This window comes from Rhodanobacter spathiphylli B39, from assembly GCF_000264295.1.
GTDB lineage: Bacteria > Pseudomonadota > Gammaproteobacteria > Xanthomonadales > Rhodanobacteraceae > Rhodanobacter > Rhodanobacter spathiphylli.
In genome coordinates, this window is the sequence record NZ_AJXT01000004.1 from 280,109 (window position 1) to 505,679 (window position 225,571).

At 67.2% G+C, this 225,571-nt stretch carries 210 protein-coding genes, 3 tRNA genes and 1 other RNA gene (2 of these 214 cut by a window edge); 141 read left to right on the forward strand and 73 right to left on the reverse strand.

Annotated elements, in window-relative coordinates:
* Positions 1 to 2,854: the 5' portion of an efflux RND transporter permease subunit gene (locus tag UU7_RS02010; RefSeq protein ID WP_007804884.1), read on the reverse strand. Its footprint begins 323 nt before the window's first position; only the first 2,854 of its 3,177 coding nucleotides appear in the window; its start codon is at positions 2,852 to 2,854; the stop codon falls past the left edge of the window.
* A gap of 12 nt (positions 2,855 to 2,866) precedes the next feature.
* Positions 2,867 to 4,045 carry an efflux RND transporter periplasmic adaptor subunit gene (locus UU7_RS02015; protein WP_007804886.1) on the reverse strand — a complete coding sequence of 393 codons (1,179 nt, stop codon included), beginning with the start codon at positions 4,043 to 4,045 and terminating at the stop codon, positions 2,867 to 2,869.
* A gap of 526 nt (positions 4,046 to 4,571) precedes the next feature.
* On the opposite strand from UU7_RS02015, the gene UU7_RS02020 reads away from it, so the two are divergent.
* The 3 genes from UU7_RS02020 to UU7_RS02030 all read left to right on the forward strand — a co-directional run bounded on the left by UU7_RS02020 (position 4,572) and on the right by UU7_RS02030 (position 11,470).
* The gene (locus UU7_RS02020; protein WP_040672668.1) at positions 4,572 to 9,497 is read left to right on the forward strand and encodes an NAD-glutamate dehydrogenase; all 4,926 of its coding nucleotides are present in this window, start codon (positions 4,572 to 4,574) and stop codon (positions 9,495 to 9,497) included.
* Between the two features lie 208 nt (positions 9,498 to 9,705).
* Positions 9,706 to 10,467 (forward strand): NAD kinase, encoded by a 762-nt coding sequence (locus UU7_RS02025; RefSeq protein ID WP_007804890.1) that lies wholly within the window; start codon positions 9,706 to 9,708, stop codon positions 10,465 to 10,467.
* A gap of 73 nt (positions 10,468 to 10,540) precedes the next feature.
* Positions 10,541 to 11,470 (forward strand): 5'-nucleotidase, encoded by a 930-nt coding sequence (locus tag UU7_RS02030; RefSeq protein ID WP_007804892.1) that lies wholly within the window; start codon positions 10,541 to 10,543, stop codon positions 11,468 to 11,470.
* 8 nt (positions 11,471 to 11,478) lie between these two features.
* Here UU7_RS02030 and UU7_RS02035 read toward each other — a convergent pair whose 3' ends face one another.
* Complete coding sequence (locus UU7_RS02035) at positions 11,479 to 12,120, reverse strand: LysE family translocator (RefSeq protein ID WP_007804893.1); 642 nt, start codon at positions 12,118 to 12,120, stop codon at positions 11,479 to 11,481.
* A complete protein-coding gene (locus UU7_RS17310; RefSeq protein WP_007804895.1) occupies positions 12,117 to 12,971 on the reverse strand; it encodes an NIPSNAP family protein in 855 nt (284 codons plus the stop codon). Before UU7_RS17310 ends, UU7_RS02035 begins: the two co-directional genes overlap by 4 nt.
* Before the next feature lie 93 nt (positions 12,972 to 13,064).
* On the opposite strand from UU7_RS17310, the gene UU7_RS02045 reads away from it, so the two are divergent.
* Entirely contained in the window at positions 13,065 to 14,027 is a 963-nt protein-coding gene (locus UU7_RS02045) for a helix-turn-helix transcriptional regulator (RefSeq protein WP_040672747.1), read from the forward strand.
* A gap of 13 nt (positions 14,028 to 14,040) precedes the next feature.
* Here the strand turns inward: UU7_RS02045 and UU7_RS02050 are convergent, their stop codons facing one another.
* Positions 14,041 to 14,916, reverse strand: a complete 876-nt coding sequence (locus UU7_RS02050) for a DMT family transporter (RefSeq protein WP_007804898.1) — start codon at positions 14,914 to 14,916, stop codon at positions 14,041 to 14,043.
* 121 nt (positions 14,917 to 15,037) lie between these two features.
* Between UU7_RS02050 and UU7_RS02055 the strand changes: the two genes are divergently transcribed.
* From UU7_RS02055 to UU7_RS02070, 4 genes are read left to right on the forward strand one after another with little or no spacing between them, the layout of a single operon-like run.
* Entirely contained in the window at positions 15,038 to 16,207 is a 1,170-nt protein-coding gene (locus tag UU7_RS02055) for an acyl-CoA dehydrogenase family protein (protein WP_007804900.1), read from the forward strand.
* 16 nt (positions 16,208 to 16,223) lie between these two features.
* Positions 16,224 to 16,766 (forward strand): GNAT family N-acetyltransferase, encoded by a 543-nt coding sequence (locus tag UU7_RS02060; RefSeq protein WP_007804902.1) that lies wholly within the window; start codon positions 16,224 to 16,226, stop codon positions 16,764 to 16,766.
* The gene (locus tag UU7_RS02065) at positions 16,763 to 17,269 is read left to right on the forward strand and encodes a nucleotidyltransferase family protein (RefSeq protein ID WP_007804904.1); all 507 of its coding nucleotides are present in this window, start codon (positions 16,763 to 16,765) and stop codon (positions 17,267 to 17,269) included. The genes UU7_RS02060 and UU7_RS02065 overlap by 4 nt, the downstream gene beginning before the upstream one ends.
* 40 nt (positions 17,270 to 17,309) lie before the next feature.
* Entirely contained in the window at positions 17,310 to 19,586 is a 2,277-nt protein-coding gene (locus UU7_RS02070; protein ID WP_007804906.1) for a thiamine pyrophosphate-dependent enzyme, read from the forward strand.
* Positions 19,587 to 19,607: 21 nt separating this feature from the next.
* On the opposite strand, the gene UU7_RS02075 is transcribed toward UU7_RS02070, so the two are convergent.
* From UU7_RS02075 to UU7_RS02085, 3 genes are all read right to left on the reverse strand, one after another.
* Positions 19,608 to 21,371, reverse strand: a complete 1,764-nt coding sequence (locus tag UU7_RS02075; RefSeq protein ID WP_007804909.1) for a GGDEF domain-containing protein — start codon at positions 21,369 to 21,371, stop codon at positions 19,608 to 19,610.
* Positions 21,372 to 21,695: 324 nt separating this feature from the next.
* Entirely contained in the window at positions 21,696 to 25,247 is a 3,552-nt protein-coding gene (mfd, locus tag UU7_RS02080; RefSeq protein ID WP_007804910.1) for a transcription-repair coupling factor, read from the reverse strand.
* Between the two features lie 155 nt (positions 25,248 to 25,402).
* A complete protein-coding gene (locus tag UU7_RS02085; RefSeq protein WP_007804913.1) occupies positions 25,403 to 26,008 on the reverse strand; it encodes a GNAT family N-acetyltransferase in 606 nt (201 codons plus the stop codon).
* 189 nt (positions 26,009 to 26,197) lie between these two features.
* Here UU7_RS02085 and UU7_RS02090 point away from each other — a divergent pair, with 189 nt between their 5' ends.
* Both UU7_RS02090 and UU7_RS02095 read left to right on the forward strand, forming a co-directional pair.
* Entirely contained in the window at positions 26,198 to 26,599 is a 402-nt protein-coding gene (locus tag UU7_RS02090; protein ID WP_007804914.1) for an MmcQ/YjbR family DNA-binding protein, read from the forward strand.
* The gene (locus UU7_RS02095; protein ID WP_007804916.1) at positions 26,596 to 26,988 is read left to right on the forward strand and encodes a VOC family protein; all 393 of its coding nucleotides are present in this window, start codon (positions 26,596 to 26,598) and stop codon (positions 26,986 to 26,988) included. Before UU7_RS02090 ends, UU7_RS02095 begins: the two co-directional genes overlap by 4 nt.
* A 4-nt stretch (positions 26,989 to 26,992) precedes the next feature.
* Here UU7_RS02095 and UU7_RS02100 read toward each other — a convergent pair whose 3' ends face one another.
* The 5 genes from UU7_RS02100 to UU7_RS02120 are packed head-to-tail and all read right to left on the reverse strand — an operon-like array spanning position 26,993 to position 33,225.
* Positions 26,993 to 27,532, reverse strand: coding sequence for a DUF2058 domain-containing protein (locus tag UU7_RS02100; RefSeq protein WP_007804917.1), 540 nt, complete (start codon positions 27,530 to 27,532; stop codon positions 26,993 to 26,995).
* A gap of 57 nt (positions 27,533 to 27,589) precedes the next feature.
* Complete coding sequence (locus UU7_RS02105; protein WP_007804919.1) at positions 27,590 to 28,732, reverse strand: hybrid sensor histidine kinase/response regulator; 1,143 nt, start codon at positions 28,730 to 28,732, stop codon at positions 27,590 to 27,592.
* 1 nt (position 28,733) lies between these two features.
* Positions 28,734 to 29,312, reverse strand: coding sequence for a chemotaxis protein CheB (locus UU7_RS02110; RefSeq protein ID WP_007804921.1), 579 nt, complete (start codon positions 29,310 to 29,312; stop codon positions 28,734 to 28,736).
* Positions 29,309 to 30,166 carry a CheR family methyltransferase gene (locus UU7_RS02115; protein ID WP_425480496.1) on the reverse strand — a complete coding sequence of 286 codons (858 nt, stop codon included), beginning with the start codon at positions 30,164 to 30,166 and terminating at the stop codon, positions 29,309 to 29,311. The genes UU7_RS02110 and UU7_RS02115 overlap by 4 nt, the downstream gene beginning before the upstream one ends.
* Positions 30,142 to 33,225, reverse strand: coding sequence for a response regulator (locus UU7_RS02120; RefSeq protein WP_007804925.1), 3,084 nt, complete (start codon positions 33,223 to 33,225; stop codon positions 30,142 to 30,144). The genes UU7_RS02115 and UU7_RS02120 overlap by 25 nt, the downstream gene beginning before the upstream one ends.
* A gap of 192 nt (positions 33,226 to 33,417) precedes the next feature.
* Here UU7_RS02120 and UU7_RS02125 point away from each other — a divergent pair, with 192 nt between their 5' ends.
* The 4 genes from UU7_RS02125 to UU7_RS02140 all read left to right on the forward strand — a co-directional run bounded on the left by UU7_RS02125 (position 33,418) and on the right by UU7_RS02140 (position 36,698).
* Complete coding sequence (locus tag UU7_RS02125; protein WP_007804926.1) at positions 33,418 to 33,840, forward strand: GntR family transcriptional regulator; 423 nt, start codon at positions 33,418 to 33,420, stop codon at positions 33,838 to 33,840.
* Positions 33,837 to 34,721, forward strand: coding sequence for an ABC transporter ATP-binding protein (locus UU7_RS02130; RefSeq protein ID WP_007804929.1), 885 nt, complete (start codon positions 33,837 to 33,839; stop codon positions 34,719 to 34,721). Before UU7_RS02125 ends, UU7_RS02130 begins: the two co-directional genes overlap by 4 nt.
* Positions 34,718 to 35,404: an ABC transporter permease gene (locus tag UU7_RS02135; protein ID WP_007804931.1), complete on the forward strand. Its 687-nt coding sequence runs from the start codon at positions 34,718 to 34,720 to the stop codon at positions 35,402 to 35,404. The genes UU7_RS02130 and UU7_RS02135 overlap by 4 nt, the downstream gene beginning before the upstream one ends.
* A gap of 154 nt (positions 35,405 to 35,558) precedes the next feature.
* Complete coding sequence (locus tag UU7_RS02140; protein ID WP_007804933.1) at positions 35,559 to 36,698, forward strand: acyltransferase family protein; 1,140 nt, start codon at positions 35,559 to 35,561, stop codon at positions 36,696 to 36,698.
* Between the two features lie 30 nt (positions 36,699 to 36,728).
* Here the strand turns inward: UU7_RS02140 and UU7_RS02145 are convergent, their stop codons facing one another.
* From UU7_RS02145 to UU7_RS02155, 3 genes are all read right to left on the reverse strand, one after another.
* Complete coding sequence (locus UU7_RS02145; protein WP_007804935.1) at positions 36,729 to 37,640, reverse strand: cation diffusion facilitator family transporter; 912 nt, start codon at positions 37,638 to 37,640, stop codon at positions 36,729 to 36,731.
* Between the two features lie 79 nt (positions 37,641 to 37,719).
* Positions 37,720 to 38,235 (reverse strand): Slp family lipoprotein, encoded by a 516-nt coding sequence (locus UU7_RS02150; RefSeq protein WP_007804937.1) that lies wholly within the window; start codon positions 38,233 to 38,235, stop codon positions 37,720 to 37,722.
* Between the two features lie 43 nt (positions 38,236 to 38,278).
* Complete coding sequence (locus tag UU7_RS02155) at positions 38,279 to 39,193, reverse strand: 23S rRNA (adenine(2030)-N(6))-methyltransferase RlmJ (RefSeq protein ID WP_007804938.1); 915 nt, start codon at positions 39,191 to 39,193, stop codon at positions 38,279 to 38,281.
* Between the two features lie 129 nt (positions 39,194 to 39,322).
* Here UU7_RS02155 and UU7_RS02160 point away from each other — a divergent pair, with 129 nt between their 5' ends.
* The 4 genes from UU7_RS02160 (at position 39,323) to UU7_RS02175 (ending at position 45,763) form a co-directional block, all read left to right on the forward strand.
* Positions 39,323 to 39,715: a hypothetical protein gene (locus UU7_RS02160; protein WP_007804940.1), complete on the forward strand. Its 393-nt coding sequence runs from the start codon at positions 39,323 to 39,325 to the stop codon at positions 39,713 to 39,715.
* A 103-nt stretch (positions 39,716 to 39,818) separates the two neighbouring features.
* Entirely contained in the window at positions 39,819 to 41,594 is a 1,776-nt protein-coding gene (locus UU7_RS02165; RefSeq protein ID WP_007804941.1) for a copper resistance system multicopper oxidase, read from the forward strand.
* Positions 41,591 to 42,577 carry a copper resistance protein B gene (locus tag UU7_RS02170; RefSeq protein ID WP_007804944.1) on the forward strand — a complete coding sequence of 329 codons (987 nt, stop codon included), beginning with the start codon at positions 41,591 to 41,593 and terminating at the stop codon, positions 42,575 to 42,577. The genes UU7_RS02165 and UU7_RS02170 overlap by 4 nt, the downstream gene beginning before the upstream one ends.
* Before the next feature lie 312 nt (positions 42,578 to 42,889).
* Positions 42,890 to 45,763, forward strand: a complete 2,874-nt coding sequence (locus UU7_RS02175) for a ligand-binding sensor domain-containing diguanylate cyclase (protein WP_157581832.1) — start codon at positions 42,890 to 42,892, stop codon at positions 45,761 to 45,763.
* A 3-nt stretch (positions 45,764 to 45,766) separates the two neighbouring features.
* On the opposite strand, the gene UU7_RS02180 is transcribed toward UU7_RS02175, so the two are convergent.
* Complete coding sequence (locus UU7_RS02180) at positions 45,767 to 46,696, reverse strand: DMT family transporter (protein ID WP_007804946.1); 930 nt, start codon at positions 46,694 to 46,696, stop codon at positions 45,767 to 45,769.
* A 172-nt stretch (positions 46,697 to 46,868) separates the two neighbouring features.
* Here UU7_RS02180 and UU7_RS02185 point away from each other — a divergent pair, with 172 nt between their 5' ends.
* Positions 46,869 to 47,663 carry a DUF4349 domain-containing protein gene (locus tag UU7_RS02185; RefSeq protein WP_040672671.1) on the forward strand — a complete coding sequence of 265 codons (795 nt, stop codon included), beginning with the start codon at positions 46,869 to 46,871 and terminating at the stop codon, positions 47,661 to 47,663.
* Between the two features lie 41 nt (positions 47,664 to 47,704).
* Here the strand turns inward: UU7_RS02185 and UU7_RS02190 are convergent, their stop codons facing one another.
* Positions 47,705 to 49,867, reverse strand: coding sequence for an AsmA family protein (locus UU7_RS02190; protein ID WP_007804949.1), 2,163 nt, complete (start codon positions 49,865 to 49,867; stop codon positions 47,705 to 47,707).
* 130 nt (positions 49,868 to 49,997) lie between these two features.
* Positions 49,998 to 50,933 carry a peptidylprolyl isomerase gene (locus UU7_RS02195; RefSeq protein WP_007804952.1) on the reverse strand — a complete coding sequence of 312 codons (936 nt, stop codon included), beginning with the start codon at positions 50,931 to 50,933 and terminating at the stop codon, positions 49,998 to 50,000.
* Positions 50,934 to 51,083: 150 nt separating this feature from the next.
* On the opposite strand from UU7_RS02195, the gene UU7_RS02200 reads away from it, so the two are divergent.
* Positions 51,084 to 51,449, forward strand: coding sequence for a PadR family transcriptional regulator (locus UU7_RS02200; protein WP_007804954.1), 366 nt, complete (start codon positions 51,084 to 51,086; stop codon positions 51,447 to 51,449).
* Positions 51,446 to 52,369, forward strand: coding sequence for a sensor domain-containing protein (locus UU7_RS02205; RefSeq protein WP_007804957.1), 924 nt, complete (start codon positions 51,446 to 51,448; stop codon positions 52,367 to 52,369). The genes UU7_RS02200 and UU7_RS02205 overlap by 4 nt, the downstream gene beginning before the upstream one ends.
* Positions 52,370 to 52,384: 15 nt before the next feature.
* Here UU7_RS02205 and UU7_RS02210 read toward each other — a convergent pair whose 3' ends face one another.
* From UU7_RS02210 to UU7_RS02220, 3 genes are all read right to left on the reverse strand, one after another.
* Positions 52,385 to 53,584 (reverse strand): DUF1501 domain-containing protein, encoded by a 1,200-nt coding sequence (locus tag UU7_RS02210; protein ID WP_007804959.1) that lies wholly within the window; start codon positions 53,582 to 53,584, stop codon positions 52,385 to 52,387.
* A gap of 18 nt (positions 53,585 to 53,602) precedes the next feature.
* Positions 53,603 to 55,189 carry a DUF1800 domain-containing protein gene (locus UU7_RS02215; RefSeq protein WP_083845907.1) on the reverse strand — a complete coding sequence of 529 codons (1,587 nt, stop codon included), beginning with the start codon at positions 55,187 to 55,189 and terminating at the stop codon, positions 53,603 to 53,605.
* 98 nt (positions 55,190 to 55,287) lie between these two features.
* Complete coding sequence (locus tag UU7_RS02220; RefSeq protein WP_007804962.1) at positions 55,288 to 55,575, reverse strand: hypothetical protein; 288 nt, start codon at positions 55,573 to 55,575, stop codon at positions 55,288 to 55,290.
* Positions 55,576 to 55,711: 136 nt separating this feature from the next.
* Between UU7_RS02220 and UU7_RS02225 the strand changes: the two genes are divergently transcribed.
* The gene (locus UU7_RS02225; RefSeq protein WP_007804964.1) at positions 55,712 to 56,320 is read left to right on the forward strand and encodes a class I SAM-dependent DNA methyltransferase; all 609 of its coding nucleotides are present in this window, start codon (positions 55,712 to 55,714) and stop codon (positions 56,318 to 56,320) included.
* A gap of 24 nt (positions 56,321 to 56,344) precedes the next feature.
* Here the strand turns inward: UU7_RS02225 and nth are convergent, their stop codons facing one another.
* Both nth and UU7_RS02235 read right to left on the reverse strand, forming a co-directional pair.
* On the reverse strand, positions 56,345 to 56,980 hold the full coding sequence (nth, locus tag UU7_RS02230; RefSeq protein ID WP_007804966.1) for an endonuclease III: 636 nt from the start codon (positions 56,978 to 56,980) through the stop codon (positions 56,345 to 56,347).
* Positions 56,977 to 57,597: an RnfABCDGE type electron transport complex subunit B gene (locus UU7_RS02235; RefSeq protein WP_007804969.1), complete on the reverse strand. Its 621-nt coding sequence runs from the start codon at positions 57,595 to 57,597 to the stop codon at positions 56,977 to 56,979. Before UU7_RS02235 ends, nth begins: the two co-directional genes overlap by 4 nt.
* 68 nt (positions 57,598 to 57,665) lie before the next feature.
* On the opposite strand from UU7_RS02235, the gene UU7_RS02240 reads away from it, so the two are divergent.
* Positions 57,666 to 57,956: a hypothetical protein gene (locus tag UU7_RS02240; RefSeq protein ID WP_007804971.1), complete on the forward strand. Its 291-nt coding sequence runs from the start codon at positions 57,666 to 57,668 to the stop codon at positions 57,954 to 57,956.
* Positions 57,957 to 58,012: 56 nt separating this feature from the next.
* On the opposite strand, the gene metG is transcribed toward UU7_RS02240, so the two are convergent.
* Both metG and UU7_RS02250 read right to left on the reverse strand, forming a co-directional pair.
* Positions 58,013 to 60,112 (reverse strand): methionine--tRNA ligase, encoded by a 2,100-nt coding sequence (gene metG / locus UU7_RS02245; protein ID WP_007804974.1) that lies wholly within the window; start codon positions 60,110 to 60,112, stop codon positions 58,013 to 58,015.
* 130 nt (positions 60,113 to 60,242) lie between these two features.
* Positions 60,243 to 60,707 (reverse strand): DUF2147 domain-containing protein, encoded by a 465-nt coding sequence (locus UU7_RS02250; protein ID WP_007804976.1) that lies wholly within the window; start codon positions 60,705 to 60,707, stop codon positions 60,243 to 60,245.
* Between the two features lie 189 nt (positions 60,708 to 60,896).
* Between UU7_RS02250 and apbC the strand changes: the two genes are divergently transcribed.
* The 4 genes from apbC to UU7_RS02270 all read left to right on the forward strand — a co-directional run bounded on the left by apbC (position 60,897) and on the right by UU7_RS02270 (position 63,798).
* Positions 60,897 to 61,991 carry an iron-sulfur cluster carrier protein ApbC gene (gene apbC / locus UU7_RS02255; RefSeq protein WP_007804979.1) on the forward strand — a complete coding sequence of 365 codons (1,095 nt, stop codon included), beginning with the start codon at positions 60,897 to 60,899 and terminating at the stop codon, positions 61,989 to 61,991.
* Entirely contained in the window at positions 61,988 to 62,530 is a 543-nt protein-coding gene (locus UU7_RS02260) for an NADPH-dependent FMN reductase (protein ID WP_007804981.1), read from the forward strand. The genes apbC and UU7_RS02260 overlap by 4 nt, the downstream gene beginning before the upstream one ends.
* A 92-nt stretch (positions 62,531 to 62,622) precedes the next feature.
* On the forward strand, positions 62,623 to 63,189 hold the full coding sequence (gene dcd / locus UU7_RS02265) for a dCTP deaminase (protein WP_007804983.1): 567 nt from the start codon (positions 62,623 to 62,625) through the stop codon (positions 63,187 to 63,189).
* Positions 63,190 to 63,285: 96 nt separating this feature from the next.
* Complete coding sequence (locus tag UU7_RS02270) at positions 63,286 to 63,798, forward strand: hypothetical protein (protein WP_040672673.1); 513 nt, start codon at positions 63,286 to 63,288, stop codon at positions 63,796 to 63,798.
* Between the two features lie 17 nt (positions 63,799 to 63,815).
* Here UU7_RS02270 and UU7_RS02275 read toward each other — a convergent pair whose 3' ends face one another.
* Together UU7_RS02275 and UU7_RS02280 are read right to left on the reverse strand one after the other, a co-directional pair.
* A complete protein-coding gene (locus UU7_RS02275) occupies positions 63,816 to 64,238 on the reverse strand; it encodes an HIT domain-containing protein (RefSeq protein ID WP_007804987.1) in 423 nt (140 codons plus the stop codon).
* On the reverse strand, positions 64,235 to 64,903 hold the full coding sequence (locus UU7_RS02280) for a dienelactone hydrolase family protein (protein ID WP_007804989.1): 669 nt from the start codon (positions 64,901 to 64,903) through the stop codon (positions 64,235 to 64,237). The genes UU7_RS02275 and UU7_RS02280 overlap by 4 nt, the downstream gene beginning before the upstream one ends.
* Before the next feature lie 171 nt (positions 64,904 to 65,074).
* On the opposite strand from UU7_RS02280, the gene rimO reads away from it, so the two are divergent.
* The 3 genes from rimO to UU7_RS02295 all read left to right on the forward strand — a co-directional run bounded on the left by rimO (position 65,075) and on the right by UU7_RS02295 (position 68,372).
* Positions 65,075 to 66,412, forward strand: coding sequence for a 30S ribosomal protein S12 methylthiotransferase RimO (rimO, locus tag UU7_RS02285; protein ID WP_007804991.1), 1,338 nt, complete (start codon positions 65,075 to 65,077; stop codon positions 66,410 to 66,412).
* Between the two features lie 8 nt (positions 66,413 to 66,420).
* A complete protein-coding gene (locus UU7_RS02290) occupies positions 66,421 to 67,230 on the forward strand; it encodes a DUF3025 domain-containing protein (RefSeq protein ID WP_007804993.1) in 810 nt (269 codons plus the stop codon).
* Between the two features lie 125 nt (positions 67,231 to 67,355).
* The gene (locus tag UU7_RS02295; protein ID WP_007804997.1) at positions 67,356 to 68,372 is read left to right on the forward strand and encodes a phosphate/phosphite/phosphonate ABC transporter substrate-binding protein; all 1,017 of its coding nucleotides are present in this window, start codon (positions 67,356 to 67,358) and stop codon (positions 68,370 to 68,372) included.
* A 25-nt stretch (positions 68,373 to 68,397) separates the two neighbouring features.
* Here UU7_RS02295 and greB read toward each other — a convergent pair whose 3' ends face one another.
* Both greB and UU7_RS02305 read right to left on the reverse strand, forming a co-directional pair.
* A complete protein-coding gene (greB, locus tag UU7_RS02300; protein ID WP_007804999.1) occupies positions 68,398 to 68,910 on the reverse strand; it encodes a transcription elongation factor GreB in 513 nt (170 codons plus the stop codon).
* A 13-nt stretch (positions 68,911 to 68,923) separates the two neighbouring features.
* Complete coding sequence (locus UU7_RS02305) at positions 68,924 to 70,432, reverse strand: helicase HerA-like domain-containing protein (RefSeq protein ID WP_007805001.1); 1,509 nt, start codon at positions 70,430 to 70,432, stop codon at positions 68,924 to 68,926.
* A gap of 115 nt (positions 70,433 to 70,547) precedes the next feature.
* Here UU7_RS02305 and UU7_RS02310 point away from each other — a divergent pair, with 115 nt between their 5' ends.
* Positions 70,548 to 72,029 (forward strand): lytic transglycosylase domain-containing protein, encoded by a 1,482-nt coding sequence (locus tag UU7_RS02310; protein ID WP_007805003.1) that lies wholly within the window; start codon positions 70,548 to 70,550, stop codon positions 72,027 to 72,029.
* A gap of 174 nt (positions 72,030 to 72,203) precedes the next feature.
* On the opposite strand, the gene UU7_RS02315 is transcribed toward UU7_RS02310, so the two are convergent.
* Both UU7_RS02315 and asd read right to left on the reverse strand, forming a co-directional pair.
* Positions 72,204 to 72,641 carry a hypothetical protein gene (locus UU7_RS02315; protein WP_040672675.1) on the reverse strand — a complete coding sequence of 146 codons (438 nt, stop codon included), beginning with the start codon at positions 72,639 to 72,641 and terminating at the stop codon, positions 72,204 to 72,206.
* A gap of 176 nt (positions 72,642 to 72,817) precedes the next feature.
* On the reverse strand, positions 72,818 to 73,663 hold the full coding sequence (gene asd, locus UU7_RS02320; RefSeq protein ID WP_007805006.1) for an archaetidylserine decarboxylase: 846 nt from the start codon (positions 73,661 to 73,663) through the stop codon (positions 72,818 to 72,820).
* Positions 73,664 to 73,827: 164 nt separating this feature from the next.
* Between asd and prmB the strand changes: the two genes are divergently transcribed.
* From prmB to UU7_RS02370, 10 genes are all read left to right on the forward strand, one after another.
* Entirely contained in the window at positions 73,828 to 74,787 is a 960-nt protein-coding gene (prmB, locus tag UU7_RS02325) for a 50S ribosomal protein L3 N(5)-glutamine methyltransferase (RefSeq protein WP_425480498.1), read from the forward strand.
* 3 nt (positions 74,788 to 74,790) lie between these two features.
* Positions 74,791 to 75,345: a GNAT family N-acetyltransferase gene (locus UU7_RS02330; protein WP_007805008.1), complete on the forward strand. Its 555-nt coding sequence runs from the start codon at positions 74,791 to 74,793 to the stop codon at positions 75,343 to 75,345.
* 34 nt (positions 75,346 to 75,379) lie between these two features.
* Positions 75,380 to 76,468, forward strand: coding sequence for a chorismate synthase (gene aroC, locus UU7_RS02335; protein ID WP_007805009.1), 1,089 nt, complete (start codon positions 75,380 to 75,382; stop codon positions 76,466 to 76,468).
* A 29-nt stretch (positions 76,469 to 76,497) separates the two neighbouring features.
* Positions 76,498 to 77,487, forward strand: coding sequence for a 2-hydroxyacid dehydrogenase (locus UU7_RS02340; protein ID WP_007805010.1), 990 nt, complete (start codon positions 76,498 to 76,500; stop codon positions 77,485 to 77,487).
* Between the two features lie 37 nt (positions 77,488 to 77,524).
* Entirely contained in the window at positions 77,525 to 78,556 is a 1,032-nt protein-coding gene (locus tag UU7_RS02345) for an aspartate-semialdehyde dehydrogenase (RefSeq protein WP_007805011.1), read from the forward strand.
* Positions 78,557 to 78,692: 136 nt separating this feature from the next.
* Complete coding sequence (locus UU7_RS18190) at positions 78,693 to 78,872, forward strand: hypothetical protein (RefSeq protein ID WP_007805012.1); 180 nt, start codon at positions 78,693 to 78,695, stop codon at positions 78,870 to 78,872.
* A 171-nt stretch (positions 78,873 to 79,043) separates the two neighbouring features.
* Positions 79,044 to 81,374, forward strand: coding sequence for a motility hub landmark protein FimV (locus tag UU7_RS02355; protein WP_007805013.1), 2,331 nt, complete (start codon positions 79,044 to 79,046; stop codon positions 81,372 to 81,374).
* A 101-nt stretch (positions 81,375 to 81,475) separates the two neighbouring features.
* Entirely contained in the window at positions 81,476 to 82,246 is a 771-nt protein-coding gene (gene truA / locus UU7_RS02360) for a tRNA pseudouridine(38-40) synthase TruA (RefSeq protein WP_007805014.1), read from the forward strand.
* Positions 82,243 to 82,866 carry a phosphoribosylanthranilate isomerase gene (locus UU7_RS02365; protein ID WP_007805015.1) on the forward strand — a complete coding sequence of 208 codons (624 nt, stop codon included), beginning with the start codon at positions 82,243 to 82,245 and terminating at the stop codon, positions 82,864 to 82,866. The genes truA and UU7_RS02365 overlap by 4 nt, the downstream gene beginning before the upstream one ends.
* A gap of 5 nt (positions 82,867 to 82,871) precedes the next feature.
* On the forward strand, positions 82,872 to 83,876 hold the full coding sequence (locus UU7_RS02370; RefSeq protein ID WP_007805016.1) for a cupin-like domain-containing protein: 1,005 nt from the start codon (positions 82,872 to 82,874) through the stop codon (positions 83,874 to 83,876).
* 14 nt (positions 83,877 to 83,890) lie between these two features.
* On the opposite strand, the gene UU7_RS02375 is transcribed toward UU7_RS02370, so the two are convergent.
* A complete protein-coding gene (locus UU7_RS02375) occupies positions 83,891 to 84,784 on the reverse strand; it encodes a LysR family transcriptional regulator (protein WP_007805017.1) in 894 nt (297 codons plus the stop codon).
* Between the two features lie 126 nt (positions 84,785 to 84,910).
* Here UU7_RS02375 and trpB point away from each other — a divergent pair, with 126 nt between their 5' ends.
* Genes trpB through accD form a run of 3 tightly spaced genes read left to right on the forward strand, consistent with a single transcriptional unit; the run spans position 84,911 to position 87,835 of the window.
* Positions 84,911 to 86,122 (forward strand): tryptophan synthase subunit beta, encoded by a 1,212-nt coding sequence (gene trpB / locus UU7_RS02380; RefSeq protein WP_007805018.1) that lies wholly within the window; start codon positions 84,911 to 84,913, stop codon positions 86,120 to 86,122.
* Complete coding sequence (gene trpA, locus UU7_RS02385; protein ID WP_007805019.1) at positions 86,119 to 86,919, forward strand: tryptophan synthase subunit alpha; 801 nt, start codon at positions 86,119 to 86,121, stop codon at positions 86,917 to 86,919. Before trpB ends, trpA begins: the two co-directional genes overlap by 4 nt.
* A gap of 46 nt (positions 86,920 to 86,965) precedes the next feature.
* Entirely contained in the window at positions 86,966 to 87,835 is an 870-nt protein-coding gene (gene accD, locus UU7_RS02390) for an acetyl-CoA carboxylase, carboxyltransferase subunit beta (RefSeq protein WP_007805020.1), read from the forward strand.
* 456 nt (positions 87,836 to 88,291) lie between these two features.
* Here the strand turns inward: accD and UU7_RS02395 are convergent, their stop codons facing one another.
* Entirely contained in the window at positions 88,292 to 88,855 is a 564-nt protein-coding gene (locus UU7_RS02395; protein ID WP_007805021.1) for a phosphatase PAP2 family protein, read from the reverse strand.
* Positions 88,824 to 89,984, reverse strand: a complete 1,161-nt coding sequence (locus UU7_RS02400) for a glycosyltransferase family 4 protein (RefSeq protein WP_040672752.1) — start codon at positions 89,982 to 89,984, stop codon at positions 88,824 to 88,826. The genes UU7_RS02395 and UU7_RS02400 overlap by 32 nt, the downstream gene beginning before the upstream one ends.
* Positions 89,985 to 90,097: 113 nt before the next feature.
* Here UU7_RS02400 and UU7_RS02405 point away from each other — a divergent pair, with 113 nt between their 5' ends.
* The 16 genes from UU7_RS02405 to hisIE all read left to right on the forward strand — a co-directional run bounded on the left by UU7_RS02405 (position 90,098) and on the right by hisIE (position 102,234).
* Positions 90,098 to 90,532 carry a DUF4399 domain-containing protein gene (locus tag UU7_RS02405; RefSeq protein WP_007805023.1) on the forward strand — a complete coding sequence of 145 codons (435 nt, stop codon included), beginning with the start codon at positions 90,098 to 90,100 and terminating at the stop codon, positions 90,530 to 90,532.
* A 66-nt stretch (positions 90,533 to 90,598) separates the two neighbouring features.
* Complete coding sequence (gene gltX / locus UU7_RS02410; RefSeq protein ID WP_007805024.1) at positions 90,599 to 91,999, forward strand: glutamate--tRNA ligase; 1,401 nt, start codon at positions 90,599 to 90,601, stop codon at positions 91,997 to 91,999.
* A 33-nt stretch (positions 92,000 to 92,032) separates the two neighbouring features.
* On the forward strand, positions 92,033 to 92,335 hold the full coding sequence (locus UU7_RS02415; protein WP_007805025.1) for a hypothetical protein: 303 nt from the start codon (positions 92,033 to 92,035) through the stop codon (positions 92,333 to 92,335).
* A 28-nt stretch (positions 92,336 to 92,363) separates the two neighbouring features.
* Positions 92,364 to 92,849 (forward strand): transcriptional repressor, encoded by a 486-nt coding sequence (locus tag UU7_RS02420; RefSeq protein WP_007805027.1) that lies wholly within the window; start codon positions 92,364 to 92,366, stop codon positions 92,847 to 92,849.
* A gap of 94 nt (positions 92,850 to 92,943) precedes the next feature.
* The gene (locus UU7_RS02425; RefSeq protein WP_007805029.1) at positions 92,944 to 93,378 is read left to right on the forward strand and encodes a MerC domain-containing protein; all 435 of its coding nucleotides are present in this window, start codon (positions 92,944 to 92,946) and stop codon (positions 93,376 to 93,378) included.
* A 46-nt stretch (positions 93,379 to 93,424) separates the two neighbouring features.
* Positions 93,425 to 94,426 carry a cation diffusion facilitator family transporter gene (locus tag UU7_RS02430; protein WP_007805031.1) on the forward strand — a complete coding sequence of 334 codons (1,002 nt, stop codon included), beginning with the start codon at positions 93,425 to 93,427 and terminating at the stop codon, positions 94,424 to 94,426.
* A gap of 66 nt (positions 94,427 to 94,492) precedes the next feature.
* On the forward strand, positions 94,493 to 94,654 hold the full coding sequence (locus UU7_RS17545) for a 30S ribosomal protein THX (protein ID WP_007805033.1): 162 nt from the start codon (positions 94,493 to 94,495) through the stop codon (positions 94,652 to 94,654).
* Between the two features lie 187 nt (positions 94,655 to 94,841).
* The gene (locus tag UU7_RS02435; protein ID WP_040672678.1) at positions 94,842 to 95,177 is read left to right on the forward strand and encodes a YerC/YecD family TrpR-related protein; all 336 of its coding nucleotides are present in this window, start codon (positions 94,842 to 94,844) and stop codon (positions 95,175 to 95,177) included.
* Positions 95,174 to 96,067 carry an ATP phosphoribosyltransferase gene (gene hisG, locus UU7_RS02440; RefSeq protein WP_007805037.1) on the forward strand — a complete coding sequence of 298 codons (894 nt, stop codon included), beginning with the start codon at positions 95,174 to 95,176 and terminating at the stop codon, positions 96,065 to 96,067. The genes UU7_RS02435 and hisG overlap by 4 nt, the downstream gene beginning before the upstream one ends.
* Positions 96,064 to 97,362, forward strand: a complete 1,299-nt coding sequence (hisD, locus tag UU7_RS02445) for a histidinol dehydrogenase (RefSeq protein WP_007805039.1) — start codon at positions 96,064 to 96,066, stop codon at positions 97,360 to 97,362. The genes hisG and hisD overlap by 4 nt, the downstream gene beginning before the upstream one ends.
* Positions 97,359 to 98,447, forward strand: a complete 1,089-nt coding sequence (gene hisC / locus UU7_RS02450; RefSeq protein ID WP_007805040.1) for a histidinol-phosphate transaminase — start codon at positions 97,359 to 97,361, stop codon at positions 98,445 to 98,447. The genes hisD and hisC overlap by 4 nt, the downstream gene beginning before the upstream one ends.
* Positions 98,444 to 99,511, forward strand: coding sequence for a bifunctional histidinol-phosphatase/imidazoleglycerol-phosphate dehydratase HisB (hisB, locus tag UU7_RS02455; protein ID WP_007805043.1), 1,068 nt, complete (start codon positions 98,444 to 98,446; stop codon positions 99,509 to 99,511). The genes hisC and hisB overlap by 4 nt, the downstream gene beginning before the upstream one ends.
* On the forward strand, positions 99,511 to 100,101 hold the full coding sequence (gene hisH / locus UU7_RS02460) for an imidazole glycerol phosphate synthase subunit HisH (protein WP_007805044.1): 591 nt from the start codon (positions 99,511 to 99,513) through the stop codon (positions 100,099 to 100,101). The genes hisB and hisH overlap by 1 nt, the downstream gene beginning before the upstream one ends.
* Entirely contained in the window at positions 100,098 to 100,826 is a 729-nt protein-coding gene (gene hisA, locus UU7_RS02465; protein ID WP_007805046.1) for a 1-(5-phosphoribosyl)-5-[(5-phosphoribosylamino)methylideneamino]imidazole-4-carboxamide isomerase, read from the forward strand. The genes hisH and hisA overlap by 4 nt, the downstream gene beginning before the upstream one ends.
* Positions 100,820 to 101,590, forward strand: a complete 771-nt coding sequence (hisF, locus tag UU7_RS02470) for an imidazole glycerol phosphate synthase subunit HisF (RefSeq protein ID WP_007805048.1) — start codon at positions 100,820 to 100,822, stop codon at positions 101,588 to 101,590. The genes hisA and hisF overlap by 7 nt, the downstream gene beginning before the upstream one ends.
* A gap of 17 nt (positions 101,591 to 101,607) precedes the next feature.
* A complete protein-coding gene (gene hisIE, locus UU7_RS02475) occupies positions 101,608 to 102,234 on the forward strand; it encodes a bifunctional phosphoribosyl-AMP cyclohydrolase/phosphoribosyl-ATP diphosphatase HisIE (protein ID WP_007805050.1) in 627 nt (208 codons plus the stop codon).
* A gap of 30 nt (positions 102,235 to 102,264) precedes the next feature.
* Here hisIE and UU7_RS02480 read toward each other — a convergent pair whose 3' ends face one another.
* Positions 102,265 to 103,116 (reverse strand): LysR family transcriptional regulator, encoded by an 852-nt coding sequence (locus tag UU7_RS02480; RefSeq protein WP_007805052.1) that lies wholly within the window; start codon positions 103,114 to 103,116, stop codon positions 102,265 to 102,267.
* Positions 103,117 to 103,246: 130 nt separating this feature from the next.
* Between UU7_RS02480 and UU7_RS02485 the strand changes: the two genes are divergently transcribed.
* Positions 103,247 to 104,248 carry a zinc-dependent alcohol dehydrogenase family protein gene (locus tag UU7_RS02485; RefSeq protein WP_007805054.1) on the forward strand — a complete coding sequence of 334 codons (1,002 nt, stop codon included), beginning with the start codon at positions 103,247 to 103,249 and terminating at the stop codon, positions 104,246 to 104,248.
* A gap of 278 nt (positions 104,249 to 104,526) precedes the next feature.
* Here UU7_RS02485 and UU7_RS02490 read toward each other — a convergent pair whose 3' ends face one another.
* Positions 104,527 to 105,291 (reverse strand): SDR family NAD(P)-dependent oxidoreductase, encoded by a 765-nt coding sequence (locus UU7_RS02490; RefSeq protein WP_007805056.1) that lies wholly within the window; start codon positions 105,289 to 105,291, stop codon positions 104,527 to 104,529.
* Between the two features lie 125 nt (positions 105,292 to 105,416).
* Here UU7_RS02490 and UU7_RS02495 point away from each other — a divergent pair, with 125 nt between their 5' ends.
* Positions 105,417 to 106,322, forward strand: a complete 906-nt coding sequence (locus UU7_RS02495) for a LysR family transcriptional regulator (RefSeq protein WP_007805058.1) — start codon at positions 105,417 to 105,419, stop codon at positions 106,320 to 106,322.
* 12 nt (positions 106,323 to 106,334) lie between these two features.
* Here the strand turns inward: UU7_RS02495 and UU7_RS02500 are convergent, their stop codons facing one another.
* Complete coding sequence (locus tag UU7_RS02500) at positions 106,335 to 107,132, reverse strand: DUF4232 domain-containing protein (protein ID WP_007805059.1); 798 nt, start codon at positions 107,130 to 107,132, stop codon at positions 106,335 to 106,337.
* Between the two features lie 192 nt (positions 107,133 to 107,324).
* Between UU7_RS02500 and UU7_RS02505 the strand changes: the two genes are divergently transcribed.
* Both UU7_RS02505 and UU7_RS02510 read left to right on the forward strand, forming a co-directional pair.
* Positions 107,325 to 108,029 (forward strand): DUF4386 domain-containing protein, encoded by a 705-nt coding sequence (locus UU7_RS02505; RefSeq protein WP_007805061.1) that lies wholly within the window; start codon positions 107,325 to 107,327, stop codon positions 108,027 to 108,029.
* Entirely contained in the window at positions 108,026 to 108,433 is a 408-nt protein-coding gene (locus UU7_RS02510; protein WP_007805063.1) for a DUF6326 family protein, read from the forward strand. The genes UU7_RS02505 and UU7_RS02510 overlap by 4 nt, the downstream gene beginning before the upstream one ends.
* Positions 108,434 to 108,451: 18 nt before the next feature.
* On the opposite strand, the gene UU7_RS02515 is transcribed toward UU7_RS02510, so the two are convergent.
* Positions 108,452 to 108,916 carry an Lrp/AsnC family transcriptional regulator gene (locus UU7_RS02515; protein ID WP_007805065.1) on the reverse strand — a complete coding sequence of 155 codons (465 nt, stop codon included), beginning with the start codon at positions 108,914 to 108,916 and terminating at the stop codon, positions 108,452 to 108,454.
* Between the two features lie 97 nt (positions 108,917 to 109,013).
* On the opposite strand from UU7_RS02515, the gene UU7_RS02520 reads away from it, so the two are divergent.
* Complete coding sequence (locus UU7_RS02520) at positions 109,014 to 109,625, forward strand: LysE family translocator (protein WP_007805066.1); 612 nt, start codon at positions 109,014 to 109,016, stop codon at positions 109,623 to 109,625.
* A gap of 44 nt (positions 109,626 to 109,669) precedes the next feature.
* On the opposite strand, the gene UU7_RS02525 is transcribed toward UU7_RS02520, so the two are convergent.
* From UU7_RS02525 to UU7_RS02540, 4 genes are read right to left on the reverse strand one after another with little or no spacing between them, the layout of a single operon-like run.
* The gene (locus tag UU7_RS02525; protein WP_007805068.1) at positions 109,670 to 110,674 is read right to left on the reverse strand and encodes a C13 family peptidase; all 1,005 of its coding nucleotides are present in this window, start codon (positions 110,672 to 110,674) and stop codon (positions 109,670 to 109,672) included.
* 18 nt (positions 110,675 to 110,692) lie between these two features.
* The gene (gene mtnC / locus UU7_RS02530) at positions 110,693 to 111,379 is read right to left on the reverse strand and encodes an acireductone synthase (RefSeq protein WP_007805070.1); all 687 of its coding nucleotides are present in this window, start codon (positions 111,377 to 111,379) and stop codon (positions 110,693 to 110,695) included.
* Positions 111,380 to 111,432: 53 nt separating this feature from the next.
* Positions 111,433 to 111,984, reverse strand: coding sequence for a 1,2-dihydroxy-3-keto-5-methylthiopentene dioxygenase (locus UU7_RS02535; RefSeq protein WP_007805072.1), 552 nt, complete (start codon positions 111,982 to 111,984; stop codon positions 111,433 to 111,435).
* Positions 111,981 to 112,631, reverse strand: a complete 651-nt coding sequence (locus tag UU7_RS02540) for a methylthioribulose 1-phosphate dehydratase (RefSeq protein WP_007805074.1) — start codon at positions 112,629 to 112,631, stop codon at positions 111,981 to 111,983. Before UU7_RS02540 ends, UU7_RS02535 begins: the two co-directional genes overlap by 4 nt.
* A 164-nt stretch (positions 112,632 to 112,795) precedes the next feature.
* Here UU7_RS02540 and UU7_RS02545 point away from each other — a divergent pair, with 164 nt between their 5' ends.
* Positions 112,796 to 113,128, forward strand: a complete 333-nt coding sequence (locus UU7_RS02545; protein ID WP_007805075.1) for a high-potential iron-sulfur protein — start codon at positions 112,796 to 112,798, stop codon at positions 113,126 to 113,128.
* 409 nt (positions 113,129 to 113,537) lie between these two features.
* Here the strand turns inward: UU7_RS02545 and UU7_RS02550 are convergent, their stop codons facing one another.
* Positions 113,538 to 114,998, reverse strand: a complete 1,461-nt coding sequence (locus UU7_RS02550) for an amino acid permease (RefSeq protein ID WP_007805077.1) — start codon at positions 114,996 to 114,998, stop codon at positions 113,538 to 113,540.
* An 89-nt stretch (positions 114,999 to 115,087) separates the two neighbouring features.
* Positions 115,088 to 116,617: an amino acid permease gene (locus UU7_RS02555; RefSeq protein WP_007805079.1), complete on the reverse strand. Its 1,530-nt coding sequence runs from the start codon at positions 116,615 to 116,617 to the stop codon at positions 115,088 to 115,090.
* A gap of 176 nt (positions 116,618 to 116,793) precedes the next feature.
* Here UU7_RS02555 and UU7_RS02560 point away from each other — a divergent pair, with 176 nt between their 5' ends.
* Positions 116,794 to 117,339, forward strand: coding sequence for an NUDIX hydrolase (locus tag UU7_RS02560; RefSeq protein ID WP_007805081.1), 546 nt, complete (start codon positions 116,794 to 116,796; stop codon positions 117,337 to 117,339).
* Between the two features lie 6 nt (positions 117,340 to 117,345).
* On the opposite strand, the gene UU7_RS02565 is transcribed toward UU7_RS02560, so the two are convergent.
* The 4 genes from UU7_RS02565 to UU7_RS02580 form a co-directional block, all read right to left on the reverse strand.
* On the reverse strand, positions 117,346 to 117,867 hold the full coding sequence (locus UU7_RS02565) for a 3-hydroxyanthranilate 3,4-dioxygenase (protein ID WP_007805084.1): 522 nt from the start codon (positions 117,865 to 117,867) through the stop codon (positions 117,346 to 117,348).
* A 109-nt stretch (positions 117,868 to 117,976) separates the two neighbouring features.
* On the reverse strand, positions 117,977 to 118,570 hold the full coding sequence (locus tag UU7_RS02570; protein WP_007805086.1) for a fasciclin domain-containing protein: 594 nt from the start codon (positions 118,568 to 118,570) through the stop codon (positions 117,977 to 117,979).
* 125 nt (positions 118,571 to 118,695) lie between these two features.
* Complete coding sequence (gene parE / locus UU7_RS02575; protein WP_007805088.1) at positions 118,696 to 120,585, reverse strand: DNA topoisomerase IV subunit B; 1,890 nt, start codon at positions 120,583 to 120,585, stop codon at positions 118,696 to 118,698.
* Positions 120,586 to 120,679: 94 nt separating this feature from the next.
* Complete coding sequence (locus UU7_RS02580) at positions 120,680 to 122,431, reverse strand: HsdM family class I SAM-dependent methyltransferase (protein WP_007805090.1); 1,752 nt, start codon at positions 122,429 to 122,431, stop codon at positions 120,680 to 120,682.
* A 169-nt stretch (positions 122,432 to 122,600) separates the two neighbouring features.
* Between UU7_RS02580 and UU7_RS17315 the strand changes: the two genes are divergently transcribed.
* The 3 genes from UU7_RS17315 to UU7_RS02595 are packed head-to-tail and all read left to right on the forward strand — an operon-like array spanning position 122,601 to position 125,009.
* On the forward strand, positions 122,601 to 123,821 hold the full coding sequence (locus tag UU7_RS17315) for a DUF6861 domain-containing protein (RefSeq protein ID WP_007805092.1): 1,221 nt from the start codon (positions 122,601 to 122,603) through the stop codon (positions 123,819 to 123,821).
* A complete protein-coding gene (locus UU7_RS17320; protein WP_007805095.1) occupies positions 123,821 to 124,546 on the forward strand; it encodes a hypothetical protein in 726 nt (241 codons plus the stop codon). The genes UU7_RS17315 and UU7_RS17320 overlap by 1 nt, the downstream gene beginning before the upstream one ends.
* Before the next feature lie 40 nt (positions 124,547 to 124,586).
* Complete coding sequence (locus UU7_RS02595) at positions 124,587 to 125,009, forward strand: hypothetical protein (RefSeq protein ID WP_007805096.1); 423 nt, start codon at positions 124,587 to 124,589, stop codon at positions 125,007 to 125,009.
* A gap of 23 nt (positions 125,010 to 125,032) precedes the next feature.
* On the opposite strand, the gene UU7_RS02600 is transcribed toward UU7_RS02595, so the two are convergent.
* Positions 125,033 to 126,877 (reverse strand): ABC transporter ATP-binding protein, encoded by a 1,845-nt coding sequence (locus tag UU7_RS02600; RefSeq protein ID WP_193385044.1) that lies wholly within the window; start codon positions 126,875 to 126,877, stop codon positions 125,033 to 125,035.
* A gap of 112 nt (positions 126,878 to 126,989) precedes the next feature.
* Positions 126,990 to 127,700 carry a peptide-methionine (S)-S-oxide reductase MsrA gene (gene msrA, locus UU7_RS02605; RefSeq protein WP_007805100.1) on the reverse strand — a complete coding sequence of 237 codons (711 nt, stop codon included), beginning with the start codon at positions 127,698 to 127,700 and terminating at the stop codon, positions 126,990 to 126,992.
* A 186-nt stretch (positions 127,701 to 127,886) separates the two neighbouring features.
* On the opposite strand from msrA, the gene UU7_RS02610 reads away from it, so the two are divergent.
* Positions 127,887 to 128,705, forward strand: coding sequence for an arylamine N-acetyltransferase family protein (locus UU7_RS02610; protein WP_007805103.1), 819 nt, complete (start codon positions 127,887 to 127,889; stop codon positions 128,703 to 128,705).
* A gap of 15 nt (positions 128,706 to 128,720) precedes the next feature.
* Here the strand turns inward: UU7_RS02610 and UU7_RS02615 are convergent, their stop codons facing one another.
* From UU7_RS02615 to UU7_RS02625, 3 genes are read right to left on the reverse strand one after another with little or no spacing between them, the layout of a single operon-like run.
* On the reverse strand, positions 128,721 to 128,984 hold the full coding sequence (locus UU7_RS02615; RefSeq protein WP_007805105.1) for an RNA-binding S4 domain-containing protein: 264 nt from the start codon (positions 128,982 to 128,984) through the stop codon (positions 128,721 to 128,723).
* Positions 128,985 to 129,012: 28 nt separating this feature from the next.
* On the reverse strand, positions 129,013 to 129,456 hold the full coding sequence (locus UU7_RS02620; protein ID WP_007805107.1) for a barstar family protein: 444 nt from the start codon (positions 129,454 to 129,456) through the stop codon (positions 129,013 to 129,015).
* Positions 129,453 to 129,893 (reverse strand): guanyl-specific ribonuclease, encoded by a 441-nt coding sequence (locus tag UU7_RS02625; RefSeq protein ID WP_007805110.1) that lies wholly within the window; start codon positions 129,891 to 129,893, stop codon positions 129,453 to 129,455. Before UU7_RS02625 ends, UU7_RS02620 begins: the two co-directional genes overlap by 4 nt.
* Positions 129,894 to 130,041: 148 nt before the next feature.
* On the opposite strand from UU7_RS02625, the gene UU7_RS02630 reads away from it, so the two are divergent.
* The gene (locus tag UU7_RS02630) at positions 130,042 to 131,595 is read left to right on the forward strand and encodes a POT-type proton-dependent oligopeptide transporter (RefSeq protein ID WP_007805112.1); all 1,554 of its coding nucleotides are present in this window, start codon (positions 130,042 to 130,044) and stop codon (positions 131,593 to 131,595) included.
* Here the strand turns inward: UU7_RS02630 and UU7_RS02635 are convergent.
* Positions 131,580 to 132,437 carry a DUF72 domain-containing protein gene (locus UU7_RS02635; protein WP_007805114.1) on the reverse strand — a complete coding sequence of 286 codons (858 nt, stop codon included), beginning with the start codon at positions 132,435 to 132,437 and terminating at the stop codon, positions 131,580 to 131,582. The two genes, UU7_RS02630 and UU7_RS02635, sit on opposite strands and share 16 nt — an antisense overlap.
* Positions 132,434 to 133,225 carry a phosphatase PAP2 family protein gene (locus UU7_RS02640; protein WP_007805116.1) on the reverse strand — a complete coding sequence of 264 codons (792 nt, stop codon included), beginning with the start codon at positions 133,223 to 133,225 and terminating at the stop codon, positions 132,434 to 132,436. The genes UU7_RS02635 and UU7_RS02640 overlap by 4 nt, the downstream gene beginning before the upstream one ends.
* 151 nt (positions 133,226 to 133,376) lie before the next feature.
* Between UU7_RS02640 and UU7_RS02645 the strand changes: the two genes are divergently transcribed.
* Both UU7_RS02645 and UU7_RS02650 read left to right on the forward strand, forming a co-directional pair.
* Positions 133,377 to 135,050, forward strand: a complete 1,674-nt coding sequence (locus UU7_RS02645) for a serine hydrolase (RefSeq protein ID WP_007805118.1) — start codon at positions 133,377 to 133,379, stop codon at positions 135,048 to 135,050.
* 63 nt (positions 135,051 to 135,113) lie between these two features.
* On the forward strand, positions 135,114 to 136,739 hold the full coding sequence (locus UU7_RS02650) for an alpha/beta hydrolase (RefSeq protein WP_040672680.1): 1,626 nt from the start codon (positions 135,114 to 135,116) through the stop codon (positions 136,737 to 136,739).
* Between the two features lie 67 nt (positions 136,740 to 136,806).
* On the opposite strand, the gene UU7_RS02655 is transcribed toward UU7_RS02650, so the two are convergent.
* Both UU7_RS02655 and UU7_RS02660 read right to left on the reverse strand, forming a co-directional pair.
* Positions 136,807 to 137,241 carry a VOC family protein gene (locus UU7_RS02655; RefSeq protein WP_007805122.1) on the reverse strand — a complete coding sequence of 145 codons (435 nt, stop codon included), beginning with the start codon at positions 137,239 to 137,241 and terminating at the stop codon, positions 136,807 to 136,809.
* A 142-nt stretch (positions 137,242 to 137,383) separates the two neighbouring features.
* Positions 137,384 to 139,789, reverse strand: coding sequence for a DUF3772 domain-containing protein (locus tag UU7_RS02660; protein WP_007805123.1), 2,406 nt, complete (start codon positions 139,787 to 139,789; stop codon positions 137,384 to 137,386).
* 172 nt (positions 139,790 to 139,961) lie between these two features.
* Here UU7_RS02660 and UU7_RS02665 point away from each other — a divergent pair, with 172 nt between their 5' ends.
* Positions 139,962 to 141,803, forward strand: a complete 1,842-nt coding sequence (locus tag UU7_RS02665; protein WP_040672768.1) for an ABC transporter ATP-binding protein — start codon at positions 139,962 to 139,964, stop codon at positions 141,801 to 141,803.
* Positions 141,804 to 141,834: 31 nt separating this feature from the next.
* Here UU7_RS02665 and arsH read toward each other — a convergent pair whose 3' ends face one another.
* The gene (gene arsH, locus UU7_RS02670; RefSeq protein ID WP_007805125.1) at positions 141,835 to 142,599 is read right to left on the reverse strand and encodes an arsenical resistance protein ArsH; all 765 of its coding nucleotides are present in this window, start codon (positions 142,597 to 142,599) and stop codon (positions 141,835 to 141,837) included.
* Positions 142,600 to 142,672: 73 nt separating this feature from the next.
* Between arsH and UU7_RS02675 the strand changes: the two genes are divergently transcribed.
* The 4 genes from UU7_RS02675 (at position 142,673) to UU7_RS02690 (ending at position 148,343) form a co-directional block, all read left to right on the forward strand.
* Positions 142,673 to 143,176: an arsenate reductase ArsC gene (locus tag UU7_RS02675; protein WP_040672769.1), complete on the forward strand. Its 504-nt coding sequence runs from the start codon at positions 142,673 to 142,675 to the stop codon at positions 143,174 to 143,176.
* Positions 143,173 to 144,258, forward strand: coding sequence for an ACR3 family arsenite efflux transporter (gene arsB / locus UU7_RS02680; RefSeq protein WP_007805127.1), 1,086 nt, complete (start codon positions 143,173 to 143,175; stop codon positions 144,256 to 144,258). The genes UU7_RS02675 and arsB overlap by 4 nt, the downstream gene beginning before the upstream one ends.
* A 4-nt stretch (positions 144,259 to 144,262) precedes the next feature.
* Positions 144,263 to 144,634: an ArsR/SmtB family transcription factor gene (locus tag UU7_RS02685; protein ID WP_007805128.1), complete on the forward strand. Its 372-nt coding sequence runs from the start codon at positions 144,263 to 144,265 to the stop codon at positions 144,632 to 144,634.
* Between the two features lie 124 nt (positions 144,635 to 144,758).
* Positions 144,759 to 148,343 carry a class I SAM-dependent DNA methyltransferase gene (locus tag UU7_RS02690; protein WP_007805129.1) on the forward strand — a complete coding sequence of 1,195 codons (3,585 nt, stop codon included), beginning with the start codon at positions 144,759 to 144,761 and terminating at the stop codon, positions 148,341 to 148,343.
* A 46-nt stretch (positions 148,344 to 148,389) separates the two neighbouring features.
* On the opposite strand, the gene UU7_RS02695 is transcribed toward UU7_RS02690, so the two are convergent.
* The 3 genes from UU7_RS02695 to UU7_RS02705 all read right to left on the reverse strand — a co-directional run bounded on the left by UU7_RS02695 (position 148,390) and on the right by UU7_RS02705 (position 150,206).
* Positions 148,390 to 148,797, reverse strand: coding sequence for a VOC family protein (locus UU7_RS02695; RefSeq protein ID WP_007805130.1), 408 nt, complete (start codon positions 148,795 to 148,797; stop codon positions 148,390 to 148,392).
* A 131-nt stretch (positions 148,798 to 148,928) separates the two neighbouring features.
* Positions 148,929 to 149,399, reverse strand: a complete 471-nt coding sequence (locus UU7_RS02700) for a cupin domain-containing protein (RefSeq protein ID WP_007805131.1) — start codon at positions 149,397 to 149,399, stop codon at positions 148,929 to 148,931.
* A 9-nt stretch (positions 149,400 to 149,408) separates the two neighbouring features.
* Positions 149,409 to 150,206, reverse strand: a complete 798-nt coding sequence (locus tag UU7_RS02705; RefSeq protein WP_007805132.1) for an MBL fold metallo-hydrolase — start codon at positions 150,204 to 150,206, stop codon at positions 149,409 to 149,411.
* A gap of 91 nt (positions 150,207 to 150,297) precedes the next feature.
* On the opposite strand from UU7_RS02705, the gene pdxR reads away from it, so the two are divergent.
* Positions 150,298 to 151,737 carry a MocR-like pyridoxine biosynthesis transcription factor PdxR gene (gene pdxR, locus UU7_RS02710; RefSeq protein WP_007805133.1) on the forward strand — a complete coding sequence of 480 codons (1,440 nt, stop codon included), beginning with the start codon at positions 150,298 to 150,300 and terminating at the stop codon, positions 151,735 to 151,737.
* 4 nt (positions 151,738 to 151,741) lie between these two features.
* Here pdxR and UU7_RS02715 read toward each other — a convergent pair whose 3' ends face one another.
* Together UU7_RS02715 and UU7_RS02720 are read right to left on the reverse strand one after the other, a co-directional pair.
* Positions 151,742 to 152,920 carry a mechanosensitive ion channel family protein gene (locus UU7_RS02715; protein WP_007805134.1) on the reverse strand — a complete coding sequence of 393 codons (1,179 nt, stop codon included), beginning with the start codon at positions 152,918 to 152,920 and terminating at the stop codon, positions 151,742 to 151,744.
* A 52-nt stretch (positions 152,921 to 152,972) separates the two neighbouring features.
* Entirely contained in the window at positions 152,973 to 153,425 is a 453-nt protein-coding gene (locus UU7_RS02720) for a PA2169 family four-helix-bundle protein (protein ID WP_007805135.1), read from the reverse strand.
* Positions 153,426 to 153,644: 219 nt separating this feature from the next.
* Between UU7_RS02720 and UU7_RS02725 the strand changes: the two genes are divergently transcribed.
* The 8 genes from UU7_RS02725 (at position 153,645) to UU7_RS02755 (ending at position 162,486) form a co-directional block, all read left to right on the forward strand.
* Positions 153,645 to 154,070, forward strand: a complete 426-nt coding sequence (locus UU7_RS02725; protein ID WP_007805136.1) for a heavy metal-responsive transcriptional regulator — start codon at positions 153,645 to 153,647, stop codon at positions 154,068 to 154,070.
* A complete protein-coding gene (locus UU7_RS02730; protein WP_007805137.1) occupies positions 154,067 to 156,778 on the forward strand; it encodes a heavy metal translocating P-type ATPase in 2,712 nt (903 codons plus the stop codon). Before UU7_RS02725 ends, UU7_RS02730 begins: the two co-directional genes overlap by 4 nt.
* 110 nt (positions 156,779 to 156,888) lie before the next feature.
* A complete protein-coding gene (locus tag UU7_RS18825) occupies positions 156,889 to 157,053 on the forward strand; it encodes a hypothetical protein (RefSeq protein ID WP_193385045.1) in 165 nt (54 codons plus the stop codon).
* A gap of 75 nt (positions 157,054 to 157,128) precedes the next feature.
* The gene (gene folC, locus UU7_RS02735) at positions 157,129 to 158,427 is read left to right on the forward strand and encodes a bifunctional tetrahydrofolate synthase/dihydrofolate synthase (protein WP_007805138.1); all 1,299 of its coding nucleotides are present in this window, start codon (positions 157,129 to 157,131) and stop codon (positions 158,425 to 158,427) included.
* Positions 158,428 to 158,491: 64 nt separating this feature from the next.
* Complete coding sequence (locus UU7_RS02740; protein WP_007805139.1) at positions 158,492 to 159,505, forward strand: SPOR domain-containing protein; 1,014 nt, start codon at positions 158,492 to 158,494, stop codon at positions 159,503 to 159,505.
* A gap of 24 nt (positions 159,506 to 159,529) precedes the next feature.
* Entirely contained in the window at positions 159,530 to 160,159 is a 630-nt protein-coding gene (locus UU7_RS02745; RefSeq protein WP_007805140.1) for a CvpA family protein, read from the forward strand.
* Between the two features lie 27 nt (positions 160,160 to 160,186).
* Positions 160,187 to 161,662 (forward strand): amidophosphoribosyltransferase, encoded by a 1,476-nt coding sequence (gene purF / locus UU7_RS02750; RefSeq protein WP_007805141.1) that lies wholly within the window; start codon positions 160,187 to 160,189, stop codon positions 161,660 to 161,662.
* A gap of 11 nt (positions 161,663 to 161,673) precedes the next feature.
* Positions 161,674 to 162,486 (forward strand): ferritin-like domain-containing protein, encoded by an 813-nt coding sequence (locus UU7_RS02755; protein ID WP_007805143.1) that lies wholly within the window; start codon positions 161,674 to 161,676, stop codon positions 162,484 to 162,486.
* A gap of 132 nt (positions 162,487 to 162,618) precedes the next feature.
* Here UU7_RS02755 and UU7_RS02760 read toward each other — a convergent pair.
* Positions 162,619 to 162,695: transfer RNA gene (locus UU7_RS02760), tRNA-Pro, on the reverse strand.
* Between the two features lie 164 nt (positions 162,696 to 162,859).
* Here UU7_RS02760 and hisS point away from each other — a divergent pair.
* From hisS to UU7_RS02775, 3 genes are all read left to right on the forward strand, one after another.
* Positions 162,860 to 164,248, forward strand: a complete 1,389-nt coding sequence (hisS, locus tag UU7_RS02765) for a histidine--tRNA ligase (protein WP_007805145.1) — start codon at positions 162,860 to 162,862, stop codon at positions 164,246 to 164,248.
* A 117-nt stretch (positions 164,249 to 164,365) separates the two neighbouring features.
* Entirely contained in the window at positions 164,366 to 166,312 is a 1,947-nt protein-coding gene (locus UU7_RS02770; protein WP_050981406.1) for an HAL/PAL/TAL family ammonia-lyase, read from the forward strand.
* A gap of 25 nt (positions 166,313 to 166,337) precedes the next feature.
* Complete coding sequence (locus UU7_RS02775) at positions 166,338 to 166,736, forward strand: DUF6165 family protein (RefSeq protein ID WP_007805148.1); 399 nt, start codon at positions 166,338 to 166,340, stop codon at positions 166,734 to 166,736.
* A gap of 3 nt (positions 166,737 to 166,739) precedes the next feature.
* Here UU7_RS02775 and UU7_RS02780 read toward each other — a convergent pair whose 3' ends face one another.
* Positions 166,740 to 167,792 (reverse strand): glycosyltransferase family 9 protein, encoded by a 1,053-nt coding sequence (locus UU7_RS02780; protein ID WP_007805150.1) that lies wholly within the window; start codon positions 167,790 to 167,792, stop codon positions 166,740 to 166,742.
* A gap of 35 nt (positions 167,793 to 167,827) precedes the next feature.
* On the opposite strand from UU7_RS02780, the gene UU7_RS02785 reads away from it, so the two are divergent.
* From UU7_RS02785 to UU7_RS02815, 8 genes are all read left to right on the forward strand, one after another.
* Positions 167,828 to 168,559, forward strand: coding sequence for a 3-deoxy-D-manno-octulosonic acid kinase (locus UU7_RS02785; protein WP_007805152.1), 732 nt, complete (start codon positions 167,828 to 167,830; stop codon positions 168,557 to 168,559).
* Positions 168,556 to 169,314, forward strand: coding sequence for an MBL fold metallo-hydrolase (locus tag UU7_RS02790; RefSeq protein WP_007805154.1), 759 nt, complete (start codon positions 168,556 to 168,558; stop codon positions 169,312 to 169,314). Before UU7_RS02785 ends, UU7_RS02790 begins: the two co-directional genes overlap by 4 nt.
* A gap of 94 nt (positions 169,315 to 169,408) precedes the next feature.
* Positions 169,409 to 169,498, forward strand: a tRNA-Ser gene (locus UU7_RS02795).
* A gap of 217 nt (positions 169,499 to 169,715) precedes the next feature.
* An RNA gene (gene ffs / locus UU7_RS17550) (signal recognition particle sRNA small type) lies at positions 169,716 to 169,812 on the forward strand.
* A gap of 81 nt (positions 169,813 to 169,893) precedes the next feature.
* A complete protein-coding gene (gene dnaX / locus UU7_RS02800; protein WP_007805156.1) occupies positions 169,894 to 171,561 on the forward strand; it encodes a DNA polymerase III subunit gamma/tau in 1,668 nt (555 codons plus the stop codon).
* On the forward strand, positions 171,561 to 171,884 hold the full coding sequence (locus UU7_RS02805) for a YbaB/EbfC family nucleoid-associated protein (RefSeq protein ID WP_040672683.1): 324 nt from the start codon (positions 171,561 to 171,563) through the stop codon (positions 171,882 to 171,884). Before dnaX ends, UU7_RS02805 begins: the two co-directional genes overlap by 1 nt.
* A 94-nt stretch (positions 171,885 to 171,978) precedes the next feature.
* Entirely contained in the window at positions 171,979 to 172,578 is a 600-nt protein-coding gene (gene recR, locus UU7_RS02810; RefSeq protein ID WP_007805160.1) for a recombination mediator RecR, read from the forward strand.
* 25 nt (positions 172,579 to 172,603) lie between these two features.
* Positions 172,604 to 172,948, forward strand: coding sequence for a histidine triad nucleotide-binding protein (locus UU7_RS02815; RefSeq protein ID WP_007805161.1), 345 nt, complete (start codon positions 172,604 to 172,606; stop codon positions 172,946 to 172,948).
* Between the two features lie 60 nt (positions 172,949 to 173,008).
* Here UU7_RS02815 and UU7_RS02820 read toward each other — a convergent pair whose 3' ends face one another.
* The 6 genes from UU7_RS02820 to UU7_RS02845 all read right to left on the reverse strand — a co-directional run bounded on the left by UU7_RS02820 (position 173,009) and on the right by UU7_RS02845 (position 178,613).
* Entirely contained in the window at positions 173,009 to 173,587 is a 579-nt protein-coding gene (locus UU7_RS02820; RefSeq protein ID WP_007805163.1) for a Slp family lipoprotein, read from the reverse strand.
* A 48-nt stretch (positions 173,588 to 173,635) separates the two neighbouring features.
* Entirely contained in the window at positions 173,636 to 175,600 is a 1,965-nt protein-coding gene (locus UU7_RS02825; RefSeq protein WP_007805165.1) for a transglutaminase TgpA family protein, read from the reverse strand.
* The gene (locus tag UU7_RS02830; RefSeq protein ID WP_007805168.1) at positions 175,597 to 176,550 is read right to left on the reverse strand and encodes a DUF58 domain-containing protein; all 954 of its coding nucleotides are present in this window, start codon (positions 176,548 to 176,550) and stop codon (positions 175,597 to 175,599) included. The genes UU7_RS02825 and UU7_RS02830 overlap by 4 nt, the downstream gene beginning before the upstream one ends.
* Positions 176,550 to 177,491, reverse strand: coding sequence for an AAA family ATPase (locus tag UU7_RS02835; protein ID WP_040672685.1), 942 nt, complete (start codon positions 177,489 to 177,491; stop codon positions 176,550 to 176,552). Before UU7_RS02835 ends, UU7_RS02830 begins: the two co-directional genes overlap by 1 nt.
* Before the next feature lie 70 nt (positions 177,492 to 177,561).
* Positions 177,562 to 178,161 carry a Maf family protein gene (locus UU7_RS02840; protein ID WP_007805172.1) on the reverse strand — a complete coding sequence of 200 codons (600 nt, stop codon included), beginning with the start codon at positions 178,159 to 178,161 and terminating at the stop codon, positions 177,562 to 177,564.
* The gene (locus UU7_RS02845) at positions 178,158 to 178,613 is read right to left on the reverse strand and encodes a hypothetical protein (protein WP_040672773.1); all 456 of its coding nucleotides are present in this window, start codon (positions 178,611 to 178,613) and stop codon (positions 178,158 to 178,160) included. Before UU7_RS02845 ends, UU7_RS02840 begins: the two co-directional genes overlap by 4 nt.
* A 182-nt stretch (positions 178,614 to 178,795) precedes the next feature.
* Between UU7_RS02845 and UU7_RS02850 the strand changes: the two genes are divergently transcribed.
* From UU7_RS02850 to gyrA, 41 genes are all read left to right on the forward strand, one after another.
* Positions 178,796 to 179,269 (forward strand): YceD family protein, encoded by a 474-nt coding sequence (locus tag UU7_RS02850; RefSeq protein ID WP_040672774.1) that lies wholly within the window; start codon positions 178,796 to 178,798, stop codon positions 179,267 to 179,269.
* A gap of 63 nt (positions 179,270 to 179,332) precedes the next feature.
* Positions 179,333 to 179,527 carry a 50S ribosomal protein L32 gene (rpmF, locus tag UU7_RS02855; RefSeq protein WP_007081784.1) on the forward strand — a complete coding sequence of 65 codons (195 nt, stop codon included), beginning with the start codon at positions 179,333 to 179,335 and terminating at the stop codon, positions 179,525 to 179,527.
* 157 nt (positions 179,528 to 179,684) lie between these two features.
* Positions 179,685 to 180,659 (forward strand): beta-ketoacyl-ACP synthase III, encoded by a 975-nt coding sequence (locus UU7_RS02860; protein ID WP_007805180.1) that lies wholly within the window; start codon positions 179,685 to 179,687, stop codon positions 180,657 to 180,659.
* Between the two features lie 144 nt (positions 180,660 to 180,803).
* A complete protein-coding gene (gene fabD / locus UU7_RS02865) occupies positions 180,804 to 181,751 on the forward strand; it encodes an ACP S-malonyltransferase (RefSeq protein WP_040672776.1) in 948 nt (315 codons plus the stop codon).
* A 39-nt stretch (positions 181,752 to 181,790) separates the two neighbouring features.
* Positions 181,791 to 182,534: a 3-oxoacyl-ACP reductase FabG gene (fabG, locus tag UU7_RS02870; RefSeq protein WP_007805183.1), complete on the forward strand. Its 744-nt coding sequence runs from the start codon at positions 181,791 to 181,793 to the stop codon at positions 182,532 to 182,534.
* Between the two features lie 197 nt (positions 182,535 to 182,731).
* Positions 182,732 to 182,971: an acyl carrier protein gene (gene acpP, locus UU7_RS02875; RefSeq protein WP_007805185.1), complete on the forward strand. Its 240-nt coding sequence runs from the start codon at positions 182,732 to 182,734 to the stop codon at positions 182,969 to 182,971.
* A gap of 242 nt (positions 182,972 to 183,213) precedes the next feature.
* The gene (gene fabF, locus UU7_RS02880; protein ID WP_007805186.1) at positions 183,214 to 184,452 is read left to right on the forward strand and encodes a beta-ketoacyl-ACP synthase II; all 1,239 of its coding nucleotides are present in this window, start codon (positions 183,214 to 183,216) and stop codon (positions 184,450 to 184,452) included.
* A 10-nt stretch (positions 184,453 to 184,462) separates the two neighbouring features.
* The gene (locus UU7_RS02885; protein ID WP_007805188.1) at positions 184,463 to 185,809 is read left to right on the forward strand and encodes an aminodeoxychorismate synthase component I; all 1,347 of its coding nucleotides are present in this window, start codon (positions 184,463 to 184,465) and stop codon (positions 185,807 to 185,809) included.
* Positions 185,809 to 186,636 carry an aminodeoxychorismate lyase gene (gene pabC, locus UU7_RS02890; RefSeq protein ID WP_007805190.1) on the forward strand — a complete coding sequence of 276 codons (828 nt, stop codon included), beginning with the start codon at positions 185,809 to 185,811 and terminating at the stop codon, positions 186,634 to 186,636. The genes UU7_RS02885 and pabC overlap by 1 nt, the downstream gene beginning before the upstream one ends.
* Positions 186,633 to 187,667 (forward strand): endolytic transglycosylase MltG, encoded by a 1,035-nt coding sequence (gene mltG, locus UU7_RS02895; protein ID WP_007805192.1) that lies wholly within the window; start codon positions 186,633 to 186,635, stop codon positions 187,665 to 187,667. The genes pabC and mltG overlap by 4 nt, the downstream gene beginning before the upstream one ends.
* A complete protein-coding gene (gene tmk, locus UU7_RS02900) occupies positions 187,664 to 188,302 on the forward strand; it encodes a dTMP kinase (RefSeq protein WP_007805193.1) in 639 nt (212 codons plus the stop codon). Before mltG ends, tmk begins: the two co-directional genes overlap by 4 nt.
* A complete protein-coding gene (gene holB / locus UU7_RS02905; RefSeq protein WP_007805195.1) occupies positions 188,299 to 189,234 on the forward strand; it encodes a DNA polymerase III subunit delta' in 936 nt (311 codons plus the stop codon). The genes tmk and holB overlap by 4 nt, the downstream gene beginning before the upstream one ends.
* The gene (locus tag UU7_RS02910; protein ID WP_007805196.1) at positions 189,231 to 190,184 is read left to right on the forward strand and encodes a PIG-L deacetylase family protein; all 954 of its coding nucleotides are present in this window, start codon (positions 189,231 to 189,233) and stop codon (positions 190,182 to 190,184) included. Before holB ends, UU7_RS02910 begins: the two co-directional genes overlap by 4 nt.
* Before the next feature lie 221 nt (positions 190,185 to 190,405).
* Positions 190,406 to 193,225, forward strand: a complete 2,820-nt coding sequence (locus UU7_RS02915; protein ID WP_238530876.1) for a bifunctional diguanylate cyclase/phosphodiesterase — start codon at positions 190,406 to 190,408, stop codon at positions 193,223 to 193,225.
* Positions 193,226 to 193,309: 84 nt separating this feature from the next.
* Positions 193,310 to 193,663: a PilZ domain-containing protein gene (locus UU7_RS02920; protein ID WP_007805201.1), complete on the forward strand. Its 354-nt coding sequence runs from the start codon at positions 193,310 to 193,312 to the stop codon at positions 193,661 to 193,663.
* Between the two features lie 284 nt (positions 193,664 to 193,947).
* A complete protein-coding gene (locus UU7_RS02925) occupies positions 193,948 to 194,304 on the forward strand; it encodes an NADH-quinone oxidoreductase subunit A (RefSeq protein WP_007805203.1) in 357 nt (118 codons plus the stop codon).
* Positions 194,295 to 194,852, forward strand: a complete 558-nt coding sequence (locus UU7_RS02930; RefSeq protein ID WP_007805204.1) for a NuoB/complex I 20 kDa subunit family protein — start codon at positions 194,295 to 194,297, stop codon at positions 194,850 to 194,852. The genes UU7_RS02925 and UU7_RS02930 overlap by 10 nt, the downstream gene beginning before the upstream one ends.
* 24 nt (positions 194,853 to 194,876) lie before the next feature.
* Positions 194,877 to 195,605, forward strand: coding sequence for an NADH-quinone oxidoreductase subunit C (locus UU7_RS02935; protein ID WP_007805205.1), 729 nt, complete (start codon positions 194,877 to 194,879; stop codon positions 195,603 to 195,605).
* Between the two features lie 2 nt (positions 195,606 to 195,607).
* Positions 195,608 to 196,861: an NADH-quinone oxidoreductase subunit D gene (locus tag UU7_RS02940; RefSeq protein WP_007805206.1), complete on the forward strand. Its 1,254-nt coding sequence runs from the start codon at positions 195,608 to 195,610 to the stop codon at positions 196,859 to 196,861.
* A gap of 21 nt (positions 196,862 to 196,882) precedes the next feature.
* Positions 196,883 to 197,452, forward strand: a complete 570-nt coding sequence (nuoE, locus tag UU7_RS02945) for an NADH-quinone oxidoreductase subunit NuoE (RefSeq protein WP_007805207.1) — start codon at positions 196,883 to 196,885, stop codon at positions 197,450 to 197,452.
* Positions 197,452 to 198,777: an NADH-quinone oxidoreductase subunit NuoF gene (gene nuoF / locus UU7_RS02950; protein WP_007805208.1), complete on the forward strand. Its 1,326-nt coding sequence runs from the start codon at positions 197,452 to 197,454 to the stop codon at positions 198,775 to 198,777. Before nuoE ends, nuoF begins: the two co-directional genes overlap by 1 nt.
* On the forward strand, positions 198,774 to 201,098 hold the full coding sequence (nuoG, locus tag UU7_RS02955; RefSeq protein WP_007805209.1) for an NADH-quinone oxidoreductase subunit NuoG: 2,325 nt from the start codon (positions 198,774 to 198,776) through the stop codon (positions 201,096 to 201,098). Before nuoF ends, nuoG begins: the two co-directional genes overlap by 4 nt.
* A gap of 4 nt (positions 201,099 to 201,102) precedes the next feature.
* The gene (nuoH, locus tag UU7_RS02960; protein WP_007805210.1) at positions 201,103 to 202,131 is read left to right on the forward strand and encodes an NADH-quinone oxidoreductase subunit NuoH; all 1,029 of its coding nucleotides are present in this window, start codon (positions 201,103 to 201,105) and stop codon (positions 202,129 to 202,131) included.
* Positions 202,132 to 202,138: 7 nt separating this feature from the next.
* Positions 202,139 to 202,630, forward strand: coding sequence for an NADH-quinone oxidoreductase subunit NuoI (gene nuoI, locus UU7_RS02965; RefSeq protein ID WP_007805211.1), 492 nt, complete (start codon positions 202,139 to 202,141; stop codon positions 202,628 to 202,630).
* An 8-nt stretch (positions 202,631 to 202,638) separates the two neighbouring features.
* Positions 202,639 to 203,283: an NADH-quinone oxidoreductase subunit J gene (locus tag UU7_RS02970; RefSeq protein WP_007805212.1), complete on the forward strand. Its 645-nt coding sequence runs from the start codon at positions 202,639 to 202,641 to the stop codon at positions 203,281 to 203,283.
* Positions 203,280 to 203,585: an NADH-quinone oxidoreductase subunit NuoK gene (gene nuoK, locus UU7_RS02975; protein WP_007805214.1), complete on the forward strand. Its 306-nt coding sequence runs from the start codon at positions 203,280 to 203,282 to the stop codon at positions 203,583 to 203,585. Before UU7_RS02970 ends, nuoK begins: the two co-directional genes overlap by 4 nt.
* Positions 203,586 to 203,589: 4 nt before the next feature.
* Complete coding sequence (gene nuoL, locus UU7_RS02980) at positions 203,590 to 205,632, forward strand: NADH-quinone oxidoreductase subunit L (protein ID WP_007805216.1); 2,043 nt, start codon at positions 203,590 to 203,592, stop codon at positions 205,630 to 205,632.
* A gap of 13 nt (positions 205,633 to 205,645) precedes the next feature.
* Complete coding sequence (locus UU7_RS02985; RefSeq protein WP_007805218.1) at positions 205,646 to 207,154, forward strand: NADH-quinone oxidoreductase subunit M; 1,509 nt, start codon at positions 205,646 to 205,648, stop codon at positions 207,152 to 207,154.
* Positions 207,155 to 207,166: 12 nt separating this feature from the next.
* Complete coding sequence (nuoN, locus tag UU7_RS02990; protein WP_007805220.1) at positions 207,167 to 208,621, forward strand: NADH-quinone oxidoreductase subunit NuoN; 1,455 nt, start codon at positions 207,167 to 207,169, stop codon at positions 208,619 to 208,621.
* Positions 208,622 to 208,698: 77 nt separating this feature from the next.
* Positions 208,699 to 208,775 (forward strand) — tRNA-Met (locus UU7_RS02995).
* 197 nt (positions 208,776 to 208,972) lie between these two features.
* The gene (locus tag UU7_RS03000; RefSeq protein WP_007805221.1) at positions 208,973 to 209,503 is read left to right on the forward strand and encodes a ribosome maturation factor RimP; all 531 of its coding nucleotides are present in this window, start codon (positions 208,973 to 208,975) and stop codon (positions 209,501 to 209,503) included.
* Between the two features lie 118 nt (positions 209,504 to 209,621).
* A complete protein-coding gene (gene nusA / locus UU7_RS03005; RefSeq protein WP_007805223.1) occupies positions 209,622 to 211,127 on the forward strand; it encodes a transcription termination factor NusA in 1,506 nt (501 codons plus the stop codon).
* 131 nt (positions 211,128 to 211,258) lie between these two features.
* On the forward strand, positions 211,259 to 214,072 hold the full coding sequence (gene infB, locus UU7_RS03010) for a translation initiation factor IF-2 (RefSeq protein ID WP_007805225.1): 2,814 nt from the start codon (positions 211,259 to 211,261) through the stop codon (positions 214,070 to 214,072).
* A 147-nt stretch (positions 214,073 to 214,219) separates the two neighbouring features.
* Positions 214,220 to 214,603 (forward strand): 30S ribosome-binding factor RbfA, encoded by a 384-nt coding sequence (gene rbfA, locus UU7_RS03015; protein WP_007805227.1) that lies wholly within the window; start codon positions 214,220 to 214,222, stop codon positions 214,601 to 214,603.
* A 27-nt stretch (positions 214,604 to 214,630) separates the two neighbouring features.
* Positions 214,631 to 215,557: a tRNA pseudouridine(55) synthase TruB gene (gene truB / locus UU7_RS03020; RefSeq protein ID WP_007805229.1), complete on the forward strand. Its 927-nt coding sequence runs from the start codon at positions 214,631 to 214,633 to the stop codon at positions 215,555 to 215,557.
* A 167-nt stretch (positions 215,558 to 215,724) separates the two neighbouring features.
* Complete coding sequence (gene rpsO, locus UU7_RS03025; protein ID WP_007513234.1) at positions 215,725 to 215,994, forward strand: 30S ribosomal protein S15; 270 nt, start codon at positions 215,725 to 215,727, stop codon at positions 215,992 to 215,994.
* Between the two features lie 83 nt (positions 215,995 to 216,077).
* Positions 216,078 to 218,186 (forward strand): polyribonucleotide nucleotidyltransferase, encoded by a 2,109-nt coding sequence (gene pnp, locus UU7_RS03030; RefSeq protein WP_007805232.1) that lies wholly within the window; start codon positions 216,078 to 216,080, stop codon positions 218,184 to 218,186.
* 127 nt (positions 218,187 to 218,313) lie between these two features.
* Positions 218,314 to 219,369 (forward strand): poly(R)-hydroxyalkanoic acid synthase subunit PhaE, encoded by a 1,056-nt coding sequence (locus tag UU7_RS03035; RefSeq protein ID WP_007805234.1) that lies wholly within the window; start codon positions 218,314 to 218,316, stop codon positions 219,367 to 219,369.
* Between the two features lie 12 nt (positions 219,370 to 219,381).
* Positions 219,382 to 220,449: a class III poly(R)-hydroxyalkanoic acid synthase subunit PhaC gene (locus tag UU7_RS03040; RefSeq protein WP_007805236.1), complete on the forward strand. Its 1,068-nt coding sequence runs from the start codon at positions 219,382 to 219,384 to the stop codon at positions 220,447 to 220,449.
* A gap of 51 nt (positions 220,450 to 220,500) precedes the next feature.
* A complete protein-coding gene (gene mtnA / locus UU7_RS03045; RefSeq protein ID WP_007805238.1) occupies positions 220,501 to 221,517 on the forward strand; it encodes an S-methyl-5-thioribose-1-phosphate isomerase in 1,017 nt (338 codons plus the stop codon).
* A 302-nt stretch (positions 221,518 to 221,819) separates the two neighbouring features.
* The gene (gene gyrA, locus UU7_RS03050) at positions 221,820 to 224,432 is read left to right on the forward strand and encodes a DNA gyrase subunit A (protein ID WP_007805239.1); all 2,613 of its coding nucleotides are present in this window, start codon (positions 221,820 to 221,822) and stop codon (positions 224,430 to 224,432) included.
* Between the two features lie 65 nt (positions 224,433 to 224,497).
* Here the strand turns inward: gyrA and UU7_RS03055 are convergent, their stop codons facing one another.
* Positions 224,498 to 224,986, reverse strand: a complete 489-nt coding sequence (locus UU7_RS03055; protein WP_007805241.1) for a peroxiredoxin — start codon at positions 224,984 to 224,986, stop codon at positions 224,498 to 224,500.
* 134 nt (positions 224,987 to 225,120) lie between these two features.
* Between UU7_RS03055 and UU7_RS03060 the strand changes: the two genes are divergently transcribed.
* A protein-coding gene (locus tag UU7_RS03060) for an Hsp20/alpha crystallin family protein (RefSeq protein WP_007805243.1) crosses the window boundary here: on the forward strand, positions 225,121 to 225,571 show its 5' portion. It continues 2 nt past the right edge of the window; only the first 451 of its 453 coding nucleotides appear in the window; its start codon is at positions 225,121 to 225,123; the stop codon is cut by the window's right edge — 1 of its three bases falls inside, at position 225,571.

Here is a 225,571-nt window from a genome sequence, read left to right on the forward strand (position 1 = left end):
CTTTCTGCTCGGCCACCGCGAACTCCACGATCAGGATCGCGTTCTTCGCCGCCAGGCCGATCACCGTGATCAGGCCGATCTTGAAATAGATGTCGTCGGGCAGCCCGCGCAGCAGCGAGAACACCACCGCACCGAGCAGGCCCAGCGGCACCACCAGCATCACCGACACCGGGATCGACCAGCTCTCGTACAGCGCCGCCAGGGCCAGGAACACGATCACGATCGACAGCAGCATCAGCAGGGTGGCCGCGTTGCCGGACAGGATTTCCTGGTAGGACTGGCCGGTCCAGTCGAAGCCGAAGCCCTTGGGCAGATCGTTGTTGACGATCCGCTCCATCTCGCTCATGGCTTCGCCCGAGGCGTGTCCCGGCGCCGGCGAGCCGACGATCTCCACCGCCGAATAGCCGTTGTAGCGGGTCAGCGAGGGCGAAGATACCTGCCACTGGCTGTGCACCACGGTGGATAGCGGGATCATCTCCGGCGCGGCGCCGGCGGCACCCAGCGTGCTCGGGGTGAAGATGTGCTGCAGTGCCTCCGGGCCCATGCGATAGGGCGCGTCAGCCTGCATGATCACCCGCTTGATGCGGCCGCCGTAGGTGAAGTCGTTGACGTAGACCGGCGCCAGCATCAGGCCGATCGCGTTGTAGATGTCACCGACCTGCAAGCCCATCGATTGCGCCTGCACGCGGTCCACGTCCAGGTGCAGCTGCGGCGAGTCTTCCAGTGCATTGGGGCGCACGCCGACCAGCGACTTGTCCTGGCTGGCCTTGCCCAGCAGCATGTTGCGGGCCTGGGTCAGCGCCTCGCGACCGGCGCCGCCGCGGTCCTGCAGGTACATGTCGAAGCCGCCGAACTGGCCCAGTCCCTGCACCGTCGGAATGTTGGCCACGAAGATCCGCGCGTCGTGGATCTGCTGCATGGAGCCGTTGGCACGCTGGATGAACTCGGCCGCCGTGTCGTCGCGCTTGGCCCAGTCCTTGAGCTTGATGAAGGCCATGCCGGCGTTCTCGCCCGAACCGATGAAGCTGAAGCCGGTGACCTGCAGCACGCCTTCGACGGCCGGGTCCTTGTTGAGGATCTCGCGCATCTGCGCCATCACCGCCGAGGTGCGCTGCTTGGTGGCGCCCGGTGGCAGCTGGATCACCGACAGCGCGTAGCCCTGGTCCTCCTCGGGCAGGAAGCTGCCGGGCAGGCGCGTGTACAGGAAGCCGCCCAGCACGGCCAGCAGCACGAACACCAGCATCCAGCGTGGCGCGTGGCGCACGGCGCCGCCGATGTGGCCGGTGTAGGTGTGCGTGGTCCAGTCGAACAGCTCGTTGAACTTGCGGAAGACGACGTTCTTCTTCTTGTGGTGTTCCGGCTGCAGGAAGCTGGCGCACAGCGCCGGCGTGAACGACAGCGCGAGGAAGGCCGAGAAGCCCATCGACACAGCGATGGTCAGCGCGAACTGCTTGTAGATGATGCCCGACGCGCCCGGCTGCAACGACGAGGGCACGAACACGGCAGCCAGCACCACGGTGATCGCCACCACCGCGCCGGTGATCTGGCCCATCGCCTTGCGCGTCGCATCCTTCGGCGACAGGCCTTCCTCGGTCATGATGCGCTCGACGTTCTCGATCACCACGATCGCGTCGTCCACCACGATGCCGATCGCCAGCACCATGCCGAACAGGGTCAGCTGGTTGATGCTGAAGCCGAGCACCAGCATGCCCAGGAAGGTGCCCAGCAGGGCCACCGGGATCACCAGGGTCGGGATGATGGTGGCGCGGATGTTCTGCAGGAACAGCAGCATCACCAGGAACACCAGGATGATCGCCTCGATCAGCGTGTGCACCACCTCGTTGATCGAGATGGTGACGAAGGCGGTGCTGTCGTACGGGCTGAACCAGGTCACGCCCTGCGGGAAGCTCGGCGCCAGCTCGTCCATCTTGCCGCGCACCGCGGTGGCCACGTTGAGCGCGTTGGCGCCGGGCAGCAGCTGGATCGCGAACGCACCGATCGGCTTGCCCTGGTACTGCGTGTCGAAACCGTAACCGCCGGGACCGAAGCTGATCCGCGCCACGTCGCCCAGCTTGACCGTGGTGCCGTCGGGATCGGCGCGCAGGATGATGTCGGCGAACTGTTCGGGCGTGGTGAAGCGCCCCTCGGTGGATACCGTGGCGGTGAAGCCGTGGCCCGGCAGGGCCGGGTCCGCGCCCAGCGAACCGGCCGCGAACTGCACGTTCTGCGCCTTGATCGCCGCCAGCACCTGGGTGGCGGACAGACCGTAACCGTGCAGCTTGTCGGGGTTCAGCCAGATCCGCATGGCGTATTCGGAACCGAACTGCTGGGTGCTGCCGACGCCGGGCACGCGCGAGATCTGGTCGAGCACCTGCGAGCCGACGATGTCGTTGAGACGGTCGCGGTCGATGTTCTTGTTGTCCGAGGTCAGCGCGACCACCATCAGGAAGCCGGCGTTGGCCTTGGCCACCACCACGCCCTGCTGGGTCACTTCGGACGGCAGTCGCGGCGTGGCCAGCGCCACCTTGTTCTGCACCTGCACCTGGGCGATGTCCGGATCGGTGCCGGACTCGAAGGTCAGCGTGATGCTGGCGCGGCCGCTGGCGCTGGACGAGGAGTTGAAGTACAGCAGGTGGTCGATGCCGGTCAGCTGCTGCTCGATCACCTGGGTGACGGTTTTCTCGGTGGTTTCGGCGCTGGCGCCGGGGTAGGTCGCGCTGACCGTCACCGAGGGCGGCGCGATCGTCGGATACGACTCCACGCCCAGGTTGAGGATGGCCAGCACGCCACCCAGGGAAATCAGGATCGCCACCACCCAGGCGAAGATCGGGCGGTCAATGAAGAAACTCGGCATCGTCCGGCTCCGTTACTTGCCGCTGTGCGCGGCTGGCGGCTGGCTCGATGACGAGCTGGCGGGTTTCCACGGGCTGGCCTTGGCCGGCGCACCCGCCTTCACGTTCTGGATGCCCGACACCACCACCTGGTCGCCGGCGGCGAGGCCATCATTGATGACCCAGTTGCCGTCGACCATGTCGGCGGTGCTGACGTCCTTGCGCACGACCTTGCCATCGGCACCGACGGTCATCACGTAGGCGCCCACGGTGTCGCGCTGCACGGCCTGTTGCGGCACCAGGAACACCTTGTGCTGCTGGCCCAGGTTCGCCTTCAGCGTCACGTACATGCCGGGCAGCAGGCTGCGCTTCGGATTGGCCACCTTGGCGCGCAGGTTGACCGAACCGGTGGACGGGTTGACCGTGGTGTCGGAGAAATCCAGTACGCCGGGTTCGGGATAGTCGCTGCCGTCGGGCAGGGTGATCTTCACGCTGGCCTTGTTCGGATCGGCCAGGGTGACGTTGCCGCTGCTCTGTGCGCGGCGCATCTGTTCCAGCGAGTCGACGCCCATGGTGAAGTTCACGTACAGCGGGTCCATCTGGTCGACGGTGGTGAGCAGGGTGGCCTCGCCGTTGCCGACCAGGGCGCCTTCGGTGACCTGCTGCTGGCCGGCGCGGCCATCGATCGGCGAGGTCACGTTGGCGTAGCCGAGGTTGATGCGGGCCGTCTCGACGTTGGCCCGGGCTGCCTGCACCGCGGCGGCGGCGCTGCGTTCGGCGGCCAGCGCGTTGTCCAGGTCGGACTTCGACACATAGCCCTTCGGCGCCAGTTCGCGCACCCGCCGCGCGGTGACCTTGTTGTTGGTCCAGGTGGCCTGCGCCTGGGCCAGTGACGCCTGGGCCGCGCTCAGCGAAGCCTTCAGCGGTGCGGGATCGATCTGAAACAGCAGTTGCCCCTGCTTGACGTTGGTGCCTTCCTCATACGTGCGCTTGAGCAGCACGCCGGCCACGCGGGCGCGGACATCGGCGCTGCGATAGGCGGACAGGCGCCCGACCAGGTCGCGGGTCAGTGGCGAGGTCTGCGGCTGGACCTTGATCACGCCCACGTCGGGAGGCGGCATCTGCGGCGGACCCTGTTCCTTGCCCTTGCCGCAGGCGGTCAACGCCAGCAGGCCCAGGCACAACAATGGCGTGCGCAACAACGAGGAATTCATGGAAGCTCCAGAACTGGCTTGAACGGGGGAGGGGGTGCCGACGCGCGCTGCGATGTCGTCAGGAACGAGATACCGCATCTTGCGTCACATGTCCTGTGTCAAAGGTTGCGGGCCTGTCGGCCCGCGTTTCGAACCCGCCGACACGGCGAGAAGCGCCATGCGTAGCGCTTTGCCTGCAAGACTATACCGGCGAGTTTACATTTTATCCGGGGCGCGAATCCAGTCATTGACAGCTGTTTCAAACCGTGGACAGCGCAGCGGCGTCCACCGGCGCCTTCATGCGCGACGCAGAACCGCGTGGGGTGGCCGCGATGCTGTCCAGCGGCGTGGACGTCGCGCATCGATGGAGGCGGTGCACACCGGCTTGTCGCGCCAGCTGTACCAGGGCTGACGACGAGCCCCGAACATGCGCTGCAGCATGGTCGGGCGGGCGCTGCGTGGGTGGATTCGCCCGGGTGCGCGGCGTATCCTTTCAAGGCTTTTTACCCGTGTTACCCACCATCGTCTCCACTGAACAGTAGATGCCATGAATGCGACCCATGCGGCGAACGATCCTTCCCTTCCGTCAGTAGTGCTTGCAGAGCTGAAAATGGGCGGTTTCTCGCCCGAGCGCCTCGGTGAGGCGCAGGTTTTCTGCGAGGCTTTCTTTGCACGAGTGGGGGGCGGCGACGCGCATCTGCACACGCCCGTTCAATGGGCCGCACTGGTCGGCAGCCTGCTGGAGTTCATGCAGCAGCGGCAGCGTGGCAGCGCCAGCGTGCGCGTGCTCAATCCCGCCGACGCGAATTCGGGCCGCAGCATGTTGCAGATCGTCACCGACGACATGCCGTTCCTGGTCGACACGGTCAGCATGATCGTGTCGGCGAAGTTGCAGATCCACGCCGTGATCCATCCCGTGCTGAAGGTGACCCGCGATGCCTCGGGCAAGCTGCTGTCGCTGGGCGACGCGGCCGGCGAGGGCGAGTCGCTGATGCATTTCGAGATCGACCGGGTCGCCGATGCCGCCGAACAGGAGCAGCTGACCGCCCACGTCGAGGCCGCCCTGGATGACGTGCGCGCCGCGGTCAGCGACTGGTCGGCGATGCGCGACAAGGCGCTGGCGATCGCCAACGAGCTGCCGCAGCGCAAGTTGCCGATCGATGCCGCCTCGGTGCAGGAGGCCAGCGAGTTCATGAACTGGATCGCGGCCGACAACTTCACCTTCCTGGGTTACCGCGAGTACGAAGTGGCCGACGCCGAGGGCGATCGCGTGCTGCGTGCCATCGATGCGTCCGGCCTGGGCATCCTGCGCGCCAACGAGCGTTCGATGGCGCCCCGTTCGCTGCGCACGCTGGCGGCCAGCGAGTTGCCGCAGTCCGGTTCCACCGATGCGATCATCCTGACCAAGACCAATGCCCGTTCGCACGTGCACCGCGCCGGCTACATGGATTACATCGGCGTGCTGCAATTCGGTGCCGACGGTCGCGCCGTGGCCGAGCAGCGCTTCCTGGGCCTGTTCTCCTCCAATGCCTACATGGCCCGCCCGCAGGACGTGCCGCTGGTGCGGCACAAGGTCGAGGCGGTGCTGGCGCGTTCGGGCCTCAAGCGCGATTCGTACTCGGGCAAGTCGCTGCGCCACATCCTCGAAACGCTGCCGCGCGAGGAACTGCTGCAGGGCACCGAGGACGAGCTGTTCGCCACCGCGATGGGCATCCTGGAGCTGCGCCAGCGCGCGCATACGCGCCTGTTCATGCGTCGCGACCGCTACGGCCGCTTCTTCACCTGCATGGTGTTCGTGCCGCGTGATCGCTTCAACACCTCGGTGCGCGAACGCATCGAGGCGCTGCTGGGTTCGGCGCTGCACGCCGAGCAGATCGATTCGTCGGTGCTGATGGGCGAGGCCGCCCTGGCGCGCCTGCACATCGTGCTGCGGCCGAAGATCGGCGACCAGCCGAACTACGATCTCGCCGAACTGGAAAACGGCGTCGCCGGGATCGTGCGCAACTGGCACGACGAGGTACGCGATGCGCTGGTGGCCCAGCGTGGCGAGCACGAGGGCGTGGTGCTGGCCAACCGCTACGCTCGCGCGCTGCCCGCCGGTTATGTCGAGGACGTGAGCCCGGCCGTGGCCGCCGACGACGTGCACGAGCTGTCCCTGCTCAAGGGCGACAACGCCTTGCGCATGTCGTTCTACCACCCGCCCGAAGAACCCGAGACGCTGCGCTTCAAGGTCTACCGCTCCGGTGGCGACATCGCGCTTTCCGAAGTGCTGCCGCAGCTGGAGAACCTCGGCCTGCGCGTGCTCACCGAACATGTCTACGACATTCCCGGTGAGGCTTCGCTGTCGATCCAGGACTTCGAGGTGCAGCCGGTCGGCAAGCTCACCTTCGGGGTGGAGCAGGTCGGTGCGCTGTTCGAGGATGCCTTCGAGCAGATCTGGCGCGGCCACGCCGAGAACGACGGCTTCAACCGGCTGGTGCTGGGCGCCAAGCTGAGCTGGCGTCAGGTGGCGATGCTGCGCGGTTACTGCAAGTACCTGCTGCAGACCGGCGCCACCTTCTCGCAGTCGTACATGGAGGAAACGCTCAACCGCTATCCGGCGATCGCCGGCCTGCTGGTCGAGCTGTTCCTGGCCAAGTTCGATCCGCGTCGCGAGGCGCTGTCCGCCGACGAGCTGAAGGCCGCCGGTGCGACCCTGGTCGCCGAAATGCAGGCGCTGATCCCGGCCAACGTGCAGGCTGCCCAGCCGGGCCTGATCGACGGCCTGGGCGCGGCGCTGTCCAAGCCGCGCGCCGACCAGGTGGCGATGGTCGAAAGCGCCATCCACGTGCTGCTGGAGAACGTGGCCAGCCTCGACGAAGACCGCATCCTGCGCAGCTTCGTCAACCTGATCCGTGCCACCTTGCGCACCAGCTTCTTCCAGCAATGGGAAGGCGCTTACCGCGACTACATCAGCTACAAGATCGATTCGCACAAGGTGCCCGAGCTGCCCAAGCCGGTGCCGTATCGCGAGATCTGGGTGTGCGCCCCGCGCGTCGAGGGCATCCACCTGCGCTTCGGCGCGGTGGCCCGCGGCGGCCTGCGCTGGTCGGATCGCCGCGAGGATTTCCGCACCGAGGTGCTGGGCCTGGTCAAGGCGCAGATGGTGAAGAACACGGTGATCGTGCCGGTCGGCTCCAAGGGCGGCTTCTTCGTCAAGAAGGCGCCGGTGGGCGGCGACCGCGACGCGCAGCTGGCCGAGGGCATCGCCTGCTACAAGCTGTTCATCAACGGCCTGCTCGACATCACCGACAACCTGATCGAGGGCAAGGTGGTCAATCCGCATGACGTGGTGCGCCACGACGCGGACGACCCCTACCTGGTGGTGGCTGCCGACAAGGGCACCGCGACCTTCTCCGACATCGCCAACGCGATCTCGATCGAGCACAACTACTGGTTGGGCGACGCGTTCGCCTCCGGCGGTTCGCACGGTTACGACCACAAGGGCATGGGCATCACCGCCAAGGGCGCGTGGGAATCGGTCAAGCGCCACTTCCGCGCGCTCGGCCGCGACAGCCAGAGCCAGGACTTCACCTGCGTCGGCATCGGCGACATGTCCGGCGACGTGTTCGGCAACGGCATGCTGCTGTCCGAGCACATCCGCCTGCTGGCCGCGTTCGACCATCGCCACGTGTTCCTCGATCCGAACCCGGATGCGGCGCGCACCTTCGTCGAACGCCAGCGCCTGTTCGCCGTGCCGCGATCGAGCTGGGACGACTACGACAAGTCGCTGATCTCGGCCGGTGGCGGCGTGTATCCGCGCAGCGCCAAGTCGATCCCGATCTCGCCCGAAGTGCGCACGGCGCTGGGCCTGAAGCCCGACGTCGAGCAGATGGCGCCCAGCGACCTGCTCAGCGCAATCCTGAAGGCGCCGGTCGACCTGCTGTGGAACGGCGGCATCGGCACCTACGTGAAGTCGTCCGCCGAGACGCATGCCGACGTGGGCGACCGCGCCAACAACGCGCTGCGCGTCAACGGCGGCGAGCTGCGCTGCAAGATCGTGGGCGAGGGCGGCAACCTCGGCTTCACCCAGAAGGGCCGCATCGAAGCGGCGCAGAAGGGCGTGCTGCTGAACACCGATTTCATCGACAACTCCGCCGGCGTGGATACCTCCGACCACGAAGTGAACATCAAGATCCTGCTGAACGATGCGGTGCAGCGTGGCGAACTGAGCTTCGATGCGCGCAACGTGCAGCTGGCCGCGATGACCGACGAAGTGGGCCAGCTGGTGCTGTGGGACAACTACCGGCAGAACCAGGCGATCACCCTGATGGAACACCAGTCGGTGGGTCGCATCGGCTCGATGGCGCACTTCATCCGCACGCTGGAAGCCGAAGGCACGCTGGATCGCCAGGTCGAGAACCTGCCGTCCGAAGCCGAGCTGACCGAGCGCAAGAGCCGCGGCATCGGCATGACCCGGCCGGAACTGGCGGTGTTGCTGTCGTACGACAAGCTGCGCCTGTTCCAGCAGCTGCTCGACTCCGACGTGCCTGAAGATCCCTACCTGTCGAAGGAACTGGTGCGCTACTTCCCGCTGCCGCTGCACGACAAGTATGCCGAGCACATGCAGCGCCATCGCCTGAAGCGCGAGATCATCGCCACCTCGGTGACCAACTCGACGATCAACCGCATGGGCGCCACCTTCATGATGCGCATGCAGGAAGACACCGGCCAGGGTCCGGCGGCGATCGCCAAGGCGTATACCGCGGCGCGCGAGATTCTCGACGCGCGCGCGCTCTGGTCGCAGATCGAGGCGCTCGACACCAAGGTCGCCGAGGACACCCAGATCGACGCGATCAAGCAGATCTGGTCGCTGCTGCGGCACATGACGCGCTGGCTGCTCAATCGCCCCGGTGGTTCGCTGGACATCGCGGCCAACGTGGAGCGCTACCAGGCGGTGGTGTCGAACCTGCGCAATGCCTTGCCGCAGGTGCTGACGCCGACTGGCCAGGGCGACTTCGCCTGCAACCGCGAAAAGTGGGAGGGCCTGGGCCTGCCCGCCGACCTGGCGCTGCGCCTGGCGCGCATGCCGGTGCTGCGTGCCGCACTGGACATGGTCGAGGTGGCCCAGCAGAGCGGCCAGCCGGTGGACAAGGTGGCTGGCGTGTTCTACGAGCTGGGCCAGGCGCTGGACCTGGAATGGTTGCGCGACCAGATCGAGGCCTTGCCGGTGGAAGGTCACTGGCATGCGCAGGCACGCGGCTCGCTGCTGGATGAACTCAACCACCAGCACCGGGCGCTGGCCCTGCAGGTGTTGAACCTCAGCGGCGCCAGCAAGGACGTTTCGCCGGCGCAGGCATGGCTGCAGCGCGACGACGCCACCCTGAAGTACACCCGCAGCATGTTGGCGGAAATCCTCACCCAGAACGCGGACTACCCGATCGCCTCGGTGGCGGTGCGGCGGTTGGCGCAGCTGGCGCAGGTGCCGGTGTGAACTGAGGCTTCGGCGCGGCGTGGACCCCACCCCTTCCCTCCCCTGCCAGCAGGGGAGGGTATCCCGGCACGATCCAGCTTCGCCTCTGTTTGGCTTTGCCCCTCCCCCTGCTTGCAGGGGGAGGTTGGGAGGGGGTGCTCTTTGCGGGGAGTCACGAACTAGCCGCTCTGTCGTACTCTTGGGCTCTTTCCGCCACCTCGGGGTTGCCATGCGCCTAGCTTTCGTTGCCAGTGATGCGGGCGTCGCGCAGCAGGCGCGGCGCAAGCTGGTGGAGCGTTATGGCGACGTGCCGCCGGAGCAGGCCGAGCTGATCGTGGCGCTGGGTGGCGACGGTTTCATGCTGCGCACGCTGCATGACTGGCGCGAACTGGAAGTGCCGGTGTACGGCATGAAGCTGGGTCGGGTCGGTTTCCTGATGAACAAGCACAAGCTCGATGGCCTGCCCGAGCGGATCGCCCGTGCCCACACGGCGTCGCTGTTCCCGCTGCAGATGCAGGTCACCGATGGCGCCGGCAACGAACACGCGGCGCTGGCTTTCAATGAAGTCTCGCTGCTGCGCCAGAGCAACCAGGCGGCACACCTGGAAGTGCAGCTCAACGACATCGTCAAGCTGCCCAACCTGATCTGCGACGGCATCATGGTGGCCACGCCGGCCGGCTCCACCGCCTACAACCTCTCGGCGCACGGCCCGATCCTGCCGCTGGATGCCAACGTGCTGGCGCTTACCCCGATCAGTCCGTTCCGCCCGCGTCGCTGGCGCGGCGCGATCCTGCCCCATCGCACCGCGGTCGTTCTGCGCGTGCTCGATCCGGGCAAGCGACCCGTCAGCGCCACCGCGGACTTCCACGAAGTGCGCGACGTACGCACCGTGTCCATCCGCCAGTCGGGTGACCAGGGCGTACGGCTGCTGTTCGATCCGGAACACAACCTGGAACAACGCATCCTCGATGAGCAGTTTGCGGCGGAGTGAAAGGCGTTTGCTCCCCCGCAACCACCCCGGCTTTGCTAGATTCAATGCCGTCCCCTGACCCGATGCGGAACGCATGACCACTCCCACCGCCGATGCGCACGATCCGGCCGCCGTTGGCGACAACCGACTCGTCGTGGCCATTTCCTCGCGCGCGCTGTTCGACCTCGGCGACAGCCACGCCTTGTTCGAGCGCGATGGCCTGGACGCCTATCGCGCATTCCAGATCGATCACGAGAACGAGATCCTGCAGCCCGGCGTGGCCTTTCCGCTGGTGCAGAAACTGCTCGGCCTCAACAAGCTTGCCGGCGACGTGCCGCCGGTCGAGGTGATCCTGCTGTCGCGCAACTCCGGCGACACCGGTTTGCGCATCTTCAACGCGATCCAGCACCACGGACTGGAGATCAGCCGCGCGGCATTCACCAGCGGGGCGCCTACGTCCGATTACATCGCACCGTTCAAGGCGGATCTGTTCCTCTCCGCCAATGCCGAGGATGTCGGTCGCGCGCTGGCCGCCGGCGTGGCTGCGGCCACCATCCTGCCCAGCACCGCGCCGCCGCGTGCCAGCGAACAACTGCGCATCGCGTTCGATGGTGACGCCGTGCTGTTCGGCGACGAGGGCGAACGGGTGTCACGCGAGGAAGGGCTGGAAGCCTTCCATCGCAGCGAGACCGAGCACGCCGCCGAGCCGTTGTCGGTCGGTCCGTTCCGCGGCTTCCTCACCGCGCTGCACCGGCTGCAGGCGGCGTTTCCGGCCGAGAACTCGCCGATCCGCACCGCTCTGGTCACGGCGCGCTCCGCGCCCGCGCACAAGCGGGTCATCCTTACCCTGCGGCGCTGGGGTGTGCGCATCGACGAGGCGCTGTTCCTCGGCGGCCGCGACAAGGGTCCGTTCCTCGATGCGTTCGGCGCCGACATCTTCTTCGACGATTCCCCGGCCAACGTGGAGTCCGCGCGCAAGCACGTGGCGACCGGCCACGTGCCGCACGGCGTAAGCAATCACTGAGGCCCGGTTCAGGGCTGCATGCCCCTCCACCCCTCGACGCCCGTGAACATCGCGGCCGCGACCAGCAGCGCGCCCACGCAGCGCGTCGCCATGGTCCCGGCGGCAGGCTTGCCGTGCAGCCATTGCCGCGCCCGATCGGCCAGCAAGGTCACGCCGCCGTAAACGCACAACTGGTTGAGCGCGATGATCAGCCACATCACCAGTGCCTGCAGCCAGATCAATCCATCTTCCGGGTGCAGGAACTGGGGGAAGATCGCCAGCATGAACAGGTAGGCCTTGGGGTTGAGCAGGCTGGTCAGCATGCCCTGGCGAAACGTCGCGACACGCGAGCGTGGCTGGGTATCCGGCTGCAAGCCGAACGAGACGCCGCTGCGCATCAGCGAGACGCCGATCCACGCGATGTACAGCGCGCCGGCCAGCAGCAGGGCGTTGAACGCGCCGGGCACCAGCTTGATCAGCACGCTGATGCCCAGCGCCGTCATCAGCACATGGCAGATCCCGCCGGCGACGATGCCGGCCACGGCGGCGAAGCCGCGGCGGCGTCCGCCGGCCAGCGCGCTGCCCAGCACGAAGGCCATGTCCAGCCCGGGCAGCACCACGATGCCAAAGACCAAGGCGAAGAACAGCCACAGCTGTTCGTAGTGGCTCATGGCGCGCCCTCCGCATTCGGATCGGACAACCAGCGCAGGCGCGAGCGCGGGGTCGGGTCCATCACCACGCGCTCCGGCGTGCCGCGCAGCAGGCCGCTGGCGGCGAGCGACTGTTCGGCGGCCGCCAGCCGTGGCATCAGTTGCTTGTCCAGCGTGGCGTTGTCGCGGACCACGCCCAGCCACACCAGGAACGGCCCGTCGTTGCGTATCGGCAGCTGCGGGAAGTTGTTCGGCACGTCCAGCGACACCAGCACGCCGGCCGGGTGCACGCCTTCGACGCGATAGGCGTCGAACGCCGCCTCGGCCTGTTTCGCGAAGGCTTCCTCGCTGCCCTTCTTCACCGCGAAGATCTGCGCGACCACGACACCCCGTGCGCCGCTTTCTTCGGTGACCGGGTCCACCGCAGGCAGCACGCTGACGCCCTGATCCGCGTGCAGCGGGCGCAACAGCATCACGTTGTCGCTGTCGGGCAGGATCGCGTTGACCTTGGCCCGGTGTTCCTTCCACAGCGGCCCGTAGTAGAACGCCGCGTTGACGATCGCTCGCGCGTTGATGTCGTGGAAGCCGCGCAGCCAGGTGAAGCGGTCCGGATGCCCGCGCTCGGCGAACTGACCGAACACCATCGCGCCGAGCTGCTCGAAGGCCTCCGGGAAGTACGCGTCGAAATATTTGACGAAGTGCGCCAGCTCGCCGTCGCTGGTGACGTAACGACGGAACTCGACGACCTGGTAATCCTGCAGATGCTGCACGCTTTCCATCGTGGGGGCCTCGTTGGTGGCGTGTGCCGACAGGGCGGGACCGAGCGCGATGGCCGCGACGGTGCCGGACAACAGTCGTTGGACGTGGTTCATGGGGATTCCTGGCTGAGCGCCGAGTCGCGCGAGACCTACGCTAAGGCACATACAGGGCAATAATCGCCCTGATTCGCCGTTACCATGGCGACCATGGCCAAACCCACCACCCGCGTGCTGGCGGTGCTCGACCTGTTGCAGAGCCACGGCCGCATGAGCGGGCCGGAACTGGCGCGCCGGGTCGGCGTCGACGTGCGCACGCTGCGGCGCTACATCGTGGCGCTGGAGGACCTCGGCATCCCGCTCACCACCGAGCGCGGCCGCGCCGGTGCCTACATGCTGGTCGCCGGCTTCAAGTTGCCGCCGATGATGTTCACCAACGACGAGGCGGTGGCGCTGTCGGTCGGCCTGGTGGCGGCGCGGGGGCTGGGCCTGGCCGAAGCGTCACCGGCGGTGGAAAGCGTGCAGGCCAAGCTGGCGCGGGTGATGCCCGACAAGTTGAAGCGCCACGCGAATGCGATTGCCGACACGGTGAAGGTGGACCTGTTGCCGGCCTCGGGCACGCCGGGCAGCAACGCGGCACTGATCGCGTTGGCGGGTGCCGCGCAGGCGCAGCGGCGGGTGCGGATGCATTACGAATCGGCCGCGGGCGTGCGCACCGAGCGCGAGTTCGATCCCTACGGCCTGGCCTGGCGGGCCGGTGCCTGGTACGCGCTGGGCATGTGCCACCTGCGTCATGGCCTGCGTTCGTTCCGGCTCGATCGCGTGGGCGAGGTGAGCCTGCTCGAACCGTCGTTCCGGCGACCGCTGGGTTTCGATGCGCTGGGTCAGCTGCTGCAATCCATCGGCGCGATCGCCCATGCCCACCCGATCGAGGTGCTGCTGCACACGGACCTGCAGACGGCGCGCCGGGTGTTCTCGCTTGCCTTCGGCGTGCTTGAGCCGGTCGAAGGCGGCGTGCTCCTGCGCAGCAGCGCCGATGATCTCGACTGGTTCGCCCGCCAGCTGGCCGGGCTGGCGTTCGACTTCGAGATCCGCAGGCCTGCGAAGCTTCGCGTCGAACTGGCCCGTTGCGCAGCAAGGCTGCAGCGCCTGGCCGCGACGGCCGCCGGCTGAGCCTTGGCGGCCCTCACACCACCCGCGCGCGCCTCCACCAGCGCGTGACCCTGTCCTCGCGCACGAAGGTGAACAGGCCGGCGCCCAAGATGATCGCGATGCCGATCGCCATCGGCCAGTCCAGCGCGTCGTGGAACAGCACGTAGCCCAGCAGCACCGCCCACAGCATCTGGCTGTACTGGGTCGGCGCGACGTGGTTGGCCGGCGCGCGCTGGGTGGCCAGCATCAGCAGCACCGAGGCCAGCGCGGCGAGCAGGCCGTAGCCGAGCAGGAACAGCCACTGCGCCAGTCCGGGCCAGCGGAAGTCGGCCAGCATCATCAGCCCGGCGAACAGCAGCGAACCGATCATGCCGGCGCCGTACAGGGTGAGGCGTTTCTCGTGGGGGCCGGCCAGGCGCAGCGCGATCATCGAGATCGCACCCGAAAGTCCGCAGAGGATCGCTGCAAGATGGCCGATGCCCAGCACCCGGAATCCCGGTCGCAACACCACCAGCACGCCGATGAAACCGGCCACCACCGCCGACCAGCGGCGCCAGCCCACGTGCTCCTTCAGCACCAGCACCGACAGGATGGTGACGAAGATCGGCAGCAGGAAGATCAGCGCGAACGCCTCGGCCATCGGCAGCGCGGTGAACGCGACCACGGCGGAAATGCTGCCGATCGCGCTGGCCACCGCGCGCACCAGCCACAGGCCCTGGCGCTGCGCCTGCACCACGTCGCGCCAGCGGTCGCCGGGGCCCTTGATGAAGGGCAGGGCGGTCAGCCCCAGCATCGCGCCGAAGAACACCGCCTCGTAGGGTGGCAGCGAGCCCCGCAGCAGCTTCACGAAGGCATCGCTGAGGGCGAACGCGGCGAAGGCCATGAAGCCTAGCAAGACGCCTTTGAACATGGGATTCCGGAGCGGCGGGGTGACCGGCGGGAATTGTACGCGTCGCAAGCCCGCTTTCGGCCTGCGGGGCAGGTCAGCCCGCGCTACAATGCCCGCTTTACGTGCCCTTGCCGGAGCTTCCATGGCTGTCAGTCTGAATCCGCTCGATCTGTACGATGTCCGCTCGCTGCTCACCGACGAGGAGCGCATGGTGCAGGACTCCGTCGGCCGTTTCGTCGACGAGCGCGTGTTGCCGATCATCGGCGATTGCTTCGACCAGGGCCGCTTCCCGAAGGAGCTGATCCCGGAGATCGCCGGACTGGGCCTGCTCGGCGCCACCATCCCCGAGGAATACGGCGGCGCCGGCATGAACGGCGTCAGCTACGGCCTGATCTGCCAGGAGCTGGAGCGCGGCGATTCGGGCCTGCGCAGCTTCGCCTCGGTGCAGAGCTCGCTGTGCATGTACCCGATCTATGCCTACGGCAGCGAGGAGCAGAAGAAGCACTACCTGCCGCAGATGTCGGCCGGCGAGGTGATCGGCTGCTTCGGCCTGACCGAACCGCACGGCGGCTCCGACCCGGCCAACATGAAGACCAACGCCAGGAAGGATGGCGGCGACTGGGTCATCAACGGCGCCAAGATGTGGATCACCAACGGCAACCTGGCGCACATCGCGATCGTGTGGGCGCAGACCGAGGACGGCATCCAGGGCTTCGTGGTGCCGACCGACACGGCCGGCTTCAAGGCGCAGGAGATCCACAAGAAGATGAGCCTGCGCGCCTCGGTCACCAGCGCGCTGTTCTTCGACAACGTGCGCGTGCCGGACAGCGCGCGCCTGCCCAACGTGAAGGGCCTGAAGGGCCCGCTGGGCTGCCTGACCCAGGCGCGCTACGGCATCACCTGGGGCCCGATCGGCGCGGCGCAGGCCTGCCTGAAGGAAGTGCTGGACTACACGGCCGAGCGCATCCTGTTTGGCCGTCCGCTGGCGTCGAACCAGGCGGTGCAGTTGAAGATGGCCGACATGGCCAGGCGCATCACCACCGCCCAGCTGCTGTCGCTGCAGCTCGGTCGCCTGAAGGATGCCGGCAAGATGCAGCCGACCCAGGTTTCGCTGGCCAAGTGGAACAACTGCCGCATGGCCATCGACATCGCGCGCCAGTGCCGCGACATCCTCGGCGGCGCCGGCATCACCACCGAGCACGGCGCGATCCGCCACGCGCTGAACCTGGAATCTGTGATCACCTATGAAGGCACCGAGACCGTGCACGAGCTGGTGGTCGGCCGCGAACTGACCGGCATCAACGCGTTCTGACAGGGGTTTGCCGCGCATGGATTTCGATTCGCTGCGCATCGACACCGAACGCCTGATCCTGCGGCCGCCGCGGGCAGAGGATTTCGACGCCTATGCCGCCAACATGGCCGACGCCGAAGCGGCCCGCTTCATCGGCGGGCAGCAGGTGCGCGCCGTGGCGTGGCGTGGATTTCTGGCATCGAGCGGGGCGTGGATGATCCAGGGCTTCTCGATGTTTTCGGTGATCGAGAAAAGCAGCGGCCAGTGGATCGGCCGGCTCGGCCCCTGGCATCCGGAAGGCTGGCCCGGCACCGAGGTGGGCTGGGGCCTGGCCCGCAGCGCCTGGGGCAAGGGCTATGCGCTGGAAGGCTGCATAGCCGCGATCGACTGGACCTTCGACCGGCTTGGCTGGGACGAGATGATCCATTCCATCCATCCGGACAATCGCGCCTCGCAGGCGTTGGCACAGCGGCTGGGTTCGACCTGCCGCGGCCCCGGCAGGTTGCCGGCGCCGTATGAGGATTCGCCCAACGAAGTCTGGGCACAGACCCGCGAGCAGTGGCGCCGGCGTCGCGCATGAGCCACCTGTCGCCTGCGCTTTACGCCACCCTGGCCGAGATCGTGCCTGACCTGCACGTGCAGTGCGTCGATCCGTGGTGCCTGATCGGCAGCACCGCGGCGCTGCTGCTGGGTGCGCAGACCGGCGCGGCCGATGTGGATGTGCTGACCTCGCGGGCGGACGCGGAACGCCTGATGGCGCACTGGGCAGCGCGCCGCGAGTCCGCGTTTGCGCCAGCCGACGACGATCGCTTCCGCTCGCATTTCGCCCGTTTCCGTTTTCCCGGTGCGCCGGTCGAGGTGATGGGCGCGCTTGAACTCCATGTCGATGATCGCTGGCAGCCCGTGCTGCCGGGAAAGCTGGTGCTGGCCGGCGTGAACGGCCTCGCCGTGCCGGTGCCTTCGGTCGACGACCAGATCCGTCTGCTTGCAAGCTTCGGTCGCGAAAAGGACGCGCCCCGCATTGCCGCCTTGCGCGCACTGGCCGCTCCGCTCTTCAGCGTGCCCGTCGTATCCCTCCATTGATGCCGCCTTGCGGCTGCCTGTCCACCCACACGAATTCGCCATGACCGCCATTCCGTTTGCCATCAGCGCTCGCCACAAGGGTTTCAACCGTGCCGAGGTCGTCGACCAGAACTTCATCGAGTTCGTGCAGTTGTGGAATGGCGAGGTGCGCGCCGCGCCGCGCGATGACGCTGCGGTGCTGCCGGGCAGCGCGCTGGATGCCCGCGGTTTCCGCGAGCTTCTCGAGTCGCAGCTGATCTCGCGTCACCTCGACCTGATGGCGCGCGTGCTGCGCGTGCAGAACAAGGTGTTCTACACCATCGGCTCGTCCGGCCACGAGGGCAACGCGATGGTGGCGCGGCTGACCCGCCACACCGATCCGGCCTTCCTGCATTACCGCTCCGGCGGCTTCATGGCCGAGCGCTTCCGCAAGATTCCCGGCATGGACCCGGTGATGGATTCGGCGCTGTCCTTCGCCGCCAGCAAGGACGACCCGGCTTCCGGCGGTCGCCACAAGGTCTGGGGGTCCAAGCCGTTGTGGGTGCTGCCGCAGACCTCGACGATCGCCTCGCACCTGCCCAAGGCGCTGGGCACCGCAGTGGCGATCGAGCAGGCGCGCCGCATCGGCCATCAGCTGCCGATTCCCGATGACAGCATCACGATCTGTTCGTTCGGCGACGCCTCCAGCAACCACGCCACTGCGCAGACCGCGTTCAACACCGCGGCGTGGACGGCCTACCAGAAGCTGCCCGCGCCGGTGTTGTTCGTGTGCGAGGACAACGGCATCGGCATCTCGGTGAAGACGCCGTCGGGTTGGGTCGCGAACAACTACCAGCATCGCGCAAACCTCGACTATTTCTTCGCCGACGGTCTCGACATGGCCGAAGGCTACGCCCAGGTGCAGCGCGCGGTGGAGCATTGCCGCACGACGCGCCGGCCGACCTTCCTGCACCTGAAGACCACCCGCGTGATGGGCCACGCCGGCACCGACTTCGAGATCGAGTGGCGCAGCATCGAGGAGCTGTTCGCGGTCGAATGCTCCGACCCGCTGCTGCGTTCGGCCGGCATCGCGCTGGAGTCCGGCCTGTATTCGAAGGACGAACTGCTGAACCTGTACGAAGCCACCCGCAAGCGTTGCTTCGCTGCCGCCGAGGATGCGGATTCGCGCCATCGGCTGACCTCGCTGGACGACGTGATGGCCCCGCTGGCGCCGTACACGCCGGCCGCGGTGAAGGCCGAGGCCACGCGCGCCGACTACGCCGAGAAGCGCCTGGCGGTGTTCGGCGGCGAGGCGAAGCTGCCCGAGAAGCTGCCGCCGCGGCATTTGGCCATCCAGATCGGCCAGGCCCTGCACGACCTGCTGGCGAAGTATCCCGAGGCGCTGCTGTTCGGCGAGGACGTGGCGCAGAAGGGCGGCGTGTATACCGTCACCAAGGGCCTCAACAAGACCTTCAAGGGCAGCCGCGTGTTCAACACGCTGCTGGACGAAACGATGATCCTGGGCCTGGCCCAGGGCTACGCCAACATGGGCATGCTGCCCATGCCGGAGATCCAGTACCTGGCGTACTTCCACAACGCCTGCGACCAGATCCGCGGCGAGGCGGCCTCGCTGCAGTTCTTCTCCAACAACCAGTACCGCAACCCGATGGTGATGCGGGTGGCCTCGCTGGGCTACCAGAAGGGTTTCGGCGGCCACTTCCACAACGACAACTCGATCACTGCGCTGCGCGACATTCCCGGCCTGGTGGTCGGCTGCCCCAGTCGCGGCGACGACGCGGCGATGATGCTGCGCACGCTGATGGCGCTGGCCAAGGTGGACGGCCGCGTGTGCGCGTTCCTTGAACCGATCGCGCTGTACATGACCAAGGATCTGTACGAGGCCGGCGACGGCCAGTGGCAGTTCGAGTATCCGGCACCGGACCAGGCAATGACGCTGGGCGAGGGCCGCGTCTACGACGAGGCGGCGAATGACCTGGTGATATTCACCTTCGGCAACGGCGTGCCGATGGCGTTGCGCGCCGCGCGCACGATCGAAGCGGAGTTGAAGTGGCAGGTGCGCGTGGTCGACCTGCGCTGGCTGGCGCCGCTCAACGATGCCTTCATCGCGGCACAGGCACGGACGGCCAAACGCATCCTGGTGCTGGACGAGGGTCGCAAGAGCGCGGGCGTGGGCGAGGGCGTGATCACCGCGATCGTCGAGGGCGGCTGCGGCGCCACGCCGCTGCATCGCGTGGTCGGTGCCGACACGTTCACGCCACTGGCCGGTGCGGCGCTGCTGGTGCTGCCTGGCGAGGCCGACGTGGTGGCCGCGGCGAAGGAGCTGGCGGCGAGGTCCTGACGGACGGCGCGGCGCGATGGCCTACTTGTCCGATTCGCGCCGCTCCACGATGTGCAGGCGCCGGCCCGGAGACGGGGCGGCGCCGCGCAGCTCGCCATCGTCCTGGCGATACATGCAGACCCGGTTGCGCCCCTTGAGCTTGGCGTCGTACATCGCCTGGTCGGCGCGCTCGACCAGCGATTCCACGTCGTCGTCATGCTGGCGGATGGTGATGCCGATGCTGATGCTGAGCAGCGCCTCGGCACTCACCGGAATCTCCAGACGGTGAATGCGGCGACACAGGCGGGTGGCCACGTGCATGGCCTGTTCCGGCCGCGTGTTGTCGAGCAGGGCGACGAACTCCTCGCCGCCGTAGCGGCCGAACAGGTCGCCGGGCCGGAGCTCGGCGGTCAGCGCATTGGCGACCGCGACCAGGGCGCGGTCGCCGGTGTTGTGGCCCTGGCGGTCGTTCAGCAGCTTGAAGTGATCGAGGTCCAGGAACAGCAGGGCCATCGGTTGCGCCGTGCCGGCCGATAGCAGGGTGTTGACCCGTTCGGTCCAGCCGCGGCGGTTGAGCACGTTGGTCAGCGCGTCGCGGTCGGCCAGCACGCGCACCACGTCGCGGTCGTGGCGCAGGCGCAGCGCACGGTCGGCCAGTCCCAGCGACAGGACCACCGCCTCGAAGGCGCCGCCGGCCACGCTGGCGTCATTGAGCCAGTCCAGTTGCGGCAGGGCGCCGTTGACCTGGGCGCTGCTCAACGCGGTGAGCAGCAGCAGCGGTGTCCACCCGACCAGGAAGAACCAGGCCTGCCGCGAACCGCGGGCGGCCGCCACGATGGCGGCTATCAGCAACAGCGCCGCGCCGATCATCAGCAGGGGGTTCAGCAGGATCTGCGCCACGTGCACCAGCAGCGGGATCTGGCTGCTGCGCATCAGCACCAGCTGGATCATGCCCACCGCCAGCGCGGTGATCGGCACCCGCAGCAAGGGCGCATAACGCTGCAGTTCGCAGAAGCGGGTCATGAACAGCGAGGCAAACGCCACCGACAGTGCGACCGCGGCGGGGCCGACCATCACGGCCATGCCTGACAGCCATTCCCATTCGAGCGGATGGAACACGAAGCCGGTCTGGATGCCCTGGATCAGGCAGTAGCAAAGGATGTAGCCCGCGTACCAGGCATAGGTGACGTCCCGCAGCATGCCGGCAAAACACAGGGCCATCAGCACCATCGCCAGCATCACCGCGAAGCAGGCACTGGCGAACACCAGCCATTGCGCGTCCTGCTGCAGGTAGTCGCGCATGGGCTGGATCTCGAAGCGCACCGGCGCCACCAGGGTTGCCGAGGGCTCGAAACGCAGCAGGATCGGTGCGGACGCGGCCATGCCGGCGGGAACCTGCCATGCCAGCCGGCCGTGACCGTGGAAGGATGCGCTGAAGTCGTCCAGCGCCAGGGCGGTCGACGTGCTCCCGGCGAACACGGCGACGTTGGCCAGGGTGGGCGGGTAGATCGTCAATACGCGCTCGCTGTTGTCCCAGGGCGGTTGCGGCGCGATGACCACCCAGCTGCCGCCGCCGTCGTGGGGAAAGCGCTGCAGCAGCGAAGGGTCGAAACTCTTCAGTGCGCCCTCGCGGTATTCCGCGATCACCGCCGCCGGCGTGTCTCCGCTGCGCACCTGGCGCCAGGCTCCATTCAGCGGCGTGGCAGCATGGGCCACTCCCAGGGCGAGCCAGAGCAAGGTCGACAGCAGGGCGCGCCATGCAAGTGGCGGATGCCGTGGTGTCAGAAGTGTGAGCAGCCTCTCCATCTGCCTTTCTCCGCCCTGCCGAATTCCTGCGGGATCGCACGCGCTGGATCGTGTTGCCGGAAAACATGGGTAAGGTGGCACCGGCGCATCCCCTGCGCCGGCCGACGGGCCACGGACCCACCGCGCAGCATGCTCCCGACGGGTCGACTATCCAACCTGCCGACCTTTGCGGCCAGTGTCAAGCACGCCCCGTGCCAGTGCTCCGGCGGCGCTCGCAAACCTCGGCGCGAGCGCGCTGCGGCGCCCCGTCCCGGTGGCCCCCGTCGCGACGCGGGCGCCGGGACGGGTCCAGTCCGGACCCTGGGCGTCAGCGATGTGGCGCCGTCAGCCCGGTCGGCGCGCGCCCAGCAGCACCAGCACTTCCTGGGCACTGCGGATGCGCTCGCTGGCGCCGGGCAGGTCGAGGATCACCTTCAGTTTGTCCTGGCCGTCCAGCTTGTAAACGCGGGGCAGTTGCTGGATCAGCCTGATGATGGCCATCGGGTCGATCTCGGGTTTCTCGCGGAAGGTGATGCGGCCGCCGTTGGGGCCGAAGTCCAGCTTGCGGATGCCCAGCGGGGTGGCCATCAGTTTCAGGCTGGCCACCGCGAACAATTGCTTGGTGGCATCGGGCAGCAGGCCGAAGCGATCGATCATCTCGACCTGCAGGTCGCGCAGGTCGTCCTCGCTGCGGGCGCTGGCGATGCGCTTGTACAGGGTCAGGCGGTGATGCACGTCGCCCAGGTAATCGTCGGGGATCAAGGCGGGCAGGTGCAGCTCGACTTCGGTCTCGTGCTCGGAGCTCAGGTCGAAATCCGGCACCTTGCCGGACTTCAGCGCGCGTACCGCCCGATCGAGCAGCTCCGTGTACAGGCCAAAGCCGATCTCCTGGATCTGGCCGGACTGCTCGTCCCCGAGCAGTTCGCCGGCACCGCGGATTTCCAGGTCGTGGGTGGCCAGGGTGAAGCCGGCGCCGAGTTCCTCCAGCGAGGCGAGTGCTTCCAGCCGCTTCTGCGCGTCGGCGGTGATCGACTTGCGGTCGGGCACCACCAGGTATGCATACGCGCGGTGATGCGAACGGCCCACGCGACCGCGCAGCTGGTGCAGCTGGGCCAGGCCGAAGTGGTCGGCGCGATTGATGATGATGGTGTTGGCGCTGGGGATGTCGATGCCGGTTTCGATGATCGTGGTGCACACCAGCACGTTGAAGCGCTGGCGGTGGAAATCCGCCATCACGCCTTCCAGTTCGCGCTCGGGCATCTGGCCGTGGGCGATGCGGATGCGCGCCTCGGGCACCAGCTCCTCCAGTTCGCGCACGATCCGCTCGATGCTCTGCACCTCGTTGTGCAGGAAGTACACCTGGCCGCCGCGCGACAGCTCGCGCTGCAACGCCTCGCGGATCGTGGCCGGGTCCCAGGCCGAGATGAAGGTCCGCACGGCGCTGCGATGCGCCGGCGGCGTGGCGATCAATGAAAGGTCGCGCAGGCCGGCCATCGCCATGTTCAAGGTGCGCGGGATCGGCGTGGCGGTCATCGTCAGCAGGTCGACCTCGGCACGCAGCTTCTTCAGCTGCTCCTTCTGGCGCACGCCGAAACGCTGTTCCTCGTCGACGATGACCAGGCCCAGGTTCTTGAACCGGATGTCCGGCTGCAGCAGCTTGTGGGTGCCCACGATCACGTCGATCTGGCCGTCGGCAAGACGCTTCAGCGCCTCGTTCACTTCCTTGGTCGACTTGAAGCGCGACAGCACGTCGACCCGTACCGGCCAGTCGGCGAAGCGGTCGGCAAAGTTGCGGTAGTGCTGCTGGGCGAGCAGGGTGGTCGGCACCAGCACGGCAACCTGCTTGCCCGCGGTGGCGGTGGCAAAGGCGGCGCGCAGCGCCACCTCGGTCTTGCCGAAACCCACGTCGCCGCAGATCACCCGGTCCATCGCGCGGGGCGCGGCCAGATCCTCCAGCACGGCCTCGATCGCGGTTTCCTGATCGGGGGTTTCCTCGAACGGAAAGGTGCTGCCGAACTGTTCGACCATCTGCCGGTCGATCGGCATCGACTCGCCGCCGCGTGCCTGGCGCTGGGCATAGATCGCCAGCAGTTCGGCGGCCACGTCGCGCACTTTTTCCGCGGCCTTCCGGCGCGCGCGTTCCCACGCATCGCCGCCCAGCGAATGCAGCGGCGCCAGTTCCGGCGCGGTGCCGGAGTAGCGGCTGACCAGGCCCAGCTGTGCGACGGGCACATAGAGCTTGTCGCCCTTGGCGTATTCGATGGTGAGGAACTCGCCATCCATGCCGCCCACATCCATCGAGGCGAGGCCCTGGTAGCGGCCCACGCCGTGATCCACGTGCACGATCGGCGCGCCGATGGTGAGCTCGGTGAGGTCGCGGATGATGCTTTCCGGATCGCGCGCGGTGCCGCGGCGGCGCTTGCGGTCGCGCTCGCTGCGCACCCGCTCGCCGTAGAGTTCGCGCTCGGTGAGCACGGCGAGCGCGGGTTTGGTCAGCGCAAAACCCTGTTCCAGCGGAGCGATGGTGATCGCGAACTTGACTCCCTCCCCTGCTTGCAAGGGAGGGTTGGGGAGGGGTGCTCTGGCTTGTGCTTCTTCGCCAGCCGGAGCAACCCCCTCCCGGCCTCCCCCTGCACGCAGGGGGAGGAGGAAAGCGCTCCAGTCCTCGATGACTTCGGGTTTCAACCCCGCCGCGGCCAGCGTCTCGATCAGCGCCTCGCGCCGCCCCGCCGAATCCGCCGCGATCAGCACGCGGCCGGGATAGCTGGACAGGAAATGCCGCAGCGACGTGCCGGGTTCCTCGCCCTTGCGATTGAGCGGCAGCTCCGGCGCCGGCTGGGTGCCGGTGTCGATCGCGTGCTCGTGGCCGGCTTCGACCACTTCCACCCGCAGCCGCCTGTTGAGCTGTTCGCGCAGTTTCTCCGGCGGCAGGTAGAGCTCGGCCGGCGGCAGCACCGGGCGCTCGATGTCGTGCGCGCGCTGGTCGTAGCGTTCGGCGGTCTGCGTCCAGAACTGCTCGGCCGCTTCGCCGGCGCCTTCGCCCAGCACGAACAGCGCGTCGTCGGCGAGGTAGTCGAACAGCGTGGCGGTTTGTTTGAAAAAGAGTGGCAGGTAGTACTCGATGCCGCCGGGCGTGACGCCTTCCTTCATGTCCTGGTACAGCGGGCAGCGGCGCACGTCGATCGGGAAGCGTTCGCGCAGGTTGCCCCGGAATTCCTTCGCCGCTTCGTCGGTCAGCGGAAACTCGCGTGCCGGCAGCAGCTCGACCTTGTCCACCTGCTGCTGCGAGCGCTGGGTTTCCGGATCGAAGCTGCGGATCGAATCCACCTCATCGTCGAACAGCTCGATGCGATACGGCTCGGCCGTGCCCATCGGGAAAACGTCGAGCAGGGCGCCGCGCACGGCGAAGTCACCGGGCTCGGCCACTTGGGGCACGTGACGGTAACCGGAGGCCTCAAGCCGGCGCTGTTCGGCGGCCAGGTCGAACTTCTGGCCCCTGGACAGCACCAGTCCGGAACCGGTGATGTGCGCGCGCGGCGCGATCCGCTGCATCAGCGTGGCGATCGGCACCACCAGCACGCCGCGTTTCACGCCGGGCAACTGGTACAAGGTGGCGATGCGCTGCGAGACGATCTCCGGATGCGGGCTGAACACGTCGTAGGGCAGCGTTTCCCAGTCCGGGAAATGCAGCACCGGCAGACCGCCGGCGAAGATCTTCAGCTCCGATTCGAGCGCCTGGGCGCGCTGGGTATCGCGGGTTACCGCCACCAGCAGGCCTTCGTGCGAACGCGCCGCCTCGGCAATCAGCAAGGCCCGGCCGGAGCCATGGGGCGGCGTCCAGTAGCGGCGTTGCTTCGGGGTGGTCGGCAGGGGCGGATGCTTGATCGGGCTGGTCATGGGGACGCGTGTGCAGGGCGCCGCCAGAAGTGCCGCGCCGGGGAAAGCGGGCAAGTGTAACGCGATGTGCCGGAGCGCCTGCCGAGCGGGCGAAAAATCTGACGGCGTTGCTCCCTCCCCTGCAAGCAGGGGAGGGCCGGGTGGGGTAGAGCCTTTCAGAGCTTCAGCGTGATCTGCGCCGTGCCCGGTTCGTCCGGCATCATCCGCTGGGTGAAGCCCAGCTCCCGGCACAGCTGCAGCATCGGCCGGTTTTCCAGCAGCACGTAGCCCCAGAGTTCGGCGAGGCCGCGGCGGCGGCAATCGTCGACCAGGCGCTGCATCAGCAGGGCGCCCAGGCCACGACGGGACCAGTCCTGCTCCACCAGCACCGAGAACTCGGCACTGTCGGTGGCCTCGTCGACATAGATCCGGCCCACGCCACGCATCTCGGCCGGTTGCTCGGACTCGTCCATCAGCACGCAAGCGGTCTCGAGCGCGGGGTTGATGCGGCACAGGCGTTGGGCCATCGGCGCAGGCAGCTCGGACATCGCGTGCAGGAAACGGCGGCGGATGTCCTCCGGCGACAGCCGGGTGAAGCAGCGCTGCATCGCGGCCACGTCGCTGGCCTGGATCGGTCGCAGCACCAGTTCCCGCCCGTCCTGGGTGCGCACCTGCTCACCCTGCGGGGACGGCGCCACGCGGGGACGGGCGAAGCGTTCGCTGCTGCGCGGCGGCAGTGCGGCGTAGCGGGTGGGGGCGGCGAAGTCGATGGCAGGGATCATGGCAGCTCCATACTTTTGCGTATTGTGTGCACCGCAGCATGAATTTGCAATGACGGAAGCTGCGGTGGGCTGTCACATGGTTGCGCGCCATGGCATCGACCGGTTCGCGGATGGTGCAGCACGGGAGATACAGACAGAAATGCCTTGGCCCTCCACAATGCGGGCCGAAATCCCCACCGGAGCGATGGCATGGCCCGCAAACCCGTTCGCGGCCTAACGGCGGCCCAGCTGCAGGCGCTCTGCGGCCACTGGCCGGGAGTCACCCGTGACACCAAATGGGGTGTCGACATGGTATTCAGCGTGGGCGGCAAGATGTTTGCGGTGATGCCGTCCGATGGCAGCGAGGGCGGGCGGCTGTCGTTCAAGGTGGACGACGACCGTTTCCTCGCGCTCACCGATCAACCCGGCATCATTCCGGCGCCGTATCTGGCGCGGGCGCACTGGATATCGATCACCGAACCGCAGCGCTTCGCCACCGCCGAACTGGCCGCGTACATCCTCGACGCGTACACCCTGGTCCGCGCGAAACTCACCAAAAAATTGCAGGCGGAGCTGGGGCCGCTGCCGACACTCAAGGCGGAAAGGGCATGAAACAGCATCTGGGCGCGCTGGCGCTGCTGGTCGCCGATTACGACGAAGCGATTGCCTGGTACACCCGGGCGCTGGGCTTCGAGCTGATCGAGGACACCGACATGGGCGGCGGCAAGCGCTGGGTCTTGCTGGCGCCGCCGGGCTCGCACGAAACGCGCCTGCTGCTGGCGAAAGCGAGCGGCGACGAACAGGCCTCGCGCATCGGCAACCAGACCGGTGGCCGCGTCTTCCTGCTGCTGCACACCGACGACTTCCAGCGCGACTGGCAGCGCATGCGCGCCCAAGGCGTGCATTTCCGCGAGGAGCCGCGGCACGAGAGCTACGGCACGGTGGCAGTGTTCGAGGATCTGTACGGGAACGGCTGGGATTTGCTGGAATTGAAGCGCTGATGCGCTACCAGATCAGGTCGTCCGGCACTTCGAACTGCTTGTAATACTCGTCGTCGGCCTCGTTGCCGGCCGTGGCTTCCGCGTGGCCGTGGTCGAGCACGATCATCGCCGCGTCACGTTCGCGCACCTTGTCGGCGGCCACGCGGGGCAGCAATTCGTAGCCCTCGCCGTGGCGCACGATCACCAGCGTGCCGGCGGCCAGCTGCGCGCGCAGCGGTTCGTTCACCAGCACGTCCCTGATCCGGTTGCCGTCGGTGAAGCGGTAGGCGATCTCGCCTTCGCGTTTGATCTTGTGCGCCTCGACGATCTGGCGCACCTGCGCGCGTGCCTCGTTGAGGCGCAGCTGCGCATTGCGTTCGGCGGCGATGGCCCGATCGCGCTCGGCCTTTTCCGCCTGCAGGCGCTGCGCCTCGAGCTGTTCGGCGCTGGCGGCTGCGGGCGCCTTGCCCTTGTGCTTCTTTGCCTGTTCGCGCACGACCTGGGCGGCCTTGGCCTTGTTGACCAGGCCGGCCTTGAGCAGTTGTTCCTGCAGCGGATTGCGCATGTTCGGGAGGTCCCGGTTGTGCTGGGCCGGCCATTGTAGACCGGGCCGCGACCCGCTTCAGCCACCGGCCACGGGCGTGGCCGGGCCGCGGCGACGGATGCGCACCTCGAACTCGGCGTGTCCGTCGATGTTCCGTGCGCTGGCTTCGCCACCATGCGCACGGGCGAACTGATCGACGATGTACAGGCCCAGGCCCAGGCCCTCGCTGCGGCTGCCGGCACCCTTGAAGGGTTCGAAGATGCGCGGCAGCAGGGCGTCCGGCACCTGGCCGGCGTTGCGCACGACGATGCGCAGCTGTTCGGCCTCGCTGCCATCGACGGTCACTTCGACCGGTGCGTCGACGGCGCCGTGCTGCAGCGCGTTGCCGATCAGGTTGGAGAACACCTGGCCGAGCCGGTCGGTATCGAAGCACCCCTGCAGCGCGCCGTGCGTCGTCAGCTCGATGACCCGATCCGGATGGGCCTGCTGCGCTTCGCTGACGGCGTTGCCGGCGATGGTGCCGAGGTCGCCCTCGCGCCATTCGAGGTGCAGGATGTCCGAACGGATGCGCGAAAAATCGAGCAGCTGGCCGATCATCCGGCCCATCCGCATGATGCTGGCCTCCATCGCCGCCACGGTCCTGGCCAGCGGGCCGTCCTTGACGTGGGAACGCAGGCTGTCGGCACCCAGCATGATCACGGTGAGCGGGCTGCGCAGGTCGTGGGTGAGCACGGCGATCATGGTTTCGTTGAGCGTGAGCGAGCGCTCGAGCATCTCGTTGCGGGCGCGCAGCAGCACCCGGTTCCGGTGCAGCTCGATGAAGACGTTGACCTTGCTCTGGATCACGTGCGGGTCGATCGGCTTGTACAGGAAATCCACCGCGCCGCTCTCGTAGCCCTTGAACGAACGCGTGGGGTCGTTGGGCGAGGCGGTAAGGAAGATGATCGGCACGTTGCAGGTGCGCTGCGAGCCGCGCATCAGCTCGGCCAGCGTGAAGCCGTCCATTTCCGGCATCTGCACGTCCAGCAGGGCCAGCGCCACGTCGTGGACCAGCAGCAGTTCCAGTGCCTCGGCGCCGGAGGCGGCCTTGAGGATGTGCATGGTCTCGCTCTGCAGCAGCGCTTCCATCGCCACCAGATTCTGCGGAACGTCGTCCACGATCAGGATGTTGGTGGTCGGCGTCGCGCCGGTGGCAAGTTCGTCGGAGAAGTGTTCTTTCATGCTAGGCAGCGGCCATCCGTTCGCACAGGTCTTTCAGGGTCAGTACCGCCTCGGCGCCGGCGTGCGCCAGCGCGGCGGCCGGCATGAAGCTGGCAACCGCATCGTCCGGTTGCTGTATCCACACGGTGCCGCCGGCACGCCGGACCGCGGCCACCCCTTCGCTGCCGTCGGCGCTGGCGCCGGTGAGCAGGATCGCCAGCAGCCGGCGCGAGAACACGGCGGCGGCGGAGACGAACAGCGGATCGATCGCGGGGCGCGAAAACAGCACCGGCTCGTCCATCGACAGCGCCAGGCTGGACTCGTCCTCCACCAGCAGGTGGTAGTCCGGCGGCGCGAAGACGACGCCTTGTTCCAGTGGCATCTTGTCGATCGCCTCGCGTACCGGCAGCGCGCAATGCGTGGCCAGCAGGTCCGCGATCTGGCTGGGCCGGTCGCGGGGCAGGTGCAGCACCACCAGCACCGGCACCGGGAAGTCGGCGGGAAGTTGCGCCAGCAGTGCGTGCAGCGCCTGCACACCGCCGGCCGAGCCGCCGATCACGATGGCGTCGACGTCGTGGCGCAAGTCGAGGTGGCCGTTCACGCGACCACCTTGCGGTACAGCCGCTGCGCCGGCACGCACAGCTCGAAGTCGTGTGCATGCATGCCGAACTGCAGCGACTCCTTGCTGCCCAGGCCCAGGAAACCGCGCGGCACCAGGGCATCGCGGAACAGGCCGACGGCACGGTCCTGCAGGCCGCGGTTGAAGTAGATCAGCACATTGCGGCAGGACACCAGGTTCACTTCCGAGAACACGCTGTCGGTGGCCAGGCTGTGGTCGGCGAACACGATGCGCTTCTTCAGGCCGCGGTCGAATACCACGCCCTGGTAGGCGCCGGTGTAGTAGTCCGACAGCGAGCGCTTGCCGCCGGCGGCAACGTAGTTGCGGCTGAACCCGGCGATACGGTCCAGCGCAAACGCACCGGCCTCGGCGAGTTTCAGTGATTCGGGGTTGATGTCGGTGGCGTAGATCAGCGAACGCTCCAGCAGGCCTTCCTCGGCCAGCAGGATCGCCAGCGACCACACTTCCTCGCCGGTGCTGCAGCCGGCCACCCACAGCTTGATCGACGGATAGGTGCCAAGCACCGGCAGCACCTGCTGGCGCAGCGCCAGGAAATAGCCCGGGTCGCGGAACATTTCCGAGACCTGCACGGTGAAATATTGCAGCGCCTGGGCGAACACGTCCGGCTCGTGCAGCAGGCGATGCTGCAGGTCGCTGGGCCGCTCGCAGCCGAAGCGCATCATCGCGTGGCGCATGCGCCGGCGCAGCGAGCTCACCGCGTAGTTGCGAAAGTCGTAGTGGTAGCGCAGGTACACCGCCTCGATCAGCAGCCGCACCTCCATGTCGAACAGCTCGACTTCCTGGTCCTTCATTATTTCGGGCACCACACACGGCACAGCGAAACCAGCTTGTCGACGTCGATCGGCTTGGCGATGTAGTCGTTGGCGCCCGCCTCGATGCAGTGTTCGCGGTCGTCGGCCATTGCCTTGGCGGTGAGCGCGATGATCGGCAGGCTGGCCAGCTTCGGCTGCTCGCGGATCCTGCGCATCGCGGTGAGCCCGTCCATCTCCGGCATCATGATGTCCATCAGCACCAGGTCGACCTCGCTCTTCGCCAGATACTCCAGCGCCTCGCGGCCGTTGCGGGCGATTTCCAGTTTCACGCCCAGCGGCTCCAGCACGCTGGACAGCGCGAAGATGTTGCGCACGTCGTCCTCGGCCAGCAGGAAGGTGCGGCCGTCGAGCATTGAATCGCGCTGGCGCGCGCGACGCAGCAGGCGCTGCTGGTCAGCCGGCAGCGACGCCTCGACGCTGTGCAGGAACAGGGTGACTTCGTCGAGCAGCCGCTCGGGCGAGCGCGCGCCCTTGATGATGATGGTCTTCGAATAGCGCCGCAGCCGCTGTTCCTCGTCGCGGGTCAGCGAACGGCCGGTGTAGACGATCACCGGCGGGAACGCGTATGCCTCGCTGGCGGCCATGTGCTCGAACAGGTCGTAGCCGGTGCCGTCGGGCAGCGAAAGGTCGGTGACCATGCAGTCGAAGGTGCTGGCGGACAGTTGCTGCAGCGCCTCGCCGACCGTACCCACCGCGACGATCTCCAGCTGGTCGCGTGCCAGCAGCAGCTTGAGGCTGTCGCGCAACCGGGTGTCGTCCTCGACGATCAGCAGGTGGCGCACCTCGCGCTGGTGGCGATCTTCCAGTTGCCGGATGGCGCCGATCAGCACGTCGCGCGTGGCCGGCTTCAGCACGAAGCCGACGGCGCCCAGTTCCATCGCCACCTGCGTGCGCTCCAGCGCCGATACCACGTGCACCGGAATGTGCCGCGTCACCGGGTCACGCTTGAGCCGTTCCAGCACGCTGAGTCCGGAAATGTCGGGCAGGCCGATGTCGAGCAGGATGCCGCTGGGCGACAGTTCGTGGGCGGTCTGCAGCGCCTCCTGGGCGGAGCGGGCCACCACGCAGTCGAAATCCATCTCGTGGGCAAGGTTGACCAGTGCCTCGGCAAACGCCGGGTCGTCTTCCACCGCCATGATCAGGCGGCTGGGACGATGGCGTTCGGCGCGGTCGTCCTTCACCGCCACGCCGACGTTGTCTGCCGCCGGGGAAGCCGGCGTCACGGCCTTCGCTGCAGCGGCTGCCGGAACGGGGACAGCTGCCGCAGGCGTTGGCGGCATGCTGGCGTGGCCTTCCACCGGCAGCTCCAGGGTGAAGCAGCTGCCGCGTCCCGGTTCGCTGTCGACGGTGATGTCGCCGCCCATGCGCTGGGCCAGTTCGCGCGAGATCGACAGGCCCAGTCCGGTGCCGCCGAAGCGGCGACTGGTGCTGCCGTCGGCCTGGCGGAATGCCTCGAAGACCACCTGTTGCTGGTCGTGCGGGATGCCGATGCCGGTGTCGCAGACCACGAAGCGCAGGCGTTGGCCCCGCGCCGGTTCGATGCGCAGCGAGACCTGGCCGGCATCGGTGAATTTCACCGCGTTGGCCAGCAGGTTGTTCAGCACCTGCTGCAGGCGCTGGGCGTCGCCGGTGATCTGGTCGGGCGTGCCGGGCAGGGCCTCGATCACGAAGGACAATCCCTTTTGCCGGATCAACGGATCGAAGGTGTCGTGCAGGCGCTGCGTCACCGTGGACAAGGCCATCGGCTCTGCCACGATTTCGATGTGGCCGGCCTCGATCTTGGAAAGGTCGAGGATGTCGTTGATCAGCGCCAGCAGGTCGTTGTTGGAGGCGTGGATTGCCTGCGCGTACTTCACCTGTTCCGGTGTCAGCGTTTCGTCCTTGTTGTCGGACAACAGCTTGGCCAGGATCAGCGAGCTGTTCAGCGGCGTGCGCAGCTCGTGCGACATGTTGGCGAGGAATTCGGACTTGTACCGGCTGGTGGCTTCCAGCGAGGCGGCGTTCTTCTTCAGTTCGGCCTGCGCCAGCAGCAAACCCTTGCGCTGGGCTTCCAGCTCGTGGGTACGCTCTTCCAGGTGCACGTTGGTCTGTTCCAGTTCGGCTTGCTGGGTCTCCAGCTCCGCCTGCGATTGCTGCAGCACGCGGGCCTGTTCCTCCAGCTCCTCGTTCGACACGCGCAGTTCCTCCTGCTGTGCCTGCAGTTCCTCGCTCTGTCGCTGGGTCTCCTCCAGCAGTTCGCCCTGTCGCTGGCGGAACGCCGCGGTACGCATGGCCACGCCGATGATCTCGGCACTTTGCTGCAACAAGGCTCGTTCGACGTCCAGCGTATCCTCGCGCGGGATGCGGCCCAATTCCAGCGCGCCGATCAACTCGCCGTCGGCGGTGACCGGGGTCATCAGCAGCTCGCTGGAGGGGCTGCGGCCCAGCGTCGAGGAGAGCGCCAGGTGGTCGACGGAAAGGTTTGCCAGTCGGCGGGCTTCACCCAGTTGCAGGGTCTCGCCCAGCAGTCCGGCGTCGGCCGGCAGTCGTGCCGGCTGGTCACCGTCGAGCGCGATGCCGCCCAGCAACACCAGCTCACTGCCGCGCAGGTGGTAGAGCGCGCCGACCTGGGCACCCAGTTGCCGGGCCAGGCAGCGGGTGGCGTTGACCGCCAGCTCGGCCGGCGTCTGCTCGCCGCGCAAGGTCGTGCCCAGCTCGTTCTCGGCTTCCTGCAGCCACAGCAGTCGCCTGGCGTTGCGCCGTGCGTGCAAGGCCTGCCACACCACGATGGCCACGGCCCAGGTCGATGCCGCGCCGATGGCCCGGTTGACCAGAGCCACGCCCGAGCGCATGCCGTCCGGCGAATACCTGGCGCCCACGACCATCAGCAACGCCGCCGCGAAGGCCACGACGAAGGGCGCGGCCAGTCGCCGCTGGAACAGGGTCAGGCCGACACAGACGAAGTAGAAGCACCAGACGGCGTAGCCCAGCGGCGTGAACAGGTCGGCGACAAGAGTCAGCAGGACCAGCACCCCGACCAGGCCGATCAGCAGGGAATCTCGGGTAGTAACGGGGTGCTCCATGGGGTGCTCTGAGTGGGCGAGCCTTTCATGCTAGATGAACGAAGCCGACTCTGTGTGCACGCGGTCTTCACGGTTGCCGGCTGCGGTGGTCGCCGCCACGGATCGTGCCTGCGGCGGAACGCGGACGGGTGCCTGTTCCTGCACTCCGGAAGGGGGCTTTACAGCACGAAAGGTGCTGTGCATACTGTGTATATGAAGTATGCACAGATCGACCCCGAGCTGTTCCTGTCGACCAGCGACAGCACCCCGATGTACCAGCAGATCGTCAACCAGATCACCACCAAGGTGATGGCCGGCGACTGGCCGGCGGGCCAGCCGTTGCCGTCGATCCGCGAGCTGGCCAGTGCCAGCCGGGTCAGCGTGATCACGGTCAAGCGAGCGTATGCGGAGCTGGGCCAGGCCGGGGTGATCGTGACGCGGCACGGCATGGGCTCGTTCGTGGCCGATTCGCCAAACCTTTCCGACAGCCTGTTGCAGGCCGAATTCACCCAGCACTTCGACGCCATGCTGGCCTGTGCGCGACGGCTGGGCCTGTCTGTCGATGACATCCGCCAGTTGCTTGACGACGAACAGGCCCACGGGGCTGCCGAACCCACCAGGGGATCAACACCATGAGCACCGCCTTCGCCCTGTCCGGGGTGACCAAACGCTACGAGAACTTTGCGCTGCGGGACATCGACCTCAGCATGCCCGAGGGGCAGGTGATGGGTCTGGTGGGCGTCAATGGCGCCGGCAAGACCACCTTGCTGCGCATCCTTGGCGGCCTTGCGCTGGCCGACACGGGCACGGTCGAAGTGCTTGGCCACGACATGCCGGCGCAGCAGGTGGCCGCGAAGTCCGATCTGGGATTCGCCACGGAAGACATGCGCCTGTTCAAGACCCGCACGCTGCGCTGGCACATGGATTTCGTGCGTTCGATCTATCCGGGCTGGGATGAGGTCTACGCGGCCGATCTGCTTCGCCGTTTCGACCTGCGCGCGGAGCAGAGGCTGGCCGGCTTCTCGCACGGGCAACGGGTCAAGGCGCTGCTGATGCTCAATTTCGCCCGCCGGCCAAAACTGCTGCTGCTCGACGAGCCCACCACGGGGCTGGACCCGGTCGCCCGCGACGAGGTGCTGGAGGCGCTTGCCGACGTCTTGCGCGACGAGGCGCGCAGCGTGCTGTTCTCCTCGCACAACACCAAGGACATCGAGCAGATGGCCGACACCATCACCTTCGTCCACAACGGCACGCTGCTCGCCTCGCGGGACAAGGAATCCTTCCTCGACGACTGGCGCCGTGTCATCTGCCACGGGTCGTGGGTGCCGGACAAGGCCGCCTGGCCGGAGATCGCCGCGGTGCGCCAGAACGGCTCGATCGTGGAACTGAAGGTGCGCCAGTTCAGCGCTGGTCTGCTTGAGCGCATGCAGACGCAAGGCGCGGAGATCCGCAGCGCCGATCCGATGAACCTCGAAGACATCTTCGTCACCACCGTACGCGCTGGAGGTGCGGCATGAATCGTTCCCCACTCAACTGGCCGGTGATCAGGCTGCTGGTGGCCAAGGACTGGCAACTGTTCCAGCAGCAGCTGGCGGCATGCGTGTTCGGCGGCATCGTGGCGTTGTGCCTGATCGGCATGGCCACCGGCTGGAGTTTCTACCTGGGCTCGCTGCTGCTGATCGTCATGCTGGTGTGCACCTCGTGCTTCTCGATTTCCAACTCGCTGCTGGTCGAACGCAAGGAGCACACGCTGGCCTTCGTGATGAGCCTGCCGGTGACGCCGCTGGATTACTACCTGTCGAAGCTGATCGGCAACCTGGTGACCTTCCTCGTGCCGTTCCTGGCGATGCTGGCCGGAACCGTGCTGGTGATCCTGTACACGCCGCTGCCGGACGGGTTGGTCGTGCTGTCCTTGCTGATCTTCGGACACGTGTTGCTGGCTTATGCCGTGTCCCTGAGCGTGGCCATGGCGGTGGAGTCCGAGGGCTGGAACATTTTCGCGATGATCGCCAGCATGCTGCTGATCAATCCCCTGATCATGCTGCTGGGGCAGATCCCGGCGATCAATGATCACGTCAAGGCCGACACGATTTATTTCGCTCCCGTCGCGGTGGCGATCCTGCTGGCCCAGGCGACGCTGAGCGTGGTGGTGCTGGCGGCCACCGGCTGGGTGCACTGCCGGAAGAAGTCCTTCTACTGAGCTGATCCACCGTTCCCGCTGAGCGCAGTCCGCGCAGCGGGCGGAGTCGAAGCGCCTTCGCGTCTCTGGCCGTGCTGGAATCCGGCCAGGGAAAGGCGGGGCGCAAGGCAAGAACCCTCTCGTGAGTCCGACAGATCCGTTCGGAGGTTTCGCCATGCACGACACCGTGCGTTTTCACTACATGGACAACCTGCGCGCGCTGGCGATGCTGGCCGGGGTGGTCTTCCACGCCGCGCTGGCCTACAGCCCGCTGCTGCACCCTTATTTCCCCACGGCCGACCGCGCGCAGTCGCCGGCCATCGACCTGGTCATCTGGTGGCTGCACCTGTTCCGCATGCCGCTGTTCTTCGTGGTCGCCGGCTTCTTCGCCGCGATGCTGCTGAACAAGCGCGGCATGGCTGGCCTGTTCCTCAACCGGCTCAGGCGCATCGGGTTGCCGCTGGTGATTTTCTGCCCGCTGGTGATCGCCGCGATGAGCTACAGCACGCTGCATGCCGCGGCGTACGTGCGGAACCCTTCGCCGGTGTTGCTGATGATCCGGCAGTTCTCGCAGATGGCGAACCCGCCAGCGCCGCCACCGGGCACCGGTCATCTGTGGTTCCTTTACTACCTGCTGTTCTTCTACGTGCTGACCTGGGTGGCCAGAAGCCTGGTGCCGGGCAAGCCGGGCAACTTCATGCGCGGCCTGAAGCCGGGGTGGCAACTGCTGCTGTTCCCGATGCTGCTGGCGCCGGCGCTGGCCTCGGTGAGCGCGCCGCATCCGGCCCCGGAAAGCCTGTTTCCCCAGTTCTGGGCATTCGGCTTCTACGGGCCGTTCTTCGTCTTCGGCTACCTGCTGTCTGGCCACGAAGCGTTGATCGACCGGTTCCGTGGTTTCGCGCCGTGGCTGCTGCTGGCCAGCGTCGCGCTTTACGGTGCATTCCTGTACCTGCTCCGGCGCCACGTGCCCACCGCCGCCAGCGTGCCCATCGCGCTGATCGAGGCGTGCATCAGCGTCTGGATGACCTGCGTGTGCCTGGTTGCCGGCCGCTTACTGCTGAACCGCAGCAACCGCCTGTTGCGTTACCTGTCCGACGCGTCGTACTGGGTCTACATCGTCCATCTGCCGATCCTGTTCGTGATCCAGTACCGGCTGATGGACATGGCGTGGGGGTGGGGCGCGAAGTTCACGGTCTCCGTCGTCGCAACCTTCGCGGTCTGTCTGCTCAGCTACCACCTGCTGGTGCGCAAGACCGTGGTCGGCCGACTGCTCGGTACCCGAATGCCGGTGGCGGGATCGGCCGCGGGGGCCTGACCGGCGTCGCCGCCGCCCTGGCGCAACCGCTCAATCCGCGTTGTCCGGCTCGAAGAAGCTCCAGCGTATGTCGGTGAATTCCGCCTTCATCGCGGCCTCGACGGTGTTGATCGCGGCGATCAGTTCGGGGTTGCCGGCGGTGGGCTGCATCCGTGCCTTCACCGCGACCATCACGTCGGGGCCCATCTGCAGGGTGATCAGGTTCAGCACGTCGGCGACTTCGGGGCGGCTTTTCAGGAAGCCCATCAGCTCGTCGCGACGACGGGGTTCCATGCCCTGGCCGATCAGCAGGGCTTTCACTTCGATCGCCACCAGCACGGCGACGACGATCAGCAGTGCGCCGATGGCGATGGTGCCGGCGGCGTCGAACATCAGGTTGCCGGTGAGCATGGTGGCGCCGATGGCAACGGCGGCCAGGCACAGGCCGATCAGGGCGGCCAGGTCTTCGCCGAAGATCACCAGCAATTCGCTGGAGCGGGTTTCGCGGAACCAGGTCCATAGGTTCTGCTCGCCGCGCGCCTTGTTGACTTCCTGCAGACAGCCGCGCATCGAGATGCCTTCGACGACGATGCCGAACACCAGCACGCCCAGCGCCAGCCACGGCCATTTCAGCGGTTCCGGATGGGTGAGCTTGTGCACGCCCTCGTAGATCGAGAACATGCCGCCCACGCTGAACAGCAGGATCGCGACCAGGAACGACCAGAAATACAGGGCGCGGCCCCAGCCCAGCGGAAATTCGTCCGACGGCGGCCGTTTGGTCTGGCGGATGCCGAGCAGCAGCAGGCCCTGGTTGCCGCAGTCGGCCAGCGAGTGCACGGCCTCGGCCATCATCGCGCCGGAGCCGGTCACCATGGCGGCGACGAGTTTGGCCACGAAGATGGCGAAGTTGGCACCCAGCGCGAGCAGGATGGCCTTGATCGGGTTGGCGTGGCCGGAAGACATGCAGCTTCAATCCATGGAATGAGGCTGCCCAGTTTACCGGTGGCGCAGAATTTTGCGGGGGTTGGGCGATGACGGACGATCAGTGGATGCCCACGCCCACGCCCAGGCCGAAGCGGATGTTGTTGCGGCCCTTGTTCATTTCCTCGGCGGTCCACACGTGCGAGTGCATCACGCTGACCAGCGGGAACACGTAATCCGCTTCGCCGACCTTGCCGGCACGACTGCCGTCGAGCTTGCCGTCGACCGTCATCATCGCGCCGGCGGGATAGTCCAGCGGCTCCACGTAGCCCGGCATCACCGCGACGAAGCGGCCACTGCCGCTGTCGTTCGCCTTCGGCCGCTGCGAGGAGTCGAGCGGGTAGGCCAGCAGCTCGATCTCGCTGTGGTCAGCGAACACCTTGACCTGCACGATGCGGCCACCCCACACGACCTCGTTGCCGCTGAACTTCTCGGGCGTCTGGGCCACTTCGAATGGCGCGGCAGTGACGGTGCCGGTGCTGGTCTTGTAGATCGGCGCGGGTGCGCAGGCGGCCAGCATCAGCAGGGCGGCGGGCATGGCGAGGCGGGTCAGCAGGGAAGCAGGACGGATGCGCATGGACGTGCTCCTGGAGGAAGCCGGATGGGTGGATGCACCGAGCTTAGCGGCGGCCCGGCGGCCGCGGTAGTCGCGAGGCGGGCAGCGGGCTGGGCACGTTCAGCTGGCTGCCGGCTTCGTCCAGCAGCCAGTCGAGTTTCACTTCGGCCGGACGCTCCTGTGACAGCAGGCTGGCCAGCACGCGCAGCGGTTCGCGCAAGCTGTCGTCGAGATTCCACGGCGCGTTGAGGATGACCATGCCCGAGCCGTTGAGGCGCAGCGGCGAATCGTCCGGGTGCACCAGCAGCTCGGCGCGCAGGATGCGCTTGACGCCGCTGTGCTGCAGCTTGCGCAGGAACGGCTGCACCTGGCTGCGCAGCTTGATCGGATACCACACGGCATAGATGCCGGTGGGCCAGCGCAGCAGGGCGGTCTTCAACGCCTGCTCGATCAGCTTGTACTCGGCCTCCTGCGCCTCGTAGGGCGGATCGATCAGCACCAGGCCGCGCTTCTCCTTCGGCGGCAGCAGCGCCTTCAGCGCCTCGTAGCCGTCGCGCTGGTGCACGTGCACCTGGGGATTGCCGCGGAACAGGTCGCGCAGCCTGGATGCTTCCTCGGTGTGCAGTTCGCACAACTGGGCGCTGTCGTCCGGGCGCAGCAGGCGGGCGACCTGCAGCGGCGAACCGGGGTACTGCTTCAGTCCCTGCTCGTTGCCCTCGCCACCCAGGATGCTGGCGCGCCAACGCTGCAGCAGCGCTGGCACCTTCTCGGCCGGATGCAGGCGGGAGATGCCGTCCTTGTGTTCGCCGGTCTTCTTCGCCTCGAAACCGTCCAGCGGATAGTTGCCGCTGCCGGCGTGGGTGTCGATGTAGCAGAACGGCGCGGGCTTGGCCTGCATCGCCTCAATCAGGGCGAACAGCACGGCGTGCTTCAGGACATCGGCGAAATTGCCGGCGTGATAGGCGTGGCGATAATTCATGGCGGTCACGGCGGGCGGGGTGGCCGAGTATAGAGCGCCCGGCCCGATGTTCCCCGTGATCGACCGGGCAGCCCGGGCGGAGCCTGCTCCAGAGTTGAGCCCGTCCACGGCAGTCCGTAAGCTGCCGCGATGAGTCTTTCCCGGCGCCAGCTGTCGCATTCCCGCCCCTGCCTTGCGCTGGCCTGGCTGGCCTGGCTGCTCCTGCTGGTCAGTCCGCTGCAGGCTGCACCGATGGCCATGGCTGCCGGTGTTGCGCATGGTGGCCATGCGGCGATGGCGCAGCATGGCGAGCTTGCCGCCGATGCCGGGATCACGCACGACTGCTGTACGGAACAACCGCTTCCGGCGGGTGACGTCGCACCACACGCCTGTCACTGCGCCACATGGTGCGGCAGCGCCTTGCCGGCATGGGCGCTGCCGATGCCCGATCGCGTCGCCATGCAGACGCCGCGGGCGACGCCGCGAAGCCCACTCATGCCGCACGGCGTGCATCCGCCGTTGCTGCGGCCACCCGCCGCCTGACTTTCCTGCGTGTCCCAACTCCCGTGACGACTTGAGCGGTCGAGGCAAGCGTGTCGGGCAACCGTGACCGGCGTCGCGCGTCGACGCCGTGCTGGAGAGCTCCATGAAACCTCTTTCTTCCCGCCCCGATCTGTCGCGGCGGCGTTTCGTGCAGGGCGTCGCGCTGGGCAGCGTGGCTGCCGGTGCGGGACTGCTGCGGCCTACCGGCGCCTGGGCGCTGAACAGTCCCGGCCAACCGGTGGTGTTGAGCGGCACCGACTTCACGCTGGACATCGTCGAGCGCAGCGTCAACTTCACCGGTGCGGCGCGGCCGGCGATCACCGTCAACGGCGGCGTACCCGGCCCGCTGCTGCGCATGCGCGAAGGCAGCACGGTGAGCCTGCGCGTGAGCAACCGCCTGCGCGTGCCCACCTCGATCCACTGGCACGGCATCGTGCTGCCGTTCCGGATGGATGGCGTGCCCGGCCTCAGCTTCGACGGCATCGCGCCGGGCGAAAGTTTTCTCTACCGGTTCCAGCTGCGCCAGAGCGGGACCTACTGGTATCACTCGCACTCGGGTTTCCAGGAACAGAACGCGCTGTACGGCCCGCTGGTGATCGAGCCGGCCGGCCCCGAGCGCCATCCGACCGATCGCGACTACGTGGTGATGCTCAACGACTGGACCGACGAGGACCCCGCGCGCATCTACGCCAGGCTCAGGAAGCAGAGCGACTACTACAACTTCGCCCAGCCGACCGCGGCGGATTTTTTCCGCGACGTGCGCGAGAAGGGATTGTCCCGCGCGCTGTCGATGCGCCGGATGTGGAACGAGATGCGCATGAACCCGACCGACCTGGGCGACGTCTCCAGTTACACCTACACCTACCTGATGAACGGTGCGGCCCCCGCGCAGAACTGGACCGGACTGTTCCGGCCAGGCGAGAAGCTGCGGCTGCGCTTCATCAACGGCTCGGCATCCACGTTCTTCGACGTGCGCATACCCGGACTGAAGATGACCGTGATCGCCGCCGACGGGCAGGATGTCGAGCCCGTGCCGGTCGACGAGTTCCGCATCGCGGTGGCCGAAACCTATGACGTGATCGTCGAGCCCCAGGAGGAGCGCGCATACACGGTGTTTGCCCAGTCGATCGATCGCGGCGGTTACGCGCGCGGCACGCTGGCGCCGCGTGTAGGAATGACGGCGGAAGTGCCGCCGCTGGACCAGCGCGTGTGGCTGGACATGCGCGACATGATGGGCGCGATGCCGCACGCCGGGAATGGCGGTGGCCATGCCGCGAGGCCCGGCATGGGCCACGGCGGTATGGGCCATGGCAGCATGGATCACGCCGGGATGGATCACGGCAGCATGGCCGCCGCACCTGCCGTGCACCACGCCCGCAGCGAATACGGCCCGGGCGTGGACATGCGCGTCGACACGCCGCGCAGCAACCTCGACGATCCGGGCATCGGCCTGCGCGACAACGGCCGCCGGGTGCTGACCTACGCCGACCTGCACACCGTGGGCGGTCCGCTCGACGCGCGCGAGCCCGGTCGCGAGATCGAGTTGCACCTGACCGGCAACATGGAGCGCTTCATGTGGTCGTTCGACGGCATCCGGTACCCCGACGCCACGCCCATCCATTTCAACACCGGCGAGCGCCTGCGCATCGTGCTGGTCAACGACACCATGATGAACCACCCGATCCACCTGCACGGCATGTGGAGCGAGCTGGAAAACCCGGATGGCCGGTTCCAGGTGCGCAAGCACACGGTCAACGTGCAGCCGGCGCAGCGGATCAGCTACGCGGTGACCGCCGACGCGCCGGGCCGCTGGGCCTGGCACTGCCATCTGCTGTACCACATGGAGGCGGGGATGATGCGCGAGGTGGTGGTGTCATGACCATCCATCGTCGCGAACACTGGCTCATTCCATCGCGCTCGGCATGGCTGCTCGCGCTGTTGCTGTTGCTGGCGCTGCCGCCAGCGGTCGAGGCGCAGAGCGCACCCGCCGCGTCGAGCAGCACGGCGCCCATGGCCATGCCGGCGATGCCCGGGATGGATCACGGCGAGATGCCGGGGATGGATCACCCAGCGGCGCCCATCGCTCCGACGGCGCCCGACATGCCGGCGATGGAGCCGCCGCCGACGCCGGGCATGCCCATGGCGCCGATGCAGGGCGGCCGCCCGCCTGCGGACGCACGCAGCGGCGATTACTCCGACGGCATCGCCGCCAGCCCGATGCACGCGCACGGACGCACATCGTCTGGCCTGCTGCGGATCGATCAGCTGGAGGCCTTCCACGGCGACGAAGGCAACGGCCAGCGCTGGGAGATCCGGGGCTGGTACGGCAACGACAGCGACAAGCTGTGGCTGCGCAGCGAAGGCGTGCGCAGCGGCGGCAAGCTCGAGGACGGCGAACTGGAGCTGCTCTGGAACCACGCCACCAGCAGCTACTGGAGCCGCCAGCTGGGCGTCCGCCACGACATCGGCAAGGGCCCGGCACGCAGCTGGATCGCCGTTGGCGTGCAGGGGCTCGCGCCGTACTGGTTCGAGCTGGAGGCCAGCGGTTACGCAGGGGCCGGCGGGCGGACGGCCGCGCGCCTGCGCGTGGACTACGAGTTGCTGTTGACCCAGCGGCTGGTGCTGCAGCCGGAGCTGGAGGTGAACCTGTACGGCCGGCGCGATCCGCAGCGCCGGTTGGGTGAGGGCGTGTCCGACATCCAGTTCGGCCTGCGTTTGCGCTACGAGATCCGGCGGGAGTTTGCGCCCTATCTCGGAGTGAACTGGACACGTCGGGTCGGCGCGACCGCCGACTATGCGCGGCACGACCAGCGGGCGGTGCGGGAGTGGCAATGGCTGGCCGGGGTACGGTTCTGGTTCTGAGAGGTTGTGAGTTTTCAACCTCGAAGCCCGGCCACGGATGGCCGGACGGGAATCGGTCACGCAAGTGACTGATTCACGTGAGCACGTCCGGGCATGTACCGGACGTGCGATGGAAGAAAACCACAGGAAGTGGTTTTCTTCCCAGGTTCCGAGATCGCGTATCGTCAGGGTGAGTCGACCCTTGTGGTCCGGTTGACGTATAACGACATGGCACGCGTGGCGTGCCCTCGATGAACCCAACGGCAGGCGAGCTTGCAACTGATGCGACGGAGACGGACCTCACCGGGGTGGAGCCAACGCTGCGTGCTGCTGATGGCCGCGCTGCTCTCGCTGTTCAGCCTGTCCGCGTCGGCCCAGCAGTATTCGCTGACCACCTACGACCGCAAGTCGGGTCTGGAAAGCCAGGCGATCAACGTGTTGTTGCAGGACCGGCGCGGCTTCGTCTGGGCCGGCACCGAGATGGGCCTGTACCGGTTCGACGGCGGCAGCTTCGAGCGCATGGGTGCGGCGCAGGGCTTTGCCCGGGGCGAGTACGTCACCGCGATGGTGCAGAACCCGCGCATCGGCCAGCTGTGGGTGGCCACCCAGTCCGGTCTGCGCGTCGGTGACGGCCTGCACTTCCGCAAGGTGGAGCCGGCGGGACAACCGCTGGTGGTCGACGTGGGCCGGCAGATGGTCGCGCTGGATGACGGACGGCTGCTGCTGGTGAAGAACGACCGGCTGATGGTGCTTTCCGGCGGCGGGCAGGGCTGGCAGCTGCGGCCGATGTTCGACGAGGCGCAACTCGCCGCCGTGCCGCAGCTGCGCCGGATCACCGTGATCCACGCCACGCCTGGCCGCCTGTGGATCGGCTGCGACGGTTCGCTGTGCAGTGTCGATGACGCGGGCAAGGTGACGGTGCACGGAGAGGCCGAGGGCGTGCCCCGCGACAGCTGGACCGGCCTGCTGCTGGACAGCCACGGCAGCCTGTGGCTGCGCGGCGTGCACCACCTGCGCGAGCTGCCGGCCGGCGCCACCCGCTTCCTTCCGCGCGACCTGCCGGCGGCCGACATGGGCGTGGTGAGCGACAACGAGATCCTGGTGGAAGATGCACGGGGCCGCGTGCTGACGCCGACCAATCGCGGCCTGGCACGCTGGGAAGGAACGGCCTGGACCCTGATGGACAGCGCCAACGGCCTGCCCGACATCGAGATCACCGCCCTGTTGTTCGACAGCCACGGCACCCTGTGGCTGGGCACCTACGGTCGCGGCATCTCGCGCTGGAACGGCTATGGACTGGTCGAGGGCTGGGGCCGCGGGCAGGGTTTCGAGAGCGTGCCGAACTGGTCGATCCTGCGCTTCGATGCGCAGCACATCTGGTTCGCCAACGAACTCGGCGGCAGCGTGCTGTCCGACGGCCAGACCCGTCTGCAGCCGTGGCCGATCCGCTTCGATCCGGCGCCGCGACAGATCCTCAGCCTTGCCCGCGCCAACGACGGCGCGATCTGGGCCGGCCTGTACGACCGCCGCGTGCTGCGCTACGACCCGGCCAGCCAGCGCACCACGCTGGCGGCCGAATTGCCCGCGTTCGTGAAGTTCCTGCATTTCGATCGGCAGGGCCGGCTGTGGATCGCCACCGTCAACGGCATCTACCGCATCGATCACGTCGACGCGCCGGCCGTGCGCATACCGGCGACGCAGACCACCGACCAGCAGTGCTCGGATATCACCGAGACCGCCGACGGAACCTTGTGGTTTGCCTGCAACGCCGGACTGCTGCGCTTTGCCGGCGGGCAGTGGACACGCATGGACACCGGCAGCACGAGCATCGCCTCGGGCTTCAGCGCGGTGGCAGTGGGCACCGATGGCAGCCTGTGGCTGGGCGCGAACGAGCCCGGGTTGTTCCACGCCGCGGTGAGCGGCAGCCGGCTGTCGCTCACGCGCATCGTCGATACCTGGCTGGACAACACGCTGGTGTACTTCGTGCGCCGCGACCATCGGGGCTGGATCTGGGTGGGCGGCAGCGGCGGCGTGGATGTGTACGACGGCGCGCGCTGGACGCACTTGTCGCAAGCCGATGGCCTGCTGTGGGACGAGACCAGCCAGAACGGATTCTTCGAGGATCGCGATGGCTCGATCTGGATCGCCACGGCGATCGGCGCCAGCCACATCCTGCAGCCGCAAGCCATGCTGGCCTATCAGCCCGGCAAGGTCCTGATCACCTCGGTGATGCAGGGATCGGCGCCGGTGAAACCCGGCGACAGCATCCGTCTCGGCGGCCGGCACGCCGCGTTGACCGTGCACTACGCGCTGCTGGGGAAATCCTCGGGCGGCCAGCCGCGCTATCGGTATCGGCTGCAGGATTCGGAGTGGATCGAAACCGGCGCGAACGTGATCAATCTCGCCGGCCTGCCGTCCGGCGACTACCGCCTCGAGATCGAGGCGATCGACGACGACCACCGGACCGTCTCGCCGCCCGCCCAATTCGATTTCGGCGTGCCGCCGCCGTGGTGGCTGAGCTGGTGGGTCGGCCTGCTGGCGGTCTCGCTGCTGGCCTTGCTGATGGCGCTCAGCTGGCGCTGGCGTTCGCGCCGCCTGCGGCGGCACAACCGCCGGCTGGAAGCGATGGTCGCCGATCGCACCGTCGAACTCACCGAGGAGAAGCGCGAGCTGGAACGGGCCCGGGCCGAGCTGTACCACCAGGCCACCCATGACAGCCTCACCGGCATGCACAATCGGCGGGCGATCCTCGACCAGCTGGCGGCGCTGCTGGAACCGGGCCAGCGTCCGCTGCCCGGGCTCGCCGTGGGGCTGATCGATGCGGATCACTTCAAGCGCATCAACGACACCCTGGGCCACCAGGCCGGCGACGCCGCGTTGCTGGCGATCGCCCGTCACCTGCAGTTGCACGTGCGCGGTGACGACCGGCTGGGACGCTACGGTGGCGAGGAGATCCTGCTGCTGTTGCCCGGCATCGATCGCCCGCATGCCGAGCAGCGCATGCGCGACATCCAGACCGCGGTGAGCGCGGTGCCGCACCACTGGAACGGGCACGCGTTTGCGGTGACGCTCAGCATCGGCATGGTCTGGATCGGCGCCGACGCGACTTCGGTCGAGGACCTGATCCGGCGCGCCGATGCGGCGCTGTACCAGGCCAAGAGCGGCGGTCGCGATCGCGTCGTGGTCGAGGCAGCTGGCGCCGACTGACGGTCAGTCGATGATGTTGTGGCTTTCGGCGGTACCCAGCAGCTCGGCCTGTTCCGGCATGCGCCGGCGCCGATGCAGCAGCGGGTGCATGAACACCGCGGCCAGGATCACCGCCACGCCGGCGTAGAACCAGTGATCCAGCTCGTGCTGCTCGCCCAGCAGCACGATCGCCAGCACGATCGCGTAGACCGGTTCCAGGTTGGTCACCATCTGCGTGCCGAACGCGCTCATGTGGCGCAGCGCCACCAGCGCCAGCGCGAACGGCAGCAGGGTGCAGCCGAACGACAGCGCCAGCAACAGCAGCGCGTCGTGCAGGCCCGGCAGCACGAAGGCCGGCCCGACGTGCGGCAGCAGCGGCGCCAGCAGGGCGAGGAACACGGTGCCGGTGCCCAGCTCGATGAAGGTCACCGTGAGCGGATCGCCGTGTTCGACCAGGCGCTTGTTGAGCGAACCGAAGAACGCCACGAACAGCGCCGACAGCACGCCCACCGCAATTCCAGCGCGCATGTCGTGCGGCACGCCGCCCACCACCATCACCACGCCCGGCACCACCGCCACGCCGATCAGCAGTTCGCGCGGGTCGAACCTGCGCCGGGCGATCCATGGCTCGATGAAGGCCAGGAACACCGGGCCCAGCGCGATGCAGGTGGCGCCCACCGAGGCGTTCGAAAGCTTGATCGCCGCGTAGAAACTCAGCCAGTGCAGCGACACCAGCACGCCGATGCCGGCATACGCCCAGATCAGCCGCGCCGGCATCGCGCGCAAGCCGCGCCAGACCCGGGGCACCAGCAGCAGCGCCAGCGTGACCAGGGCCATCCGCCACAACACCAGGGGCAGGGCCGGCAAGGTGATCAGCTTGCCCAGGATCGCGGTGAAGCCCCACAGCAACACGCAGAAGTGAATCTGCAGACGGGCCTGGCTGACGGGTTGCATGGGTATTCGCAGGGAAGGGCGGTGCGACATTCTAGCGTCCGCATCGGGGCAGGCGGATTCTTACAAGGCGCGTGCAATGGCCGGTTTGGCCAGGCCTGTCGTTGCGGCGCGGTTTGAGTTTGCCTGCGGCTGTGGCAGATTGCCCCCACTTGCCTTGCGCCGGGGGAATCGCATGTCACGTAACCGTTCTGCCTTGATGGCGCTGTTGCTGCTGGGAGTGCTGCAGGTTCTCGCCGGATGCTCGAAGAAGCAGGAAGTCTCGCCGGCCCCGATCAGCGGTGAAAGCTCGAAGGCCGGCGCGATGCTGGCCTACGAGCATGTGCTGCGGATCAGGTTGCCCGGCGCCGAGATCGCCGGTCGCCTGGCGGCGGCCCGGCAGGCCTGTGAGACGGCCCGCTTCGGCGCCTGCAATGTGTTGCGCATCGAGCAGGCCGAACACGATGCCGAACTTGTCGTGCGGATCGTTCCGGAAGGCGTCGAACCGATGGCGAAGCTGGCCGCGCAGGGCGGCAGCATCGGATTCCGGCAGACCACGGCGGAGGATCTCGCTGATGCCGTCAACGACAACCAGCGTCAGCGCGAATTGCTCGAGAAGCATGGACGGCACCTGGCGGAACTGGCGGCACGCAAGGACATCGCCGTTGCCGATCTGATTGCGCTCAGCCACGAGCAGGCTTCGGTGGAGAGCCTGCTGCAATCGCTGCAGGCCGTGGCCGCCAACCAGCAACGCCGGCTGGATACCAATCGGCTCGAACTGCATTTCCGCGATGCCGGCACCTACTCGCGCAGCGGGCGTATCGGCGATGGTTTTTCCAGCCTGCTCGACGAAGCCACCGAGGGCGTGACCGATGCCCTGGGTTTGCTGGGCTATGGCCTGCCATTCCTGCTGCTGGCCTTCCCGCTGGCGCTGCTGTGGCGTCGGTTGTGGCGGCGGTTTACCCGCCGCGGATCAACGCAGGAGCGTTGACGAGGCGTCGCCTGGCCATTGGCGCCGGGCCGACGCAGCGCTTACTTCTTCGACCCCGGCTTGCCCGCCGGCATCATCTTGCCCGAGCTGCGCAACTGCTGCAGCACCGTGCGGCAGGTGTTCTCGCCGTTGTCGTCATGGCTGGGCGCGACCAGGGCGAGCAGGGCGGCAGCCGGCGCCGCGACCACGCTCAACGCCACCGCGCCGGCGCCGCGGGCGATCAGCGGGCCGGGATGCACGCCGACGTTGGGGTTCTTCAGCGTGCCGTTGACGTACAGCGGCGAGCGCAGCGAGAACACGCGGAAGCCCTTGGTATGGGGCGTCACGTCCAGGTCGAGCTTCTCGCTGGCCAGGTTCACCGTGCCGGTCACGTTGACCACCGCGTCGTCGGTGTCGAACACGAACAGGCGCATGTCGAACAGGCCGTTGCTCGCAGCCATGTCGGCGGCGGCGCAATTGATCTCCACGGTCTTGTCGCCGAACAGCTTGCCGATGATGATGTTGCCGACGTTGAGGCCGGCGGTTTCCAGCAGGGTCTTGCTGATCGCGCCGTCGTTCATCAGCAGCTTCAACTCGCCGTCCGCGCTGCCGAGCAGGGCGGCGATGGAATTGCCCTGGGCGCTGAGGTCGGCGTCGCCGTTGATCTCGCCGAAGCTGGTGTGCATCGGCTCGAAGGCGGGGAACAACTGCTTGAGCTTGAGGTGGCGCGCGTCGAGTTTCAGCAGGCCGCGCATCGGCGTGCGGCTGCCGTCCAGGGTGATGTTGCTGCGCACCTTGCCGCCGGCCACGCCGAAGCTGAGCGGGTCCAGGTACAGCGCGCCGTTGTTCATCACCAGGTGGGTGGCCAGCGAGTCGATCGGCAGCGCCTCGCCATGCACGATGCGCTCGCTGCTGAAGTTCACGTCGGCGTCCATCGCCTGCCAGCGTTCGGTGCGGAACGGTGCGACCGGCAACAGTTTGTCGGCCGGCTGGGCGGGGCGATCATCGGCGGGCGCGGCCTTCGAACTGCCGCCGATCAGCGGCGCGAGGTCGGCGAACTGCAGCAGCTTCGAATGCAGCGTGCCGGTGAGTTTGGGGCGCTTGCCGCCGGTGACGAACAGCAGGTCGCCGGACAGGTCGCTGCCGCCGACCCGGCCGCGGAAATCCTGATAGTGATAGCGGCTGCCGTTGCGGCGCAGCTCGGCGCCAAGATGGCCCTCGGTCGCGTACGGCGGGGTGTCCGGCAGGGTGACGCCGGTGAGCGGATACAGCTTGGCCATGCTGGAGCCGGAGAACCACAGCTGCACGTCCAGCGCGCCCAGGTGCAACGGATCGGTCAGGGTGCCGACCAGCGCGATATGCGTGTCGCCCAGGTTCACGTCGGCCTGCACGGGGAATGGCCGACGGGTGTCCTGCAGGGCGAGCACGGCGCCGGTCTTGCCGTGGCCCTTCAGCGGATTGCCCTGGTAGCTGCCCTCGGCGGTCCAGCCGAACTGGTAGGTGATCGCGCTGTCCGGGCGGTGCTGGCGGTCGGCGGCCTGGTTGTTTGCGCCGTCCGGCGCAGCCTTGGACGTGCTCTCGGGCAAGGCCTTGCCCACGGCCTTGCTGGCCTGCTCGCGGGCGTCGGCGGTCTGCTGCGCCACGATCTGGTCATAGGGGATCGCCCCCTGCAGCGGTTCGATGGTGGCCTCGAGCCGGGTGCGGCTCGGCGCGTCGTCCAGGCTCAGCTGGCCCCGGTCGAAGCCGACCGTGCCCACGTCCAGCGTCCAGCTCGACGGTGGCTGGTTCCGGGGAAAACTGAAGTCCCAGCTGGCGCGGCCCTGCTTGTCGCGCTCCAGGTCCACGCTGGGCTGCACCAGTTGCAGCGACGGCACCTCGATGCGATGGGCGATCAGCGGCAGCGGCGAAAGCCGGAAACGCAGCGCCTGCAGTCGGGCGAACTGCGGCTGCTGCGCCCACGGGGGATTGGCGATGCTGATGTCGCGTGCGGTGAACTCGGGCCATGGCAGCAGCGAGGCCAGCCCGCTGCCGTTGCGGTCGCGCCGCCAGTCGACGGTGAGGTCGCCGTTGATCGCGAATGGGCGTCCGATCGCCTTGCTCACCTTGTCGCTGATGAACGGGCGCATCCGGTTCCAGTCGAAGGTCGCGATCACCACGACCAGGATCAGCACGACAGCCAGCACGACTCCCACGATCCATGCGAGGACTTTGCGGCTGCGCTTCATGCTGATCTCCTGTCACGGGGTCGCGAAGTCCATCCATAGCCCCCCGCGTGACAAGATTTCGTGGTGAAGTCCCCGCCGGCGTCAGCGGGGATTCATCCGGGCAGCGGCCTTGAGTGCGCCCGCCCTGGCTTCAGTGCACCGGTTTGGCGTCGCGCACCGGCACGCTGAGGCTGCACAGGCCGACCTTGCCCACCGGCTCGGGGTAGAACGCATTGTGGCCATGGCGACTGGCATCGATCAGGGCCGCGAAGCTGGCGCTGTCGGTGCGCAGCACCTCGATCGCCGGTCGCTCCGGCGCCGGCATGTCGGCGGCCAGGCGCACCGACTCGATGCGGGTGCGGCGGGCGGGATCGGCATAGAAACCCATCGGCTCGGGCCCGCGCGGCAGGCCGGACAGCAGGGGCATGCCTTCCAGCACGCGGCCGGCGACGGCGAGGTTGTGATCCAGTTTCCGCGCCTGGCCGATCACCGCGTACAGCGAACTGCCGCTGCCGCTGTCCGGCGCCACGTCGCGCGCCACGCCGACCGTGCCATAGCAGTGCGCCACCCACTCCTGGCCGCTGGCCGGATCGCGGCCCACCGGGAAGCCCCCGCTGAAACCGACTTCGGGTGCGTAGACATCGCCATCCGGCAATGGCGTCCACGGCTGCTTCGCAGCGATCGCGCGGCTGAACTCCGGCGTCAGGGTCTTGCTGGCCTTGCCCAGTGAACGGATCTTGTCCTTGTCGCCGTTCTCGTCGTCGTTCGGATCGCCCCACTGGGTGACGAAGTTGTCCTGCACGCGGATGATCGCCAGCCCGTCGAAGTAGTGCTGGCGCACCAGGGTGCGAATGTTCGCTGCATGCAGCGGGGTGAAATCCTGGGCCAGCTCGATCACCACGCGACCCGTCGGTAGCTGCATCACCAGCAGGTTCTGCGGATCGGGCCTGCGCCATTCGGCCGGCGCGGATTTCGCCAGGATTTCCTTGGTCGTCGGCGTGGGCTTGCCCTGCTCGGCAGCGAGGGCAGACAACGCGGTCAGGCTGCTGGCCAGCGCGAGACCGGCGATGAGATGGCGACGACGCATGGCATTCCCCTTGAGTGACCGATAGGCGAGGGCTGCAACTTAGCAGAGTGCCACCACCAGTTGATCGCAGGCATGACTTCAGGCCCATGTACTAGTGTCAACTTAATACTATGATTCACATCAGTCTAAGCGGCAGTGCGGGTGAGCGGGATGGACGACAGCGTCAGCCAGTTGAAGAAGTTCCAGAAGGAGCTTTCCAGCGGCACCGTGTCGCTGGTGCTGCTGGCGGTGTTGGGGCAGTCGCGCCAGCCGATGTACGGCTACCAGATCGCCAAGCGGCTGGAAGAGGTGGGCGAAGGGGTGCTTGCCGGCAAGCAGAGTGCGCTGTACCCGGTGCTGCGCAATCTCGAAGCCGCCGGCCTGCTGGGCAGCGAAGTCGAGCCGTCCGTCAGCGGTCCGCCACGCCGCTATTACCGCATCACCAAGCCGGGGCGCGAAGTCCTGCGCGAGTGGACCGCCGCGTGGAACGCCACCCGCGATTCCGTCGATAACGTCTTGCAAGGAGGGGTGTCATGAACGCGCCACGCAGCATCGCCGAGTATCTTGAACAACTGCGCGCCGCCCTGCGTGGCGCGGACCCCGCCCTGATCCAGGATGCGTTGTACGACGCCGAGGAACACCTGCGCTCGGAACTGGCCGAGCAGCCCGAACGCGGCGAAGCGGCGATGCTGGAGCACGTGGTGGGCAGCTACGGCGCGCCGGACGAGGTGGCCGAGATCTATCGTGATCAGGAAATCCGCATCCAGCGCGCGTTGCGCCCGCCGCCGCTGCCGAAGCGGCGTTCGCTGGCGGGGCGCTTCTTCGGCGTGGCGGCCGATCCACGCACCTACGGCGCGCTGTTCTACATGCTGCTGTCGCTGGCCACGGGCATCTTCTACTTCACCTGGGCCGTCACCGGACTGTCGCTGTCGGCAGGTCTGTCGGTGCTGATCATCGGCCTGCCATTCATCGTGCTGTTCTTCGGCAGCGTGCGCGTACTGTCGCTGGTCGAGGGGCGCATCGTGGAGGCGATGCTGGGCATGCGCATGCCGCGGCGGCCGGTGTATCCCACCCAGGGCGTGAGCCTGATGCGGCGCATCGGTCGCATGTTCACCGACGTGCACACCTGGACCACGCTCTGCTACATGTGGCTGATGCTGCCGCTGGGCATCGTGTATTTCACGCTCGCGGTGACTTTGCTCAGCGTATCCGTCGCCTTCATCGGCGCGCCATTGGCGATGATGTTCCACAACGACTGGATGACCGGGCTGTACGTGAACCACCAGGTTCTCGTGGACTGGGGCTTCGGCGCGCACGCGCCGGGTTGGGGCGACGCGATCGCGATGTGCGTGATCGGCATCGTGCTGCTGTTCGCCACCCTGCATCTGGCGCGCGGCTTGGGCCGGCTGCACGGCTACATCGCCAAGCACATGCTGGTGCCGCGCACGGCCGACTGAACACGCGAACTTCGCTCAGACCAGTTGCAGGTCACGCGGCCGTGCCTGCGGGAAGACGTTCTGCAACTGCCTGTTCGACAGCTCCCAGGTTCGCGCCAGCAAGCCGCCCAGGACGTCGCGGTAGTTGTTGAGCACCGGGTAGTCGCGGTTCTGCAGCAGGCAGGCGGCGTTCACCGCCACCTGTTCGCCGGCGATGCGCCCGCCATTGACCTTGCCGCCCAGCACCCAGTGCACGGTGCCGTGGCCGTGGTCGGTGCCCCTGTCGCCATTCTCGCGGAAGGTGCGGCCGAACTCGGACAGCACCACCACGACGGTGTTGTTCCATTCGTCGCCCAGGGCGTCGGCATAGGCGGCCAGGCCTTCGCCCAGGTTGCGCAGGTTGTTGGCCAGGCCGCCGCTGACGCTGCCCTGGTTGACGTGGGTGTCCCAGCCGCCGACATCGACGAAACCCAGGCGGTACTGGTCGCGCATCAGGGTGGCGATGCGTCGCGTCTCGGTGGCGAAGCTGCGGGCGCTGGGCGCGCCGCCGCTGGCCTTGACCATCTCGTTGCGCAGGTCCTCGGAGATCGACGCCGGCAGCGCGAGCCCGTCGGCGGTGGCGGCGGCCAGCGGCGTGCCCTTGTACATGTCGCCGAGGATCGTTGACTGCCGCGCGTTGAAGCGGGCCTTCGGATCGGCCTTCATCGAGATGTTGGGGATGTCCTTGCCGGCACCCTGGAAACTCAGTGGCAGGTTTTTGGTGAAGGCGATCGCGGGCACGCCGCTGAGCTGGCTGGACAATCGCGCCAGGAAGCCCGAACGGAAGCTGCCACGGTTTGCGGTGGGCTGGCCCGATTCGATGTTGTTCTGGGTCTCGAAGTGGCTGCGCGACAGGTCATCGGTGCCGGCGAACGGCACGAAGGCGAGCTGCTTGCGCTGCCACAGCGGCAGCAGCGATTCGCGCAATACCGGGTTCAGTCCCCACTGCGCGTCCAGCGCGATCGCGCTGTCGGGATTGGCGGGGTCGGGCCTGGCGATCGCCAGGCTAGGTCGTGACTCGTAATAGAAGTCGCTGGCGCAGGGCACCAGCAGGTTGTTGCAGTCGTAGCCGCCGCGCAGGAACACCAGCAGGAAGCGCGGCGAGCTGGCTGGCGCGGCGAACAGGTTGCCGCTGAAGGACAGGGCGGGCAGGGTTGCCGCGGAGGCGGCGGCGAGCAGGAATTGGCGACGGTTCATCATGGCTGTGCGGGAACCTCAGCGGTAATTGAAATCCGGCGACGACAACAGGTAGGTATTCCATTCCGCTGCCGAAGTGGCCTTGCCCAATGCCACCCGGGTGGCTTGCGACAGGCGCGGTTCCACCACGGCGCGGTAGAGCGGCGAGTCCAGCGCGGGCACGGCCGGGCGTGGCCGCGGCGTGGCCGGGTTCGGCTCGTCGGTGTCGGTCATGAACAGCTTGTTGCGGCCACTGCCGATCGCGCGGGCCACGTCGAATCGGGTCGCCATCTGGCCCGAACCCGACCAGCTGGCGCTGTCCAGTGGCCAGCCGTCGGGCGTGACCCGGCCGAACACCGGCTCGCCCATCTGGTTGAGCCAGTTGACCAGCGGCTGCGCGTTGCTGATCGGCTGGCCGTCGTAGGCGAGCTTCATCGCGGAAACCAGGAAACGGGTGGGGTCCTTGAACTTGCCCGCCTCGCCGCCGGTCAGCTCCGGCGAATCGAACATCGTGCGCAAGACCGCGGCGATGTCGCCGTCGCTGCGCTGGAAGGTTTTCGCCATCGCTTCGATCAGGGCCGGCGGTGGCTGGTCGGCCACGAAGTATTCGGCCAGCTGGCGCGAGACGAAACGGGCGCAGGCCGGTTGCCGGGTGATCAGGTCCACCGCCTGCTCGATCTCGCGATAGCCGCTGCCGCGGATGCGCTGGCCGAGCAGGGTCTTGTCGCTGAAGTCGTGCCGGTCCGGATTGAACACGAACAGGCCGTCGCGCACGAAGCCCGGCCGTGTGCGGCCGAAGCGGCCGGCTCGGCGTGGTGCCGCCGGCGCGATGCCGGCGCCGGTAAGGATCAGCGCCAGTTGCTGCACGTCATGCTGGGTGTAGCCGGAGCCGACGCCCAGCGCGTGCAGCTCCATCAGCTCGCGGGCGTAGTTCTCGTTGGTCTTGCCCTTCACGTTCTTCGCGTTGTCGAGGTATTCCAGCATCGCCGGGCTTTTCAGCGTGGCCAGCAGCAGGTCGCGGAACTTGCCCAGTGCATGCGGCCGGATCGCGTGTTCCTCATAGTCGGCGGCAACCAGGCGCACGCGGCCCTTGGCCGCGTACACGCTGAAGTGGTTGAGCCAGAACCATACGACCTGCTCCTTCAGCGGGTTGCTGCCGTAGATCGCATGCAGCAGTTCGGCCTGTTGGGCCTGCTGGGCCAGTGCACGGGCCTGTTTTTGCAGGTTCTTCTTCGCGGCGACCCTGGCGTCGCCCTCAGGCATCGACTTCAGCTGGCGCCGCGCTTCGGCGGCCTGGGCCAGCAGTTCCTGCGGCGGCGTGCTGATCGCCGGGTAGCTGGCGATCAGGCGGGCGATGGCTGGCGGCAGCGTGTCGTCGTGATCGGCCAGCTGGACATCGAGCCAGCGCTGGCGGCCGAGTTTGCGGTAGCTGGCCAAGCTGGCCGAGTCGATGCCGAAGGTCGCCCGCTGCAGCCAGCGCACGTCGGAAGGAGCCAGTGCTCGGCCCGCGGAGTCCGGCGCGTGCGCCGAGGCGGCGAGCGACAGCAGCAGGGTCGCGGTGAATGGAAGCAGGCGGCGATGGAACCTGCGGTGCCGAGCTTCAGATCGGGCAGAAGAGGGTTGCATGGCGGAACCTTGGCTGGGAGGCGCTGCGCGTCACGGCACCACAGAAGGTTTCAACGCCGTGCCCGCCCAACGGATGACACAGGCGTGGTTCCCGCCGTTCAGAACTCGTCCACGAACTCGATGCCGGCGGCCGCTTCCCCGGCTGCCTCCTCGGCGCGGGCGCGCACGTCGTCCGCGACCCCGTCATCGGGCGTGTCCACTTCGATGCGGTAGACGTGGCCTTCGCTGTCGCTGACCGAGTCGCTGGAGCTGGAGTCGTCGCGCATCCCGGAGATCAGGTCGTCGATCTCCTCGACGTGCTCGATGCGATCGAGGCCGTGCAGGGTCGCGATGACGGCATCGGCGTCGGCGCGGCTGCCGATCAGGCGGAAGCGGACCATGGGCATGGGGTTCTCCTCGGGGCGGGGACGAAAGCTGGGGGGATGCTGGCATCGGCAGCGCATGCAGAAAGTGATGCCGCATCCGGATCGGCGGGTCGGGCGGGATACCATGGACGCTGCCCACGCTTGCCCGGACCTCCGCATGACCAAGACCTACGACCGCGCCTATTTCGACAAGTGGTACCGCGACCCGCGACATTCCGTGGCATCGGCGGCCGAACTGCGGCGCAAGGTGGCGATGGTGGTGGCGCAGGCCGAGTATTACCTGGGGCGTCCGATCCGCAACGTGCTCGACGTGGGCTGTGGCGAGGCGACCTGGCGCGCGCCGCTGCGCGCCTTGCGGCCGGGGATCACCTACCGCGGCCTGGACGCCAGCGAGTACGTGGTGGCGCGCTACGGCCGCAGCCGCAACATCGGACTGGCGCGCTTCGGCCAGCTGGAATACCTGCGCTTCGACGAGCGTTTCGACCTGATCGTGTGCACCGACGTGCTGCACTACCTGAAACCGGCGGAAATCCGCGCCGGCCTGCACGGCATCGGCGAAATGCTCGAAGGCGTGGCCTTCCTCGAAGTGTTCACCAGTCGCGACGACGTGGCCGGCGACCACCAGGGTTTCGTCTCGCGCGCGCCGGCCTGGTACTTGCGCGAGTTCGGCGAAGTCGGCCTGCTGCCATGCGGCTCGCACTGCTACCTGGGGCCGCGGCTGGAACGGCACATCGCGGCGCTGGAGCGGGCGCAGTTGGCGGGGTGACGAGCGAGGAACGCGGCTCCTTCCTCACTCCGCCGTCTTGTCCCTGTACCGGCACAAGTCGCGGATCACGCAGTGCGGGCAATCGGGCTTGCGCGCCTTGCACACGTAGCGGCCGTGCAGGATCAGCCAGTGATGGGCATCCTGCTTGAATTCGGCCGGCACCACTTTCTCCAGCTTGTCCTCGACCGCACGCACGTCCTTGCCCGGGGCCAGGCCGGTGCGGTTGGAGACGCGGAAGATGTGCGTGTCCACCGCGATGGTCGGTACGCCGAAGGCGGTGTTGAGCACCACGTTGGCGGTCTTGCGGCCCACGCCGGGCAGCGCTTCCAGCGCCTCGCGGGTGCGCGGCACCTCGCCGTCATGCTGCTCGATCAGCAGCCGACACAGCGCAATCACGTTCTTCGCCTTGGCGTTGAACAGGCCGATGGTGCTGATGTAGCGCTTCAGTCCTTCCTCGCCCAGGGCCAGGATGGCCTGCGGCGTGTTCGCCACCGGATAGAGTTTGCGGGTGGCCTTGTTGACGCCGACGTCGGTGGCCTGCGCCGACAGCACCACCGCCACCAACAGTTCGAACGGCGTGGTGTACGCCAGTTCGGTGGTGGGGTGCGGGTCCAGTTCGCGCAGGCGCGAGAACAGCTCGATCACCTCGGCGCGCTTCACGGTTTCGGCTCCTGCTGCTTCGCCCTGGCGCGGGCCAGCGCGGCCTGCACCGGGTTCACCGGTCCGGCCGCCGCTTCCACGGCAAGCTTGCGCGCCGCCAGTTCGGTCTCGCGTTCGGCGCGCTGGCGTTCGAGGCGCGATTCACGGCGCCGGAAGTGTTCGCGCGCCGCATCGGCATGGGCGACATCGATCTGCGCCGGCGGCATCGGTTCGAGCACGATGCAGTCGACCGGGCAGGCCGGCACGCACAGTTCGCAACCGGTGCAGTCGTCCGCCACCACGGTGTGCATCAGCTTCGAGGCGCCGATGATGGCGTCGACCGGGCAAGCCTGGATGCACTTGGTGCAGCCGATGCAGTCCGCTTCGACGATGCGCGCCAGCATGCGCGGATGCTCGATGCCGCAGTCGGGATCGAGTGGCAGGGCGGGGCGATCGAGCAGGGTGGCCAGCTTTTCGATGCCGGCGGCGCCGCCTGGCGGGCACCGGTTGATCGGCGCCTCGTCGCGGGCGATCGCTTCCGCATACGGCCGGCAACCGTGGTAGCCGCATTGCTCGCATTGGGTCTGCGGCAGCACGGCGTCGATGCGGTCAGCGAGAAGGGTGACGGGATCACTCATGCGCGATGGTGGGGCGGGCGATAATCGGCGCCCATTGTCACGCAATTGCCGCCGCCTGGAGTGTCGCCATGAAATCGTCGTTTCCCGCTTCGTTGTTGCTTGCCGCCGTGCTGGGCGCCGGTGGCGCGATCGTGCTGACCCATGCCGCCCCCGCGCAGGCGGCGTCGTCCGAAGTCGCGGGCGACACGGTGACCGTGTTCGTCGATGCCACCCTGGGTTTCCGCAAGAAGCACATGGCGAACCAGCTGACCAAGTCGCACGCCGACTACGCCGCGCGTGGCTACCGCTACGTGGACATGGCGCCGTACAACGAGAACGGCGACCTGGTCGGATTCTTCGTGACTTACACGAAGCAGTAGCGGGCGGGCATGGCGCACGGCGAAAGCTGGCGGGCGTGCGGCTTCGCCAGACCGATTCAGCGGACGGTGGCGCCGGGCTTCGCGCCCTGGTCGGCGTCGAGCAGGAACAGGTCGCTGCCGCCGTCGCCGGCGGACAGGATCATCCCCTCGGACAGGCCGAAGCGCATCTTGCGCGGCGCCAGGTTGGCGATGAACACCACGTTGCGGCCGACCAGCTTTTCCGGCTCGGCGTAGGCCGCGCGGATGCCGGAGAAGATCTGCCGCGTGCCCAGCGGGCCGGCGTCGAGTTCGAAGCGCAGCAGCTTGTCCGAACCCTCGACGAATTCGCACGCGCTGACCTTGCCGATGCGCAGGTCAAGCCTGGCGAAGTCGTCGATGCCGATGATGCCGGCGTCGGCGTTCTGCGGCGCCGGATTCGATGCGGCAGGCTTGGTGTCTTCGGTCATGGGTTTCTTCTTCGGGGTTTTGGGGGCTTCGGCAGGGGCGCCGAGTGAATCCTTCGACGATTCGATCATCGCCTCGATGAGCCTGGGATCGATGCGGCCCATCAGCGCCTCGAATGGCTCGATGGTGTGATTGTGCAGGCTGCTGCGGGCGTCGTCGAAGTCGACGATGGGTGCGGCCAGGAATTTCTCGGCAGCGCCGACCGTGGCCGGCAGGATCGGCTTCAGCATGCCGGCCAGCAGCCGGAACGCGCCCAGTGCAAACGAACAGACCTCGTGCAGTGCCTCGCGCTGGGCCTCGTCCCTGGCCATCGTCCATGGTGCCTTGGCGGCGATGTGGCCGTTGACGATGTCGGCCATCAGCACGAAGCGGCGGGTCACCTCGGCGAATTCGCCGCTGTCGTAGAGTTCGGCGACGCCGTCGTAGTGCTCCAGCAGGCTGTTCCACAGGTCCGCTTCCTCGGCGCCGAACTGCGCGGCCAGGCGGCCGTCGAAGAACTTGTGCACGAAGCCGGCGGTGCGGCTGGCGATGTTCACCCACTTGCCGACCAGGTGCGAGTTGACCCGCTCTTCGAAGGCCTTGAGGTCGAGATCCACGTCGACCGGCGTCTCGTTGAGCATGCTGGCGAAGTAGTAGCGCAGGAACTCCGGATGCAGGCCCGAATCGAGATAGGTGCGCGCCTGGATGAAGGTGCCGCGCGACTTCGACATCTTCGCGCCGTTCACCGTCAGGTAGCCGTTGACGTGCAGCGCGGTGGGCGTACGGAAACCGGCGCCGTGCAGCATCGCGGGCCAGAACAGGCCGTGGAAGTTGATGATGTCCTTGCCGATGAAGTGATGCATCTCGGCGTTGCTGTCGGCGGCGAGGAAGTCGTCGAACTGCAGCTCGGTCCGGTCGCACAGCGCCTTGAAGCTGGCCAGGTAACCGACCGGCGCATCCAGCCACACGTAGAAGAACTTGCCCGGCGCATCGGGGATCGGAAAGCCGAAATAAGGCGCGTCGCGCGAGATGTCCCAGTCCTTCAGGCCGCCGTCCAGCCATTCGCGCAGTTTCGCGGCCACGCCGCTGTTGGCCACCGGCTTGCCGCCGGTGAACGCGCCGGCGAACCAGTCGCGCAGCAGGCCCTCGAACTTGCCCAGCTCGAAGAAGTAGTGCTCCGAGTCGCGCAGCACCGGGGTGGCGCCGGACATCACCGAATAGGGATTGATCAGGTCGGTCGGCGCGTAGGTGGCGCCGCAGTTCTCGCAGTTGTCGCCGTACTGGTCTGGTGTCTTGCAGACCGGGCAGGTGCCCTTGATGTAGCGGTCCGGCAGGAACATCTGCTTTTCCGGATCGAACAGCTGCTGGATGCTGCGCCGGGCGATGCTGCCGGCATCGCGCAGGCGCGTGTAGATCAGCGTGGCCAGCTCGCGGTTCTCGTCGGAATGGGTGGTGTGGTAGTGGTCGAACGCCACGCCGAAGGCGGCGAAGTCCGCCTCGTGGCCCTGGCGGATGCCTTCGATGTAGTTCTCCGGGGTCATGCCGGCCTTTTCGGCCGCCAGCATGATCGGCGTGCCGTGGGCATCGTCGGCGCAGACATAGGCCACTTCGTTGCCGCTCATCCGCTGCGCGCGCACCCAGATGTCGGCCTGGATGTAGCCCAGCAGGTGGCCCATGTGCAGCGGGCCATTGGCGTAGGGCAGGGCGTTGGTGACGAGCAGGCGGCGACTCATGGTGGGCGTGCACTCCGGGATGACTGGGCATTATGGCATGGCCGTCCAAATCGCCATGCGTTGGTAGCGGGCCTGCCGCAAAGAAAAAGCGCGCCGGAGCGCGCTTTCGTGGAGCACTTGCCGATGGGGCTCAGGGTTGGCGTTCCCAGGTCTGACTGCGGCCGACCCACGAGAAGCCGATGTAACCGCGCACATTGAGCTTCTGGCCGCCGTCGAGCATCGACAGTTTCACCTTGTAGATCTTGCCGGACTTCGGGTCGAGGATCCTGCCGCCATCCCAGACGTCGTCGTCGCGGTGCACGCCCCACATGATGTTCATGCCTTCGACCGGCTTGTCCTTGCGTTCGCCGTCGCATTTGCGGCACATCGCCACGGCGCCGTCGCGGGCGATGTCTTCCGGGCTGCGATTGAGCAGCTTGACGATGTGCGCCTGCAATTCGCCGTTGTTGTCGGTGATCTCGACGATCGACTTGGCCTGGCCGGACTCGTCGTCGATGGTCTTCCAGGTGCCGACCGGGGTGTCATTGGCTGCCATTACGGTACCGGCGCCAAACAGCAGGCTGGCGGCGATGACCCAACGAAATGCGTGCTTCATGGTGTTCCTCCCGTACGAAAGCGTATGGATGGGAGACTGGCGAGGATGGGGAAAGCCGTCAAGCTGCATTGCGCAAATGCTTGCGGCGCCCCGCGGCGCGCCGGCCACGGCCGGTTCGCGCTGATCTGGGTCAGCCGACCGTGGCCGGCGGGCTGGCATAATGGCGGCCCCGCAAATCCCCGAGCAGACATGACACAGGCGAACGAAGCCCTGGTCCGCCAGATCCTTGGCGGCCTCATCGATACCCACACCGGCGCGTCGCTGGGCGAAGCCGTGCGCGCCGTCGGCGTGGACGGCGGCAAGGTGTCGGTGGACCTGCAACTGGGCTATCCGGCGGCCGGCGCCATCGACGCCATCGTCGGCCGGGTGCGCCTGGCACTGGAGGCCGATCCGGCGATCGAATCGGCCTCCGTGTCGGTCACCAGCCGCGTCCACGTGCACAAGGTGCAAGGCACGCTGGGGCCGCTGCCGAACGTGAAGAACATCATCGTGGTGGCGTCAGGCAAGGGGGGCGTGGGCAAGTCCACGGTGTCGGCCAACCTGGCGCTGGCGCTGCAGGCCGAGGGTGCGAAGGTCGGCGTGATGGACGCGGACATCTACGGCCCCAGCCAGCCGACCATGCTCGGCGTGCACGGCAAGCCGGCCTCGCCTGACGGCAAGAGCATCCTGCCGATGCAGGCGCACGGCATGCCGGTGATGTCGATCGGCTTCCTGGTGGAAGAAGACACGCCGATGATCTGGCGCGGCCCGATGGTCACCCAGGCGATGATGCAACTGCTTACCGACACCCGCTGGGAGCAGCTCGACTATCTGATCGTCGATCTGCCGCCGGGCACCGGCGACATCCAGCTCACGCTGTCGCAGAAGGTGCCGGTGGCTGGCGCGGTGATCGTCACCACGCCGCAGGACATCGCCCTGCTCGACGCGCGCAAGGCGCTCAAGATGTTCGAGAAGGTCGAGGTGCCGGTGCTGGGCGTGGTGGAAAACATGGCCACCCACGTCTGCTCCAACTGCGGCCACGAGGAGAACATCTTCGGCGAAGGTGGCGGCGAGCGCATGGCCAGCCAGTACGGCGCGGCCTATCTCGGTTCGCTGCCGCTGGACATCCGCATCCGCGAGCAGGCCGACAGCGGCAATCCCACGGTGGCGGCAATGCCCGAATCCGAGCTCGCCATGCGCTATCGCGAGATTGCCCGCAATGCGGCGGGACGGTTGTCGCGGCAACCGCGCAACAAGTCGCTGGGCCTGGGCAAGATCGTGGTGCAGGGCGTGCCCGCGGCATGAGGGTGGCGGCGCAGGTGTTGTGCCTGTCCGGCAGCCTGCGCCGCGTGTCGTCCAATTCGGCGGCGCTTGAGGCGGCGTACCGGCTGGCGCCATCGACGCTGGAGCTGTTGCTCTACAGGGGGCTCGGCGACCTGCCGTTGTTCAATCCCGATGCGGAGACCGATCCGCTGCCGCCCGCGGTTGCCGAATTGCGCGAAGCAGTGGACTCGGCGGACGCCTTGCTGATCGCCTGTCCCGAGTACGCCCACGGCGTGCCCGGCGCGTTCAAGAACCTGCTGGACTGGCTGGTCGGCAGCCCGGACTTCCCCGGCAAGCCGGTGTTGCTGCTGAACACGGCGGCGCGTGGCTCGTATCACGCGCAGGAGGCGCTGGCCGAAATCCTCACCACCATGTCCGCGCAGCTGCTGGCGGCCCAGCCGGTGATGGTGGCCTTGCCTGGCGTCGGCTGCTCGGTGACGCAGGTGCTGGAAAATGCCGATCGCTGCGCCGAATTGCAGGCGGCGCTGCGGTTGCTGGTGGAAGCGCTGGCGATGCATTGACGGGCTTCGGCTGGCGCCGCGATGCCCTGACCGTGTATTTTTGCCGACTGCGCGGGCCGTTCCGGGCCGCCGAGCCAACCAGCGGAGACAGCGTGAGCATCAAACCCGACAAGTGGATCCGCCGCATGGCCGAGAGCCACGGCATGATCGAGCCGTTCGAGCCGGGCCAGGTGAAGCTGCGCGACGGCAGCAAGCTGATTTCCTACGGCACGTCGAGCTACGGCTATGACGTGCGCTGCGCCCGCGAGTTCAAGATCTTCACCAACATCAACTCCACCATCGTCGATCCGAAGTCGTTCGATCCGACCAGCTTCGTCGACGTGGAGGCGGACGTGTGCATCATCCCGCCCAATTCGTTCGCGCTGGCGCGCACGGTCGAATACTTCCGCATCCCGCGCAAGGTGCTGACGATCTGCCTGGGCAAGAGTACGTACGCGCGCTGCGGCATCATCGTCAACGTGACGCCGCTGGAGCCGGAGTGGGAGGGCCACGTGACGCTGGAGTTCTCCAACACCACGCCGCTGCCCGCAAAGATCTACGCCAACGAAGGCGTGGCGCAGATGCTGTTCCTCGAATCCGACGAGGAATGCGAAACCAGTTACAGGGACCGCGGCGGCAAGTACCAGGGCCAGCAGGGCGTGACCTTGCCGCGTACCTGAATGCGGAGGCTGGCCAGCGGATACGCGAGTCGTGCCGTCGCATCAAGCCGCGCTACACTCCCACCGATTCAGTCGTTTGATTGCAAGGAGACCCGCATGATCCGTTTTTCCATACTGCTGAGACGTGCCGCGGCTGTGCTCATGTTGGGCGGTTTGCTCGTGCTCGCGGGCTGCCATCGAGGTGATACCAGGGACGCGGCGGGTACGGCTTCGATGCAGGGCCAGTTCGATACCACCATCAAGGCCTACAAGAGCGGGCAGTTCCTGGTCGATGGCGCGGTGTTGTCGGCACTGGATACGGGCAGCCACTTCGCTTATCTGAAGGATCAGGGCAAGCTGCCGAAGACGATTCTGCTCGAGCGCAGCGACGACTCGAAAGTCCGCAAGCAACACTTGCAGTACATGGCGCGGATGCAACTGGATTATGGCTTCACCGTTTACTACGACGATGACGGCACGCTGACGAAAATCAACCCGGTTGTGGTGAAGGCTCGCAACCTTGAAGACTATCGCGGGCCGGTGACCATGCCTGATCGCCTGGAAGGCAAAGATGCGGCGGGCAGCAGCGCGGTGGAACAGCAGCAGCAACGACAGCAGCAGCAACAGTAACGCTGGAGCTGCCCGGACTACTCTGTCCGGGTCAGTGCCGGGCGCAGGTCATTGATCAGCGCCGTGCGCGTGGCCGCCTCGTAAGCTTCAGCCTTGCCGTTTCCCCATACCGGTCCGGGCCAGGCGGCGTCACCATCGCGGCGCCCGACCACGTGCACATGCAGTTGTCGCACGATGTTGCCCAGGGCGCCCAGGTTGAGCTTGTCGAATGGTGCCACGGCACGAAGCGCAGCGCCCGCGCGGGCCACCTCCTGCCACAGCAGGGCCTGCTCGTGGCTGCCGAGGTCGCCGACCTCGACCAGACCGGCTCGGCGTGGCACCAGGATCAGCCACGGGTAGCGCGCATCATCCATCAGCAGGATGTCACACAGCGGCAGCGAGGTGACCGGATGCGTGTCGGCCGCCAGCCGCGGGTCGAGGATGAAGTCTGCGGCGCTCATGCGCCGGCCAGGTGCTGGTCGAAGAAGGCCAGCGTGCGCTGCAGTGCGAGCCGGGCGCTGGCCTCGTGGTAGTTCGGGCTGCCATCGCGGTTGAACGCGTGGTCGGCCGGATAGGTGAAGGTGTCCATTTGCGGCAACGCCTCGCGATGCTTCGCCACCGCTTCGGCCGTGATGCTCTGGTCTTTTTCGCCGAAGTGGAACATCACCGGCGCCTTCGGTGTTTCGCGCAGGAACGGCAGGTTGCGCGCGCCGTAATAGCTCACTGACGGCAGCCCCAGGCGCAGTGCGGCGAGCAGGGCGACGGTGCCGCCCCAGCAATAGCCGACCGTGCCGATCCTGCCGGCCGAGCTGATCGATTCGGCGGCGCTGGCCACGTCCTCGAGCGCGCGCTCGAGCCCCAGTTCCGCCACCAGCTGTTTGCCGCGATTCGCGCCGACCATGTCACAGGGCAATTCGACGCCGCTCTCCAGCCGGTCGAAGAACGCGGGCGCGATTGCGGTATAGCCGTAGCCGGCGAAGCGGTCGACCAGGTCACGGATGTGTGGGGTGACGCCGAAGATTTCCTGGATCACCACGATGCCGCCCTTCGGCTTGCCTGGCGGCTGGGCCAGGTAGGCCCCGATGCACTGCGTGCCGGAGGTGGGGATGTTGATGGACTGGCCCATGGTGCGGCTCCTGTGGGGGAAGTCGATTCTAGGCATTGTGGCGAGCAGGGAACAGGGAACAACGGCGAACGCGAAGGCGGCGATGCTCCGGCCGTTCCCCATTCCCCATTCCCCATTCCCCGTTCCCGTATAATCGCCTGTTGCCCCGCAGCTTTTCACGGTAACCCGGCCATGTCCCAGGCTTCGCACAAGATCGGTTTCGTCAGCCTCGGCTGCCCCAAGGCGCTGGTCGATTCCGAGCGCATCCTTACCCAGCTGAAGGTCGAGGGTTACCAGATCGTGCCCAGCTACAACGAGGCCGACGCGGTGGTGGTGAATACCTGCGGCTTCATCGACGCGGCGGTGCAGGAGTCGCTGGATTCGATCGGCACGGCGCTCAACGAAAACGGCAAGGTCATCGTCACCGGTTGCCTGGGCAAGCGCGAGGCGCTGATCCGCGAGGCATATCCGGACGTGCTGTCGGTCAGCGGCCCGCAGGACTACGCCAGCGTGATGACGGCGGTGCACAAGGCGCTGCCGCCGGTGCGCAACAAGTTCATCGACATCGTGCCGGATACCGGCGTGAAGCTGACTCCGAAGCACTATGCCTACCTGAAGATTTCCGAAGGCTGCAATCACCGCTGCAGCTTCTGCATCATCCCCTCGATGCGCGGCAACCTGGTCTCCCGCCCGGTCGACGAGGTGCTGCTGGAGGCCGAGCGCCTGGTCAAGGGCGGCGTGAAGGAATTGCTGGTGATCTCGCAGGACACCAGCGCCTACGGCGTGGACCTGAAATACGCCGAGCGCGAGTGGCGTGGCAAGGCGTATCGCACGCGCATGACCGAGCTGTGCGAAGGCCTGTCGGAACTTGGCGTGTGGGCACGCCTGCACTACGTCTATCCGTATCCGCACGTGGACGAGGTGATGCCGCTGATGGCAGCCGGCAAGCTGCTGCCGTACCTGGACATCCCGTTCCAGCACGCCAGCCCGCGCATCCTGAAACTGATGAAGCGCCCGGGCAACATCGACCGGACGATGGAGCGCATCCAGAACTGGCGCAGGCAGGTGCCGGACCTGACCATCCGCAGCACCTTCATCGTCGGCTTCCCCGGCGAGACCGAGGCGGAGTTCGAGGAGCTGCTGGACTTCCTGCGCGAGGCAGAGCTCGATCGCGTGGGGGCGTTCGCCTATTCGCCGGTCGATGGCGCGAAGGCGAACGAGCTGCCCGACCCGGTCTCCGAGGAGCTGAAGGAAGACCGGCTGGAACAGTTCATGGCGGTGCAGGCGGAAATCTCCGCGGCGAAACTGCAGCGCAAGATCGGCCGCACGATCAAGGTGCTGGTTGACGAGGCCGGCGCCGATGGTGCGGTCGCGCGTTCGGCCGCCGATGCGCCGGAGATCGACGGCAGCGTGCTGATCGCCGACGGCCAGGCGCTGCGTCCGGGCCAGTTCGTCGAGGTGGTGGTGGAGTCGGCCAGCGAGCACGACCTGCACGCACGGCTGGCCCATCCGCAGCTCAAGGTCGTCTAGCACCCGCCATGCGCTACGTCGCGCCGGCTCGCGACTGCGTCGATCCGGCGGTGTTCGCGCGGATGCCACTGGCGGCCTGGCGCGAATGGGCCGATCTGCTCGAAGGCGCGCGCTGGCCACCGATCGACGCGTTGAACCGACACTGGCCTGACGAAAGCCGCCCGCGATTCGTGGCGCAAACCGCCTCCTTGCTGGGCGACGGCCTGCATTACGAACAGCGCATCGCCGAGCGTGGCCAGATCGCCACCCGTGAAGGCAACTGGCACGACCTTCTCAACGCGCTGGTCTGGCTGCGCCATGCCGGCCTGAAACAGGCGCTCAACGATCGCCAGGTTGTCGAGATCGCACGGATGGGTCCCAAGCGTCGTTCGCGCGCCCAATATGCATTGACCCACTTCGACGAGGGCGGCGTCATGGTGGGCACCCGCGATCCCTCGCTGCTGGAGCTGTGGGATGCCCATGACTGGCACGGCCTGTTCTGGCGCAGGCGGCAGGCCTGGCTGGACGGAACGATCAGGCTGGAGCTGTTCGGTCACGCCCTGCTGGAGCTGGCGTTGAATCCGGGCAAGCTGCTGGTGGCCAAGGCACTGGTGTTTCATGCCGACGCCGGGAGCGATCTGGCGGCGGCGTGCGCCACGGCCATCCGCGCCGGCCAGCTGTTGAATGATCCGCTCGAACTGCGACCGCTGCCGCTGTCCGGACTGCCGGGCTGGGGCGAGCACAGCGCCGATGAAGCCTTCCATCTGAGCACGCCCTGCTATCAGCCGCGTCGCGCGGGGCGCCATTATCCGCCGCCCTTCGTGGCGGGCCAGGCCTGAGCCCACGCCTTGCCCCGCCGGCCGATCACGACTATATACAGTGCATCGGGACGCGGCTCGGGGAGTGCACGGCATTGGCCATCGCAAGCGCTTGGTGGTGCCATCGGCGGGGCAGACGCTGGTTGATGTCACTGGTCGTGGCGCTGTGCATGGCGCTGGTCGGCATTGGCCCTGCAGCGGCGGCGAAGGTGCCTGCTCCCGCGGAGACACCGATCCGTTTCGGCATCCTGCCGATCGGCAGCGCCGCCGAGTCCCTCGAGCAATGGCGTCCCCTGCTGGATGACGTCAGCCGGCGACTGCACCGCGAGGTGGTCACGGTCTCGGTGGGCAGTTATGCCAGCCTGTCCAGCGCGATCGGCGGCCAGCGGGTCGACGTCGCATTCCTGTCCGGCCGGCTGGCCGTCGAGGCGGTGACCCGGCAGAACATGCAGGTGTTCGCGCAGTTCCAGCGCAGCGACGGTGCGCGAGGCAACGTGGCCACCCTGGTGGTGCGCGACGACAGCCCGATCCGCAACCTCGACGACCTGCTCGCCACGCCCGGCCAGGGCTGGCGTTACGCCCGCAGCGAGCACCTGTCGGTGACCGGCTACATCGCGCCCGAGGCCTATGTCTTCGCGCCGAAGGGACTCAACTCGGACACCTTTTTCGCCAGCGTTCGGGTGGGCGATCACCAGAGCAACCTGCTGGCCGTGGTCAATCGAGAGGCGGACGTGACCAGCAGCAACAACCCCGACATGGATCTGTTCCGTCGCAACTTTCCCCGCGAAGCGGCCCAGCTCCGGGTGATCTGGCGTTCGCAGCTGATTCCCTCCGGCGTGCTGGTGATCCGCGACGGCATGTCCCGGCGGTTGCGCCAGAAACTCACCGCGATCCTGCTCGGCTACGGCAAGTCGCGCGGCGACGCGGGCGAGCGGGAGCGCGCCGCGCTGGCGCGCATTCCGGATCTCGGCGGCTTCGTGGCGGTGGACAGTCGCGTGCTGACGCCGTTTGTCGACATGCAGTACACGCTGTTGCGGCAACAGGCCAGCCACGGTCAATGGATCAGCCCGCAAGCCCTGCAGAATCGACTGGCGAAGATCGAGCAGGAACATCGGCAGGCCTTGCGGTTGCTGTCGCCGCATGGGGATGCAGACGGCCAATAGGCTGGCGGGCCATCCGGATTGCCGTTCAGACCCCGTCGTCGGCGTAACTCACGGTGACGATCGCGAACTCCGTGGGGCCACCGGGAAGCTCCGCCACGAATTCGTCCTCGACGCGCCGTTTCAGCACCGCCCGCGCCAGCGGCGAATCGATGCTGATGAAGCCACGCCGTGCATCGGTCTCGTCCGGGCCGACGATGCGGTAGCGGACGAGCTCGCCGGTGTCGGTGTTCTCCAGCTCGATGTGCGCGCCAAAGAACACCGCGCGGCGATCGGCCGGTGCGCCTTCGGCCACCTTCAGCGCAGGGATGCGCTTGCTGAGATAGCGCGCCCGGCGATCGATTTCGCCGAGCTGCTTCTTGCGATAGGTGTACTCGGCATTCTCCGAGCGGTCACCCTCGGCCGCTGCCGCGGCCAGCGCCTTGACCACCTCCGGCCGGCGCACGTGCCACAGATGATCGAGTTCGGCCTTGAGCCGTTCGAAGCCCTCGCGGGTGATGATCGCGGTGGAGCCGGGTGAGGGTGGTCGCCAGCGGCTCACGCAGCAACGCGCCTCAACGCTTGCCGCCGAAGATGCCGCCCAGCACGCCGCGCAGGATCTGCCGGCCGAGCTGACTGCCCGCGGTGCGCACCATCTGCTTGCCCATGGTCTCGATCATGCCCTGGCGGCGCTTGGTGCCGAACAGGGCGTCGTGCACCGCGCCGCCCCAGCCGCTTTCCGCTTCCTTCGCGGCGCCCTTGGCCGGCGCATCGGCCGCCACGGTGGCGGCATCGGCGGCCTTTTCCCCGGCGCGCCTGGCCAGCATCTCGGCGGCCGATTCGCGATTGACGGCAGTGTCGTATTTCGCGCCCACCGGCGAGCGCTGGCGGATGGTGCCGCGCTCCGCGTCGGTGATCGCGCCGATGCGGCAGCACGGCGTGGTCACCAGCACCTGTTCCACCGGCGTGGGCACGCCGCCATTGGCCAGAGTGGAGGCCAGTGCCTCGCCCACGGCCAGCTTGGTGATGGCCTCGGTGACGTCGAGCTTCGGGTTGACGACGAAGGTTTCCGCCGCCGCCTTGACCGCCTTCTGGTCACGCGGGGTGAACGCGCGAAGGGCGTGCTGGATGCGGTTGCCGAGCTGGCCGAGGATCACGCCGGGCACGTCGTCGGGGTTCTGCGAGCAGAAGTACACGCCCACGCCCTTGGAGCGGATCAGCCGCACCACCTGTTCCACCCGCTGCAGCAGGGCAGGCGAGGCGTCGTCGAACAGCAGGTGCGCCTCGTCGAAGAAGAACACCATCTTGGGCTGGTCGAGGTCGCCGACTTCGGGCAGCTGCTCGAACAGCTCGGACAGCAGCCACAGCAGGAAGGTGGAGTACAGCCGCGGCTTCATGATCAGCTGGTCGGCGGCCAGCACGTTGATGATGCCGCGGCCGCTCATGTCCTGGCGCATCAGGTCGGCCAGTTCCAGCGCCGGCTCGCCGAAGAACTGGTCGGCGCCGTCACTTTCGAGTTTCAGCAGCGCGCGCTGGATTGCCGCGATGCTCTGCGTGCTGATCAGGCCGTACTGGGTGGACAGCGCCTTGGCATTTTCGGCGGCGTAGGTGAGCAGGGCGCGCAGGTCGGCCAGGTCCAGCAGCAGCCAGCCCTGGTCGTCGGCGGCCTTGAACACCACTTCGAGCACGCCTTCCTGGGTGTCGTTCAATTCCAGCACGCGGCCGAGCAGGGTCGGGCCCATCTCGCTGACGGTGGCGCGCACCGGGTGGCCGAGCTTGCCGTAGATGTCCCAGAACACCACCGGGTTGGCCTGCGCCTTCCAGTCGGTGAGCTTGAGCCTGGCCAGCCGCGCCTTGAGCTTGTCACCCGGCTCGCCGGCGGCCATCGCCAGGCCGGCCAGGTCACCCTTGGCATCGGCCAGGAAGCATGGCACGCCGAGCCGCGAGAACCCTTCGGCCAGCACCATCAGCGAGACCGATTTGCCGGTGCCGGTGGCGCCGGCGATCATGCCGTGGCGGTTGCCGTAGTGCGGGTCAAGACTGACGCTGGTGCTGTCGTTGCGGCCGATCAGGATCTCGGTCATGGCGTTCCATCCGGTGGTGTTTGCGTGATTGTAGCCAGAGCGTCGCGTGGTCGCGTGCGTTGAGTCGAACCCCTGCGCCCGCTATGGTGGGCGTTTTCCGGGGGTGGTGTTTCTGATGTTGTCGTGTTCGGTGATGCGTTCCATCCGCCTGGCGTCGATCGCCGTGGCGGCCAGTCTTCTCGGTGCCTGTGCCAGCGGCCCGGCCAAACCTTCGGCCCAGGTCGGTGCGCTGTATGGCGAACTCGACGTCGCCGGCAAGGGTTACGAAACCGCCTTGCAGCAATCCCGCGAGGGTGACCTGCAGGCTTCGCAGGCGAGCCTGACCCGGTCGCTGGATCGCCTGAAGGATGCATCGGCACGTTGCGGGAATACCGCAGGCTGTGATCCGCAGCGCTTCTTCTCGACCTTTGATCACCTGCTGCGCCTGAAAGACGGCGATTTCGGCGGCGCGCAGGACCTGGACAGCGATGTCGATCCCGCGCAGGCGGCGCAGGCCATCGCCGGCAAGACCGGCGCGGCCAGCCTGCCGCAGGCCCAGCGCAGCGTGACCCTGCTGCATGGCCAGAAGCTTTCGCAACTGATCGCGATGAACGGCCCGGTCAAGGCCGCGCTGGAGATGTGGCTGACCCAGTGGCGGCCGCAATTGATGGACGCGTACGTCAACTATCAGTACATGCGCTACCAGATGTGGCCGGCCTACGAGAAGGCCGACCTGCCCGAGGCGCTGCTGTTCGGCATCATGGCCAAGGAATCCGGCGGCAAGGTCCACGCGGTTTCGCGTTCGGGTGCGGCAGGTCCGCTGCAGTTCATGTACGCCACCGGCATGCGCTTCGGCCTGGTCAGCGACGACGGCTTCGACACCCGCTTCGATCCGGCGGCTTCGGCGCGTGCGAATGCCGAGTACATGAACGAGCAGCTGCGGATCTTCAACGACAACCTCGAACTGACCATCGCCGCCTACAACGGCGGCGAGGGCCGCATCCGGCGGCTGGTCGGCGACGACACCTCGGTGAGTTTCTACGATCCGCGGATCTACAACGACCTGTCGCAGGAGACCCGCGACTACGTGCCCGCGGTGCTGGCCGCGGCCTGGCTGTTCCAGCATCCGGACAGCTACAACCTGCGCTTCCCCCGACTCGACAGCGTGCCTGGCACGATCACCCTGAAGCGGCCCGCGTCGCTGTCGGAGCTGACCGTCTGCCTCGGTTCGGCGGGCGGCATGAGCGACGGCTGGTTCCGCACCCTGCGCAATCTCAACCCCCGGCTCGATCCGCAGGTGAGCCAGCCGGCCGGCACCATGTTGCAGTTGCCGAAAGTCCTGGAGCAGGCCTACGCCTCGCGTTGCGTCGACGGTCCGTGGCCGATCCTGGCCAGCGACCTGCACAAGGCGGTCATCCCGGTGGTCGCCGCACCGGTGGCCAAGGCACCGGCCCGGAGCCGGGGCACGAAGAATTATCGTGTGCGCCGCGGCGATACGCTGATCAGCATCGTGCGCAAGCTGCAGTGTTCGAGCGTGCAGGAGATTGCCGAGATGAATGGCATTCGCCACCAGCACCTGCGCATCGGTCAGCAGCTGAAATTGCCGGTCTGTCGCTGAGGGGTTGTGATTTTTTCAACCTCGAAGCCCGGCAAGGGATGGCCGGACGCGGATCGGGCACGCAAGTGCCTGATTCGCGTGAGCGAGTCCGGGCGTGTACCGGACTCGCGATAGAAGAAAACCACAGGATCGTGGTTTTCTTCACAGGCGTTGAGCGGCGCGACCGGCGGCCGTTCAGGCGACGGCGGTCTGCTGCATCCAGCTGTCGACCGTGCTGCCCTGGCTCTGCGCTTCCTTCAGTTCGCGCAGCAGCTGCATCAGCTGGCGGTACTGCGGCTGCAGGCTTGCGTGGGGCGAGTTCTTGGTCTCGTGGTAGGCCACCGCCAGCCACAGCGCGATGCCGCGCATCGCCACTTCGGCATTGCCGGAACGGGCGCGCTCGTAGCCGGCTTCGGTGCCCTGGCCCCAGGGCAGGTAGCGCGCTTCGGGGGCGGTGCCGTGCAGGTGCGGGAAGTCGCTGCGTGAGGCCTGGCCGATTTCGCGCAGGGTGAGGGTGCTGAGGCGCTCATGGCTGCGTTTGGGCAGCGCCCGGACGATGCGTTCGATGTCGCGGAATTGGCGGCCAAGCTGGCGCGCGCGCATCATCACAAGGAATGGCGTCAATATTTGCATGAGATCCCCTCGGCGCTTGAATTCAACCGTGCCCCCTGCGCACGATTCCGACGCGGAGTGTAGCGGGTCAAGGCGGTCAATTGCGCGCAGGGCGTCACATACTGACGTTTCGCGTCAGGTTGGCGGGCCGTGCCGGCGACTTTTCGGCGGGTCGACCCTCCGCCAACGGTGCTGCTTCAGCCCGGGCGGTGGCCCAGCCGCTGACCGACCTGCACCGCCTGCTGCGGCGCGAGCGGATCCAGCTCGGCCGTGCCTTCGGGCAACAGCATGATCACGGTGGAACCCATGTTGAAGCGCGCCATCTCGGCGAAGCGCTCCAGGGTGATGTTCTGGCCGGCGAACGACTTGCGCCTGATCGACGAGGCGTAGGGCGGAATCACCAGGCCGTCCCACACGGTAGCCACCGACGAGACCAGGATCGCGCCCACCATGACCACCACGAACGGCCCGTGTTCGCCATCGAAGTGGCAGACCAGCCGCTCGTTGCGGGCGAACAGGCGGGGGATCGCGGCCACCGCGAACGGCGCCACGCTGAAGATCCGGCCTGGCACATGCACGGTTTCGCGCAGGGTGCCCTGCAGCGGCATGTGCACCCGGTGGTAGTCGCGGGGCGACAGGTAGACGGTGACGAAACGGCCGTTGCGGAAGGGCGCGGCCGCGGCTTCGTCGCCGCCGAGCAGTTCGGCGGCGGTGTACTCCTGCCCCTTGGCCTGAAAGATGCGCCCTTCGACGATGGCGCCCGACTGGCTGATGCGGCCATCGGCAGGCGAGACCAGGGCGGCCGGATCGGCGTCGGCACGGCGTGCGTCCGGACGCAGCTTGCGGGTGAAGAAGGCATTGAAGTGCTGGTAGGCCAGCGGATCGGGCTGCGCCGCCTCGGCCATGTTCACCTGGTAATTGCGCACGATGGTGGTGATCAGCCAGTTCTTCCACGGCACGAAGGTCCAGCGCGTGGCCCAGTAGACCAGGCGCGACAGGAAGCGGTGGGGCAGGGCGTACTGGAGGAATACTTTGAAAGTCATCCGCCCAGTATAGAGGGATACCGGCGCTGTTCACCCCGGGCACAGGCTTGCGTACGGAAGGATCGGCCACTCGTGGTGGAGCCCCTCGGCCCCGCTGCGCTCGGGGCGAACGATTGAGGTTGCTGCTGGCCCGAAGGCCAGCCGGTCCCGCTCCTGGCCGTATAATGCCCGGCCCCTCGCCGCACCCATGGATCGCCGTGACTGCCGAACTTGCCACCATCATCGACTTCATCCGTTATGGCGCCAGTCGCTTTTCGGCCGCCGGGCTGACCTTCGGCCACAGCCATGACAACCCGATCGACGAGGCCACCCACCTGGTGCTGGCCAGCCTGAACCTGCCGCCGGATATCCCGCCTGCCTACGGCGCGGGTCGGCTCACGGCCGAGGAGCGGGCGAACGTGCTGGCGTTGATCGATCGGCGTGTCAACGAGCGCCTGCCGGTGGCCTATTTGGTCGGCGAAACCTGGTTCGCCGGGCTGAAGTTCAAGAGCGACCGCCGCGCCCTGGTGCCGCGTTCGCCGATCGCCGAACTGATCGAGTCGGGCTTCGCGCCATGGCTGGACGAGCGCCACGTCGAACGGGCGCTGGACCTGTGCACCGGCTCGGGCTGCATCGGCATCGCGATGGCCGAGTACAACCCGGAGTGGCAGGTCGACATCGTCGACATCAGCGACGAGGCGCTGTCGCTGGCGCGCGAGAACATCGTGTTCCAGCACGTCGAGGGCCGGGTCGAGGCGATCCGCTCCGACCTGTTCGCCGGCGTGGCGGGGCGCCAGTACGACCTGATCGTGTCCAATCCGCCTTATGTCACCGAGGATGAGTACGCCGCGCTGCCGGGCGAATACGCACACGAGCCGAAGCTCGGCCTCACCTCCGGCATCGACGGCCTGGACCTGTGCCTGCGCATGCTGGACGAGGCGGCCGACTACCTCACCGAGGACGGCCTGCTGATCGTCGAGGTGGGCGAGAGCGAGCACGCGCTGGCCGCGCTGCTGCCCGAAGTGCCGTTCATCTGGGTCGAGTTCAAGGTCGGCCAGATGGGCGTGTTCGCGCTGGAGCGGCGCGATCTCGTCGAGCATGCCGCCGCCATCAAGGCCGCGGCTGCCGCGCGCCGCCCGGGCTGAACGATGGAGCTGGTCACCGCGCGACTGCGGATCGACGCGCTGCGACCAGCCGACGCGCAAGCCCTGTTTGCCTGCCGCGCCGATCCGCGGGTGGCGCTTTATCAGGGCTGGTGCCCGGCCGATCTCGCCGCGGCCGACGAGTTCATCGCGGCGCAGCCGGCGTCGCCTGTGCAGGGCTGGTTCCAGCGCGCGATCCGCTTGCGCGAAGACGGCGCCCTGGTCGGCGACCTGGGTGTGTGCCTGCCCGAGGATCCGCGGGATTCGGTCGAGTTCGGCGTCAGCCTTGCCCCGGCCCGCCAGGGGCTGGGCTACGCCAGCGAGGCCGTGCGGGCGCTGCTGGGCTTCGTCTTCGGCGAACTTGGCCGCCATCGCGTCCACGCCTCGGTCGATCCCCGCAATCTGGCCAGCATGGCCATGCTGCGGGCGCTGGGCATGCGCCAGGAGGCGCATCATCGCGAAAGCCTCTGGTTCAAGGGCGAATGGGTCGATGACGTGATTTTCGCCATGCTCGACCACGAGTGGCGCGCACGGCAGGCAGGCGAGGCCCATCACGGTTAAGCTGTGCCGGTTTCCCTGTGGACGTCCAAACCCCGTGTCCAGCAACGCGTTCGGCAAACTGTTAACCGTCACCACCTTCGGCGAGAGCCACGGGCCGGCGATCGGCTGCGTGATCGACGGCTGCCCGCCGGGGCTGGCGATCGGCGCCGATGAATTCCGCGCCGACCTCGATCGTCGCGCCACCGGCCGCAGCCGCTACACCTCGCAGCGGCACGAGGCGGACGAGGTGGAGATTCTTTCCGGCGTGTACCAGGGCAAGACCACCGGCACGCCGATCGCGCTGCTGATCCGCAACACCGACCAGCGCAGCAAGGACTACGGCGAGATCGAACAGACCTTCCGCCCCGGCCATGCCGACTACACCTACTGGCAGAAATACGGCATCCGCGACCCCCGCGGCGGAGGGCGTTCGTCTGCGCGCGAAACCACCATGCGCGTCGCCGCCGCGGTGATCGCCAAGAAATGGCTGGCCGAGCGTCATGGCGTGCGCGTGCGCGGCCACCTGGCGCAGATCGGCGAGATCCGGCCCGCCGCCTTCGACTGGGATGCGGTGGAGCAGAACCCGTTCTTCTGGCCGGATGCGGCCCAGGTGCCGGCGCTGGAGGACTACATCAACGCGCTGCGCAAGTCCGGCGATTCGGTGGGCGCCCGCGTCGACGTGGTCGCCGAGGGCGTGCCGCCGGGCTGGGGCGAACCGATCTACGGCAAGCTCGACAGCGAGCTGGCCAGTGCATTGATGTCGATCAACGCGGTCAAGGGCGTGGAGATCGGCGACGGTTTCGCCGCCGTGGCCCAGCGCGGCAGCGAGCATCGCGACGAGATGCATTTGGACGGCTTTACGTCCAATCATGCCGGCGGTATTCTCGGTGGCATCAGCAGCGGTCAGCCGGTCACCGCCTCGATCGTGCTGAAACCCACCTCCAGCATCCTGATTCCCGGCCACAGCCTGAACCTGGCCGGCGAGCCGGTGGACGTGGTCACCAAGGGGCGACACGATCCCTGCGTCGGCATCCGCGCCACGCCCATCGCCGAAGCGATGATGGCGCTGGTGCTGATGGACCACGCGTTGCGCCACCGGGCGCAATGCGGCGACGTGGGTGCGGTCGCGCCGCGCATCGCCTGACTTCAACCGCAGCAACCGGAATCACGCCGATGACCGACAAGCCGCGCGTCTGGGTTTCCCGGCCCACCTTTCCGGGGGTCATTGCCCGGCTGGAGCCGCATTTCCAGGTGACCGTCGAGGCGGAGGAGCGCAAGTTCAGCCAGTCGGAACTGGCGGCTCGTCTGGCCGGCCAGGACGCGGTGATCGTCGGGCTCAAGGATCGCATCGGAGCAGCCGAGATCGGCGCGGCGGAGCGCCTGCGCATCGTGGCCAACCTGGGCGTGGGCTACGACAACATCGACCTGGACGCCATGAGCGCCGCCGGCATCGCGGTGTCGAACACCGCCGACGTGCTCAACGAGAGCGTGGCCGACTACACCTGGGCCCTGTTGCTCGGTGCCGCGCGCCGGATGAGCGCCGCCGAGCGCTGGTTGCGCGCCGGACACTGGCAGGCCACCGAATTCAAGGCCTGGCTTGGCACCGACGTGCGCGGGCGCACGCTCGGCATCCTGGGCATGGGTCGCATCGGGCAGGCGATCGCGCGGCGCGCACTCGGGTTCGGCATGCCGGTGATCTACCACAACCGCACGCCGCTGCCCGAGGCGGACGAGCGGGGCTGCAACGCGCGTCATGTCGACAAGCAGCAACTGCTGCGCGAATCCGACTTCCTGGTGCTGGCGCTGCCGCTGACCACGCAGACCCGCCATGCCGTGGGCGCCGTTGAACTGGCGCAGATGAAGCCGACCGCGATGCTGATCAACATTGCCCGCGGCGGCATCGTCGACGACGCGGCGCTGGCCACGGCGTTGCGCGAACGCCGCCTGGCCGGTGCGGCGCTGGATGTTTTCGAGGGCGAGCCGAAGGTTCATCCGGCGCTGCTAGCGCTCGACAACGTGGTGCTCAGCCCGCATATCGCCAGCGCCACCACCGAAACCCGCCGCGCGATGACCTCGGTGGCGGTGGACAATGTGCTGGCCATGTTCGGCCACGGTCCGCAGGCCGGGCGTCCGCCCAATATCCTCAACCCGAACGTGCTGTGAGCGGCACGGTCTTCCTATTCCGAGAGCAAGCCACCCCATGAGTCAGAAGAGCAGTTACAAGGTCGCCATGGTCGGCGCCACCGGTGCGGTCGGCGAGACCGTGCTGGCGATCCTCGCCGAGCGCGATTTCCCGGTCAGCGAGCTGGTGCCGCTGGCCAGCGAGCGTTCGGCCGGCGGCAAGGTCAGCTTCGCGGGCCGGGACATCACCGTGCAGTTGCTGGACACCTACGATTTCGAAGGCGTCGACATCGCGTTCTTCTCCGCGGGCGGTTCGGTCAGCCGCGAATACGCGCCGCGGGCAGCGGCAGCCGGCGCGGTGGTGATCGACAACACTTCCGAGTTCCGCTACCAGGACGACATTCCGCTGGTGATCAGCGAGGTCAACCCGCACGCGATCGCCCAGTACACCAGCCGCGGCATCATCGCCAACCCGAACTGCTCGACCATGCAGATGCTGGTGGCGCTGGCGCCGATCCATCGTGCGGTGCAGATCGAGCGGATCAACGTGGCCACCTACCAGTCCGTTTCCGGCGCGGGCCGCAGCGGCATGGAGGAGCTGGGGCGGGAAACCGCGGCCCTGCTGAACTTCCAAAGCGTGGAGCCGGGCAAGAAATTCCCGGCGCAGATCGCGTTCAATGTCATCCCGCAGATCGACGACTTCCAGCCCAACGGCTACACCAAGGAGGAAATGAAGCTGGTGTGGGAGACCCGCAAGATCCTGGAGGACGAGTCGATCCAGGTGAATCCGACCGCGGTGCGGGTACCGGTGTTCTATGGCCATTCCGAGGCCGTGCACATCGAGACCAGCGAAAAGATCACCGCCGAGCAGGCCCGCGAACTGCTGCGCCAGGCGCCGGGCGTGGTGCTGGTGGATGAGCGCAAGCCGGGTGGCTATCCGACCCCGGTGGGCGAGGCTGCCGGGGCGGACGGGGTCTTCGTGGGGCGGGTGCGCGAAGACATCTCGCACGATCGCGGGCTGGACCTGTGGATCGTGTCGGACAATATCCGCAAGGGCGCGGCGCTCAATGCGGTTCAGATCGCCGAGTTGTTGATCGAGGACTATCTCTGAAATGCGTTTGATCCAGGTATTTGTATTTGCATGCCTTGTGTCGGCCGGTGCCGCCTGGGCGACGGCCCAAGCTCCGGCCCCGGCCTCGGCGCACGCGCAGCCGGGAGCCGCTGCTGCCGCCCGGGACGGGGGCGGGGTGCAGCGCAAGGTGGCGCGCAGCGAGGCCGAGGTCAAACGGCTGGAACGCGACGTGCAACGGCGGGAATCGGACAGCAAACGGGCCGGCGAACGCCTGCAGGAGCAGGACAAGACGATCGCCGAGCTGCAGAAGCAGCTGCAGGAATTGCAATCCGGCCAGTCCGGCGGGCAGCATTGAAAGGCGTTGCCGGGGTGAGAACACACCGCAGCAATGCATCGCAAGTATTCGTCGCGCCTATTGTTGATTGGCCTTCATGTAACTAAAGTGGCACCTCGATTGGGGTCGTGGTCGTCAATCGCGGCAACGCCAACCTAGAGAGTTGCGTCAGGATCGTTCGGGGGAACACGCATGAATCGTTCGTTGAAATTGTCGGTGCTGATCGCGCTGGCGCTGGGCACCAGCCAGGCGATGGCCATGGATCTGGGCCAGATCCAGGTCAAGTCGGCGCTGGGCCAACCGCTGCTGGCCGAGATCCCGCTGCATTCGGACAATCCGGCGGAGCTGCAGAATCTCAGCGTCCAGCTGGCTTCCACCGAGGAATTCGCGCGCGCCGGCATCGTGGGCGGGCGCACCTCGATCCCGCTGCATTTCAGCGTGGCCAACGCCGGCGGCACCCATCCGGTGATCCGCATCACCAGCAGCACGCCGGTGGACGATCCCTTCCTCGACCTGTTGCTTGAGGTGAACGGCAAGGCCGGCAAGAGCGTGCGCGAGTACGCGATCCTGCTCGACCCGCCGAATGCCGCCGCGAAGGCCCCGGTGGCGGCGACTCCCGCCCCCGTCCGGTCCGCGCCCCACCCGAAGGCTCCCGTCGCCATGGCGCCGAAGGCGACTGCGCCTGCGGCAAGGCCGGCCGCGCCCGTGGCCGGCAACGGCCAGCTCGGTCCGGTCGAGCGCGGCCAGACCCTGTCCGGCATCGCGCGCGAGGTGGCTCCGTCCGGCGTCGACGTGCAGCAGATGATGCTGGCGCTCAAGCAGGCCAACCCTGATGCGTTCTACCGCGACAACATCAATGCATTGAAGAGCGGCGCGGTGCTGCGCGTGCCGACCTCGGCCGAGGCGCAGGCGATGACCATCGCTGCCGCTGCCGCCGAAGTCCGTCGCCAGAACAGCGACTGGCGCGCCGGCGTGCCCGGCAAGCCCACGATCGTGGCCGATGCCGCTACCCGTGCGTCGAGCTCCGATGCTTCCACCGCCGCTGTCGGCAACGGCGACCGGCTCGCGCTGGTGCCTGCCAGGCAGGGCAGTGGCGCCGGAACCCAGGGCACGGGGGCTGGCGACAAGTCCTCTGCCAGCCTGCGCCAGGATCTGCTGCGGAGCCAGGAAAGCCTGGCCAGCCTGCAGCAGCAGAGTTCGGACCTGAAGACCCGGCTGAAGGACCTCAGCGACATCAACAGCAAGAACGAACGACTGCTGTCGCTGAAGGACAACGAGATCGCCGAACTGCAGGCCAAGCTGGCCGCAGCAAGGAAAAGCGCCGGCATGCCGGCGGTTGCCGCCAGTGCGGCCAAGGTGGCAGCTGCTCCCGCACCTGCCGCGGCCGCGCCGGCTGCCAGGACCGAGCTTGAAGCGACCCATGCCGGCACGACCATGACGCCGCCTGCGACCGCCACGCCGGCGTTGGCATCCACTGCGGCCAGTGCGCCGGTTTCCTCCGCCACCACGGTGACCACGCCGCTGGCGGACTCGGCGGCCGTCAAGCCGGTCGAGCCGGTCAAGCCGCCAGTGACCAGGCCGGTCGCGCCGCGTCCCGCGCCGACTCCCGCGCCGGTCGAGGAACAGCCGTGGTACATGCAGACCTGGGCATGGGCTGCCGGTGCTGCCGCGGTCGCGCTGCTGGTCCTGCTGGCGATGCTGGGCCGTCGGCGCAAGCCGGCTGCCGCCGCGGCAGCCAAGTCGTCCACCTCGCTGGCCGACCGTTTCGGAGCCGTCCCCGGCGCTGCCGAGCAGGATCTGCTGGGCGACGATGTCGACCAGGAAGAGCTGCTCGACCAGCTGGCCGAGCATCCGGATGACATCGGCCTGCACCTGGAACTGGTCACGCTGTATTACTCGCGCCGCGACGTCGACCACTTCGAGGCGGCTGCCGAGGCAATGCATGCCCACATCACTGACCCGCAGCAGGACGAGTGGCAGGACGTGCTGCACATGGGCGAGGACCTGGTGCCCGGTCACCCGCTGTTCGACCACCACGAGGCGTCCACCACGCACGACGAGGCCGACGCCCATGGCGAGTTCAACATCGACGACTACGCCGATGCGAGCGACGCGCCCACCGTGGTCTCCTCGATGCCGCCGCTGCCCGGCGCCGGCCCGAAGAAGGTCAGCGAGTACAACTTCAACTTCGACCTGACCCATCCCGCCGCGACGCCGCCGGCGCGTCCGGAAGCGGCGCCGGAAGATGTCACGGTGGTGGCGCCCCGCGCTCCCACAGCACCGGCGGAGCCGGCTTCGGACTGGAATTTCGAGGAGGCCGAGCGTGCCCCGGCGAGCCACGACGATGACCGGGATCTCGGTGACTTCAACGACGATCCGGTGGACACCAAGCTCGACCTGGCACGTGCCTACGTCGACATGGGCGACGCCGAGGGCGCCCGCGCCATGCTGGGCGAGGTGATGAAGGAAGGCAGCCAGATGCAGCGTGACGTGGCCAAGCGGCTGCTGGACAGCCTGCACTGAGTTTCCTGCTTTGCTTGTGTGGCATCGGGCCGGCCTAGCCGGCCCGATGCCGTTTTGGCCTGCTAATCTTCGACGTTTCCCCCTCAGGTTCTGCACGATCCATGCGTATCGCTCTGGGCATCGAGTACGACGGCACCGACTTCTGCGGCTGGCAGCGGCTGAAGCAGGATGTCAGCGTGCAGGGTGCGCTGGAGCGGGCGCTGTCGATGGTGGCCGCGCATCCGGTCGAGGTCAGCTGCGCCGGGCGCACCGACGCGGGCGTGCATGGCCGCTGCCAGGTCGTGCATTTCGATACCGACGCCAACCGCGACATGCGTGGCTGGATACTGGGCAGCTGCTCCAACCTGCCGAACAGCGTGGCCGTGCTGTGGGCGCAGCCGGTACCGGACAGTTTCCATGCGCGTTACGCCGCGCGCAGCCGGCGCTACCGCTATCACCTGCTGAACCGGCCGGTGCGCGCGGCGCTGGATGCGCGCTACGTCACCTGGGAGCGCCTGCCGCTGGACGCCGAGCGCATGCATGTCGCCGCCCAGTCCCTGCTGGGCGAGCATGATTTCAGCGCATTCCGCGCCTTGTCCTGCCAGGCGGCGCACCCGCGGCGAAGCGTGCTGGCGGTGAGCGTGCGACGTGAGGGCGAGCAGCTGTTCGTGGAGATCGAGGCGAATGCCTTCCTGCATCACATGGTGCGCAATATCGTCGGTTCGCTGCTGCCGATCGGCCGCGGCGAACAGCCGGTCGAATGGATGGGCGAACTGCTGGCCGGCCGTGACCGCCAGGTGGCCGGCCCCACCGCGCCGGCTTCCGGCTTGACCTTCATCGGTCCACGCTATGAGCGCCACTGGCATCTGCCGGACGAGGTCAGCCAGCCATGACCCGGATCAAGTGCTGCGGCATGACCCGGGTCGACGACGCCGTGCTCGCCGCACGGCTGGGTGTCGATGCGATCGGGCTGGTGTTCACCGCGCGCAGTCGACGGCAGGTCGGCCTGGCGCAGGCCCGCGACATCGTCGAGTCGTTGCCGCCTTTCGTGGCGACCGTGGCCTTGTTCATGGACGACGAGGCGAGCCTGGTGGAGCGGGTGCTGGAGCAGGTGCGGCCATCGCTGCTGCAGTTCCACGGCGAGGAAACCGACCCCTGGTGCGCGCAGTTTGGCCATCCATTCCTGAAGGCGCTGGCGATGGGCGAGGGCGCCGCCGGTCTGTCGCGCCGGCACGACTATCCGCATGCCGTCGGCCTGCTGCTGGATGGCCATGCCCGTGGCGAGGCCGGCGGCAGCGGCAAGGCGTTCGACTGGTCGCTGCTGCCGCCAGTGCGCGAAAAGCCGCTGATCGTTGCTGGCGGGCTGGGGCCGGGCAACGTGGCGGAAGCCGTGCGCATGGCCCGGCCATGGGCGGTGGACGTGGCCAGTGGCGTGGAATCCGCGCCCGGCATCAAGGATCCGGCACGGCTGGAAGCCTTCGTTCGCGCGGTGCGCGCGGTTGACGCGGAGTAGACCGCATGCCGGCTGCGATCGAGGAATATGGCCAGCGTGGCCAGCCACTCGAACTGGACGACCTGGTCGGCGGTGAGCGGCCTCGGGTCATCCGCGGGCTGTGCCGCGACTGGCCGCTGGTGGGCTGGGCGCGGCAATCGGATACGGCGCTGGCGCAAGGCCTGGCCGCGTGGGACAACGGCAGCGACGTCGATGCCTTGCTGATGGCGCCGGCAGAGGGCGGCGTGATCGGCTACAACAGCGCCTTCGACGGTTTCAACTATCAGCATCACCGGGTCTCGGTCACCCAGGTGCTGCAGCGGCTGGCCGCCTGCAGCCGACTGCCCGACCCGCCCGGTCTGGCCTTGCAGAGTGCCTTGATCGCCGAGTGCTTGCCGGGTTTTCTCGAACACCATGCACTGGCTTTCCTCGATCCGCAGGTCCAGCCGCGCCTGTGGATCGGCAATCGCGTCACCACCCCGGTGCATTTCGACGAATACGCCAACATGGCCTGCGTGGTCGGTGGCAGCCGGCGCTTTACCCTGTTTCCCACCGATCAGGTGCGCAATCTCTACATCGGGCCGCTGGATTTCGCTCCCACCGGGGCGGCGATCAGCCTGGCCCGGCTGGACCATGTCGATGATCCGCGTTTCCCGCGCTTGCGCGAGGCGCTGACCCATGCACAGGTGGCCGAACTGCAGCCGGGCGACGCGATCTACATCCCGCCGCTGTGGTGGCATCACGTGGAGTCGTTGCAGCCGCTCAACGCGCTGGTGAATTACTGGTGGATTCCCGGCAGCGGCCGTGGCCGCGCCATGCCGACGGCGCTGGATGGCCTGCTTCACGCCATCCTCAGTTTCAAGTCGCTGGACCCGGCCGATCGCGCGGCCTGGCGCACGCTGCTGGAGCACTACGTATTCGGCGAAGAAGACCCCGCGGCACACATTCCCGCATCGGCGCGCGGCGTGCTGGGGCCGCTGACGCCAGCGCGGGCCGAGCAGCTGAAAGAGATGGTCCGTCGCTATCTGTAACGCGTCGCCGCGGCTCAGCCGCCGGCCAGTTCCTGGCGCAGCCACTGGGCCAGTGCGTCGGCGCGACGGTCGCCGGAGCGCTGCGGCTTGGCCAGGATCCAGTGGCCCGTGGTGGGCTGGAATCCCCACGGCGCCAGCAGTCGCCCGGTCGCCAGGTCGTCGGCCACCAGCGGCGCCGGCGCGATCGCCACGCCCAGCCCGGCGATGGCCGCTTCCAGCAGATGGTAGAGGTGCGGAAAGCCCGCGCCGCCAGGTGGGCGCGAGGGCGGCAGATCCATGCCACGCAGCCAGTCCGGCCAGGCCTGCGGGCGCGAGGTGGTGTGCAGGACCGGCTCGTCGAGGAGGCGGGCGGGCGGCTGTCCCTGCAGCTGCGGCCAGCCGCTGTAGCGCGGGCTGACCACCGGGCCGATCCGTTCCGGCGCCAAGGTGTCGACCTGCCAGCCCGCGGGCCACGGCGGCGCCGACAACAGCAACAGGGCGTCCAGCGTGCCCAGTTCCGCAACGGGCGATGACTCCTGTGCCGACAGATGCAGGCGCAGCCCGGGCAGGTCGTGCGCCAGCCGGTCCAGCCGCGGGATCAGCCAGCGCGCCAGCAGGCTGCTGGCGCAACCGAGCACGAACGGTGAGTGCTCGTGGTGATGACGCAGGGCAGCCCAGCTGTCGCGCAATTGCTCGAAGGCGAGGCCGGCGCCCGCGTGCAGCTGTTCGCCCGCCTCGGTCAGTGCCAGTCCGCGGCCCTGGCGCGAGAAAAGTGGTCGGCCCAGCGCTTCGTCGAGCAGGCGCAGTTGCCGGCTGACCGCGCCATGGGTGACGTGCAGTTCCGTCGCGGCCCGGCCCACGCTGTGCAGTCGCGCCACCGCCTCGAAGGCGCGCAAGGCATTCAACGGTGGCAGTTCGCGCCCTGACATGATTGAGTTTTCCTGAGGTATGGAGGCGATCTTATCGCTTTTCCGCACGGTCAACACTGCGATAACCTTCAGGGCATTCCCGATCCGATGATCGGGATCTTCAGTTTTTCGCACAGGAATCCCGCCATGCCCACGATCCAGGACTACCACCGCTGGCCCGACGAGCACGGCCGCTTCGGCAACTACGGTGGCAGTTATGTCGCCGAGACGCTGATGGCGCCGCTGGCCGAGCTGGGCGAGGCCTACGAGCGCCTGCGCCAGGATGCAGGCTTCCTCGCCGAACTCGACCGCGACCTGCAGCACTACGTGGGGCGGCCCAGTCCGGTCTATCACGCCGAGCGGCTGTCGCAGCATGTCGGGGGCGCGCGCATCCTGCTCAAGCGCGAGGACCTCAACCACACCGGCGCGCACAAGATCAACAACACCGTCGGCCAGGCGCTGGTGGCCCGGCACATGGGCAAGCGGCGGATCATCGCCGAGACCGGTGCCGGCCAGCATGGCGTGGCCAGCGCCACCGTGGCCGCCCGCCTGGGCATGCAGTGCGTGGTCTACATGGGCGCGGTGGACATCGAGCGGCAGAAGATCAACGTCTACCGGATGAAGCTGCTGGGCGCCGAGGTGGTGCCGGTGACGTCCGGTTCGAAGACGCTGAAGGATGCGCTGAACGAGGCGATGCGCGACTGGGTCACCAACGTGGCCGACACTTTCTACATCATCGGCACGGTGGCCGGCCCGCATCCATACCCGAAGATGGTGCGCGACTTCAACGCCATCGTGGGGCGCGAGGCGCGGGCCCAGGTGCTGGCGCAATACGGCCGCCTGCCCGACGTGCTCACCGCCTGCGTGGGCGGCGGCTCGAATGCGATCGGCCTGTTCCACGCCTTCCTCAATGATGCCGATGTGCGCATCGTCGGCGCCGAGGCGGCAGGCGAGGGCATCGCCACCGGTCACCACGCCGCTTCGCTGGCTGCGGGTCGCCCCGGCGTGCTGCATGGCAACCGCACCTATGTGCTGTGCGACGACAACGGCCAGATCACCGAGACGCATTCGATTTCGGCCGGACTCGACTATCCCGGCGTCGGCCCCGAGCACGCGTTCCTGAAGGACGCCGGGCGCGCCGAGTATGTCGGCGTGACGGATGACGAGGCGATGGAGGCATTCCACCTGCTGGCCCGCACCGAAGGCATCCTGGCCGCGCTGGAGTCCAGCCATGCGGTCGCCCAGGCGATGAAGCTGGCGCGCGAGCTGCCGAAGGACGGCATCGTGCTGTGCAACCTCTCCGGTCGCGGCGACAAGGACGTGCACACGATCGCCGCGCGCGAAGGAGTCGAGGTATGAGCCGCATCGATCGCCGCTTCGCCAAACTCAAGGCCGCCGGCCGCACCGGGCTGATCCCCTTCGTCACCGCCGGTGATCCCGCGCCCGCGCACATGGTCGCCCTGATGCATGCGCTGGTCGATGCCGGCGCCGACCTGATCGAACTGGGCGTGCCGTTCTCCGATCCGATGGCCGACGGTCCGGTGATCCAGCACGCCAGCGAGCGGGCGATCGCCCAAGGGGTCGGACTGAAGGAGGTGCTGGACTGGGTCGGCGAGTTTCGCGGGCGCGATGCAGACACGCCGATCGTGCTGATGGGCTATCTGAATCCGGTCGAGATCCATGGCTACGCGCGCTTCGCGCAGGAGGCCGTGGCGGCCGGCGTCGATGGCGTGCTGCTGGTGGATTGCCCGCTGGAGGAATCGGCCGTGCTGCAGCCGCTGCGCGTTGCCGGATTGCAGCAGATCCTGCTGGCCGCACCCACCACCGCACCCTCGCGTATGGCGCAGCTGTGCGGTTCGGCCGAGGGTTTCCTGTACTATGTCTCGTTCGCCGGCATCACCGGTGCGGCACACTTGAGTACCGGCGATATCGCCGCACGCGTGGCGGACATCCGCACCCGGGCGAAGGCGCCGGTGGCGGTGGGCTTCGGCATCCGCGATGCGGCAAGCGCGAAGGCGATTGCCGGTTTCGCCGATGCGGTGGTGATCGGCAGTGCGCTGGTCGAGCGGTTGTCGGGTGCCACCGACGCGGCGGAAATCACCGCCCGTGCGCAAGGTTTCCTGCAGCCGATCCGTGCGGCGCTGGATGCACACTGAAACGGTCGCCTGGCCGTTTCGGGTCAGGAACGTTTGAGGTGTTGCGATGAATTGGCTGCAGAAGATCATGAACCCGCGGACCCGTCCGCAGGGAACCAACGGCGGCAAGGGTTCGGTGCCCGAGGGTGTGTGGGAGAAGTGCGGTGGTTGCGGCACCGTGCTGTACAAGCCGGAGCTGGAGCGCAACCTGATGGTGTGCCCCAAGTGCGGCCATCACCATTACATCAGCGCGCGGATGCGGCTCGATGCACTGCTCGACGATGGCTCGGCGCAGGAACTGTGGGCCGGCCTCGAGCCCACCGATCCGCTGAAATTCCGCGACTCCAAGAAGTACCGCGACCGCATCACCTCGACCCAGAAGAAGGTCGGCGAGAAGGACGCGATGGTCGCCATGAGCGGCAAGCTCAAGGGCCGGCCGTTGATGGCGGTGGCCTTCGAGTTCGCCTACATGGGGGGCTCGATGGGTTCGGTGGTCGGCGAGAAATTCGCCCGCGCCGCCGAGCGCGCGCTGGCCGACAGGAGCGCCCTGGTGTGCTTCTCCGCCACCGGCGGCGCGCGCATGCAGGAGGCGCTGTTCTCGCTGATGCAGATGGCCAAGACCTCGGCGGCGCTGGCGCGCCTGCGCGATGCCGGCGTGCCCTACATCAGCGTGCTGACCAACCCCACCACCGGCGGCGTCTCCGCCAGCCTGGCGATGCTGGGCGACATCAACATCGGCGAGCCGAAGGCGCTGATCGGTTTTGCCGGTCCGCGGGTGATCGAGCAGACCGTGCGCGAGACCTTGCCGGAGGGTTTCCAGCGTTCGGAGTTCCTGCTCGACCACGGCGCGATCGACATGATCGTCGACCGCCGCGAGATGCGCGACAAGCTGGCCGACCTGCTCGGCATCCTGACCCGGGCCGATCGCGCGGCCTGAGTCGAGGCATTCGATTGGTCATGAGCGATGCCGCCTGCGGGCGGCATCGTCGTATCCGCCGCAGGGTTTTCCACAGCGGCTGTGGAAGTGTTGCGGCAAACCCTGTGGACAAGCACGATTGCCCACTTGCCGATCAGTGACTTGCTACGCGCTGGTCACCAATTGTCCAACTCGTGGTGAGCGGTTTCGCGCGTTCCCCGCATGCGTGCGGCGCAAGTTGTCCACAGTTGGTGTGGGTGCCTTCTGTACAAGCCTGTGGACAACCGTCGTTCGCCTTTTGCCGGCAGACACTTGGCTCACTTTGTCGATTTCTTGAGCGGTCGCGCGAAGTTCTCCACAGCGATTGTGGAGCGCGCCGGGTAAAGCCTGTGGACAAGTAGGCTATCTGCCTGAGCGCAAAGGAACTCGCTACGGCGTGCGCAAAGCCTGCACAGCGAACCGGCTCGGTGAGGCGGCTCAGATCGTCATCGGCCACAGCCAGATCGACGCGCCACCCACGCCGCCGCCAAGCACGATGGCGGCGAGCACGTCGCTGGGATAGTGCAGCCCCAGGACCACGCGCGAAACTCCCACCAGCGTGGTGAAACCCAGCAGCAAGGGTGCCAGCTGCGGATACCAGGCCAGTGCCACCACGGTGAACCCCACGGCCTGCAAGGTATGCCCGGAAGGGAAACTGAATTCGTCCAGCGGCGGCATGCGGGCGATCACGCCGGGGCAGGCGCGGTAGGGGCGCGGTCGCCGGGTCCAGCGCTTGAGCACGCGGTACAGCAGCAGGGCCGCCAGGCCGGTGAGTGCCATGTGCAAGGCCGCTGCCAGGCCGCGCTGACCACCGAGCATGGCCAGTGCAAGCATCAGTGTGTACCAGAACACGCCGTCGCCGAGCCGGCTGACGATGCCGAAGAGCATGCCTACCACGCGTCGCCCGCCCCAGTGATTGGCGAACACGCAGACGCGGCGATCCAGGGCGAAACGCGGCCCGGGCAGGAGATCAGAAGTGGGCAGTGACGGCGGCGTGCTCATGCAGGTTCTCCTCGGCCATCTCGCGCAGCAGGGTTTCGAAATCGCGGATCACCGATTCCGGTGAAAGCCCGGCCACGCTGGCGCGGGCGGCGCGGCCCATGTGACGGATCAGGGCCGGGTTGCCGGCCAGCCGCACTGCCGCATCGATGAAGCCCTGCGCGTCGCCGGATTCGATGCCATAACCGTTGACGCCGTGGTCGAGATGTTCGCGTGCCGCGCCTTGCGCATACGCGACCACCGGCAGGCCGGCGGCGAGAGCCTCGATGATCACGTTGCCGAAGGTTTCGCTGAGGCTGGGGAACGGAAACAGGTCGGCGCTGGCGACGTGGCGCGCCAGCGCTTCGCCGCGCTGCATCCCGGCGAAGATGAAGTCCGGGTGCGCCGCCTGCAGTGCGGCCCGCGCCGGACCATCTCCTACCCAGAGGTAGCGCGCCTGCGGCTGTCGATGGCGGATCGCGTCAAAGGCCTCGATCGCCAGTTCGAGATTCTTTTCCGCCGCGATGCGTCCCACGTAAAGCACCACGGGTGTGGCGGCGTCGACGCCCCAGCTGGCGCGCAGGGCGTCGTCGCGCCGACCCGGATGGAAGAGCTGCGTGTCCACGGCGCGACGCAGCACGCGCGCGTTGGCGATACCCATGGCGTGCAACTCCCGTGCGAGCGTGTCGGTCGGCACCAGCGTGGCGGCGGTGCGCTGGTGAAAGCGGCGCAGGTAGCCGCGCAGCAGCGGTGCGAGAAGGCCCGCGCCGTAGTGGCTGGCGTAGTGATCGAAGCGGGTGTGGAAGCCACTGCACAGCGGGATATCCAGTTGCCTGGCGGCGCGTGCCGCCGACCAGCCGAGCGGGCCTTCCGTGGCGACATAGACCACGTCGGGCCGCTGCTGCATCCATTGCCGCTGCAACGCACGTCCGGCTGGCCAGCCGAAGCGCAAGCCGGGATAGCGGGGCAGGGCGGCGCCGCGCAACTCGATCACATCGATGCCCGGTTCGGCGCGGGATGGTTGCGGCTGATGCGGCCGCACCAGCTGGATCTCATGTCCGCGCGCGGCAAGACCAGTGGCGAAGCCATGCACGGTCAGCGCGACCCCGTTGATCTCGGGTGGATAGGTTTCGCTGACAATCCCGATGCGCATGACCATGTCCGTGCCGGTTTGCCGCAGCATCGCCGCCCGGCGTTGCGACGGCATGGCGGAGGCATGACGTGGTGCTTACACTGAAGCCTGTTTTCTTCCGCTGGAGACCGACGATGAAACGCATCCTGCTTGCCCTGGCGCTGACGGGCCTGACCGCCACCGCGGTCGCCGCCGATGCTCCCGTCCTGCCCGCCACGGCCGCGCCGGCCGGTGCGGAGGTCTACATCATCTCGCCCGTCGATGGCGCCACCGTGGGTCAGGAAGTCACCGTGCGATTCGGCCTGAAGGGCATGGGCGTGGCGCCGGCCGGCATCGGCAAGGAGCACACCGGCCACCACCACCTGCTGGTCGACGTGAAGGATCTGCCCGCCGCGGGCCAGCCGATTCCCGCCGATGCCAACCACATCCACTTCGGCGGTGGCCAGACCCAGGCCACGCTGAAGCTCGCGCCGGGAACGCATACGCTGCAACTGGAACTGGGCGACCAGCATCACGTGCCGTTCAAGCCGGCGCTGGTGTCGAAGAGGATCACCATCCACGTCAAGTGATCAGGCGCGGACGGGTGTCGCAGATCGGTTAAAATCGGCAGCTTCGCCTTCGCTGCCGATATCCCGATGACCGTACGCACCCGCTTCGCCCCCAGCCCCACCGGTTTCCTGCACATCGGCGGTGCGCGCACTGCGCTTTATTGCTGGCTCGAATCGCGCCGTCGCGGCGGTGAATTCATCCTGCGCATCGAGGACACCGATCGCGAGCGTTCCACCGACGAGGCCGTGCAGGCGATTCTCGACGCCATGCACTGGCTGGGTCTGGACGCCGACGAGGGTCCGTTCTACCAGACCCAGCGACTGCAGCGTTACAAGGAGGTTGCCGACCAGCTGCTCGCCGCCGGCCACGCCTACTACGCCTACGAGAGCAAGGCCGAAATCGAGGCGATGCGCGAGGCCGCGATGGCGGCGGGCGAGAAGCCCCGCTACAACGGTCACTACCGCGACCGCAACGAGCCTTTCCGCGAAGACCCCAACCGGGTGATCCGCTTCCGCAACCCGCACGAGGGTTCGGTGGTGTTCGAGGACAAGGTGAAGGGCCGCATCGAGTGGGCCAACACCGAGCTGGACGATCTGGTGATCTTCCGCTCCGACGGCTGGCCGACCTACAACTTCGCCGTGGTGGTCGACGACATCGACATGGGCATCACCGAGGTGATCCGTGGCGACGACCACGTCAACAACACGCCACGCCAGATCAACATCTACAAGGCGTTGGGCGCGCCGGTGCCGGAGTTCGCGCATCTGCCGATGATCCTGGACAAGGAAGGCAAGAAGCTGTCCAAGCGCACCAGCGCGGTCAGCGTGATGGACTATCGCGCCGACGGCTTCCTGCCTCACGCGATCCTCAACTACCTGGTGCGGCTGGGCTGGTCGCATGGCGACCAGGAAATCTTCTCGCGCGAGGAGATGATTGCGCTGTTCGACATCGGCCACTGCAACAAGGCCGCCTCGCGTTTCGACACCGAGAAGCTGGCCTGGCTCAACCAGCATTATCTGAAGACCGACGAGCCGCAGTCGCTGGCGGCCGAGTTCGAATGGCACCTGCAGCGCGCCGGCATCGATTTCAGCCAGGGCCCCGCGCCGGTCGACGTCATCGTGGCCTTGCGCGACCGGGTGCACACGCTGAAGGAAATGACCGAGCGCGCGGCGATCTGGTACGGCCCGATCACCGAGTGGGACGACAAGGCCGTCGCCAAGCACCTGAAGAACGACAGTGCGCCGACCGTGCTGGAAGCGGCGAAGTTGCTGCTGGCCGAATGCGAATGGCAGCCCGGGCCGATCCACCAGGTGATCGAGCAGGTGGCGGCGAAGCTGGAACTGGGCATGGGCAAGATCGCCCAGCCGTTGCGGGTGGCGATCACCGGCACCCAGGTATCGCCGTCGATCGATCAGACCCTCTATCTGGCCGGTCGCGCCGAGGCGCTCAGGCGCATCGACGCCGCCATCGCGATGGCCCGCGGCTGATGCGGCTTCGGTCGATGGCGCACTGAGCGCGGCATGGACGAATGGCTGGCCAGGGCCACCCACGGCGTCGATCCCGACGCACCGGGCGCGTTCTGGCACGTCTTCTTCAACCTGTTGAATATGCTGCCGTGGGCAGCCATGTTCTGGTGGAACCTGCTGTTTGTCGCGGTGGGAGCCTTGCTGGGCTGGTGGCGCGGACGCCTGCTGGAAAGCATCGTCTGGGCCTGGGTGCTGGGGCCGATCGGCTGGATCGTGATCCTGCGCAAGTCCCGCCGGCCGCCACTGGCGAAGCCACCGCCGCTGCCACAGGGCCGCCGCCCGGTACCACGCAGGTAGCGGTGTATGATCCCCATGAGGTGACATCTTGAGCCACGACGCCGCCAACAACCATCCGCGCCACGCGCACCACCACGACGACGCGAAGGGCTTCGTGCGTGCCGTGGAGCATGCCAGCGAGGAGCGCGGTCTGCGCCTCACCCCGCTGCGCAAGGAAGTGCTGGAACTGATCGCCGCCGCGCACAAGCCGGTGAAGGCCTATGACCTGCTCGACCAGTTGCGCGAGAAGCACGGCAATGCGGCGCCGCCCACCGTCTACCGCGCGCTCGACTTCCTGCTCGAGAACGGCTTCATCCACAAGCTGGAATCGATCAACGCCTTTGTTTCCTGCCATCACCCGGCCGAGGCGCACCAAGTGCCGTTCCTGATCTGCGACGTCTGCTCCAGCGCGCAGGAAGTTTGCGACGAGCGGGTGGCGGACCTGATCGAGGCGCAGGCGAAGGCGCTGGGGTTTCGGCCGCAGGCGCAGACCCTGGAAGTGCACGGCACCTGCCGGAACTGCCGCAAGGGCTGAGGTGCTTCTTCGGGGCTGGCGAAGCGAAGTGTTATAAAGTAACATGTGGTCACCGGACATGGAGTCGCCCCGTCGGGCGGCGCCGGGTCAATCGATGAATCCCGAGCAGTCGAACAAATCCCGCTGGTGGCACCTGGCCGATCGCGTTGGCGCGATGGCCTCGTTCCTGTGCGCGATCCACTGCGCCTTGCTGCCGTTCGTGCTGGCCCTGCTGCCGCTGATCGGCCTGGAATTCCTGGCCGACCACCGCTTCGAGCGCATCTTCGTGCTGTGCGCCTGCGTGCTGGCATCGCTGGTGCTGGTGCGCGGTTTTCGTCGGCACCGGCGCAGCCTGCCGCTGCGCCTGGCGGTGCCGGGACTGTCGCTGCTGCTGCTCGGCATCGCCTTCATCGACCTGGGTTCGCCGATCCTGCACAGCGTGCTGGTGACTTGCGGCGGCATGCTGCTGGCGGCGGCGCACTTCGCCAACCTGCGGCTGGACAGCCTCGGCGACAGCGTTCACGAGCACGGTCCGCAGTGCGCGCATTGATCACGGGTGATTGTGTAACGGCGAAGCCCGTTCCTAGCATGCGGGGATGAACATGCCGCACCACGACCATTCTCACGACCATTCCCACGGCCGTCGCCATGATCACGCGCATCAGGCGAAGCATGCCGGGGGCGGCGCCCACGACCACGACCACGGCGCCGCAGGCGCCGGAAACAGTCGCAAACTCCTGCTGGCGCTGGTGTTGACCGGCATCATGATGATCGTCGAGGTGATCGGGGGGCTGTGGTCCGGCTCGCTGGCCCTGCTGGCCGATGCAGCGCACATGATGGTCGACACGCTGGCCCTGTTGCTGGCCGTGGTTGGTGCGTGGATGGCCACCCGACCCGCCGATGCCAGGCGCAGCTACGGTTATGGCCGGATGGAAGTGCTGGCCGGTTTCGTCAACGCACTGAGCCAGTTCGTGCTGGTGGCGTGGATCGCATGGGAGGCGGTGATGCGCCTGCGCCATCCGGGCCAGATCCTTTCCGGCGTGATGCTGGTGGTCGCCGTCGCCGGTCTGCTGGTCAATGCGCTGGTGCTGCGCACCCTGCACGGACATGCGCATGACGACGTCAATCTCGCCGGCGCCAGCCTGCACGTGCTTGGCGACCTGCTGGGTTCGCTGGCGGCGGTGCTGGCGGCGCTGGCGATCCGCTGGTTGGACTGGTTGTGGGCCGATCCGCTGCTGTCGCTGCTGGTCTCGCTGCTGATCCTGAACAGTGCGTGGCGCTTGCTGCGGAAGTCCGCGCACATCCTGCTGGAAGGCGTGCCCGACGGCCTGGACACGACCGAGATGGAGCGCTCGCTGCGCACGGCGGCGCCGGGCATCCGCGACATACACCACCTGCACGTGTGGCAGCTCGCCTCGGGGTCGCGCATGGCGACCGTGCATGCCGAGCTGGACGAGCAGGCGGACGGCGCCCTGGTGCTGCAGTCGATCAAGCGCCTGTTGCTGGAGCGTTTCGAGATCCGCCACGTGACCGTGCAGATCGATCCCGGGGCATGTGCCGACCCGTCCGCGGACTGTGCCGGACATGGCCATCGCTGACTATCCCGCCGTACCGGGACACTGCTATGATGGCAGGCCGTTCATCCAATAAATCAAGGAGTTCCCATGGGTAAGGGCGATCGCAAGACCCGTCGCGGCAAGACCTACCGCGGCAGCTACGGCAATACCCGTGCACACGGCGCGCTGCCGGCCGTGGTTGGTGCCAAGCCGACCGTGACCAAGCCGGCCGCGGCCAAGAAGGCGGCGCCGAAGAAGAAGTCGGCCTGAGCCAGCTTCGCCCGGCATTGCTGCAAGAAAACCCCCGCCTCGGCGGGGGTTTTTGCTTTTGGAGATCCGGGAATCGGGAAGAGACCGGCTGCTGGCTGAACCGTCAGGGCAGGGGTTCGACGGGGGTTTGCCGCGTGGTCGTCTGCCATGTATGATGCGATCCATTGTGTTAACGCGTTAGTACATTATGAAGCGACGATCGCTCGATCCCGAATCCCCGCCCGGCTCCGCCGAGCAGAGTCTCTGCGAGGCCTTGCTGTCCCTGCGCAACAGCGAGGAGATGGGCGCCTTTCTCAGCGACCTTTGTACGCCCGCCGAACTTGAAGTGCTGGTCGATCGCTGGCGGGTGGTGCCATACCTGCTCGAAGGCGTGCCGTACCGCGAGATCCACGAGCGCACTGCGGTCAGCATCACCACCATTGGGCGGGTCGCGCGCTACCTCAACCAGGGCAGCGGTGGCTATCTGGCCGCGGCAGCCCGGGCGGCCAGGAAGCAGGCCCATCTGGCAAGGAGAAAGGCATGAAGCCGCGTGACCGCCTGCGCATCGCGATGCAGAAATCCGGCCGACTGACCGAGCCGGCGCTGGACCTGCTGACCCGTTGCGGACTGACTTTCCGGCAAAGCCGCGACAAGCTGTTCTGCTTCGGCGAAGGCGAGCCGGTCGATCTGCTGCTGGTGCGCGACGACGACATTCCCGGGCTGATCGCCCAGGGCGTGTGCGATCTCGGCATCGTCGGGCGCAACGTGCTGGGCGAGTTCCAGCTCACCGCCGGGCGTGACGGCGAGCCGCTGGACGAGTTGCGGCCACTCGGTTTCGGCCGCTGCCGCCTGTCGATCGCGGTGCCCCAGGACATGGCGTACGAAGCGCCGAAGGATCTGGCCGGCACCCGCATCGCCACCTCGTATCCCGGCCTGCTCGGCGAGTGGCTGCGCAGCCGCGGCATCGATGCGGGCGTGGTGACCCTGGCCGGTTCGGTCGAGATTGCGCCGAAGCTGGGCACCGCCGACGCGATCTGCGACCTGGTCCAGAGCGGCGGCACCCTGGTGGCGAACCAGTTGCGCGAAACCGACGTGCTGCTGGAAAGCGAAGCGGTGCTGGCCGGTCCGCTGACCCTGCCGGTGGACGAACGCGGCGACATGCTGGAGCTGCTGCTGAAGCGGCTGGATGGCGTGATCCAGGTGCGTGAATCGCGGTTGCTGCTGCTGCAGACCTCGCGCCACACGCTGGACGCGGTGACCCGGCTGTTGCCCGGCGGACCGCAGCCGACCCTGCTGCCGGTGGCCGGCCAGCCGGACCAGCTGATGCTGCAGGCGCTGTGCGCCGGCGAGGTCAGCTGGCGGCAACTGGAAGAGATCAAGAAGGCCGGCGCGCGCGAGATGTTCGTGCTGCCGGTGGAGAAGATGCTTGCATGAAAAGCCTGGCCTGGAACCGAATGGACGAAGCCTCCCGCCGCGAGGCACTGGCGCGCCCGGCGCAGGCGCGTGCCGACGAACTGCGTGGCGGTGTCGAACGGATCATCGCCATCGTGCGCGAAGGTGGCGACACCGCGTTGCGTGAACTCAGTGCGAAGTACGACCGCTGCGCGCTGGAGGCGATCGAAGTCGACGAGTCCGAGTTCGCCGCGGCCGAAGCGGCGCTGGATTCGGTACTGAAGGCCGCGATTCGCGAAGCGGCCGCGCGCATCGATTTGTTCCACCGTGCGGCCGCACCGCAGCCGGTCGCGGTGGACACTGCCATCGGCGTGAGGGTGGAGCGGATATTGCGGCCGATCAGCCGCGTCGGCCTCTACGTGCCGGCCGGCAGTGCGCCGTTGCCGTCGACGGCGCTGATGCTGGGTGTGCCGGCGCGGATCGCCGGTTGCCACGACGTGGTGCTGTGCTCGCCAGCGCGCGCCGATGGCCGGTGCGACGAGGCCGTCTTGTATGCCGCGCGCCTCACCGGCGTGCACAAGGTGTTCAAGCTCGGCGGTGCGCAGGCGATTGCCGCGATGGCCTATGGCACGGCCAGCGTGCCGAAGTGCGACAAGCTGTTTGGCCCCGGCAACGCCTGGGTCACCGAGGCGAAGCTGCAGGTGTCGTCCGACCCGGATGGCGCCGCGATCGACATGCCGGCCGGGCCGTCCGAAGTGCTGGTGATCGCCGATGCCGATGCGAACCCCGTGTTCGTCGCCGCCGATCTGCTGTCGCAGGCCGAGCACGGGCCGGATTCCCAGGTGATCCTGCTCAGTCCGTCGGCCGATCTGCTGGCCAGGGTGGCGGCGGAAGTCGAGCGGCAGTGCGCTGCCTTGCCGCGCGCCGACGTGGCGCGGCAGGCCTTGGCGCAGAGCCGGCTGATCCTGGTCGAATCGCTGGCGCAGGCGGTCGAGGTGAGCAACCGCTACGCACCCGAACACCTGATCCTCCAGGTTGCCGAGCCGCGCGCGCTGCTCGATCGCATCGACAGCGCCGGCTCGATCTTCCTCGGCCAGTGGACCCCGGAATCCGTCGGCGACTACTGCAGCGGCAGCAACCACGTGCTGCCCACGTACGGTCACGCGCGCAGCTACAGCGGCGTGTCGGTGGCCAGTTTCCAGAAGCAGATCAGCGTGCAGGAAGTCTCTGCCGACGGCCTGCGCCAGATCGGCCCGTGCACCGCGACGCTGGCGGCGGCCGAGCAACTGGAGGCGCACCGCCGCGCCGTGACCCTGCGACTGGAGGCCCTGGCATGAGCGTGCTCGAGCTGGCCCGGCCGGAGATCCGCGCGATGCAGCCGTATTCCTCGGCGCGCATGGAGGCCAGTGGCGGCCAGGTTTTCCTCAACGCGAATGAATCGGCCTGGCCGCCGCCGGGCGACGATGGCCTGGGCTGCAATCGTTACCCGGAACCGCAACCGGCGGCCCTGGTGGCAACCCTGGCCGCGCTGTACGGCGTGCGCCACGAGCAACTGCTGGTCGGCCGCGGCAGTGACGAGGCCATCGATCTGCTGATTCGCGCGTTCTGTCGAGCGGGCGAGGACGCGGTGCTGATCCAGCCACCGACCTTCGGCATGTACGGCGTCTGCGCCCGTATCCAGAACGCGGCAGTGGTCGAAGTGCCGCTGGCGGATGACTTCACGCTGGACGTGGATGCGGTGCTCGCCGCGGTCACGCCCGCGGTGAAGCTGATTTTCGTCTGCACGCCGAACAATCCCAGCGGCCAGTGCGTGCCACGCGAAGATGTCGAGCGTCTGCTGCAGCAGCTCGACGGGCGCGCCCTGCTGGTGGTGGACGAGGCGTACATCGAGTTTGCCTTCGAGCGCAGCGTGGCCGATCTCATCGATCGCTACGAAGGCCTCGCCGTGCTGCGCACGCTGTCCAAGGCCTGGGCGCTGGCCGGCGCCCGCATCGGCTGCCTGCTGGCCAATCCCGCGGTTATCTCGCTGCTGCGGCGGATCATGCCGCCCTATCCCGTGCCGCTGCCGTGCGTGGCCGTTGCGATGGCTGCGCTTTCGGAAGCGGGGCAGGCGCAGGCGCGCGAACACCTGGCGGTGCTGCGCAACGAGCACGAACGGGTGCGCGGCGCGTTGGCTGCGCTGGCCTGCGTCCGCGCCGTGCTGCCCTCGCAGGCGAATTTCCTCGCCGTGCGCTTCGCCGATGCCGGCGCGACCTACCAGCGCCTGCTGGCCGCCGGTGTGGTGGTGCGCGACGTGCGGCGCTATCCGAAGCTGGGTGACGCCCTGCGCATCACCATCGGCGCGCCGGCCGAGAATGACCGGATGCTCGCCGTTCTGGAGGGGGCTGCGCAGGATCGGGGTTTCTCCGGAGGATCGGCATGAAGCAGACAAAACTTCTCTTCGTCGACCGCGACGGCTGCCTGATCGAGGAACCGGCCGACGAGCAGGTCGACAGCTACGCGAAGCTGGTCTTGCTGCCGGGCGTGATCGCCGCGCTGCAGCGCTTCATGGCGGCCGGCTATGAACTGGTGATGGTCACCAATCAGGATGGCCTGGGCACGGACAGCTTCCCGGAGGCCGACTTCAGCGGGCCGCACGAATTGCTGCTGAACATCCTCGCCTCGCAAGGCATCCGCTTCCGCGAGGTGCTGATCGACCGCAGTTTCCCGCATGAAGGCCTGGACACGCGCAAGCCCGGCATCGGCCTGGCGCGCCATTACCTGGCCGATGACGGCTGGAGCCGGGCCGCCTCGGCGATGGTCGGCGATCGCGAGACCGACCTGCAGTTCGCCGCCAACCTCGGCGTGCGCGGCTGTCGCGTCGGTCCGCACGGGGTGAGCTGGGAGGCGCTCGCCCACGAACTGCTCGACGCGCCGCGTACCGCCACGGTGGTGCGCAACACGAAGGAAACCCGCATCACCGTCAGCGTGGATCTCGATCGCGTGGCCGAACCGAAGGCACATACCGGCCTGGGCTTCTTCGACCACATGCTGGAGCAGATCGGCAAGCACGGCGGCTTCGCGCTGGAGCTGGCCTGCGCTGGCGACACCCACATCGATGAACACCACACCATCGAGGACTGTGCACTGGCGCTGGGCCAGGCGCTGAAGCAGGCGCTGGGCGACAAGCGCGGCATCGGCCGTTACGGCTTCACCTTGCCGATGGACGAGGCGCAAGCCAGCGCGGCGCTCGATTTGTCCGGCCGTCCCTGCTTCGTGTTCGAAGGCAGCTTTCCCCGCGAGCGCGTGGGCGAGGTGCCGACCGAACTGGTGCCGCATTTCTTCCGCTCGCTGTGCGAAACGCTGGGTGCAAACCTGCACCTGAGCGTACGCGGCGACAACGCGCATCACATGGTCGAGGCCTGCTTCAAGGTGGTGGCGCGCAGCTTGCGCCAGGCGTTGCGCCGCGAAGGCAGCGAGCTGCCCAGCACCAAGGGTGCGCTGTAATGAGCGTGGTGCTGGTCGACGCGGGCGGTACCAATATCGGTTCGGTGCGCTATGCGCTGCAGCGGCTCGGCGTGGATGCGGCGCTGACTTCCGACGCAACGACGATCCGCCGTGCCGACAAGGTGATCCTGCCCGGGGTCGGCGCGGCCGGCCCCGGCATGGCGCGGTTGCGCGAGCTGGGCCTGGTCGAGGTTTTGCGCGGGTTGACCCAGCCGGTGCTCGGCGTGTGCCTGGGCATGCAGTTGCTGTGCGCGCATTCGGAGGAGGGCGACACGGCATGCCTCGGCGTGATTCCCGCGCCGGTGCGCCGCTTCGTCGATGCCCCCGGCCTGCGCGTGCCGCACATGGGCTGGAACACGTTGTCGATCCGGCAGAAACATCCGTTGCTGGCCGGGCTCGATGACGGCGAGCAGGCCTACTTCGTGCACAGCTACGCGGTGCCGACGGGGGACTACACCCTCGCCAGCAGCGGACACGCCGATGAGTTTTCGGCCATCGTGGCCCGTGGGAATTTCCACGGCATGCAGTTCCACCCCGAGCGCTCCGCCGCTGTCGGCGCGAGGCTCCTGCGGAATTTCCTCAGCCTATGAGCTTCCACATCATTCCCGCCATCGACCTGCGCGAAGGACGCGTGGTGCGCCTGCGCCAGGGCGACTACGCCCAGCAGACCACATATGCGCTCGATCCGCGGGAGCTGGCGCTGCGTTACCTGCATGCCGGCGCGCACTGGCTGCATGTCGTCGATCTCGACGGTGCGCGTTCGGGCAACCTGGACAACCTGGCCGTGATCAAGGCGATTGCCGATCACGGCATCGATGTTCAGGCCGGTGGTGGCGTGCGTGACGAGGCCGACTTGCGGCGATTGTTCGACGTGGGGGTTCGGCGCGTGGTGCTGGGCAGCGTGGCCATTCGCGATCGGGAACGCGTCGCTGGCTGGCTCGAGGCATTCGGCAGCGAACGCATCGTCCTGGCGCTGGACACCCGCCGTGTCGGCAATGACTGGCTGCTGCCAAGCGCCGGCTGGACCGAGGTCGAGGCAGCCACACTGGACGAGTTGGCGCCCTGGTACGCCGAACATGGCGCACGCCATCTGTTGTGCACCGACATCGAGCGCGACGGCATGCTCGCCGGTTTCAATCTCGAGTTGTATCGGCACCTCACCGATCGCGTTCCCGAGCTTGATCTGCAAGCGTCGGGCGGCGTGCGCTCGCTGGCCGACATTCGCGCCGCGCGCGAAGCCGGCGCGAAGGCGGTGATCCTTGGACGCGCGCTGCTCGAAGCACGCTTCTCGCTGGAAGACGCACTCACATGCTGAGCCGCCGCATCATTCCCTGTCTCGACGTGCGCGACGGCCAGGTGGTCAAGGGCGTCCGTTTTCGCGATCACGTGGTGATGGGCGAGATCGTCGATCTCGCGCTGCGTTATCGCGACGAGGGCGCCGACGAACTGGTGTTCTACGACATCACCGCCAGTCCCGAGGGACGCGGAGTGGATCGTGGCTGGGTCGAGAAGGTCGCACGCGTGATCGACATTCCGTTCTGCGTCGCCGGCGGCATCCGCTCGGTCGACGAGGCCCGCGCCGTGCTGCACGCCGGCGCCGACAAGATCTCGGTGAACTCGCCCGCGCTGGAACGCCCCGCGCTGATCGACGAACTGGCTGCCGCGTTCGGCGTGCAGTGCGTGGTGGTCGGCATCGACTCGCTGCGCGACGCCGACGGCGAATGGCGCGTGCGCCAGTACACCGGTGACCCCACGAAAACCCGGGCACTGGCACGCCGCACGCTGGACTGGATGGTCGAGGCGCAGCGGCGGGGCGCCGGCGAGATCGTGCTGAACTGCATGGGCAGCGACGGCGTGCGCGCGGGCTATGACCTCGAACAACTTTCCGCCGCCCGGGTGATCTGCCAGGTGCCGCTGATCGCTTCCGGCGGCGCCGGCGCGCCGGAACATTTCCGCGATGCCTTCGTCGACGCCGACGTCGACGGCGCGCTGGCCGCCAGCGTGTTCCACTCCGGTGCCATCGCCATCCCCGCACTCAAGCATTACCTGCACGAATGTGGCGTAGCGGTGCGCCGGTGAGCCACGAGGAAGCAACGATGAGCGACAACACCGATACCAGCCGCCTCGACTGGGCCAAGGGCGATGGCCTGCTGCCGGCGATCGTGCAGCATTGGCTCAGCGGCGAAGTGCTGATGCTGGGCTACATGACGGCCGCGGCGCTGGCCGAAACGCAGCGCAGCGGCCACGTCACTTTTTACAGCCGCAGCAAGCAGCGGCTGTGGACCAAGGGCGAAAGCTCGGGTCACGTGCTCGTGCTGAAATCGCTCCGCATCGACTGCGACGCCGACACCTTGCTGATCCGGGCCGACCCGCGCGGCCCCACCTGCCACACCGGCACCTCCAGCTGCTTCGGCGACGGCGCCGACATGCGCCCGCCGCTGGGCTTTCTCGCCGAACTCGATGCGCTGGTGGCGCAGCGGCACGCCGAACGCCCCGAGGGCAGCTACACCACCAGGCTGTTCGACGGCGGCATTCGCCGCATCGCGCAGAAGGTGGGCGAGGAGGGCGTCGAGACGGCGCTGGCGGCGGTGGCGCAGGGAGATGACGAGTTGCTTGGCGAAGCGGCGGACCTGCTGTTCCATCTCACCGTGGCGTTGCGGGCACGCGGACTGTCGCTTGGGGATGCGGTGAACGTGCTGGCTGACCGGCATCGTGACGGGTAGGGATGCGGGCGCATCGTCGTGTTGCCGATCTCAATCGGCCAGCCGCGCCACCACCAGATCCAGCAACGCCCTCAGCCGCGCCAGTCGTCGCATGTCGCGGTGATAGCCAATCCAGGTCTCGCGCGCCGGCGGGTCTTCGCCCAGGTCGATGCGCCGCAAGCCGGCGAGCGCGTCGCCAAGCGGGAGCGGCAGGACCGCGACGCCGGCACCCTGCATGCACATTCTTGCCTGCACGGCGCGCGCGTTGCTGCGAAACGCCACGCGGGCATTCGGGAGCACGCGCTGCAACCACGCGACGTCGGGCATGTTGCCGAAGGCGCTGTCCATGGTGATCAGCAAGGCACCTTCGCCATCGCCGGCGCGGGGCGGGGGATAGTCGGCGGCCGTATAGGCGCCGTACGGCATGTGCAGCAGCTTGCGCGACACGATGTCGGGTTCGTCGAACGGCCTGATGCGAAACGCCAGGTCGGCTTCGCGGCGTGACAGGCTGAGGAAGCGCGTGTCGGTCAGCAGTTCGACGGTGACGCGCGGATAGGCCCGAGCGAATTCCGCGATGACCGGTGTCAGCAGGTGTTCGGCGAACCAGTCCGAGGCGGTAATCCGCAGCAGGCCGTCAAGTTGCCGTTCCTGGCCGGCCAGCTGACGCTGGAACGCGAGTGCTTCGTCCTCGATGCGTTCGGCGTGGTTGAGTACCGCCGCCCCCTCGTCGGTGAGCACGAAACCTTCCGAGGTGCGCTGGAACAGCTTGTGTCCCACGGCGTTTTCCAGCGCCTGCAACCGGCGGCCCATGGTGGGCTGGGTTTGTCCCAGCTTGCGCGCGGCGGCACCGAGCGTGCCCTCGCGTGCGATGGCCAGGAAGACACGCAGATCGCTCCATTCCATCGCGGCACCTCGTTGGGAAGCCCGGTTGGGACTCATGCAATTATGCATGGAGGACGTGCAGAATCTTGGATTTTCAGACGCAATTGGCGGGCGTAACTTGGCGATCACTTCCTCCCACGCCGAGTACGCCATGACCATCGCTTCCTCCATGCAAGCCGCCGTTCTTGAAAACCACGGTGCTCCGTTCCGCCTGACCAGCATCGCCCGGCCCGTGCCGCAGGCGGGCCAGGTGCTGGTGCGCATCATGGCCAGTGGCGTCAATCCGCTGGACCTGAAGATCCGCAGCGGTGCCGCCGAACACGCCCGTCATCCGCTGCCGGCGATCCTGGGCATCGACATGGCCGGCGTCGTCGTCGCGCTGGGTGCGGGCGTCACCGGCTTTCGGGTGGGTGACGAGGTCTATGGCATGACTGGCGGTGTCGGTGGCGTGCAGGGTTCGCTGGCCGAATATGCGGCCGTGGATGCCAGCCTGCTGGCGCTCAAGCCCGCGCACTTCAGCATGCGCGAGACGGCCTCGCTGCCGCTGGTCTTCATCACCGCGTGGGAAGGCCTGGTGGACCGCGCTCACGTAGGCGCTGGCCAGAACGTGCTGGTGCAAGGCGGCGCGGGCGGCGTGGGCAGCATGGCGATCCAGATTGCCCGTGCTTTCGGCGCGACCGTTTTCGCCACGGACACCGCGGCGCGCGGCAGCATCAGCCAGCAACTGGGCGCGACACCGATCGACCACGAGCAGATGCCGGTCGAAGAACAGATAGCCGTCCATACGGCCGGTCGCGGTTTCGACGTGGTGTATGACACCGCCGGCGGCGCGAGCCTGGATGCGTCGTTCAGGGCCGTGGCGCGTTTCGGCCACGTGGTCAGCTCGCTGGGTTGGGGTACGCACGCGCTGGCGCCCCTCTCGTTCAGGGCCGCCACCTATTCCGGCGTGTTCACCTTGCTGCCCCTGCTGACCGGCGAAGGCAAGCCGCATCACGGCGAGATCCTGCGCGAAGCCACGCGACTGGCCGAGGCAGGGATGATCAGGCCGCTGCTGGACGCGCGCCAGTTCGAGCTGGCCACGGTCGGCGAAGCCCATGCCTTGATCGAGCAGCGACAGGCGCGCGGCAAGGTGGTGGTCAGCATCCGGGGATGAAGCATCGCGACGGATGGCCATGCCGGAACGCCTGGCCACCCGTCGCCTCAAAGCCCGTGAAGAAAACCACTTCCTGTGGTTTTCTTCCATCGCACGTCCGGTACATGCCCGGACGTGCTCACGTGAATCAGTCACTTACGTGACCGATTTCCGTCCGGCCATCCGTGGCCGGGCTTCGAGGTTGAAAAACTCACAACCTCTCAGTGCTTGTCAGTTGTTTCGACGAGATCGTGAAGCGCAGATGTCATCGATGCGGGACGGGGGCATCCCCGCGATCGTCAGAGAAACATGCCGCCCGAAGCCTCCACGCGCTGCGCGTTGATCCAGCCGCTGCCCGGCGCGAGCAGCGCCGCCACGGCGCCGCCGATGTCGTCGGGCAAGCCGGCGCGGCCCAGCGCCGTGTTGCCGGCGATCAAGGCGTTGAGTGCCGCGTTGTCGCGTACCGCACCGCCACCGAAATCGGTTTCGATCGCGCCGGGAGCCAGCGTATTGACCCGGATGCCGTGCACACCCAGTTCCTTGGCCAGGTAACGGGTGAGCACCTCCACCCCGCCTTTCATGCTGGCGTAGGCCGCATAGCCGGGCAGCGCGAAGCGGGTCAGGCCGGAGGAGACGTTGATGATGCGGCCGCCATCGGCGATCAACGGCAGCAAGGCCTGGGTCAGGAAGAACGGGCCTTTCAGATGGACGGCCATCATCGTGTCGAACTGCTCCGGCGTGGTGTCGGCGATGGGTGCGACCAGGCCCATGCCGGCGTTGTTGAGCAGGAAGTCGAAGTGCTCGCGTTGCCAGTGGTCGGCGAGGAGCTTGCGTACCGCGCCGGCGAACCCGGGAAATCCGCTTGCGTCAGACACATCCAGCTGCAGGCAGGCGGCGCGGCGGCCGAGCGCCTCGATCTCGGCCACGACCGAGCGGGCGTCGTCGAAGCCGCTGCGGAAGGTAATGATCACGTCCGTGCCCTGGCGGGCCAGGGCGATGGCGGCGTTGCGACCGAGGCCTCGGCTGCCGCCGGTGATCAGGGCGATGGGGGTCGGGAAAGTCATGGCAGATCCTTGGTGTTGGCCGGAACGGTCCGGCGTGATTGGTTGGGTGCCAGACTATTGGTGGTCACGATTGCCATAAATGTTCAGGTTATGATTTGAATGTTCATTTATGGATAACAATGCACATGCACGACATCGAGGCCATGAAAATCTTCGTCCGCGTGGCCGAGCGCGGCAGCTTCACCCAGGCCGCGGCCGACCTGGGTTTGCCCAAGGCCAGCGCATCGAATGCCGTGCAGCGGCTGGAGGCGCTGCTGGGAACACGCCTGCTGCATCGAACCACGCGCCGGGTCGAGCCGAGTCAGGACGGCCTGGCCTTCCTGGAGCGCTGCCGCGACACGCTGGATGCGTTCGATGAACTGCAGTCGATGTTCCGCGACGACGAACGGCAGCTGCGTGGGCGGCTGCGCGTGGACATGCCGACCACCGCGGCTCGCGCCTTCGTGCTGCCACATCTGCCGGAGTTTCTGGCTGCGCATCCCGGCATCGAGCTGGAGCTGAGCTGCGCGGACCGACGCGTCGACCTGGTTCGCGAGGGTTTCGATTGCGTGCTGCGGGTCGGCGTTCTGGAGGATGTCGACAATCTGGTGGCGCGGCCGCTGGGCCGTTACGACATCGGCACGTTCGCCAGCCCTGCCTATCTGGCGGCGCGTGGCGAGCCGCGCACTCCGGCCGAACTGGACGGCCATCGCATGGTGCATTACGCGCAGAACTTCGGCGGCACGCCCGACGGCTTCGAATACGTCGATGCAGCGGGCGTGCACGTGCTCCCGCTCGCCGGCGCGCTTACCGTCAACAACACCGACAGCTACCAGGCCGCGTGCGTGGCTGGCCTGGGCCTGATCCAGGCTCCGGTGGCGGGCATGCGGCATCTGGTCGACGCCGGTCTGGTGAAGGAAATACTGCTGGATCATCGCGCCGAGCCGATGCCGGTGAGCCTGCTGTATGCCAGTCGCCGGCACTTGCCCCGGCGCGTGCGCGTGTTCATGGACTGGCTGGCCGAATGCGGCGAGTGGAACGCAGGAACCTGAGCCAGTGCGACGTCACGCCGTCGAGTGCGCCGAGCTGGCACGGCAATCCAGCCGGGCTGCCGACATCCGTGGAGACCCGAAACGCGGGCGGTAGCCGTTTCCTCCGCGCAGGGTCGCAGATGCGCCTTCGGTGTCGGAATAGACGGCTGGCACGGTGCGTCCGTCATCGCAGGTACAAGCCATCGGCTTGGGCGCAGTGGACACAGACGCCGCGGCGGGCGTGAACGGGCTCAACGCATAGGTGGATGGTTGGCCGCCGGCACCGCACAGGCGGCCGGTGAATGCGGTGGAAATCTGCTGCCGGCCGAGCACGAGCGTGAGCCGGGTCGGTGCTTCGCAATGGCCGTTGTCGTAGACGTCGCCCGACACCCAGTGCATGTCGCTGGTGACGACCGCGCCCGGCGCGAGCGTGATCGGGGAACGCGAGGCGGCATCCGTTCCGGTCGAAGCCTGCGCCACGATGTTCAGCGTCTGCCCGCGTGAATCCGCGAAGCTCGGCAGCGGGCGCGCAGGGATCGTGCAGGCGGCCGCGCCGGTGTTGCGCAGGACCAGCATCGTGCCCGAATGCGACATGCCGTTGAAACGCCCGCCGTCGGGATCGAGGGCGAAGGCGAGCTGCGACGGTGCGCAGGCGCTGATTCGCGCCCTGGTCGTGCCTGGCGGGGCCGCGTCGGCCCGGGTGGCGTCGGTCTGCGGCGACTGCGAAGTACAGGCCATCAGTGCCAGCGCCAGGGCGGCGGCCAGGGAGGTGCGCAGCAGCCTCCGGCCCGAGGCAGCACCCGGCAGATGAGGGCCTGCTCCGGAAGGCATCCTGCTGGCGGCTGGTCTTTTCATTGCCGGGTTCGCTGGAAGACGGTCGACGACGTTAGCACCCGGATCGCGAAGCTCTTGTCAGAGCCCGGCGATCACCGCGTTACTTCCGGCACTCAAGGGACGATCTCGCAGCATCGACACTGCCGGGAGGACGCCGCAGGGCGAGGTGATGGATCGCGGGGGTTTCACATGACGCACGAAAACCGGCTGGCCCGCTGCGCGGGGCTGGTCTATCTGGTGGTGGTCGTGACCGGCTTCTTCAGCCTGGGCTATGTGCCGGGCAGGCTTGCCGCGCCGGGCGATCCGCCAGCCATGCTGGCCAATGTCGTGGCGCACGAAGCCTTGTTCCGCGCGGGCATCGTCTCTTTCATGATCGAGCAGGTGGCCTTCCTGCTGCTGCCGTTGTTGCTGTTCCGCCTGCTTCATCGCGTCCACCAGCGCGTGGCTGTCGCGATGGTGGCGCTGGCGGTCACGGCCGTGCCGGTGGCGCTGATCGGGGTGATGCATCGACTCGATGCACTGTGGCTGCTGACCGACAGCCACGGCTTGCCGGTGGCGACGGCGACGGCGCTGGCATCGCTTGCGCTGAAGTCGTATGGCCATGCCATTTTCGTGGCCAGCCTGTTCTGGGGACTGTGGCTGTTGCCGTTCGGCTATCTCGTGTTCACCAGCAGGATGCTGCCGCGCGTGGCTGGCTTGCTGCTGATGCTGGGCGGCATCGGCTACCTGGTGGACGTGTTTGCCGACTTGTTGCTGCCGGGATATGCAGACATGGCGTTTTCCAACTACGTCCACCTGCCCGCAGCCCTGGGCGAGATCGGCACCTGCCTGTGGCTGCTGCTGATGGGCGTGCGGACAGGTGGCGGGCAAACTCATCCTGGGATTGCGACATGAGCCCCGCATCGCTGGTCGACATCAAGTTGCACGTGCGCTTCAAGCTGTCGGCGCTGTGGACGGCGTTGATGTTCTGCTACATCTACGGTGACTATTTCGGTCTCTACGTGCCGGGCAAGTTGCAGGGCATGCTGGACGGGGATGGACCGGTCGGCCCGGTGAGCGAGGCGACCCTGGTCGGTACCGCCTTGCTGCTGGCCGTACCGGGGCTGATGGTGTTCCTGTCGCTGCTGCTGCCGCCCCGGCTGTGCCGCTGGCTGAACATCGGACTGGGTGTGTTCTATGCCGCGGTCATGCTGCTGACCATGCCCGGCGCATGGTGGTTCTATGTCGCGCTGGGCGTGATCGAAGTGGCGTTGTCACTGCTGATCGTGGCTTATGCATGGCGTTGGCCCAGGGCTTGATCCCCCGCATCGAGGCGCTCACAGCGGCAGCGCATGGGACTGCTTCACGATCTGGCTGGGCAGGTCGGTCTTGATGTTCTGGATGCCGTTGGCGCGGGTGAGATGGGTGGTCTGGAAGCGGCGGTAGTCGTCCAGGTTCGCGACGACCACGCGCAGCATCGCGTCGCTTTCCCCCAGCATGATGTAGCACTCCACGACCTGGGGAAGCTGCTTCATCGCGTCGATGAAGTGCTCGATCGTGTCGGCATCCTGGGCGGTCAGCCAGACGCGGGTGAACATGGTCATGCCGATGCCGACCATCGCCGGGTTGAGCACGGCGACATAGCGCTCGATCACGCCGGCCTCTTCGAGCAAACGCACGCGGCGCAGGCATGGGGAGGGCGACAAGCCGACTTCCCGAGCCAGTTCGTTGTTCTGCAAGCGACCATTGCGCTGCAGGGCGCGCAGTATCCGTCTGTCGATGTTGTCGAGCTTGATGGGCATCGGTCTTTCTGCCGTCTTGGCATCATGTGCCAATAGATAACTTGATCATGGAATATTTGGCACCCGATTGCGAGCGCCGCGGCTTAGCATGCCTGCCATGAATCCGACTTCGATCCTGCTGTTTGCTGCCACCGTACTTCCGCTGATTTGTACGCCGGGCCCCGACATGCTGTTCATTGCCTCGCAGGCGATTTCCGGCGATGCGTCCGCCGGACGTCGTGCCACCGCCGGGGTCTGCGCCGGCTACGTGGTGCATTCGCTGCTGGTGGCGCTGGGCCTGGCGGCGATCATCGCGACATCGCCGCTGTTGTTCGAAGCGATGCGCTGGATCGGCGTGGCGTATCTGGTTTATCTGGCATCCAGGCTGATCCGGTCCGCGCTGTCGGCGGGCAACTTGGCCCTGCAGCCGGGGGTGGGCGGGGCGCCATTCAAGCGTGGTTTCCTGACGGCCGTGTTGAACCCCAAGGGCATGCTGATCTATTTCGCGATCCTGCCGCAGTTCATGCACGGCAACGGATCGACGACATCGCAGGCACTGATCCTGTCGGCCATTTTCATCGGCCTGTGTGGTGTCGTTTACCTGGTGCTGAGCAGCGTGATCGCTTCGACCGGGGCGACCGGCAACTTCAGCGACCGACGCCGTCGCTGGATCGAAGGCGTGTCGGGCGGTTTCCTGCTGCTGGCGGCGGGCAGGATCGCCGCGGGCTGAGGCTTGGCCAGGCTGCATCTGCCGAAGCCAGTCGGCGTGGCGGGTTACTGCACCCTGGCGGCTGTCGCGGCCGGCGCCCGCGGCTCGAACGGTACCGTCGGCCCGGGCTTGAGGCCCTTGCGCCATCGCCCCAGCTGGTCGCGGATGCCGCTGCCGATATCGATCTGCGGCTCGGACGGGGTGAGCCTGTCCTGTCTTTCCCACGCGGCGATGTCGTTGCGGGCCCGGGTGAATGCATCGGCGAAGTTGTCGCTGTGGTTCAGCGCATCGACCAGCCAGGCCTTGCCGAAATAGGTGATGTCCGCATCGCTGCCGCAGCCGAACGAGCTGCGATCGCTGCGGGCGGCGGTGAGCACCATAGTGCCGGGGCCGCGCAGTGGCGGCAGGAAGCCACCGGAATAGCAGGCGTTGATCACCACGACCTTCCACTTGAACGGATGCAGGGCGAGGATGCCGGCGAGGTCGCTGGCGCCGATCGGATCCAGCGGCAACGGGTCCATGTCGACCAGCAACTGGTGATCCTCGCTGCCGTGGCTGGTCACGTAGAGCAGCAGGATGTCGTCGGGCTGCATCGCCTTGCCCAGTCCGTCGAGCGCCGTTTCCAGATTGCTCCAGCTGGCCAGCGGACGGGTGGACAGGGTGGCCGGGTTGTTCTCCAGCACCAGGCTGTGCGTGCCGGGCCCGAAGCGACGGGTGAACAGCCGGGCGGCGTATTCGGCTTCGTTGCGGAACACGTCCTCGCCGCCATCGCCGGCGAAGGTCAGCAGGTACAGGTTTGGCCTGCCGGGCGCGCGCGGGCCGAGTTCGGCCAGCGCCTGGCGCATCATACGTGGCTGCGCGTAGAGGACCTGTTCCGGGGTCGGCGCCTGGTCGGGCCAGCGCTCGACATCGGCAACCGTCGTGTCCGGGTCAGCCAGGTCCTGCGGCAGGATGGCCGACGCGGCGACTGCGGGCGAGGCCTGCGGCGGGACGGCGGAGCGGCCCGACCACCATGCATTCAGCAGCACGCCGGCGGCGAGTGCGAGCAGGACGGTCAGGGCGTTGCGCATGACGGCGTGCGTGATCTGTCAGAAGCTGATCGCGTCGAAATCGCGATGGACCGGGTGGCGCGGCGTGGCCGGCAGCGCCTGCGGTTCGCGCACCAGCCATGCGGTCTGGAAACCTGCCTCGCGGGCGGCGTCGAGTTCCTCGACGATGTCGGACAGGAACAGCAGGTGTTGCGGCTGTTCGCCGACCGCCTCGGCGATGCGCCGGTACGACCCGGCTTCGCGCTTCGCTCCGGTTTCGGTATCGAAGTAGCCGGCGAACAGCGGGCCCAGGTCACCTGCCTCGCTGTACCTGAAGAACAGCTGTTGCGCGGGCACCGAGCCGGAGGAGTAGACGTACAGGCGCAGGCCGTCGGCGCGCCATTGGCGCAGTCGTGCCGCGACTTCCGGGTACAGGTGGGCGCGGTAGTCGCCGGCCTCGTAGCCATCCTTCCAGATCATGCCCTGCAGCGCCTTCAGCGCGGTGGACTTGCGGTCCTGGTCGATCCAGCCCAGCAGCAGTTCGATGATGTCCTGGCGACTGGCCTCGATCAGCCCCGCTTCGCGGGCCGCCTCATGCAGCCAGTGCTGCACTTCGGGCCGGTCGCCGTGGGTTTCGACGAAGGCCGGCAGGCGTTTGCGCGCGTACGGGAACAGCACGTCGCGGACGAAGTCGATCGAGCTGGTGGTGCCCTCGATGTCGGTGACGATGGCGCGGATTTCGGTCATGGATTCGGGTTTCGGGATACGCGGGAGCGGGGCGTCGTCCGGGTGCGAGCCGGTTACTGCTTCGCCTGCATGCGGGGAAAGCCGGCGGCGATGTCGTCGCCGGTGAAGTTCGCCACCCAGCCTTCCTTGTTGGTGAACAGCCGGATCGCCACGAAGTACGGCGACTCGCTCATGTCGAACCAGTGGCGGGTGCCGTCGGGCACGCCGATCAGGTCACCCTGTTCGCACAGGATGTCGTAGACCTTGCCGTCGACGTGAAGGGTGAACTGGCCGGAGCCGGCGACGAAGAAACGCACCTCGTCCTCGCTGTGGGTGTGCTCGCTGAGGAATTTCTGGCGCAGCACGGCGCGGTCGGGGTGGTCGGGGGTGAGGCTGATCACGTCGACTGCCTGGTAGCCCTTCTCGCCCATCAGGCGGTCGATGTCGCTGCGGTAGGCGGCGATCACCTCGTCCTGGCTGGCGCCGGGCACGATCGGCTGGGTGGCGGCCCACTGCTCGAAGCGCACGCCGATCCCGCCGAGCTCGGCGGCGATGGCGGCGTGGTCGTCCAGCACGGCCAGCGGGGATTGCGGGCGGCTTTCGTCGAAGATGCGCAGTCGGCTCATGATGCCCTCAGTCGTTTCAGGTCCAGTTCGCAGGCCAGCAGGAACTCCAGCGCTTCCAGGTGGCGCCGGGTTTCGGCCATGTCGCGGCCCCAGGTGTAGATGCCGTGGCCGTCGATCAGGTAGGCATGCAGGGGCTTGCCCGCCTCCAGCCAGGCATCGACCCGGGCGACCAGTTCCGGCATGTGCTGGGTGTTGGGGAATACCGGGATTTCCAGCACGCTGTCGTGGCTGTGATAGCCGCTGATGGCCTTCTGCAGCTCCCAGCCCTGCAGGCGGATCACGCCCTCGCCGGCGTACAGGCGCGAGGCGACGCTCTGCGTGCGCGAATGCGTGTGCAGCACTGCCTGCATCGCGGGCCAGCGCCGGTAGATCTGGGTATGCAGCGCCGTTTCCGCGCTGGGACGCGCATCGGTGCCCACGGCGTTGCCCGCCAGGTCGATCAGCATGATGTCGTCGCGACCGAGCCGGCCCTTGTGCTTGCCCGACACCGTGATGGCAGCGTGTGCGTCATCGACGCGCATCGAGAAATTGCTGCTGGTCGCAGGCGTCCAGCCGAGATCCGACAGTTCGCGCGCGGCTTCGACGATGGCATCGGCGCGCTGTTCGAACAGGCTGGCAGGTATCGTGGCCGGAAGTGTCTGGGTCATGCGTTTTGGACGTCCAAATGGGGGTCGACTATACCACGCGGCCATCGCCGCCCTGGCTGTAATGAGAGCCATTCTCGCAAGTCAGGAAAGATTTGCCCGCGACGCGTAACATCGGCGCGAGTCCGGGGCAGGGTGCGCCGGATAGTTACGACGGAGGCTTGCCCATGTCGAAAGAACAAGATATCGAATCGCGTCGCCGATTCCTCAAGGTTGCCGCCGGGACCGCCGCTGCGGCCGTGGTCGTCGGTGGCCTGCCGCGCCTTGCGCGTGCAGCCGACCTGCCGCCGGTGACCGAAGCGGATCCAACCGCCAAGGCGCTTGGCTATGTCGAGGATGCCACCAAGTCGACGAACGCGAAGTACAAGGCCGGTGACGACTGCACCAACTGCCAGTTCTATACCGGTGGCGCGACCGGCCGTGGTCCGTGCCAGCTGTTCCCGGGCAAGTCGGTGAATGCCAAGGGCTGGTGCGTGTCGCACACGCCGAAGAAGGCCTGATCGCGCGCATCAGCGGTCGCGTCATCGCTCATGAAAAAAGCCGGCTCTCGCCGGCTTTTTTCATGAGCCCTCGCATGGGGCGAAAGCACGACGCAGATTCCGGACAAAAGTGCGGCTCGGACACGTCAGGCTGAGGAGCTACCCACCTGACAAGCCGAGCCGCGATCCGGGGCCCACTGCCAAGTGATCAACCCGCGGACTGGCGATGATACTCCCGACTTCGCCGAATGGGCGGTCAACCTCTCGATTTCTCTTGAAAAGTTATCGTTAAACTCATTTTAAACAATGAGTTACAGATCAACTTCTCAGAAAAATTGTGAACCAGGCCTCGCGCGAACCATTTTTCGCGAAACCGTCATTTCGACGACTTTGAGCACCTTTTGACGACATTCACCGCCAATCGACGATTTCAGCGTTCAGCGCCGGCTGCTGCTGCGGCCAGCCGCAAGGCGCTGTGCTGGCGGCTGTACAGGAAGTAGATGGCGAAGCCGAGCAGGGTCCAGATCCCCAGGATGGCCCAGTTGAACCAGTCCAGGCTGAACAGCAAGGCGAAGCAGCTGGCCACGCCGGCCAGGCAGGTGAACCAGACCCACGGCACGCGGAACGTGCGTGGCAGATCGGGCAAGGTGTGACGCAGGATCAGCACGCCCGCGCACACCGCGGAGAAGGCGATCAGCGTGCCCATCGAGGTGAGGTTGGCCAGCAGGTCCAGCGGGAACACCGCGGCGAGCAGGGCGATCATGGCGCCGGTGATCAGGGTGTTGATGTGCGGCGTGCGATAGCGCGGATGAACCTTGGCGAACACCTTCGGCAACATGCCGTCGCGGGCCATGATCATGAAGATGCGCGGCTGCGCGATGATCATCACCAGGATCACCGAGGACAGGCCGATCATTGCGCCGATCTCCACCACCAGGCGCAGCCAGCCCAGTTGCGGGATGGCCGCCACTGCGGTGACCACCGGCTCGGAGGTATCGAGCAGGGAATACGGCACCAGTCCGGTCAGCACCGCGGCCATGGCCAGGTACAGCACGGTGCAGATCACCAGCGAGACCAGGATGCCGAAGGGCAGGTCACGTTGCGGATTCTTGCACTCCTGGGCCGCAGTCGAGGTTGCCTCGAAACCGATATAGGCGAAGAACACCATGGCTGCGCCGCGCATGATGCCGGACCAGCCGTACTTGCCGTCGCCCTGCGGTTCCGGAATGAACGGATGCCAGTTCTCCGGGTTCACGTAGCGGTAGCCGGCGACCACCACGATGACGATCAGGCCCACCTTGACCAGCACCATCAGCGCGTTGAGGCCCGACGACTCGCGAATGCCGATGTAGCACAGCCAGGTGAGCGCCATCACGATGGCGACCGCTGGCAGGTTGAACAGGTGGCCGGTGACCACCAGGCGCCCGTCGGTGAACGCCAGCGGCGCCTCGGTGAGCGCCACCGGCAGGTGCAGGCCCATGTGGTCGAGCAGGCTGGTGAAATAGCCGGTCCAGCTGGCCGCCACGGCCGAGGCGGAGATGCCGTACTCGGCCACCATGTTCCAGCCGATGAACCACGCAGCCAGCTCGCCAAGCGAAGCGTAGGCATACGAATAGGAGCTGCCGGAGATCGGGATCACCGTGGCGAATTCGGCGTAGCACAGCGCGCTGAAGCCGCTGCAGATCGCCGCGATGATGAAGGAGATCAGCACGGCCGGGCCGGCATGTTCCGCCGCCGCCGTGCCGGTGACCACGAAGATGCCGGTCCCGATCACGGCGCCGATGCCCAGCGCGGTGATGCCCCACGGCCCCAGGGTGCGGCGCAGTCCCGGGCCGTGACCGTGGTCGTCATTGCTGAAATCGGTCTTGCGGGCGAGCAACTGCTTGAGCATGGGATTCGTCTTCGAAGGCGGACATCAGGCTCCGTCGACGGAACCCCTCAAACGCGGCGGCCGGCGTGGTGGGCGCCGGCCGCCGGGTGTCACTGCGCGCTCTGGCGCAATTTGCTGTTGCGGTAGCCGTAGAAGGCGTAGACCAGGAAGCCGATGACGATCCAGCCCACCAGCAGCGGCCAGCGCACCTTGAAGGCCTGCCAGAACAGGAACAGGCAGGCGAAGGCGCCCAGCGGGCAGACCACCCACGGCAGCGGCACGCGGAAGGCGCGCGGCAGTTCCGGACGGGTACGACGCAGCACCAGCACGCCGATGCACACGGTGGCGAAGGCGAGCAGGGTGCCCATCGAGACCAGGTCGCCGAGCACGTCCACCGGGAACAGACCGGCCAGGAGACAGGCGATCACGCCCACCAGGATGGTGCCGATGTACGGGGTGCGGTGCTTCGAATGCAGCTTGCCCAGCGCCTGGGGCAACAGGCCATCGCGCGACATCGAATAGAAGATGCGCGGCTGGCCCATCAGCATCACCAGGATCACCGAGCTCAGGCCGGCGAGTGCAGCGAACACCACCAGCACCTTCAGCGAGCCCAGCAGGTAGCTGGAGGCGGAGCCGGGGGCGACATTGCCGAGCACGTAGTTGATCGCGGTGGCGACCGGCTCGGGCGTGTTGAGCATGCGGAACGGCGTGGTGCCGGTCATGACCGCAGCCATCGCGATGTACAGCACGGTGCAGATCAGCAGCGAGCCGAGGATGCCGATCGGCATGTCGCGCTGGGGATTCTTCGCTTCGCCGGCGGCCGTGGAAACCGCATCGAAGCCGATGTAGGCAAAGAACACCAGGGTGGCGCCGCGATAGATGCCGCTCCAGCCGAATTTCGAACCGCCCTCGTTCGCCGGGATGAAGGGATGCCACAGGTCGGCATTGATGTAGTTGAACATCACGATCAGGAACAGCACGATCACGGTGACCTTGATCGCGACGATGATCGCGTTGACCGTGGCCGACTGGGTGATGCCCATGTAGCACAGCCAGCTGATCGCGCCGACGATGAGGATCGCCGGAAGATTGATCAGCGCGCCGGTGAACACCAGCTTGTGACCGCCTTCGGCGAAGGTCAGCGGAGCCGACGAGAGCGCTGCGGGCAGGGTGAAGTTCACGCCCGTCATCGAGCTGAGCATTCGCAGCATCTCGCCGAAATAACCCGACCAGGCGACCGCCACGGTCGATGCGGCGAACAGGTATTCGAGCACCAGCGCCCAGCCGATGAACCAGGCCACCACTTCGCCCAGGGTCGCGTAGGAGTAGGAATAGGCGCTGCCGGATACCGGCAGCATCGCGGCGAATTCCGCGTAGCACATGCCGGCCAGGCCGCAGGCAAACGCTGCGATCAGAAAGCTGAAAATGAGTGCGGGGCCGGCGAACTGGGCCGCCGCCGTGCCGGTGATGGCGAAGATGCCGGCGCCGATCACCGCACCGATGCCGAGCATCACCAGATGCCGAGCCGTCAGCACGCGCTTGAGAGTGACTTCGCCCTCGGCGCCGCCTTCGACGGGTTCGCCAGCGTCCACATGAGGCATTGCCTCGATCGTGTGAGTGGCAAATAGACCTTTTATCATCAACTTCCCCTCAGGTGATTTGCCCGCGTCCGCTCTGCGGCGGATGGATGAAACGGCTGGGCAATGGCGGGCCAACATAGCCCATGCGGCAAAGGTTGTACAAGCTTCACTCATGTTGCGGCGAAACATGCCGCGACCGGTTTTCAGGCAGTCGTTCGACTCATCGCGGGACATCCATGCAGCAGCCGATCATCATCATGTTCGAAGCTTTCCAGCGCTACCGTGACCAATGGCAGGGGGAGTCCGCGGTCGTCGCGCAGTTCGAAAGTTTTCTGCATGCGCAGGCGGATGGATTCGAGCGCAGCAACGCCGTGGGCCACTTCACCGGCTCGGCCTGGCTGGTCAGCGGCGATGGCAGGCGCGTGCTGCTGATGCATCACCGCAAGCTCGACCGCTGGCTGCAGCCGGGTGGTCATGCCGATGGCGACACGGATCTTGCCCGGGTCGCCCTGCGCGAGGCGGAAGAGGAAACCGGCCTGACCGGTCTTCGCGTCGAAGGCGACATCTTCGACCTTGATCGACACCGCATCCCCGCCCGTGCGAACGAGCCGGAACACTGGCATTACGACGTGCGCTACGTGGTGCGCGCGGGAACCGACGAATCGTTTGTGGTCAATGCCGAATCGCATGCGCTGGCATGGCGGCCGGTGGGCGAGGTGGCCGCTGACGAGACACTCGATGCGTCGCTGCGACGGATGGCGCGCAAGTGGCTGGAGCGGTAGCCCGCCCTACGCGTATTTTTCCGGCGCCGGATGGACCTGGCCGCATTCGCTGCAGGTGCGCGCATCGATTGAGCGGTAGAAGCGTTCGAACACCGGCGGGAAATCACTCTCGATGCTGTCGAGGGTGAAGTACTCCTCGTACAGCTTGTGGTTGCACTGCTCGCAGAACCACATCAGGCCATCCTTCTCGCCGGTCATGCGGCGACGCTCGATCACCAGCCCGATCGAGCCGGCGGCGCGGTTCGGTGAATGCGGCACGCGCGGGGGCAGGTAGAAGATCTCTCCGGCGCGCAGGGGGATGTCGCGGGCCACGCCGTCGTCCTGAACTTTCAGCGTGATCTCGCCTTCAAGCTGATAGAAGAATTCGGGACCTTCGTCGTAGTGGTAGTCGGTGCGCGCATTCGGGCCGCCCACGATCATGATGATGAAGTCGCCGTCGACGATGCACTTGTTGCCCACCGGCGGTTTCAGCAGGTGGCGGTGTTCGTCGATCCAGCGCTGCAGGTCGAGGGGCGGCAACAGGGCCATGCGCAATGCTCGCGGGGAACCAGCTCGCACCATAGCGCCGCCATCGTCACAAAAGAAGCCGCCCGGGCGACCCGGGCGGCTTCTTTTTGTGGCGATCGCAACTTCGCTGTTACGGCATCAGCACCTTGTCGATCACGAAGATCTCGCCGTTGGACTGGGCGACGTCGGCGATCGTGATATTCGCGACATTGCCCTTGGCATCGGTGACGGTCCACTTGCCGTTCTTGCCGGCGACGGTGATCGAGTCGCCCTCGACCGTCTTCAGCATCGCCTTGCCGGCGTGGGCCTTGGCCAGCTTGGCCAGGTCGTGCGCGGTGTATTTGCCCGGCACCACGTGGTAGGTGAGGATATTGGTCAGCGTGGCCTTGTTTTCCGGCTTCAGCAGATTGTCCACGGTACCGGCGGGCAGGGCAGCGAACGCCTCGTTGGTGGGCGCGAACACGGTGAACGGACCCGTGCCTTCGAGCGTCTCGACCAGGCCGGCGGCCTTCACCGCGGCGACCAGGGTGGTGTGATCCTTCGAGTTCACCGCGTTCTCGATGATGTTCTTCGTGGGATACATGGCAGCGCCGCCAACCATCACGGTCTTCTGCATGCTCATCGACTCCATCTGGCCGGCCATCGCCATCGGCACCACGACAGCGGTGGCCAGAGCCATGGAAAGGCCGATGGCCAGGGCACGCATGCGGGAAAGGGTCTTCATGAATGTTCTCCAGGTTTTCCGCTTCGCGGATTGGAAGCAACTGGAGATACGCAGCTTGCATCGGAACGGATGCACGGGAGCCGCCTGGCACCCAGTGCAGGGAAGTCAGGCCAGCGACGCTCGGTTCAGACCTCGAGTGTGGCCAGGTCGCCTTTTTCTTCCAGCCACGCCTTGCGGTCACCGGCACGCTTCTTGGCCAGCAGCATGTCCATCAGTTTCGACGTGCCGTCGTCGTCGCCGATGGTCAGCTGCACCAGCCGGCGCGTATCCGGGTGGATGGTCGATTCGCGCAACTGCGGCGGGTTCATCTCGCCCAGGCCCTTGAAGCGGGTGGTGCTGACCGCGCCCTTCATCTTCTCGCGCTCGATCCGCTGCAGCATCGCATCCTTCTCGCCTTCGTCGAGGCAGTAGAACACCTGCTTGCCCACGTCGACGCGGAACAGCGGCGGCATCGCCACGAACACGTGGCCTTCGCTGACCAGCCTGGGGAAATGTCGCAGGAACAGCGCCGACAGCAAGGTGGCGATGTGCAGGCCGTCGGAGTCCGCATCGGCCAGGATCACCACCTTGCCGTAGCGCAGGCCGGACAGGTCGTCCTTGCCCGGATCGCAGCCGATCGCCACCGCCAGGTTGTGCACTTCCTCGGACGCCAGCACCGACGTCGATTCGACTTCCCAGGTGTTGAGGATCTTGCCGCGCAGCGGCAGGATCGCCTGGAACTCCTTGTCGCGCGCCTGCTTGGCGCTGCCGCCGGCCGAGTCGCCCTCGACCAGGAACAGTTCGGTACGGGTGAGGTCGGTGGCGGTGCAGTCGGCCAGCTTGCCGGGCAGCTGCGGGCCCTGGGTGATCTTCTTGCGCACGATCTGCTTGGCGGCTTTCAGTCGCGCACTGGCGCGCTCGATCGCCAGCTGGGCGATGCGCTCGCCGGTGCCCACGTTCTGGTTCAGCCACAGGCTGAAGGCGTCGTGGATGACGTTCTCGATCATGCCGGCGGCCTGGCGCGAGGACAGCCGCTCCTTGGTCTGGCCGGCGAACTGCGGGTCCTGCAGCCGTGCGGACAGCACGAACGCGATGCGCTCCCACACGTCTTCCGGCGCCAGCTTCACGCCGCGCGGCAGCAGGTTGCGGATGTCGCAGAACTCGCGGATCGCGGTGGTCAGGCCGGTGCGCAGGCCGTTGACGTGGGTGCCGCCCTGGGCGGTGGGAATCAGGTTGACGTAGCTTTCCTGCACCAGCTCGCCTTCGGGCAGCCAGGCCAGGGCGACCTCCATGCCTTCGGCATCGCGCGCCATCTGGTGCACGAACAAGTCGTTGGGCAGGGCTTCGTTGCCTTCGAGCTCGCCGCGCAGGTAGTCGCGCAGGCCGTCCTCGTAATGCCACTCGATGACCTCGCCGCTGGCTTCGTCGGTGAGCTTCATGTTGAGGCCGGCGCACAGCACGGCCTTGGCCCGCAACAGGTGCTTGAGCTTGCCCAGCGACACCTTGGGCGAGTCGAAGTATTTCGCCTCGGGCCAGAAGTGCAGGGTGGTGCCGGTGCGCTTCTTGCCGACCGTGCCGATCACTTCCAGCGGGCTGACCTTGTCGCCGTGCTCGAACGCCATCGCGTACTCGGAACCGTCGCGGCGGATGGTGACTTCCACCCGATCGGACAGCGCGTTGACCACCGACACGCCCACGCCGTGCAGGCCGCCGGAAAAGCTGTAGTTCTTGCCGCTGAACTTACCGCCCGCGTGCAGCCGGGTCATGATCAGCTCGACGCCCGACACGCCCTCCTCGGGATGGATGTCCACCGGCATGCCGCGGCCGTCGTCGCTCACCGATACCGAGCCATCGGCGTGCAGCACCACCTCGATCGCACTGGCGTGGCCGGCCAGTGCCTCGTCCACCGAGTTGTCCACCACCTCCTGCACCAGGTGGTTTGGCCGGGTCGTGTCGGTATACATGCCCGGTCGGCGTTTCACCGGGTCCAGGCCGGACAGGACTTCGATGTCGGCGGCGTTGTAGCGACTGCTCATGCGTGTGTTTCGATGGAGAAAAGACGGCAAAGCATGGGGTGCGCAGGTGGCGACGGTCAAGCCGCGCAGACTCGGCCCGGCGGCATGGAAGGCATCAGGACCGCCCCGCTGGCGGTGCCAGGCCGAACAATGTCCAGATCCGCGCATCGAGTTCGCGAGCCAGCCGTTCGGCGTCGTCGCCGGGCAGCCGCTCGTGAATCTGCCGCGCCAGCGCCGCCGCCTCGGCGGACTCACGGCGGGCCGGATCGGGCAGCGGAAACTGCTCCACGTACTGGGTGATGAAGCGTCGCCGGCCGGCGTAGAGCTTGTTGTTGAAGCGGTGATCGTAGAACGCCTCGATGAAGCTCGAGTTGGCCACGGCCAGCGCAAGCCACAGCAGATCCTCCTCGTGTTCGCGTTGGCACTGCAGCCAGTAGCACTCGCCGTTGACCACGCCGCCTTCCGTATCCATCCAGAACACGGGCTTTTCCGAGATGTCCGGAAAGACCAGTTTCGGGGCGCTCCATGCGGCCGGGTCCTGCGGAACCCACAGTTCGTACCAGCGACGCCCGGCTGCAATGAGGTAGCTGCGTGCCTCCAGCGTGTCGCGATGACGTTCCAGATAGGCGCGCGCGTTCGGGCAAAGACCAAGGTCGGCAGCTTCGCGCCGGCCGTTCACGACCACATGGGGATACAGGATTTCCCGGCGCCGCGATGGTGCCGGCGACATGTCGGCCTTGAAGCGGCGCGCGGCGTGGCGCGTGATCAGGGGGCGCAGCAGTTCCGGCCGCCCATCGGGCAGGCCATCCCAGTCATCGCGGATGAAGACCTTGTCGGCGGTGGATTTTACGCCCACGCGGATCTTGCCGATATGGCGGAACGTGGCCCAGGTGTGTGCGGCGACCGTGGCCAGCCAGTGCTCGCCAGCCACGCTGGCCAGGCGCCAGACACCCTCCGTCGTATCGCCATGATCGAGCACGCCATGCCGGACGCGGAAGCGGCGACCGTCGGCGAGGCCCGCCACCTCGTCATCGCCGGCCGCCAGCGCGGACAGCGCATCCGCGGCTTCGGCCGTGGCGGGCTCGCGCGTTTCGTAAAGCGAGGAAAAGCCGATCGCAGCATCGGCAGTACCGTCCGGCTTCGCGCCGCGCGCCAGCAGGACGGCCGGCAAGACCGCGGCGCCGAACGGCTTGCTGTCGCCCATGTCCCATACCTGCGTCACCCGGAAACGCGACAGCAGTTCGCGCCGCACCGCCTGGCCAGAGCGGGTGCTCATGAAGCGGTTGGAGGTGATCACGCCCGCCACGCCGTCCTCGCCGAGTACACGCGAGATGCCCAGCAGAAAGGGGTAATACAGATCCACCCGGCCGGTCAGGCCGAACTGTCGCGCCAGTTCTTGCGCCTGCTGCGCGCCCATGATCTGCGTGCGCACGTAGGGCGGGTTGGCGATGACCAGGTCGAAACGCCGTGTCGGCGTGCCGTTCGGCGGGCGACTGACCACGTCGAGAAAGTCGGCTTGCTCAAGCAGGATATCCACGTCGGGGTGATCGCGACGAAGGCGCTCGTTAGCCTGCGCCAGCGCTGGCTGGTCGATGTCGTAGCCGCGCACCTGCAGGCGTTTGCGCAGCGTGGCCGGCAGTGCCGTGATCAAGGCATCGAGCAGGGCGCCATCGCCGGCTGCCGGATCAAGCACGCGGATGCTTCCGCGCCGGGGCAGGGTGGCGACGCGCAGCATCTGTTGCGCGACGAAGTCGGCGAGGGCGGCCGGCGTATAGGTGGCACCCGCGGATTTTCGAATCTCCACGCCGGCGTAGCGCGGGCGTCGCATGAGCCGTTCGTCGGTATCGTCCATGTTGCGCGTGTCCATCGGCGGGATACCCGTGTGTCGTGATGCGTCGTGGCGCGGAGCCTGCCTGCGACGCCCTGGTCCGCCGTGCGCAGCATCACACAAGGATGACGCATGTCACGCCGACGAGGCATGGATGCACGTTATCCTCTGGCCTCGATGAGATTTTGTCGACCGGGGATCAGGGACGATGACGGGACTGCAAGGTGCATGGATCGAGCTGGAACGCTGGGCTGCGCGCGGAGTTTCCGCGGTAAGGGGTGATGCCGCCCTGATCGCGGCGCGCAGCTTCTGCCTCAGGGAGGCATTGACACAATCGGCCCAGCAGGCTGCCGAACAGATCGAGCACGACTTCCATGACTTGGACGTCGCCGCGATCGCCCGGGAGATCGCCCGCTTGCTGGCCGAATGCCTGGTGATCATGGTCGCAACCACTGGCATCGGCGCGCTGCTTGGTGGCGTCGCGGGATTCTTCGGCGGTTTCGGGGCGGGCGCCGCACCGGGTGCGGTGGCGGGCGCAGCGCTGGGAGCGGAAGCCGGCGAATGGATACTCGCCGCGCTGGGTCTGAAGGCGTTGGCCGAATTCGTCGTCGAAGGCCTGCCAGCTATCGGACGTACCTATTGGAGCGGGATTCGCGAGGCGTGGCTTGCCGCCGCTCCGCCATCGTTGCCTCAGGGGCAACCGCACATCAATGCCTTCGCCATCCGGCACGCGGCCAGCCTGCTTGCCCGTGGTCACGTGGCCATGTTCGTCCTCTTGCTGATGGCGATTGTCGCCTACGTCAGCAAGGGTCGCGGCAGCATGCGGGAACTCGCCGAAAAGGCCAGCCATGGTCGTCTGGGGCGCAAGTTCGGCGAATGGTTGTTGCGAAATGAGTCGAAGCTCAGGGCAGACCCGCGGTTGCGGCCTGCCCGTCAGGAGTCGACGGCAGGAGGGCCTGGGAGAGAGCAATCGCCCGATGATTTCGCGCGCGTTCGGCGAAACGCTCCACCAAGGAATACAAGAGAGACGCCAAAGCCGGAAACAAGGACGGAGAAAAGCGTATGGGAGATGCCTCCCCGGGACCGCGGAATCGCGATTGAATCCCGATTGGCGAAATCCGAATACAGTCCTGCCAATGGCTGGTATCGCGTGGGCGCTGAGCGGGGAGGCTATTTTCCGCTGGTGGACTTTCAGCAAGGAGATACGCTGGTCAGCCTGAAAACGGTGGACACCACAGGCGCCTCATGGCTGGGACGGCTGGAAAGCCACATCGATGATCTTGCCACCAATGGTGCCACGGTTGACGGCCAACCGGCGAACATGGTGCTCGATCTGCGGGTTCAGCCCGGCGGTGCGCAAGCGGCATCGGGACTTATCGATTACGGTCAGCGCCAAGGCGTCACCGTCATAGTCAAGGAATTCCATTGATGAACAAAAATGCTGAGCAAATCGAGCTGATCTTTGCGATGGATTCGCTCGCTGCCGACGATGCAGCCAACCGACTCATCGGTGCCCTGCATCTGCGAGACAAGTCGGTCACGCTCTACGAAGAGCCGATGCCGGCCCAGGCTGCCATCGGCAGGATTGCGATGGATGGAAAGCCGTCCTTCAAGATCGGGGCGGGCGCTCTATCGATTCACTTTTCGACCATGCGTGCGTTTCAACTGCAGTCAGTGACGGTCAGCATGGGTGAACCTTGCCCGCTTGCCGCCTGGCAAGAAGTCGTGGGCGCCTTGCTTGGTTGCGAAGGGTTTGTTCAGGCGTGTCTCGTAAACAGTGACTATTCGTTCTGGCAGAACGCGGCAGATCCGCTGCAGTATCAGGCCGCAGGCAGGAGCATGGCGGGCTTGCCGATGATTTCGAACGGATTGCCGGCGCCGCTGCAAAAGCTGGTCGTCGATACGTCCGGCAACCCTGGACGAAGAAGCCTCAAACCCGGTTACGTCGAAATGGTCGGTCATGTCATGTGGTTTGGTCCCCGTTTCTGGGCACTCAGGGGTACGTTTCGACGGGACAACTTGCTCGCATGCTCCGATTTTCGAACCAGCGAGATGCGTCATGGCGTACTGCGTATGGTTGCCGCGGAAATGCCTTTCAATGACGAAAGCAGCGGGCCAACCCAGGATCGTTTGCGAAAATTGTTGTTCGAGTGATGCCGGATGCCGACCTGGCGTTGCGGGAGGCGAGCATTCGATGGAATGCGTGATCGCTTCGCACAAGGGTGTGGATCGTCTTCTTTTCGGAATGTCCGCCTCGCAAGTCAGGGCGCTGCTGCATGCCAGGTTCAACGCATTCAAGCGCAGCCCGGATGCCGCGCATCCCACTGACCACTTCGTCGAAGCGGGGTTGTTCGCCAATTACGACAGGGCCGGACAACTCGAGGCGATCGAGCTTGCCTCGCCGGCAGCGGCTGGACTCTACGGCATCAACTTGTTGGGCATGGGTTTCGACGAGGCCGTGAAATACCTGAAGTCCAGGGACCCTCAGCTGCAGCGTGAGGTCGACGGCGCGATCTCCCTGGCGCTGGGGCTAAGCCTTTACGTTCCGTATGCGAAAGACGACCCGAAAGCCCCGGCGGAAAGCGTGCTCGTGTTTGCGCCCGGCTATTACGACTGAGTCGTCCCGCGGTCCTCACGACCTCATCGATACCCCTGCGCCTGCAGCGAGAACAGATGCGCGTAATGGCCGTCCTCGGCCATCAGCTGCACGTGGTTGCCGCGCTCGATGATGCGGCCGTCCTGGATCACGATGATCTGGTCGGCCATGCGCACGGTGGAGAAGCGGTGCGAGATCAGGATCGCGATGCGGCCGCCGGACAGTTCGCGGAAGTGTTCGAAGATGGTGGCTTCCGCTTGCGCGTCCATCGCGGCGGTGGGTTCGTCCAGCACCAGGATGTCGGCGCGCGAGCGCATGAAGGCGCGGGCCAGGGCGATCTTCTGCCACTGGCCGCCGGAGAGTTCCCGCCCGTCGTTGAACCACTTGCCGAGCTGCGTATCGAAACCGGCCGGCAGGCTGTCGATGAAATCGCTGGCCATGCCCTTGTCGCTGGCCTCGCGCCAGCGCACCTCGTCGTCGAAGTGGGTGACGTCGCCGGCGCCCACGTTCTCGCCCACGCGCATCTGGTAGCGCGCGAAGTCCTGGAAGATCACCCCGATGCGCTGCAGCAGCACGCCCTCGTCCCACTCGCGCAGGTCGGTGCCGTCGAGCAGGATGCGGCCGCGGTCGGGCGTGTACAGGCGCGTGAGCAGCTTGATCAGGGTGGTCTTGCCCGAGCCGTTCTGGCCGACCAGAGCCAGCGATTCGCCGGGGCGGATGTGCAGGTCGATGTCGCGCAGCGCCGACTCGCTGGCGCCGGGGTAGGTGAAGCTGACCTGCTCGAAGCGGATGCCGTCCTCGGGCTTCGCCCCGTGCTGCGCCATGCCGGTCGCCGGCGGCACCGGGGTTTCCAGGTACTCGTACAGCGTGGAGAGGTAGAGGTTGTCCTCGTACATGCCGCCGATCGCCGACAGCATCGCCGATACAGCCGACTGGCCCTGGCGGAACAGCGCCAGGTACATCGTCATCTGGCCCAGGGTGATGCGTGCCATCACGGTGCTGGCGGCGATCCACGCATAGGCGCCGTACAGCGCCAGCGTGCCCAGCAGGCCCAGCACGAAACCCCAGCTGTCGCGGCGCACGGCGAGGTCGCGATCGGCGCGGTACAGGGTGTGGAAGATGTCGCGATAGCGTTGCAGCAGCAGCGGGCCCAGGCCGAACAGCTTCACTTCCTTGGCGTGGTCCTCGCGCGCCAGCACGGTTTCCAGATACAGCTGCATGCGCGTTTCGGGCGAGCGCCAGCGGAACAGCCGGAACGCGTCGCCGGAGAACTTGGTCTCGGCGAAAAACGAGGGCAGGCCGGCCAGCAGCAGCACCGCCACCGCCCACGGCGAGAACTGGAACAGCAGGCTGCCGTAGCTGAGCAGCGAGATCGCGTTCTGGCCCAGCCCGAACGTGCGCGTCACCAGCGACAGCGGTCGGCTCGATGCCTCGCGCCGGGCGCGGGTGAGCTTGTCGTAGAACTCCGAGTCCTCGAAGTGCGCCAACTCCAGGGTCAGCGCCTTCTCCAGGATCATCACGTTGACGCGCTGGCCCAGCTGCGCCCGCAGCAGCGACTGGCACAGCGACAAACCGCGCTGCGCGCCGGCCAGCGCCGCCACCAGCAGGCCTTCCAGCGCCACCCATTCGAAGACCGGGCGCAGCGGCGCGTGGCCGTCTGCGGTCCAGAGGCGACTGGCGGTCACCACCGCATCGACGATGTGCGCACCGACCCAGGCGATGCCGGCCGGCAGCAGGCCGGCGATCAGGGTGAGCGCGGCCAGCGCGACGGTCAGCGCGTGGCTGGTGCTCCACACCAGCTCCAGCGCGCGACCGCTGTAGCGGAACACGCCCAGGAAGCTGCGGGCGAGTTCCTTCGGTGGAGCAGGAGGGGCGGCATGAGGCGGCACGTGGGGAGGATATCGGAAGCGCGCGATGACGCGCGAAGCTTCCGAGATGGGGGCCGTGCCGCCTCATGCAACCCGAGGCGGGAAGACATCGGCAATGCAGCGCCAGATCGCTTCAGTGCAGCTGGACTTCCACCAGATGTTGCGGAGCCTGGTAGAGCTCGGGAAACAGCTGCCGCAGGTGGGCGACCTTGGGCGCATCGTTGAACACGATGTACGGGTTGTTCGGATGCAGGTCGTAATAGTGCTGGTGGTAAGCCTCGGCCGGATAGAAGGCCTTGAGCGGCACCACCCGGGTGACGATCGGTGCGCCGAACGCGTTGATGGAGGTCAGCTGGGCGATGTAGCCGGTGGCGATCTTCCGCTGCTCGTCGTTGGCGTAGAACACCACCGAGCGATACTGCGTGCCGCTGTCGGGGCCTTGCCGATTGAGCTCGGTGGGGTTGAGCGCGACGGAGAAGAACACCTGCAGCAACTGGCCGTAGCTGACCCGGGATGGATCGAATTCCACCTTCACCGACTCGGCGTGGCCGGTGTCGCCGTTGCCGACCTCTTCGTAGTGCGCGGTATTGGCGTCGCCACCGGAATAGCCGGCGGTGACCCGCTGCACGCCCTTGATGCGTTCGAACACCGCCTCGATGCCCCAGAAGCAGCCGCCGGCGAACACGGCGACTTCGTTGTGCGCGGTCGAATGGGCGGCATCGACGGCGGGAGCGGGCAGGCGTGCCAGCTCGCCGGCAACCGCCGTGGGCTGGCAGGCGGCGAGGCCGGTAAGCAGGATGGCGCCGAGAAGCGGGAACAGGCGAAACGCACGATGGCGGAACATGGGCAACCTCGCGGAGGAAAGGCATGCACAGGCACGGCATGCATGGAGGGGTACGCACAACGGACGGCAACGGATGCCTGCCGTTTCTGCGCGCTCACCTGATGATTCGCCAACCGCTCACCCGCGGTTACATGCAGGCAGGCGACGCGCTGGCTACCATGGGCGTCGACCTGACCGGAGCGCGGCGTGCCTGAAGCCATCGACCTGAACGCCTATCTGCACCGCGTGGGCTGGACCGGCCCGATTGCCGTCGACCTGGCCACGCTGGGCGGGCTGGCCATCGCGCACGTGGCCTCGATCCCGTTCGCCAACCTCGACCCGCTGATGGGCCGCCCGGTGGAGCTGGGCCTGGCGGCACTGCAGCGCAAGCTGGTGGACGAAGGCCGCGGCGGCTACTGCTTCGAGCAGAACCTGCTGTTCGAGGCCGTGCTGCGCGAGATCGGCTTCGAGGTCAGCGGCCTGATCGCCCGCGTGCTGTGGGGGCATCCGGAAGACCTGGAAACCCCGCAGACCCACATGCTGCTGCACGTCGTGCTGGCTGGCGAGAGCTGGCTGGTCGACGTGGGCTTCGGTGGCCACGTGCTCACCGGCGCGCTGCGCCTGCTTCCTGATGTCGAGCAGGCCACCGGCCACGAGCCGTTCCGCCTGCTGCAGCACGACGCCGAGTGGCGCATGCAGTCGCTGTCCCATGGCGAGTGGCGAACGTTGTACCGCTTCGATCTGCACCCGGTGCCGATGGTCGATTACGTGGTGGCCAACCACTACGTGTCAACGCATTCCGCTTCGCGCTTCGTGGGCAACCTGTTGCTGGGGCGCACCACGGCGGAGCGGCGGCTGGGCCTGCTCAATTACGACTACACCGAGCGTCGCAACGGCCAAGAGCCGGTGCGCCGCCGCCTGCATGACCTGGCCGAGTTGCGTGCGGTGATGGAAGGCGAATTCCTGCTGCGGCTTCCCGTCGACGCGGACTTCGACCGCCGGCTGGAAGGACTGCCGCGAGCCTGATTCAGCCAAGCTGATTCAGCCGGGGCGACGGGCCTGCGGACGGCCGTCATCGAAGCCTTCCGGATCTGCCAGCACGTGGATCTCCACGTCGTCGATGGTGGCCACCTGGCCTGCGTGGATCTTGCAGGTCTTGCGCAGCTCGACCTTGCCGTCCACCGATACCGCGCCGGTGGCCACCATCGCCTTGCCGGCGCCGCCGCTGTCGCACAGGCCGACCAGCTTCAACAGCATGTTGAGCTCGACGTAGTCGCCTTCCAGTTCGAATTCGATGGTTTGCATGGGTTTGCCGTGGATGGATGGTCCGCGCTCAGGCGGGAGGGTGGGCGGGCTCGAACGCGCTGTCGGGCAGCGCCAGGAACGCGAACCAGGGACGATCGTGTTCTTCGCCGAAGGTGGCGGCATCGTCGAGCATGCCCAGCAGGATGTCGTAGTCGGCGCCGGCCGCTTCGCGCAATTCGTCGACGTGCTCGAACAGCAGCACGTAGCCCCACGACGGCATCCAGCCCAGGTCGCGCAGGCAATCGGCCAGTGCGTCCCAGTTGTAGCCGAAGCTGGCGGGCAGCTGCAGCGACACGACCAGGCGGCGCAGCAGTTCGTCCTTGTCGCGACAGCCGGCCAGGTCGGTGCGGCACACGCACAGGTCGTCGCGGGTGGCGGCGCGATCGAGCCGGTCGATGTCGTCGGCGCCGACGAAGTACACCCCGCTCTGGCTGGGCCGGGTCAGGTCCAGGTCGAAACGCTGCGCACTCATCGCGCCACCTCGAAGCGGCGGAAGCTGCGGTAGTGGTCGTCGGTGTAGTACCACTCCGCCGGCGGCGTGCCGCCGGTGACGATGCGGCGCGCACCGCGGGTGCGTGCGCCCGGTGTCTCCACCGTGTATTCGTGGTAGTAGCCGCGCGGCTGTTTCGGCAGCAGGCCTTCGTAGTTGCCGAACACGGCGCCGTCCTGGCTGTGCTCGAACGGGCCGCCCCGGTTGATCCGCTGCACCATCTCGCGCGCCTGCATCGGCAGCGAGGCGTCGCCCGAGGTGTCGCCCGCCTCGGCGCCCTGCGGCGCGCGCGTGGCAAGTTCGCCGCCCGCATGGGTCGGGGTCGGCGCGATCGTGCGTGGCGTGTCGGCGTGGCGGTTCCACATCGCCACCGCAAGGATGACGATCGCCAGCAGGATCAGTGGTTTGAGTTGGCGCATGGGCTCGACGAGCGGCAGAAGGCGCCGCGAGCTTAGCAGGGGCAGGGACGCCGCCGGACGCGTCGGCTTCCTTCATCGCAGGAAATTACGCACACTCGGGCTTCCCTGGACGCAGCCCTGCGCTGTCCGCCCGAATCCTGGAGTCTGGATGAGCACTACCCCCGACCACGCCACGGGCCGTCTGCCGCGGCAGATTGGCTACATCATCGGCAACGAAGGCTGCGAGCGCTTCTCGTTCTACGGGATGCGCAACATCCTCACGCCGTTCCTGATCACCACCTTGCTGCTGTACATGCCCGAGGGGCAGCGCATCCTGGCGGCGAAGGACATCTTCCACACCTTCGTGATCGGCGTGTACTTCTTCCCGTTGCTGGGCGGCTGGCTCAGCGACCGCTTTTTCGGCAAGTACAACACCGTGCTGTGGATGAGCCTGATCTACTGCGCCGGCCACGCCTGCCTGGCGATCTTCGAGCACAACCGGCTGGGCTTCTTCACCGGACTGGCGCTGATCGCGCTGGGCGCGGGCGGCATCAAGCCGCTGGTGGCGTCGTTCGTTGGCGACCAGTTCGACCAGTCGAACAAGCACCTGGCGAAGATGGTGTTCGACGCGTTCTACTGGATCATCAACTTCGGCTCGTTCTTCGCCTCGCTGCTGATGCCGCTGTTCCTGCGCCACTACGGCGCGGCGGTGGCGTTCGGCATTCCCGGTGGCCTGATGTTCATCGCCACCGTGGTGTTCTGGCTGGGCCGCCGGCAATACGTGATGGTGCCGCCGGGGCCGCCCGACCGGGATGCGTTCTCGCGGGTGGTCCGCACCGCCTTGCTGACGCAGCGGCCCGGCCAGGCGCGGCCCGGTTTGTGGGTCGCGGCGGCGGCCGTGGCGCTGGCGCTGGCTTCGTTCGTGCTGGTGCCGTCGCTGGGCTTCGTGATCTGCGCCTGCATCGCGCTGGTGCTGCTGATCGGCGGCGTGGGCGGCGGCGCGTGGCTGCAGATGGATCGCGCACGCGGCCTGCATCCGGATCACGCCGTCGATGGCGCGCGCAACGTGCTGCGGGTGCTGGTGATCTTCGCGCTGACCACGCCGTTCTTCTCGCTGTTCGACCAGAAAGCCTCGACCTGGGTGGTGCAGGGTGGCGAGATGACCATGCCTTCATGGTTCGTACCCGCGCAGATGCAGGCGCTGAATCCGCTGCTGGTGATGCTGCTGATCCCGTTCAACAACTTCGTGCTGTATCCGATGTTGCGCCGGCTCGGCTACGAGCCCACCGCGCTGCGCCGGATGACCACGGGCATCGCCTTCAGCGGGCTGGCGTGGATCGCGGTGGGCGGACTGCAGGTGGTGATCGATGGCGGCGATCCGCTGTCCATCGTGTGGCAGGTGCTGCCGTATGCGCTGCTGACCTTCGGCGAGGTACTGGTGTCGGCGACCGGGCTGGAGTTTGCCTACAGCCAGGCGCCGGCCTCGATGAAGGGTGTGGTGATGAGCTTCTGGAACCTCACCACCACGGTCGGCAACCTGTGGGTGCTGCTGGCCAACGCGGCGGTGCGCAACGACACGGTAACCGGGTCGATCGCCAGCAGCGGGCTCAGCATCACCGCCTTCCAGATGTTCTTCTTCGCCGCGTTCGCGCTGCTCGCCGCGCTGGCGTTCGGCCTGTATGCGCGGCGTTATCGCGAGGTGGATTACTACCGGCCGGCCTGACCTGCGGATTGCGCCGTGGCATCGACGCGCTTTTGCAGCGCCATCGCGGCGGCCGGGTTGCGGTGCTTGGCGGCGCTGATGAAGAACACGAACACGTCGCGCGGCGAGGCCTTTTTCTGCAGCGCCCCGACGTGCGGCAGTTCGGCGATGTCGTGGCCGACGGCCCAGTCGCGCGCATGCCCGGCCCAGCGATCCAGCTCGGCAGGCGCGTAGCCGGCAGGGTGGTCGTCTTCGCTGCGCATCAGCCGGGCGTAGCTGAAATCACCGGTGAGGTCGGCCAGCGACGGGTACTTCGGCGAATCGGTGAACACGGTGGGGATGCGGTGGCTGCGCGCCAGTTCCACGTACGCGGCGTCGAGGAAGCTGGGGTGGCGCACTTCCAGCACGTGGCGCAGCGGCCGGCCGTCGAGTTCGCGGGGCAGGGTGTCGAGGAAGGCGGCCAGGTCGTCGGCGTCGAACGGCCGCGACGGCGACAACTGCCACAGGATCGGCCCCAGCCGGTCGCCCATCTCGGCTAGGCCGCCGTGGATGAAGCCGTTGGCGCCCCTGGTCGCGTCGGCCAGGCGCCGGCTTTCCACCACGTAGCGCGGCGCCTTCAGCGAGAACACGAAACCTTCCGGCGTTTCCTTCGCCCACTTCCCGTAGGTGGCGGGCTTCTGCGCGCCGTAGAAGGTGCCGTTGATCTCGATCGCGCGCAGCTGGCGGCTGGCGTATTCCAGCTCGCGCCGCTGCACCAGCTTCGGCGGATAGAAGTTGTCGCGCCACGGCGCGTAGGTCCAGCCGCCGATGCCCACGCGGACGGTCGGGCCGTGATGAGTCCTGGTGGCAAACAGGTCGTTCATGGTGATGTCTCCGGCGGCGGTTGGCGCAGGGTTTCGGCGACCACGATGCACACCACCAGCCACGCCGCGCCCGCGGCATAACCGGCCATCACGTCGCTGAAGTAATGCACCTGCAACAGGATGCGGCTGATCCCGATCATCCCGATCAGCAGCACGGCGGCGGCGATGATGGCGCGGTGGAAACGCGGCGTCAGCCGCAACAGCACATAGGCCAGCATGCCGTAGAACACCATCGCGCCGAACGCGTGGCCGCTGGGGAAGCTCCAGCCCGGCTCGATGATGAAGCCGTGGTCATGCAGCGGCCGCACCCGCTGGAACAGCGCCTTGAGCCCGCCGTTGATCGGCAGGATGCCGAACAGCGCGATGATCCACGCGCCAGCCAGTCGCCGATGTCTGCGCCACAGCAAGAACACGGCGATCACGGCGGACAGCGGCGCCACCCACAGCAGGTCGCCCAGGTGGGTGAGCATGGCGATCGCGCGCAGTACCGGCGTCGGCAACTGCGCGCGCAGTTGTTCGGCCAGCCCGGTGTCGAAACCCGGCAGCCTGCCGCCTTGCTGCGCGTTGACCGCGAAGGCAATGGCGGTGAAGGCCAGGGCCAGCACCAGCGCCAGCAGCAGGCCGACGTGCCGGCGCAGCACCACCGCCGGCTCGCCCCGATGGCGTGCGCGGTGCTGCCAGCGCGCGTTGTGCTGCCAGGCCAGGTCGCCGGCCAGCAGGGCCAGCAGCAACAGCAGCGCCCACAGCAGCAGCGCGTGCGCCGCGATCCATTCCGGCATGGCGTCCATCGTATGTGCGTTTCCGTGTCCGCTTTCGAGCGCCCATGATCGACGCTCGCCGGCGTGGCGTCGAGCCGGGCGGACCCGACATGACTTCCAGTGCTGGCCTTGCGCCGGATTTGCCGCGATAGTTGGACGATCACCACCGGCGGAGTCTTCGATGTCCCAGCGACCCCTTTCCCTGCGTCTGGCGCTTTGCTGCGCGCTGCTTGTTTCCGCCACCGCGGCCTCGGCGCAGTCGCCCGCCGCGCAGTCGCCGCCGCCGGTGTCCACCGGCGACCGCGTGCGGCCGATGCTGCCAGCCCAGCTGCAGGATTTCGGCGCCTACGTCGACAGCGCGCGCAAGACCTTCGACGTGCCCGGCATCGCGGTGGCCATCGTCAAGGACGGCAAGGTGGTGATGGAGCAGGGCTTCGGCCTGCGCCAGATCGGCAAGCCGGACCAGGTCGATGCCCGCACGCTGTTCGCGATCGCCTCCAATACCAAGGCGTTCACCGCGGCAGCGCTGCAGCAGCTGGCCGACGCGGGCAAGCTGAAGATGGACGACCGGGTGATCGATCACCTGCCGTGGTTCCGCATGTCCGATGCCTACGTGACGCACGAGATGCGCATCCGCGACCTGCTGGCGCATCGCAGCGGGTTGAGCCTGGGTGCCGGCGACCTGCTGTACTGGCCGCCGACTTCGTACAGCACGAAGGAGGTGGTGCAGCGGTTGGCGAACGTGCCGATCAAGAACGGCTTCCGCAGCGGCTACGCCTACGACAACATCCTGTTCGCGGTGGCGACCCTGGTGATCGAGCAGGCCTCCGGCCAGAGCTACGCCGACTACGTGCGCGAGCACCTGTTCCAGCCGGTGGGCATGGACGAGTCGCTGGTCGACATGACCTACCTGAAGCCGGGCATGGACGTGGCGATGGGCCACGCCAAGGCCGACTTCAAGGATCTGCAGCCGGTGCCGCCGATGGCGTGGCTGAACGATCCGGGCGCCGGCGGCATCTATTCCAGCGTGCACGACCTGGCCAAGTGGATGAATGTGCAGCTGGCCGGCGGCGTGTTGCCGGGCACGGGCAACGACGGCGAGCCGCAACGCCTGTTCTCCGACAAGGCGCACCAGGAGATGTGGAGCATGCTCACGCCGATCCGGGTCGGCAAGCCCTCGGTGCCCGCACTGGCGGCGCTGACGCCAAACTTCTCCGGCTACGGTGAAAGCTGGTTCCTGTCCGACTACCGGGGCCAGAAACTGGTGTGGCACACCGGCGGCTGGCCGGGCATGGTGTCGCGGGTGACCCTGGTGCCGGGGCAGAACCTTGGCGTGGTGGTCCTGACCAATGCCGAGTCCGGCGCCGCGTTCAACGCGGTGACCTATCGCGTGCTGGATGCATATCTGAATCCGGACCAGAAGACCGACTGGGTGGCCGTGTACGACAGCGCGGTGAAGAAGTCCGAGGCGAAGGCCGACGACAGTCTGGCGAAGCACGAGGCGTCGCGCGACAAGCACAGCAAGCCGTCACTGGCGCTGGCCAGGTACGCGGGCACCTATCGCGACCCGTGGTATGGCGACGTCGTCGTCAGCCACGAGAACGGCAAGCTGCGACTGCGCTTCTCCAAGACCGCCCAACTGGTCGGCACCATGACGCCGTGGCAGCACGACACCTTCACCGTGCGCTGGGACGACCGCACGCTGAACGCCGACGCCTTCGTCAATTTCGACCTCGATGTGGACGGTCATGTCACCGAAATGCGCATGCAGCCGATTTCGCCGCTGACCGATTTCAGCTTCGACTTCCAGGACCTGCGCATGGTGCCGGTCGACGGGAAGTCGGACGCCGACTGATGATGATCTGCGGCCGGGGCAATCGCGCCCCGGCTGATGCTTGGCAACCCGGGGGACATCGAAATGCGTGATTTGCGTGGCGTTGCGGCGATCGTGTTGGGCTGCGGGCTGTTCGCCAGCGTGGCGGTGGCGCGTACCGAGGCGCCAGTGGCGCACAGCCAGTTCCATATCCAGTTGGGCGGCACACTGACCCGGCCCACCTCGGGGCGCCTGCTGCTGTTCGCCGTGGATGCGAAGGCGGCTGTGGCGGCGGCCAGGGACGGCAAGGTCGAGCAGATCGATGCCAGCCCGTTCGGCGCCACCCAGGCCTCGGTGGCCGCGCGCGAGGTTGACCGGCTGGTGCCGGGGCAGGGCGTGGACATCGACGCGGACGCCCTGGCCTTCCCCGCCGGCTGGTCAAAGCTGCCGCCGGGCGACTACCTGGTCCAGGCCGTGCTGGACGTGAACCACGACTACAACTACGGCGGACGTGGCGCGGGCGACCTGGTCAGCGACGTGGTGCGCATGCATCTTCCGGCCAGCACCACGCCGACCCTGCAACTGGCCCGCGTGTTGCCGGCGGATGCGGCGTGGACGCTGTCGCCGTCCACGCCCGAAGAAGTACGCAAGGCGCTGCCCGACGCGCGCAGCCACTCCCGCCCGATCGATTTCGTCAGTCCTTCGTTGAGCGCGTTCTGGGGGCGGCCGATCCACATGCGCGGCTGGGTCGTGTTGCCGCCCGGTTACGACACGAACACGGCGTCGCGTTATCCGGTGGTCTACAGCACGCATGGCTTCGGCGGCAATGCCGACCGTTTCACCGGCAGCATCGCCCGCGTGTGGCAGGGCATGAGCAGCGGACAGATGCCGCCGATGATCTGGGTGTTCCTGGACGAGTCCAGCGCCACCGGCACTCACGAGTTTGCCGACTCGGTCAACAACGGTCCGTGGGGGCAGGCGCTGACCACCGAGCTGATTCCGCAGCTGGAATCCCGCTACCGGATGGACGGCAAGGCGAACGGCCGTTTCCTCAACGGCCACTCCTCCGGCGGCTGGGCCACCTTGTGGCTGCAGATCCGCTACCCGAAGGTCTTCGGCGGCACCTGGTCGACCTCGCCGGATTCCAGCGACTTCCATGACTTCACCGGCGTGGATCTGTACGCGCCCCATGCCAACGTCTATCGCCGCGCCGACGGCACCGCGTATCCGCTGGTGCGCGACAAGGGCAAGGTGCTGGCCAGCTTCGAGGACTTCGCCAGGCTCGAACGCGTGCTGGGCGAATACGGCGGCCAGATGGCCTCGTTCGACTGGGTGTTCTCCCCGCGCGGAGCGGATGGCCGGCCGATGCCGATGTTCGATCGCGACACCGGCGCGGTCGATCCGGCGGTGGTCGCCTACTGGCGCGACCATTACGACATCGCCCACCTTGTCCAGCTCAACTGGCCGCAGCTGAAGGCCGATCTCGACGGCAAGATCCACCTCTATGTGGGCACCGCCGACACGTTCTACCTCGACGGCGCCGCGCACCGCCTGAAGGCGGCGCTGGACGGTTTGCACGCCAGCTCGGATTTCCATTTCCTGCCTGAGCGCACCCACTTCGACCTGTACGTCGTGGGCAAGGACCGCATGGGACTGCTCAAGCAGATCAGCTGGGAAATGTATGCGATCGCACGACCGGATTCGAAACTGAAACCCGTCGCCGCACCCTGACCGGTGCCGTTGCAGCATTGAGCGAAGGCCGGCCAAGCGCCGGCCTGCGGCTACCAGGCGCCGGGCGTCAACCCGGTGCGGGCTGCCACGGATCGTAGCTGCCGAAATACCACAGATGACCTTCCGGATCGTGGCAGCTGTAGCCGGCGCCGCCGTAGTCCATTTCGGAATAGTCGTCGACGATTACCGCGCCGGCGGCCCTGGCCTGCAGATAGTGCGCCTTGCAGTCGGTCACGATCACGCAGGCGCACTGGGTCTCGCGCCCGCCGATCTCGTCCGGTTGGGCGATGTGCCGGCCGAACGCGTTGTCGCGTACCTCGCCGAGCATGACCATGCCATTGCCGTGAGTGAGCTGGGCGTGCTCCACGCCGCCCTGGTCGTTTTCGTACACGGCGTTTTTCGTGAAGCCGAACGCCTTGCACAGCCAGTCGATGGCCGCGTGCGCGTCGCGATAGCGCAGGCACGGAATGATGGTGCTGCCCGAAACAGGGGTCGAGATCATGCTGCTGACTCCGTTGCGAAGAGTGCGCTCAGGCTAGCGCGATCGAACGGTCCGCGCTTCCGTCGGCTGTCGTTCCCCGTTCCGTTCGGACCGGGCGTAGCGCCGCAGGCGCGAAGTCGAAGGCCGAGAAGCCCGCCGCCGCTCACCCCTGGCCGTCGATGCTCTCGTCCAGCGGCGGCAACGTGCGGACCAGCATGCTTTGCGGGCTGCTCATCGGCAGTTTCTCGCTGCGCAGGCGTTCGAGGATCTCGAACAGCAGATCGCTTTTCACGCCGCCGACCTCGCGCGGGCTGCCCACGTAGGCCACGCAGTTGAAGGTCATCGCGCCGGCGGTGACGTTTTCCAGCTGCACGTACGGCGCCGGCGTGGCCAGCGTGCCCTGGTGGGCGCGCAGGATGCCCAGCACCAGTTCGCGCACCTTGCCCGCATTGGTGTCCAGCGGCATCGGCAGCTTGATCTGCACGCGGCCCAGGGCGTTGGCCTGGGTGACGTTGCGCACGTTCTGGGTGATCAGCTGCGAGTTCGGCACGATCACGGTGGAGCGGTCCCACATCTGGATCTCGGTGGCGCGCACGTTGATGCGGCGGATGTCGCCCTCGACGTCGCTGGACAGGCTGACCCAGTCGCCCACCTTCACCGGCCGCTCGACCAGCAGGATCAGGCCGGAGATGAAGTTCTGCACGATCGCCTGCAGGCCGAAGCCGATGCCCACCGACAGCGCGCTGACGATCCAGGCGATGCTCTTGAGATCCACCTGCAGTGCGGCCAGGGTCAGCACCACCACCAGCAGCCCGCCGAGATAGCCGAGCAGGGTGGTGATGGATTCCTGCATGCCCCGATCCATCGCCGACTTGGGCAGCAACTGCTCGCGCAGCCAGCGCTTGAGCACGCGCAGCACCAGCACGCCAGCCAGCAGCACCAGTACGGCGGTGATGATGCTGGCCGGGTTGATCGCCAGCTCGCCCAACTTCAGGTTGCCAAGGGTTTGCCGGGCGCTCACCAGCAGGTCGCCCGGGCCGGCACCGAACGGGGTCAGCACGGTGGCCAGCGCCACCAGCACCAGGCCCACGCGCACGATGCCCACCAGCAGCACGTTGGCTTGTTCCAGCTTGTGCGACGGCAGGGCCAGGCTGGCCTGCAGCCGCTGGCCGCCCCGGCCGCGTGGCGACAGCAAGGTGTTGATCAGGTCGGTCAGCAGGTGGACCAGCAGGTAGGTGGTGGCGAAAATCAGGCCGACCCAGAGCATCTGCCGGGCCAGGAAGAAGGCCATCGCGATGTAGCCGGTGGCCACGCACAACCCGCTGACCACCACGCCGAGCGAGGCCGCCACGACCAGCAGGCTGACCCATACGGGCCGTGGCACGGCTTCGCCGGCGTCCCGATCCGGTTCGCTGCGGCTGCGGCGCAGGCGCCACAGCGCGGCGCCGATCAGTCCGCTGATGAGCAGGGCGAACAGCCCGCGCGTGGCCACGGTGGCGGGCAGGCTGGTGCCGATCGTGCGGGTGGTGCGCTCGACCATGCCGGCCAGCAGCGCTGCGGCGGCAAGCAGCCACGGAAACGGGCGCAGCCACTGCGCGGTGAGGTCCGACAGCGCAGGCAGGCGCCAGGACGGACGCCGTACCGACAGCAGGGCGCGACCGAGTCCGGTGATGAAGGCGGCCAGGCAGACCAGCCGCACCATGGCGGTCATCAGGTTCTGCGTGTCGTCGTCGAGAACGTCGTTCCAGTTCAGTCCCGTGTACGCGAGCTGGGCGGCGAGCCCGGTCGTCAGCACGGCTGTCAGCGCCACCGCAGTGGCCATCGCGCTGCGCCGCAGGTGTCCGTCCGGCACATGGCGGGCGGCCAGCGCCAGCAACAGGCGCTCCAGCAGCCAGCGGCCCCCGGCGAGCAGCAGCACGGCTGCGGCCAGGCACCACAGCAGCGGTTGCCGGTTTGGCGGTTGCCAGGCCTCGCTGACCGCCCCGGTGAAGCGCGTGCCCAGGCGCTTCAGGCGCACCAGGTCATCGGGAAAGGTGCGCGCGGGGCCGGCCCAGAACGCACGGCTGAACGGCGTGGGCGTGCGCGAGGCCAGCCGCGCCTGGAACTGGTCGTTGCGCAGGCCGGTGATCTGCGCGGCCAGCTGCATCGCGTTCTGGTTGAGCAGCTGCGACTGCTTGATCTGTGCGTCGAGGTCGGCCTGCGCCTTGTCCAGCTTCCGGCGTTGTGCGGCCACTTCCGGCGCTTCGGCTGGCGCGCCCTTCGCCGGCGTCGGACCCAGCACGGCCAGTTGGGCCTGCAGGGCAGTCATCTGCGGCGCGAGGCTGGCGGTGAGCTGGCGCGACTGATCCTGCACGGCCAGCGCGGTGCTGCGCAGGTCGGCCAGTGACTGGTCGGCCTCGTCACCTTTTCTCAGGGCGGCCTTGATGTCGTCGAGCTGATTGCTGAGCTGGTCCATGGTCTGCGCCGGCGACGCAGCCGAGGCACCTGGCGGGTTGCTGTCCTGGGCGTGCAGCGTGGCGGCGCCGAAGATCAGCAACAGGGTCAGGAGCAGGCGAGGGAAGGCGGGCATCCGCGCATGATCGGAGCGCGTCCGCGGGTGGTCAATCACGGCGAGCCGGCCGGCGCTCGCTGGCGCGGCTGGCGTTCAGATTGGGCTGCCCCGGGCTTCGATAGTCGCTGCTCGTAAGCGCGCCGCCGACTTGCCGCACAATACATGCCCGCCAATACCCCGGTGCTTCATGATCTTCCGCTGGTTCGAATCCCTCATCGACGCCTTCAAGGAACCGGTCGACGGCATGCCGCCGCAGTCGGTGTGGCGCTTCTATGCGTTCTACCTGCGCCAGGCGTGGCCGGTGTTCGCCGTGGCGATCGTGCTGGGTTTCGTGGTGGCGATCATCGAGGTGTCGCTGTTCGGCTTCATCGGCAGCATCGTGGACATGGCCCGGGGCGCGCCGCCGGCAGATTTCTTCCGGCAGCACGGCAACGAACTGCTGTGGATGGGCTTCGTGGCGCTGATCGCGCGACCGCTGGCGATCGGTGCGCACGACCTGCTGGTGAACCAGGCCATCGTGCCCAGCCTGACCAATCGCATCCGCTGGCAGAACCATCGCTACGTGATCCGCCAGAGCCTGGGCTTCTTCCAGAACGACTTCGCCGGGCGCATCGCCAACCGCATCATGCAGACCGGCGGTGCGCTGCGCGAATCGGCGGTGCAGATCGTCGATGCGATCTGGTACGTCACCATCTATACCGGCAGCGCCATCGTGCTGTTTGCCCAGGCGGATTTCTGGCTGGCCGCGCCGCTGTTTGCCTGGGTGTTCGCCTATGTGGGCCTGCTGGCGTTCTTCGTGCCGCGGCTGAAGCAGCGCTCCTGGAAGGCCTCGGAGGCGCGCTCGAAACTGATGGGCCGGATCGTGGACGGCTACAGCAACGTGCTCACGCTGAAGCTGTTCGCCCATACGCGCCGCGAGGAAGCCTACGTGGCCGAGGCGATGATGGATCAGACCGACAAGCTGCGCCGGATGACCCGCATCACCACCGCACTGGACGCCAGCATCACCACCCTCAACGGCTTTCTGATCGTGGGCACTTCGGCGCTGGCGCTGTGGCTGTGGAGCGAGGGGCGGGTGACGGTGGGCGCGATCGCGCTGTCGACCGGGCTGGTGATCCGCATCAACAACATGTCCGGCTGGATCATGTGGGTGGTCAACGGCATCTTCGAGGACGTGGGCACGGTGCAGGACGGCATCACCACCATCGCCCAGCCGCGCGCGGTGCAGGACCGCGACGACGCCGTGCCGCTGGCGGTGACCAACGGCGCGGTGCGCTTCGAGCAGATCCATTTCCACTACGGCAAGCAGGGCGGGGTGATCGCCGGGCTCGACCTGGCCGTGCGCGCGGGCGAGAAGATCGGCGTGGTCGGGCCGTCCGGTGCGGGCAAGTCCACCCTGGTCAACGTGCTGCTGCGGCTGTACGACCTCGAGGCCGGGCGCATCCTGATCGACGGCCAGGACATCGCCCATGTCACCCAGGAAAGCTTGCGCTCGCAGATCGGCGTGGTCACCCAGGACACCTCGCTGCTGCATCGCTCGATCCGCGACAACCTGCTGTATGGACGTCCGGACGCCAGCGAGGCGCAGGTTGCCGAAGCGGTGCGCAAGGCCCGCGCCGACGAGTTCATTCCGAACCTCAGCGACGGCGAAGGCCGCCGCGGCTACGACGCGCTGGTCGGCGAGCGCGGCGTGAAGCTTTCGGGCGGCCAGCGCCAGCGCATCGCGATCGCCCGCGTGCTGCTGAAGGATGCGCCGATCCTGGTGCTGGACGAGGCCACCAGCGCACTGGACTCCGAGGCGGAAGCGGCGATCCAGGAAAGTCTCGACCTGCTGATGCAGGGCAAGACGGTGATCGCGATCGCCCATCGCCTGTCCACCATCGCGCGGATGGATCGGCTGGTGGTGCTGGACAAGGGGCAGGTCGTCGAGACCGGCACCCACGCCGAGCTGATCGCGCACGAAGGCCTCTACGCGCGACTGTGGCGGCGACAGACCGGTGGCTTCGTGGCGGCGGAGGATGCGCCGGTCTAGCCGGCGGTTTCGGCGGACGTCCGTCGCGGGCTCAACACGCTCCGCTGCTGCAGCAGGCCGGTTTGCCTGCCGTCGCCGCGCTTTCCAGCACGTTGGCCGCGGCCGTCAGCGCCTTCGCCGCGGCGGCGCCCTTGCGTTCGCTGTAGCGGCTGACCAGATAGTCGCTGCGCCCGCGCACCAGCAGGGTGAACTTGAACAGCTCCTCCATCACGTCCACCACGCGGTCGTAGAACGGCGAGGGTTTCATCCGGCCGTCGTCGTCGAACTCCTGCCAGGCCTTGGCCACCGAGGACTGGTTCGGGATGGTCAGCATGCGCATCCAGCGGCCCAGCACGCGCAGCGCATTCACCACGTTGAACGACTGCGAGCCGCCGCTGACCTGCATCACCGCGAGCGCGCGCCCTTGGGTGGGCCGCACGCTGCCGTCCTCCAGCGGCAGCCAGTCGATCTGGTTCTTGAACACGCCGGTGATCGTGCCGTGCCGCTCGGGGCTGACCCACACCTGGCCCTCGGACCACAACGACAATGCGCGCAGTTCCTGCACCTTGGGGTGGCTGGCCGGCACGCTGTCCAGGATGGGTAGTTCGTGCGGGTCGAACACCCGCGTCTCGGCGCCGAAGTGGCGCAGGATGCGCTCGGCTTCCAGCGCCAGCTTGCGGCTGAACGACTGCGGGCGCAGCGAGCCGTACAGGATCAGGATGCGCGGCGGGTGGCCGGCGTCGGCCGGCAGGGCCAGCTTGGCCAGGCTGGGGGTGTCCAGCACGTCGGCGGCGACATGGGGCAGGTCCGGGATCACGGCGATTCCTGTTGCGTTGGTTTGATGATTCTATAATCATGGAAATATGGAAGCCAATCCGGAACCGCCGCCCATGCACCCGTGTCGTGTCCTGTTCATCTGTACCGGCAATTCGGCCCGCAGCATCCTGTCTGAGGCCACCCTCAATCACCTGGGCGCGGGGCGCTTCGCGGCGTTCAGCGCCGGCAGACAGCCGACCGGGCGCGTCAACCCCCACGCGATCGAGCAACTTCAGGCCCACGGCATCGCCACCGAGGGACTCGCCAGCAAGTCGTGGGACCGCTTCACCGAAGCGGGCGCGCCGTCGCTGGATATCGTGATCACGGTTTGCGACAACGCCGCCAGCGAGGCCTGCCCGGTGCTGTTCGGCGATTTCGTGAAAAGCCATTGGGGCCTGCCTGATCCGGCTGCCGCCCGGGACGCGGACGCTGCCGCGGCATTCCGGCGTGCGTACGCGCTGATCGTGCGGCGGATCACCGCGCTGCTGCAGCTGCCGGTGGAAACGATGGGCCGCGACGCGCTGAAACAGGCGCTCCACCGCATCGGCAGCCTCACCGGCGAGGAAGCCGACGCATGAACCAGCCATCCGCCGCACTCGCCGCCGACGCGGTTGCTCCGGACGGCGCCCGCATCGGCTTCTTCGAGCGCTGGCTCACGCTCTGGGTGCTGCTGTGCATCGTCGCCGGCACGCTGCTGGGCCACCTGCTGCCCGGCAGCTTCGCGGCGCTGGGCGGCATGCAGGTGGCCCAGGTGAACCTGCCGGTGGCCGTGCTGATCTGGCTGATGATCATCCCGATGCTGCTGAAGATCGACTTCGGTGCGCTCGGCGGCGTGCGCCGCCAGTGGAAGGGCATCGGCGTCACGCTGTTCGTCAACTGGGCGGTAAAGCCCTTCTCGATGGCGCTGCTGGGCTGGATCTTCATCCGCCACCTGTTCGCCGGCCAACTGCCGGCCGCACAGCTCGACTCCTACATCGCCGGCCTGATCCTGCTGGCCGCCGCGCCGTGCACGGCGATGGTGTTCGTGTGGAGCAACCTGTGCAACGGCGAGCCGACGTTCACGCTGAGCCAGGTCGCACTGAACGACGCCATCATGGTGGTGGCGTTCGCGCCCATCGTGGCGCTGCTGCTGGGCATCTCCTCGATCACGGTGCCGTGGAACACGTTGCTGTTGTCGGTGCTGCTGTACATCGTGGTGCCGGTGGTGCTCAGCGTGCTGCTGCGGCGCCGGGTGCTGGCGCATGGCGGCGAGGCGCGGTTGCAGCAACTGCTGCAGCGGCTGGGGCCGGTGTCCCTGTTCGCGCTGCTGGCCACCCTCGTGCTGCTGTTCGGTTTCCAGGGCCGGCAGATCATCGCGCAGCCGGCGATCATCGCGCTGCTGGCGGTGCCGATCCTGATCCAGGTGTATTTCAACGCCGGCCTGGCGTACTGGCTCAATCGCCGCTTCGGCGTGCCGCACTGCGTGGCCGGTCCCTCGGCGCTGATCGGCGCCAGCAACTTCTTCGAGCTGGCGGTGGCCACCGCGGTGGGCCTGTTCGGTGTGCATTCCGGCGCGGCGCTGGCGACCGTGGTGGGCGTGCTGATCGAGGTGCCGGTGATGCTGTCGGTGGTGCGCATCGTCAACCGCAGCAAGCGCTGGTATGAAGCAGCCCGGGAGTAGCGTCATGCAGAACAAGCAAGCCATCACCATTCTCGCCGCGCTCGCGCAGGAGTCGCGGCTGGCGGTCTACCGGCTGCTGATTGAGCATGCGCCGGAAGGACTCGCCGCCAGCGCGATCGCGGAGCAGCTGGGCCTGCCCAACGCCACGCTGTCCTTCCACCTGAAGGAGCTGTCGCACGCCGGCCTGGTGAGCAGCCGGCAGAGCGGGCGCTTCATTTATTACGCGCCGGTGATCGAGGTGATGAACGACCTGATCGGCTACCTGACCGACCACTGCTGCAGCCAGTCCGGCGGCAGCTGCGCCCCGGCCACGCGCAAGAGCGCGCCGGCCAAGGGCGTGGCTGCGACCGGCAAGCGGCGGTCGGGTTCGGCCTGAGCTTCGGCGCTGGGCAGCGCAGGCGGCGAAGTGAGGGCAGGGCGCAGAACCGGATATCCTCGGCGGCGCAGCTATCGAAAGGAATGATCGTGAAGCACCTCCTCGCCGTCACGGTGAAGCACTCATGACGACCACCAGCATGGACGCCGCCGACGCCTTCATCGCCAAGTGGCGCGGCGTCACCGCCTCGGAGCTGTCCACCGCGCAGAGCTTTGCACTGGACCTGTGCCGGCTGCTCGGCGTGGAGGCGCCACATCCGGATGCCGAGCAGCAATACATGTTCGAGCGGCCGGTCACCTTCAGCCACGGCGACGGCAGCAACTCGGCCGGGCGCATCGACCTGTACAAGCGCGGCTGCTTCGTGCTCGAAGCGAAGAAGCTCAAGGCGCCCACCCACACCAAGGGCTTCGACGACGCGATGCTGCGTGCACGCAGCCAGGCCGAGCAGTACGCCCGCGCGCTGCCAGCCAGCGAGGGCCGCCCGCCGTTCCTGCTGGTGGTGGACGTAGGCAACCGCATCGAGCTGTATGCGGAGTTCAGCCGCTCCGGCGCCACCTACACGCCGTTCCCCGACCCGCGCAGCCACCGCATCGCGCTCGACGAGCTGCGCGAGGAAAAGATCCGCGCGCGCCTGCGCACGATCTGGACCGACCCGCTCGCGCTCGACCCCAGCCGCGAATCCGCCCGCGTCACTCGCGAGATCGCCGCGCGGCTCGCCACCCTCGCCCGCAGCCTGGAAGCGGCCGGACACCGCGCCGAGGCGGTCGCGCAGTTCCTGATGCGCTGCCTGTTCACCATGTTCGCCGAAGACGTGAAGCTGCTGCCGAGCGACAGCTTCCGCGACCTGCTGCTGAAACATGCCGACCAGCCCGACATCGCCATGCGCATGCTCGGCCTGCTCTGGCACGTCATGGACACCGGCGGCTTCAGCGGCGCCATCGCCAGCGAGGTACTGCGCTTCAACGGCAAGTTGTTCAAGCAGCCCGACACCTTGCCGCTCACCCGCGAGCAGGTCGCGCTACTGATCGAGGCGGCCAAGGCCAAGTGGGAGCACGTTGAGCCGGCCATCTTCGGCACCCTGCTCGAACGCGCGCTCGACCCCGGCGAGCGGCATAAGCTCGGCGCGCACTACACCCCGCGCGCCTACGTCGAGCGGCTGGTGCTGCCCACCGTGATCGAACCGCTGCGCGGCGAATGGAGCGACGCCCACGCCGCCGCGCTCACCCTCGCCGCCGAAGGCAAGGCCGACGAGGCGGTGGAGACCCTGCGCGCGTTCCACCATCGTCTGTGCACGGTCAATGTGCTCGACCCCGCCTGCGGCAGCGGCAACTTCCTCTATGTCACGCTGGAACACTTGAAGCGCCTCGAAGGCGAAGTGCTCAACGCGCTGGACGAACTCGGCTACCGCCAGACCGGCCTGGCGCTCGGCGGCGAACGCGCCGACGCGATGGGCGGCGAAACCGTCGACCCGCACCAGCTGCTCGGCATCGAGCTGAACCCGCGCGCCGCTGCCATCGCCGAAGTGGTGCTGTGGATCGGCTACCTGCAATGGCACTACCGCACCCGCGGCGACATCAACCCGCCGCAGCCGGTGATCCGCGACTTCCGCAACATCGAGAACCGCGATGCGGTGCTGGCCTACGACCGCATGGAGTACGTGCTCGACGAACGCGGCGTGCCGGTCAGTCGCTGGGACGGCGTGAGCATGAAGAAGTCCGCCGTCACCGGCGAGGACGTGCCTGACGACAGCAAGCGGTTGCCGCTGGAAAGATATGTGAATCCGCGCAAGGCGGCGTGGCCCGAAGCGGATTTCGTGGTGGGGAATCCGCCGTTTATTGGCGCCCGCCTTATGAGAACTTCGTTGGGCGATGGCTACACCGAAGCGTTACGCAGTGCTTGGCCAGATGTTCCTGACTCCGCGGATTTCGTCATGTACTGGTGGCACCACGCCGCCGTGCTGACCCAGCGCGGCGCACTGCAGCGCTTCGGCTTCATCACCACCAACTCGATCCGCCAGACCTTCAACCGCCGCGTCCTTGAAGCCGCACTCGGCTCCTCCCCCTGCTCGCAGGGGGAGGCTGGGAGGGGGTTGCCCCCGGTCGCCGCCAAGTCAAAAGCACCCCACCCCAACCCTCCCCTGCGAGCAGGGGAGGGAGCAAAAGCGCGGCCGCTGTCGCTGGTGTTCGCGATTCCCGATCACCCGTGGGTCGACGCAGCCGACGGAGCGTCCGTACGTATCGCGATGACGGTTGGCAGTGGCGAAGATGCGCTTGGCACTCTGTCGACCGTCACGAGCGAACGTGGCACTGATGACGAATCAGCGAATGTTTCGGTTGTCGAAAAACACGGCGTCCTTGCTTCCGACTTGACGCTCGGTGTTGATAAAACCCGGGCAAAGCCGCTCATGGCAAACACCGGGATGATCCACATGGGCGTGAAGCTTCATGGAATGGGGTTTGTTGTGACGCAAATGGAAGCCGAGGAACTCGGTCTCGATGCGATTCCCGAACTGAGGCGGCATATCGTCCCTTACCGCAACGGACGCGACCTCACGGACAAATCGAGAAACGCGCTCGTGATCGACCTCTACGGCGTCGAGCACGACGCCGTTCGTCGGCAATTTCCCGCCGTCTATCAGCGCGTCCTGAACCACGTGAAGCCGGAACGCGATCAAAACAAGCGCGAAACGTACAAACGAAACTGGTGGATCTTCGCCGAGCCTAGAAGTGAGATGCGGAAGGCGTTGGCCGGTTTGACCAGATACATCGCCACGGTTGAAACCGCGAAACATCGCGTGTTCCAGTTTCTGTCGGCCGAAATTTTGCCCGATCAAAAACTGAGGGTCATCGCGTCTGACGATGCACTGCACTTGGCTGTCTGTTCCTCGGAACCCCACGTTGCATGGGCAAAGGCGAATGGGAGCACATTGGAAGATCGCCCGGTCTACGTGAATTCACGATCCTTCCTTCCATTTCCGTTTCCCTGCACCACCGACGAACAACAAACCCACTTCCGCACCCTCGCCGAACAACTCGACGCCCACCGCAAACGCCAGCAAGCCGCGCACTCTGAGCTCACCCTCACCGGCATGTACAACGTGCTGGACAAGCTGCGCAGCGGCGAGCCGCTGACGGCGAAGGAGCGGGTGATCCACGAGCATGGCCTGGTCTCGGTGCTGCGCCAGCTGCATGACGAGATCGACGCGGCGGTGCTCGATGCCTACGGCTGGGGCGACCTGCTGCCGCTGCTGCGCGTGGCACACGGTAACGACGCACCTGCCGATGGCGCCAGCCGTGACGACGCGAAACGTGCCTTCGACGAGGCGATCCTCGAACGGCTGGTGGCGCTCAATGCCGAGCGCGCGGCGGAGGAAGCGCGTGGCCTGGTCCGTTGGCTGCGCCCCGCGTTCCAGCACCCGACCGCGCAGGCCGCACCGGAGCAGGCCGAACTTGCCGCCGGCCAGGCCGGCGACGAAGCCGCCGCGCCCGTCGCCGCGGCCAAGCCGCTGCCGTGGCCGAAGGACGCGGTGGCCCAGGTGCGCGCCGTGGCCGACGCCCTCGCCGCCAGCCCGGTCGCACTCGATGCGGACGCGCTCGCGACCCGCTTCACCGCCCGCGGCCCGTGGAAGAAACGCCTGCCGCAGCTGCTCGACATGCTGGTGGCGCTGGGCCGCGCCCGCGAACAGGACGGCCGCTACAGCAACCGCTGACGCTGCCGGCCGGCGGCGTCAGCGGCCACCCTGACAGCGGACGTCATCAATCCGCCGGAATGACCGCCGGGTCCATCCAGAACGCTTCCCACACGTGGCCGTCGGGATCGGTCAGGTCGCGGCCATACATGAAGCCGTGTTCCTGCACGGGATTGATGTCGGCCGTGCCGCCGTTCGCCGCGGCCGTATCGTTCATGGCGTCGACTGCAGCACGGTCATCGAGGGAGAGCGCCAGCATTACCTCGCTGGCGCCGGCATCCGGTATCGGCCGCGCGGTGAATGTGCGCCACTTGGCGTGGGTGAGCAGCATGACGTGGATGGTCTCGCTCCACACCATGCATGCGGCGGTGTCGTCGGTGAAGTGGGGGTTGTTGACGAAGCCGATGGCGGCGTAGAAGGCCATCGACTTCTTGAGGTCGGCGACCGGCAGGTTCACGAAGATCATCTTGGGCATGCGGGGTTTTCCGGTGGTGGAGGCGAGGAGCGACGGTGCTCGTCATCGGAGCGACGATCGGCGGGCGGCGATTTCGACACGGCGGGGCAGCCTGCTGTCGCCCCCGTGGCTGAGCCACCGCGGGGCTGCGTTCAACGATCGCGGAGGTCCGGCGTCGCCACGCCCAGTGAACGGCAATGGCCTTCGTACTCCGCCCATTGGCTGCTGGCCGATGCACGTCCGGTCACCACGCCGCCGGGGCCGAGGAATTCGACCGTGCCCATCACGATCACCAGCGCCAGCATCGGCTCGTCGCCGACGATCTTCCACCAGTCGGTGTTGCCCGGCGGTTCGTAGACGTAATCGCCGGGGCCGATCAGCTCGCCGGTGCACAGCTTGCGCGTGCCGCTGAGGTTGTACGCGTGGATCTCGCCGGTATGCCGATGCAGCGGCATCACCGTGCCCGGTTCCATGCGCAGCAGCTCGACGAAACCGCGGTCGTCGGCGAAGAAGCGCAGCGGGCTGGACGATTTGCCGGGCATGGACGAAGGCACCCAGTGCCGCGAGGCGGCGGTGCTGAAGCGGGCGGGCAAATAGTCGTGCAGGTGGGCGGAACGATTCATGGCGTGTCCTCAGGCGGCGATGGCGGCGAGATAGCGTGCGAACGAGGCATCGACCGCCGCGCGGCCGCCGCCGATGATGTTGCGGCCCCAGGTGAAGCCGTAGACGTCCACGAAGTCGCAGCCGGCCAGGCGCGAGCGCATGCGGTGCACGTCGGCCGCCGGCATCGGCATGAAGTTGGGGTAGCTGTGCATGAACGAGACGTGGCGGCGGTCGCTGGCGACGTGCGGCGCGTCGCCGGAGAACAGCGCGCCGCCGGGTCGCGGCCCGTTCTTCCAGTGCAGCACGGTGCTGCCGGGGAAGTGGCCGCCGCTGTTGATCAGGGTCACCGCGTCGGACAGGCGGTAGACCTCGCCGCGCCAGAACTGCACGTTGGGCGAGGGCCGGCGTACCCAGTCGCGATCCGCCTCGTGCAGCAGGATCGGCACGTTGCCGAGCGCCTCGCTCCACTCCAGCATCGAGGCGTAGAAATGCGGATGCGAGATCGCGATCAGGTCCACGCCGCCGCGCGCCTGCAGCGCGGCAACCGCCTCGTCGGTGACCAGGCTCAGGCACTCCCACAGGATGTTGCCCGCGTCGGTGGGCAGGTACAGCGCGCGCAGGTTGATCGCGAAATCCGGAGCCAGGCCGATGCCGAGCACGCCGGCTTCGTCCTGCATGCGCAGTGTGTGGGTGGCTTTCAGCGCCTGGTGGGTCGTCCACGTCTGGCCGTGCGCGCCGACGTACTGGCGCTCGTCCTCGCAGACGGCGCAATGCCCAGGAGTGTTCGGGTACTGGGTGCCGCAGGTTTCGCAGATGGCTTTCGTCATGGTCTGGTCTCGCTTGGGGCGGGCGGTGCCCGTACGGTGCAGACTCTAGGCATAATCTGGACCCTTGGTTGATCCATTCGGGAGAGATTCGATGGAACCAGTTTTCTCGTTCCCGGTGCTGCTGCCGCGCGGCGTCGGCTCGCTTACACAGGCGCTGCACCAGCAGTTGCGCGCGGCGATCCTCGATGGCCGCCTGCCGCCACACGCTGCGCTGCCCGCCACGCGCAAAGTGGCCGAGGCGCTGGGCGTGGCGCGCAATACGGTGGTCGCCGCCTACGACCTGCTGATTGCCGAGGGCTATGTGGTGCCGCGCCAGGGCGCCCGGCCGCAGGTCGCCGAATTCGCGCGGCGCCGGTCGAAGCCGGCGCGCGCGGGCGTGGACGCATCACGTTTTGCGCCGGCGTGGCGCACGCCGTTCCTGCAGCCGTCGCCGGCGCGCAGCCTGCCCGAGCGCAATTTCCGTCTCGGCATTCCCGATCATCGCCATTTCCCGCACGAGGTCTGGCGCCGGCTGATGGCGCAGACGCTGCGCAGGAGCGCGCGCGAATCGTTCGCCTATGCGCCGTCGCAAGGCATCCCCGCCTTGCGCGAGGCGATCGCGCAGCACGTGGCGTTTGCCCGCGCGGTGGCCTGCAGCGCCGACGACGTGATCGTCACCTCCGGCGCGCAGCAGGCGTTCGACCTGATCGCCCGCCTGCTGGTCACGCCGGGACAGACGAAGGTGGCGGTGGAGGAGCCGGGCTACCCGCCGGTGCGCGCCGCGTTCGCCGCGGCCGGCGCGCGGCTGGTGCCGTTGCCGGTGGATGACGAAGGCCTGTGCGTCGAGCGCCTGCCCGAGGACGTGCGCATCATCAGCGTCACCCCGTCGCACCAGTCGCCCACCGGCGTGGCGATGTCGCTGCGTCGCCGCGCGGCCTTGCTCGACTTCGCGCGCCGCCATCACGCCGTCATCGTCGAAGACGATTACGACGGCGAGTTCCGTTTCGGCGGCCGCCCGCTGGATGCCCTGCAGACGCTGGATCGCGACGCGCAGGTGTTCTACGTCGGCACCTTCTCCAAGAGCATGTTCCCCTCGCTGCGCAAGGGCTTTGTGGTGGCGCCGGCGTGGGCGCGCAGCGGGCTGGTCACGGTCAAGCACTGCGTCGACTCGCATTGCGACGGCATCACCCAGGCCGCGCTGGCCGCCTTCATCCGTGACGGCCACCTGGCGCGGCACGTGCGCCACATGCGGCCGATCTACGCCGCGCGGCGCGAGGCTTTGCTCGACGGCCTGCAGCGCGGGCTCGGTGAATGGCTGCAGCCGATCCCCTCCGAAGCGGGTCTGCATCTGGCCGCGCGTCTGCGCGACCCGGCGCAGGCGTCGAAGCTCATGCCGGTGGTGTTGCGTGCCGCCGCCGGGGCGGAAGCCACCGCCGAGTACGCGATGACACGCAACATCGAGCCGGCGGTGACCTTCGGCTACGGCGTGATCGACGCGGCGGACATTTCTGCGGCGCTGGCCGGCCTGCGCCGGTCGTTGCGAAAGCTCTAGGGCGTCACGCGGTCACGCCCGGAGCGGGAAGGTCCGGAGCCTGCCCGCCGCGACTGAGTTCGCCGCGCCAGCGCGGCAACGCGTCGGGATAATGGGCCTGGATGAAGGCGATCAGGCCTTCGCGCACCAGGCAGCGCAAGTCCCAGCCACGACCGGAATCCGAGGTGCTGACCAGGGCGCGCAGCTGCATGGCGTGTTCGTCGGTGTCGGTCACCTGCAGGATGCAGACGCGGCGATCCCACAGTTCCGACTGGTCGCACAGCCGCGCCAGTTCCTCGCGCAGCGGCGCCAGCGGCGTGCGGTAGTCGAGCTTGAGATACACCGTGCCGATCAGCTGCGCGCTCTGCCGGGTCCAGTTCTGGAACGGGTTCTCGATGAACCAGTTCAGCGGCACCACCAGCCGCCGCTCGTCCCAGATGCGCACCACCACGTAGGTGCCGGTGATCTCCTCGATGCGGCCCCATTCGCCTTCGATGATCACCACGTCGTCGAGCCGGATCGGCTGGGTCAGGGCGATCTGCAGGCCGGCGATCAGGTTGCTCAGCACCGGTTTGGCGGCCAGGCCGATCGCCAGGCCCGCCACGCCGGCCGAGGCGAGCAGGCTGGTGCCGAGCTGGCGCACGCCGGGAATGGTCATCAGGATGATCGCGGCGCCAAGGATGATCACGATGACGTCGGCGGTGCGCCCGAGCACGCGTACCTGGGTCACCACGCGGCGCGCCTGCAGGTTGTCGGCCACGTCCATCGGATGATTGCGTATCGCGGCATCCTCGAACGCGCCGATGCAACGCACCACCAGCCAGGTACATGCGCCCAGCAGGGCGATCAGCGAAAGATGCTGCAGCAGGGCGAACAGCGGCGAGGCGCTGGCCGGCCAGCTGCGCAGGCAGATCGCGAAGGCCAGCAGGGGCAACACCCACTCCATCGGGCCGCTGGCGCGGCGCAGGATGTCCGACAGCACCGGTTGCCGTGTCGCCACGCGATCCAGCGCGGCGTAGGCCGCGACGCGAACGAGCAGGGCAAGCACCAGGCCGGCCGCCAGCGCCAGTCCAAGCCGCGCCCACGGACCAGCCGTCCAGGTCGAGAGGAAATCGCCAAGCATGGTGGTCAGCTTGCCGCCTTCGATGTGGAAGAAATGTCGGCTGGCGGCTGCGGATGGCACATGCGCAAAGAAGAAGGGCACCGTGAGGTGCCCTTCGTTCGTCGCCGGATGGCGAGTCGTCCAACTGGCGTGATCAGCTGGCGTGGAACGCCTGCTTGATGTCCCGCATCTGGTCATGGCCGCTGCGGACGGAGGTATAGACGTCGGCGATCACGGACAGCGTATGGGGCGAGATCTCGTCGTCCTTCATCGCGTCCTCGAATTTCGCCTTGATGTGATCCTCGCCGCGTTCGACCTCGTCGACCACTGCCTTGTTGTCGGCCTTGGTGAGGCTGGTGCGCAGGTTGACGAACATCCGGTGGGCCGAGGCCAGCACGGTGCCGTCATCCTCGGGCTTGCCGCCCAGCGAACGCACGCAGTTCTGCAGGGCCGACGCCGCGGTGCGGCGCTCGCCGGAGCGCGCGCGGAACAGCGAGACCAGCGGTTCGCTTTTCGCATCCTTGGCCGCTTCGGCGTAACCGTCGGCGCTGTCCAGGGTGGTTTCGATCAGGCTGTTGAGGGTCTTGATGTCGTGTTCGTTGTTCATGAGTTCTCCTTGCGGATTCCGATGTGGACCGTGGTGGCAGGGGAATCGCCGTGGACAAGTACACGGGAGGGCAGGTGACGGAAGCGCCACGGCTTTGTTCAGACCCGTGGCTTGCGTTCATCTTGATGGCGCGTTGTTGCACGGGTGGGCGCGCGTTGGAGAGGGGCGCGCATCGGCTGCTTGACTCTCGACCTTGATCCATGGTCTAGACTTGTCCGCATGAATACCAAAGCTCCCTCCCTGACCATCGGTGCTGTCGCCAGGCGCGTCGGCGTGGCGATCGACACGATCCGTTATTACGAGCGCGAAGGCCTGCTGCCCGAACCCGAACGGCGCGCTTCCGGCTATCGCAGTTACGGCGAGGGCGCGGTGACGCAGCTGCGCTTCATCCGCCGCGCCAAGGATCTCGGCTTCACGCTGGAGGAGATCCGCGAATTGCTGGCGCTCTCGGTGGATCGCCAGCGCGGGGTGAAGGCGGTGAAGCGGCGGGCGGAAAAGCGGCTGGCGGCCATCGAGCAGCGCATCGTCGAACTGCAGCGCGTGCGCGATGGACTGGCGCAACTGGTGGCCTCGTGCCCCGGACACGGCAAGCCGGAACAGTGTCCGATCCTGCGCGCGCTGAGCGACGACGAGGTGGCAGCATGAACGCGCAGGCGTGCTGCCACGGCAGCGACAACACGCCTTCGACGGCGACCGACCCGGTCTGCGGCATGACGGTTGATCCGGCCACGTCGAGGCATCAGTCCGTGCACGACGGGCAGACCTTCCATTTCTGCTGCGGCGGCTGCAAGGCGAAGTTCGAGGCGGAGCCGGCGCGCTATCTGGTCGCGACTGCCACGCACGAGCATGACCACGCCGCGCACGGTGATGCGCATGGCGCACACCTGGTGAAGGACCCGGTCTGCGACATGAGTGTGGACCCGCACACCGCGCAGCACCGCGCCGAACACGACGGTCGCCCGTACCACTTCTGCTCCGCACGCTGCCGCGAGAAGTTCATGGCTGATCCGGCCGCGTACCTGGGCGAACGCCAGCCCGCGCCGGCCGCGCCAGCCGGCACGGTCTACACCTGCCCGATGCATCCGGAAGTGCAGCAGGTCGGCCCCGGCCATTGCCCGAAGTGCGGCATGGCGCTGGAGCCGATGATGCCCTCGCTGGACGAGGATGATGGCGGCGAACTGCGGGCGATGACGCGGCGTTTCTGGTGGCTGGTGGCGCTGACTTTGCCGGTGTTTGCGCTGGCGATGGGGCCGCATCTGTTCGGCTGGCATCTGCCCGCGCCGTGGGATGGCGTGGCTGGCTGGGTCGAGGCGGTGCTGGCCAGCGTCGTGGTGCTGTGGGGCGGCGCGCCGTTCTTCGGGCGTGGCTGGCGCTCGCTCGGACTCTCCCTTCCGTCACTGCCGGATCGCGCCGGAGGCGGCTTGGCCGAGGCGCAAGGAAGAACGAGGGAGCGTATGTCGATACGCGACCGAGCGATGACGCAGCGCCACGGTCAAGCCGTCCCGGCCCACAGGGTTGCAAAGCAACGCGGTTCGGCAGTGACGGAAGGGAGAGTCCGCAGGCCATGGTCGCCGAACATGTATACGTTGATCGCGCTGGGCACCGGCGTGGCGTGGCTGTACAGCGCGGTGGCGTTCCTGCTGCCGGGCATTTTTCCGGACGGTTTCCGCGACATGCATGGCCGCGTCGCGGTGTACTTCGAATCGGCGGCGGTGATCGTCACCCTGGTCACGCTGGGCGATTTCCTGGAACTGCGCGCGCGGCGGCGCACCGGGGCGGCGCTCAAGGCGTTGCTGGGGCTGGCGCCGAAGACCGCGCGGCGGATCGCCGCCGATGGCAGCGAGGCCGACGTGCCGCTGGAGCAAGTGCAGGCCGGCGACGTGCTGCGCGTGCGTCCCGGCGAGAAGGTGCCGGTCGATGGCGTGGTGATCGACGGCCAGAGCCACGTCGACGAGTCGATGCTCACCGGCGAACCGATGCCGGTGGTCAAGGCGAAGGATGATGCGGTCACCGGCGGCACCGTGAACCAGGATGGCGCGCTGACCATGCGCGCGCAGAAAGTCGGCGGCGAAACCCTGCTGGCGCAGATCGTGGCGCTGGTGGCGGCCGCGCAGCGCAGCCGCGCGCCGTTGCAGCGCGTGGCCGACAAGGTCGCCGCGTGGTTCGTGCCGGCGGTGGTCGTGGCGGCCGTGCTGGCCTTCGCCGTGTGGGCGATGACGGGGCCGGAACCGCGCCTGGCGCATGCACTGATCGCGGCCGTGTCGGTGCTGATCATCGCCTGTCCCTGCGCGCTGGGCCTGGCCACGCCGATCTCGATCATGGTCGCCAGCGGGCGCGGCGCGCAGCACGGCGTGCTGTTCAAGGACGCCGGCGCGATCGAATCCCTGCGTGACATCGACACCCTGGTGGTGGACAAGACCGGCACGCTGACCGAGGGCAAGCCGGCACTGACCGAACTGGTGGTCCTCGGCAACCAGCCACGCGAACACTTGCTGGCGTTGGCCGCCGCGCTGGAGCGGCCGAGCGAGCATCCGCTGGCCCGCGCGATCGTCACTGCCGCCGATGCCGAAGGCGTGCCGTTACTGGCGGCCACGGAATTCCGCTCGCTGACCGGCAGCGGCGTCAGCGCGACGGTGGATGGCAGCACGGTGGCGCTGGGCAATGCCAGGCTGATGGCCGAGTCGCTTGCCGCCATCAGCGACGATGCCAACGCTCGCGCGGAACAACTGCGTCAACACGGCGCCACGGTGATGTTCCTCGCCGTCGACGGCACCCTCGCCGCGCTGCTGGCGGTGGCCGACCGCATCAAGCCCGACACGCCCGCGGCCATCCAGGCACTGCACGCGGCCGGCCTGCGCATCGTGATGCTCACCGGCGACAACGCCACCACCGCGCAGTCGGTGGCGCGCACGCTGGGCATCGACGAGGTGCATGCGGACGTCTCGCCGGCCGACAAGGCCGCCGTGGTGAACCGGCTCAAGGCCGAAGGCCGCCGCGTGGCGATGGCCGGCGACGGCATCAACGACGCGCCGGCGCTGGCCGCGTCCGACGTCGGCATCGCGATGGGCGGCGGCACCGACGTGGCGATGGAGAGCGCCTCGGTGACCCTGGTCAGGGGTGAGCTGGGCGCGATCGTGCGTGCGCGCAAGCTGTCGCAGGCCACCGTGGGCAACATCCACCAGAACCTGTTCTTCGCCTTCGTCTACAACGCCGTCGGCGTGCCGCTGGCAGCCGGCGTGCTGTATCCGTGGTTCGGCATCACGCTGTCGCCGATGATCGCGGCGCTGGCGATGAGCCTCAGCTCGGTGTCGGTGGTCAGCAATGCCTTGCGGCTGCGGCGCGCACCGCTGTGAGGCCTGCGTCGTGACGATTGTCACCGGCGATGCTTGACGGTGGCGACTGTGGCCGGTGGCGGTGCCCGTTCGATCATGCTCCCGCACCACGGTGGTGCCGGAGAGCATCCATGAACGTCATTCCCGAAACCCGCGGCACGCTCGACAGATACCTGCCCCTGCTGCTCGGCCTGATGGCTGCGCTGTTTGTGGGCAGGGCGCTGAGGAAGACCCTGTGGAGCGCGTTCGCCCTGTACATGGCCTTGCACTACAGCGGCATTCGTCCGTTTGGCTGAGCGTTGCCCTAGACTTCGTGCCTACCGTTCGCGCACCGGCGCGAACGCTGCCACTCCCCAGCACAAAGTCACCGCATGAGCCGCACACTCGCCGAATGGCTGGCGTACCAGGAACGCGTCAACGTCCACAGCATCGAGCTGGGCCTCGAACGGGTCCGCGAGGTGTGGCAGCGGATGGGCGCACCGGCGCCGGCGCGACAGGTGATCACCGTCGCCGGCACCAATGGCAAGGGTTCCACGGTGGCCTTGCTGGAGGCGATGCTGCGCGCTGCGGGCCGCCGCGTGGGGGCATTCACCTCGCCACACCTGCTGGCCTACAACGAGCGCGTGCGCATCGACGGGGCGGATGCCGATGATGCGGTGCTGATCGCCTCGTTCGAGCGCATCGAGGCCGCGCGGGGCAGCATCCCGCTGACCTATTTCGAGTTCGGCACGCTGGCCGCGCTGGACCTGTTCGCGCGGGCCGGGCTCGACGTGGCCGTGCTGGAAGTGGGGCTGGGCGGACGGCTGGATGCGGTCAACATCATCGACGCCGACGCGGCGATCATCACCACGATCGACCTGGACCACATGGACTGGCTCGGCCCGGATCGCGACAGCATCGGCCGCGAGAAGGCCGGCATCGCGCGGGCCGGGCGCCCGGCGATCGTGGGCGAGCTGGACCCGCCAGCGGGTCTGCTCGCCGCACTGGAAGCCTGCGGCGCCCGGGTCGAGCGGGCCGGCATCGATTTCAGCGTCGAGCGCCATGCGGACGGCTGGCGCTGGCGCCACCGCGACGGCAGTGCGATGGAACTGCCCGATCCGGCCCTGTCCGCACCGGTGCAGTACGCGAACGCGGCGGCGGCGATTGCCGCGCTGCACGCGCTGGGCGACGAGAGGCTGACGCCCAGCGCGTTCTTCGCCGCGATCAGCGTGGGCCTGCACGAGGTGCGTGTGCCGGCGCGACTGCAGCTGATCAGCGGCGAGGTTCCGATCATGGTGGATGTCGGGCACAACCCGCAGGCCGCCCGCGCCCTGGCCGAATGGCTGGACGCGCGACCGTCGAGCACAGTGCGTGCCGTCTACGGCGCGCTCGCCGACAAGGATGCCGCGGGGGTGATCGCGGCGCTCGGCGACCGTGTCGATCACTGGCACCTGGCCGGACTGGACCAGGACAGTCCGCGCGGCATGAGCGTCGACGCGCTGGGCACCATCCTGCGACAGACCCTGCCGCAGGCCTCGTGCACGACGCACCCCAACGTGGCGGCGGCGTTGCAGGCGGCGCGTGCCGCCGCGAAAGCGGGCGACTGCATCCTCGCGTTCGGCTCGTTTTTCGTGGCCACGGCGGTGCTGGCTGAACACGCGGCCATGGCGGGCATCGTCGACGCCGGATGACCGTTGCCCGCGGCAGGTATAATCGCCGCGTTGTGCACTGCCTTTGCCGTCCTGGAGCGATAACTTGAAAACACGCCTGCTGGGAGCCGCCGTCCTGATTGCCTTGGCGGTTCTGTTCGTGCCGATGTTCTTTTCCAGTACGCCGCCAGCCCCCGGTGGCGACCAGGCCGTCAGCTTGGCGATTCCACCGGCACCCGATCGCGACCTGCAGACCCGCACCATGAGCCTTGCGCCTGACGCCGCCAGTGCCTCGGGCACGGTCGCGCCACCCGCCGAAACGGTGACGCCCGGATCGGGCGACCGGCTGGCCACGGTGAATATCGGCTCCAGTCGTCCGCGCGATGTGGAGACCGATCCGCAGGCCGGCCAGGCGCCGCCGCCGACCACGGTGACGATCGGTTCGGGCGCGTCGCCCAGCCAGCCGGTGATTCCGCAGCGTAACAATCCGGTGACGACGACCCCGCCGGCGGCGAGCAAGCCGCCCGCCTCCGTCGAACCGGCCAAGCCGGTGGCGGCCACCCCGAAGCCCGCGCCGACACCTGCCGCGGTCGGTCGTGGCAACTACACGCTCAACCTCAGCGCCTACGCCAGCGCCGCCGGCGCGGCCAGCCTCGAACGCCGCGTGCGCGCCTTGGGCTATCCGGTCAGCGGCCAGGCGATCACCCAGGCCGGCAAGCCGCGCACCCTGGTCACCGCCGGACCGTTCGAGACGCGTGCCGCGGCCGAGGCGGCCCGGCTGAAGATCACCCAGTCGATCCCCGGCGTGCCGGCGCGGCTGGAACAGGACGCCAGTCGCGACAGCGCTCCGGCCAGCGCACCCGTGGCCCGCGAGTCCGCCAGGGCCGGCGGCTGGGCGGTCCAGCTGGCGGCGGTCAGCGCCCAGGCCGACGCGATCGCACTGCGCGACAAGCTGCGTGCGAACGGTTTCGACAGCTTCGTCGATTCGGTGCAGGCCAGCGGCAAGCAGTTGTGGCGCGTGCGTGCCGGTCCGCAGACCCAGCGCGCCGACGCGCAGCGCCTGCACGACCAGATCAAGGCGAAGCTGGGCATCGACGGCAACGTCGTCCCGGTGCCCTGAGTTCAGCGGCAAGCTGGCGAACCCATGAACTGGACCGACTACATCATCCTTGGCGTGCTGGCCCTGTCCGTTCTGGTCGGTCTTTGGCGCGGGCTGGTTTCCGAGGTGCTGGCGCTGGTGATCTGGATCGCCGCGTTCTGGGTGGCGTGGAGTTTCGGCCCGGCGGTGGCCCGACATTTCGAGCACGTGATCGAGCTGCCTTCGGCGCGGATCATCGTGGGTTACGGCCTGTGCTTCGTCGCCGTGCTGATTCTGGGTGCGCTGCTGCGCTTCGTGATCAGCCGGCTGGTCGAAAGCACCGGACTGTCCGGTACCGACCGCCTGCTCGGCATGCTGTTCGGCCTGGTGCGTGGCGTGCTGCTGGTGACCCTGCTGGTGTTCCTGATCGGCTTCACCGCATTCACCCGCGACCCGTGGTGGCAGCAGTCCGTGCTGCTGCCGCAGTTCCAGCACGTGGCCGCATGGCTGGGCCAGCAGGTGCCGCCCGGCGTGCGCGACTACATCCATCCGCCAACCGTGCTCGATCGCCTGTCCGGCTTGCCCGCGACCCTGCCAGCCTCCATATCCGGCGCGTCACCCGCCCCGGCGGCGACCTCCATCCATCCGGCATCGCCGGCCGCAGCCAGCTCGGCCGCGCCGCCCCGGAATTTCTGAACACATCTCCCGAAGCAGGCAACAACCATGTGCGGAATCATCGGCATTGTCGGTACCACCGAAGTGGCATCGGCACTTTATGACGGACTGACGGTACTGCAGCACCGCGGCCAGGACGCTGCCGGCATCGCCACCGTGGATGGCTCGCGGCTGCGCCTGCACAAGGGCAACGGCCTGGTCCGCGACGTGTTCGGGCAGAGCGCGATGGCGGGCCTGCGCGGGCGCATCGGCATCGGTCACTGCCGTTACCCCACTGCCGGCTCGGAAGGTTCGTCCGAGGCGCAGCCGTTCTACGTGAATTCGCCCTACGGCATCGCGTTTGCCCACAACGGCAACCTGGTCAACACCGACGCGCTGCGCCGCGAGATGTTCGAGGGCGATCGCCGCCACATCAACACCGAATCCGACTCCGAGGTGCTGCTGAACGTGCTGGCGCACGAGCTGCAGATCCAGGATCGCATGGCGTTGACGCCGGACCACATCTTCAAGGCGGTGGCCGGCGTGCATGCGCGGGCCCGCGGCGGTTATGCCTGCATCGCGCTGCTGCTGGGCTACGGCCTGATCGCGTTCCGCGACCCCAACGGCATCCGCCCGCTGGTGCTGGGCGAGCGGGTCACCGGGGAAGGCCGTGAGTACGCGGTGGCCTCGGAGTCGGTGGCCCTGGACATCCTGGGCTTCAGGCGCATTCGCGACGTGGCGCCGGGCGAGGCGGTGATCATCACCGACGACGGCCAGTTGCACAGTCGCCGCTGCGCCGAGGGCGCGACGCATACGCCGTGCATCTTCGAATACGTGTACCTGGCGCGGCCCGACTCGATGATCGAGGACGTCTCGGTGTACAAGGCGCGCCTGCGCATGGGCGAGAAGCTGGCCGAGAAGATCCTGCGCCTGCGCCCGGATCACGGCATCGACGCGGTGATCCCGATTCCCGACACCGCGCGCACCGCGGCCAGCGCGCTGGCCGGCGCGCTCGGCGTGCCGTTCCGCGAGGGCTTCGTCAAGAACCGCTACATCGGCCGCACCTTCATCATGCCGGGGCAGGGCGAGCGGGTGAAATCGGTGCGCCGCAAGCTCAACGCGATCGACCTGGAGTTCCGCAAGAAGAACGTGCTGCTGGTGGATGACTCGATCGTGCGTGGCACGACCTCGAAGCAGATCATCCAGATGGCCCGCGACGCCGGCGCCAAGAACGTCTATTTCGCCTCCGCCGCGCCGCCGGTGCGTTACCCGAACGTCTACGGCATCGACATGCCGTCCACCTCGGAGCTGGTCGCCGCCGGACACACGGAGCAGGAAGTGGAGCGGGTGCTGGGCGCCGACTGGCTGATCTACCAGGACCTGAAGGACCTGATCTGGGCGGTGCAGGACGGCAACGAGAACCTGCAGCAGTTCGACACCTCCTGCTTCTCTGGCGAGTACGTCACCGGCCTCGACCAGCGTTACCTGGAGCAGATCGAGATGCTGCGCTCGGACGACGCCAAGGCGGCACGGCGCGTCGTCTGAATCCGTGCCTCGTGACTGATCTCCACGCTGCTGCCAGGCGCTGCCTCGACGCCACCGACCCGGCCGAGAAGCTGCGCCTGACCCACGAGACCTGGCAAGCCTTTCTCGCCGGCGAGTTGCGTGCCGATCCCGACTCGCCGCCACCGGAGCCGATCGGCGCGCCCGGCCGCCCGGCGAAGCCGCAACTGGTCAATGCACGCCAGGTGCCGCAGCGCGGGCTGGGCAGCGCCGAAGGGCGGGCCGCGCTGGTGCATGCGGTGGCGCACATCGAGTTCAACGCGATCAACCTGGCTTGGGACGCGGTCTACCGCTATCGCGGCAAGCCCGCCGACTATTACCGCGACTGGGCCAGTTGCGCCCATGACGAGGCCCGGCACTTCGCCATGCTTGCGGCACGGCTGGCCGAGCTGGGCCATGCCTACGGCGACTTCGACGCGCACGACGGCCTGTGGGCGATGGCCGAGAAGACCGCCGCGCACGATACCGCCCGGATGGCGCTGGTGCCCCGCGTACTGGAGGCGCGCGGACTGGACGTCACGCCCGGCATGATCGAGCGCCTGCGCAAGCTGGGCGACGAGCGCACCGCGGCGATTCTGGAAGTGATCCTGCGCGAGGAAGTGGCCCACGTCGCCGCCGGCACCCGCTGGTACCGGCACTGCTGCGAGCGCGACGGCGTCGATCCGATCGACACCTTTTTCGTCCTGCTGCGCGACTACATGGGTGCGACCCTGCGCGGCCCGTTCAACCGGCCGGCTCGGCTGGAGGCGGGCTTCCTGGAAGAGGAACTGGATCGCCTGGCGGCGCTGTCGCCGGTGCCGGGCTGACCGGGCCGGCGGAGAGGCAAATAAAAAAACCGGCCTGGGGCCGGCGGCGAGGCCAAATAAAAAAGCCGGCCTGAGGCCGGCGGCGAGGCCAAATAAAAAAGCCGGCCTGAGGCCGGCTTTTTCATCGAATTTTGGTCGGGGTGACAGGATTCGAACCTGCGACTTCTACGTCCCGAACGTAGCGCTCTACCAGGCTGAGCTACACCCCGTGGGAAGCCGCGTATCTTAATCGCGGATCGGGAGCTTGGCAACAGGTTTGCGCGATCGGCCTGGCCACGACGCTGGGGAAGGCTGCTGGCGTTCTGTTAATCTTGACGGCTGCCGTCGCGCGGCCCCGCGCGACGGAATGTCCACCCTGTCAGTAGAGGATTCCATGGCGCTTACCCCGGCCCGCACCATGCCCGGCGTGCTCGAGCTGCTGCCGCTCGACCAGATCGCATTCCAGCGCATGCTCGACGTGATCCGCCGCAATTACGAGCGTTTCGGCTTCCTGGCCATCGAAACCCCGGTCATCGAGTTCTCCGACGTGCTGCTGACCAAGACCGGCGGCGAGACCGAGCGCCAGGTCTATTTCGTGCAGTCCACCGGCGCGCTCAACGCGGCCGGCAAGGTCGACGAAGGCATGCCGGAGCTGGCGCTGCGCTTCGACCTCACCGTGCCGTTGGCGCGTTACGTGGCCGAGCACGAGCGCGACCTGAGCTTCCCGTTCCGTCGCTACCAGATGCAGAAGGTGTACCGCGGCGAGCGGGCCCAGCGCGGGCGCTTCCGCGAGTTCTACCAGTGCGACATCGACGTGATCGGCAAGGACGCGCTGTCGGTGCGCTATGACGCCGAGATTCCAGCGGTGATCCACAGCGTGTTCCGCGAGCTGGACATCGGCCCGTTCACCATCCACATGAACAACCGCAAGCTGATGCGCGGCTACTTCGAAAGCCTGGGCGTGCTCGACGCCGAGCAGCAGATGTTGGTGCTGCGCGAGGTGGACAAGCTGGACAAGCGCGGCGCCGACTACGTGCGCGACACGCTGACCGGCGCCGCCTTCGGCCTCGACGCCGAGGTGACGGCGAAGATCCTCGCCTTCGTGCAGGTGCGCTCCACCTCGCTGCAGGACGCGCTGGACAAGCTCGATGCGCTGGGCCCCGGCCCGGAGGCGATGGAGCAGGGCCGCGCCGAGCTGAAGGAGGTGCTGAACCTGATCCATGCGTTCGGCGTGCCCGAAAGCGCGTACGCGCTGAACCTGTCGATCGCCCGCGGCCTCGACTACTACACCGGCACGGTCTACGAAACGACATTGAACGATCACCCGCAGATCGGCTCGATCTGTTCCGGCGGTCGCTACGAGAACCTGGCCGGCCAGTACACCAAGTCGCACCTGCCCGGCGTGGGCATCTCGATCGGCCTGACCCGGTTGTACTGGCAGCTGCGCGACGCCGGCCTGATCGACACGGCCAAGAGCACGGTCGACGTGCTGGTGACCCAGATGGACGAAGCGCAGCTGCCCGCCTACCTGGCGCTGGCCGGCGAACTGCGCGGCGCCGGCATCGCCACCGAGGTGGTGCTGGAAGGAGGCAAGCTGGGCAAGCAGTTCAAGTACGCCGACCGCGCCGGCATCCGCTTCGTGATCGTGCTGGGCGAAGACGAAATCGCCAAGGGCGTGGTCACGGTCAAGGACCTGCGCCGCGAGGACCAGTTTGAAGTGGCGCGCAGCGAGCTGATCAAGACGCTGCGCGTGGAGCTGGAGCAGGCCGCGGCGATGGGCTGATGGCGCGGATGGTCTGAGGCAGGGCGTCGCCTCTCACCTCCCTCATTGCCACGAAGACGGGAGGCGCTTCACGACAGCGAAGCTGGCAGTCCGACTTCACGTCGCGGCAAATTCACAATGGATTTCCGCCTTCGCGGGAATGGCGCAACAAATGCGGAGCATTTTTCAGTGAGCAAGACGATTCTTCTCGACGGCAGCAGCCTGACGCGTGCGCAGCTGGTGGCGGTGGCGCGGCAGGGGGCGTCGGTGGCGCTGGATCAGGCGCAACTCGCACGCGTGCAGCGCGCCGCGGATTTCCTCGCCGAAAAGGTCAGCTGCGGGGAGCCGACCTACGGCGTCACCACCGGCTTCGGCAGCAACGCCGACAAGCTGCTGGGCGCGCACCGCGTGCGCGACGAGCTGCCGGTCAGCCACGCCGGCGCGCCGGAGGGCACGCTGATGGAGGAACTGCAGCACAACCTGATCATCACCCACGCGGTTTGCGTGGGTAAGCCCTTTGGCGAGGACGTGGTGCGGGCGATGTTGCTGATCCGCATCAACACCTTGATGCGCGGGCACTCGGGCATCCGCGTCAGCACGCTCGAAGCGTTGACCGCGATGCTCAATGCCGGCGTGGTGCCGGTGGTGCCGGAGAAGGGTTCGGTGGGCGCCAGCGGCGACCTGGCGCCGCTGTCGCATCTGGCGATCGTGCTGCTGGGCGGCGGCGAGGCGTTCCATCGCGGCGAGCGGATGAGCGGTGGCGAGGCGCTGAAGCGCGCCGGACTCCAGCCGATCCGCCTGTCGTTCAAGGAAGGCCTGGCGCTGAACAACGGCACCGCGCAGATGCTGGCCACCGGCGCGCTGGCGCTGGACACGCTGGAGGCCTTGCTGGATACGGCCGACGTGGCGGCGGCGATGACACTCGACGCGTTCGCCGGCCGCAGCGGCGCGCTGCGCCCCGAAGTGCACGCCCTGCGCCCGCATCCGGGGCAGGTGGACGTGGCGGCGCGCGTGCGCGAGCGGCTGGCCGGCTCGACCCTGCTCGACATTCCGTATCACCTGGTGCCGCGCTTCAAGTCGTGGACTGCCGAGGCGTGGAGCGAACCGGACGACCAGGCGCTCAGCTTCGACATCGGCTGGGACTGGGTGCCGGCCAACCAGCGCCACGGTCGCGAGGCGTTCTACAGCCGCTTCCTGCCGTTCAAGGGCGGCAAGAAACACCAGCCACAGGATGCCTACAGCCTGCGCTGCATGCCGCAGGTGCATGGCGCGGTGCGCGATGCGTGGGCGCAGGCGTGCCGGGTGTTCGACATCGAACTGAACTCGGTCACCGACAATCCGCTGATCTTCCCCGACAACGACGATGCGCAGTTCATCGAGGAGCAGGTGATCTCGGCCGGCCACTTCCACGGCATGCCGCTGGCGCTGGCGATGAGCTACGTGAAGGCGGCGATCCCGGTGCTGGCGTCGATCTCCGAGCGCCGGCTCAACAAGCTGGTCGACCCGGCCACGAATGATGGCTTGCCGGCCTTCCTCACCGGCAACGAGGATGGCACCGATTCCGGTTTCATGATCGTGCAGTACACCGCGGCGGCGCTGGTCAACGACCTGGCCACCCGGGCGCATCCGGCCAGCGTGTACTCGGTGCCGACCAGCGCGAATGCCGAGGACCACGTCTCGATGGGCGCCAACGAGGCGCGCCACGTGCTGGAGATGATGGAAGACCTCGGCCACGTGCTGGCGCTGGAGCTGTACACCGCGGCACAGGCGCTGGACTACCGCCAGGAGATGCTCAACGCGGCGCGCCGGCTGGCCACGCGCGGGGGCTGGCAGGCGCTGGCGGCGAAAATCGCCAACGCGCCACGCGAAGACCAGCCGCATCATCCGCAGTTCGTCGCCGAGGTGCAGCAACTGGCCGCGGCACTGGCCGGTGCGGGCGATTTCCACGCCGGCGCCAGCGTGCGCGAAGCCCATGCGACGTTGCGCGGGCAGATCGGCTTCATGCATCGCGACCGCGCGATGGACGGCGACATTCGTGCGGTCTGCGCACTCGTGCGGGATGGCGCGTTCCGCGCCGGCCACTGATTCGACTTTCCAGGAAATACATCTCATGAGCCTGATCCAGACCCCGGTGTCCTACGGCGAACTGATCGACAAGATCACCATCCTCGAAATCAAGTCGCGCCGCATCGCCGACGAGGCGAAACTGGCCAACGTGCGCAACGAGCTGGACCTGCTCAATGCCACCTGGGCCAACGATGCCGCCTCGCAAACCGATATCTCGGACGAGCGCGCCCGCCTGCTGGCGGTGAACGAGCTGCTGTGGGACATCGAGGACAGGATCCGCCTGAAGGAGCGCGCCCAGGCGTTCGACCAGGAGTTCATCGAGCTGGCGCGCGCGGTGTATTTCCGCAACGACGAACGGGCCGCGTTCAAGCGCGAGATCAATCTCAAGCTCGGCTCGCAACTGGTCGAGGAAAAGTCGTACCAGGATTACCGCGCGGTGTAATGCCTACAGAAGCCCCGTATCGCGCGCCGCAGCCTCGTAGCGTTCGACCACGTCGTCGACGCTGATCAGGTCCATCACGCCGGGCTTCTCGATCTTGCTGCCCCAGGGAAGCTCGCTGGCCGGCTTGCCCAGATACTTGTGCGCCGCCTCGTCGTATTTGTTCACGCACCAGCGGCGGTCGGAGTACGGTCCGGAGCGATCCGGATTGCTCGCGGCGTGCAGGCCCAGCACCTTCGTGCCCACCGCGTTGGCCATGTGCATCGGGCCGGAGTCGGGAGTCAGCAGCAGCTGCGCCCGGCCCAGCATCGCCAGCAGCTTCTTCAGCGTGTCCTTGCCGGTGAGGTCGAGCGGCGGGCGCTGGCAGGCCGCCAGCACCCCATCGGCCATCGCCCGTTCGCCGGCGGAGGGCCCGCCGATCAGCGCCACGCGCCAGCCACGGGTGGCGGCATGATCCATGACCGCCGCGTAGCGCTCCGGCCGCCAGTTGCGCAGCGCGTGACTGGAGGTGGGACTGACCAGCAGGGTGGGCACGTCACCGGGCAGCTGTTCGGCGGCCCACGCATGCGCCTCGTCCGGGATCGGTATGTCCCAGCGCACCCGGGTCTGCTTCAGGCCGAGCGGCTCGCAGAAACTGCCGATCGCATCGAGCACGTGTTCGCCACTGCGCGCAGGGATGCGCTCGTTGATGACCAGCCCGTGCAGATCCTTCGAACGCGCGCGGTCATAGCCGACGCGGCGATCGGCGCTGATGCCCAGGCTCAGCAGGTTCGAGCGCATCGCCACCTGCATCTGCAGCAGGGCATCGAAGCGCCGTCCGCGCAGCGCCGCGTGCACCGCGCGCATGCCGGCCCAGCCGGCGGCCTTGTCGAAGGTGACGAACTCCACGCCGGGCAGGTCGCCGACCAGCTTGCGTTCGAGCTTGCCCACGATCCACGTCAGCGACGTGTCCGGCCATGCCTGCTGCAGGGTGCGCAGCAGCGGCACCACGTGGGTGACATCGCCGATGGCGGAGGTGCGCAGCAGGCAGATCGAGGCGGGTGTCGGGTTCGGGGTCATGGGGCCTGGGTTAGAATCGTGGGCATTCACCGGGCATGATGATGCAGGAACGAACCCACAACGATGCCGAAGGCGCGATTCTGTTCGACGCGACGGTGTCGTCACAAGTCGGGCAAGAATGGTTCGCCGCGGATTACTGGGGCGAGCGCGGTGCGTTGCGGACGCAGTCGGGTGGCCGCGGTGGTGTCGCGATCATCACCACGCCGATCGGCGAGTGCGTGCTGCGGCATTATCGCCGCGGTGGCCTGGTGGCGGCACTGATGGGTGATCGCTACCTGTGGACGGGCGCCGCGCGCAGCCGTCCGTTTGCGGAATTCCGCCTGCTGGCCGAGATCGCCCGACTGGAGTTGCCAGGCCCGGCCGTGGTGGCCGCGCGCTATCGCCGGCATGGTCTGTTCTACAGCGCCGACCTGATCACCCGCCGCATCGCCGACGCGCAGACCCTGGCCGAATGCCTGGCAAGCGGGCGGATGGACGGCGAACTGGCCGAAGAAGTCGGCGCGCTGGTGGCACGCTTTCACCGCGCCGGCGTCTGCCACGCCGATCTCAATGCGCACAATGTGCTGGTGACGCCGGAGCAGCTGTACCTGATCGACTTCGATCGCGGACGCATGCGCATTCCCGCCGAAAGCTGGCAACAGGCCAATCTGCAACGCCTGCGCCGTTCGCTGCTCAAGCTGGGCGCTGCTGCCGCGGGCGAAGCGGCGTTCGAGGAAACCCTCTGGCAACCCCTGCTGTATCGCTACGGGCGTACGCTCAATCCATGAACTGGCATCTGAATTTTCTCGGCGTGGGCGCGGCGCACGCGGCGGAGCTCGGCTCCTCCGCGGCGGTGCTCGAGCGCGATGGTGTGCCCCTGCTGCTGATCGATTGCGGCCCCGACACGCTGGACCGCTACATGGCGACCTACGACGCGCTGCCGTCGGCCATCTTCATCACGCACACCCACATGGATCACGTCGCCGGGCTCGAGCGACTGTTCATCAAGTTGTGGTTCGACGAACACCTGCGCGGCAACACCCGCCTCTTCCTGCATGCCGGCCTGATGCCCTGGTTGCAGGCGCGGGTGGCCGATTATCCCGGGGTGCTGGCCGAGGGCGGCGTGAACTTCTGGGAAGCCTTCCGGCTGATCCCGTGCACGCGCGGATTCTGGCTGGACGGTTTGTGGTTCGACGTGTTCGCCACCCGCCACCACGTGCCGGGAACCTCGTACGGACTCGCCCTGGATGACTGCTTCGCCTATACCGGCGACACCCGGCCGATCCCCGAAGTGCTGACGCGCCATGCCGGTGGTGCGGCACTGATCGCCCATGACTGCAGCCTGGTCGGCAACCCCTCGCACACCGGCATCGACGACATCGAACGCGAATACCCCCGGGCACTGCGCCGGCAGATGATTCTCTACCACTACGGCAGCGCTGCCGATGGTGAAGCGCTGGCCGCCCGTGGTTATCGTGTGGCTGCCACGGGCGAGCGTGTTGCGCTGGCGCCACCTTCTGCGTCTCGCGCTGATGCTGGCTGAGCGACCTGGTCGCTTGCCTGTATCCGAGCCTGCGGCTATCCTTCCGCTTCTTTGTCGGGCAACGCATGCCTGGCAGAGGCGGTTTCACCCATGCGGAGAGGTGTCCGAGTGGTTGAAGGAGCACGCCTGGAAAGTGTGTATAGGGTAAAACCTATCGCGGGTTCGAATCCCGCTCTCTCCGCCAGTGAGTGAAACCGTACGACGCAGGCTGAGGTTCGACAAATTCGTCTGGAACGAATTTGGACAGCCGCAGGCTGGCCCCTCGCGGAGCTAGGGGTGAGGTCCAGGATGGGCCGAGCAATCCCGCTCTCTCCGCCAGAATTCGAGTAGTGCGACAGCCTTGACGGGCTGGCGCAACAGCAAGACAACCAAGCGATATCGGTTGACGTCCATGGTGGCCCCGTCGGTCCCCCCGCGACGATAGTTCGCAAACTCCGCCAGGTCCGGAAGGAAGCAACGGTAGCGAATGATTCGGGTGCCGGGGTGTGGCTGGCGGGGCCGCCGCCATTTCGGGCGTGCCGTTACTGACTTGGCCGCCCCGACTTGGCACAATCGGTCTTTGCCCCAACGTTGGTAGCCATGTCCTATCAAGTACTCGCCCGCAAGTGGCGTCCGCGCAAGTTCGCCGAACTGGTCGGGCAGGAACACGTGGTGCGTGCGCTGACCAACGCGCTTGATACCGGCCGCATGCACCACGCGTACCTGTTCACCGGCACCCGCGGCGTCGGCAAGACCACCATCGCGCGCATCTTCGCCAAGTCGCTGAACTGCGAGCGCGGCCAGTCGGCCGATCCATGCGGCGAGTGCTCGGTCTGCGTGGCGGTGGACGAGGGGCGCTTCGTCGACCTGCTGGAGATCGATGCGGCCAGCAATACCGGCGTGGACGACGTGCGCGAGGTGATCGAGAACGCGCAGTACGCGCCGTCGCGCGGCCGCTTCAAGGTGTACCTGGTCGACGAGGTGCACATGCTGTCGAAGAACGCGTTCAACGCGTTGCTGAAGACGCTGGAAGAACCGCCGCCGCACGTGAAGTTCCTGCTTGCCACCACCGACCCGCAGAAGCTGCCGGTCACGGTGCTGTCGCGCTGCCTGAAGTTCAACCTGAAGCGGCTGCTGCCGGAGCAGATCTCCGGCCAGATGCGGCACATCCTGGGCGCCGAGAACATCAGCTACGACGACAGCGCGATCGGTGAGCTGGCGCGCGCCGCCGACGGTTCGCTGCGCGATGGCCTGTCCTTGTTGGATCAGGCGATTGCCTACGGCGGCGGTGCGTTGCATGCCGACGACGTGCGCACCATGCTGGGCAGCGTGGCGCGCGGACAGGTGCTGGGCGTGCTCGATGCGCTGGCCGCCGGCGATGGCGAGCGGCTGCTGGTCGAGTGCCGGCAGATCGCGTCGTATTCGCCGGATTTCGGCGGCGTGCTGGACGACATCGCCAGCGTGCTGCACCGCCTGCAACTGATTCAGCTGATCCCCGGCTATCGCCCCGACGAAGCCAGCGAGGACGACGGCGAGCTGGCGTCGCTGGCCGAACGCATCGCGCCCGAAGACGTGCAGCTGTACTACCAGATCGCCACCTCGGGCCGGCGTGATCTCGCGCTGGCACCGGATGCGCGCACCGGTTTCGAGATGGCCCTGCTGCGCATGCTGGCGTTCCGTCCCGGCGACGGCGCGCCGTCGGCGCGCGTCGAGCGACCGGCGAGCAGTCAAGCCGCCGCGCCGCGCCCGCCCGCGCCTGCGCGTGCTTCCGCGACGCCGGCACGTGCAGTGGAAGTTTCTGCTCCACCGGTAGCCGCTGCGCCCGCGCCCGCGGCAGCCGTTCCCGTGACACGCGACGCCGATGGCCTGCCCGATTGGGAATCGCTGATCGAGCGCGCCGGCCTGCGCGGCCCGTTCAGCGTGCTGGCGCAGAACGCCATCCTGCGTGAACGCGACGGCCAGACCCTGGTGCTGGCCCTGCAACCGGCACACATGAGCATGGCGGTCGAGCCGATGGTCAGCCAGATGGAGGAGCGCATCGGCAACGCGCTGGGCGAGCGCATCAAGCTGCGTTTCGTGAGCCAGAACCAGGCCGCCGCCGCGCAGACCCCCGCGGCTCGCGCCGCGCAGGCACGCAACAGCGCACAGGCCGCTGCCGAGCAGGCGATCGAGGACGATCCGCTGGTGCAGACGCTGAAGCGCGATTTCGGCGCACGCGTGGTGCCGCAATCCATCAAGCCCTTTGACAACGAATCCGGAGCCAGGTGATGAGAGGACAGATCGGTCAGCTGATGCAGCAGGCCCAGCGCATGCAGGAAGACATGAAGCGCGCGCAGGAGGAAATCGCCAAACTGGAAGTCACCGGCAGCGCCGGCGGCGGCCTGGTCAGCGTGGTGATGACCGGCGCCCACGAAGTCCGCCGCGTGCAGATCGACCGGCAGACCTTCGCCGACGATCCCGAAATGGCCGAAGACCTGGTCGCCGCCGCGATCAACGACGCGGTGAACAAGGTGGCCCAGGTCAGCAAGGATCGCCTCGGCGGCGTCACCGCCGGCATGAACCTGCCGGCCGGCTTCAAGATGCCGTTTTGAGGCTGGGAATGGGGAATCGGAACGTCAAGAGCATGAAACGCCTCGCTCCGCTTCTGCCATTCCCGATTCCCGATGCCCCATTCCCGGATATTGCATGAGCGGCTCCCCACTTCTTGCCGAACTGATCGAAGCGCTGCGCTGCCTGCCCGGGGTAGGCGGCAAGAGCGCGCAACGGATGGCCTTCCATCTGCTGGAGCGTGAGCGCGATCGCGGTCTGAAACTCGCGGCGGTGATGGAACAGGCGATGCAGCGCATCGGTCATTGCGAGCGCTGCCGCAATTTCAGCGAAGAACCCCTGTGCGCGCTGTGCGCCAGCGCCACGCGTGACCGCCAGGTACTTTGCGTGGTGGAGTCGCCGACCGATCTGGCGGCGATCGAGCAGGCCACCGGTTTTCGCGGCCAGTATTTCGTGCTGATGGGTCGCCTGTCGCCGCTCGATGGCCTGGGGCCGGAAGAGCTGGGCCTGCTGCAGCTGAGCCAGCGCCTGGGCGAGGGCGAGGTCGAGGAGCTGATCATCGCCACCAACCCCACCGTGGAAGGCGAAGCCACGGCGCATTACCTGGCCCAGCTGGCCCGCGCCGGCGGCGTGCGGCCGACCCGGCTGGCGCATGGCGTGCCGCTGGGCGGCGAACTGGAATACGTCGACCGCAGCACGCTGGCACACGCCTTCGGCGGTCGCCAGCTGCTGGACTGAAGCCTTGATCCCGAGGGAGCCCGACATGAGCGACACGATTTTCAGCAAGATCATCCGGCGCGAGATACCGGCGGACATCGTCTACGAAGATGACGAGGTGCTGGCTTTCCGCGACCTCAACCCGCAGGCGCCGGTGCACGTGCTGTTCATTCCCAAGCGGCCGCTGGCCACGCTCAACGACGCGGTGGCGGGCGATGCGGAACTGCTCGGCAAGCTGCTGCTGGCGGCGGCGAGCTACGCCAAGTCGGAGGGCTTTGCCGAGCAGGGCTATCGCACCGTGATCAACTGCAACGAGGATGGCGGCCAGACCGTGTTCCACCTGCACGTGCATCTGCTCGCCGGCCGCCGGCTGCACTGGCCGCCGGGCTGAGAGTGGAGCCAGAAAAACGCCGGCTGTGAGCCGGCGTTTTTCTGGATGCTTATTTCTTCCTCATTTCTTCGGCGGCGGGGGCGGGCGCACCACGATCACCCGGCGCGGATAGAAGCCGCCATAGGGGTAACCACCCCAGTACGGACCAAAGCCCGGGCCCCAGAACGGGTCATAGAAGCCTGGCGGATAGTTCACCACCACCGGCCGCTTCGGCCACAGGTAGACCACGTCGGCCTCCACCCGCGGGTAGGCGTAGTCGAACTCGCCGACCTTCTGCGACACCGTGCCGTGCAGGGTGCCGGTGACGGTCAGCTCGCGGCCGCGAACGAACACTTCCGGATCGTAGAAGCCATCGCGGCAGGCCACGAAGCGGCCGAGATTCTCGCCGTTGCTGCCGGCCGTGGGGCGCGCCTGGCTGTCGAGCGGGCGGGACAGCAGGTAGAAGCAGGTCTGCTGCGGACCCGGCTCGGTCTTGATGATTTCGCCGCCCCAGCGCACGTGCGTGCCGCCGGCGCCGCCTTGCTGTGCGCTTGCGGTGGACACGTCGGCGTAGGTGCCTTCCAGCGGTTTCGGAATCGTCGCGCAGCCTGCCAGCAAGGCCAGGGCTGCGGCGAGCGTCAGTGGGCGGTACAGGGACATGGGGATATCTCCAAACGGGGGCAGCGATGACGGCCGTCGATTCGACGGCTATTTGACCACGCGGGCGATACGGAAATCCCGTACCGACCGGATGAAGCGGCGCAATGGTTCAGTTGGCGGTTCGGCATGGGCGTAGCGCAACTCAAGATAACTCCTCGTCAGCTCGGCCAGTTCCTCGCGTCGACCAGGCAATGCATCGGCAGCGCGGCGCAGGTAATCCTGCGGGCCTTCGCCGCGCCGGCGCGCGATGCCCTTGCGCGCCAGCTTGCGTTCCAGCTCGCGCATGGCCCCGCGCAACGGGTCACGCGGCTGTCGTCGGCGCAGTGCCCAGACCAGGCCGATCGCGACAAACAGCGTGCTGCTGATCGCCAGCAGCCAGCCCAGTGTCGCGGTATCCACGTCGCGAATGCCGAACGGCTGCAACAGGCCGCGCTGACGCAAGGCGTCGAACCCGATAACGCCCTGGTCCCACCAGCGGTTGACAATGTCCCAGCGGTTGCGCAGTCCCTGCAGCCAGTCGGTGCGGTACCAGGCCAGCTGGTCGCCGGCCGCGGCGGCTGCACCTTGCGACACGCGTTCCGGGCGCACCGCGCCGGTGGGGTCAACGCGCACCCAGCCACGACCGGGCAGCCACACTTCGCTCCAGGCGTGGGCGTCGGAGTTGCGCACCAGCAGGTAATTGGCGGCCTTGTTCCAGTATCCGCCCTGATAGCCGGTGACCACCCGGGCGGGAATGCCGGCGGCACGCATCAGCACGGTGAAGGACGAGGCGTAGTGTTCGCAGAAACCCTCGCGGGTGCCGAACAGGAAGTCGTCCATGGCGTTGCGCCCCAGCGGTGCCGGGGCCAGCGTGTAGCGAAAGCCGCCGTCGTGGAACAGCGCGAGCGCGGCACGCACGATGGCGCCGTCGTCGCCGCCGTGACTCTGGCGCCACTCCCGCCCCAGCGCCAGCGTCCGCGGGTTGAATCCGTCGGGCAATTGCAGCCAGCGACGCCGATGCGGGCCCAGCTCAGGCTCCAATCGATAGCGCGTGGCCGAACTCAGGCTGTAGCGGAGCGTGTCGTTGACCGGCTTGTCGGCGACGACCACCCGGTCGGAACGCATGCGGGCACCGGCTGGTGCGTCGATCGGCACATCGAGGGTGGGCAGCACGTTCTGCTGGCTGGCGACGAGGCTGACGTGATAGCTCGTGGAGCCGGCGACTTCCAGCTTCGACGGCGCCAGCGTGGCCAGGTCGCGGAACGTCCAGGTGAAGCCGTCGTAACGGGCCATGACGTAGGCGCGGAAATAGCGCTGGGCGCGGACCGGCGGAGTGCCGTCGAAAGTCACCCGCATGGCGGGGCTGTCGTCCATCATCAGCTCGGCAAACTTGCCAGGCGACATGCTGTCGGCCAGGCCGGTGCTGGCCTGGTCGGGCGTGGGCGCGCCCCACAGCGGCGAGTCGAGTCGCGGAACCAGCAGGAAGGCCAGCAGCGCCAGCGGCAATGCCGCGCCGATCAGCCCCAGGCCGGGCAGCAGCGAGCGCGGCAGGCTGTCCGTCACCTGGGCGGGTTCCAGTGCACGCAAGGTGGCCAGCGCCGGCAGCAGGCCCAGGGCGACGGCAACGGTGGCGACCATGCCCTGGCCGGACAGCAGCGCCGCCATCAGGGCGAAGCAGGCGAAGCTGATGCCGACCCTGGCGTCGCGGACGGTTTCGGTCTCCAGCAGCTTCAGCACCAGCAGGCCCACCGCCAGCGCGGTGCCCGGTTCCCGGCCGAAAACATTGCCGTACTGCAGGATCACCGCCAGTGTCAGCAAGGCCAGCATCGGCAGCTTCAGCCAACGCGGCACGCGGCCGGCGCGCTGTCGCCGCTGCCACCAGCGCCAGCCGAGCACCACGGCCAGCACCGCCACGAGCCACCATGGCATGTGCAGGGCATGCAGGCCGAGCACCATTGCCAGGGTCAGGCTGAGAAGGTCGAAGGCACGGGCGTCGACGGGATGGACGGGCGTGGCGGCGCGCAGGCGGCTCATGGCAATCGCGCCAGGGCGTTCATGCAGCGCGCGTAGTGCAGCGGCCCGTTGCTGCTGGTGATCTCGTCGCCGGGCAGCCACAGGCTGTAGCTGCAGCGCTGGGCCTCCGCCTCGTCCACCCAGCGGGCGAGACGGGCGATGCGCGCCTCGTTCTCCATGCCGCCAAGCTGGCGCCAGTCGAGCTGCCATTGCGGGCGGCTTTGCGGCTGCTCGAAATCCTTGACCAGCAGATTTTCGTGGCGCGCGCTGCTTTTCCAGGCGATGTGGCGGCGCGGGTCGCCGACCCGGTAGTCGCGCAAGGCGGCCAGTTCGTCGCCACGGTACAGCCGCATGTGGCGGGCATCACCCGCCGGCGCGCGGGGCGGCGGACCGGCGTCCTCCGCGCGCGGCCACACCAGCACGGCCTGCTCCGGTCGCAGCCAGCTCCATGCGCGGAACATCCCGAGCGGCCAGCTGCTCCATACCCGCATGCGCGGCATCGCCTGCCAGCCGCGCTTTTCGGTGGCCAGGGAAAGTTGCACTGCGGTGCCGCTGCGACCATCGAGCGCGAAGGCGATGGTGCCGTCGGCAAGTTCCACGCGAATCGATTGGCGCGGACGGGCGGAGTCGAATTCCAGGGTGAGCATGAGCGGGTCGCCGGCCACCGCATGTCCGGCGCGGACATGCGCCAGGCGCAGGCCGTCGAGGTTGCGGAATGCCACCAGCATGCTCGCCGCGCTGGCGGCGCCGAGCAGGCAGGTCAGCAGCAGGGCGGCGTTGTTGCTGTAGTTCAGCGCGCCGGCGAGCATCACCAGCAGCAGCACGGAGAAGCCCAGGCCGAAACCGGTCGGCACGATGTAGATGCGGCGCCGGTGCAGTTCGATCGGCAGGCTTTCCGGGCGGCGATAGCGGGTGAGTGCGGGCAGCCGGCCTTCGGCCCAGCGTTGCAGGCGTTGCATCACGCTGCGCATCAATCCACCGCGACCTCGGTCAGCAACTGCCGCGCCAGCGTGTCGCCATGGGCGCCACGTGCCGGCAGCAGGCGATGGGCGGCCAGCGGGACGAACAGCGCCTGCAGGTCTTCCGGCAGCACATGGTTGCGATGGTGGAGCAGGGCCCATGCTCGTGCCGCGCCCAGCAGGGCGAGGCCGGCGCGTGGCGACAGTCCCACCCGGATGTCGGCATGGCGGCGGCTGGCGCTCAGCAGGGCCTGCAGATAGTCGAGCAGGGCGTTGCTGGCGGTGATCGACTGCGACTGCCGATGCAGCTCGATCAGCGCCGCCGCATCCAGCTTCGGGCGCAACTGCGCCAGCAGGTCGCGCCGGTCGCTGCCGCCGAGCAGGGCACGTTCGGCGGCGGCGTCGGGGTAGTCCAGCGACAAGCGCAGCATGAAGCGGTCGAGCTGGGAATCGGGCAACGGGAAGGTGCCGTTCAGATCCAGCGGGTTCTGCGTGGCAACCACGAAGAACGGCTGCGCCAGCGGGTGGGTCTGGCCGTCCACGGTGACCTGGCCTTCGGCCATCGCCTCCAGCAGGGCGCTTTGCGTTTTCGGACTGGCGCGGTTGATCTCGTCGGCCAGCAGCAGGCCGGTGAAAATCGGGCCGGGGTGGAAGCGGAACTGCGCCGTCTCGCGTTCGTAGACGCTGACCCCGAGGATGTCCGAAGGCAGCAGGTCGCTGGTGAACTGCACGCGCTGGAAGTCCAGCGCGAAGGTGGCGGCCAGGGCGTGCGCCAGGGTGGTCTTGCCCACGCCGGGCACGTCTTCCAGCAGCAGGTGGCCGCCGGCGATCAGGCAGGCGAAGGCCAGTTTCACCTGCCGCGGCTTGCCGAGCAGCACCAGGTTGACCTGGGCCATCGCGGCATCCAGTCGCTGCTGCAGGGATTCTTCGTGAGGCTGGGTCATGGCGGACATCGTGGCAGGGTTCTTCGCTGGCGTGACGGGTGCCAGTGTAGCCGCCCCGCAGGGATGTTCCGGGACGGCCTCAGGGCAGGGCGACGCCGGCTTCGCGCAGCAGGCGCGCCAGTGCGATCAGGGGCAGGCCGATCAGCGCGCTGGGGTCGTGGTTGTCGATGGTTTCGAACAGGCTGATGCCGAGGCCTTCGCACTTGAAGCTGCCGGCACAATCCAGGGGTTGTTCGCGTTCCACGTAACGAAGGATTTCGTCGGCCTGCAGCGGGCGGAAGCGCACACGGGTCAGGTCGACATGGGTGTGCTGCCGATGCTGGCGGGTGTCGATCACGCACAGCGCGGTATGGAACAGCACCTCGCGCCCCGAGCTGGCGGCAAGCTGCGCGCAGGCATTCTGCGGGTTGCCCGGCTTGTCCAGCAGCCGGTCATCCAGCGCGGCGACCTGGTCCGAACCGATCACCAGCGAGTCCGGATGGAGCGCAGCCACGGCCTCGGCCTTGGCGATGGCCAGGCGCAAGGCGCGTGCGCCGGGCGCTTCGCCAGGCCATGTCGCCTCGTCGGTTCCCGGCGCGGCCTGTTCGAACTGCTGCAGCAGCAGCCGGCGCAGCAGTTCGGCACGGTAGCGCGAGGTCGAGGCCAATACGATGCGGGGTGAGGGGCCGGCCTGGATCATGGGTCCGATTCGCGCCGGATATGCTCGCGCATGGCGCTGTCGAGATCGGTCTGCGCCTGGTCGAGGGCCTTCAGCAGGGGTTGCAGGCGGCTGCGCGTATCGCGCATCGAGCTGGCGGCTTCATCCAGTTCCTGCTGGCTGGCCTGCGGCGAGCGATCCCTGATCCACAGGCGCTGCTGCAGCAGGGCGCGCAGGCCGGCGTCGACCGCATGTCGGGCCTCCTGCTCGCTGGCGGCGGGCAGGTCCGGGTTCAGCGACATCACCGCATGCGCCTGTTGCAGGCCGGCGCGGCAGGTCTTCAGGTCGGCTTCCAGGCGATCGGCCAAGTCGAGCAGGTTGGTCAGGCTGCTGCCGCGCAGGTTCTGGCGCCGTCGCAGCAGCAGCGCGCTGGCGGCAAGGCCGACCAGCAGCACCAGCAGCGCGACGAGGCCCAGGGTGAGGTAGGAGTTCAAGGGCAGCGGCTCGGGCGACAGGGAGAGCAAGTCTGCCGCATCAGGGGCAAATCAGGCAAAATGCGCCGCCGGCCGGCCATTTCGCGGGTTCGGGCGCCGCACCAGTTGACTTCAGGCGGCCTGGAACCTAACATTTCGCGATTATGTCCGTGACACTGCCAGAGTCCGTGGACGCCTGGCGCATGGTCTCGGCGCGGCGTTCGTTCGAGGGAACGCTTCCTGTGGCGTCCATGCCACGCCTGTGCGGGGCGTTGGCCGATACCGATGGATCGGTGCATTTCGAGCTGGATTTCGGGCGCGACGAGCTGGGCATCAGCTATGTCGACGTCCGTGCCACCGGATCGCTGAGCGTGACATGCCAGCGCACGCTGGAGCCGTTCGACTTGCCGGTGACGGTGGACACGCGGCTCGGCCTGATCAGACAGGAGCGCGAAGAGGCGGGATTGCCGCCCGATTGCGAGCCGCTGCTGGTGGCCGAGGATGGCCGGTTGAATCCGGTGGATGTGATAGAAGACGAATTGTTGTTGGCGCTGCCGCTGATTCCGATCAATCCGGACAGCAGCCTGCCCGACGAAGCGATCAGCCAGGAACCGGAGACCTCCGGCGAAGGGCAGTCGGAAAATCCGTTCGCGGTGTTGCGCGAACTGAAGAAGTAAACGCCGACCCGAGTCATCGGGTCATCAAGTCACAGATCATCAAGTTTCCGTTGGAGAACTACCATGGCAGTTGCCAAGAGCCGCCGTACCCCGTCCACCCGCGGCATGCGCCGCTCGCACGATTCGCTGAAGACCGTGCAGCTGTCGACCGATCCGACCAGTGGCGAGGTGCATCTGCGCCATCACGTCACCAAGGACGGTTACTACCGCGGCAAGAAGGTGATCGAGACCAAGGGTGCGGTGTCAGTCGAGGATTGATCTGCTTCGGGAGCCCTTCGGGGTTTCCGGACTTGGTCGGCAAAACGGCGCGGTGACGCGCCGTTTTGCGTTGTTGGACAGCCGGATGCCGGGCGCGGCGGTTGCACTGGTGCCGCCCAAGGCGTTCAATCCCCAGTTTACGTTGATGGACAGCTGAATGGCCCAGATCTACTCCCGCATCATTGCCACCGGCAGCGCGCTGCCGGAGCGCGTGGTAACCAACGCCGACCTGGAAAAGATCGTCGAGACGAGTGACGAGTGGATCCGCAGCCGCACCGGCATCCGCCAGCGTCATATCGCGGCCGACGGCGAAACCACCGGCGACCTGGCCTTCCGTGCCGCGCAGCAGGCACTGGAGGCAGCTGGCGTCAAGGCGTCCGAGCTGGACCTGATCATCCTGGGCACCACCACGCCGGACATCATCTTCCCGTCCACCGCCTGCCTGGTGCAGCATCGCCTGGGCGCCAACGGCTGTGCCGCGTTCGACGTCAACGCCGCGTGCTCGGGCTTCGTCTACGCGCTGGGCATCGCCGACAAGTTCATCAAGAGCGGACAGTCGAAGAAGGTGCTGGTGATCGGCGCGGAAACGCTGACCCGCATGGTCGACTGGACCGAGCGCGAGACCTGCGTGCTGTTCGGCGACGGCGCCGGCGCGGTGGTGCTGGAGGCCTCGGACGAACCGGGCATCCATGCCACCTGCCTGCATGCCGATGGTGGTCACAAGGAACTGCTGTACAACCCGGTGGGCGTCTCCGTCGGTTTCAGGGACGAGCCCAACCACGGCGTGCGCATCCGCATGGCGGGTCGCGAAGTGTTCAAGGTCGCGGTGAAGACGCTGGATTCGCTGGTCGAGGAAACCCTCGCCGCTGCCGGCATGAACGAGTCGCAGATCGACTGGCTGATTCCGCACCAGGCCAACCTGCGCATCATCGAGGCGACCGCCAAGCGGCTCAACATGTCGATGGAGCGCGTCATCGTCACCGTCGACAAGCACGCGAACACGTCGTCCGGTTCGGTGCCGCTGGCGCTGGATTACGCGGTGCGTTCGGGCAAGGTGCAGCGTGGCCAGAACCTGCTGCTGGAAGCCTTCGGCGGCGGTTTCACCTGGGCGTCCGCACTGCTGCGCTACTGATCCGGCAAGCGTTTCCATGCCGGTCACGATGCCGCCCTCGGGCGGCATCGCCTTTTTCGGGTCGGCGGATTCGCGAAATACAGCTGCGTATGGCGGGCCATGCATGGCACCATGTTCGCTTTCGTCGACGGGATTCGCCCATCCATGAGTTCAACCGCTTCCTCGCTCGCTTTCGTCTTTCCCGGCCAGGGTTCGCAGTCGGTCGGCATGCTGGCCGAACTGGCCGCTGTACACAGTGAAGTCCGGGCCGCCTTCGACGAAGCTTCGCAAGGCGCCGGTGTCGATCTGTGGAGCCTGAGCGCCCAGGGTCCGGAAGATCAGCTCAACCGTACCGAGAACACCCAGCCCGCGCTGCTCGCGGCCAGCGTCGCGGTGTGGCGGGTGTGGCAGAAGCTGCGCGGCGCGCAGCCGGCCCGCCTGTCCGGTCACAGCCTGGGTGAGTACAGCGCGCTGGTCTGCGCCGGAGCGATCTCCCTGCACGACGCGGCGGCGCTGGTGGCCGAACGCGGCCGGCTGATGCAGGCCGCGGTGCCGGCGGGCGTCGGCGCGATGGCGGCGATCCTCGGTGGCGACGATGCACAGATCGCCGCGGTGTGCGACGAGGTGGCACAGGGCCAGGTGGTGGCGCCGGCGAATTTCAATTCGCCCGGCCAGCTGGTGATTGCCGGCAATGCCGAGGCGGTCGATCGCGCGCTGGCCCGGCTTGCCGAGCTGGGCGTGAAGAAGGCGATCAAACTGGCCGTGTCGGTGCCGTCGCATTGCGCACTGATGTGCGAAGCGGCCGACAAGCTGGGCGAGCGGATGGCGACGGTCGACTGGAAGCTGCCGTCCGTGCCGGTCATCCAGAACGCCGAAGCGTGCAGCTACGGCAGCATCGAGGAGATCCGCGGCGCACTGCAGCGCCAGCTGTACATGCCCGTGCGCTGGACCGAATGCGTGCAGGCGCTGGCTGCCGGCGGCGCCACGCGCGTCGCCGAGTGCGGCCCGGGCAAGGTGCTGGCCGGCCTGATCAAGCGCATCGACAAGAGCATCGAGGCGCGCGCGATCGGCGCCCCGGCGGATCTCGATGCCGCACTCGCCGAGTGGGCCTGACCGCCCCTCGATCATCGAATTTCCGAAGGAACGTTGTTCATGAGCAAACCACTGCAAGGTGAAATCGCGCTGGTCACCGGCGCCAGTCGCGGCATCGGCGCGGCGATCGCCGACGAGCTGGCGGCGATGGGCGCCACCGTCATCGGCACGGCCACCAGCGACGGCGGTGCCGTCGCCATCGGCGAGCGCATGGCCGCCCACGGCGGCCACGGTCGCAAGCTGGACGTCACCGACGGCGCGGCCGTCGAGGGCCTGGTCGAGGCGATCACGAAGGAGTTCGGCATGGTCTCGATCCTGGTCAACAACGCGGGCATCACCCGCGACCAGTTGTTGATGCGCATGAAGGAAGACGACTGGCAGGCGATCATCGACACCAACCTCACCTCGGTCTATCGCACCTCGAAGGCGGTGATGCGCGGCATGATGAAGGCGAAGAAGGGTCGCATCATCTCGATCGCCTCGGTGATCGGCCTTACCGGCAACCCGGGGCAGGCCAATTACGCAGCGGCCAAGGCGGGCATCATCGCGTTTTCCAAGTCGCTGGCCCGCGAGATCGGCAGCCGCGGCATCACCGTCAACGTGGTGGCGCCCGGCTTCATCGATACCGACATGACCCGCGCCCTGCCCGAAGATGCGAAGCAGGCGATGCTGGGGCAGATCGCACTGGGGCGGCTGGGCGAGGCGAAGGACATCGCCAGCGCGGTGGGCTTCCTGGCCTCGCCGGCGGCCGCCTACATCACCGGAGAAACACTGCACGTCAACGGCGGCATGTACATGCCGTAGCGTGGGTTGACGCAGTTGTCGCCAGCAGCTTCGTTTTAGGCGACAATTGCGCTTTCGTGCCGGTCAGCGGGGGTCTCTTCCCCGTGATGCCGGCCCATCGTGGCAGCCTTGCGGTTTAGCCACTACAATGCGCCGGCCTTTTGCAGGCTTTGAGCCGGCACAGACAAATCAATTACTCCTTGAGAGGTATGGGCAACATGAGCACCATCGAAGAGCGCGTCAAGAAAATCGTCATCGAGCAGTTGGGCGTGAAGGAAGATGAAGTCACGGCGAACGCTTCGTTCGTTGACGACCTGGGCGCAGATTCGCTGGACACGGTGGAACTGGTGATGGCACTCGAAGAAGAGTTCGAGACCGAGATCCCGGATGAAGATGCCGAGAAGATCACCACCGTGCAGCAGGCCGTCGATTACATCAAGGCCCACTCCAAGGATTGATCGGCAGGGAATTGACCGCCGTTGCGCGGATGGGCTCGCCTGGCGCGGGCCGGTTCGTTCACACGGCGGTACCGAAGGCTGCGCCATCTTGGCGCAGTTTTCGTTTCTGCAATTTGTAACGTCCGATCCCGTATGGTCGCCGGGGAATCCGGCGACCCGGGTGAATCGCGGATCGGACGGGTCATGGCTTTGCCTGGGCTGTCGGCAGCGGCGGGCCCGCGCAATCACGTAAGGAAATCAGCATGAGCAAGCGACGTGTGGTAGTGACCGGCATGGGCATCATCTCGCCGGTCGGCAACGACATCGCCAGCGCCTGGGATCGCGTCGTCCAGGGCGTCAGCGGGATCGGCCCGGTCACGCATTTCGACACCTCCGCTTATTCCACGCGCATTGCCGGCCAGGTCAGCGGCTTCGATCCGGCTGACTGGATGGCGGCGAAAGACGTCAAGAAGATGGACCCGTTCATCCACTATGGCGTGGCCGCCGGCACCCAGGCCCTGCGCGATTCCGGGCTGGAGGTGACCGAGGCGAATGCGCCCCGCATCGGCGTGGCCGTGGGCGCCGGCATCGGCGGCCTGTACACGATCGAGGCGACCGCGCTGGAACTGGCCGCCAAGGGGCCGCGCCGCGTCTCGCCGTTCTACGTGCCCAGCTCGATCATCAACATGGTCTCCGGCCAGCTGTCGATCATGTTCGGCCTGAAGGGACCGAACATCGCCTGCGTGACGGCCTGCACCACGGGCACCCACAACATCGGCCTGGCCGCGCGGATGATCCAGTACGGCGATGCCGACGCGATGATCGCCGGCGGCGCCGAGTTCGCCACCACCGGTACCGCGATGGCCGGCTTCTGCTCGGCCAAGGCCATGTCCACCCGCAACGACGAACCGACCAGGGCCAGCCGTCCGTGGGACAAGGACCGCGACGGCTTCGTGCTGTCCGACGGTTCCGGCGTGCTGATGCTGGAAGAGTACGAGCACGCCAAGGCCCGCGGCGCCCGCATCTACGCCGAGCTGGTCGGCTTCGGCATGAGCGGCGACGCGTACCACATGACGGCGCCCAGCGAGGGCGGCGAAGGCGCGGCGCGCTGCATGCAGACGGCGCTGGACGATGCACGCCTGAACCCCGCCGAGGTGCAGTACGTCAATGCGCATGGCACCTCCACGCCGCTGGGCGACCTGGGCGAGGTGATGGCGGCGAAGAAGGTGTTCGGCGACCATGCCTACAAGCTGGCGATGAGCTCGACCAAGTCGACCACCGGCCACCTGCTGGGTGCGGCCGGCGGCGTCGAGGCGATCTTCACCATCCTGGCGCTGCGCGACCAGGTGCTGCCGCCCACGATCAACCTGGACAATCCCGGCGAAGGTTGCGATCTCGACTTCGTGCCGAACACCGCACGCGAGGCGAAGTTCGACGTGGCGATCTCCAACTCGTTCGGCTTTGGCGGCACCAACGGCACGCTGGCCTTCCGTCGCGTCTGACGCGCCACGCGTGACCTGCCATCGCCGCATCCTGCCCGGCCGGCGCGACCTGCTCGCGCCGGCCGCTTCATTTCCCGCGCGCTATCCCTGCCTGCTGGAAAGCGTGGTGCATGGCACCGCGCAGTCGCGCTACGACATCCTGTTCGGGTTTCCCGAAGACTCGCTGAGCCTGCACGCGGACGGGAGCCTGCGCGACCACGACGGACAGCCGCGGGAAGGGCGCTTCCTCGACGCGCTGGATGAGGCGTGGCGCGCGGCCCGCCTGCCGCCCGCAGGCGACGACCTGCCGTTCCACGGCGGCTGGGTGCTGCTGCTGGCCTATGAGCTGGCCGGCGAGATCGAGCCGGGACTGCGCCTGCGCCCGCCCGCCGAACTGCCCCTGGCGCTGGCGCTGCGCTGCCCGGCGGCGGTGATCGTCGACCATGCACGTGACTGCACGATCCTGGTCGCCGAGGCGGGGCAGGAGGATCTTCTCGACCGGCTCGAAGCGGATCTTGGCGCGGAACCCGCGGTCCCGCCGCTGGCCGCGCCGTGCGGCTGGGAAGAAGACGCGCCGGAACACTTCCTCGACGGCGTGGCGCGCATCCACGAGCATCTCCAGGCCGGTGACATCTTCCAGGTGAACCTGTCGCGGGCATGGCGTGCCCGTTACGCGCCGCCGCCCACCGCGGCCTCGCTCTACGCGGTGTTGCGCCGTGCCAACCCGGCGCCGTTCGCCGGCCTGCTGCAGCAACCGGGCTGGGCGGTGGTCAGCTCGTCGCCGGAGCGGCTGGTCGAAGTGCGCGGCGGCGTGGCGCAGACCCGGCCGATCGCAGGCACCCGCCCGCGCGTGGCCGGTGACGACGATGCGGCGCGCATCCGCGAGCTCAGCGCGCATCCGAAGGAGCGCGCAGAACACGTGATGCTGATCGACCTGGAGCGCAACGACCTGGGTCGGGTCTGCGTGCCGGGCACGGTCGCGGTCGACGAGCTGATGGTGGTGGAGAGTTACGCCCACGTTCACCACATCGTCTCCAATGTACGCGGGCGACTGCGCAGCGAGGTGACGCCCGGCGAGGTGATCGCTGCCACTTTCCCGGGCGGCACCATCACCGGTTGTCCCAAGGTGCGCTGCATGGAAATCATCGCGGCGCTGGAAGACGCGCCACGCGGCGCCTATACCGGCGCGCTGGGATATCTCGATCGCAACGGTGACCTCGACTTGAACATCCTGATCCGCACGCTGACCCTGCTGGGCAACGAAGTGAGCCTGCGCGCCGGCGCCGGCATCGTGGCCGATTCGGTGGCGGCCAGCGAGCTGGCGGAAACCCGCGCCAAGGCGCGCGGGCTGCTGCGCGCACTGGGGGTGCCGGACTGATGCCCGCGCGCGTCCTGGTCGACGGCGAAGCGGCGCAGCAGGTTTCGGTGCTGGATCGTGGCCTAGCCTACGGTGACGGCCTGTTCGAAAGCATTCGCCTGGTCGGCGGCGTCGCGCCCCTGTGGTCGCGTCACATGCAACGACTGGCCGATGGCTGCGCGCGCCTGCGGATTCCCGCGGCCGACCCGCAGCAACTTTGGCGCGAGGCGTTGCAGGTCAGCGCCGGCATGCCGCAGTCGGTGGTCCGCATCACGCTCAGCCGCGGCCAGGGTGAGCGCGGTTACGCGCTGCCGGTCCACGTGCGACCCACCCGCGTGGTGGCTGCATTCGCACCACCGCAAGTGGACCCGAACGTGTATTCGGAAGGCGTGTGCATGCGCGTCTGCACGATCCGCCTGGCGGAACAGCCTCTGTTGGCCGGCATCAAGCATCTGAACCGGCTGGAGCAGGTCATGGCGCGGGCCGAGTGGGATGATCCGGCGATCGCCGAGGGCGTCCTGCTGGATAGCCACGAGCGGGTGATTTCGGCGACCATGGCCAATCTGTTTGCGGTGATCGATGGTCAGTTGCTGACGCCATCGCTGGACCGCTGCGGCGTGGCCGGGGTGGCGCGAGCCGAGGTGCTGGCGTGCTGCTCGGAGGCGCGAGTGGGTGAGATGACGCTGGCGATGCTGCACGCGGCGGACGAGTTGTTCCTCAGTTCGAGCGTGCGCGGCATCGTGCCGGTGCGTTCGCTCGATGGGCGCGACCATCGGCCCGGTGCACTCACGCGCCGGTTGCAGCAGCATTGGCAGGATCTGGGTTTCACGATGGAGCAGGCTGGATGAGTGACAAACGGGTGCACGGCCGCGCATGGCTCAAGTTGCTGGTGCTCCTGCTGCTGGCCGCAGCCGTTGCCGTGTTCTATCTCGGCAATGCCTATACGCGGTTCAATTCGACACCGCTGAACGTGGCAGCCGGCGGTGGCAGTATCGACGTGGCCCGAGGCAGCAGCTTCAGGGACATCGTCGCCGACCTGCGCCGGCAGGGCCTGAGCACGGCCAACCCGCTGTACTGGCGGGCACTGGCGGCGCAGATGCGGGTGGCCGGCAAGCTGCATGCCGGCGAGTACGCCCTCGAGCCGGGCATCACGCCGCGCCAGCTGCTGGCCAACATGGCGGCAGGCCGAGTGCTGCAGCGCAATTTCACCATCGTCGACGGCTGGACCTTCGCCGAACTGCGCCAGGCGCTGGCCAGGGCGGAGAAGCTGCAGCACGACAGCGCCAACCTGGATGACGCCGCCGTGATGCAGAAGATCGGTGCGGGCGGCGAGGCGCCGGAAGGGCGTTTCCTGCCCGAGACCTACGCCTATGTGAAGGGTGACAGCGACCTGGACATCCTGCGCCGTGCGCACGCTGCGATGGTGAAGACGCTGGATGAGCTGTGGCCGGGCCGCGCGCCGGACCTGCCGCTGGCCACGCCGTACGAGGCGCTGATCCTGGCCTCGATCGTGGAGAAGGAAACCGGCCTTCCCGTCGAGCGGGCGCAGATCGCCGGGGTGTTCGTGCGACGGCTGCAGAACCACATGCTGCTGCAGACCGACCCCAGCGTGATCTACGGCATGGGTGCGAACTATGCCGGCAATATCCGCAAGAGCGACCTGACCACCGACACGCCGTTCAACACCTATACCCGGGCCGGCCTGCCGCCGACACCGATCGCCTTGCCCGGCAGGCCCGCGCTGGTCGCGGCGCTGCATCCGGCCGCCGGCGATGCGCTGTATTTCGTGGCGCGTGGCGATGGCGGCCACGTGTTTGCGCGCACCCTGGAAGAACACAATCGCCATGTCGACTGCTACCAGCGGAAGCGTTGCCGATGACCGCGCGAGGAAAGTTCATCAGCCTCGAAGGCGGCGAGGGTGCGGGCAAGAGCACCTTGCTGGCCGGCCTGCGCGAACACATCGAACGAAACGGCGTGTCGCTGGTGCAGACGCGCGAACCCGGCGGAACCACCGTGGGCGAGGCCGTGCGCGCGATCGTGCTCGATCCGGTCCAGCGCGGCATGGCCGCGGAAACCGAACTGCTGCTGATGTTCGCCGCGCGTGCGCAACTGGTGCGCGAGGTGATCGAGCCGGCCCTGGCGGCGGGGCGCTGGGTGCTGTGTGACCGCTACGCCGATGCCAGCCATGCCTACCAGGGTGGCGGTCGCGGCCAGCCGACCGAACGCATCGCAGAGCTGGAACGCTGGGCCTGCATGGGCGTGCAGCCTGACCTGACCCTGCTGCTCGACCTGCCGGTGGCTACCGGGCGGGCCCGCGCTGCCGGTCGCGGCGACGCCGACCGCATCGAGGTCGAGGCCGATGCGTTCTTCGAACGCGTGCGTGCCCGTTATCGCGAGCGTGCTGCCGCCGAGCCGGAACGTTTCCGGACGCTCGACGCCGGCCAGTCGCCGGCCCAGGTGCTGGCTGCCGCCACGATGGCACTGGAAGACCTGCTGGCCGGGGCGCGGCCATGAGCGTGCTGCCCTGGCAGCTTCCGCACTGGGCGCGGCTGCAGGCAAGTCGCCAGCGCGGGGCACTGGCGCATGCGCTGCTGGTCTGTGGTGCTGCCGGGCTGGGCAAGCGCGCGTTCGTCCGGCATTTCATGCAGGGGCTGCTGTGCAGCGAGCCGGTGGACGGCGAGCCCTGCGGTCATTGCCGCAGCTGCCTGCTGATCGCCGCCGGTTCCCATCCGGACCTGGTCACCTTGAGTTTCGGGCTGCGCAAGGATGGCGTGCAGCGCAGCGAGATCGTGGTCGACCAGATCCGCGAACTGTCCGCGCGGCTGGCGATGAACAGCCAGTTCGGCGGCTGGCAGGTGGCGATCATCGACCCTGCCGACGCGATGAACGCGGCTGCCGCCAATGCGCTGCTGAAGACGCTGGAGGAGCCGGCCGCGCAGACCATGCTGATCCTGCTGGCCGATGCGCCCTGGCGCCTGCCGCAGACCATTCGCAGCCGTTGCCAGCGGGTCGAGTTCCAGCTTCCGGCTGAAGCCGACGCGCTGGCCTGGCTGCAGGACCAAGGCGTGCGCCATCCCGCGGAGGCGCTGGCGGCGGCTGCGGGCAATCCCGGCCTGGCCCGGGCCTGGGCCGGCGAGGGCGCACTGGAGCGCCGGCAGGAAGTGCGCAAGGACCTGGCGGCGCTGGCCGCCGGTCGGGGACAGCCGATCGAGGTCGTCAAGCGCTGGCTGGACAACGAGCCGGCACAGCGGCTGTGGTTCGCCGCCCAGGCCACCGCGGACGAGATCCGTGCGCGTTCATCAGTCAGCGCCGCGCCGTTGGCCAGCGCCATGGATGTCGAGGCGCTGGCGCACTGGTATGACGCGGTCAATCGTACTCGTGAGGCCTTGCGCGGGCCGCTGCGTGGCGACCTGTTGCTGCTCGAACTGCTCGCGCAGTGGCGATGACCCCGGCTGGCGGCATCTCGCTGACGTCGGCGGCGATGGATGGCTTGCCGGAGTTGTCCGCACGAACCCGGTTGCTGGTGGTCGCGCCGCATCCGGATGACGAAACCATCGCCACCGGCCTGCTGATCCAGCGGGTACGTGCGGCGGGTGGCGAGGTGCGCATCCTGCTGCTGACGGCCGGCGACAACAATCCCTGGCCGCAGCGCTGGCTGGAGCGACGCATCCGCATCGGCGCCGACGATCGCAGGCGCTGGGGCCAGCGCCGTCGCGGCGAGATGTTGCAGGCGTTGCAGCAGCTTGGCCTGGATGATTCGAGCCTGCAGCCGCTGGACTGGCCCGACATGGGGCTGACCGAGCTGCTGTTGCAGTCGCCCCGAGCTGCCGTGGCGACGCTGGCGGCGGCCATCGATGCGTTTGGCCCCAGCCTGGTGCTGGCGCCGGCGCTGTCCGACCATCATCCCGATCACGGCTCGGCGCACGTGCTGGTGCGCCTGGCCCTGGCCGGACGGTCCGCCCCGCCGCCCCTGCTGGGCTACCTGGTGCATGGGGATCGTGGTGACGACTCTTTCGAAGTGGCCGGCAGCACCTTGCAGGTGGCCCGCAAGCTTGCTGCGCTGGAGGCACACTGCAGCCAGATGGCACTCAGCGGCACGCGCATGCGGCACCTGGCCGGCCGACCGGAATGCTGGGCCTGGCCGGCCCCGCCGCTGGCGGCCTTGCCCTGGCGGCCGCCGGCCTGGCTGAACCCGTGGCTGCGGCTCAGCGTGGTCAGTGCCGCGGGGGTGGAACGCTGGCACTGGGCACGGGCCCCGCTGCAACGCGACGATGCCGGAAGCTGGCGCCTGTTGCCCTCCGCCGTGGCACGCGAGGCGCCGGTTTTCGCGCGCCTGACCCTGGCCTTGCCCACGCCGTGGATTTTCGATCACTGGGGCTGGTGCGAACTTTCCTGACCGGCTGCCCGTGCAGGACGGCTCTTGCGCGCCCCGGTTGACCGGGCTAGCTTGAGGCAGGGGGAAGATGACGGTGGCCTGGCCCGTCATCACGTCCGGTCACGCAATCCGGTGACGGCAATTCCAGTGGTTCCAGCAGCTGCCTGGAAGGGCAGACGTCATCGCAGCCGGTCCATCCGGCGGACATCCGAATGCACATATCGGAGCAGGGCTTGACGCAGGTGGCAGCCGATGCCGCCTCGGGCGAGAGTTTCCACGCCGCGTTGTCCGAGATCGGGCAGTTGCTGGTGCGTGCGCTGGAGCCGGCAGTCCTGTACGAGGCGGTGATCGAGGTTCTGCAGCGCCGGATCGGCGCGCGGCTGGTGATGGTGGGCGAGCTGGACCATCGCAGCGGCTGGCTGCAGCGCATCGCACCTGCCGATGTAGCTGCCGGGATGGCCGACATCTATCCCGAGCGCATCCCGTTTTCGGCGGCACAACCGGCCTTCTGGCGCGGCGAGCCGCAACTGGAAGCCGAGGTCCGCCACAGCGAACCCCTGCAGATGTTCCGGCCTGCCTACGCAAGGCACGAGGTGGGTGCCGCGCTGGCCGTGCCGGTGCTGAAGTTTGGCGAAGTCTGCGCGGCGCTGGTGATACGCGCCGCGCACGCCGATTATTTCTCGCCGCGGATGATCGAGCTGTTGCAGCAGGTGGCGATCAGCATCGGATTCGGTCTCGAAGCGCACGAGCAGCGCGCGCGCCTGCTGCTTTCGGTGCAGGACGAGGCGCGCCAGCGGCGTGCGCTGCGCCTGCTCAGCGAGATGATCAAGCTGGTCACCCACAGCGAAAGCGAACCGTCGCTGTTGTCCGGCGCCTGTCGCGTGCTGCGTGCCATCGGTGGCTACAGCGCTGCCTGGATCGGCCTGCTCGACACCGGTGATCCGGGTCGCCTGGTGCAGCAGGCGCACGAAGGGCTGGACGCCGGCCTGCTGCAGGACCTCCAGTCGAGCCCGCTCGACCAGACCCCTGCGGGCGCCATGGTGGCCAGGGCGCTTGCACTGGGTCAGCCCCAGTCGAGCCATCCGGGCACGGCGCAGTCCGGATGTGCAGACGTGCAGTCGCTGCTGGCCCTGCCGCTGCGTGTGGCCGGGGCGATCGCCGGTTGCCTGGTCGTCGGCGCGGCCACGGCGGATGCCTTCGGCGACATCGAGATCCAGGCCTTCGCCGAGATGGCGGTGGAGCTGGGGCTCGGTATCCAGGTGCAGCGCGCCCAGGCGGCGCGACTGGCGGCGGAGCAGGAACTGCGCTTCAGCCTGCAGTATTTCCGCACGGTGCTGTCCAACCAGCACGCCGGCATCCTGGTGGTGTCCGAGGACGATCGCGTGGGCTTTGCCAACGAGGCCTTCTGCACCCTGTTCGGCCTGTCCGAATCACCCGCCGAGCTGGAGGGCAGGGCGGCGGACTGGCTCTACGCACGACTGCTTTCAACGTATGCCGATCCGCCATCCGCCGAGCGGCGAATCAGCCAGGTCCTGCAGCAGGACCTGCCCGTCAAGGGCGATGAAGTGACCATGGGCGACGGGCGCATCTTCCTGCGCGACTTCACCCCGGTGCGGGTCGGCGAGGTTGCCAGTGGACGCCTCTGGCATCACCGCGACATCACCCGGCAGAAGATGCACGAGGCACGCGTCGAGCGGCTGGCCTTCTACGACGTGGTGACCGGTTTGCCCAACCGTCGCCTGCTGTTCGAGTTGCTGGAACAGGCTCGTACCCGCGCCAGCACGCAAGGCAGCCTGCTGGCCGTGGGCGTGCTGGACCTGGATCGCTTCAAGAGCGTCAACGACACGATCGGCCATGGTGGCGGTGACCATGTGCTGGCAGAGGCCTCGGCGCGGGTCGTGGGCATGTTGCGCGAGGCGGACGTGCTGGCCCGCTTCGGCGGCGACGAGTTCGCCCTGGTCATCCCGGGGCTGGACAGCCGGGAGCAGCTCGACGTGATCAGCCGCTGCATTCTCCAGGCGCTGCGCGCGCCGTTCAACCTGATGGGCGAGCAGCTGTACCTGTCGGCCAGCATCGGCTGGACCCTGTTTCCGCTGGACGAATCGGATGCCGAGGGACTGGTGCGGCATGCCGACCTGGCGATGTACCAGGCCAAGGACGAGGGCAAGGATCGCGGCATGTTGTACGAGCCGGCGATGGAGCTCGAGCAGGTCCGCCTGCAGGCGATGCGCGAGCGGATCGCGCAGGCCCTGCAGCAGGATCAGCTGCTGCTGCTGTTCCAGCCGATCGTCTACATCGACGGCCTGCCGGGCCTGCATGGCGTGGCCGGCATGGAAGCCCTGCTGCGACTGAGCGACAGCGATCCGCTGGTCGAGCCGGGCAATTTCATGCACGTGCTGGACGACCCGCAACTGGCCCGCCCGATCGGCCGCTACGTGCTGGAAGAGGCGCTGCGCTGCTGCCAGTCGTGGATCCGCGCGGGCGTTTCGATCCCGGTGTCGGTCAACATCAGCACCCGTCACCTGCTGCACCCGGCCTTCTTCACCGACATCGACGCCGTGCTGGAGAACTACCCCGACGTGATGGACGTGGGCTTCGGCATCGAGGTGACCGAGACCGGGCCGAGCATGGACCACACCCGTGCCAAGGAAGTGATCGAGGAGTGCCGCCGCCGCGGCATCCGCGTGGGCCTGGACGACTTCGGCACCGGCAGCGCCTCGCTGAGCCACATCCAGAAGCTCGACATCGAACACATCAAGCTGGACCAGAGCTTCGTGCGCGACATCATCAGCGACGACCGGAACATGGCGATCGCCGCGGGGGTGATCACCACGGCGCGCATGCTGGCCAAGGCGGTGATCGCCGAGGGCGTCGAAACGTCCGATCAGGGCGACCTGCTGGCCTCGCTCGGCTGCCATCAGTTGCAGGGCTTCTGGATATCCCGGCCGATGCCGGCCGCGCAGGTGCCGGGCTGGGTCGCCGGCTGGGTTCCGCCGGGTTCCTGGGGCAGCCTGGTGAACGAGCGCCAGTCGCTGCTGGCGAGCCAGCAGGGCATTGCGTGACGACGCCCGGTGGTATGCGTCGCTGACAGCCTCTAAGATCCGTCCCATCGACCGGGCGTGTCACATGTCCGGCAGGAGCCAAGCATGAAACCCATGGGCGCCCGGCAGGGCATCATCTCGCTGAAAATCAAGGATGCGGCGTCGCTGTACAACGCGTACATGCCCTTCCTCAAGCACGGCGGCCTGTTCGCCGCCACCGCGCAGTCCTATTCGCTGGGCGACGAGGTGGTGCTGCTGGTGACCCTGGCGGAGGAAACCGAGCGCATCTCGGTGGTCGGCAAGGTGGTCTGGGTCAGTCCGGTCGGCGCCCAGGGCAATCGCACCGCCGGCATCGGCATCCACTTCAACGAGTCGGGCGATGCGGAAGCCGCCCGCAGCCGGATCGAGAACATCCTGGCTGGCACGCTCAACTCCGAGCGCCCCACGCACACGATGTGATGCGTGCGCGTCGTCGCGTCTGCGCCTTGTGACGGGCATCCGTCGTGCGGTTAGTCGGCACGCGATTGCCCGTCAAGGCTTGTTGTACCCCTTCGCACTGATACAATGGCCGGATTCGCGAATTCTTTTCGCGAGACGTCGGACGTCCGTGGCAGCAACGCCTGCGGACGGGGCCGAAAGCCCATGGCCTCAGCGGCCTGCCGAATCGAAATCGCCGGACCGTGAGTTGCCCGATCACACCCACGGTCACTGATGCGCCCAGCGGCGCGGAGGTAAGTTGCATCGTGCTTGCCGAATACTGGCCTGTCCTGTTGTTCATCGGCGTCGCTGCCGGCCTTGGCGTGGTGCTGCTGGCCATTGGCCTGCTGGCAGGCCCGCGTCGTCCCGAGGCGGAGAAGCTGGCGCCGTACGAGTGCGGCTTCGAGGCGTTCGAGGATGCCCGCATGCGCTTCGACGTGCGCTACTACCTGCTCGCCATCCTGTTCATCATCTTCGATCTGGAAATCGCCTTCCTGTTTCCATGGGCGGTGGTCTTCCAGCAGCTCGGCGTGATCGCGCTGATCGAGATGGGCCTGTTCCTGCTGTTGCTGGTCATCGGTTTCGCCTACGTGTGGAAGAAGGGAGCACTCGAATGGGAGTGATGGATTCCGTCAGCCGGGTGATGCACAACCCGGAGCCGTTGAACCTGGTCGACGACATCCTGCTGCCGGCCGGTGACAACCCGGTGGTGCAGCGCGGTTTCGCCACCACCAGCATCGATGCGCTGATGAACTGGGCGCGTACCGGCTCGATGTGGCCGATGACCTTCGGCCTGGCCTGCTGCGCGGTGGAGATGATGCACGCCGGCATGTCGCGACTGGACCTGGACCGCTACGGCGTGATCTTCCGCCCCAGCCCGCGCCAGTCCGACGTGATGATCGTGGCCGGCACCCTGGTCAACAAGATGGCCCCGGCGCTGCGCAAGGTCTACGACCAGATGCCCGAGCCGAAGTGGGTGATCTCGATGGGCAGCTGCGCGAACGGCGGCGGCTATTACCACTACTCCTATTCCGTGGTGCGTGGTTGCGACCGCATCGTGCCGGTGGACATCTACGTGCCGGGCTGCCCGCCCACGGCCGAGGCGCTGATTCACGGCATCCTGCAGTTGCAGAAGAAGATCCGCCGCACCAGCACCATCGCGCGCTCCTGAATGGCACACTCCGAAGGCGCAGCCATGACCGATACCCCCAAGACCTCGCTGGCCACCCAGCTGATCGCGCGATTCGGCGACACGCTGAGCATCAGCACGGTCCGCAATGAAACCGTCGCGGAACTCGCAGCGGCCGACCTGATCGCCGTGGCCACCGCGCTGCGCGACGAGCCGGCGTTCCGCTTCAGCGAACTGATCGACCTGTGCGGCATCGACTATCTCGGCTACGGCCAGACCGAGTGGGATACCGAGACCGTCTCCGGCACCGGCTTCTCGCGCGGCGTGGAAGGCGAGGCCCAGGGGCGCTTCGACTGGGCCGGTCGTCCCCGTGGCGGAAACCGGCCGCGCCGGTTCGCCGCGGTGATCCAGTTGCTCTCGCTCGAACACAACCGGCGCCTGCGCCTGCGCGTGTTCTGCGCGGACGACAGCCTGCCGATGGTGCCGTCGCTGACCCTGGTGTGGCCGGGCGTGAACTGGTTCGAGCGCGAGGCGTTCGACCTGTACGGCATCATCTTCGACGGCCATCCCGACCTGCGCCGCATCCTCACCGACTATGGCTTCGTCGGCCATCCGTTCCGCAAGGACTTCCCGCTGATCGGCAACGTCGAAGTGCGCTACGACCCGCTGCAGAAGCGGGTGATCTACGAGCCGGTGTCGATCGAGCCCCGCGTGCTGGTTCCACGCACCATTCGCGACGATGCCGACCTGATGCAGGCCAAGGCCGAAGCCGCCGATCACTGGCGGGAGAATTGAGCATGCAAGAGATCCGCAACTACACGATGAATTTCGGCCCGCAGCATCCGGCCGCCCACGGCGTGCTGCGCCTGATCATGGAGATGGACGGCGAGACCATCGTCCGCGCCGATCCGCACGTGGGCCTGCTGCATCGCGGTACCGAGAAGCTGGCCGAGTCCAAGCCGTTCAACCAGTCGATCGGCTACATGGACCGGCTCGACTACGTGTCGATGATGTGCAACGAGCATGCCTACGTGCGCTCGATCGAAACCCTGCTGGGGATCGAGGCGCCGGAGCGCGCGCAGTACATCCGCACCATGTTCGACGAGATCACCCGCATCCTGAACCACCTGATGTGGATCGGTTCGAACGCGCTCGACCTGGGTGCGATGGCAGTGATCCTGTACGCGTTCCGCGAACGCGAGGAACTGATGGACGTGTACGAGGCGGTGTCGGGCGCGCGCATGCATGCCACGTACTATCGCCCGGGCGGCGTCTACCGCGACCTGCCCGAACAGATGTCGAAGTACCGCGAGTCGCCGTGGCACAAGGGCGCCGACCTGAAGCGCATCAACAGCTGGCGCGAAGGTTCGATGCTCGACTACCTCGAGGCGTTCACCGCCGACTTCCCGTCCAAGGTGGACGAGTACGAGGAACTGCTGACCACCAACCGCATCTGGAAGCAGCGCACCGTCGGCATCGGGGTGATCAGTCCGGAGCTGGCCCAGCAATGGGGCATGACCGGCGCGATGCTGCGCGGCTCGGGCGTCGAGTGGGACCTGCGTAAGAAGCAGCCGTACGCGAAGTACGCCGAGATGGACTTCGACATCCCGGTCGGCGTCAACGGCGACTGCTACGACCGTTACCTGGTGCGCGTGGAAGAGATGCGCCAGTCCAACCGGATCATCCGGCAGTGCGTGCAGTGGCTGAAGGCCAATCCCGGGCCGGTGATGGTGAAGAACTTCAAGGTCGCCCCGCCGTCGCGGGTCGAGATGAAGGAGGACATGGAAGCCATGATCCATCACTTCAAGCTGTTCACCGAAGGGTATTGCGTGCCGGCCGGCGAAACCTACTGCGCGGTCGAGGCGCCCAAGGGCGAGTTCGGCTGCTACCTGGTTTCCGACGGCGCCAACAAGCCGTTCCGCGTGCACCTGCGCGCACCGGGCTTCGCCCACCTGTCATCCATGGACACCATCGTGCGCGGCCACATGCTCGCCGACGTGGTGGCCATGATCGGTACCTATGACCTCGTGTTCGGCGAAGTGGATCGCTGAGCCGGCACGACGGAGAAACCCATGAAAGCCACCGGACATTTCGAGCAGGTCAGGAACGTCGACCCGTTCGCCGTACTCACCGAACACACCCGCCGGCACATCGATGCCTGGGCGGCCAAGTTCCCGCCCGACCGCAAGCGCTCGGCGCTGATCCAGGCGCTGTTTGGCGCGCAGGAGCAGAACCATGGCTACCTTACCGACGAGCTGATCACCGCGGTGGCCAAGTATCTCGAGCTGCCGGCGATCTGGGCGTACGAGGTGGCCAGCTTCTACTCGATGCTGGAAACCAGGCCGGTCGGCCGCAACAACGTGGCGATCTGCACCAACATCTCGTGCTGGCTCAACGGCGCGGAAGACCTGCTGCGCCACTGCGAGACCAAGCTCGGCATCAAGGCGGGGGAAAGCACGCCCGATGGCCGGATCTATCTGAAACTGGAAGAAGAGTGCATTGCGGCGTGCGTCTACGCACCGGCGATGACGGTGAACGGTCATTACCATGAGCGCCTGACCGTCGAGAAGATCGACGCGATCCTCGATGGCCTGAGCATGGATGGCCCTGCGCACGGCCACGACGCCGAGGGGAACCACTGATGGCTGTCGGACCCGCACCCCAGGACCACCAGGTCGTCTACACCACGCTGCATTTCGACAAGCCGTGGTCGATGGAAAGCTACGAGAAGGTCGATGGCTACAAGGCGTGGAAGAAGATCCTCGCCGAGAAGCCCGATCCGGCCTCGCTGGTCGACGAGATCAAGAAGAGCAGCCTGCGCGGCCGTGGCGGCGCGGGCTTCCCGACCGGCCTGAAGTGGTCCTTCATGCCCAAGGGCGACATGCAGAAGTACATCCTGTGCAACTCGGACGAATCCGAGCCGGGCACGGCGAAGGACCGCGACATCCTGCGCTACAACCCGCATGCGGTGATCGAGGGCCTGGCCATCGCCTGCTATTGCACCGGTTCCACCGTGGCCTACAACTACCTGCGCGGCGAATTCCATCACGAGCCCTACGAGCACATCGAGGAGGCGCTGAAGGAAGCCTATGCTGCCGGCCTGCTCGGCAAGAACGTGCAGGGCAGTGGCATCGACGTGGACATCTACAACGCGCTCGGCGCGGGCGCCTACATCTGCGGTGAAGAAACCGCGCTGATGGAATCGCTGGAAGGCAAGAAGGGCCAGCCGCGCTTCAAGCCGCCGTTCCCGGCCGGTTTCGGCCTGTATGGCAAGCCGACCACGATCAACAACACCGAGACCTACGCCTCGGTGCCGGCGATCCTGCGCAACGGCGCCGACTGGTTCCTCAATATCGGCAAGCCGAACAACGGCGGCCCGAAGATCTTTTCCGTCTCCGGCCACGTCAACAACCCCGGCAACTTCGAGATCCGCCTGGGCACGCCGTTCTCCGAGCTGCTGGCGATGGCCGGCGGCGTGCGCAACGGCCACAAGCTCAAGGCGGTGATCCCCGGCGGCTCCTCGATGAAGGTGCTGCCGGCCGAGATCATGCTCGACAGCACGATGGACTACGACTGCCTGCAGAAGGCCGGTTCGGGCCTGGGCTCCGGCGCGGTGATCGTGATGGACGAGACCACCTGCATGGTCAGGGTCTGCCACCGCATCTCGCGTTTCTACAAGGCCGAGTCGTGCGGCCAGTGCACGCCGTGCCGCGAGGGCACCGGCTGGATGCACCGGGTGCTGACCCGCATCGTCGAGGGCAGGGGCACCGAGGAAGACCTCCATCGGCTGAAGGCGATCGCCGGCCAGATCGAGGGCCACACCATCTGCGCGTTCGGCGAAGCCGCCGCGTGGCCGGTGCAGGGCTTCCTGGCCCGCTTCTGGAATGAATTCGAATACTTCGTGCAGCACGGTCGCTCGATGGTCGAGGACAAGCTTGCACAAGCCAACCCTGGAGTTGCTGCATGAGTGCGCAGCCGACCGGCACCGCGCCGGACCTGATCAACATCGAGGTCGACGGCAAGCCGACGCAGATCCGCAAGGGCGCGATGATCATCGAGGCTGCCGACGCGATCGGCGTTTCGATCCCGCGTTTCTGCTATCACCGCAAGCTGCCGATCGCCGCCAACTGCCGCATGTGCCTGGTCGACGTGGAGATGGGCGGCAAGCTGATGCCCAAGCCGCAGCCGGCGTGCGCCACCCCGGTGGCCGAAGGCATGAAGGTGATGACGCGCTCGGACAAGGCGCTGAAGTTCCAGAAAGACGTGATGGAATTCCTGCTGATCAACCATCCGCTGGACTGCCCGGTCTGCGACCAGGGTGGCGAGTGCGAATTGCAGGACGTGGCGCTGGGCTATGGCCGCAGCGTGTCGCGCTTCACCGAGCGCAAGCGCGCCGTTGCCGATGAAAACATCGGGCCGCTGGTCGCCACCGAGATGACCCGCTGCATTCACTGCACCCGCTGCGTGCGTTTCACCAGCGAGATTGCCGGTACGTACGAGCTGGGCGGCATGAATCGCAGCGAAGACCTGCAGATCGGCACCTATATCGGCAAGACGATCGAGACCGAACTTTCCGGCAACATCATCGATGTCTGCCCGGTTGGCGCGCTGACCAACAAGCCGTTCCAGTTCAAGGCGCGTGCCTGGGAACTGATCGCCAAGCCGTCGATCGGCTATCACGACGCGCTCGGCTCCAACCTGTGGCTGCACGTGCGCCGCGGCGAAGTCATGCGCACCGTGCCGCGCGACAACGAGGCAGTCAACGAGTGCTGGTTGTCTGATCGTGATCGCTACAGCCACCAGGGCATGTATGCCGGCGACCGCATCGGCAAGCCGGAGATCAAGCGCAACGGCCAGTGGCAGGTGGTTGGCTGGGAAGAGGCGCTGGAATTTGCCGGCGAGGCACTGAAGAAGGCGCCGGGCAGCGAGCTGGGCATGCTGGTTCATCCGGCCAGCTCGAACGAGGAAGGCGATCTGCTGATGCGGCTGGCCCGCGGCCTGGGCAGCGCCCACGTCGATCATCGCCTGCGTCAGCTCGATTTCGCCGACAACGCCGTGGCGCGCCCGTTCGGCTTGCCGGTGGCGGAAGTCGGCCAGATCCGCGCAGCGTTGCTGGTCGGTTCGGACCTGCGCCACGAGATGCCGCTGCTGAACCACCGCGTGCACCAGGCGAGCAAGAAGGGCGCCAGGATCTACGCGATCAATCCGGCGCGTTTCGATTTCAATTACAAGCTGGCTGGTGAGGCGATCGTTGCCCCGTCGGCCCTGGTCGACGCCCTGCTGACGCTGGCCAGGGCGGCAGTCGCCGCGGGCGCCCCGGCGCCGGCGGCGCTGGCCGACGCCATTGCTGCGGCAGCGGGCGATGACGCCGGCAACGACACGATCGCGGCGCTGAAGTCGGGTCCGGCGGTGGTGATCCTGGGCGAGGCCGCGGTAACCCATCCGCAGGCGTCCTGGTTGCGTGCCATCGCCCGTTTCATTGCCGACGCCACGGGCGCCGGCTACGACGAGTTGCCGGTGGGCGCCAATGCGGTGGGCCTGGCCCGGCTCCGCGTGGTGCCGGGCAATGGCGGGCTGGACGCGCAGGCGATGCTGGCGCAGCCGCGGAAGAGCTATGTGTTGTACGGCGTCGAGCCGCCGCACGATTTCGCCGATGGCGCGGCGGCCCTGAACGCCTTGCGCGCGGCCGAGCAGGTGGTGGCGTTCAGCGCCTACGCCAGCCCGGCGCTGCGCGAGGTGGCCGACGTGATCCTGCCGATCGCCTTGCTGCCGGAAAGCGAGGCCACCCTGGTCAACGTCGACGGCCTGGCCCAGGGCGTGGCTGCCGGCGCGAAGGCACCGGGGGAGGCCCGGCCGGGCTGGAAGGTGCTGCGTGCGCTGGGCGGCGCGCTGCAACTGGCCGGTTTCGAGTTCGACGATCTTGCCGGTCTGCGCGAAGGTATCGCCGGGCGGGCGGTCTCCGAACGCCAGGGTCTGGCGGCGCGCGTCACGACGGGCGGCCTGAGCCGTCTGGCGACCTGGCCGATCTATCGCATGGATGCCGTGCTGCGTCGTGCCACGGCGCTGAATGCGCATCCGCTCAATCGTGCCCCGGCGGCGCGCATGAATGCCGCCGAGGCGACCCGCCAAGGTCTTGCCGCTGGCGACACCGTACGTGTGGTCGAGGCCTTGTTGCCGCTGGTGATCGATGCCGCCGTGCCCGATGGCGCGGTCTGGATCGAGGCTGCGCATGACCTCACCGCCACGCTGCCGCCGTATGGCGCGTCCATCACCCTGAGCAAGGCTTAAGCAGATGCTTGATCAACTCATCCATCAGCTCGTCGTGCCGATCCTGTACATCCTGGCGATCGTGTTGCCGCTGGTGCTCGCGGTGGCGATGTTCGTCTACTGGGAGCGCAAGGTTCTCGGCTGGATGCACGTGCGCATGGGACCGAACAAGATCGGCCCGTTCGGCGTGCTGCAGGCCTTCGCCGACGTGGTGAAACTGCTGATCAAGGAAGTGATCCTGCCGACCAAGGCGAATCGCTTCCTCTACTACATGGCGCCGATGATCGCGCTGGTGCCCGCGCTGGCGGTGTGGGCGGTGGTGCCGTTCAGCAGCTCGATGGTGCTGTCCAACGCGAACGCCGGCGTGCTGTACCTGCTGGCGATGACCTCGATGGGCGTGTACGGCATCATCATCGCCGGCTGGGCGTCCAACTCACGCTATGCGTTGCTCGGCGCGATGCGTTCGGCCGCGCAGGTGATCTCCTATGAGCTGGCGATGGGCCTGTGCCTGGTCTGCGTGCTGGTGCTGGCCGGTTCGCTGAACCTCACCGAGATCGTCAATGCGCAGGCCGGCAGCAAGGGCATCCTCGACTGGTTCTGGCTGCCGCTGCTGCCGGTGTTCGTGATCTATTTCATCTCCGGCGTGGCCGAGACCAACCGCGCCCCGTTCGACGTGGCCGAGGGCGAGTCGGAGATCGTGGCTGGCTTCCACGTGGAGTACTCCGGCTCGGCGTTCGCGCTGTTCTTCCTGGCCGAATACGCCAGCATGATCCTGGTCAGCTTCCTCGCCGCGATCCTGTTCATGGGCGGCTGGCTGTCGCCGTTCCCGGCCTCGTGGGGTTTCATCGGGCAGGGCGGTTTCCCGTGGCTGCTGCTCAAGGCCTTCCTGTTCTCCTTCATGTTCCTGTGGTTCCGCGCCACCTTCCCGCGCTATCGCTATGACCAGATCATGCGGCTGGGCTGGAAGGTTTTCATTCCCATCGCCATCGCGTGGGTTTTCGTGGCGGGCCTGATGAAGTACTACGGCCTGGTCAGCATCGGCACGGGGGCCTGAGGATCCAATGAATCGCATTTCCGCCTATTTCAAGAGCCTGCTGCTGATCGAGCTGCTGCAGGGCATGGCGCTGACCATGCGCTACATGTTCAAGCCCAAGTACACGATGCGCTACCCGATGGAGCACATCCCCAAGTCGAACCGCTTCCGCGGCCTGCACGCGCTGCGCCGTTACGCGAACGGCGAGGAGCGCTGCATTGCCTGCAAGCTGTGCGAGGCGGTGTGCCCGGCGCTGGCGATCACGATCGACTCGGCGCCCCGCGAGAGCGACGGCCAGCGTCGCACCACCCGCTACGAGATCGACCTGTTCAAGTGCATCTTCTGCGGCTTCTGCGAGGAAAGCTGTCCGGTGGACTCGATCGTCGAGACTTCGATCCACGAGTACCACTTCGAGAACCGCGGCGAGAACGTGGTGGACAAGCAGAAGCTGCTTGCCATCGGCGACCGCTTCGAACAGCAGATCGCCGCCGACCGCGCACAAGACGCGGCGTACCGCTGAGGCCCACGATGAATCCCCAACTGCTTCAAGTCATCTGCTTCTACGCCTTCGGCTTCGTCACCGTGGCTGCCGCGCTGTCGGTGATCACGCTGAAGAATTCGGTGCACGCGGTGCTGGCGCTGGTGCTGACCTTCTTCAGCGCCGCCTGCCTGTGGCTGCTGCTGGAGGCCGAGTTCCTCGCCCTGGCGCTGATCGTGGTCTACGTCGGCGCCGTGATGGTGCTGTTCCTGTTCGTGGTGATGATGCTCGACATCGACCAGGAAAAAATGCGCGAGGGCTTCGTGAAGTTCCTGCCGATCGGCCTGTTCGTGGCCGCGATCATGCTGGCGGAAATGCTGGGCCTGATCGGCGTGCGCGCGATGCAGGCGCACGTGATGGGCGCCGATCCGGCGGTGGCTGCCGGCGTGTCCAACACCGCCTGGCTGGGCCGCGCGCTGTACACGAGCTTCCTGTTGCCGTTCGAGATTGCGGCGCTGATCCTCACCGTGGGTATCGTGGCCGCCGTGGCGCTGACCCTGCGCGAGCGTCGCGACGCCCGCTACGAGTCGGCCAGCCAGCAGGTCAAGGCGGACCCGAACCGTCGCGTGCGCATCGTGAAGATGGCCGCTGTCCGTCCCGACGAATCGACCGAAACACAGGAGCCGCAGCCATGATCACGCTTGCGCACTACATCGTGCTGGGCGCGGTGCTGTTCTGCATCGCCGTCGCCGGCCTGTTCATCAACCGCAAGAACGTGATCGTGCTGCTGATGTCGATCGAGTTGATGCTGCTTGCCGTGAACATGAACTTCGTGGCGTTCTCGCGCTTCCTCGGCGACGTGTCGGGGCAGGTGTTCGTGTTCTTCATCCTCACCGTGGCCGCGGCAGAAGCTGCCATCGGCCTGGCGATCCTGGTGCTGCTGTTCCGTACGCGCAGCACGATCAATATCGCCGATATCGACAGCATGAAGGGTTGATCCGATGCAGCTTTCAACATCCATCCTGCTGACGATTGCGCTGGCGCCGCTGGTGGGCTGCCTGCTGGCCGGGTTCTTCGCCCGCTTCATCGGCCGCGCCGGCTCGCACAGCGTGACGATCCTGGGTCTGCTGGTGTCCTGCGCGCTGTCGTTCTACGTCCTGTACCAGCTCACCCTGGGCGGCGCGGCCGAGTACAACCAGAACCTCTACACCTGGTTCCAGATCGGTCCGTTCAACGCCAGTGTCGGCTTCATGGTCGACCGCCTGACCGCGATGATGCTGGTGGTGGTGAGCTTCGTGTCGCTGCTGGTGCATGTCTACACCATCGGCTACATGCGCGATGATCCGGGCTACACCCGCTTCTTCAGCTACATCTCGCTGTTCACCTTCTCGATGTTCATGCTGGTCATGAGCAACAACTTCATGCAGCTGTTCTTCGGCTGGGAAGCGGTGGGCCTGGTGTCGTACCTGCTGATCGGCTTCTGGTACAAGCGGCCGACCGCGATCTTCGCCAACCTCAAGGCGTTCCTGGTCAACCGCGTGGGCGACTTCGGCTTCCTGCTGGGCATCGCCGCGGTGCTCTATTTCCTGGGCACGCTGGATTACGCCACCGCGTTCAACGCGGCGCCGGGGCTGGTCGGCAAGACCCTGCAGATCACCGCGCACACGCAGTGGGACGCCGCCACGGTGATCTGCATCTGCCTGTTCGTCGGCGCGATGGGCAAGTCGGCCCAGGTGCCGCTGCACGTGTGGCTGCCCGATTCGATGGAAGGCCCGACGCCGATCTCCGCGCTGATCCACGCGGCGACCATGGTCACCGCCGGCATCTTCATGGTGGCGCGCATGTCGCCGCTGTTCGAGCTGTCCTCGACCGCGTTGAGCTTCGTGCTGGTGATGGGTGCGACCACGGCGCTGTTCACCGGCTTGATCGGCATCGTGCAGAACGACATCAAGCGGGTGATCGCGTACTCCACGCTGTCGCAGCTGGGCTACATGACGGTGGCGCTGGGCGTGTCGATGTATTCGGGCGCGGTGTTCCACCTGATGACCCACGCGTTCTTCAAGGCGTTGCTGTTCCTCGGCGCCGGCTCGGTGATCATCGCGATGCACCACGAGCAGGACATGCGCTACATGGGCGGCCTGCGCAAGTACATGCCGATCACCTGGATCACCATGTGGATCGGTTCGCTGGCGCTGGTGGCGATTCCGTTCACCTCGGGCTTCTACTCCAAGGACGCGATTATCGAGGCGGTCGGCGAGTCGCATCGCTGGGGCGCGCATTACGCCTACTTCTGCGTGATGGCCGGTGCACTGGTGACGGGGCTGTACACGTTCCGCCAGATGTACCTGACCTTCCACGGCAAGGAGCGCTTCACCGTGGCCGACCATCATGGCCACGGCCACGACGGGCATGACGATCATGGCCATCACGAGCCGGGCGTGCTGGCGCATGCGCCGAAGGAGTCGCCGTGGGTGGTGACCCTGCCACTGGTGCTGCTGGCGATTCCGTCGCTGCTGGTGGGCTTCTTCACGGTCGGCCCCATGCTGTTCGGCAACTGGTTCGGCAACGCGATCCACGTGGAAGAGGCCAACGACGTGCTGGCCGAACTCGGCCACGAGTTCCACGGCGCCACGGCGATGGCCCTGCATGGCTTCACCCAGCTGCCGTTCCTGCTGGTGGTGATCGCGTTCGTGACCTGCACCTACATCTACCTGTTCAATCCCGCGCTGGCCGGTCGGATCAAGTCCGCGCTGAAGCCGCTGTGGACGGTGCTCGACCGCAAGTACTGGGTCGACAACGTGTACTTCGCGCTGTTCGCCCGCGGTGGCGTGATGCTGGGCCGGGTGTTCTGGAAGGCCGGCGAGACGACGGTGATCGATGGCGCGATGGTCAATGGCTCGGTGGGTCTGGTGCACCGCATAGCCGCCACGACGCGCCGGCTGCAGTCGGGTTACCTCTATCACTACGCGTTCGCGATGATTCTCGGCCTGATCCTGCTGCTTGGCGGGTACTGGTTCATCGGCTCCGTGCCGGTCGGGCAATAAGGGAAACAGATCCATGTTCAATCATTTGCTCAGCCTGTTGATCTGGCTTCCCGTCATCGGCGCCATCCCGGTGCTGCTTGCCGGCTCGGCCCGTCCGAACCTGGCCCGCTGGCTGTCGCTGCTGGTGGCGGTGCTGACCTTCGTGGTCAGCCTGTTCCTGCTGGTGCAGTACGACCCCGCCGGCAATGCCATGCAGCTGGTCGAAAGCCATCTGTGGATCGCCTCGTGGGGCGTCCATTACGGACTGGCGGTCGATGGCATCTCGGTGGCGCTGATCGTGATGACGACCTTCGTCGGCATCCTGGTGATCGTGGGCGCCTGGGAAGTCATCCAGGACAAGCCGCACCAGTACATGGCCGCGATGCTGATGCTGGAAGGCCTGCTGATCGGCGTGTTCTGCGCCACCGACGCGCTGCTGTTCTATGCGCTGTTCGAGGCCATCCTGATCCCGATGTTCATCCTGATCGGCATCTGGGGCGGTCCGCGCCGGGTGTATGCCACGCTGAAGTTCTTCATCTACACGTTCTTCGGCTCGGTCTTCATGCTGATCGCGCTGCTGTACCTGTACCAGAAGGCGCACACGTTCGACCTGGCCACGCTGGCGGCGCTGCCGCTGACGTTCAGGGAACAGGCCTGGATCTTCTTCGCGTTCCTGATCGCGTTCGCGATCAAGGTGCCGATGGTGCCGGTGCACACCTGGCTGCCGGACGCCCACGTCGAGGCGCCGACCGGCGGCTCGGTGGTGCTGGCGGCGGTGATGCTGAAGGTCGGCACGTACGGCATGCTGCGCTTCATCCTGCCGATCGTGCCGGATGCGGGCGCGCATTTCGCGTGGATCATCATCGTGCTGAGCCTGGTCGCGGTGGTCTACATCGGCTATGTCGCGCTGGTGCAGGAAGACATGAAGAAGCTGGTGGCGTATTCGTCCGTGGCGCACATGGGCTTCGTCACGCTGGGCATCTTCATCGCGTTCGCGCTGGTGCGCGAGCAGGGCAACACCGACATGGCGCTGGTCGGCATGCAGGGCGCGATGATCCAGATGATTTCGCACGGCTTCGTCTCCGGCGCGATGTTCACCTGCATCGGCGTGATGTACGACCGCCTGCATACCCGGGCGATCAAGGATTACGGCGGCGTGATCAACGTGATGCCGTGGTTCGGCTTCTTCTACGTGCTCTTTGCCATGGCCAACTGCGGCCTGCCTGGCACCAGCGGTTTCGTCGGCGAGTTCATGGTGATCCTGGCCAGCTTCAGCGCCAATCCGTGGATCGCGCTGTTTGCCGCCTTCACCCTGATCATCGGCGCGGGCTACACGCTGTGGCTGGTCAAGCGCGTGCTGTGGGGCGAGATCACCAACCCCCACGTGGCCGAGATGGAGGAAATCAGCGGCCGCGAAACCTTCGTGCTGGCGTCCTTCGCCGCCGCCGTGCTGGCGCTGGGCATCTGGCCGCAGCCGCTGGTCCACCTGATGGATGGCTCGGTGGCGCAGCTGGTGCAGCAACTCGCCATTCACAAGATTTGATCGGGACCGAACATGCCAACACTGAATGACATCCTGATCCTGCTGCCGGAGTTCTACCTGGTCGCAGCGGCGTGCCTGCTGTTGCTGCTGGACGCCTTCATGAAGCCCGCGCAGCGCCCGCTGCTGCACTGGTTGTCGATCGCCGTGGTGCTGGTTGCGATCTACCTGGTGATCGCCGGTCAGCCCACGGAGGCGAGGAGCGCCTTCGGCGGCATGTTCCTGCGCGACGGCGTGGCCGAGACCCTCAAGGTGTTCGCGCTGGCCACCACGGCGCTGGTTTTCGTCTACGCCCGTCCGTACCTGATCGATCGCAAGCTGCTGGGTGGCGAGTTCTACACGCTGATGCTGTTCGCGGTGATCGGCATCATGCTGCTGGTCTCGGCCGGCAACCTGGTCACGATCTACCTGGGACTGGAGCTGCTGTCGTTGTCGTCCTACGCGCTGGTGGCGCTGAACCGCGACGCGAAGCTGCCACCGGAAGCGGCGATCAAGTATTTCGTGCTGGGTGCACTGGCCTCGGGCATGCTGCTGTACGGCATGTCGATGGTCTACGGCGCTTCCGGCATGGGCGGTACGCCGACGCTGGACCTGGCGCAGCTGCATAACGTGATGAGCTACACCACGGCGCCGACGCTGCTGCTGTTCGGCCTGATCTTCATGATCGTCGGCATCGGCTTCAAGCTGGGTGCGGCGCCGTTCCACATGTGGATTCCGGACGTCTACCAGGGCGCTCCCACGCCGGTCACCACCTTCATCGCCTCGGGTTCGAAGCTGGCCGCATTCGGCATGGCCTGGCGCCTGCTCGATGGCGGCATGGGCGACCTGTCGCAGCACTGGCAGCTGATGCTGGCGGTGCTGGCGGTGCTGTCGCTGGCGATCGGCAACCTGGTCGCCATCGTGCAGACCAACCTCAAGCGCATGCTGGCGTACTCGACCATCTCGCACATGGGCTACCTGCTGCTCGGCCTGGCGGCTGCCGGCCCGGAAGGCTATGCGGCGGCGATGTTCTACGCGATCTGCTATGCGCTGATGGGCGTGGCCGCATTCGGCGTGATGCTGGCGATGAGCCGGGCAGGGTTCGAGTGCGAGGAAATCGCCGACCTGAAGGGCCTCAACCAGAAGTCGCCGTGGATGGCCTTCCTGATGCTGCTGGCGATGTTCTCGCTGGCCGGCGTGCCGCCGCTGTTCGGCTTCTGGGCCAAGGTGCTGGTGCTGGAAGCGGCGATCCACGCGGACATGCTGTGGCTGGCGATCGTCGGCGTCGTGTTCGCGATCATCGGCCTCTACTACTACCTGCACGTGGTCAAGGTGATGTACTTCGACAAGCCGGCCGAAGGCAGTCAGTTGCAGGCACAGGCGGACAAGCCGCTGCGCGTGGTGCTGTCGATCAATGCGCTGTCGCTGCTGGCGCTGGGCCTGTACTGGGGCCCGCTGCTGGGATGGTGCCGTCGCGCGTTCGGTCTTTGAATCGTCGACGGATACCATTGATGAACGATTGAGGCTTGCAAGAAACCGGCCACCCCGGTAAACTCTTCGGACTCTGATGCGGGGTGGAGCAGTCTGGCAGCTCGTCGGGCTCATAACCCGAAGGTCGCAGGTTCGAATCCTGCCCCCGCTACCAGATCTTTCTTGATGCAAGAAAGCCTCCTCGTGAGGCTTTTTTGTTGGGCGCACGGATGCGTCGTGCCTGGCGGCTTCTGCCGCCAAGCGCACCGGAAAGAGCTGCACGAGGAGGAACATCGGCGTGATAAGGAAATGGGCCGTTGGAGCCCATTTTTTGTTTCTGCCGTTCTGACGGAGCGAGTCGGGAAGACGATCATGGATACACAGGCACTGGCACAACGCTTCACCGGGGTACTGGCCGATTTGGGCCTGGAATGCCTTGGCGTGGAGTTCAATCCGTCGCATGGGCAGAGTACCCTTCGCGTCTACCTGGACCTGCTGGACAAGACGACCGGCGATGGCGAACGCCGCGAGGTGGGTATCGAGGATTGCGAATCCGCCAGCCGTGAATTGTCCGCCATGCTCGACGTGGAAGATCCGATTCCGGGCCACTACGTGCTGGAAGTGTCCTCGCCGGGTCTGGATCGTCCGCTGTTCACCGCCGAACAGTTTGCGCGGGTCGACGGACAGGAAGTGAAGTTGCTGCTGAAGGCGCCGCTGGAAGGGCGTCGCCGCTTGCGCGGCAAGCTGGTTTCGGTGGAAGGCGAGCACATCGTGCTGGAAGCCGAAGGCAAGACATTCGAATTCGATCACGCGCTGGTGGAAAGTGCGCGCGTGGTGCCGGACTGGGTGGCGCTGGGTTACGCGCCGCAGCCCAAGCGCGGCGGCAAGAAGCCGGCCGGTTGAGGCCAGTCGGAAACAAATTGAGAGTGCGGTCATGGATGGCCGCTTTTTGATCCTGGCGTTCAGGGATGAACGCAAAAGTTAACCTTCGGGTGCCGTCGGCATCTATGGAGCAGCTGCAATGAGCAAAGAACTTTTGCTGGTCGTCGACGCGGTCGCCAATGAAAAAGGCGTGCCGGAAGAAGTGATTTTCGAGGCGATGGAGGCCGCGCTGGCCTCGGCCGCGAAGAAGCGCTATCCCGACGAGGAGCCTGATGTTCGGGTGTCGATCAATCACGACACCGGCGAGTACGAGACCTTTCGTCGCTGGGAAGTGATTGCCGACGATGGCGAGATGGAATCGCCGTCCTACCAGCTGCGCCTGATGGACGCGCTGGACGAGCGCGCCGATGCCCAGGTGGGTGAATACATCGAGCAGCAGGTCGAGAATGCCGAATTCGGCCGCATCGCGGCGCAGGCGGCCAAGCAGGTGATCGTGCAGCGCGTGCGCGAAGCCGAGCGCCAGCAAGTGGTCGATGCCTTCGCCGATCGCGTCGGCGAGCTGGTCACCGGCATCGTCAAGCGCGTCGAGCGCGGCAACATCTACCTCGACCTGGGCAGCAATGCCGAGGCGTTCATCCCGCGCGACAAGACGATACCCCGCGAATCGGCCCGCGTCGGCGATCGCGTGCGCGGCTACCTCTACGAAGTGAAGTCCGAAGCCCGCGGCCCGCAGCTGTTCGTGTCGCGCGCGGCACCGGAATTCATGATCGAGCTGTTCAAGCTGGAAGTGCCGGAAGTCGGCCAGGGCCTGGTCGAGATCAAGGGCTGCGCCCGCGACCCGGGTGACCGCGCCAAGATCGCCGTGCTGGCCCACGACAGCCGCACCGATCCGATCGGCGCCTGCATCGGCATGCGCGGTTCGCGCGTGCAGGCGGTGTCGAACGACCTCAACGGCGAGCGCGTCGACATCATCCTGTGGCACGAGAACCAGGCGCAGTTCGTCATCAACGCGATGGCGCCGGCCGAAGTGCAGTCCATCATCATGGACGAGGAAAAGCACTCGATGGACATCGCGGTGGCCGAGGACAAGCTGTCCCAGGCCATCGGCCGTGGCGGCCAGAACGTGCGCCTGGCCAGCAAGCTGACCGGCTGGCAGCTCAACGTGATGACCCAGGACCAGGTCACCGCCAAGAGCGAATCCGAGCAGGAGGCTGCACGCACCCTGTTCATGGACAAGCTCGAAGTCGACCAGGAAATCGCGGTCATCCTGGTGCAGGAAGGTTTTTCCAGCATCGAGGAAATCGCCTACGTGCCCAGCGCCGAGCTGCTGGCGGTCGAGGGCTTCGACGAGGACATCGTCGAGGAACTGCGCGCCCGCGCCCGCGATGCGCTGCTGACCGAGGCACTGGCGGTGGAGGAGGGCGTGGAAGAGCATCAGCCTTCCGACGAGCTGCTGGCGCTCGACGGCATGGACGAGGCCACCGCTTATGCGCTGGCCGCGCGTGAAGTGGCCACGGTCGACGACCTGGCCGACCTGGCGGTGGATGACCTGATCGATATCGAAGGCATGGACGAGGATCGCGCGGCAGCGCTGATCATGGCTGCCCGGGCGCCCATGATTGCGCGACTGGAGAAAGGCGGCTAACCGCGGACGGCAACACCCCGGATGGGTGTGCCGCGAAAGGCTTCTCGCAAGCCTTTCACCACGGATGGAGGTGGCGGTGGCGACAATGCCGCACAGACGATAAGCGCGGGAACGGCGGAGCAAAGAACACGATGTCGGACGTCACGATCAAACAACTCGCCCAGGTACTGGGCATGCCGGTCGACAAGCTGCTGACGCAGCTTGGCGAGGCGGGCATGAAATTCTCCGACCAGGAGCAGGTCATCAGCAGCACCGAGAAGGTGAAGCTGCTTGGCTTCCTGCGCCGCACGCATGGCAAGAGCGAGGCGGTGGCCGAGGTCGACGACAGCGCTCCGCGCCAGATCACCCTCAAGCGACGTACGGTAGGCGAACTCAAGGTCGCCACGCCCGGCGGGCGCGGCGCCGCCGCCACGGCCAAGACGGTCAACGTCGAAGTGCGCGCCAAGCGCACCTACGTCAAGCGCAGCGTGATCGCCGAGGAAGCCAGCGCCGAGCCCGAGCGCGAGGATGCCGTGCGCAAGCTGCAGGAATCGCAGCAGCAGCGCGAGCAGGAAGAGCGCGAGCGCGTCGAGGCCGAACAGCGTCGCCAGGCGGAAGCCCAGCAGCGCGCCTTGGACGACCAGCAGCGCAAGGCCGAACAGGAGCAGCGCGAGGTGGAAGCCGCTGCTCCCGAGGTCGAGCCTGTCACATCCGGGAAGGTCGAGGCGGCAGCCGAGCCGGAAGTCGCCCCCGAGGCGCCGCCCGCGGTGGCTGCGGCCGACGATGCGTCGACCGTGCAGCGCATCGATCAGCGCGAGCTGGGCATGATCCTGCCGCGCATCCACGAGCCGCGCAAACGCGAAAAGCTGGTCAAGCCCGCCGCGGCGCCTGCCGCGCCGACCGCTGTCGCGGCAACGCCCGCCCGTGCCGCGACGGCAGCAACGCCGGCGACGGCGGGCACCGATGCCGCCCGCGGCAAGCCCAAGCATTCGCGCGAGCGCGCCGAACTGCCGGGCAACAAGGAAGACCGCGAGGCAGGCAAGCGTTTTGCCGGTGGCCAGATGCATCTGAGTGAAGCCGACCGTGCCCGCCGTTCCTCCTCCAGCGGCAAGCGCGGCAAGCCTGGTCGCAGCGGCGGGCGCGAGATGTCGCGCAGCAGCGCGCCGAGTGGCCCGCACGGGTTCTCGCGTCCCACCGCACCGGTGGTGCGCGAAGTGGTCATCAGTGACAGCAACGTCGTCGCCGACCTGGCCCAGAAGATGGCGGTCAAGGGTTCCGAGGTGGTCAAGGCGCTGTTCAAGATGGGCGTGATGGCGACCATCAACCAGACCGTCGACCACGACACCGCCGTGCTGGTGGTCGAGGAGCTCGGCCACACGCCGGTCGCCGACAACCAGAACAACGCCGAGGAAACGCTGGCGGCGCACACCCAGAACGTCGAACTGGAAGGCGAGAAGATCACGCGTCCGCCGGTGGTCACGATCATGGGTCACGTCGATCACGGCAAGACCTCGCTGCTCGACTACATCCGCCGCACCAAGGTGGCCTCCGGCGAAGCCGGCGGCATCACCCAGCACATCGGTGCGTATCACGTGGAAACGTCGAAGGGCGTGATCACCTTCCTGGACACCCCCGGCCATGCGGCGTTCACCTCGATGCGCGCCCGTGGCGCGCAGTCGACCGACATCGTGATCCTGGTGGTGGCGGCCGATGACGGCGTGATGCCGCAGACCGTGGAAGCGGTGAAGCATGCGCGCGCCGCCAAGGTGCCGCTGATCGTCGCGGTCAACAAGATGGACAAGGACGGCGCCAATCCCGACAACGTCAAGCAGGGCCTGGTGCAGTACGAAGTGGTGCCGGAAGACTGGGGCGGCGACGTCCAGTTCATCCCGGTGTCGGCCAAGACCGGTGCCGGCGTCGAGGATCTGCTCGATGCGATCTCGGTGCAGGCCGAAGTGATGGAGTTGAAGGCCGTTGCCGATGGCCGCGCTTCCGGCGTGGTGATCGAGTCCAGCCTGGACCGCGGTCGTGGCCCTGTGGCCACCGTGCTGGTGCAGCAGGGCACGCTGCGCAAGGGCGATTTCGTGGTCTGCGGCGTCGAATACGGCCGCATGCGCGCACTGATCGATGAAACCGGCAAGCAGGTGACCGAAGCCGGTCCATCGATTCCGGTGCAGGTGCTGGGTCTGTCCGGCGTGCCGGAGACCGGTGACGACTTCGTCGCCGTCGAGGACGAGCGTCTGGCCCGCGAGGTCGCCGAGGAGCGTCAGCAGAAGCGCCGCGAGACGCGCATGGTCAGCAAGAGCAACCGGCTCGAGGACATCATCGCCAAGATGGGCCAGGGCGTGGAGCAGCAGACGCTCAACATCCTGGTCAAGGGCGACGTGCAGGGCTCGGTCGAAGCCTTGCGCGAGTCGCTGACCCAGATCGGCAACGATCGGGTGCGGGTCAACGTGGTGGCCTCCGGCGTCGGCGGCATCACCGAGTCCGACGCCACCCTGGCGGCGGCGTCCAAGGCACTGATCATCGGCTTCAACGTGCGTGCCGACGCGTCGGCACGCAAGGTGATCGAGACTGGCGGCCTGGACGTGCGCTACTTCTCGATCATCTACGACGTGATCGACCAGGTGACCCAGGCGGCCACCGGCCTGCTCGGCATGGAAGTGCGCGAGGACATCATCGGCATCGCCGAGGTTCGCGACGTGTTCCGCAGCTCCAAGTTCGGTGCGGTGGCCGGCTGCATGGTCACCGAAGGCACGGTCAAGCGCAGCAAGCCGATCCGCGTGCTGCGTGACAACGTGGTGATCTTCGAGGGCGAGCTGGAATCGCTGCGCCGCTTCAAGGACCTCGTCGACGAAGTGCGCAACGGCATGGAGTGCGGCATCGCCGTCAAGCAGTACAACGACGTCAAGCCGGGCGACCAGATCGAGTGCTTCGAGCGCACCGAGGTCGCACGCACGCTTTGACCTTGAACCCCTCTCCCCTTGGGAGAGGGGTTGGGGTGAGGGTCCACGACCTGCGTGAAGTTTCATACAGGGTCGTGAACCCTCATCCGCCCCTCGCGGGGCACCTTCTTCCAAGGGGAGAAGGTATATCGTCCTTCGGAGTTTTCTATGCCTTCCCGCGACTTCAAACGTACTGACCGCATCGGCGCCGAATTGCGGCGCGAGCTGGGCTTGCTGGTGCACGCGGCGGTGCGCGATCACGGCTTGCCGTCGGTCAGCGTGTCGGACGTGGAGATCACCCGCGACCTGGACTGGGCCACCGTGTGGGTCACCGCGATGCTGCCCGAGCAAGGGCTCCCCGCGGTGAAGGCGCTCAATGCCATCAGCCATGAGATTCGTCATTCGCTGGCACACAGCGGCATGCGCATGCGCCGGGTGCCGGAACTGAAGTTCAAGTACGACGATTCGGTCGACAAGGGCGAGCGGATCGAGTCGCTGCTGCGCGAGCAGGCCCGCACCATCGCGCCGCCGGACGGCGACGCCGAGGACTGAGCGGTTGCAAGGATCGTCGCTGAATCCATGAGTCGCCAGTCCCGCATCCAGTTCCGTGACCTGCACGGCATCGTCCTGCTCGACAAGCCGCTGGGCCTGAGTTCCAACCAGGCGCTGCAGGCCGTGCGTCGCCTGCTGCGTGCGTCCAAGGGCGGCCACACCGGCGCGCTTGATCCGCTGGCCACCGGGCTGTTGCCGCTGTGTTTCGGCGAGGCCACCAAGCTGGCCGGCAGCCTGCTCGGCGCGCGCAAGGCGTATCTGGCCGAATGCCGGCTGGGCATCAGCACCGATACGGCTGACAGCGAAGGCGAGATCGTTCGCCGGTTGCCGGTGCCGCCGCTCGACGCGGCGGCGATCGAGACGGCGCTGGCCAGGCTTCGCGGCCACATCCTGCAGGTGCCGCCGATGTATTCGGCGCTGAAGCACGACGGCGAGCGCCTTTACGCCAAGGCGCGCCGGGGCGAGGTGGTCGACGTGCCCGCGCGCGAAGTGGACGTGCACCGCCTGGAACTGCTCGAGCGCGACGGGGAAACCCTGCGACTGCTGGTGGAATGCGGTTCGGGCACCTATGTCCGCTCGCTGGCGGTCGACCTTGGCGAGGACCTCGGCTGCGGCGCCCACCTGACCGCATTGCGGCGGATCTGGGTCGAGCCGTTCCGCGAGCCGCAGATGGTGACCCTGGCGCAGCTCGAGCAGGCCGCGGAGCAGGGTGACGACGCACTGCTGGCATGGCTGTTGCCGGTATCGGCGGGCCTGTCGGATCTGCCGGTCCTGCACCTGGACGAAGCGCAGAGCATGGCGATTTCACGTGGTCAGCAGATCAGCCTGCCGGGGTTGCCGGAAGCCGGTCGCTGCGCGGCCTACGCCAGCGACGGTGCGCTGCTGGCGCTGCTGGAGAGCGATGCGGAAGGACGTGCCCGAGTCATTCGCGGCTTCAACCTGCCGCCGGACTGACCGATTTGCCCGCAAAACGCCTTGCGCACTTGTTGTAACAGCACTCCCATCAGTAGAATAGACAAGTTATTTCAACGCTTTCACTCAACTAGGCGAAGCTTGCGCTTGCGTCATCGCCGATGATGCAAGCGCAAGCTTCGCATCGCCTTATCAAGGAAACGTACTCCATGTCCCTTACCGCAGAACAGACCGGCAAGATCATCGCTGATTTCGGCCGCGTGCCGAACGACACCGGTTCGACCGAAGTCCAGGTGGCGCTGTTGTCCGCCCGCATCGACCACCTCACCGGCCACTTCAAGGAACACAAGCAGGATCACCACTCCCGCCGTGGCCTGCTGAAGCTGGTCAATCAGCGCAAGCGCCTGCTCAGCTATCTGAAGGATCGCGACCTTGCGCGCTATCAGACCCTGATCGAACGCCTCGGCCTTCGCCGGTAATTTCGTGCGTTCATCCGTGAACGCAAAGATCAAGAGGCGCCCATTCGTGGGCGCACTTCTCAATCAGATCAGGAATTAAGCACGTGGCAAAAGTAACCAAGTCATTCCAGTACGGTAATCACGAAGTCACACTGGAGACGGGCGAAATTGCCCGCCAGGCGTCCGGTGCGGTCATGGCCAGCATGGGCGGCACCGTGGTGCTGGTCACCGCTGTCGCCGCGACCAAGCAGAAGGAAGGCCAGGATTTCTTCCCGCTCACCGTCGACTACGTCGAGAAGTTCTATTCCGCCGGCCGCATCCCCGGCGGCTTCTTCAAGCGCGAAGGCCGTCCGACCGAGAAGGAGACGCTGACCTCGCGCCTGATCGATCGCCCGGTGCGTCCGCTGTTCCCGGAAGACTTCAAGAACGAAGTGCAGGTCATCGCCCAGGTCGTCTCGCTGAACCCGGAAGTCGACGGTGACATCGTGGCCCTGCTCGGCGCCTCTGCCGCGCTGAGCCTGGCCGGCATCCCGTTCAAGGGCCCGATCGGCGCTGCCCGCGTCGGTTACGCCAACGGCAAGTACCTGCTGAACCCGTCGCAGACCGAACTGAAGACGTCCGAGCTGGATCTGGTCGTCGCCGGTACCGCCGGCGCCGTGCTGATGGTGGAATCCGAAGCGCAGCTGCTGTCCGAGGACGTGATGCTCGGCGCGGTGATGTTCGGCCACCAGCAGATGCAGACCGCGATCCGCGCGATCGCCGAACTGGCCACCGAGGCCGGCAAGCGGTCGTGGGACTGGAAGGCTCCGGCCCGCAACGAGTCGCTGGTGGCCGCCGTCAAGGGCGCCGTCGGCGACCAGCTGACTGCCGCGTTCCAGGTGCGCGACAAGCTGGAGCGTCGCGACGCGATCTCCGCGATCAAGTCCGACGTGCTGGCCGGCCTCAAGGCGCAGGCCGAAGAGAACGGCTGGTCCACCGCCGCGATGGCCAAGGAATTCGAGGAACTCGAATACCACACCATGCGCGACAGCGTGCTGAAGACCAAGGTGCGCATCGACGGACGCCAGCTGGACGACGTACGCGCGATCACCGCCCGTGTCGGCGTGCTGCCCCGCACCCATGGTTCGGCGCTGTTCACCCGCGGCGAGACCCAGGCGCTGGTCGTCATCACGCTGGGCACCACGCGTGACGCGCAGATCATCGACGCCCCCGGCGGCGAGTCGAAGGACCCGTTCCTGTTCCACTACAACTTCCCTCCGTTCTCGGTGGGTGAAGCGGGTCGTTTCGGCGCGCCGAAGCGTCGCGAGATCGGTCATGGCCGCCTCGCCAAGCGTGGCGTGCAGGCGGTCAAGCCGAGCATCGAGGAATTCCCGTACGTGGTGCGCGTGGTCTCGGAAATCACCGAGTCCAACGGTTCCTCGTCGATGGCCTCGGTGTGCGGTTCCTCGCTGGCGATGATGGATGCCGGCGTGCCGCTGAAGGCGCCGGTCGCCGGTATCGCCATGGGCCTGGTCAAGGAAGGCAACGACTTCGTCGTGCTGTCCGACATCCTGGGCGACGAGGATCACCTCGGCGACATGGACTTCAAGGTGGCCGGCAGTGCCGAAGGCATCTCCGCGCTGCAGATGGACATCAAGATCGACGGCATCACCGAAGAGATCATGAAGGTGGCGCTGGCCCAGGCCAAGCAGGGTCGCCTGCACATCCTCGGCGAAATGGGCAAGGCGCTGACCACCGCCCGCACCGAGATGAGCGAGTTTGCCCCGCGCCTGATCACCATCAAGATCCACCCGGACAAGATCCGCGAAGTGATCGGCAAGGGCGGCGCCACGATCCGCTCGATCACCGAAGAGACCGGCACCACGATCGACATCAGCGACGACGGCACCATCATCATCGGCTCGGTCAATCGCGAGGCGGGTGAAGCGGCGAAGAAGCGCATCGAGCAGATCACCTCCGACGTCGAGCCGGGCCGCATCTACGAGGGCAAGGTCGCCAAGCTGATGGACTTCGGTGCGTTCGTGACGATCATGCCGGGCAAGGATGGTCTGGTCCACGTGTCGCAGATCTCCGACGAGCGCGTCGAGAAGGTCTCCGACAAGCTGAAGGAAGGCGACATCGTCAAGGTCAAGGTGCTGGAAGTCGACAAGCAGGGCCGCATCCGCCTGTCGATGAAGGCCGTGACGGAAGACGAGCACGCGGCAAGCGTCTGAGTTTTTCGCTTCATCTGCAGCAACATGAAGAAGGCCCGGCTCATGCCGGGCCTTCTTCGTTGCGGGCGGTGATCCGCTGTCATGACCTTTTGCTAGGATGGCGGGAACCGCAGACGAGGACGCAACGATGGCTGATCCGGCGAGTGATTTCATGAAGGACTATCAGGCGCTGGCGCAGCAGTCATGGGATGCCTGGACACGGCAATTCCAGCAGCCAACCGCGGCCAACCCGTTTGCGCCCCCACCGTCGCAGGCGACGGGCACCGATACGCTGGAACGCACCCTGTCCGGCCTGAAGGGCTATTTCGACTGGATGCAGAACGCCGCCAGCGGAGGCGTGACCCATCGGCCGTCCAGTGACTGGCAGCAGCAGTTGCAACAGATGTTCGGTACCGGCAACCCGCCCTTTGCGCAGGCCTTCGGTGGCATCGACAGTGCGGGGGCGGAGAGTTTTGCGCGGCAGTGGCAGTCCTGGTCGCAGGCGGCCCAGCGCATGGGCCTGGGCGACATGCCGGGTGCGCATGGTCCGACGCCGGCATTCGGCCTCAATCGCGAACAGCAGATGCAGCAGCAGGAACTGGGCATGGCCCTGCTGGCGTCCCTGCAGGCTTCCGCCAGATACCAGGAGCTGATCCAGAAGGCCAACACGCAAGGCATGCAGCGCCTGCAGGAAAAGTTGTCCGCGCACGCCGCGCCAGGACGCCAGGTTGATTCGCTGAAGGGCCTGTACGACCTGTGGGTGGACGCTTCCGAGGAGGCCTACGCCGACATCGCACTTTCCGCGGAATTCCGCGAAGCCTATGGCGAGATGGTCAACACGCAGATGCGCGTGCGCCAGCTGCAGCAACGACAGACCGAGCAGATGTGCCAGCAGCTCGGCGTGCCGACTCGCAGCGAGGTGTCGAGCCTGGGCCAGCGATTGCAGGCCTTGCGCCGCGAGTTCCGCGCCAGCCAGGCAGGTGCTTCCGGCGGTCATGCCGACGAACTCGTCGCCTTGCGTCGCGAGGTGGCTGCGTTGAAGCGTCAGCTGGGCGATCGCCCGGCCGCGAAGCCCGCGCAGGCGAAGGCTGCCGCGAAACCGTCGTCCGCCGCGAAGAAGTCTGCGGCAACGAAGAAGCCGGCCGCAAAGAGCACGCGCAAGCCTGTCCCCACATCCTCGGCCAGCGCGCGCAAGCGCAAGTAAGGGAGCGTCGTCATGCAGAGCCCGTTGCACATCGATCCGACGAAGGCCCTGGCCGACATGTCGGCCTTCCAGCGCAAGCTGGCCGCCGGCATGGCCAACCTGCGCAACATGCGCGAACCCGAGTACGCGAACACACCCCGCGAGCTGGTCTACAGCGAAGACAAGCTCAAGGTCTGGCACTTCACCGGCCACGGCAAGGCCACCTCGAAGACGCCGTTGCTGATCGTCTACGCGCTGGTCAACACGGTGTGGATGACCGACCTGCAGGCTGACCGCTCGATGGTGCGCAACCTGCTGGAGCAGGGCGAGGACGTCTACCTGATCGACTGGGGCTATCCCGACGGCGCCGACCGCTGGCTGACCCTGGACGACTACATCAACGGCTACCTCGATCGCTGCGTCGATGCCGTGCGCGCGCGCCACGATCTGGACGCGATCAACCTGCTCGGCATTTGCCAGGGCGGCGCGTTCTCGCTGTGCTACACCGCGCTGCACCCGGACAAGGTGAAGAACCTGATCACCATGGTCACGCCGGTGGACTTCCACACGCCGGACAACATGCTGTCCAGCTGGTGCCGCAGCATGGACGTGGATCTGTTCGTCGACACCATGGGCAACATTCCCGCGGGACTGATGAACTACGTCTACCTCACCCTGAAACCGGTGCGGCTGAACCAGCAGAAATACATCGGCATGGTCGACATCCTCGACGATCCCGTCGAGCTGGAAAACTTCCTGCGCATGGAGCGCTGGATCTTCGATTCGCCCGACCAGGCCGGCGAGGCGTTTCGCCAGTTCATCAAGGATTTCTACCAGGGCAACAAGCTGGTCAAGGGCACGCTGGAAATCGGCGGCCGGAGCGTGGACCTGGGCATGATCACCCAGCCGGTGCTGAACATCTTCGCCGAGCAGGATCACCTGGTGCCGCCGGATGCGTCGCGTGCTCTGGGCAAGCACGTGGGCACCACCGACTACACCCAGGTCGCGTTCAGGGGCGGCCACATCGGCATTTACGTCTCCGGCCGTGCCCAGCGCGAGGTCCCGCCGGCGATCCACCAGTGGCTGCACCAGCGCCGCTGATCCCGGCCGCCTGCCGTGCGAAATCGTCGCGCGGCAGGCGATAATGGATGGATGACCGCATTCGACCCCACCCATGATTCCATCCGCGCCGTGCAGTGGCGTGGCGACCACCTGTGCCTGCTCGACCAGCGACTGCTGCCGGGCGAAGAGCGCTGGATCGAATGTCGCAACGCGGCGCAGGTGACTACGGCGATTCGCGACCTCGCCGTGCGCGGCGCGCCGGCGATCGGCATCGCCGCGGCGTGGGGCGTGGCGATGGCGGCACAGCAGGGTGTGACGCTGGAGCCGGTGCTGGCGGACTTGCGCGCGGCGCGCCCCACGGCGGTGAACCTGATGTGGGCGCTGGACCGCATGAAGCGGCGCATCGTTGCGGGTGCCGATGGCGATGCATTGCTGCGCGAGGCCCAGGCGATCCAGGACGAGGATCTGGCCGCCAATCGGAAAATGGGTGAGCTGGGTGCGGCACTGATCGCCCCCGGATCGGGGGTGCTGACCCACTGCAATACCGGTTCGCTGGCCACCGCCGGCTACGGCACGGCGCTGGGCGTGATTCGTGCCGGCGTGGCGGCTGGACGCATCGCTCGGGTATACGCCGGTGAAACACGACCATGGCAGCAGGGTGCGCGACTGACGATGTGGGAACTGGTGCGCGACGGCATCCCGGCCCAGCTGATCGCCGATTCCGCCGCCGCCCACCTGATGAAATCCGGTGCGGTGCAATGGGTGATCGTGGGCGCCGACCGGATCGCCGCCAACGGCGACACCGCGAACAAGATCGGCACCTACCAGCTGGCCATCGCCGCGAAGTACCACGGCGTGAAGTTCATGGTGGTGGCTCCGTCCTCCACGGTCGACATGGCCACGGGTACGGGCGAGGAAATCGAGATCGAGCTGCGTGATGCGGCCGAGTTGCTGAGCACGGCCGGCAGCCGCACGGTGGTCGAGGGCGCACAGGCGTGGAACCCGGTATTCGATGTGGCGCCCGCCGAACTCATCGATGCGATCGTCACCGAGCGCGGCGTGATCGAGCGGCCGAACAGCCTCGCCATGCAGGCGATGTTCGGCTGAAAAGTGCCTGGCTGGGTACTTTCCGGGAGGCCCCTGGTCACCTTCTGCAGGACCCGCGTGGCCGCTTGCGCGCACCTGTCGCAGCGGCTTCAGCGGCCTTGCTGCTGATCAATATGTAAGCAGTCGGAAGAGCGCTTGGCACAAATCATGAAGCCTGGCTGCAAGTTATTGATTTTGAAAGACTAAATCCTGTCGTTTTGAGGCCGCTTGTGCTAAAATCGACGGGTTGATTTCGGGTCGCTTGCGCATGCGCCGGAGGCGCGGCACCAGCGTCCTTTTTTTGTCATCAAGGAAGCCGATTCATGGCAGAACTCGCCAAAGAAATCATTCGCGTCAACATCGAAGACGAGATGCGCCAGAGCTACCTCGATTACGCCATGAGCGTGATCGTGGGGCGCGCTCTTCCCGATGTGCGCGATGGTCTGAAACCCGTGCATCGCCGCGTGCTGTTCGCGATGAGCGAGCTGGGCAACGTGTGGAACAAGCCGTACAAGAAATCGGCGCGCGTGGTCGGTGACGTGATCGGTAAATACCATCCGCACGGCGACCAGTCGGTCTACGACGCGATCGTGCGCATGGCGCAACCGTTCTCGCTGCGCTACATGCTGGTCGACGGCCAGGGTAACTTCGGCTCGGTCGACGGCGACAACGCCGCGGCGATGCGATACACCGAAGTGCGCATGTCGCGGCTCACCCACGAGCTGCTGGCCGACATCGACAAGGACACCGTCGACTTCGGGCCGAACTACGACGAGAGCGAGCACGAGCCGCTGGTGCTGCCGTCGCGCGTGCCAACCCTGCTGGTGAATGGTTCGGCCGGCATCGCGGTGGGCATGGCCACCAACATCCCGCCGCACAACCTCAACGAAGTCATTGCCGCGACGATCGCGCTGATCGATGAGCCCGCGCTGTCGATCGACCAGCTGATGCATTACGTGCCGGGTCCGGACTTTCCGACCAGCGGCATCATCAACGGCTCGTCAGGCATCATCGAGGCCTACCGCACCGGCCGCGGCCGCATCCTGGTGCGGGCCAGGGCGGAGATCGAGACCGAGGCCAACGGCCGCGAGACGATCATCATCCACGAGCTGCCCTACCAGGTGAACAAGGCGCGGCTGATCGAGAAGATCGCCGAGCTGGTCAAGGAAAAGAAGCTCGAAGGCATCAGCGAGCTGCGCGACGAGTCCGACAAGGACGGCATGCGCGTCGTCATCGAGATCCGCAAGGACGCGATGGGCGACGTGGTGCTGAACAACCTGTTCCAGCAGACCCAGCTGCAGGTCACCTTCGGCATCAACATGGTGGCCCTGCTGGACGGCCAGCCGAAACTGCTGAACCTCAAGGACATCCTCGAGGCGTTCATCCGCCACCGTCGCGAAGTGGTCACCCGCCGCACCATTTTCGAGCTGCGCAAGGCACGCGCCCGCGCGCACATCCTCGAAGGCCTCACCGTGGCGCTGGCCAACATCGACGAGATGATCGAACTGATCAAGACCTCGTCGTCGCCGGCCGAGGCGCGCGAGCGCATGCTGGCACGCAAGTGGCAGCCGGGCATGGTCGGCGCCTTGCTCTCCGCCGCCGGCGCCGATGCGTCGCGACCGGAGGACATGGACCCGCGCGAAGGCCTGAAGGCCGACGGTTACCAGCTGTCCGAGATCCAGGCCCAGGAAATCCTGGCGATGCGCCTGCATCGCCTGACCGGGCTGGAGCAGGAAAAGCTCTCCGACGAATACCGCCAGATCCTCGAGGCGATCCGCGCCCTGATCGAGATCCTGGAAAACCCCGATCGCCTGCTCGAAGTGATCCGCGAGGAACTCGAGGCGATCAAGGCCGAGTTCGGCGATGCCCGTCGCACCGAGATCCAGCATTCGCAGGAAGATCTCAACGTGCTCGACCTGATCGCGCCGGAAGACGTCGTGGTCACGCTGTCGCATACCGGCTACATCAAGCGCCAGCCGGCCAGCACCTACCGCGCGCAGAAACGCGGCGGCAAGGGGCGTTCGGCCTCCGCGCTGAAGGACGAGGATTTCGTCGAGCAGCTGTGGGTGGTCAACACCCACGACACCTTGCTGGCCTTCACCAGCACCGGTCGGGTCTACTGGCAGAAGGTCTACCAGATTCCCGAGTCGGGCCCGGGTGCCCGCGGCAAGCCGATCATCAACCTGCTGCCGCTGGGCGAGGGCGAGAAGGTGCAGGCAGTGCTGCCGATCCGCGAGTATGCGGAAGACCGTTTCGTGTTCTTCGCCACCCGGCACGGCACGGTAAAGAAGACCCCGCTGTCCGAGTTCGCCTTCCAGCTGCAGAAGGGCAAGTTGGCGATCAAGCTGCATGACGACGACGCCCTGGTCAACGTGGAACTGACCGACGGCAACAGCGACATCCTGCTGTTCGCCTCCAACGGCAAGGTCAATCGTTTCGACGAGAACACCGTGCGCTCGATGGGCCGCACCGCCTCCGGCGTGCGCGGCATGAAGCTGGTCGGCGGCGCCGAGGTGGTGTCGCTGATCGTGGCGGCCGAGGGCGACATCCTCACCGCTACCGCGCGCGGCTACGGCAAGCGCACCGAACTGGCCGAGTTCACCAAGAAGGGCCGTGGCACCCAGGGCGTGATCGGCATCCAGTGTTCCGAGCGCAACGGTGCGCTGGTGGGCGCGGTGCAGGTCACCGAGGCGCACGAACTGATGCTGATCTCCGACCAGGGCACGCTGGTGCGTACCCGTGTGGCGGAAGTTTCGCAGCTCGGTCGCAATACCCAGGGCGTCACCCTGATCAAGCTGCCGGCCGACGAAACCCTGGTCAGCGTGATGCGGCTGGATGCGGAAGAGGACAACGGCGAGGATGCCGAAGCCGTCGGCGCCGACGTGCCCGGTGGTGGCGACGAGGCGGCAACCGAGCCGGCGGCCGGCGAAGAGTAGGCCACCCTCCTGGCGACACGAGAAACCCCGGCATCGCCGGGGTTTTTTTTGAGTCCGTGGCGGATTCAGCCGAGGCTGTCGACCGCCACCAGCATCGCCTCGGCGCTGGAAACACGCAGTTCACCGGGTGCCTCCACCTGCACCAGGCGCGCCACGCCATCCTCCGCATACAGCGCAAAGCGGCGCGTGCGCAGGCCCATGCCGAAAGCGCTGCCATCCAGCTCCAGCCCCAGGGCACGGGTGAAACTGGCGTTGCCGTCGGCCAGCATCAGCAAGCCGGCCGGAACCTGTTGCGAGGCGGCCCAGGCCTGCATCACGTAGCCGTCGTTCACCGCCAGGCACATCACGTCGATGCCCCGCTGCCGGAACTCGGCGAAATGCGCCGAGTAGCCGGGCAGGTGCCGGTTCGAGCAGGTCGGGGTGAACGCGCCCGGCACGCCGAACAGCAGCACCTTGCGTCCGGCGAACAGGGCCGCGGTCTGGGCCGGCTGGATGTCACCGTCGATGCACTGGACGGCTGTGTCGGGAATCGTGTCGCCGGGCTGAATGCTCATGCGGGTCTCGGGTCGGGAAGGGGGCATCTCATGCTAATCGCGCCGCGGCAGGCTGTCGCCTTGAATCGTCCGCGGCCGCACCTATTTTCTGTCTCAGGCGGTAATTGACCGCAACTCGTGCAAGGAGACAAACAATGAATCTGGGTCGTCATGGCATCTGGAACGCGGGCACCGGCCTGCCCGAAGAGATCCGTCAGGCCTTCGACCGCTTCCTGCAACCGGAAGACGGCGACGCCTCCAACGTGGTCACCAGCCAGTGGGCGCCGCGCGTCGACATTCGCGAGGACGAGCAGCGCTTCGTGATCCTGGCCGACATCCCCGGCGTGGACCCGGCGCAGATCGAGGTGAGCATGGACAAGGGCATCCTCACCATCAAGGGCGAGCGTGATGTCGTTGCCGCGGAAAAGGACGGCAAGTTCACCCGGGTCGAACGGGCGCGCGGAGCCTTCCATCGCCGCTTCGCCCTGCCGGACAGTGCCGATGCCGAGGGTGTCACGGCGACGGGCAAGTTCGGCGTGCTGGAGATCGTGATACCGAAGAAGGCGCAGGCGACGCCGCGGCGCATTACCATCAACGTGAACCACT

Bases quoted from the DNA above. Each gene is read 5' to 3' on its own strand.
- UU7_RS02015 (WP_007804886.1), bottom strand. From the start codon at position 4,045: ATGAATTCCTCGTTGTTGCGCACGCCATTGTTGTGCCTGGGCCTGCTG.
- UU7_RS02020 (WP_040672668.1), top strand. From the start codon at position 4,572: ATGAATGCGACCCATGCGGCGAACGATCCTTCCCTTCCGTCAGTAGTG.
- UU7_RS02025 (WP_007804890.1), top strand. From the start codon at position 9,706: ATGCGCCTAGCTTTCGTTGCCAGTGATGCGGGCGTCGCGCAGCAGGCG.
- UU7_RS02030 (WP_007804892.1), top strand. From the start codon at position 10,541: ATGACCACTCCCACCGCCGATGCGCACGATCCGGCCGCCGTTGGCGAC.
- UU7_RS02035 (WP_007804893.1), bottom strand. From the start codon at position 12,120: ATGAGCCACTACGAACAGCTGTGGCTGTTCTTCGCCTTGGTCTTTGGC.
- UU7_RS17310 (WP_007804895.1), bottom strand. From the start codon at position 12,971: ATGAACCACGTCCAACGACTGTTGTCCGGCACCGTCGCGGCCATCGCG.
- UU7_RS02045 (WP_040672747.1), top strand. From the start codon at position 13,065: ATGGCCAAACCCACCACCCGCGTGCTGGCGGTGCTCGACCTGTTGCAG.
- UU7_RS02050 (WP_007804898.1), bottom strand. From the start codon at position 14,916: ATGTTCAAAGGCGTCTTGCTAGGCTTCATGGCCTTCGCCGCGTTCGCC.
- UU7_RS02055 (WP_007804900.1), top strand. From the start codon at position 15,038: ATGGCTGTCAGTCTGAATCCGCTCGATCTGTACGATGTCCGCTCGCTG.
- UU7_RS02060 (WP_007804902.1), top strand. From the start codon at position 16,224: ATGGATTTCGATTCGCTGCGCATCGACACCGAACGCCTGATCCTGCGG.
- UU7_RS02065 (WP_007804904.1), top strand. From the start codon at position 16,763: ATGAGCCACCTGTCGCCTGCGCTTTACGCCACCCTGGCCGAGATCGTG.
- UU7_RS02070 (WP_007804906.1), top strand. From the start codon at position 17,310: ATGACCGCCATTCCGTTTGCCATCAGCGCTCGCCACAAGGGTTTCAAC.
- UU7_RS02075 (WP_007804909.1), bottom strand. From the start codon at position 21,371: ATGGAGAGGCTGCTCACACTTCTGACACCACGGCATCCGCCACTTGCA.
- mfd (WP_007804910.1), bottom strand. From the start codon at position 25,247: ATGACCAGCCCGATCAAGCATCCGCCCCTGCCGACCACCCCGAAGCAA.
- UU7_RS02085 (WP_007804913.1), bottom strand. From the start codon at position 26,008: ATGATCCCTGCCATCGACTTCGCCGCCCCCACCCGCTACGCCGCACTG.
- UU7_RS02090 (WP_007804914.1), top strand. From the start codon at position 26,198: ATGGCCCGCAAACCCGTTCGCGGCCTAACGGCGGCCCAGCTGCAGGCG.
- UU7_RS02095 (WP_007804916.1), top strand. From the start codon at position 26,596: ATGAAACAGCATCTGGGCGCGCTGGCGCTGCTGGTCGCCGATTACGAC.
- UU7_RS02100 (WP_007804917.1), bottom strand. From the start codon at position 27,532: ATGCGCAATCCGCTGCAGGAACAACTGCTCAAGGCCGGCCTGGTCAAC.
- UU7_RS02105 (WP_007804919.1), bottom strand. From the start codon at position 28,732: ATGAAAGAACACTTCTCCGACGAACTTGCCACCGGCGCGACGCCGACC.
- UU7_RS02120 (WP_007804925.1), bottom strand. From the start codon at position 33,225: ATGGAGCACCCCGTTACTACCCGAGATTCCCTGCTGATCGGCCTGGTC.
- UU7_RS02125 (WP_007804926.1), top strand. From the start codon at position 33,418: ATGAAGTATGCACAGATCGACCCCGAGCTGTTCCTGTCGACCAGCGAC.
- UU7_RS02130 (WP_007804929.1), top strand. From the start codon at position 33,837: ATGAGCACCGCCTTCGCCCTGTCCGGGGTGACCAAACGCTACGAGAAC.
- UU7_RS02135 (WP_007804931.1), top strand. From the start codon at position 34,718: ATGAATCGTTCCCCACTCAACTGGCCGGTGATCAGGCTGCTGGTGGCC.
- UU7_RS02140 (WP_007804933.1), top strand. From the start codon at position 35,559: ATGCACGACACCGTGCGTTTTCACTACATGGACAACCTGCGCGCGCTG.
- UU7_RS02145 (WP_007804935.1), bottom strand. From the start codon at position 37,640: ATGTCTTCCGGCCACGCCAACCCGATCAAGGCCATCCTGCTCGCGCTG.
- UU7_RS02150 (WP_007804937.1), bottom strand. From the start codon at position 38,235: ATGCGCATCCGTCCTGCTTCCCTGCTGACCCGCCTCGCCATGCCCGCC.
- UU7_RS02155 (WP_007804938.1), bottom strand. From the start codon at position 39,193: ATGAATTATCGCCACGCCTATCACGCCGGCAATTTCGCCGATGTCCTG.
- UU7_RS02160 (WP_007804940.1), top strand. From the start codon at position 39,323: ATGAGTCTTTCCCGGCGCCAGCTGTCGCATTCCCGCCCCTGCCTTGCG.
- UU7_RS02165 (WP_007804941.1), top strand. From the start codon at position 39,819: ATGAAACCTCTTTCTTCCCGCCCCGATCTGTCGCGGCGGCGTTTCGTG.
- UU7_RS02170 (WP_007804944.1), top strand. From the start codon at position 41,591: ATGACCATCCATCGTCGCGAACACTGGCTCATTCCATCGCGCTCGGCA.
- UU7_RS02175 (WP_157581832.1), top strand. From the start codon at position 42,890: ATGGCCGCGCTGCTCTCGCTGTTCAGCCTGTCCGCGTCGGCCCAGCAG.
- UU7_RS02180 (WP_007804946.1), bottom strand. From the start codon at position 46,696: ATGCAACCCGTCAGCCAGGCCCGTCTGCAGATTCACTTCTGCGTGTTG.
- UU7_RS02185 (WP_040672671.1), top strand. From the start codon at position 46,869: ATGTCACGTAACCGTTCTGCCTTGATGGCGCTGTTGCTGCTGGGAGTG.
- UU7_RS02190 (WP_007804949.1), bottom strand. From the start codon at position 49,867: ATGAAGCGCAGCCGCAAAGTCCTCGCATGGATCGTGGGAGTCGTGCTG.
- UU7_RS02195 (WP_007804952.1), bottom strand. From the start codon at position 50,933: ATGCGTCGTCGCCATCTCATCGCCGGTCTCGCGCTGGCCAGCAGCCTG.
- UU7_RS02200 (WP_007804954.1), top strand. From the start codon at position 51,084: ATGGACGACAGCGTCAGCCAGTTGAAGAAGTTCCAGAAGGAGCTTTCC.
- UU7_RS02205 (WP_007804957.1), top strand. From the start codon at position 51,446: ATGAACGCGCCACGCAGCATCGCCGAGTATCTTGAACAACTGCGCGCC.
- UU7_RS02210 (WP_007804959.1), bottom strand. From the start codon at position 53,584: ATGAACCGTCGCCAATTCCTGCTCGCCGCCGCCTCCGCGGCAACCCTG.
- UU7_RS02215 (WP_083845907.1), bottom strand. From the start codon at position 55,189: ATGCAACCCTCTTCTGCCCGATCTGAAGCTCGGCACCGCAGGTTCCAT.
- UU7_RS02220 (WP_007804962.1), bottom strand. From the start codon at position 55,575: ATGCCCATGGTCCGCTTCCGCCTGATCGGCAGCCGCGCCGACGCCGAT.
- UU7_RS02225 (WP_007804964.1), top strand. From the start codon at position 55,712: ATGACCAAGACCTACGACCGCGCCTATTTCGACAAGTGGTACCGCGAC.
- UU7_RS02235 (WP_007804969.1), bottom strand. From the start codon at position 57,597: ATGAGTGATCCCGTCACCCTTCTCGCTGACCGCATCGACGCCGTGCTG.
- UU7_RS02240 (WP_007804971.1), top strand. From the start codon at position 57,666: ATGAAATCGTCGTTTCCCGCTTCGTTGTTGCTTGCCGCCGTGCTGGGC.
- metG (WP_007804974.1), bottom strand. From the start codon at position 60,112: ATGAGTCGCCGCCTGCTCGTCACCAACGCCCTGCCCTACGCCAATGGC.
- UU7_RS02250 (WP_007804976.1), bottom strand. From the start codon at position 60,707: ATGAAGCACGCATTTCGTTGGGTCATCGCCGCCAGCCTGCTGTTTGGC.
- apbC (WP_007804979.1), top strand. From the start codon at position 60,897: ATGACACAGGCGAACGAAGCCCTGGTCCGCCAGATCCTTGGCGGCCTC.
- UU7_RS02260 (WP_007804981.1), top strand. From the start codon at position 61,988: ATGAGGGTGGCGGCGCAGGTGTTGTGCCTGTCCGGCAGCCTGCGCCGC.
- UU7_RS02270 (WP_040672673.1), top strand. From the start codon at position 63,286: ATGATCCGTTTTTCCATACTGCTGAGACGTGCCGCGGCTGTGCTCATG.
- UU7_RS02275 (WP_007804987.1), bottom strand. From the start codon at position 64,238: ATGAGCGCCGCAGACTTCATCCTCGACCCGCGGCTGGCGGCCGACACG.
- UU7_RS02280 (WP_007804989.1), bottom strand. From the start codon at position 64,903: ATGGGCCAGTCCATCAACATCCCCACCTCCGGCACGCAGTGCATCGGG.
- rimO (WP_007804991.1), top strand. From the start codon at position 65,075: ATGTCCCAGGCTTCGCACAAGATCGGTTTCGTCAGCCTCGGCTGCCCC.
- UU7_RS02290 (WP_007804993.1), top strand. From the start codon at position 66,421: ATGCGCTACGTCGCGCCGGCTCGCGACTGCGTCGATCCGGCGGTGTTC.
- UU7_RS02295 (WP_007804997.1), top strand. From the start codon at position 67,356: ATGTCACTGGTCGTGGCGCTGTGCATGGCGCTGGTCGGCATTGGCCCT.
- UU7_RS02305 (WP_007805001.1), bottom strand. From the start codon at position 70,432: ATGACCGAGATCCTGATCGGCCGCAACGACAGCACCAGCGTCAGTCTT.
- UU7_RS02310 (WP_007805003.1), top strand. From the start codon at position 70,548: ATGTTGTCGTGTTCGGTGATGCGTTCCATCCGCCTGGCGTCGATCGCC.
- UU7_RS02315 (WP_040672675.1), bottom strand. From the start codon at position 72,641: ATGCAAATATTGACGCCATTCCTTGTGATGATGCGCGCGCGCCAGCTT.
- asd (WP_007805006.1), bottom strand. From the start codon at position 73,663: ATGACTTTCAAAGTATTCCTCCAGTACGCCCTGCCCCACCGCTTCCTG.
- prmB (WP_425480498.1), top strand. From the start codon at position 73,828: ATGCCCGGCCCCTCGCCGCACCCATGGATCGCCGTGACTGCCGAACTT.
- UU7_RS02330 (WP_007805008.1), top strand. From the start codon at position 74,791: ATGGAGCTGGTCACCGCGCGACTGCGGATCGACGCGCTGCGACCAGCC.
- UU7_RS02340 (WP_007805010.1), top strand. From the start codon at position 76,498: ATGACCGACAAGCCGCGCGTCTGGGTTTCCCGGCCCACCTTTCCGGGG.
- UU7_RS02345 (WP_007805011.1), top strand. From the start codon at position 77,525: ATGAGTCAGAAGAGCAGTTACAAGGTCGCCATGGTCGGCGCCACCGGT.
- UU7_RS02355 (WP_007805013.1), top strand. From the start codon at position 79,044: ATGAATCGTTCGTTGAAATTGTCGGTGCTGATCGCGCTGGCGCTGGGC.
- truA (WP_007805014.1), top strand. From the start codon at position 81,476: ATGCGTATCGCTCTGGGCATCGAGTACGACGGCACCGACTTCTGCGGC.
- UU7_RS02365 (WP_007805015.1), top strand. From the start codon at position 82,243: ATGACCCGGATCAAGTGCTGCGGCATGACCCGGGTCGACGACGCCGTG.
- UU7_RS02370 (WP_007805016.1), top strand. From the start codon at position 82,872: ATGCCGGCTGCGATCGAGGAATATGGCCAGCGTGGCCAGCCACTCGAA.
- UU7_RS02375 (WP_007805017.1), bottom strand. From the start codon at position 84,784: ATGTCAGGGCGCGAACTGCCACCGTTGAATGCCTTGCGCGCCTTCGAG.
- trpB (WP_007805018.1), top strand. From the start codon at position 84,911: ATGCCCACGATCCAGGACTACCACCGCTGGCCCGACGAGCACGGCCGC.
- trpA (WP_007805019.1), top strand. From the start codon at position 86,119: ATGAGCCGCATCGATCGCCGCTTCGCCAAACTCAAGGCCGCCGGCCGC.
- accD (WP_007805020.1), top strand. From the start codon at position 86,966: ATGAATTGGCTGCAGAAGATCATGAACCCGCGGACCCGTCCGCAGGGA.
- UU7_RS02395 (WP_007805021.1), bottom strand. From the start codon at position 88,855: ATGAGCACGCCGCCGTCACTGCCCACTTCTGATCTCCTGCCCGGGCCG.
- UU7_RS02400 (WP_040672752.1), bottom strand. From the start codon at position 89,984: ATGCGCATCGGGATTGTCAGCGAAACCTATCCACCCGAGATCAACGGG.
- UU7_RS02405 (WP_007805023.1), top strand. From the start codon at position 90,098: ATGAAACGCATCCTGCTTGCCCTGGCGCTGACGGGCCTGACCGCCACC.
- gltX (WP_007805024.1), top strand. From the start codon at position 90,599: ATGACCGTACGCACCCGCTTCGCCCCCAGCCCCACCGGTTTCCTGCAC.
- UU7_RS02415 (WP_007805025.1), top strand. From the start codon at position 92,033: ATGGACGAATGGCTGGCCAGGGCCACCCACGGCGTCGATCCCGACGCA.
- UU7_RS02425 (WP_007805029.1), top strand. From the start codon at position 92,944: ATGAATCCCGAGCAGTCGAACAAATCCCGCTGGTGGCACCTGGCCGAT.
- UU7_RS02430 (WP_007805031.1), top strand. From the start codon at position 93,425: ATGAACATGCCGCACCACGACCATTCTCACGACCATTCCCACGGCCGT.
- UU7_RS17545 (WP_007805033.1), top strand. From the start codon at position 94,493: ATGGGTAAGGGCGATCGCAAGACCCGTCGCGGCAAGACCTACCGCGGC.
- UU7_RS02435 (WP_040672678.1), top strand. From the start codon at position 94,842: ATGAAGCGACGATCGCTCGATCCCGAATCCCCGCCCGGCTCCGCCGAG.
- hisG (WP_007805037.1), top strand. From the start codon at position 95,174: ATGAAGCCGCGTGACCGCCTGCGCATCGCGATGCAGAAATCCGGCCGA.
- hisD (WP_007805039.1), top strand. From the start codon at position 96,064: ATGAAAAGCCTGGCCTGGAACCGAATGGACGAAGCCTCCCGCCGCGAG.
- hisC (WP_007805040.1), top strand. From the start codon at position 97,359: ATGAGCGTGCTCGAGCTGGCCCGGCCGGAGATCCGCGCGATGCAGCCG.
- hisB (WP_007805043.1), top strand. From the start codon at position 98,444: ATGAAGCAGACAAAACTTCTCTTCGTCGACCGCGACGGCTGCCTGATC.
- hisH (WP_007805044.1), top strand. From the start codon at position 99,511: ATGAGCGTGGTGCTGGTCGACGCGGGCGGTACCAATATCGGTTCGGTG.
- hisA (WP_007805046.1), top strand. From the start codon at position 100,098: ATGAGCTTCCACATCATTCCCGCCATCGACCTGCGCGAAGGACGCGTG.
- hisF (WP_007805048.1), top strand. From the start codon at position 100,820: ATGCTGAGCCGCCGCATCATTCCCTGTCTCGACGTGCGCGACGGCCAG.
- hisIE (WP_007805050.1), top strand. From the start codon at position 101,608: ATGAGCGACAACACCGATACCAGCCGCCTCGACTGGGCCAAGGGCGAT.
- UU7_RS02480 (WP_007805052.1), bottom strand. From the start codon at position 103,116: ATGGAATGGAGCGATCTGCGTGTCTTCCTGGCCATCGCACGCGAGGGC.
- UU7_RS02485 (WP_007805054.1), top strand. From the start codon at position 103,247: ATGACCATCGCTTCCTCCATGCAAGCCGCCGTTCTTGAAAACCACGGT.
- UU7_RS02490 (WP_007805056.1), bottom strand. From the start codon at position 105,291: ATGACTTTCCCGACCCCCATCGCCCTGATCACCGGCGGCAGCCGAGGC.
- UU7_RS02495 (WP_007805058.1), top strand. From the start codon at position 105,417: ATGCACGACATCGAGGCCATGAAAATCTTCGTCCGCGTGGCCGAGCGC.
- UU7_RS02500 (WP_007805059.1), bottom strand. From the start codon at position 107,132: ATGCCTTCCGGAGCAGGCCCTCATCTGCCGGGTGCTGCCTCGGGCCGG.
- UU7_RS02505 (WP_007805061.1), top strand. From the start codon at position 107,325: ATGACGCACGAAAACCGGCTGGCCCGCTGCGCGGGGCTGGTCTATCTG.
- UU7_RS02510 (WP_007805063.1), top strand. From the start codon at position 108,026: ATGAGCCCCGCATCGCTGGTCGACATCAAGTTGCACGTGCGCTTCAAG.
- UU7_RS02515 (WP_007805065.1), bottom strand. From the start codon at position 108,916: ATGCCCATCAAGCTCGACAACATCGACAGACGGATACTGCGCGCCCTG.
- UU7_RS02520 (WP_007805066.1), top strand. From the start codon at position 109,014: ATGAATCCGACTTCGATCCTGCTGTTTGCTGCCACCGTACTTCCGCTG.
- UU7_RS02525 (WP_007805068.1), bottom strand. From the start codon at position 110,674: ATGCGCAACGCCCTGACCGTCCTGCTCGCACTCGCCGCCGGCGTGCTG.
- mtnC (WP_007805070.1), bottom strand. From the start codon at position 111,379: ATGACCGAAATCCGCGCCATCGTCACCGACATCGAGGGCACCACCAGC.
- UU7_RS02535 (WP_007805072.1), bottom strand. From the start codon at position 111,984: ATGAGCCGACTGCGCATCTTCGACGAAAGCCGCCCGCAATCCCCGCTG.
- UU7_RS02540 (WP_007805074.1), bottom strand. From the start codon at position 112,631: ATGACCCAGACACTTCCGGCCACGATACCTGCCAGCCTGTTCGAACAG.
- UU7_RS02545 (WP_007805075.1), top strand. From the start codon at position 112,796: ATGTCGAAAGAACAAGATATCGAATCGCGTCGCCGATTCCTCAAGGTT.
- UU7_RS02550 (WP_007805077.1), bottom strand. From the start codon at position 114,998: ATGCTCAAGCAGTTGCTCGCCCGCAAGACCGATTTCAGCAATGACGAC.
- UU7_RS02555 (WP_007805079.1), bottom strand. From the start codon at position 116,617: ATGATAAAAGGTCTATTTGCCACTCACACGATCGAGGCAATGCCTCAT.
- UU7_RS02560 (WP_007805081.1), top strand. From the start codon at position 116,794: ATGCAGCAGCCGATCATCATCATGTTCGAAGCTTTCCAGCGCTACCGT.
- UU7_RS02565 (WP_007805084.1), bottom strand. From the start codon at position 117,867: ATGGCCCTGTTGCCGCCCCTCGACCTGCAGCGCTGGATCGACGAACAC.
- UU7_RS02570 (WP_007805086.1), bottom strand. From the start codon at position 118,570: ATGAAGACCCTTTCCCGCATGCGTGCCCTGGCCATCGGCCTTTCCATG.
- parE (WP_007805088.1), bottom strand. From the start codon at position 120,585: ATGAGCAGTCGCTACAACGCCGCCGACATCGAAGTCCTGTCCGGCCTG.
- UU7_RS02580 (WP_007805090.1), bottom strand. From the start codon at position 122,431: ATGGACACGCGCAACATGGACGATACCGACGAACGGCTCATGCGACGC.
- UU7_RS17315 (WP_007805092.1), top strand. From the start codon at position 122,601: ATGACGGGACTGCAAGGTGCATGGATCGAGCTGGAACGCTGGGCTGCG.
- UU7_RS17320 (WP_007805095.1), top strand. From the start codon at position 123,821: ATGAACAAAAATGCTGAGCAAATCGAGCTGATCTTTGCGATGGATTCG.
- UU7_RS02595 (WP_007805096.1), top strand. From the start codon at position 124,587: ATGGAATGCGTGATCGCTTCGCACAAGGGTGTGGATCGTCTTCTTTTC.
- msrA (WP_007805100.1), bottom strand. From the start codon at position 127,700: ATGTTCCGCCATCGTGCGTTTCGCCTGTTCCCGCTTCTCGGCGCCATC.
- UU7_RS02615 (WP_007805105.1), bottom strand. From the start codon at position 128,984: ATGCAAACCATCGAATTCGAACTGGAAGGCGACTACGTCGAGCTCAAC.
- UU7_RS02620 (WP_007805107.1), bottom strand. From the start codon at position 129,456: ATGAGTGCGCAGCGTTTCGACCTGGACCTGACCCGGCCCAGCCAGAGC.
- UU7_RS02625 (WP_007805110.1), bottom strand. From the start codon at position 129,893: ATGCGCCAACTCAAACCACTGATCCTGCTGGCGATCGTCATCCTTGCG.
- UU7_RS02630 (WP_007805112.1), top strand. From the start codon at position 130,042: ATGAGCACTACCCCCGACCACGCCACGGGCCGTCTGCCGCGGCAGATT.
- UU7_RS02635 (WP_007805114.1), bottom strand. From the start codon at position 132,437: ATGAACGACCTGTTTGCCACCAGGACTCATCACGGCCCGACCGTCCGC.
- UU7_RS02640 (WP_007805116.1), bottom strand. From the start codon at position 133,225: ATGGACGCCATGCCGGAATGGATCGCGGCGCACGCGCTGCTGCTGTGG.
- UU7_RS02645 (WP_007805118.1), top strand. From the start codon at position 133,377: ATGTCCCAGCGACCCCTTTCCCTGCGTCTGGCGCTTTGCTGCGCGCTG.
- UU7_RS02650 (WP_040672680.1), top strand. From the start codon at position 135,114: ATGCGTGATTTGCGTGGCGTTGCGGCGATCGTGTTGGGCTGCGGGCTG.
- UU7_RS02655 (WP_007805122.1), bottom strand. From the start codon at position 137,241: ATGATCTCGACCCCTGTTTCGGGCAGCACCATCATTCCGTGCCTGCGC.
- UU7_RS02660 (WP_007805123.1), bottom strand. From the start codon at position 139,789: ATGCCCGCCTTCCCTCGCCTGCTCCTGACCCTGTTGCTGATCTTCGGC.
- UU7_RS02675 (WP_040672769.1), top strand. From the start codon at position 142,673: ATGCACCCGTGTCGTGTCCTGTTCATCTGTACCGGCAATTCGGCCCGC.
- arsB (WP_007805127.1), top strand. From the start codon at position 143,173: ATGAACCAGCCATCCGCCGCACTCGCCGCCGACGCGGTTGCTCCGGAC.
- UU7_RS02685 (WP_007805128.1), top strand. From the start codon at position 144,263: ATGCAGAACAAGCAAGCCATCACCATTCTCGCCGCGCTCGCGCAGGAG.
- UU7_RS02690 (WP_007805129.1), top strand. From the start codon at position 144,759: ATGACGACCACCAGCATGGACGCCGCCGACGCCTTCATCGCCAAGTGG.
- UU7_RS02695 (WP_007805130.1), bottom strand. From the start codon at position 148,797: ATGCCCAAGATGATCTTCGTGAACCTGCCGGTCGCCGACCTCAAGAAG.
- UU7_RS02700 (WP_007805131.1), bottom strand. From the start codon at position 149,399: ATGAATCGTTCCGCCCACCTGCACGACTATTTGCCCGCCCGCTTCAGC.
- UU7_RS02705 (WP_007805132.1), bottom strand. From the start codon at position 150,206: ATGACGAAAGCCATCTGCGAAACCTGCGGCACCCAGTACCCGAACACT.
- pdxR (WP_007805133.1), top strand. From the start codon at position 150,298: ATGGAACCAGTTTTCTCGTTCCCGGTGCTGCTGCCGCGCGGCGTCGGC.
- UU7_RS02720 (WP_007805135.1), bottom strand. From the start codon at position 153,425: ATGAACAACGAACACGACATCAAGACCCTCAACAGCCTGATCGAAACC.
- UU7_RS02725 (WP_007805136.1), top strand. From the start codon at position 153,645: ATGAATACCAAAGCTCCCTCCCTGACCATCGGTGCTGTCGCCAGGCGC.
- UU7_RS02730 (WP_007805137.1), top strand. From the start codon at position 154,067: ATGAACGCGCAGGCGTGCTGCCACGGCAGCGACAACACGCCTTCGACG.
- UU7_RS18825 (WP_193385045.1), top strand. From the start codon at position 156,889: ATGAACGTCATTCCCGAAACCCGCGGCACGCTCGACAGATACCTGCCC.
- folC (WP_007805138.1), top strand. From the start codon at position 157,129: ATGAGCCGCACACTCGCCGAATGGCTGGCGTACCAGGAACGCGTCAAC.
- UU7_RS02745 (WP_007805140.1), top strand. From the start codon at position 159,530: ATGAACTGGACCGACTACATCATCCTTGGCGTGCTGGCCCTGTCCGTT.
- purF (WP_007805141.1), top strand. From the start codon at position 160,187: ATGTGCGGAATCATCGGCATTGTCGGTACCACCGAAGTGGCATCGGCA.
- hisS (WP_007805145.1), top strand. From the start codon at position 162,860: ATGGCGCTTACCCCGGCCCGCACCATGCCCGGCGTGCTCGAGCTGCTG.
- UU7_RS02770 (WP_050981406.1), top strand. From the start codon at position 164,366: ATGGATTTCCGCCTTCGCGGGAATGGCGCAACAAATGCGGAGCATTTT.
- UU7_RS02775 (WP_007805148.1), top strand. From the start codon at position 166,338: ATGAGCCTGATCCAGACCCCGGTGTCCTACGGCGAACTGATCGACAAG.
- UU7_RS02780 (WP_007805150.1), bottom strand. From the start codon at position 167,792: ATGACCCCGAACCCGACACCCGCCTCGATCTGCCTGCTGCGCACCTCC.
- UU7_RS02785 (WP_007805152.1), top strand. From the start codon at position 167,828: ATGATGATGCAGGAACGAACCCACAACGATGCCGAAGGCGCGATTCTG.
- UU7_RS02790 (WP_007805154.1), top strand. From the start codon at position 168,556: ATGAACTGGCATCTGAATTTTCTCGGCGTGGGCGCGGCGCACGCGGCG.
- dnaX (WP_007805156.1), top strand. From the start codon at position 169,894: ATGTCCTATCAAGTACTCGCCCGCAAGTGGCGTCCGCGCAAGTTCGCC.
- UU7_RS02805 (WP_040672683.1), top strand. From the start codon at position 171,561: ATGAGAGGACAGATCGGTCAGCTGATGCAGCAGGCCCAGCGCATGCAG.
- recR (WP_007805160.1), top strand. From the start codon at position 171,979: ATGAGCGGCTCCCCACTTCTTGCCGAACTGATCGAAGCGCTGCGCTGC.
- UU7_RS02815 (WP_007805161.1), top strand. From the start codon at position 172,604: ATGAGCGACACGATTTTCAGCAAGATCATCCGGCGCGAGATACCGGCG.
- UU7_RS02820 (WP_007805163.1), bottom strand. From the start codon at position 173,587: ATGTCCCTGTACCGCCCACTGACGCTCGCCGCAGCCCTGGCCTTGCTG.
- UU7_RS02825 (WP_007805165.1), bottom strand. From the start codon at position 175,600: ATGAGCCGCCTGCGCGCCGCCACGCCCGTCCATCCCGTCGACGCCCGT.
- UU7_RS02830 (WP_007805168.1), bottom strand. From the start codon at position 176,550: ATGCGCAGCGTGATGCAACGCCTGCAACGCTGGGCCGAAGGCCGGCTG.
- UU7_RS02835 (WP_040672685.1), bottom strand. From the start codon at position 177,491: ATGTCCGCCATGACCCAGCCTCACGAAGAATCCCTGCAGCAGCGACTG.
- UU7_RS02840 (WP_007805172.1), bottom strand. From the start codon at position 178,161: ATGATCCAGGCCGGCCCCTCACCCCGCATCGTATTGGCCTCGACCTCG.
- UU7_RS02850 (WP_040672774.1), top strand. From the start codon at position 178,796: ATGGTCTCGGCGCGGCGTTCGTTCGAGGGAACGCTTCCTGTGGCGTCC.
- rpmF (WP_007081784.1), top strand. From the start codon at position 179,333: ATGGCAGTTGCCAAGAGCCGCCGTACCCCGTCCACCCGCGGCATGCGC.
- UU7_RS02860 (WP_007805180.1), top strand. From the start codon at position 179,685: ATGGCCCAGATCTACTCCCGCATCATTGCCACCGGCAGCGCGCTGCCG.
- fabD (WP_040672776.1), top strand. From the start codon at position 180,804: ATGAGTTCAACCGCTTCCTCGCTCGCTTTCGTCTTTCCCGGCCAGGGT.
- fabG (WP_007805183.1), top strand. From the start codon at position 181,791: ATGAGCAAACCACTGCAAGGTGAAATCGCGCTGGTCACCGGCGCCAGT.
- acpP (WP_007805185.1), top strand. From the start codon at position 182,732: ATGAGCACCATCGAAGAGCGCGTCAAGAAAATCGTCATCGAGCAGTTG.
- fabF (WP_007805186.1), top strand. From the start codon at position 183,214: ATGAGCAAGCGACGTGTGGTAGTGACCGGCATGGGCATCATCTCGCCG.
- pabC (WP_007805190.1), top strand. From the start codon at position 185,809: ATGCCCGCGCGCGTCCTGGTCGACGGCGAAGCGGCGCAGCAGGTTTCG.
- mltG (WP_007805192.1), top strand. From the start codon at position 186,633: ATGAGTGACAAACGGGTGCACGGCCGCGCATGGCTCAAGTTGCTGGTG.
- tmk (WP_007805193.1), top strand. From the start codon at position 187,664: ATGACCGCGCGAGGAAAGTTCATCAGCCTCGAAGGCGGCGAGGGTGCG.
- holB (WP_007805195.1), top strand. From the start codon at position 188,299: ATGAGCGTGCTGCCCTGGCAGCTTCCGCACTGGGCGCGGCTGCAGGCA.
- UU7_RS02910 (WP_007805196.1), top strand. From the start codon at position 189,231: ATGACCCCGGCTGGCGGCATCTCGCTGACGTCGGCGGCGATGGATGGC.
- UU7_RS02920 (WP_007805201.1), top strand. From the start codon at position 193,310: ATGAAACCCATGGGCGCCCGGCAGGGCATCATCTCGCTGAAAATCAAG.
- UU7_RS02930 (WP_007805204.1), top strand. From the start codon at position 194,295: ATGGGAGTGATGGATTCCGTCAGCCGGGTGATGCACAACCCGGAGCCG.
- UU7_RS02935 (WP_007805205.1), top strand. From the start codon at position 194,877: ATGACCGATACCCCCAAGACCTCGCTGGCCACCCAGCTGATCGCGCGA.
- UU7_RS02940 (WP_007805206.1), top strand. From the start codon at position 195,608: ATGCAAGAGATCCGCAACTACACGATGAATTTCGGCCCGCAGCATCCG.
- nuoE (WP_007805207.1), top strand. From the start codon at position 196,883: ATGAAAGCCACCGGACATTTCGAGCAGGTCAGGAACGTCGACCCGTTC.
- nuoF (WP_007805208.1), top strand. From the start codon at position 197,452: ATGGCTGTCGGACCCGCACCCCAGGACCACCAGGTCGTCTACACCACG.
- nuoG (WP_007805209.1), top strand. From the start codon at position 198,774: ATGAGTGCGCAGCCGACCGGCACCGCGCCGGACCTGATCAACATCGAG.
- nuoH (WP_007805210.1), top strand. From the start codon at position 201,103: ATGCTTGATCAACTCATCCATCAGCTCGTCGTGCCGATCCTGTACATC.
- nuoI (WP_007805211.1), top strand. From the start codon at position 202,139: ATGAATCGCATTTCCGCCTATTTCAAGAGCCTGCTGCTGATCGAGCTG.
- UU7_RS02970 (WP_007805212.1), top strand. From the start codon at position 202,639: ATGAATCCCCAACTGCTTCAAGTCATCTGCTTCTACGCCTTCGGCTTC.
- nuoK (WP_007805214.1), top strand. From the start codon at position 203,280: ATGATCACGCTTGCGCACTACATCGTGCTGGGCGCGGTGCTGTTCTGC.
- nuoL (WP_007805216.1), top strand. From the start codon at position 203,590: ATGCAGCTTTCAACATCCATCCTGCTGACGATTGCGCTGGCGCCGCTG.
- UU7_RS02985 (WP_007805218.1), top strand. From the start codon at position 205,646: ATGTTCAATCATTTGCTCAGCCTGTTGATCTGGCTTCCCGTCATCGGC.
- nuoN (WP_007805220.1), top strand. From the start codon at position 207,167: ATGCCAACACTGAATGACATCCTGATCCTGCTGCCGGAGTTCTACCTG.
- UU7_RS03000 (WP_007805221.1), top strand. From the start codon at position 208,973: ATGGATACACAGGCACTGGCACAACGCTTCACCGGGGTACTGGCCGAT.
- nusA (WP_007805223.1), top strand. From the start codon at position 209,622: ATGAGCAAAGAACTTTTGCTGGTCGTCGACGCGGTCGCCAATGAAAAA.
- infB (WP_007805225.1), top strand. From the start codon at position 211,259: ATGTCGGACGTCACGATCAAACAACTCGCCCAGGTACTGGGCATGCCG.
- rbfA (WP_007805227.1), top strand. From the start codon at position 214,220: ATGCCTTCCCGCGACTTCAAACGTACTGACCGCATCGGCGCCGAATTG.
- truB (WP_007805229.1), top strand. From the start codon at position 214,631: ATGAGTCGCCAGTCCCGCATCCAGTTCCGTGACCTGCACGGCATCGTC.
- rpsO (WP_007513234.1), top strand. From the start codon at position 215,725: ATGTCCCTTACCGCAGAACAGACCGGCAAGATCATCGCTGATTTCGGC.
- UU7_RS03035 (WP_007805234.1), top strand. From the start codon at position 218,314: ATGGCTGATCCGGCGAGTGATTTCATGAAGGACTATCAGGCGCTGGCG.
- UU7_RS03040 (WP_007805236.1), top strand. From the start codon at position 219,382: ATGCAGAGCCCGTTGCACATCGATCCGACGAAGGCCCTGGCCGACATG.
- mtnA (WP_007805238.1), top strand. From the start codon at position 220,501: ATGACCGCATTCGACCCCACCCATGATTCCATCCGCGCCGTGCAGTGG.
- gyrA (WP_007805239.1), top strand. From the start codon at position 221,820: ATGGCAGAACTCGCCAAAGAAATCATTCGCGTCAACATCGAAGACGAG.
- UU7_RS03055 (WP_007805241.1), bottom strand. From the start codon at position 224,986: ATGAGCATTCAGCCCGGCGACACGATTCCCGACACAGCCGTCCAGTGC.